Consider the following 226,531-nt stretch of genomic DNA (forward strand, 5'->3'; position numbering starts at 1 on the left):
CCAGAAACCCCCAGTCGAATATCGGCTGGGGGTTTTTGCTTTGCAGTCGCGGAAACGGAAAATACCGAGAAGCAGCTAGAGATTGTGCAAGCCTGTGCTGTTCATCTCGGCTGCGCCTACGGCTACTAGATCCAACAAAAGATCCTCGGCTAATTGATTCGGTTCGAGTGCGTTCTGAGTGGAAATAAAAAAGCCCGATGGAAACTCCATCGGGCTTTTACGTTGAAGCAGTCGGCTATCAGGCGGCCAGACGCTGCTCAATCGCAGCCTTCGTTTCCGGCAATTCCTTCGGCAGATGATGCTCGAGCTGCTTGAACAGCTCCGCGTGCAACTTCAATTCAGCCTCCCAGGCCGCCTTGTCGATACTGGTGACCGTCGCGAATTGCTCTGCGCTGAAGTTCAGGCCTTTCCAGTTCAGATCTTCATAGCGCGGGCTCACACCGGTGATGTGATCTACGCCTTCAGTCTTGTTGCCTTCGACGCGATCGATCATCCACTTCAGCACGCGCATGTTCTCGCCATAGCCAGGCCAGACGAACTTGCCGTCAGCACCTTTGCGGAACCAGTTGGTCGTGTAGATCTTCGGGAGCTTGGCGCCAGCGGCCTCCAGCTTCTTGCCCAAGTTGAGCCAGTGCTGGAAGTAGTCGCTCATGTTGTAGCCCATGAACGGCAGCATCGCGAACGGGTCACGCCGCACCACGCCTTGTTGGCCAGCCGCTGCCGCGGTGGTTTCCGAGCCCATGGTCGCGGCCATGTAGACGCCTTCGACCCAGTTACGAGCCTCGGTCACAAGCGGAACGGTGGTCGAACGGCGGCCGCCGAAGATGAATGCGTCGATGGCCACGCCCTTCGGATCGTCCCAGGCATCGTCGAGCGCCGGGTTGTTCGTCGCAGCCACGGTGAAGCGCGAGTTCGGGTGCGCGGCCTTGGCGCCGGTTTCCTTGGCGATCTGCGGCGTCCAGTCCTTGCCCTGCCAGTCGGTCAGGTGCTCGGGCAGCGTCTTGGTGTCCTGCTCCATGCCTTCCCACCAGACGTCGCCGTCATCGGTGAGCGCGACGTTCGTGAAGATCACGTCGTGGTGCAGGCTGTCCATGCAATTCGGGTTGGTCAGCATGTTGGTGCCGGGCGCCACGCCGAAGTAGCCCGCCTCGGGGTTGATGGCATACAGGCGGCCGTCCTTGCCCGGCTTGATCCAGGCGATGTCGTCGCCGATGGTCGTGACCTTCCAGCCTTCGAAACCTGCCGGCGGCACCAGCATCGAGAAGTTGGTCTTGCCGCAGGCGCTGGGGAAAGCGGCGGCCACGTGGTACTTCTTGCCCTCGGGGTTCGTCACGCCCAGGATCAGCATGTGCTCGGCCAGCCAGCCTTCGTCGCGGCCCATGTTGGAGGCGATGCGCAGCGCGAAGCACTTCTTGCCCAGCAGCGCGTTGCCGCCGTAGCCCGAGCCATAGCTCCAGATCTCGCGCGTCTCAGGGTAGTGGACAATGTACTTGGTCTTGTTGCACGGCCAGGCCACGTCCTTCTGACCGGCCTCGAGCGGCGCGCCCACGGTGTGCACGCAGGGCACGAACTCGCCGTCGGCGCCTAGCACCTCGTAAACAGCCTTGCCCATGCGGGTCATGATGCGCATGTTGACCGCCACGTAGGGCGAGTCGGAAAGCTCGATGCCGATGTGCGCGATCGGCGAGCCCAGCGGGCCCATGCTGAACGGCACGACGTACATCGTGCGGCCCTTCATGCAGCCATCGAACAGCGGCTGCAGCGTCGCGCGCATTTCGGCAGGGGCCATCCAGTTGTTGGTCGGGCCGGCGTTTTCCTTCTGCTCGGAGCAGATGTAAGTGCGATCTTCCACGCGCGCGACGTCGCTCGGGTCGGACACCGCGAGGAAGGAGTTGGGGCGCTTGGCCGGATTGAGCTTCCGGAAGGTGCCGGCGTCCACCAGTTGCTGGCAGAGGCGGTCGTACTCTTCCTTGCTCCCATCGCACCAGTGGATGGCTTCGGGTTTGCACAGCGCGGCCATGTCGGCCACCCAGGCAATCAGCTTTGCGTTCTTGACGTATGAGGGCGCCTGAATGGTGAGGCCCTTCATCGTGGGTGCGTTCATCGGAAAATCTCCTAAGTTGAAAAATCGTCTTTCCGAACGGGACGCCGCGCCAGCTCAGGCACGGAGGTCCGTTTGAGAAAACGTTTCGCTTCGGGAGATTGCGTCAGTGCGGGCCGCACCGCCCGCAGACAAAGGCGCTAACGCCTGTCAGCGTCAGGCCATGAAGACGGCGATGGATGCCAGCAGCAGCATCAGCACGCCGCCGGCCAGGGGAAGCACCAGCGGCATCAGGTGAACGACCGACTCTACGGCGTCGTGTTCGACGGCCGCGCCTTGACTCGGCTCGACGGGAGTGGGATTGGACATCGGGAAATTCCTCGAATACACAATTGACAAACTGCTGGCATTTTACCGGCGGGGCATCTCCAGCCGGTCTAGGGGGTTGCGAGCCCCCGAATGGGGCATTCGGGGGTTGATCTCGCCCCTCAATGCTGCTCTTCCGCCTCGAAGCCCGCGTCCTTAAGCGCGGCCAGCACGCCGGCCAGATGGGCCCGCCCGCGCGTCTGCAGCACCAACTCGACGTCGACGTTCTGCGCTGCCAGCATGGTGAAGGCGCGCTGATGGTGCACCTCATCGACGTTAGCGCCCGCTTCGGCCACGGTGGCCGTGATCCGGGCCAATGAGCCGGGCACGTCGCGCGCGCTGACACGCACCCGGGCCAGCCGCCCGGCCCGGACCATCCCGCGCTCGATGATCGCCGCGAGCAGCAGCGGATCGATATTGCCCCCGGACAGAACCAGCCCCACGCGCTTGCCCCTGAAGCGCTCCGGATGCCGGATCAGCGCCGCCAGCCCGGCCGCGCCGGCGCCTTCGACCAGAGTCTTCTCGATCTCGAGCAGCATCAGCACGCCCTGCTCGATGTCGCCTTCGTCCACCAGCAGCAGGTCGTCGACCTTGCTCGCGATGATCTGCTGCGTCAGCACGCCCGGCGTGCCGACCGCGATACCCTCGGCGATCGTGCTGTTGCCCTGCGCGTGGTGCGTGCCCTTCACCGCATTGACCATCGCCGGAAAGCGCGTCGTCTGCACGCCGACGATCTCGATGTCGGGCTTGCGTTCGCGCGCGGCCACCGCCATGCCGGCGATCAGCCCGCCGCCGCCCACCGATACCACCAGCGCGTCGAGATCGGGCACTGCGTCGAGCATCTCCAGCGCCACCGTGCCCTGGCCCGCGATGATCGCCTCGTCGTCGTAGGGATGCACGAAGGTCAGCCCCTCGTGCTGAGCAAGCTCGAAGGCATGGGTTCGCGCCGCCTCCAGCGTGTCGCCGTGCAGCACCACCTCGGCGCCGAAGCCGCGCGTGCGTTCGATCTTCACGCCGGGCGTGAAGCGCGGCATCACGATCAACGCCCGCAGTCCGAGCCGCTGCGCGTGATAGGCCACACCCTGCGCATGGTTGCCGGCAGACATGGCGATCACTCCGCGTGTACCGTTCTCGGAAAGATCCACCAGCTTGTTGCATGCGCCCCGTTCCTTGAACGAGGATGTGAACTGCAGGTTCTCGAATTTCAGGAACACCTGCGCGCCGACGATTTCCGACAGGGTGCGTGACTCCACGCACGGCGTGTTGAGCACCTGACCTTGCAGGCGCGCCGCGGCGCGCTCGATTTCCTGGATTCCGACCATGGCGCGCATTGTGGCTGGAATCGCACCCATCAGGGTTTTTACCCTTTCACGGTCTTCCCGAAGCCAAAAGTCTGCGTTATGGTCTGTCCGAAATTGTCCTCGTTGGAGGTTGCCTGATGGCCAAGCGTGCGGGTGTCGATGTCGTGGCTGCTGCGGTACGCGGGCAGGCATTGCCGTCGCCTGGACTCAAGGAGGCGCCGGTGCTCGAGCTCATGTGCTCGCACTTCGTGCTGACCCTGGCCGCCAAGCAGGGGCCGCGCTTCAACGTGCGGCGCGACATCAACGGCCTGCTTTCGCTTACGGGCCGTCACCTGGTGTGGCCCGCTGCCGTGCTGCAGCGGCTGCGCGAGTTTCTCGGCCGCCGCTGTGCTGGCAACGAAGCCTGGAAGGGCGTGGAAGACTTCGACGGCCGCACGCTGCTGGAGCGCCATGGCGTGTGGCGCGGACCGTACGAGGAAGGCACGCTCTTCTTCTATCTCGACGAATACGCGAAGGACCAGCCCAAGGACCTGCTATCTGTGCTCGCTGTCACGCGCGACTGGCTCACGCACGCGTTGCGCAAGCAGTCGACGCTCGTCGAGAAAAACATCGACGCCCTCGCGGGCCTGCTGCAGCTCAACAAGGCCGAGCGTGCGCTGCTGCTCTACGGCACGCTCGCGCGCTACCAGCGCGACCTGCGCTCGCTGCTGGTCGAGTTCAAGGTCAACAACGCACCTGAGGCCTACGCCGCCATCGCCGACATCGCCGGCGTGAACGCGAGCGACGTGGGCGAGGCGCTGCGCGCGGGCTCGCGGCTCGAGCGCATCGGGCTCGTCGAGAACCTCATCTCCGAGCACAACATCACCGACCTCGCCGACCTGATGAAGGTCAGCGAGAAGCTGCCGCCGGTGCTCATGCGCGAGTACCGCGATCACAACGAGCTGATGGCCGTGTTCACGCGCCCCTCGGCCAAGAGCGCGCTCACGCCGCATGACTTCTCCTTCGTGCAGGAAGACGCGCAGATGCTCGTCAGGCTGCTGCGCGCGGCGGTCGCGCGCAAGGAGCCGGGCGTCAACGTGCTGCTCTACGGCCCGCCCGGCACCGGCAAGACCGAGCTCGCCAAGGTGGTCGCGCAGGCCGCCGGGCTCGAGCTCTTCGAAGTCGAGTACGCCGACCGCGACGGCAATTCGCTGAGCGGCCGCGACCGCTACCGTTCGCTGCAGATCGCGCAGGTGTTCCTCAAGGGCAGCGCGCAGGCCGCGCTGCTGTTCGACGAGGTCGAGGACGTGTTCCCGCCCATCAGCACCGAGGCCGCGCAGTTCATGGCGCGCGCCGAGCAGATCCCGGCGCCCACCAGCGGCAGCGTCAGCGGAAAGGCCTGGGTCAACCAGATCCTGGAGGCCAATCCCGTGCCCACGCTGTGGGTCACCAACCGCATCGAGCAGATCGACCCGGCCTTCCGTCGCCGCTTCGCCTATCACCTGGAGCTCAAGTCGCCGCCGCCCGGCGCGCGCGAGCAGCTCGTGAAGAAGACGCTCGAAGGCGTGGTCGTGTCCGAGGCCTTCACCGCCAAGCTGGCCGGGCGCAAGGGCCTCACGCCCGCGCAGATCCGTACGGCGGTGCGCTTCGCCGGACTGGCCCGCACCGAGGACGACGCGTCGATGGAAACGCTCATCGAGCGCCAGCTGCGCAATGCCGACCTCGCCCTCGGCACCGCCGACGCCGCGCGCGGCGAGCGCCGCAGCGTCACCACCTACGACCTCGACATGCTCAACGTCGAGACCCGCTTCGAGATCCCGCGCATCGTCGAGGCGCTGAAGGCACGCGGCCACGGCACGCTGTGCTTCTACGGCGCCCCCGGCACCGGCAAGACCGCGCTGGCGGAGCACATCGCCAAGGCCGTGGGCCGTCCGCTGATCGTCAAGCAGGCCAGCGACCTCATGAGCAAGTACGTCGGCGAGACCGAGCAGAACATGGCCGCCATGTTCCGCGAGGCCGAGACCGAAAAGGCAGTGCTGCTGCTCGACGAGGCCGACAGCTTCCTGCAGGACCGCCGCGGCGCGCAGCGCACCTACGAGGTCACCGAGGTCAACGAGATGCTGCAGGGCATGGAGCGCTTCAACGGCGTCTTCGTCTGCACCACCAACCTGCTCGACCGGCTCGACCAGGCGGCGCTGCGGCGCTTCACCTTCAAGATCAAGTTCATGCCGCTCACCGCCGCGCAGCGCGAGCGCATGTTCATCACCGAGGCGCTCGCGGGCGACGCCGAACTCATGACCAATGCCATGCGTTCGCGGCTCGCGCAGCTTGCACAGCTGTGCCCGGGGGATTTCGCGGCAGTGAAACGGCAGACCGATATCCTCGCCGCGGAGTTCTCCGCGAGCGAGTTTCTCGACCAGCTCGAGGCCGAGCACCGCATCAAGCCCGAAGTGCGCGAGTCGCGCGGCATGGGCTTCGTGCAGTAGCACCGGCGGCGGCAGCAAGCCGAAGGCTCAGGGCGGCCGTCGCCGCGCAGAACGAAAACATCCGCCCGTCGATGCGGGCACGAGGAGGAGCGCATGGTGGGTTCTCGCAAGGTCGACGACGCGCGGCGGCTGCCGCGTCCTGGTGCATGGGCTGCCGCCGGCGCGGCGCTCGCTGCCGCTTTCCTTCTGGCGGGCTGCGGAGGCGGTGGAGGAGGGGGCGGCGGCGGTGGCCTGCCGATCGGCCTGATCCCGGGCACCACGACACCACCGACAAACACCCCGAGCGGCGGCGACGGCATCGTCGCCTCGGCCACCGTCGCGGGCCTGTGCGCATCGCCGCGCAGCGGCATCAACCCGGACACCAATGCGGCCTACCCCGACCGCAGCGGCACGATCGACAACGAGAAGAGCTGGGTGCGCGGCTGGATCGACGAAACCTACCTCTGGTACGGCGAGGTGCCCACCACCCTCAAGGCCGCCGACTACGCCACGCCCGTCACCTGGTTCAACGTCCTCAAGACGACGGCCACCACGGCGTCGGGCCGCGCGAAGGACCGCTTCCACTTCACCTACGACACCGAGGTCTACCGCCAGCTCACGCAGGGCGGCGTCTCGGCCGGCTACGGCATGGAGACGGCGTCGGTGCGCAGCTCGCCGCCGCGCGACATTCGCATCGCCTTCGTCGAGCCCGGCTCGCCCGCCACCAACGCGGGCCTGCAGCGCGGCGCGAAGATCCTCACGATCGACGGCATCAACGTCGTCAGCAGCACCGGCACTGCCAACGTCAATGCGATCAACGCCGCCCTGTCGCCCAAGGCCGTCGGCGAGTCGCACACCTTCACCTTCGAGGTGAACGGCGTGGCGCAGTCGCCGGTACAGCTGACGGCCGCGAAGATCACCAGCACGCCGGTGCAGAACGTGCAGGTCATCGACACCGGCAGCGGCCGCGTGGGCTATCTGCTGTTCAACGACCACATCACCACGTCGGAGTCGCTGCTCATCAATGCGGTGAACACCTTCAAGCAGGGTGCGGGCATCCAGGACCTCGTGCTCGACATGCGCTACAACGGCGGCGGCCAGCTGCTCATCGCGAGCCGGCTGGCCTACATGATCGCGTCGCCCTCGGCGACGACCGGCAAGACCTTCGAGCAGCTGGTCTTCAACGACAAGAACCCGTTCCACCTGACGGCCTCACAGACGCTCACGCCCTTCGTCTCCACCAGCCGCAGCGGCCAGGCACTGCCCACGCTCGGCCTTTCGCGCGTCACGGTGCTCACCGGCCCCGACACCTGCTCGGCGAGCGAATCGGTCATCAACAGCCTGCGCGGCGTGGGCGTCACCGTCAACCTGGTCGGCGGCACCACCTGCGGCAAGCCCTACGGCTTCTATCCGCAGGACAACTGCGGCACCACCTACTTCGCGATCCAGTTCAAGGGCGTGAACCAGCAGGGCTACGGCGACTACAGCGACGGCTTCACGCCCACCGCCGGCTGCACGGTGGCCGACGACTTCGGCCACCAGCTCGGCGACAAGGCCGAGGCGCGGCTCGCCGCGGCGCTCGCGCTGCGCAGCACGGGCTCCTGCCCCGTCTCGACCAAGACCGCCGTCGAGGGCCTGGAGAAGGCCGCCGGGCCCGAAGCGGAGCAGCCCTACCTGCCGGGCCGCTCGCCGCTGCGCGAGAACCGGCTGATCGGCCTGCCCGATCCGGCCTGAACTGCCCTGGGCTCCCCCGAGAGCTGACCCCGACTCTCCTCCGGGCTCGCGGAAAACCCCTAGCGCTGGCGCTTGCCACCCCTGTCGCTCGCGCCGTAGAGTGAGTTAAACGTTTGCGCAAAGGTTTGCGCAAACGTTTGTATCTCAGGCGGGCAGGACTTGCCCGGCCTGAGAACCAACTTCCTAGTACCAGGAGAGAGAAGATGCGCAAATGGATCGGGGCGATGTTCATCGCCGTCATCACGATGTTGGCGGGCTGCGGAGGCGGCGGCAGCGGGGGCGGAGGCATCGGTCTCGGCCCGGGCTGGGGCGGTGGTGGCGGCGGATCGGGCGGCGGTTCCGGCGCGCAGAAGATCATCATCGACAGCGACTACAACACCATGAGCGACGACGGCCAGCTCGGCGTGATGGCCGCCCAGCTGCAGGCCGACGGCAAGGTGCAGGTCATGGGCATCAGCGTGGTCTCGGGCAACCAGTGGCTGAAGCAGGGCGTGGCCGATGCATTGATGTCGGTGGAGCGCCTCGGCGTGGGTGACCGCATCGGCGTCTACTCGGGCGCGAACTACGCGCTCAACCACACCTATGCCGACGTCGAAGCCGAAATGGCCGCCGGTGCCGGCGGCGACGGCTACCTCGGCGCCTGGGGCGGTCCCGAGCCCAAGACCGACGCCGATCTCAAGCCCTCGCCCGACGGCTTCGCGAAACGCACGGTGGTGCAGCGCAAGACCGCGGTCGACTTCATCGTCGACACCGTGAAGGCCAACCCTGGCGAGATCACCATCCTGGCCATCGGCCCGCTCACCAACATCGCGCTCGCGGTGAAGCAGAACCCCGAGATAGTGCCGCTCATCAAGAAGATCATCTACATGGGCGGCGCCGTCGACGTGCCGGGCAACACCACCAAGGCCGCCGAGTTCAACTGGTGGTTCGACCCCGATGCCGCGCAGTTCGTGGTGCGCCTGCCCATTCCGCAGGTGGTGGTGCCGCTGGACGTGACCGACACCGTGTTCCTCACCAAGCCCATCTACGACCGCATCGCCCACCCGGCCAAGCCCACGGCCGTGACCGACGTGTTCCAGAAGCTCAACGGCTACGGCTTCGACGGTAAGAACGGCTTCGAGAACAACCCCAACTACACGCAGAACATCTGGGACACCCTCACGCTGGCCTACCTGATCGATCCGAGCTACGCCACGCAGACCGTCGAGCGCTACGTCGACGTGATCGCCAAGCCGGGCGCGGCCGACAATGGCCGTTCCATCGGCTACTCGTCGCAGCCAGCCGGCGCGACGCTGCAGAAGATGACGGTGGTGAAGAAGTTCGACAACGCGCGCTTCTTCGAGCTCTACGTAGACCTGCTCACGCGGCCGGTGCCCATCACGCTGCCCGCGACGACGAACTGAGCGTCGTCGTCATAAGCCGCGCTTATCCAAATACAACCGGGAGACCCGTTCCCGGCAGGCGCTGCCCTTCGGATACTCGCCCACGTCCGCATTCCCGCGGACGCACAACGAATCCGACAGAGACAACGCCGTGCCGTCCGCCGCCATTGCCGCCATCACCGCCGTCGACAGCCACGCCCACGTGTTCGTGCGTGGACTGCCCCTGGCGGCGGCCCGCCGGCATGCGCCCGACTACGACGCCACGCTGGCCGCGTACCTCGCGCTGCTCGACGCGCATGACGTCTCGCACGGCGTGCTGGTGCAGCCCAGCTTTCTCGGCACCGACAACAGCTTCCTGATCGATGCGCTGCGCGCCGCCCCGGGGCGCCTGCGCGGCGTCGCCGTGGTCGACCCGCAGGTGGACGACGCCACGTTGCGCGCCATGACCGAGGCCGGCATCGTCGGCATCCGCCTCAACATCGTGGGCATGCCGCTGCCCGACCTCTCGCGGCCCGACTGGCAGCGGCTCTTCGCCCGCGTGCGTGCGCTGGGCTGGCACGTGGAGCTGCATCGCGAATCGCGAGACCTCCCGCAGGCGGCGCGGCCCGTGCTCGACGCCGGATGCGCGCTGGTCGTCGACCACTTCGGCCGGCCCGCATCGGCGCCCGCCGACGATGAAGGCTTTGCCTGGCTGCTTGGCGCCGCGGCCAGTGGGCGCATCTGGGTCAAGCTCTCGGCCGCCTACCGCAACTGGCCCGCGGCCACCACCGATGCCCGCGCGCACGAAGCCGCGCAGGCGCTGCTGAAGGCCTTCGGCCCTGAACGCCTCGTGTGGGGCAGCGACTGGCCGCACACGCAGCACCGCGAAATCGCCGACTACACCGCCGCCCATGCGGCGCTGGCCGACTGGGTACCCGACGCCGCTGCGCGCCGCCGCATCCTGGTCGACACGCCGGCGCGGCTCTTCAAGTTCAAGACAGGAGACATCACCGATGACCAATGAAATCTCTCGCGCGCGACTGCTGCGCGCCGTTCCGCTCGCGCTCGCCGGCGCGGCCCTGCTGCTGGGCAGCCTGGGCGCGCATGCCCAGGCGTGGCCGTCCAAGCCGGTGAGGCTGGTCGTGAGCTACCCGCCCGGCGGCACGGTCGACGCGGTGGCGCGCATCGTGGCGCCCAAGCTCTCGGCGAAGCTGGGCCAGCCGGTGGTGATCGACAACCGGGGCGGCGCCGGCGGTGCCATCGGCGGCGACCTCGTCGCCAAGAGCGCGCCCGACGGCTACACCGTGCTGCTCGACGCTTCCAACCACGCGCAGAACCCGGCGCTGCGCAAGATGCCCTTCGACACGCTGCGCGAGCTTGCGCCGGTGTCGCTGCTGGTGAAGGTGCCCAACGTGCTGGTGGTGAACCCCTCGGCGCCGATGAAGAGCGTGGCCGACCTGATCGCACAGGCCAAGGCGAAGCCGGGCGGCATCAACTACGCCTCGTCGGGCAACGGCTCGGCGCAGCACCTCGCGGGCGAGCTGTTCACCTCGATGGCAGGTGTCCAGATGACGCACGTGGCCTACAAGGGCGGCGGCCCCGCGCTCACCGACGTGATGTCGGGGCATGTGCCGGTGTTCTTCGCCAGCATCGCCTCGAGCCTGCCTTTCATCCAGAGCGGCAAGCTGCGCCCGCTGGCCGTCACCGGCAAGACGCACTCGTCCGCCTTGCCCCAGCTGCCCACCGTGGCGGAGGCCGGCCTGCCCGGCTACGAGGTCTACGAATGGAATGCGGTGTTCGTGCCGGCCGGCACGCCCGCGCCGGTGGCCGAGCGGCTCTCGAAGGAACTCGCGGCCACGCTCAAGGACCCGGAAGTGCGCGGCCGGCTCGAAGCGTTGGGCGCCGAGGTGATCGGCTCAAGCCCCGCCGAGCTCGACAGCTTCCGCCGCGCCGAGATCGCCAAGTGGACCAAGGTCGCGAAGGACAACAGGATCCAGCTGGATTGAGGCTGCGTCAGCCGCGCAGCATGGCCGCGAAGGCGTCGGCGAAGGTCGGCCGCGAGCGCGCCAGCCACAGCGCCGAGAGCTCGAAGGCCGGCAACCCCGCGCCGTCGCGCACCTCGGCATAGCGCACGCCCTCGTGCTGCAGCGCGCGCACCGAGCGCGGCAGCAGCGACCAGCCCAGCCCCGCGGCCACGCAGGCCAGCACCGTCAGCGTGCGGTTGGCGTCCTGCACCACGCGCGTCTCGTGGCCGGCGCGGCGCAGCGCGCCCAGCAGCTGTGCGCGCAGGGCCGGGATCTGCTGTTCCGGGAACCACACCAGGCCGTGTTGTGCGACGTCGGCGAGCGACACGCAGCCGTCCTCATGAAGCGGCCATGCGGCGGGCAGCGCCGCGATCATCGGCTCCTCGCCCAGCCGCAGTTCGTGCACCCGGGCCGTGACCGACACCGGCGGGTGCAGCAGCGCGATGTCGATGCGCCCGCCTTCCAGCGCCGCGACCTGCTCGGCATTGCTCATCTCGCGCAGCACCACGTCGAGCTGCGGATGTTCGGCGCGCAGCCGGCGCAGCGCGTTCGGCAGCACCTCGTAGACCGCGTGCGTGACGAAACCGATCGTCAACCGGCCCGCGCGGCCGGCACCGATCGCGCGGGCACGCTCGGTGGCCGCGTCGCCGTATGCCAGGCTGGCGCGCAGGTCGTCGATGACGGCCAGCCCTGCGTCCGTGAGCGTGGCGCCGCGGCGCGAGCGCGTGAAGAGCCGCGTGCCGAGTTCGTGCTCGAGCCGGTTCAGCGTCTGCGTGAGCGCCGGCTGCGCCAGGCCCATCCGCTCGGCCGCCTTCGTGAGGCTGCCCGCCTCGGCGATCGCGATCACGCAGCGCATCTGGCGGGTGTCCACGGCCGCGCCTTTTTCCTACGGCCTCAGAACGCCTCGCAGACGCGCAGCACCTCGCTGCCGTAGGCCTCGAGCTTCTTGGTGCCGATGCCGCTGATGCCCTGCAGGTCCTCGAGCGTCGCGGGCGCGCGCTCGGCAATGGCCGCGAGCGTGGCGTCGTGGAAGATCACGTAGGCCGGCAGGTTGTGTTCCTTCGCGACCTCGGCGCGCCAGGCTTTCAGCGCGTCGAAGCGCTTCCTGCCCATGTCGTCGAGCTTGGCCGCGGCCGGCGGCGGCGCGCCCTTGGCGGTTTTCTCGCGCCGGGGCTTGCGCTCCGCCGGCGACGACACCGATTCGCGCAGCGTCACCTGCGTCTCGCCCCTGAGCACCGAGCGCGAGCCTTCGGTGAGCTTCAGCGTGTTGAAGGCCTCGGCGTCCACCGCCAGCGCGCCAGTGGCGATCAGCTGGCGCAGCACGCCGCGCAGCGCCACCTCGCTGAACTCGGCCCCGATGCCGAAGGTGCTGATGCGCTCGTGGCCGAACTGCTTGACCTTCTCGGTCGGCTTGCCGCGCAGGATGTCCATGATGTGCCCGGCGCCGAAGCTGATGCCGCTCAACTGCTGCACGCGGTAGATGGTGCTCAGCAGCTTGCGCGCGGCATCGGTGCCGTCCCACACCTGCGGCGGGTTCAGGCAGTTGTCGCAGTTGCCGCAGGGCGTGCTCTTCTCGCCGAAGTAACCCAGCAGGCGCACGCGCCGGCAGTCGCTGGCCTCGGCCAGCGAGAGCAGGGCGTCGAGCTTGCCGCGCATCACCTGCTTGAACTCTTCGCCGGCGGGGCTCTCGTCGATCATGCGGCGCTGGTTGACCACGTCCTGCAGGCCGTAGGCCATCCAGGCGTCGGCGGGTCCGCCGTCGCGGCCGGCGCGGCCTGTTTCCTGGTAGTAGCCCTCGATGTTCTTGGGCATGTCGAGGTGGCCGACGAAGCGCACGTCGGGCTTGTCGATGCCCATGCCGAAGGCGATGGTCGCGACCATCACGATGCCTTCCTCGCGCAGGAAGCGGTCCTGGTGCTGCTGGCGCACCGCGGCATCGAGGCCCGCGTGGTACGGCAGGGCGTTGATGCCCGCGTCGCGCAGCGACACCGCCACGTCTTCCACCCGCTTGCGCGACTGGCAATAGACCACGCCGGCGTCGCCCTCGTGCTCGCGCTCGATGAAGCGCAGCAGCTGCGTGGTGGCGTCCTTCTTCTCGACGATGGTGTAGCGGATGTTCGGCCGGTCGAAGCTGGAGACGAACTGGCGCGCGTCCTCCAGCTGCAGCCGCTCGACGATGTCGGCGCGCGTGAGCGCGTCGGCCGTGGCCGTGAGCGCGATGCGCGGCACGCCGGCGTAGCGCTCGTGCAGCACGGTGAGCGCGCGGTACTCGGGGCGGAAGTCGTGACCCCACTGGCTCACGCAATGCGCCTCGTCGATGGCGAAGAGCGAGAGCTTGCCGCGCTCCTTCAGCGAATCGAGCTGCGACAGGAAGCGCGGCGTGTTCACGCGCTCGGGCGCCGCGTACAGCAGCGTGATCTCGCCGCGCAGCATGCGACGCTCTACGTCCTGCGTCTCCTCCCAGTCGAGCGTGGAATTGAGGAAGGCCGCGCTCACGCCGGCCTCGTGCAGCGCTCCCACCTGGTCGTGCATCAGCGCGATGAGCGGCGACACCACGATCGCCACGCCGCGCCCTGCGCGCTGCCGGGCGATGGCCGGGATCTGGTAGCACAGCGACTTGCCGCCGCCCGTGGGCATCAGCACCAGCGCGTCGCCGCCGCCCACCACGTGATCGACGATGTCCTGCTGGGCCCCCCGGAACTGCGCATAGCCGAAGACCTCGTGGAGGATGTCGGAAGGGGCGCTGCTGCCGGAGATGTCGATGGGTTGGGGGGCGAGAGAGGACACAGGCAGCGGGCGGGGAGGTCGGAAAAGGAGGGGAAGGGGGAGAAAGAGGGCGGCCGTCGATTGTCCCCCAGCGCCGCAGATATGACTGTGGCACGAGGTTTGCAATGGTGGCCGCCGTCCTGTGTCCTTTCCTGTCTAGACAGCAAATGGGTGCATTTCCCAAGGAAGTGCACCAAAAATGACCTTTCGGGTTATCCTGTATATACAAGTTGGGGCGCCTGGCAACAATGCGAGGCGTGCGTCACCCGGCCATCGGGCCCGCCGCCGAGCTTTTTTCCCCTCAAGAACAGACCCAGGAGTACCCATGGTCAAGACGGTAGTTGTGAAAGTCGCTTCGCTGCTTGCAGCAGGTGCATGTGCAGCGGGCATGGCCGGAACGGCCGCCGCCCAGGATCTGACGAAGATCGCGCTCGGCATGTCCGGCTGGACCGGCTTCGCGCCGCTCTCGCTGGCCGACAAGGCCGGCATCTTCAAGAAGAACGGGCTCGACGTCGAACTCAAGATGATCCCGCAGAAGGACCGCCACCTGGCGCTGGCCTCCGGCGCCATCCAGTGCGCGGCCACCACCGTCGAGACGCACGTGGCCTGGAACGCCAACGGCGTGCCGATCGTGCAGATCTTCCAGATGGACAAGTCCTACGGCGCCGACGGCCTCGCGGTGCGCGGCGACGTCACCAAGTTCTCCGACCTCAAGGGCAAGACCATCGGCGTCGACGCACCCGGCACCGCGCCCTACTTCGGCCTGGCCTGGATGCTCAGCAAGAACGGCATGACGCTGAAGGACGTGAAGACCACCACGCTGTCGCCGCAGGCCTCGGCCCAGGCCTTCGTGGCCGGCCAGAACGACGCCGCCATGACCTACGAGCCGTACCTCTCCACCGTGCGCGCCAACCCCTCCGCCGGCAAGATCCTGGCCACCACGCTCGACTACCCGATGGTGATGGACACCGTCGGCTGCGCGCCCACCTGGCTCAAGGCCAACGCCAAGGCCGCCGCCGCGCTCACCAAGTCGTACTTCGACGCGCTCGACATGATCAAGGCCGAGCCCGAGAAGTCGAACGAGCTCATGGGTTCCGCCGTGAAGCAGAGCGGCGAGCAGTTCGCGAAGTCGTCGGCCTTCCTGCGCTGGCAGGACAAGGCGGCCAACCAGAAGTTCTTCGCGGGCGAGCTCACCAGCTTCATGAAGGAAGCCGCGCCCATCCTTCTGGAAGCCGGCGTGATCCGCAAGGCGCCCGAGGACCTCTCGGTCACCTTCGATGCAAGCTTCGTCAAGTAAGAACATGGCGCAGATGCCTTCCGCAGCAGCGGTCGCGGCGCCTGCACCGCAGCAGGCCGCCAGGGCCGCGGCGCCGGTCGTCGCGCCCGCCCGCCGCCGCGCGCTCGCGCCGCTCGAACCCATCGGCACGCGCGCCCGCGTGCTGCTGGGGCTCGCATTCTTCGTCGTCTTCGTGCTCGTGTGGGCCATCGCCACGCTCGGCGGCTTCGTGCCGCCGACCTTCCTTGCGAGCCCGCCGACCATGGTCAAGGAAGGCTGGCTGCTCTTCACCGAGTACGGCTTCATCGGCGACATCGGCATGACCGTGTGGCGCGTGTTCGGCGGCTTCCTGCTGGCGGCCGTGTTCGCGGTGCCGCTGGGTATCGCCATGGGCACCTGGAAGGCCGTGGAGGCCTTCTTCGAGCCCTTCGTCTCTTTCTGCCGCTACCTGCCGGCCTCGGCCTTCATTCCGCTGCTCATCCTGTGGGCGGGCCTGGGCGAGATGCAGAAGCTGCTGGTGATCTTCATCGGCTCCTTCTTCCAGATCGTGCTGATGGTGGCCGTCACCGTGGGCGGCGCGCGGCGCGACCTCGTGGAGGCCGCCTACACGCTGGGCGCCAACAGCCGCGGCATCGTGGCGCGCGTGCTCATTCCGGGCGCGGCACCGGGCATCGCCGAAACGCTGCGCCTCGTGCTCGGCTGGGCATGGACGTATGTGATCGTGGCGGAGCTGATCGGCTCCTCATCGGGCATCGGCCACATGATCACCGACAGCCAGGCGCTCTTGAACACCGGCCAGATCATCTTCGGGATCATCGTGATCGGCGTCATCGGCCTGCTTTCCGACTTCGCCTTCAAGGCAATCAACCGCCGCTTGTTCGCATGGGCCGCACTGTGATGTCGCAGAACCAACTTTCCATCCAGGGCGTCTCGCGCGTCTTCACCGGCACCAAGGGCCAGCGCACGCAGGCGCTGCAGCCCATCGACTTCGAGGTGAAGGAGAACGACTTCGTCACCATCCTCGGCCCCTCGGGCTGCGGCAAGTCGACGCTGCTGCGCATCGTGGCGGGGCTCGACTTCCCGACCACCGGGCAGGTGTTGCTCGACGGCGAGCGCATCGAGGGCCCGGGCGCCGACCGCGGCGTGGTGTTCCAGAGCTACACGCTCTTCCCGTGGCTCACGGTGGCGCAGAACATCCGCTTCGGCCTGCGCGAGCGCGGCATGAGCGAGGCCGACCAGAAGGAGCGCAGCGAGTTCTTCATCGCCAAGGTCGGCCTGCGCGGTTTCGAGAACCACTTTCCGAAGCAGCTCTCGGGCGGCATGCAGCAGCGCACGGCGATCGCGCGCGCTCTCGCCAACGACCCCAAGATGCTGCTGCTCGACGAGCCCTTCGGCGCGCTCGACAACCAGACCCGCGTGCTCATGCAGGAGCTGCTGCTGGGCATCTGGGAGTCGGCGCAGAAGACGGTGCTGTTCGTCACGCACGACATCGACGAGGCCATCTTCATGGCCAACCGCGTGGCGGTGTTCAGCGCGCGCCCCGGTCGCATCAAGACCGAGATCGCGGTCGACTTCCCGCACCCGCGCAGCTACACCATCAAGACCTCGCCGGAGTTCATGGAAATCAAGGCGCGCCTGACCGAAGAAATCCGCGCCGAATCGATGGCCGCGGCGGAGCATTGACGAAGACACGATGAAACGCGACCTGCCGACCCTCGCGCTCTATGCGCAAGTCATGGATCACATCTCCCGCAAGATCCAGGACGGGACGTGGCCGCCCGGCCACCGCCTGCCGTCGGAGCACGAGCTGGTCGCGCAGTTCGGCATGGCGCGCATGACGGTGAACCGCGCGCTGCGCGAGCTGGTGGAGCAGGGGCGCATCGTGCGCGTGGCGGGCGTCGGCAGCTTCGTGGCGGAGAACAAGCCGCAATCCACGCTGCTGCAGATCGCCAACATCGCCAGCGAGATCCGCCAGCGCGGGCACGACTACCGCTGCGAAATGATCGAGGTCGAACGCATCGCCGCCTCGCCCGACGTGGCCGCTTGGCTCGACAAGCAGGCCGGCGACTCGGTGTTCCACAGCGTGTGCCTGCACCTGGAGAACGGCACGCCGGTGCAGCTCGAAGAGCGCTTCGTCAATCCGCAGGTGGTGCCCGACTACCTCGAGCAGGACTTCGGCGCGACGCCGCCCAGCGAGTACCTGGTGCGCAACGTGCCCTTCGACCAGATCGAGCACGTGGTCGACGCCGTGCTGCCCAACGCCGAGCAGGCCGAGCGGCTCGCGATGACGCCCACCGACCCCTGCCTGCTGCTCACGCGCCGCACCTGGTCGCGCAACGTCCCCGTGACCTGGGTGCGCTGCCTGCATCCCGCTTCGAGATACAGCCTGGGAAGCCGCTTCAAGGCCGACGGCAACCCCAGCTTCGGCTGATTTTTTCGTCCTCAGAGACCTCCGATTTCACTCGCAACTACTTGTATAGACAGGTTCACATGCCAAGCAAACACACCGCCCATCCAGATGCCACTTTGACCCTCGTGCCCGGCAAGGTCGACCTCGCGACGCTGCGTCGCATCCAGGCCGGCGGCGTGCGGCTCGCGCTCGACGCGTCGGTGCGCGATGGCATGCTTCGTGCCGAAGCCGCCGTGCGCCACATCGTCGAGAACGACCAGGTCGTCTACGGCATCAACACCGGCTTCGGCAAGCTCGCCAGCACGCGCATCGGCAACGACCACCTCGCCGAGCTGCAGCGCAACCTGGTGCTCTCGCACAGCGTGGGCACGGGCGAGCCGCTGGCCGCGCCCGTCGTGCGCATGATCCTCGCGACCAAGGCGGTGAGCCTGGCGCGCGGGCACTCGGGCGTGCGGCCCGCGCTGGCCGACGCACTGCTGGCGCTGTTCAACGCAGGGGTCACGCCGAGCATCCCGTGCAAGGGCTCGGTCGGCGCTTCCGGCGACCTCGCGCCGCTCGCGCACCTGGCCTGCGTGCTGATCGGCGAGGGCCAGGCCACGCTGGCCGACGGCAGCGTGGTCAGCGGCGCCGAGGCGATGAAGCACATCGGCCTCCAGCCCTTCGTGCTCGGCCCCAAGGAAGGCCTGGCGTTGCTGAACGGCACTCAGGTGTCGACCGCGCTGGCGCTGGCGGGCCTCTTCGGTGCGGAAGACGTGTTCGCCTCGGCCCTGATGTCGGGCGCGCTCTCGCTCGAAGCCATCCAGGGCTCCATCAAGCCCTTCGACGCGCGCATCCACGCCGCGCGCGGCCAGCCCGGCCAGATCGCGGTGGCAGGCGCCGTGCGCACGCTGCTCGAAGGCAGCGAGATCGTTCCCTCGCACGCCGACTGCGGCCGCGTGCAGGACCCGTACTCGGTGCGCTGCATCCCGCAGGTGATGGGCGCCTGCCTCGACAACCTCGCGCACGCCGCGCGCGTGCTGGTCATCGAGGCCAATGCCGCATCGGACAACCCGCTGGTCTTCACGGACACCGGCGAGGTCATCTCGGGCGGCAACTTTCACGCCGAGCCCGTCGCCTTCGCGGCCGACATCGTGGCGCTGGCCGTGAGCGAAGTGGGTGCGATCTCCGAGCGCCGCCTCGCGCTGCTGCTCGACAGCGGCCTGTCGGGCCTGCCGCCCTTCCTCGTGCGCGACGGCGGCCTGAACTCCGGTTTCATGATCGCGCAGGTCACCGCCGCCGCGCTCGCCTCGGAGAACAAGTCGCTCGCGCACCCCGCCAGCGTCGACAGCCTGCCGACCTCGGCCAACCAGGAAGACCACGTGTCGATGGCCACCTTCGCGGGCCGCCGCCTGGCCGACATGGTCAACAACACGGCAGTGGTGGTCGGCATCGAAGCCATGGCTGCCGCGCAAGGCATCGAGCTCAAGAGAAAGCTCAAGAGCTCGCCGCTGGTGGAAGCCGAATTCGCCGCCATCCGCCAGAAGGTCGCCTTCCTCGAGACCGACCGCTACCTCGCCCCCGACATCGAAGCCATGCGCCTGTGGGCGCTGAAGGCCGAACTGCCGGCCGCGCTGCTCGACATCCTGCCCAGTCACTCGTAAAACACACCCCGATTAGGAGAACCACGCCATGAACGCTCCCGACAAGTTCGCCCTGAACACCGCCACCGACCCGCGCCACGACCCCACGCGCGTGATCCGCGCCCCGCGCGGCAGCGAGCTCAACTGCAAGAGCTGGCTCACCGAGGCCCCCTTCCGCATGCTGCAGAACAACCTCGACGCCGAGGTGGCCGAGCGCCCGCAGGACCTCGTGGTGTACGGCGGCATCGGCCGCGCCGCGCGCGACTGGGCCTGCTTCGACCAGATCCTCGCCTCGCTGAAGGAACTGAATGACGACGAGACGCTGCTGATTCAATCGGGCAAGCCCGTCGGCGTTTTCAAGACGCACGAGAACGCGCCGCGCGTGCTGCTGGCCAATTCGAACCTCGTGCCGAAGTGGGCCAACTGGGAGCATTTCAACGAGCTCGACCGCAAGGGCCTCTTCATGTACGGCCAAATGACGGCAGGAAGCTGGATCTACATCGGCAGCCAGGGCATCGTGCAGGGCACCTTCGAGACCTTCGTGGAAGCCGGCCGCCAGCACTACAGCAACAGCCTCGCGGGCAAGTGGATCCTCACGGCCGGCCTGGGCGGCATGGGCGGCGCGCAGCCGCTGGCCGCCACGCTGGCCGGCGCGGTGTCGCTGAACATCGAGTGCCAGCAGTCGAGCATCGACTTCCGCCTGCGCACGCGCTATGTCGACAAGCAGGCGCGCGACATCGACCACGCCTTCGAGCTCATCAAGCAGCACTGCGACGCGAAGGAAGCCGTGTCGATCGCGCTGCTGGGCAACGCGGCCGAGATCCTGCCGGAGCTGGTGAAGCGCGCGAAGGCCGGTGGCCTCAAGCCCGACCTCGTGACCGACCAGACCTCCGCGCACGACCTCATCAACGGCTACCTGCCCGCCGGCTGGAGCGTGCCGCAATGGCAGGCCGCCATGAAGGACGCCTCGCAGCACGACGCGCTGAAGAAGGCCGCCGCCAAGTCGTGCGCCGTGCACGTGCAGGCCATGCTCGACTTCCAGGCCATGGGCATTCCCACGGTCGACTACGGCAACAACATCCGCCAGGTGGCCTTCGACGAGGGCGTGAAGAACGCCTTCGACTTCCCGGGCTTCGTGCCTGCCTACATCCGCCCGCTGTTCTGCGAAGGCAAGGGCCCGTTCCGCTGGGTGGCGCTCTCGGGCGACCCGGAGGACATCTACAAGACCGACGCCAAGATCAAGGAGCTGTTCCCCGAGAACAAGCACACGCACCGCTGGCTTGACATGGCGCGCGAGCGCATCGCCTTCCAGGGCCTGCCCGCGCGCATCTGCTGGCTGGGCCTGGGCGAGCGCCACATCGCGGGCCTGGCCTTCAACGAGATGGTGAAGAACGGCGAGCTGAAGGCGCCGATCGTCATCGGTCGCGACCACCTCGACACCGGCTCGGTCGCCAGCCCCAACCGCGAGACCGAGGCGATGAAGGACGGCACCGATGCCGTGAGCGACTGGCCGCTGCTCAACGCGCTGCTCAACACGGCCGGCGGCGCCACCTGGGTCAGCCTGCACCACGGCGGCGGCGTGGGCATGGGCTACTCGCAGCATTCGGGCGTGGTGATCGTGTGCGACGGCACCGACGCGGCAGCCAAGCGCATCGAGCGCGTGCTCTTCAACGACCCGGCCACCGGCGTGATGCGCCATGCCGACGCGGGCTACGACATCGCCGTCGCCACCGCGAAGAAGCAGGGCCTGAAGCTGCCGATGGTGAAGTGATGGCGGGCGCAGCCTTGCCCGATTCCCTGGAATTGCAGCGCCGCGTGCGGGAGCGCGTGGACGACGAGCTCGTCGCGCAATTCCAGCGCGACGGCGCAGTCTGCATCCGCCAGCTGCTCACGCCCGACGAGCTCGCGCTGCTGCGCGACGGCATCGAGGCCAACCTCGCCGCGCCCAGCCCGCGCGCCAAGATCGCGAGCCGGCCCGACGATCCGGGCCGCTTTTTCGAGGACTTCTGCAACTGGCAGGAGATCGGCGAATTCCGTCGCTTCATCTTCGAGGCGCCGCTCGCGCAACTCGCGCAGCGGTTGATGGGCTCGAACACCGTGCGCCTGTACCACGACCACCTGCTCGTGAAGGAGCCCGGCACGAGGCAGCGCACGCCGTGGCACCAGGACCAGCCCTACTACAACATCGAGGGCGAACAGAACGTCAGCATGTGGATTCCGGTCGACCCGGTGTCGCGCGCCGCCACGCTCGAATTCGTGGCCGGCTCCCACAAGGGGCCGTGGCTGATGCCGCGCACCTTCATGGACAACCACGCCAAGTGGTTCCCCGAAGGCAGCCTGGAAGACCTGCCCGACATCGAGGGCGCGCGCGAGCGCTTTCCCATCGTGGGCTGGAATATCGAGCCCGGAGACTTCGTCTGCTTCCACATGCTCACGCTGCATGCGGCGGCCGGCGTGGAAGGGCCGAACCGGCGCCGCGTGTTCTCGGTGCGCTTCCTGGGCGACGACATCCGCCACGCGCCGCGCAGCTGGAAGACCTCGCCCGATTTCCCCGGGCTGGCCGACACACTGCCGGCGGGCGCGCCCATGGACGACGCGCGCTTCCCGCTGCTGGTGGGCTAGCTCCGCTTTAAGCCGAAGGTAGAAAGAAAAAGCAGGCCCATTCCCACTCGATGGGAATGAAGGCTTGGAAGTGGGAACGGCGGGCAAGATACTGCACGCCGGTTCCATTCATCCGATCGACCGCATGACGACCCCGCCCGACGCCCCCGCCAACGACCGCGCGCTCTTCGTGCTGTCGGTGCTGGCGCAGAGCAAGGCGGCGATGACCGCGGCCGAGCTGGTGCGGGCCACCGGCCTGTCGCAGAGCACGCTGTACCGGCAGATCGCCACGCTGCGCCGCTGGGGCTTCGTGATGGAGTCCGACGGCCGCTACTCGCCGGGCCCGGTCAGCGTGCAGCTGGCCACCGGCTTCGACGGCAACTCCGACCTCGTGATCGCCGCGCGCGCCGACATGCGCGCGCTGGCGCAGCAAAGCCACGAGAGCGTGGCGCTGGTCACGGCCGTGAACGATCGCGTCGTGTGCCTGGAGATGATCGACAGCGAGCAGTCGCTGCGCTGCTCCTTCGACCGCGGCCGCAGCGTGCCCGCGCGCGATGGCGCCAGCGCCAAGTGCCTGCTGGCCCACATGCCGCTCGACCAGCGCGACGCCCTGCTCGACGGGCTCGCCGAAAGCCCCGAGCGCCGCGCCGAGCGCGCCGCCGAACTCGACGCCATCCGCGAAGCCGGCCATGCCGTGACCCACGGCGAGGTCGATGCCGGCGTGTGGGGCGCGAGCGCGCCGGTGCTTTCCCCGGGCCGGCGCCTGCGCGGCGCGATCACGCTGATGGCGCCGCTCACGCGCGTCGAGGGCATGGAAGCTGCATTGCTCCACATGACCGTCGTCACGGCGGCCCGCATCTCGCGGGCGCTGCAGTAGCCGCTGCCGCTTCTTTTCTTCTTCCTCCCTCATTCACACCACGAAAGTCCCTGCCATGAACACCCGCCGCTCCATCGTCGCCGCCGCTCTTTCCGGCCTTGCCATCTTCGGTTTCGCGGGTGCCGCGCACGCGCAGGGCGAGCCGCTGCGCGTGGCCACCGACGCCACCTTCCCGCCGATGGAATTCGTGGAGAACGGCAAGCGCACCGGCTTCGACGTGGAGCTGGTCGAGGCCATCGGCAAGACGCTGGGCCGCAAGATCGAGTGGATCGACATCGACTTCAAGGGCCTGGTGCCGGGTCTCATTTCGAAGCGCTTCGACATGGCCGTCTCGGGCATCTACATCACCGACGAGCGCAAGAAGGTCGTCGACTTCACCGTGCCCTACTACGCGGGCGGCCTCGTGGTGATGGTGAAGGACGGCAACACGGCGATCAAGACCCCGGCCGACATCAACGGAAAGAAGGTCAGCGTGCAGGTGGGCACCAAGTCGGTGAGCTACACGAAGGAGAAATTCCCGCAGGTGCAGCTGATGGAGGTCGAGAAGAACCAGGAGATGTTCAACCTCGTCGACATCGGCCGCGCCGACGCCGCCGTGACCGGCAAGCCCGCCGCCTACCAGTACGTGCGTACGCGCGGTGGTCTGAAGGTGCTGCCCGAGCAGATCACCACCGAGGAATACGGCATGGCCATCCGCAAGGACACGCCCGAGCTGACCAAGGCGGTGAACGGCGCGATCGAGAAGCTGAAGGCCGACGGCACCTACGACCAGATCGTCAAGAAGTGGTTCAGCGCCAGCGCGAAGTAAGCCCGCCATGGATCTCGATTTCTCGCCGGTCTGGGAAGGCTGGCCCGACCTGCTGCGCGGCGCGCTTGTCACGGTGGAGATCACCGCCTGCGCGCTCGCACTGGGCTGCCTGCTGGGCCTGCTGGTCGGCATCGGCCGGCTGAACCCGAAGCGGCGCTGGCTCTATGGCGCATGCACCGCCTACGTGGCGGCCATCCGCGGCACGCCGCTGCTGGTGCAGCTGTTCATTCTGTTCTTCGGCCTGCCGCACTTCGGCATCCTGCTGCCGGCATTCGTGTGCGGCGTGCTGGGGCTCGGCGTGTATTCGGGCGCCTACGTGTCGGAGATCGTGCGCGGCGCGATCCAGTCGATCGACAAGGGGCAGACCATGGCGGCGCAGTCGCTGGGCATGACGCCCGGCCTCGCGATGCGCCACATCGTGCTGCCGCAGGCGGTGGTGCGCATGATCCCGCCGCTGGGCAACGAGTTCATCGCGCTGATCAAGAACTCGGCGCTGGTGTCGCTGCTGACGATTCACGACGTGATGCACGAGGGGCAGAAGATCATCAGCGTGTCGTACCGCTCGCTGGAGGTTTACCTGGCCATCGCGGTCGTGTACTTCGTGCTCACCGGCACGATGACGCTGGTGCTGCGGCACTTCGAACAGCGGCTGCGCCAGGGCGGAATGGTGCGATGAGCGGCGGCGTGCTTCGTCATTTCTCGCGCGCCTCGCTGCCCGTGACGCCATGGAAGAACGGCGGCGGCACCACGCAGGAAGTCGCCAGTTGGCCGCAGGGCGCGGGGCTCGACAGCTTCGGCTGGCGCGTGAGCATCGCCACCATCGCGGCGGCGGGGCCTTTCTCGGTGTTCGCGGGCGTGGACCGCAGCATCACGCTGCTCGAAGGCGACGGCGTGCGGCTCTTCGCGCACGACGGGCGCATCGACCACCGGCTCGACGTGTCGCACCGGCCCTTTGCCTTCAGCGGCGACGAGGCCATCGACTGCACGCTGCTCGGCGGCGCTTCCAACGACTTCAACGTGATGACGCGGCGCGGCCAGTGGCGCGCCGACGTGCGAGTGCTGGACGACGCCACGCCCATCGAGGCAGCGCCGCACGGCGTGCTGCTGGCGCTGCGCGGTGCGTGGCGCCTGAACGATGAAACCTGCCGCGAAGGCGAGGGCCTGCAGTGGGCCGATGCAACACAGGCTTGGCAGGCGATGCCCGGGGGCGCCGATGCACGGCTGCTCGCGGTGCGCATCCTGCCGGCGTAACCTGCAGACGCAACAACAGGAACGACGATGAAATCCGTCATCAACGAATTCCCCTCGGCCGACGGCCTCTGGACCGGCATCCGCCTCGCTACCGATGCGAACGTGGAAGGCGCCATCGTGGTGGAGCAGGGCGTGATCCGCTGGGTCGGCGCTCGCAGCGTGCTTCCCGCCGAATTCGCCGGACTCGAGAAGCACGACGGCGGCGGTGCGCTGGTCACGCCGGGGCTCGTCGACTGCCACACGCACCTCGTCTACGGCGGCCAACGCGCCAACGAATTCGCGATGCGACTCGCAGGCGCCACGTACGAAGAAGTGGCGAAGGCCGGCGGCGGCATCGTCTCGTCGGTGCGCGCCACGCGCGAGGCCGATGAAGACACGCTCTTCGCGCAAGCCGCGCCACGGCTCGAGCAACTGCTGGCCGACGGCGTGTGCGCCATCGAGATCAAGTCGGGCTACGGCCTTTCGCTGGAGCACGAACGCAAGCAGCTTCGCGTGGCGCGACGCCTCGGCGAAGCCTATGGCGTCACGGTGCGCACGACATTCCTCGGCGCGCACGCGCTGCCGCCCGAGTACGCAGGCCGCAGCGGCGACTACATCGACCTCGTCTGCAACGAGATGCTGCCCGCGCTCGCGGCCGAAGGGCTGGTCGACGCGGTGGATGTGTTCTGCGAACGCATCGCCTTCTCGCTCGCCGAGACCGAGCAGGTCTTCAAGGCCGCGAAGGCACTGGGCCTGCCGGTGAAGCTGCATGCGGAGCAGCTCTCGGACATGGGCGGTGCCGCGCTGGCCGCGCGCTACGGCGCGCTGTCGTGCGACCACATCGAGCACCTGTCGGCCGAAGGCATCGAGGCGATGCGCCGCTCCGGCACCGTGGCCGTGCTGCTGCCGGGCGCCTACTACACGCTGCGCGACACCCACCTGCCGCCCATCGCCGCGCTGCGGGCCGCGGGCGTGCCGATGGCGGTGTCCACCGACCACAACCCCGGCACCTCGCCCGCGCTGAGCCTGCTGCTGATGGTGAACATGGCCTGCACGCTGTTCCGCCTCACGGTGCCCGAGGCGCTGGACGGCGTCACCGTGCACGCGGCGCGCGCGCTGGGCCTGCAGGACACGCACGGCGCCATCGCGCCCGGGATGCCCGCCAACTTCGTGCTGTGGAACGTGCGCGAAGCGGCCGAGCTCGCCTACTGGTTCGGACAGCAGCCCGTGCGCGCGGTGGTGCGGCAGGGGCGCATCGCCATTGGAGCCAACGCATGACGACAAACACTCTTTTCGCGGCCGATGCGCTGCTGCCCGAGGGCTGGGCCAGGAACGTCCTGCTGGCCTGGGACGATGCGGGCCGGCTCACGCAGGTGCAGGCCAACGCGTCGCGGCCCGCCGACACGGAGGCCGCGCGCGGCCCCGTGATCCCCGGCACGCCCAACCTGCATTCGCACGCCTTCCAGCGCGCCTTCGCGGGCCTCACCGAGCATCGCGCCGAGCAGCACGACAGCTTCTGGAGCTGGCGCACGCTGATGTACCGCTTCGCCGCGCGGCTCGGCCCGCAGCACATGGAAGCCATCGCGACCTGGCTCTACACCGAGATGCTGGAAGCGGGCTACACCGGCGTGTGCGAGTTCCAGTACGTGCACCACGACGTGGACGGCCGCCCGTACGCCGACGACGCCACGCTGAGCCTCGCACTGCTGAGCGCCGCGAAGAAGACCGGCATCGGCTTCACGCTGCTGCCGGTGCTCTACCAGACCGGCGGCTTCGGCGAGCAGCCGCCCACGGAGGGGCAGCGGCGCTTCGTCCGCTCCACCGAATCGATGCTGCGCCTGCTCGAAGCGCTCAAGCCCCAGTGCGACGCGCAGGGCGCACGCCTGGGCCTCGCGCCGCATTCGCTTCGCGCCGTGCCGCCCGAAGGCTTGCGCGATGCGATCGCGGGGCTCGAAGCCATCGACCGCACAGCGCCCATCCACATCCACATCGCCGAGCAGACGAAGGAAGTGGACGACTGCGTGGCCTGGAGCGGCCTGCGCCCGGTGGAGTGGCTGCTCGACCACGCGCCGGTCGACGAGCGCTGGTGCCTCGTGCACGCCACCCACATGAACGACGCCGAGTACGAATACGCGGCCCGCAGCGGCGCGGTGGCGGGCCTGTGCCCGACCACCGAGGCGAACCTCGGCGACGGCATCTTCGACTTCGCCAAGTGGCGCAGCCATGGCGGCGCCTGGGGCGTGGGCTCGGACAGCCACGCCAGCGTGAACGCGGCCGAGGAACTGCTGATGCTCGAATACAGCCAGCGCCTGGCCCGGCGCCAGCGCAACGTCGGCGCCAGCACGGCGCAGCCGCATGTCGCCACCGCGCTGACGCTGGAGGCGGTGCAGGGCGGGGCGCGAGCCTCGGGCCGTGCCGTGGCCGGTCTCGCGGCGGGGCAGCAGGCCGACTTCGCGGTGCTCGATGCCTCGCACGTCGCGCTGCAGGGCTTGTCGGCGCCCGATATGCTTTCGGCCCACGTCTTCGCGAGCCACCGCACCTCGGCCATCGACAGCGTCCGGGTGGCGGGCCGCACGCGCGTCTCGGCCGGCCGCCACGCGCTGCACGACGAAGCCGCCGCTGCCTTCGTGGCCGCGCGCACCCAATTGCTACAGGATTGATCCCCACCATGGCCTTCACCTCCAACGAGCCGCCGTTCCGCTTCCGCCAGGGCACGCGCCCGCTGCTGATCTCGATGCCGCACGTCGGCACCCATGTGCCGCCCGCGCTGGCCGCCCGGCTCACCGAAGAGGCGCGCCACGTGCCCGACACCGACTGGCACCTCGAGCGGCTCTACGACTTCGCCGACGAACTGGGCGCATCGGTGCTCGTCGCCACGCATTCGCGCTACGTGATCGACCTGAACCGTCCGCCGGACGGCGCGAGCCTGTACCCGGGCCAGAGCGTCACCGGCCTTTGCCCGCTCGACACCTTCGACGACACGCCGCTGTACGCCAACGCCGCCGACGTGCCGGGCGAGGCCGAGGTCGCCGAGCGTCGCGACGCCATCTGGCAGCCCTACCACGCCAAGCTGGCCGAAGAACTCGCCCGCATCCGCGCGCAGCACGGCGTGGCCGCGCTGTGGGACGCGCACTCCATCCGCTCGGTGCTGCCGCGCTTCTTCGAAGGCAAGCTGCCCGACCTGAACCTGGGCACCGGCAAGGGCATCAGCTGCGACCCGGCGCTGGCGCAGACGCTGCTGGGCATCGCCGAGAGCGCCACCGGCTACACGGGCGTGCTCAACGGCCGCTTCACCGGCGGCTACATCACGCGCAACTACGGCAACCCCGCGCAGAACGTGCACGCGGTGCAGCTGGAGATGACGCAGTCGAGCTACATGCAGGAAAAGCTGCCCTTCGACTACCTGCCCGAGGTGGCGGCGGGCGTGCAGCCGCATGTGCGGCGCATGATCGAGGCGGTGCTGGCCTTCGTCGAAGGCCGCGCAAAGAACTGACGGCGGGCAGGGACAGGGCCTCTTCCTACAATCGGGGCCTATGAAGCCCCTCGTCTACACCCGCGGCCAGGCACTGCCCGGCATCCTCGCCAAGCGCATCGCCATCCTCGATGGCGCCATGGGCACGATGATCCAGCGCTTCAAGCTCACCGAGGAGCAGTACCGCGGCGAGCGCTTCAAGGATTTCGATCGCGACATCAAGGGCAACAACGAGCTGCTGTCGCTCACGCGGCCCGACGTGATCCGCGACATCCACGAGGGCTACCTCGCGGCCGGCGCCGACCTGATCGAGACCAACACCTTCGGCGCGACCACCATCGCGCAGGAGGACTACAAGATGGCGCACCTTGCGCGCGAGATGAACCTCGAATCCGCGAAGCTCGCGCGCGCTGCCTGCGACAAGTTCAGTACGCCCGACAAGCCGCGCTTCGTGGCCGGCGCCCTGGGCCCGACGCCCAAGACGGCGAGCATCAGCCCCGACGTGAACGACCCGGGCGCGCGCAACGTCAACTTCGAGGAGCTGCGCGCGGCCTACTACGAGCAGACCGAGGCGCTGGTCGAGGGCGGCGCCGACGTGATCCTGGTCGAGACCATCTTCGACACGCTCAACGCCAAGGCCGCGCTGTTCGCGGTCGACGAGTACTTCCACAACAGCGGGCAGCGCCTGCCGCTCATCATCAGCGGCACGGTGACCGACGCCTCGGGCCGCATCCTCAGCGGCCAGACCGTCACCGCCTTCTGGCACAGCGTGCGCCACGCGCAGCCGCTGGCCATCGGCCTGAACTGCGCGCTGGGCGCGGCGCTGATGCGCCCGTACATCCAGGAGCTGGCGCGCGTGGCCGGCGACACCTTCATCAGCTGCTATCCGAACGCGGGCCTGCCCAACCCGATGAGCGACACCGGCTTCGACGAGACGCCGGATGTCACCTCGCGGCTGCTGCACGAGTTCGCGGCCGAAGGGCTGGTGAACATCGTGGGCGGCTGCTGCGGCACGACGCCGGATCACATCGCGGCGATCGGCAAGGCAGTGGCGCCTGTTGCGGGCCGTGCCCTCGGCAGCAGTAACGCCGCCGGCTTCTACAAAGAGGCTGCGTAGCTGGCTCTCCCCCAGGCTTCGCGCACTTCGCGTCGCTGCGCCAACCCCCTCCGGGGGCAACACCTGCGGCCCGGCGAAGCCGGTTCCGCGGTGTTCCTGGAATCAGGCCTGCGCTGATTGACGGGCTGGGGCCCCCGGCCTAGGCTGGGCGCAAGGAGCCTTGCCATGAACTCACTCGCACAACGCTGGGCCGCCATCGGCGCGCTTGCCCTGGCGCTTCCGCTCGCGGCGCAGGCACAGCAGGCCTTCACGCGCGGCGCGGTCAACCTGCGCGCCGGGCCTTCGGGCGACTATCCGCTGGTGGCGCGGCTCGGACCGGGCCAGCCGCTCGAGGTGGTCGGCTGCACCAGCGGCTATGGCTGGTGCGACGTGGTGCTGCCCGACGGCGGGCGCGGCTGGATCTGGGCGCGCAACCTCGACTACGCCTACCAGGAGCAGCGCGTGCCGCTGGTCACCTACGGCGCGCTGATCGGCGTGCCGATCATCGGCTTCGCGATCGGCAGCTACTGGGCCGACTACTACCGCGACCGGCCTTGGTACGGCGACCGGCGCTGGTGGGGCAGCAGGCCGCCTCCGCCGCCCGTGGCGGGCTGGCGTCCGCCGCCGCCGGTGCGGCCGGGGTGGCAGCCTCATCCGTGGCAGCCGGGGCCTGGTTTCCGTCCACCCGGTCCAGGGTTCCGCCCGCCGCCTGGGCCGGGCTTCCGGCCACCGCATCCGCCCGGCGTTCGTCCGCCGGTCGATCCGGGCGTCAGGCCGCCACGGCCGCAGCCGGGATTCCGTCCGGGGCCGCCGCCGGGCATGCCGCACCCGCATCCGGGTGGGGGCGGGCATCGCGGGGGCGGTCATGGCGATGGCCGCGGTGACGGTCGTGGTGAGGGGCGCGGCGGCGGCCACGGAGGCGGGCACCGGAACTGAGTGCCGCCACCGTCCTCAATCTCCGGCGACGTGCACCACGCGCTTGCCGAAATTGCGTCCCTGAAGCAGGCCGATGAATGCGGCCGGCGCGTTCTCCAGTCCGTCGACGCGGTCCTCGCGCAGCGTGATGCGGCCGGCGGCGACCCATTCGTCCATCTCGCGGCGGAAGGCGTCGAAGCGCTCGCCGTAGTGGTCGAGGATGACGAAGCCCTGCATGCGGATGCGCTTCTGCAGCAACGCCGCCATCAGCAGCGGCAGCCGGTTCGGGCCAGAGGGCAGTTCCTCGCTGTTGTAGTCGGCGATGTGCCCGCACACCGGCACGCGCGCGCCGACGTTGAGCAGCGGCAGCACCGCGTCGAACACCGCGCCGCCGACGTTCTCGAAATAGACGTCGATGCCTTCGGAGCAGGCGGCGGTGAGGCGTGCGGCGAACTCCGGGTCGTGGCGGTCGAGGCAGGCGTCGAAGCCCAGCGTCTCGACCGCGTACCGGCACTTGTCCGCCCCGCCCGCGATGCCGACCACGCGCGCGCCCTTGAGCCTTGCGATCTGCCCGACCACCGAGCCGACCGCGCCGGTCGCCGCGGCCACCACCACGGTCTCTCCGGGCTTCGGCTGGCCGATGTCGAGCAGGCCCACATGCGCGGTGAACGCCGGCATGCCCAGCCCGCCCAGTGCCAGCGAGGGCCGCGCCATGTCGCCGAGCGGCATCAGGTCCTGGCCGTCGGACAGCGCGTAGTCCTGCCAGCCGGCGTTGCCGAGCACGAGATCACCGGGCCGGAACTGCGGATTCCTTGAAGCGACGACGCGGTTGACCGTGCCGCCCGGCATCGGCTCGCCCACCTGCACCGAGGCGGGCGCGTAGAGCGGCGGGATCTCGTCCATCAGCTGGCGCATGTACGGATCGAGCGACAGGTGCAGCGTGCGCAGCAGCACCTGGCCGTCGCCGGGCGTGGGAACGGGGCTTTCCTCGAGGCGGAAGTTCTCCGGCATGGGAAGGCCGCGCGGCCGGGCGGCGAGGACGATGCGGCGGTTGACGTTGCTCTGGGACATGGGTCGTGGCTCCTTGGTGAATAGACCAGTCGTCTAGTGGATGGGCGAAAAAAAGCGGGAGCGCGCTCGCCTCCCGCTTCGGGGGTTTCAGTGGTCCGAAGACAGGCCCAGCTGCTGCCGGGTGTCGCGCATGGCTGCGTCCAGCGACGAGCGGTCGCGCGTGATCTTGGCCAGCAGGCTGGCGCCGAGCCAGCGCTGGTAGAGCGCGATGGCGACGCCCTGGGCGTCCTGCCCCTGCGGCATCGACCCGATCGAGCCATCGGCCCGCCCGGCCTCGATGCAGCCTGCAAGCCGGTCGGTGATGCCGCGCGTTCCGCGCGCGAGCGCCGAGCGCATGCTCTCGGACAGGTCGCAGACCTCCGCGCCGAGCTTGACGACGAGGCAGCGGCTTTGCGCCTCGTCGCCGGTCTGCGAGTCGAGCCAGTCGTCGAAATAGGCGATCAGCCGCTGGGCGGCGGTGCCGGGCCCGTCGGTCAGGAGGGTGTCGGTGCGCCCCAGGTACTCGGTGAAATAGGCTTCCAGCACCGCCTCGCCGAAGACTTCCTTGGAGCCGAAGTAGTGATAGAACGAGCCCTTCGGCACCTTCGCCGCCGCCAGTACTTCGGCCAGCCCGACGCCGGTGAAGCCCTTTCGCAGCAGCAGCGGGTGGGCCACGTCGAGGATGTGCTGGCGGACGTCGGTGATGGGGGCGATCGCGGTCATGGGCCGCACTCTAGCGGCAATTAGACCAGTCGTCTAGTCGCTCAGATTTCGCCTGTCTTGGGGCTGCATTCACCGGCCGGTGCCCGGCCCTTGGCGATCAGATTCACGAAATGCTGGGCTCCCAGGCCGAGTGGGCGCTCACGTGACCACACCACGTCCACCCACAGGTCCAGCCCGTTGCTGAGGTTCTCGAACGGGATCTCGACCAGCGCACCCGCCGCCACGTGCGGCCCGGCGAAGTTGCGCGCCAGCCAGCCCCAGCCCAGTCCGGCGGTGATCAGGCTCAGCGCGGCCAGCGCGTTGTCGGTGCGCCAGACGTGGCGCGCGAACACGAAGCGCGGGTCGCTGGTGGCGAGGTCGCGGCCGGCCACGACGATCTGGCGAGTGTTGGTCAGGTGGTCCTCGCGCAGCCGGCCGCCGTTGGCCGTGAGCACGGGGTGGTCGGGCGCCATCACCGCCACCATGAGCTCGCTGCCCACTTCCTGGAAGCCTTCGCGCCCGTCGAGGCTGGGGCGCTCGAACACCAGCGCCAGTTGAGCTCGCCCGCTGTGCAGCAGCGCCAGCGCGTCGGCCTGCGGGGCCGCCAGCACCTCGACCTGCAGCAGCGGATGCTCCCGCGCCAGCTCGGCCAGCGGGCCGCTCCAGGGCGCGGCCAGCAGCTCGGGCGCGATGGCCAGCGTGAGCCGGTCTTCCAGCCCCTGCGTGAGCGCCAGCGCCTGCACCTGCAGCTGCTTGAGCTGGGCCGCCAGCAGCCGCGCCTGAGGCTCCAGCGAACGCGCGGCGGGGGTGGGCTGGGGCTCGCGGCCGCTGCGGTCGAACAGCTGCAGGTCGAGTTCGGCCTCGAGGTTGGCGATGGCCATGCTCACGGCCGACGGCACCCTGCCCAGCGCCCGTGCGGCGGCCGAGAAAGAGCCGTGGTCGATCACGGCCAGGAAGACTTCGACGTTGTCGCTGGAAAAAGCCATGGCATCTGACCTATCAATAAAACTGAAATAAGTTAACTTTTTATATCAGCAAACAACAAATAAAGTCCAGTCATCGCATCAACGAACACAGAGAGAAAGCCATGCAAGGGATTCAGCGTCGCATCGTCTACATCAGCCTCTACGAAGGCATCGCCATCGTGGCCGCCAGCGCCGGACTGGCCCTGATGACGGACGCCGGCCTGGGCCATTCGGGCGTGATGGCGGTGGCCGCATCGGTCATCGCGGTGATCTGGAACCTGATCTTCAACTCGCTCTTCGAGCGCTGGGAGTCGCGCCAGGTCGTGCGGGGACGCAGCCTGCGCCGCCGCATCGCGCACGCCATCGGCTTCGAGGGCGGCCTGATCGCCTTCCTGGTGCCGATGTTCGCCTGGGGCCTGGGCGTCACGCTCTGGCAGGCGCTGGTGATGGACCTGGGGCTGGTGGTGTTCTTCCTGGTCTACACCTTCGTCTTCAACTGGGGCTTCGACCGCGTGTTCGGCCTGCCGGCCTCGGCCGCCGCCAAGGTGCCGGTCACGGCCTGAGGCCGGGCCGGACCTCCCCCGCCTTCTCTGTCGCCCTCCCTGCCGGTCATGGCGGGGAGGGCGTTTTTCTTTTCTCGCCGGCCGCCCACATTTCGAGCGCGGCCTGAAGGCGCAACGCCTCCTGCGGCGTGAAGAGCTCGGCCTGCAGCTGCGTCCGCGTGGCTTCGTCGGCGGCGGCGTAGCGCGAGAGGCGGCTCTGCCAGTCCTGCTCCTGCTGGTCGAGTGCGGCGAGCCGTTGCGCCGCCTCGTGGCCGTATTGCTGGGAGCGCTCCGCGAAGCGTTCCTGCGGGCTCGCGCCGCGCGCCTCCAGCGCGGCGGTCTGCTCGCCCACGGCCAGTTGCGCGGTGCTGGCCACGCGGTCGGCCCGCTGCTCGGGCGTGAGCCAGGTCTCCTCGGTCTTCGCGAGGGCCTCGCGCTTCTGCTCGGGCGTGAGGCTCCTGTTGCGCTCGATCTCCAGCTTCTCGACGCTGAATCGGTCGAATTTCTCCTCGGCGCCGAACAGGCCCTCGACCTCTTCGGGAGCGAAGTAGCGCGCCCTGATGCCTGCGCGCGCATCGAGGATCCTGCGCAGCCCCGCCGGATCGCCGATGTCGGCCGCCGGCAGCGCCTCCAGCGCGTTGCGATAGTCGATGTACCGCTCCAGCAGGCCCAGCGCGCGCACTCGCCACTCGGGCGGCAGGTATTTGTCGATCTTCGCGCGCATCTCGGCCATCAGGCCTTCCTTGTCGCGGGCCTGGCTGTCGTTGAGCATCTGCTCGAAGGTGCGCAGCAGGCCGGGCGTCAGCAGCGGATCGGGAGCGTGGACGCTTGTGCCGGATGCGGCGGTGGAGACGGCCGGCAGCGCGGACGAGGCGGCCGGCCGGGCCGCCGAAGCGACCGCGGGAGCCGGCGCTTCCTCGCCGCCGGCCAGCCACCACGCCGCGCCCGCTGCCAGCGCCACCGCGGCCGCCGCGAGCGGCCGCAGGAGCTTGCAGGGCATCGTTTCCTCAGAGGCCGAGCTGCTTCAGCTTCGCCGCCTGGTTCACGTAGAGCGTCACCGGGCTCACCGAGAACAGGTCGCGCAGCCCGAGCATCTGGTTGACCTCGTCCAGGTGGTTCTGCCGGTAGCTGCCGAGGTAGGTGCCCAGGCGCGCGCTGCAGGTCGACACCAGGCCGTCGTTGGCTTCGCCGTGCACCACGCCCGCCAGCGACAGCGGGTAGTCGGACGCGTCGAACACGTTGGTCAGCGGCTGGTTGCCCGACCAGGAGAAGTAGCGCACGCCGTTGACCAGCTCGGAGCCGTTGCCGCAGGCCGTGGTGGGCACGCCGTCGGGGAACTTGGCGTTGAACTTCGCCGAGCCGGCGGTGTTGAGCGAGTTCAGCGCGCCCAGCCCGTTCTGCGGCGTGTTGTTGCCCGAGAGGATGCCGATGAGGCTGGAAAACGCGTTGACCACGCTCACCACCACGGCCCGGCTGATGCTGCCGTCCGGCAGCGTGTCGCCGAGCACGTCGGCCACCTTGCTGCCCTTGTGCGGGCTGCCCACCGTGGTGACCGAGGCCACCAGCTGCGGCGCCACGCCCGAGACGTAGCGCGCGGTCGGGCCGCCGTGCGAATGACCGATCAGGTTGACCTTGCTCGCGCCGGTCAGCGCCAGCACGTCCTTGACCTGCTTGAGCAGCTGCTCGCCGCGCACCTCGCTGCTGTTGGTGGCCGCCACCTCGGCGACGAAGACCTTGGCGCCCTGGGCGCGCAGCTCGCCGGGGATGCCGTACCAGTAGTCGATGCCCGCGACGGTGTCGAAGCCCAGCATGCCGTGCACCAGCACGATCGGATAGGTCGTCTGCGCGCTGGTGTTGGCCGCCTGCGCCGTCTGCGTCATGGGCGCGAGCGCCAGCATGCCGCACACCAGCAGCGCGCCGGCCGTCCGCCGTGCCGCGCCGTTCTTCCTGCCCGTCGTCTTTGTCCTCGAAGCCGCAATCCTCTTCAGTCGAATCATCGGAACTCCCTTTGTGGGTTGATCGGTTGGGGGGCACGCAAAAAAGAACGAGCGTGCACTTTTCATTCTGCGAAACAGACGGGGGTGGGAGCGATCCGGACTTTCCCTTTCATGATTCGGACTTACTCCTGCAGTAACTGCAGCGCATGCGAGGGCGATAGACTCCCCCAACCCGCGCACGAATAACCGCTTTTGCCCCCGAGTCCAACCATGTCTTCCCCAATGCCGCCTCCCATGAAGCTCTCAGGCCTGGAGCCGGTCTCCATCGGCGAAGGCACGCTGTTCGTCAACATCGGCGAGCGCACCAACGTCACGGGCTCCAAGGCCTTCGCGCGCATGATCCTCAACGGCCAGTTCGAAGAAGCGCTGGCCGTGGCGCGCCAGCAGGTCGAGAACGGCGCGCAGGTGATCGACGTGAACATGGACGAGGCCATGCTCGACAGCAAGGCCGCGATGGTCCGCTTCCTCAACCTCATCGCCAGCGAGCCCGACATCGCGCGCGTGCCGGTGATGGTCGACAGCTCGAAGTGGGAGGTCATCGAGGCGGGCCTGCGCTGCATCCAGGGCAAGGGCATCGTCAACTCCATCTCCATGAAGGAGGGCGTCGACAAGTTCAAGCACGAGGCCATGCTGGTGAAGCGCTACGGCGCCGCCGCCGTGGTGATGGCCTTCGACGAGAAGGGCCAGGCCGACACCTACGCGCGCAAGATCGAGATCTGCGAGCGCGCCTACCGCATCCTGGTGGACGAGGTGGGCTTCCCGCCCGAGGACATCATCTTCGACCCGAACATCTTCGCCATTGCCACCGGCATCGAGGAGCACGACAACTACGCGGTCGACTTCATCGAGGCCGTGCGCTGGATCAAGCAGAACCTGCCGGGTGCGAAGGTGTCGGGCGGCGTGTCGAACGTGAGCTTCAGCTTCCGCGGCAACGACCCGGTGCGCGAGGCCATCCACACCGTGTTCCTGTACCACGCGATCAAGGCGGGCATGGACATGGGCATCGTCAACGCAGGCATGGTGGGCGTGTACGACGACCTCGAGCCCGGCCTGCGCGAGCGCGTCGAAGACGTGGTGCTCAACCGCCGCCCCGATGCCGGCGAACGCCTCGTCGAAGTGGCCGAGACCGCCAAGAGCGGCGCCAAGGACGACAGCAAGAAGCTCGAATGGCGCGGCACGCCGGAGAACCCGGTGCCGGTCAACCAGCGCCTGTCGCACGCGATGGTGCACGGCATCACCGACTTCATCGTCGAAGACACGGAAGAGGCCTACCGCGCGATCCTCGCCACCGGCGGCCGTCCGCTGCACGTGATCGAAGGCCCGCTGATGGACGGCATGAACATCGTGGGCGACCTGTTCGGTCAGGGCAAGATGTTCCTGCCGCAGGTGGTGAAGTCGGCGCGCGTGATGAAGTCGGCCGTGGCCCACCTCATTCCCTACATCGAGGAAGAAAAGCGCCAGGACGAGGCCGCGGGCCGCGACGTGCGCACCAAGGGCAAGATCATCATCGCCACCGTGAAGGGCGACGTGCACGACATCGGCAAGAACATCGTCACCGTCGTGCTCCAGTGCAACAACTTCGAAGTGGTGAACATGGGCGTGATGGTCCCGTGCCACGAAATCCTGGCCAAGGCGAAGGTCGAGGGCGCGGACATCGTGGGCCTGTCGGGCCTCATCACGCCGAGCCTGGAAGAAATGCAGTACGTGGCCGGCGAGATGCAGAAGGACGACCACTTCCGCATCAAGAAGATTCCGCTGCTGATCGGCGGCGCCACCACCAGCCGCGTGCACACGGCCGTGAAGATCGCGCCGCACTACGAGGGCCCCGTGGTCTACGTGCCCGACGCCTCGCGCAGCGTGAGCGTGGCGCAGAGCCTGCTGAGCGACCAGGCCACGGCGTACATCGACGAGATCAACGCCGACTACCACAAGGTGCGCGAGCAGCACGCCAACAAGAAGCAGGTGCCGCTGTGGCCGCTCGCGAAGGCGCGCGCCAACAAGACGCCCGTCGACTTCGCGAACTACCTGCCGCCGGTGCCCAAGTTCATCGGACGGCGCGTGTTCAGGAACTTCGACCTGACCGAGCTCGCGAAGTACATCGACTGGGGCCCGTTCTTCCAGACCTGGGATCTGGCGGGCCCGTTCCCGGCCATCCTGAAGGACGAGGTCGTCGGCACCGAGGCCGTGCGCGTGTACGGCGACGGCCAGCGCATGCTCAAGCGCCTCATCGAGGGCCGCTGGCTCAGCGCGAGCGGCGTGGTCGGCTTCTGGCCCGCCAATACGGTGAACGACGACGACATCGAGCTGTACACCGACGAGTCGCGCAGCGAAGTGGCGCTCACCTGGTACGGCATGCGCCAGCAGACCGAGAAGCACGAGATCGACGGCGTGATGCGCCCGAGCCGCTGCCTGGCCGACTTCGTGGCGCCGAAGGGCAGCGGCGTGAAGGACTACGTGGGCATGTTCGCCGTCACGGCCGGCCTGGGCGTGGAGAAGAAGGAAAAGTACTTCGTCGACGACCTCGACGACTATTCGGCCATCATGCTCAAGGCCCTGGCCGACCGGCTGGCCGAGGCCTTCGCCGAGGCGCTGCACCACCGCGTGCGCACCGACCTCTGGGGCTACGCGAGCGACGAGAGCCTGAGCAACGACGACATGATCGCGGAGAAGTACCGCGGCATCCGCCCCGCGCCCGGCTACCCGGCATGCCCCGACCACAGCGTGAAGAAGCCCATGTTCGACCTTCTGAACTGCGCGGACATTGGCATGAGCCTGACGGAAAGCCTCGCTATGATGCCCGCCGCCAGCGTGAGCGGGTTCTACCTGAGCCACCCCGATTCGACGTACTTCAACGTCGGCAAGATCGGGCACGACCAGTTGCAGGACCAGGCCGCGCGGCGCAAGGAAAGCGAAGCCGACCTCGAGCGCCTGCTCGCGCCCAATCTTTGAACCTGCCGGCCGGTGCGGCCGCCCGGCGCGGGGAGTTGTTATTCAGAAGCTGATGTTTGCAGCCGCGCAGTACGCGGCACTGGCGGTCTTCGTGGTGGGCTGCTGGGGCTATGGACGCGCGCTGCTGGGCCGCCTGGCGCCGCCGCCGCGCCGCGATGCGGGGCTCGAGGCCGCCATGGCCGTGGCGCTTGGCGTGGGCCTGTTCATCTGCGCGTTCCAGGCGCTGGCCATCTTCGGAGCCTTCAAGGTCGGCGCGACCGTGGCCCTCGTCGCGGTGGGCGTGCTGGCCGCGGCGGTGCAGCTGCCGGCGTGGCTGCGAGAGCGGCGCGCGCTGCTCGCCAACGTGCAGGCCGTGCCCTGGAGCTATCCGGAACGCGTCGCGGCGATCGCATTGGCCCTGGTCGTGCTACCGGCGCTGGTGGCGCCGCTCGCGCCGCCCATCGCCTTCGACGAGCTGATGTACCACCTGCCCTACGCGCGCCAGGTGGCGCAGCAGGGCTCGCTGGGCATCCACGACTGGCTGCGCTACCCCTGGTTCCCGTACAACTACAACCTGCTGTACGCCGCCGCGCTGCAGCTGGGCGACGACGTGCTGCCGCACTTCCTGAACGCCCTGGCCGGCGCGCTGTCGGTCGTGATGATCTATCGCCTCGGCATGCTGCACGCCAACCGGCTCACCGCATGCATCGGCGCGGCCATCTGGCTGGGGCTCGGCGACTATTCCAACGCGCTGATCGACATGGGCGTGGCGCTGTTCGTGCTGTCGGCCTGCGTGGCGCTGTGGTGGTGGCGCGAATCGGAGCCCGGCAAGCCCACGCACGGCGGCGTCCGCTGGCTCGGCCTGGCGGCGTTCTGCCTCGGCGTGGCCGCGGGCTCGAAGTACCAGGCGCTGGTCTTCCTGCCGCTGGTGGCGCCGTTCGTCTTCCGCCACGAGCGCAGCCCCAAGGCCTGGGCTCTGGTGTTCGTCTGCTTCCTGATTCCCTGCGTGTACTGGTATGCGCGCAACGCCATCATGACGGGCGACCCCTTCAACCCCATCGGCGCGCGGGTGTTCGGCTTCACCGAATGGACGCCGGCCGACTACGTGCAGCAGGTGGCCGACGTGCGCGTGCATGCCGAGCTGCCCAACGCGCTGATCTGGTCCGTGTTCTTCGCGCCGTTCAGCGTGCTCTGGAAGCGCTCCGCGGCCGTGCGTGCCGCCGGCTGGTTCTGCCTGTACTCGCTGGTGGTGTGGGTCGCGACCTCGCGCTACCCGCGCTACCTGACGGCTTCGTTCCCGCTGCTGGCGGCCATCGCGGCCATCGGCTGGCAGGTGCTCTTCGGCTGGGCGGTATCGGGCGTGAAGCGGCTGTTCGGTGCGAAGGCGCCGCAGCCGCAGGATGCCGGTGCCACCGTGGCGCGCTCCGGCGCCCGCGTGGGCGACTGGGTGCTCGTGCTGCTGCTGGCCGCGATGGCCGCCGTCTCCGTGCGCCAGACCGCGGTCAAGGTCTCGATGGTCGCGGTCACGCCCGAGGCCCGCGAGGCCGTGCTGCGCAAGCATGTGCCGGGCTATGCCGTCATGGACTACCTGCGCCGGACCGCCAAGGGCCGCGTCTACCAGGTCGCGTTGAACGAGGCGATCTACTACGGCCCCAACCCGATCTGGGGCGACACCCTCGGGCCCTGGCGCTACACAGACTTCGGGCGCCTGTCGGGCGGCGACCTCGCACGAAAGCTCTCGGGCATGGGCTTCGTCGCGGTCGTGCTGCCCGACTCGGTGGCGCCGGTGTTCAGCGCGCGCATCGACTTCGACAAGTACTTCGCCGTGGAATACGAGAAGGACGGCAGCCGCGTCTACCGTATCCTTCCCGTCGCACCATGACCGACGACGCAGACTTCTCCAGCAGCCCGATCCGCAGCAGCGGCGGCCTGCGCATCGCCGTGGTCATCCCCTGCTACAACGAGGCGCTGGCCATCGCGCAGGTGGTGCAGGGTTTTCGCGCCGCGCTGCCCGGGGCCGAGATCCACGTCTTCGACAACAACTCCAGCGATGACACGGCCGCCGTGGCGCGCGCGGCCGGCGCCACGGTCACGCACGTGGCGCTGCGCGGCAAGGGCAACGTGGTGCGGCGCATGTTCGCCGACGTCGATGCCGACGTGTACGTGATGACCGACGGCGACGCCACCTACGACGCCGGCGCCGCGCCGCGCCTCGTCGAACGACTGGTGCACGACAACCTCGACATGGTGGTCGGCAGCCGCGTGGACGACGGCCAGGACGCGCATACCTACCGCGCAGGCCATCGCTTCGGCAACCGCATGCTCACGGGCGCGGTGGCGCAGCTCTTCGGCGGCGGCCTCACCGACATGCTCTCGGGCTACCGCGTGTTCTCGCGGCGCTATGCCAAGTCGTTCCCGGCGCTGTCGCGGGGCTTCGAGACGGAGACCGAGCTCACCGTGCACGCGCTCGAGCTGCGCATGCCCTATGCCGAGGAAGCCACCACCTACAGCACGCGGCCCGAAGGCTCGGTCAGCAAGCTCTCGACCTATCGCGACGGCTGGCGCATCCTCAAGACCATCTGCAAGCTGTTCGTGAGCGAGCGGCCGCTGCAGTTCTTCTCGATCATCGGCGGGCTGCTGGTGCTGATGTCGGTGGCACTGGTCGTGCCGCTCTTCATGACCTACATGCAGACCGGCCTGGTGCCCCGGCTCCCCACAGCGGTGCTGGCCACCGGCGCGATGCTGGCGGCCATGCTGTCCTTCGTGTGCGGCGTCATCATGCAGGCCATCACCCTGGGGCGGCGGGAGGCCAAGCGGCTGAGCTATCTCGCGATTCCCAGCGTGCGCGAGCAGGCCTCGCGATGAAGATCGGCCGCGAGTTCCTCGCGTTCGCCGCCGTCGGCGTGATCGGGCTCGTGGTCGACGTGGTGGTGCTGTACCTGCTGGCGCCGCTGCTGGGCTGGTATGCCGCGCGCGTGGTGTCGTTCCTCGCGGCGGCCACCACCACCTGGGCCTTCAACCGCCGCTACACCTTCGCGGCGAGCGCGGCCGCCAGCCGTTCGATCTGGCGCGAGTACCTGGGCTACCTGGCGACCATGGCGGCCGGCGCGGTGCTCAACTACGGCGCCTATGTGCTGACGCTGCACTGGGTCGAAGGCCGCTGGGCCGCGGCACTGGGCGTGGCGCTCGGCAGCCTCGCGGGCATGAGCGCCAATTTCCTGTCGGCGCGCTACCTGGTCTTCCGCTCGCACCGCAACGGCTGAGGCCGGCGGCGCGGCGTGCCGGTCAGTGCGTGCCCGAGACGACGACCGGGATATCGGTCGCCGGCGGCGTGTTGCGGCTGCGGCCGCAGCGCACGATGCCGTCGATCATCACCATGCCCACGCCCGGGATGTCGCCGAGCTGCACGCTCTCGAGCAGCCCCGGCGCGGGCGAGTGCTGGGCGCGGTCCATGAACACGAAGTCGGCGGCGCGGCCCACCTCGACCAGGCCGCAGTTGAGCTTGCGGATCTTCGCGGTGTTGCCCGTCGCGAAGCAGAACACCAGCTCGGCAGGGATGTTCGCGATGGACGACAGCATCGCCACCATGCGCAGGATGCCCAGCGGCTGCACGCCCGAACCGGCAGGGCCGTCGGTGCCGAGGATCACGCGGTGCGGGCACTTGAGCTCCAGCGCCGCCTTCGCCGCCGCGATGGCGACCTTCTCGTTGCCGTTGTGCACGATCTCGATGGCGCGCGAGCTCTTCTCGCACAGCTCGCACACGTGCGCCTCGGGCAGCGAGGTGTGGCCGCCGTTGATGTGGCCGATGACGTCGGCATCGGCCTCGAGCACCACGTCCTTGTCGATCAGGCCCGAGCCAGGGATCGACGGGCCGCCCGTATGAATCGTGCTCTGGATGCCGTACTTGCGCGCCCAGGCCACCATCTCCTTGGCCTCGTAGCCGGCCTTCACCGAACCCAGGCCCACTTCGCCCAGCAGGCCCACGCCGGCCTCGGCCAGTTCCTTGAAGTCGCTCTCGACCATGCCCTTCTCGATGACGGGCGCGCCCGCCAGCACCTTCACGCCACCGGGGCGGAAGTTGTCGAAGGCGCGCTGCGCGGTGATGGCCAGGGCCTTCAGGCCCACGATGTCCTTGGGGCGGCCGGGCAGGTGCACTTCGCCGGCGGAAATCATCGTCGTCACGCCGCCGTGCATGGTGGAGTCGATCCAGCCGAGCTGGCCCTGGCGCGGGGTCCAGTCGCCGAACACCGGGTGCACGTGGCTGTCGATCAGGCCGGGCGCCACGCAGGTCTTCTTCGCGTCGATGACGGTGACCGCACCTTCGAGGTCGCAGTCCTTTTCCTTGCCGACCGCGACGATCAGGCCGTCGTTCACGACGATGGTGTCGGCATCGAGGATGGGCTTGTCGATGTCGCCCGAGAGCAGCAGCCCGATGTTCCTTATGACGACCTTGCCCGACTTGCCGCCGGCTGCGATTTCTGCCATTTCGATGTGTCCTCGTGGGATGTGGTGGAGTTGTTCTCGTCGTCCTGCGGCTCGTCGGCGTCCGCGCGCACCGTGCGCAGCAGCGTCTCGATCACGAAGTCTTCCCAGTGCGCGATGGCCTCGGGCGACTCCAGCGGCTCACCGAGGAAGGCGGTGAGCGTGTGCCGGTTGGATGTGTAGAAGTAGCCCGTGGACGCGATCAGCAGGTAGATGTCGCGTGCCACCAGATCCTTGCGGAACAGGCCCTGCGACGCGCCGCTCGCCAGGATCTCCGCAATGATCGCCACCGCGCGCGACGAATACTCGCGGGCGCGCAGCGACTTCGAAATGTGCCGGCCCTTGTGCAGGTTCTCGGTGTTCAGCAGCGTGACGAACTCGGGGTTCTTGCGGTAGTAGCCCAGCACGAAGCGGATGACTTCGGTGAGCGCGTCCACCGGCCGCGAGGCGTCGAGCGCGATGGCCGCTTCGGCGTCGTCCATGCGCTGGTAGATGCCTTCGAGCACTGCAATGAAGAGGCCTTCCTTGCTGCCGAAGTAGTAGTAGATCATCCGGTCGTACGACTTCGCGGCCTTGGAGATCTTCTCCACGCTGCCGCCGTCGTAGCCGTACTTGGCGAAGACCTTGGTCGCCGCCTTCAGGATGCTGTCGCGCGTGGCCTGGGCAGCCGCCTCGCGCACGCCCGTGCGGCGCTGCGGCTTGGTGACTACCTTGCGTTCCATCGGAGGGCGGGATGAAGAGGGAGGCGGTCGCCGCCGGGCCGCCCCAAGGCGGACCGCGCCTCCCCCATGGGGGGTGGAGTTACACGAGCACAGCGAGTGAAAAGCCGGGGGGCCTTCATTACTTCTCTGCGAAGGCGCGCTCGACGACGAAGTCGCCCGGCGTGCTGGTGTTGCCTTCCTTGAAGCCGCGCTTCTCGAGGATGTGCTTCAGGTCGACCAGCAGGCCGGGGCTGCCGCACAGCATGACGCGGTCTTCCTCGACGTTCAACGGCGGCAGGCCGAGGTCGTCGGTGAGCTTGTTGCTCTCGATCAGGTCGGTGATGCGGCCCTGGTTGCGGAACTCCTCGCGCGTGACCGTCGGGTAGTACAGCAGCTGCTTGGCGATCATCTCGCCCAGGAACTCGTGCTTGGGCAGGTGGTCGGTCACGAGGTCGTGATAGGCCAGCTCGTCGACCTGGCGCACGCCGTGCACCAGGATGACCTGCTCGAACTTCTCGTAGGTGTCCGGGTCGCGGATGATGCTCATGAACGGTGCGAGGCCGGTGCCGGTGCCGAACAGGTACAGGCGCTTGGCCGGCAGCGTGTAGTCGATCAGCAGCGTGCCGGTGGGCTTGCGGCCCACGATGATGGTGTCGCCCACCTGGATGTGCTGCAGCTTCGAGGTCAGCGGGCCTTCTTCCACCTTGATGCTCAGGAACTCGAGATGCTCCTCGTAGTTCGGGCTCACGATGCTGTAGGCGCGCAGCAGGGGCTTGTTGTTGACCTTCAGACCGATCATCGTGAAATGACCGTTCGAGAAGCGCAGCGCCGGGTCGCGCGTGGTGGTGAAGGTGAACAGGCGGTCGGTCCAGTGGTGGACGCTCAGGACGCGTTCTTCGCTGAATGCACTCATACGGAACTCAAGAGTTGGTTGGTAACTAGGGAGGTTGGCTTAGCCTGCGTGCACGCCTTTGGGGCGAAAGCCGCCGGCCGGCTCCGAACCCTCCATTGTCGTTGGTCGGAGAAACCCCGATGAACACCGCGAGAAAACACCATTGCAAGCATCGGGCCCGTTTGCTACATTGACCTTTGATGTAGTGAATGCAACATGAAAGTGTAGGGAATGCTACACAAACGGAAGTCGATGCACAAGCGGGCGTACGGCACGTTTGTTGCAAACCCCGGCAGCCTGAAATTGCACCTTCGCACACGACCGAACGCCAAGAGATCGCCCCGATGACAGAACACACCAAGACAGACGGCCTCCCGGGCATGGACATGCCCGTGGTGGCCGAAGCCGGCAGCAGCGCCTTCGGCAAGGCACCGCTGCGCAACGAGCGCATGAGCTCCGCCAAGGTCGAGTGCAACGCCTGCCCGGTGCTGTGCCAGATCTCCGACGGCCGCACCGGCGCCTGCGACCGCTATGCCAATAAAGAGGGCGTGCTGGTGCGCGTCGATCCCGTGGTGCTGCTGCGTCGCACGATCGAGAGCGAAGCGCCCGTGCTGGTGCCCTTCGACCGCCCCGGCGCCGAAGCTGCCGAGTCGGCCGATGCCGCCCCCGACTGGAACGGCGACCTGCTGCACTCCGACGAAGTCTTCGTCACCGGCGTGGGCTCCTCCACCACCTACCCAGACTACAAGCCCGCCCCCTTCATCGTGGCCTCCAAGGCCCAGGGCGTGGACATGGTCACCGTCGTCACCGAAGGCATCTTCAGCTACTGCAGCTTCAAGGTGAAGATCGACACCGACCGCTTCCTGGGCCCCGAGCAGGCCAACGTGCGCTACCGCGGCGAGGTCGTGGGCCACGTGACCACGGCCGAATACGGCTCGCAGATGCTCTCGCTCGGCGGCGTTCACCACCTCACCGGCGGCAGCAAGAAGGAAGGCCGCATGACGGCCGAGCTGATGCAGCTGCTGGGCAACAAGAAGGCGGTGGAGTGCACCATCGACGGCGGCTCCACCCTCGTCGTCCAGGCGGGCAAGGCGCCCATCGTCAACGGCGTGGAAGAGCAGCGCATGCGCGTGGGCTGCGGCTCGGCGGCGGTCGGCATCTTCGCGCGCCAGTTCGCCGGCGTGGCCGACGAGGTGGTGGTGGTCGACGACCACATCACCGGCGTGCTCACCGAACACCAGGCCGGCCGCTGCCTCGACATGGCGCCCTCGGGCATCCAGATGCTGGGGCGCAAGTCCACGCCGGGGCGCTACTTCCAGGTGGCGAACCCGGGCAACGGCTGGGGCGGCACCGACATCGCCGATCCGCTCGCGATCATCGAAGGCTGGGAAGAGGGCGTCGCGCGCCCCGGCCTGCGCCTGCTCATGACCTCGACCACCGGCGAGCATGCGCAGTGGTACGTGCTCGACGACGCGCTCAAGCCCGTCGAGCAGCCCATGCCGCCCGAGGTGAAGCGCATCGTCGATCGCATCGGCGAGAACTGCGAACCCTCGCTGTGCACCGTGCTGTTCCTCGGCGGTGCCGGCGGCAGCCTGCGCGCGGGCGTCACCGAGAACCCGGTGCTGCTCACGCGCGCCATCAAGCGCGCGCTGGTCAACGTCACTTGCGGCGGTGCGCCGGCCTACGTGTGGCCGGGCGGCGGCATCACGGTGATGGCCGACGTCATGCGCATGCCCGACAACAGCTTCGGCACCGTGCCCACTCCGGCCATCGTCGCGCCCATCGAGTTCAGCATGCGTCGCGACGACTACGAGGCGCTCGGCGGCCACGTCGAACACATCTTCCCGCTCGAACAGGCGCTCGCGCGTGGTGCATGGCAGGAAGACGGCGCACCGCTTGCGCGCCAATGGCTCGCGGTGGACGACGCCAACCCGTGGCCGCTCGGCCACGCCCCGATGCTGGGCTGATCATGTCCGCCCAACGCAGTGCGCTCGACAAGAGCCGCTGGCACTTCAACCACGGCCCGATCGACATCGTGGCCGAGGCGTACGGCGACCCGTACGCCGTGGCCGCTGCGCACGACGCTGCCTGGGCGCGCTTCGTTCACGTGCTCGACGAACTGGTGCGCGAACTGCCGCTGCTGCGTCTGCCCGTCACCGAGAAGATGCGTCCGCGCAACGTGGTGGCCCGTCGCATGTGGGATGCCTGCGCCGCGTTCTCTCCGATGTTCATCACGCCGATGGCGGCGGTGGCCGGTTCGGTGGCGCAGGAGCTCATCGCCTTCTACGAGCGTCCCGGCATCGAGCGCGCGTGGATCAACAACGGCGGCGACATCGCGCTGCACCTCGCGCCCGGGCAGTCCGCGCGCGTGGGCGTGTTCGCCGACATCGCGCGCTTCGACTGGCGCGACAGCAGCGGCATCCTCACGACGGACGGCCAGTTCGAGCTGCGCGCCGACCAGCCCGTGCGCGGCGTCGCCACCAGCGGCTGGCGCGGGCGCAGTTTCTCGCTGGGCATCGCCGACAGCGTGACGGTGCTGGCCGCCACGGCAGCGCAGGCCGATGCCGCCGCGACAGTGATCGCCAACGCCGTCGACGTGGACGACGAAGCCATCGCGCGCCGCCCCGCGAACGAGTGCAAGGACGACAGCGATCTCGGCGACACGCTCGTCACCGTCGACGTGCCGACGCTGGCCCCCGCGCAGGTGCGCAGCGCACTCGATACGGGCGTGGTGTGCGCCAAGGTCCTGCAAAAAGGAGGGCTCGTCTGGGCCGCTCTACTCGTTTGTCAGGGGCAGTGGAGACTTGTCGAGCCCTTATGCTCGAAGGCACTCGACACAGAGCTGCCGAAATCCGTTGGTTCAGTATTTGCTTAACGAAAAGCAAGGTTCTTTTTCATGATCGAAATCCGCCGCGTCTTCACCCATGTCGAGCACATCCACCACGAGTTCGGACCGCGTGCCGACACCCCGCTGGTGCGCGGTGCCATCGGCGCGGTGCTGACCAATCCGTTCGCGGGCCGCTACGAACCCGACATCCTGCCGATGATGGCGCTGCTCGACCCCGTGGGCGTAGACATGGCGCACAAGCTGCACGCCGCGATGGATGTGCCGCTGGAGCAGATCGCCACCTACGGCAAGGGCGCCATCGTCGGCGCTGACGGCGAGCTGGAGCATGGAGCGCTCTGGCACGTGCCCGGCGGCTACGCCATGCGCGAACTGCTCGGCTGGAAGGGCAGCCGCGCCGCCTACACCGCGGGCAAGGCCGAGGAGAAGACAGGCCAGCCCGGCAACGCGCTGTCGATCGTGCCTTCGACCAAGAAGGTCGGCCCGCCCGGCGCCGCGCTCGACGTGCCGCTCACCAACATCAACGCCAGCTACGTGCGCGGCCAGTTCGACGCCATCGAAGTACGCGTGCCCGGCGCGCCGGCGGCCGACGAGATCGTCTTCATCCTCGCGATGAGCACGGGCTACCGCGTGCATGCCCGCGTGGGCGGGCTGCTCGCGAAGGACATCAGCAAGTGGGACGGCCTGCGCTGAGCAGCAGCACCCGACGCAACCGCACAGAGACAAGACAAGGAACACACAGAACATGACCGCCAACATCCGCAAGCTCGTCATCCAGGTCGACGAAACCCGCAAGGAAATGGGCAAGGACATCACGCCGCCCACGCGCCGCGCCGTCGCCATCGCCGTCATCGAGAACCCGTACGCGGGCCGCTACAGCGAGAACCTCGACGAACTCATCGCCATCGGCGAGGAGCTCGGCGCGCTGCTGGGCCAGAAGGCCGTGAAGGCGTTGGGCATCGAGCCCGGCCAGGCACAGAGCTACGGCAAGGCTGCCATCGTCGGCGAGCGAGGTGAACTCGAGCATGCCGCCGCCATCCTGCATCCCAAGCTCGGCGCGCCGCTGCGCGTGGCAGTGGAGAAGGGCGCGGCGCTCGTGCCCTCGGCCAAGAAGCAGGGCACGCTGGGCACCGCCATCGACGTGCCGCTGGGCCATAAAGATGCCGCCTTCGTGCGCAGCCATTTCGACGCGGTGGAAGCCCGCGTGAGCGACGCGCCGCGTGCCAACGAGATCGTGGTGGCTGTGGCCGTCACCGACAGCGGCCGCCCGCTGCCACGCATCGGCGGCCTGCAGGTCTCCGAGATCAAGGGCGAAGACGGCCTGCGCTGAGACGCGCCGCATCGTCCATCCAGAGTCCCGTGCCCCAACAACTCGAATTCTTTCTGCCTTAACCCCTAGGAGCTTCTCGATGAATCCATTGCGCCATGTTTTCTGCGCCGCGTCCGTCGTCACGCTGGCCACGGCCCTCGTTCCCGCGCACGCGCAGGGCGTGATCAAGATCGGTGAAATCAACAGCTACAAGGCGCAACCCGCCTTCCTCGAGCCCTACAAGAAGGGCATGGAACTCGCGGTCGACGAGATCAACGCCAAGGGCGGCATCAACGGAAAGAAGATCGAGCTCATCAGCCGCGACGACAACGCCAACCCCGGCGACGCCGTGCGCGTGGCCGAAGAGCTCATCTCGCGTGAGAAGATCGACGTGCTGGCTGGCGCCTTCCTGTCGAACACCGGCCTGGCGCTGACCGACTTCGCCAAGCAGAAGAAGTTCTTCTATCTCGCGGCCGAGCCGCTCACCGACAAGATCGTCTGGAGCAACGGCAACAAGTACACCTACCGCCTGCGTCCCTCGACCTACATGCAGGTCGCGATGCTGGTGCCCGAGGCCGCCAAGCTCAAGAAGAAGCGCTGGGCGCTCGTGTACCCCAACTACGAATACGGCCAGTCGTCGGTCGCCACCTTCAAGACGCTGCTGAAGGCCGCGCAGCCCGACGTCGAGTTCGTCGCCGAGCAGGCACCGCCGCTGGGCAAGGTCGATTCGGGCAGCGTGGTGCAGGCCCTGGCCGATGCCAAGCCCGATGCCATCTTCAACGTGCTGTTCGGCGCCGACCTTTCCAAGTTCGTGCGCGAGGGCAACACGCGCGGCCTGTTCAAGGACCGCGAGGTGGTGAGCGTGCTGACCGGCGAGCCCGAGTACCTCGACCCGCTGAAAGATGAAGCGCCCAACGGCTGGATCGTCACCGGCTATCCCTGGAACGGCGTGAAGACGCCCGAGCACAAGGCCTTCCTCGACGCCTACCAGGCCAAGTTCAAGGACTACCCGCGCCTGGGCTCGGTGGTCGGCTACAGCGCCATCCACTCGATCGCGGCCGGCATCAAGAAGGCCGGCGGCACTGACACTGAAAAACTCGTGGCCGCCTTCAAGGGCCTGCAGGTCGACACGCCCTTCGGCAAGATCAGCTACCGCGCGCAGGACAACCAGTCCACCATGGGCGCCTACGTCGGCAAGACCAAGAACGACGGTGGCAAGGGCGTGATGGTCGACTACGTCTACCTCGACGGCGCGAAGTTCCAGCCGTCGGACGACGAAGTGAAGAAGATGCGCCCCGCCGACTGATCGCGCGGCTCCTGCACTGCATCCGCAGCCCTTGCACCAAGGCGCGGATGCGGATGTCTCCAGTTTCCTCAGGGTCCTTATGAGTTTCTCAGGCTTCGTTGTTCAGTTGCTCAACGGGTTGGCCGGCGCGTCCTCGCTCTTCTTCGTGGCGGCCGGTCTCTCGTTGATCTTCGGCGTGACGCGCATCGTCAATTTCGCCCATGGATCGTTCTTCATGGTGGGCATCTACCTCGCGTACACGCTCGTCGACAAGCTGGGTTCGAGCCTGGGCTTCTGGCCCGCGCTGCTGATCGCGGCGCTGGCGGTCGGCGTGCTCGGCGCGCTGATCGAGGTGCTGCTGCTGCGCCGCATCTACAAGGCGCCGGAACTGTTCCAGCTGCTCGCCACCTTCGCGCTGGTGCTCGTCATCAAGGACGCGGTGCTGTGGCTGTGGGGGCCCGACGAACTGCTCGGCCCGCGCGCGCCCGGCCTCAAGGGCTCGGTCGAGATCCTCGGGCGGCAGTTTCCTTCCTATGACCTGTTCCTGATCGTGATCGGCCCGGTGGTGCTCGGCCTCGTGTGGCTGCTGCTCACCCGCACGCGCTTCGGCACGCTGGTGCGCGCCGCCACGCAAGACCGCGAGATGGTCAGCGCGCTGGGCGTCAACCAGGCCTGGCTCTTCACGGCGGTGTTCGCGCTCGGCGCGCTGCTCGCCGGCCTCGGCGGCGCTCTGCAGTTGCCACGTGAGCCCGCCACGCTCGAGATGGACCTGAACACCATCGGCGCCGCGTTCGTGGTCGTGGTGGTGGGCGGCATGGGCTCGCTGCCTGGCGCCTACATGGCCGCGCTGCTCATCGCCGAGATCAAGGCGGTGTGCATCTGGCTCGGCGTGGTGCAGATCTTCGGCATCGACGTGTCGTTTTCCAAGCTCACGCTGATGGTCGACTTCCTGGTGATGGCCATCGTGCTGGTGTGGCGCCCCTGGGGCCTGTTCGGCCGCCCGCAGGCGCCGAGCCGCTACGTCGGCATGCAGGAGGAACCGCTGCGCCGCCCGAGCAACGCCTACATGGTGGCCGCAGCCGTGCTCGCGCTGCTGCTGGCCGTGGTGCCGTTCCTGACGGTGAACTCGCCCTACACCACGGTGCTGATGATCGACCTGATGATCGCGGCCCTCTTCGCCACCAGCCTGCACTTCATCATGGGCCCGGCCGGCATGCATTCCTTCGGCCATGCCGCGTACTTCGGCCTCGGCGCGTACGGCGCGGCGCTGCTGGTGCGCGCGCTGCACCTGCCGATGGAGCTCGCGCTGGTTGTCGCGCCGCTGATCGCCGCGCTCGGCGCCTTCGTCTACGGCTGGTTCGCGGTGCGGCTGTCGGGCGTGTACCTCGCGATGCTCACGCTGGCCTTCGCGCAGATCACCTGGGCCGTCACCTACCAGTGGGACAGCTTCACCGGCGGCAGCAACGGCCTGACCGGTGTGTGGCCCTCCGAGTGGCTTTCCGACAAGCGGGCCTACTACTGGCTCACGCTGGTGCTCGTGGGCGCGGGCGTGTGGTGGCTGCGGCGCGTGCTGTTCTCGCCCTTCGGCTATGCGCTGCGCGCGGGCCGCGACTCGGTGCTTCGCGCCGACGCCATCGGCATCGACGTCAAGCGCATGCAGTGGGCTGCCTTCGTCATCGCCGGCACCGTGGCCGGCCTGGCGGGTGCGCTCTTCGCCTTCTCCAAGGGCAGCATCTCGCCCGAGACGCTGTCGGTCGGCAGGTCGGTCGACGGCCTCGTGATGGTGCTGCTCGGCGGCATCCAGACGCTCGCGGGCCCGGTGGTCGGCGCCGTCACCTTCACCTGGCTGCACGACACGGTGGCGCGCAACACCGACTACTGGCGCGCGATGCTCGGCGCCATCATCCTCATATTGGTGCTGCTGTTCCCGCAGGGCATCGCGGGCTCCATCAAGCAGCTGGCCGACCGGTGGCGCGCGCCGAAGGAAGACGAAGTTGCAAAGACCGAAGCCAAGGCCAAGCTCGAGGAGGTGAAGGCATGACCGGAACGCTCCTCAAGGTCGAGAACCTCGGCAAGTCCTTCGGCGGCGTGAAGGCCGTGGACGGCATCAGCTTCGAGCTGCCGCCCGGCGAGCTGCTCGCGCTCATCGGGCCGAACGGCGCCGGCAAGTCCACCACCTTCAACATGGTCAACGGCCAGCTCAAGGCCGACCAGGGCTCCATCACGCTCGACGGCCAGGAACTCGTGGGCCGCAAGCCGCGCGAGATCTGGCGCATGGGCGTGGGCCGCACCTTCCAGATCGCCGAGACCTTCGCTTCGCTCACCGTGGTCGAGAACGTGCAGATGGCGCTGCTCTCGCACGACCGCAAGCTGTTTTCCACATGGCGCCGCGCCGCCGACCACAAGCGCGACGAGGCGCTGGCCCTGCTCGACCAGGTCGGCATGAAGTCGCAGGCCGACCGGCCCTGCAGCGTGCTGGCCTACGGCGACGTGAAGCGCGTCGAGCTCGCCATCGCGATGGCCAACTCGCCCAAGCTGCTGCTGATGGACGAGCCCACCGCCGGCATGGCGCCCAAGGAGCGCAACTCGCTCATGGCACTGACCAAGGAACTCGTCATCCAGCGCGGCATGGCCGTGCTCTTCACCGAGCACAGCATGGACGTGGTGTTCGCGTACGCCGACCGCATGATCGTGCTGGCGCGTGGGCGCCTCATCGCGCAGGGCAAGCCGCTGGAGATCCGCGACCATCCGAAGGTGCAGGAGGTGTACTTCGGCACGGGCAAGACATTCGAGAAGAAGGCCGCAGCCGTAGGAGAAGCCGCATGAGCACGCATGAACCCCTGCTTCAGGCCAAGGCCCTGTGCGCCTGGTACGGCGCCGCGCAGATCCTTTACGACGTGGACCTCGAAGTGCGTCGCGGCGAAGTGGTCGCGCTCATGGGCCGCAACGGCGCGGGCAAGTCGACCACGCTGAAGGCGCTGATCGGCATGCTGGCCAAGCGCCGCGGCGCGGTGCGCTTCCTGGGCCACGACATCTCGAAGAGCGAGCCGCACCATGCGGCGCGCCTGGGCCTGGGCTTCGTGCCCGAAGACCGCCGCGTGTTCACCGACCTCACGGTGATGGAGAACCTCGAGGTCGGCAAGCAGGCCGCGCGCCGCTGGGCCGACGGCAGCGACGCGCCGCTGTGGACGCCCGAACGCCTGTTCAAGCTCTTCCCCAACCTCGGCGAGATGCCGAACCGTCCCGGCGGGCGCATGAGCGGCGGCGAGCAGCAGATGCTCACGGTGGCGCGCACGCTCATGGGCAATCCGTACCTCGTGCTGCTCGACGAGCCTTCCGAAGGCGTGGCGCCGGTGATCGTCGAGCAGATGGCCAACATGATCCTGGAGCTCAAGGCGCAGGGCGTGAGCATCCTGCTGTCGGAGCAGAACATGCACTTCGCCGAGCTGGTGTCCGACCGCGCCTATGTGCTCGAGAAGGGGCAGATCCGCTATCACGCCACGATGGCCGAGCTCGCGGCCAACGACGAAGTCCGCCGCGCCTATCTGAGCGTCTGAGTTTTTCTTCAACCCCGGAGTCCACGCCATGCATCGCAGAACCCTCGTGAAATCCGCCGCCGCCCTCGGGCTGGCCGGTGGCCTCGGCAGTGTCGCTTTCAACGCCTTCGCGGCCGGCAAGATCAAGCCCGGCGCCAAGGCGGCGCTGATCGTGGTCGACGTGCAGAACTGTTTTCTCGACGGCGGCACGCTCGCGGTGAAGGGCGGCAACGAAGTCATCCCGGTGATCAACGCGCTGGCTCCAGCGTTCGAGAACATCGTCGTCACGCAGGACTGGCACACGGCGGGCCATGCGTCTTTCGCCAGCACCTACAGCGGCAAGAAGCCCTTCGAGACCACCAAGCTCAGCTACGGCACGCAGGTGCTGTGGCCAGACCACTGCGTGCAGGGCACCGACGACGCCGCGCTCGGCAAGGACCTGAAGGTGCCTACCGCGCAGCTCATCATCCGCAAGGGCTTCCACAAGGAGATGGACAGCTACTCGGCCTTCGAGGAAGCCGACCACAAGACGGCCACGGGCCTGGCCGGCTACCTCAAGGCGCGCGGCATCAAGACCGTGTTCGTCACAGGCCTTGCCACCGACTTCTGCGTGGCCTGGACCGCGATGGACGCGCGCAAGGCCGGCTTCGAGGCCTACGTGATCGAGGACGCCACGCGCGGCATCGACCTCAACGGTTCGCTGGCCGCCGCGTGGAAGCAGATGACGGCCAAGGGTGTCAAGCGCATCCAGTCGGCCGACATCCAGACCGCCTGAGCGCATTGCCGCAAGAGTCGGAAAGAGCAACAAGAACACGAGACCCACGACGCATGAAGCCCTCGATCTCTAGGCGTGCCATGGTGGCGGGCGGTGCCGCCCTGGCCCTCGGCCCCGGCCTGCTGCGGTCGGCACGCGCGGACAACGGCACGAACGGTGTGAGCGACACCACCATCCGCATCGGTCAGTCGGCCGTGTTCAGCGGGCCGGCGAAAGACTTCGGCATCGACTACCGCGCTGGCATCAAGCTCTACTTCGACCGCGTCAACAAGTCGGGCGGCGTGAACGGCCGCAAGATCGAGCTGGTCACTTACGACGACGCCTACGACCCCGCGAAGACGGCCGTCAACACCGCGAAGCTGATCGACGAGGACAAGGTCTTCGCGCTCACCGGCTACGTGGCCACCGGCAATCTCGCGGCCGCGATGCCGCTCGCCGAGAAGGCCGGCGTGCCGATGTTCGCGCCGCTGGTGGGCACCACCTCGTTCCGCACAAAGGTCAACCGCTACCTGTTCCACGTGCGCGCGGGCTACGACCTGGAACTACGCAAGATCATCAGCCACCTCTCGACCATCGGCATCCAGTCGATCGCGGTGGTCTACCAGGACAGCGCCTTCGGCAAGTCGAACCTCGCCACCTGCGAGGAGCTCGCGGCTGACTACAAGGTGAAGGTGCTCAAGACCTTCCCGCTGGCCATCGCGGCCGAGGACGCCAAGCAGGTCGTCTCCGGCCTCGCGGAGGCCAAGCCGGGCGCGGTCGTGATGATCATGGCCGGGCGCATGGTGGAAGTGTTCATGCGCGACTACCGCGCCAGCGCCGTGGGCTCGCCGCTGTACACGCTGTCGGTCGGCATCACCGATGCCGCGGGCTCGGCCAAGCGGCTCGACGGCAAGCTCGCGGGGCTGGTCACGGCCAGCATCGTGCCGCCGCCGCAGGCGCAGCGCGTGCCCATCGTGGCCGACTACCAGCGCGACCGCGCCGAGTTCGGCGAGAAGATCGACAGCTACACCGCGCTCGAAGGCTACATCGTCGCGCGCGTGATGGTGGAAGGCCTGCGCCGGGCGGGCAAGACACTCACGCGCGACAGCTTCATCGCGGGGCTCGAGAGCATCGGCAGCACGCGCTTCGGCGACTTCCCCATCGAGTACAGCGCGAAGAACCACAACGGCTCGAACTTCGTCGACCTGGAGATGTACACCCGTGACGGCCAGTTGCGGCGCTGAGCCGCTGCACCTGCTGGTCAACGGCCAGGCGAAGTCGATCGAGGGCGTGCCGCGCGAGGCGACGCTGCTGCACCTGCTGCGCAACGACCTCGGGCTGAATGGCCCCAAGTACGGCTGCGGGCTGGGCCAGTGCGGCGCCTGCACCGTGCATGTCGACGGCGTGGCCGCGCGTTCGTGCGTGATTCCCGCGCGCGGCGTGGCGGGGCGGGCCATCACCACGCTCGAAGGGCTGGGCTCGCGCGGGGAGTGGCACCCGGTGCAGGCCGCCTTCGAGGAAGCACAGGCCGCGCAGTGCGGCTATTGCCTCAACGGCATGGTGATGCAGGCGGCGGCCCTGCTCGCGCGCGACCCGCTGGCGAGCGAGGCGCGCATCCGTAGCGAGCTCTCGGGCAACCTGTGCCGCTGCGGCACGCACATCGAGATCCTGGACGCGGTGCAGCGCGCGGCGGTGCGCATGCGCGCGCATCAGGCCGCATGACGCGCCGCGCCGATCTTCCCCGCACGCGCGCCGAGTTCCTGTCGGCCGAGGGCGTGCTGCTGGTGGTGCGCGAGACGCCGCCGGCCCCGGCGCCCGCCAAGGGCCAGCCCGCGTTCGTGGCCGGCAACCCGGTCGAGGGCGACGAAGTCCTGCTCGCCGTTTGGGACGACGGCAGCGCCTCGGCGCTCAACGGCCACGTCGACCTCGGCACCGGCATACAGACCGCGCTGGGGCAGATCGTGGCCGAGGAGCTCGACCTCGGCATGCCCTGCGTGCGCGTGATGCTCGGCGACACGGCGCGCGCGCCCAACCAGGGCGCGACCATCGCCAGCGCGTCGATCCAGATCCATTCGCAGCCGTTGCGGCTTGCGGCGGCGCAAGCGCGTGCCTGGCTGTTGGCGCGCGCGGCCGAACGGCTCGGCGTGGCCGCGGATGCGCTGCAGATGCGCAACGGCGTGGTGCGCGTCGCCGAGGCGCCGGACCGCCACATCGCATATGCCGAGCTGGTCGCCGGGCAGCGCACCGTGCTGCGCCTCGACCCGCAGGCCAAGCCCAAGGACCCGGCCGACTATCGCGTGGTCGGCACGCGGCAGGCGCGCGTCGACATCCCGGCCAAGCTGGCGGGCGAACTCGTGTTCGTGCACGACATGCGCGTGCCCGGCATGCTGCACGGCCGCGTGGTGCGTCCGCCGTATGCGGGCGCGGACCATGGCGATTTCATCGGCAACACGCTGGAGTCGGTCGACGAGTCGTCGATCTCGCACATCCCCGGCATTCGCGCCGTGGTGGTCATCCGCGACTTCGTCGGCATCGTGGCCGAGCGCGAGGAGCACGCCGAGCAGGCCCTGCGCGAGCTGCGCGTGAAGTGGAAGCCGTGGCCCGGCATGCCCGACCTGGGCGACCTCGCCCAGGCCCTGCGCGACAACCCCTCGACGCAGCGACTGCTGGTCGACGAAGGCGATGTCGACGGAGCCATCGCATCGGCTGCGCAGCCCATGCACCGCACCTACGTGTGGCCGTACCAGATGCATGCGTCCATCGGGCCCTCGTGCGCGCTGGCCGAATGGCAGCCGGTGGACGGCAGCGGCATGCAGCTGCGCTGCTGGGCCGGCTCGCAGAACCCGCACGTGCTGCGCGCCGACCTCGCGAAGCTCATGGGCGTGGAGGACGTGCAGGTCGATGTGGTCCGCATGGAGGCCGCGGGCTGTTACGGCCGCAACGGGGCCGACGACGTGGCCGCCGATGCGGCGCTGCTTGCGCGCGCGGTGGGTGCGCCGGTGCGCGTGCAGCTCACGCGTGAGCAGGAACACGCGTGGGAGCCCAAGGGCGCCGCGCAGCTCATGGAGATCGACGGCGGCCTCATGGCCGACGGCAGCGTCGCCGCTTACGACTTCGAGACCTCGTACCCGTCGAATGGCGCGCCCACGCTCGCGCTGCTGCTCACGCGCACCATCGAGCCGGTGGCGCAGGCCTTCGAGATGGGCGACCGCACCGCGCGTCCGCCCTACAGCTACGACAACCTGCGCGTGAAGGTCAACGACATGGCGCCGATCGTGCGCGCCTCGTGGCTGCGCGGCGTGTCGGCGCTGCCGAGCTCGTTCGCGCACGAGTCGTACATCGACGAGCTGGCCACGGCCGCGGGCGTCGATCCGGTGCAGTTCAGGCTGCGGCACCTGCAGGACCCGCGTGCCGTCGAACTCGTGCAGGCCACCGCGCAGAAGGCCGGCTGGCGCATGCGCACGGGGCCGCAGGAGAACGCCGACGGCGGGCTCGGCGAAGGCGGCGACATCCTCTTCGGCCAGGGCTTCGCCTACGCGCGCTACATCCACAGCAAGTGGCCGGGCTTCGGCGCGGCATGGGCCGCGTGGGTGGCCGACGTGGAGGTCAATCGCAAGACCGGCGAGGTGCACGTGCGCCGCGTGGTGGTGGGGCATGACGCGGGCCTGATGATCAACCCGGCGGGCGTCGAGCATCAGGTGCACGGCAATGTGATCCAGACCACGAGCCGGGCGCTGAAGGAGCGGGTGCAGTTCGCGCCTCGACAACAGCAGCAGCAACAGGAAGGCACGGCGACCGGCGCTCGGCTCCCGGGCGTGCTGCCTTCCGGCGTGGTCGCGAGCCGCGAGTGGGGCAGCTACCCGATCATCAACTTCCGCGAAGTGCCGGTGATCGAGGTGATGCACATGCCGCGCCCCGGCGAGCCTTCGCTGGGCGCGGGCGAGTCGTCGTCGGTGCCGGGCACGGCGGCGATCGCGAATGCGATCTTCGATGCGACCGGCGTGCGGTTCCGCTCGCCGCCTTTCACGCCGGAAACGGTGCTGGCGGAGCTGAACCGCGGATCGCTTCCTCCGCCCCCGGGCGAGGGCGCGAGGCACGCGAACGGTGATGCAGCAGCGCCCCAGCCTCAGGCTCCTCGTGCGGCTGAAGGCGTCGATGCCGTGTGGCCGCGCCGAAAGGGCCTCTGGGCTACCGGCGCAGCGCTGGTCGTCGGAGGCATCGGCGTCATCGCAGGCCTGCTCGGCTGGCGTTCCGCCATCGCGCCCGTGTCGCTCACCGCGCCGGTCTACAGCCAGGCCACCATCGAGCGCGGCCGGGTGCTCGCCGCGGTCGGCGACTGCGCCGTGTGCCATACGGCCGCCGGCGGTACGGCCAATGCGGGAGGCCGTGCGATGGACACGCCCTTCGGCACGCTCTACACCACCAATCTCACGCCCGACCCGGAGACGGGCCTCGGCCGCTGGTCCTTCAGCGCCTTCCAGCGCGCGATGCGCGAGGGCATCTCGCGCGATGGCCACTACCTGTATCCCGCATTCCCCTACACCGCCTTCGCGAAGACCAGCGACGACGACCTGCAGGCGCTGTACGCGTACTTCATGTCGCTGCCTGCCGTGCGCGCGGAGACGCCGAAGTCCGAACTCAAGTTCCCGTTCAGCATCCGGCCGCTGATGGCCGGATGGAATGCGCTCTTCCATGATCCGGCGCCGATGCAGCCCGTGGCCACGCAGAGCGCGGAGTGGAATCGCGGCGCGTACCTCGTCAACGGACTGGGCCACTGCGGTGCCTGCCACACGCCGCGCAACGCGCTGGGTGCGGAGCAGGGCGGCAGTGCCTTCCTCTCGGGCGCGATGGTCGACGGCTGGGAAGCTCCGGCGCTCACGCAGCTGTCGTCGAAGTCGGCGGTGCCATGGGACGCCGACGAGCTCTACCGCTATCTGCGCAACGGCCACACGCAACGCCACGGCATCGCCGGAGGGCCGATGGCCGAGGTGGTGCGCGAACTCGCGCAGGTGCCCGATGAAGACATCCGCGCGATGGCCACTTATCTCGGCTCGTTCAATCCCGCACCTGCCGCGCAGCCAGCAGTCGTTGCGCAGCAGGTGGTCGACAACGCCGCGCGCACGCAGGGGCAGTTGCTCGGCCCCGCACAGCGCATGTTCGACAGCGCATGCGCTTCGTGCCATCACGACGGCAACGGCCCCACGCTGCTCGGCGTGAACACGCCGCTCGCGCTCAACAGCAATCTCACCAGCGCGCGGCCCGACAACCTGCTGCGCACCATCCTCGACGGCGTGCGCGAACCCGCGAGCCGCGACATCGGCTTCATGCCCGGCTTCCGCGAGGTGCTCGACGACAGGCAGATCGCCGAACTCGCCGGCTACATGCGCGCGCGCTTCGCGCCGCAGGAGCCGGCGTGGACCAACCTGCCCGCCGAGGTGGCGCGCGTGCGCGCAACGCCGGGGCACTGAACCCGGAAGGAAAAGAGCAGGCCGCGCCGTCTCCCGTGTGCGCCGCTACGATGCGACGTAGCGCACACCCATCCACGGAGACACCACGCCATGCCGCTCGATCTTTCCATCTCTTCCAGCCTGCCCCGCGACGCAGAACGCGCCACCCTTGTCGGACGCCTCTGGCAGCCCGGTGTCGGCCCCGTGCTGGTGGCCGTTCACGAAGGTGGCCTGCACGATCTGTCGAGGCTCGCACCGACCATGAGCGATCTGCTCGAAGGCAAGGAAGCGCCTGCACAGGCCGTTCGCCGCGCGTTGCAGGGTGCACCGCGCATCGCGGCGCTCGATGAAGTCCTTGCCAACAGCGACGAGACCGCGCGCGACACCGGCAAGCCCTGGCTGCTCGCTCCATGCGACCTGCAGGCCGTCAAGGCCAGCGGGGTCACATTTGTTGCGAGCCTGCTCGAACGCGTGATCGAGGAACAGGCGCGCGGCGATGCGTCGAAGGCGGAAGCCACGCGCGCGGCCATCGGCAGCGTGCTCGGCGACAACCTCGCGGACATCGTGCCTGGATCGCCCGAGGCAATGAAGGTCAAGGAAGTGTTGATTGCGCAGGGCGCCTGGTCGCAATACCTCGAAGTCGGCATCGGCCCCGATGCCGAGATCTTCACCAAGGCACCGGTGCTCTCCGCCGTGGGCACGGGCGCGGACGTGGGCATCCATTCGGGCTCCGTGTGGAACAACCCCGAACCCGAGGTCGTGCTCGCCGTGAACAGCCGCGGCGAAACCCTCGGCGCCGCGCTGGGCAACGACGTCAACCTGCGCGACTTCGAAGGCCGCAGCGCGCTGCTGCTGGGCAAGGCGAAGGACAACAACGCCTCCTGCGCGATCGGCCCTTTCATACGCTTGTTCGATGAGCACTTCGGCATCGCGGACGTGCGCCGCATCACCGTTGCGCTGGAAGTGACGGGGCCGGAAGGCTTCGTGCTTGAGGGATCGAGCTCGCTATCGAAGATCAGCCGCGATCCGCTCGATCTGGTTTCGCAAACCATAGGAATAAATCACGCTTATCCCGATGGCTTCATGTTGTTTCTGGGAACGATGTTCGCTCCGACACAAGACCGTCACGGGCCTGGGCAAGGATTCACCCACGTCGTGGGTGACCGAGTGCGCATTGCCGCACCGGAACTCGGCGCACTGGTCAATCGCGTGGTGTACGCGGACAAGGCGCCGATGTGGACTTTTGGTATCAGTGCGTTGATGCGCAATTTGGCTGCGCGCGGATTGCTGTGATCAGCATGTAGTCGTTCCGTTTGAGTTTCAAAAGGAGCTGTACTCCTTAGTGATTCATTCGCGTTCCGTAGCAATTTGTTGCTGTTGACCGCGCCACTTGTTCCCCTCAAGATTAGTGCTATCAAGTAACGGTTGAACGAGGGAGCAGAGGTTGGCGCAAAGCGAGATCGATCTATTGCAGGTGCCTGTAGAGGGCCCGCTGCCTTGCGGTGAAGACCTGGAATACGACCCCGATTTCATGGCGTTGCATCAGGCTACGGCGGGCAAGCGCGAGCAGCAATTCGGCTCGACGATCATTCCCGCCGAGCCGCCCGATTGGGCTCGCGTCGAGCGCATCGCGAAGCAGTTGTGCATGCGCACGCGCGACCTGCGAGTGCTGGTGCCGCTCACGCTGGCATGGACCGAGAACCGTGGCTTGCCAGGCTATGTCGAAGGACTGCAACTCGTCGACGTGGTGCTGCAGAAATTCTGGAACGACGTGCATCCGCGCGTCGTCGATGGCGACTTCGAAGACCCGCTGCCGCGCATGAATGCGCTCGCAGCGCTGGCCGAAGCCGAGGGACTCGGACGCAGCGTGCGCGATGCACGGCTGGTCGACGACGGCGGCGCATCGATGAGCCTGCGACAGGTCGAGGCCTTGCTCGATTCGAGCAAGACCGACCATCAGATCGATTACCCGGGCGGCATCGGCCGGCTGAAGGACACGGTGCGGCGCGCACAGGAAAAGGCGGCGCCTCCAGTAGTGGCGTTGCGCGCGGCACTCGACTTGCTGCAGCGCATCCGCGAGACCTGCGAACGCGCGCTCGGCCAGAGCTGGGCGCCCGACTTCTCGCGGCTCGAGCGCTCGCTGCGAACCGTGGCCCAGCTGCTGCCGGAGCAGGTACAGGCGGAAGAGGCAGTACCCGGTGAGGCCCACCCGGGAGACGGCGCGCAAGGGATCGACGTCGCCGCAGCGGTTGCGAACGGTGCGGCTTCGGGGGCAGCAAGGGCCGCAAATGGCGGTGCGGGCCTACGTCCGGTGCTCATTAAGGATATTGAAATATCGAGCCGTGAAGATGTGCAGGTGTTGCTCGAAAAGGCTTGCCAGTTCATGGAACGAACGGAGCCCAGCCATCCGGCACCCATGCTCATCCGCAGGGCGCAGCGGCTGCTGGACCTGAACTTCTTCCAGATCATCGAAGAACTCGTGCCCGAGGGTTTGCAGAAGATAGAAAGTCTTGCAGGACGGCCGTTGAACGGCGGAAGCCAGGCCGAATAACACGAACGACAACGCGCACGCAGGCTGACGGGTTCGCACCCGCACGCATTACAGATTCAAGAGGAAGCTTATGGCAGACAACCGTGTCAGAAACAGTGGTCAGAAGTTCATTGCGCGCAACCGCGCGCCGCGCGTGCAGATCGAGTACGACGTGGAGATCTACGGCAGCGAGCGCAAGATCCAGCTGCCCTTCGTGATGGGCGTCATCGCCGATCTCGCGGGCAAGCAGGTTGATCCGATGCCCGACATCGCCGAGCGCGAGTTCATGGCGGTGGACATCGACAACTTCGACGACCGCATGAAGTCCATCAAGCCGCGCGTCGCCTTCCAGGTGCCCAACACGCTCACCGGCGAAGGCCAGATGAACGTCGACATCACCTTCGACAGCATGGACGACTTCTCGCCCGCACGCATCGCCCGCCAGGTCGGCGCGCTGCAGCAGCTGCTCGAGGCGCGCACCGAGCTGGCGAACCTGCTTTCGTACATGGACGGCAAGAACGGCGCGGAACAGCTGATCGCCCAGGCCCTGCAGAACCCCGGGCTCCTGAAGTCGCTGGCATCGGCGCCCAACCCGGCCGTTGCCAAGGCGGTGGAAGCCGCGAACGAAAAGGCCGGCAATCCCGGCACCTCTTCCGAGTAAGCGCGAGCAGCAGCAAGGACCGCCACCATCATGAGCACCGCCCCCAAACAGACCACCGCGCGCGCGCCGGCTTCCGTCGAGACGCTGGAGCCGAACGAGTTCTCGAACCTGCTGCAGCGCGAGTTCAAGCCCAAGACCGACCAGGCCCGCGAGGCGGTGGAGAACGCCGTCAAGACGCTGGCCGTGCAGGCGCTTGAAAGCACCGTCACAGTCTCCAACGACGCCTACCGCACGGTGCAGGCCATCATCACCGAGATCGACCGCAAGCTCTCCGAGCAGATCAACCAGATCCTGCACCACGAGGACTTCCAGCAGCTCGAAGGCGCATGGCGCGGCCTGCACTATCTCGTGAACAACACCGAGACCGACGAGCAGCTCAAGATCCGCGTGATGTGCGCATCGAAGCGCGAGATCGCGCGCTCGCTCAAGCGCCACAAGGGCATCGGCTGGGACCAGAGCCCGCTGTTCAAGAAGATCTACGAAGCCGAGTACGGCCAGTTCGGCGGCGAGCCCTTCGGCGCGCTGATCGGCGACTTCCACTTCGACCACAGCCCGCCCGACGTCGAGATGCTCGGCGAGATGGCCAAGATCGCCGCGGCCGCGCACTGTCCCTTCATTGCGGGCGCGTCGCCCACGGTGATGCAGATGGACTCGTGGCAGGAGCTCTCCAACCCGCGCGACCTGACCAAGATCTTCCAGAACACCGAGCACACCGCATGGCGCTCGCTGCGCGACTCGGAAGACGCGCGCTACATCGGCCTGGCCATGCCGCGCTTCCTGGCGCGCCTGCCCTACGGCGCCCGCACCAACCCGGTCGACGAATTCGAGTTCGAGGAAGAAACCGACTCGGCGGCGCACAACCGCTACACCTGGGCCAACTCGGCCTATGCGATGGGCGTGAACATCAACCGCTCGTTCAAGCAGTACGGCTGGTGCACCTCCATCCGCGGCGTCGAATCGGGTGGCGCGGTCGAGAACCTGCCCACGCACACCTTCCCGACCGACGACGGCGGCGTCGACATGAAGTGCCCGACCGAGATCGCCATCAGCGACCGTCGCGAGGCCGAGCTCGCCAAGAACGGCTTCATGCCGCTGGTGCACCGCAAGAACTCCGACTTCGCGGCCTTCATCGGTGCGCAGTCGCTGCAGCTGCCGGCCGAGTACTACGATGCCGACGCCACGGCCAACGCGAACCTCGCGGCGCGCCTGCCGTATCTCTTCGCCTGCTGCCGCTTCGCGCACTACCTGAAGTGCATCGTGCGGGACAAGATCGGTTCGTTCCGCGAGCGCGAGGACATGGAGCGCTGGCTCAACGACTGGATCATGAACTACGTCGACGGCAGCCCCGGCACCTCGTCGCAGGACACGAAGGCAATGAAGCCGCTGGCGGCGGCGGAAGTCCAGGTGGAAGCCATCGAGGACAACCCCGGCTACTACGCCGCCAAGTTTTTTCTCCGGCCGCACTATCAGCTCGAAGGGCTGACGGTGTCGTTGCGGCTGGTTTCGAAGCTGCCATCCAACAAGAAGGACAGCAGCTAATCCAACGGCGTCCCGGAATCGGGCGCAAATAACTCTGGGGGTTTCAATCATGGCAGTAGACATGTTCATGCGCGTTGAAGGCGCGAACGGCGAATCGAAGGACTCGAACCACAAGGAGTGGACGGACATCAAGTCGTTTGCGTGGGGAGCAACGCAGCCTGGAAACATGGTCAGCGGCGGTGGCGGTGGCGTTGGCAAGGCCAGCTTCAACGACCTGCAGGTGCTCGCGCGCATCGACAAGGCGGCACCGTCGGTGCTGAAGAACTGCGCAAGCGGCAAGCACCTGAGCAAGGTGGAAGTGTCGGTGTGCAAGGCCGGTGGCTCGCAGATCGAATACACCCGCGTCACGCTCGAAGAAGTGCTGGTGACCTCGGTGCAGTACACGGCCGAGCAGGGCTCGGATGCGGTGTTCGTTCAGTACGCATTCCAGGCCGCGAAGGTGAAGCAGCAGTACTGGGAGCAGACCGACAAGGGCGGCAAGGGCGCCGAGACGGTTCTGGCCTGGAACATCAAGGAAAACAAGGAAGCCTGATCCTTTTTCCCGATGCGCGGCCGGCCCACGGGCCGGCCGTGATTTTTTTCCCGACGGCCTCCACGGCCGTCCTTCGCACACAGGCCTTCGCGCCGTGTGCCAGCCAGTCAGCGAGGAAGCTTCATGGGCGATGGGTTTGCAGTACTGGGCGAGCGCTCGGTGGCGGAGCACACCGAATGGGTACAGCGGCAGATTCGCGCCAATCCCCAGAATGCCAGCCTGCGTCTTGCGCTGTGCCATTTCTTTGCACTGCGCGGCGATTGGCAGCGGGCCGAGGACCAGCTCAAGCTGGCCACCAAGCTCGATCCCACTTTCACGCCTGCCAGCGTCACCTGTTCGATGGCGCTCGCGGGCGAGCGTCATCGCAGCGACTTCTGGTCGGGCGGGCGCGCACCGGCCATCGTCGGCGGCAACGCTGAATGGGTCGAACAGCTGATCGCCGCGGCGGCCCTGCCGGCCGACCGTGCCGATGAAGCCGCCGCCCTGCGCGAGACCGCGCGGCAGACCGCACCCGCATTGCACGGCGCCATCACCAGCGTCGACCGCTCCGACTCGCGCGCTGCGCAGGCGCTCGACGGCGAGCCGGTGGAGCGCAGCAGCTTCGAATGGCTGTGCGACGGCGACGTGCGCATCGGCGCGGTCTTCGAGCTGCTCACGCCCTCGGGCTATGCATGGCTGCCCCTGCCCGAGGTGCGCCGCATCAAGTTCTCGCGTCCGCAGCACCTGGTCGACCTGCTGTGGGCGCCCACCGAGTTCGAGCTGCACGACGGCCGCGCACTCAACGGCCTGGTGCCCGTGCGCTACCCCGGCCAGCTCGAAGGTCTCGACGACGAAACCACGCTGGGCCGCCGCACCGACTGGCTGCCGCTGTCCGGCGAAGACCAGTACGCGGGCCTGGGCCAGCGCACGCTGATCAGCGAGGCCGGCGACCATTCGCTGCTCGACCTGCGGCTCATCGAGTTCTCGCGCGAGGGCGCAGCTGGATGAGCGCCGTGCAGGCCCTTTCCAGACAAGCTCGTACCGCAGCGCGAAGCGCGGAGATTTCCGAATGAGCAGCATGATGGACACCGACGGCGACCAGCAGGAAAGCGTCGCGCGCGACCGCCTGCAGCCGGTGCTGCTCGACCGCCTCACCGACAAGGCGCCGCAGACCCGGCAGGAGCGCGCGGGCGCCTTCCTCATGAGCGGCAGGCTGCTGCGCGACTCGGTGCTGCGTGACCTGCAATGGCTGCTCAACACCACCAACTTCGGTACCGAGCACGACATCAACACCATGCCGCGCGCGCGCCGCTCGGTGCTGAACTTCGGCGTGCGCGGCTGGGCCGGCGGGCGCATGTCGGAGGTCGACTTCGCTGACGTCGAGGCGGCCATCCGCGCGGCCATCATCGACTTCGAGCCGCGCATCATGAAGGACAGCATCGACGTGCGCTGCGTGACCGACGCCACCGACCTCGAACACCACAACCTGCTCGCGCTGGAGATCCGCGGCACGCTGTGGTCGGTGCCGTACCCCATCGAGTTCATCCTGCGCTCCGAGCTCGACCTCGAGAGCGGCCACATGGTCCTTCGGCCCACCGGAGGCCTCTGATGGACGCACGGCTGCTTGACTATTACAACCGCGAGCTCACGTACATGCACGAGCTCGGGGCCGAGTTCGCGCAGCGCTACCCGAAGATCGCGGGCCGCCTCGGCATGCGCGGCATCGAGGTCAGCGATCCGTACGTGGAGCGCCTGCTCGAAGGCTTCAGCTTCCTCACCGCGCGCATCCAGCTCAAGATGGATGCCGAGTTCCCGCGCTTCTCGCAGCGGCTGCTCGAGGTGGTGTACCCCAACTTCCTCGCTCCGCTGCCCGCCATGGCCGTGGTGCAGATCGACGGCAACCTCAACGAAGGCTCGCTGAAGGCCGGCTACGAACTGCCGCGCCACACCATCCTGCGCGGCCGCATGATCAAGGGCGAGCAGACGGCCTGCGAGTTCCGCACGGGCCATGCCGTCACGCTGTGGCCCATCCGCATCGCCGAGGCCGGCATCGGCCCGGTGCCGGCCGAGATCGCGCATGCGATGCCCATGGTCGCGCGGCAGGCAAAAAGCGCCATCACCATCAAGCTGGAGGCGGTTGGCGGTGCGCGCTTTGCCGACATGCCGCTCGACCGGCTCGAATTCTTCCTCTCGGGAGCCGAGCTGCACGCGCTGCGCGTGCTCGAGCTCGCCACGCACCACAGCATCGGCGTCGTGTGCCGCAGCGGGCCGGGAACCACGGCGCGCATCGTGCCGCTGGGCGACGAGGCCATCAGGCACGAAGGCTTCGAGCCCGACCAGGCGCTGCTGCCCTACGACGCACGCTCGTTCCAGGGCTACCGCCTGCTGCACGAGTACTTCGCGTTCCCCGACCGCTACCTGTTCTTCAGCGTGAACAAGCTGCGTGCGGCGGCTGCGGCCATGGGCGGCACCACGATGGAGATCGTGATCCTGCTCGACCGTGCCGACGCCGACCTCGAGCGGCTGGTCGACGCCAAGCATTTCTCGCTGTTCTGCACGCCAATCATCAACCTCGTGCCGCGCCGCAGCGACCGCATTCCGGTCGGACCGGGCCAGCACGAGCACCACGCGGTGATCGACCGCACGCGGCCGCGCGACTTCGAGATCTTCACCGTCGAGCGCGTCACGGGCCATATGGCCAACGGCTCGGAGGAGCGCGAGTTCCGACCCTTCCTCGGCTCCTTCGCGGCCGACGACGGCGACTTCGGCGCGTATTTCTCGCTGCGTCGCGAGCCGCGCCTGGTGTCGGACCGCGCGCGCGCCCAGGGCACGCGCACCAGCTACACCGGCAGCGAGGTCTACGTGTCGCTGGTCGACCAGCACGACGCGCCGTTCCCGCACACCCTGCGGCACATCACGCTCGATGCGCTGTGCACCAACCGCGACCTGCCGCTGCTGCTGCCGACCGGGCTCGAATCGGACTTCACGCTGCGGGTGTCCGCGCCCGTTCGCTCCATCCGCATCCTGCGCGGACCCTCGCGGCCTTATCCGGCTCTGGCCGAAGGCGCGCTCACGTGGCGCCTCATCAGCCATCTCGGACTCAACTACCTGAGCCTCACCGACGTCGACCCGACGCAGGGCGCCGCCGCTTTGCGCGAAATGCTTGACCTTTACGGCAATCTCGCCGATCCGTCGGTGCGCCGCCAGATTCAGGGCGTGCGCTCGATGGCGCTGGCGCCGGTGTTCCGCCGCCTGCCAGAGCCCGGCCCGATCGTGTTCGGCCGCGGCGTGGAGATCGCGCTGAAGATCGACGAGGTCGCGTTCTCGGGCGCGAGCCCGTATCTCTTCGGCGCGGTGCTGGAGCAGTTCTTCAGCCGGCACGTGTCGCTCAATGCCTTCACCGAGTTCGCGCTGTCCAGCCTTCAGCGCGGCGAGATCGCGCGGTGGACGCCGCGCGTGGGACGCCGCCCCGCCGTATGAGCGAAACCGGCTTCACCGACGCAGTGCAGCGCCAGCAGCAGGCCGATGCCGCTGAAGGCGCAGTGCTGGACGCGGCCGAGGCGCTCGTTCACGAAACCGCGCTGCCGGCGGAACCAGTCGCGCAGGCGCCCGCGCGCGGCATCCCGCAGGCCGACCCCGTGCTCTGGGCCAAACTCGTCGAGCAGCCCTTCGAGCACGACCTGTTCATGCTGCTGCGCCGGCTCGACGCGCAGGCCAACCATCCGCTGCTGGGTCGCGCGCCGCGCCCGCTCGACGAGCCGCTGCGGCTGGGGCAGGAGCCCTCGATGGCCTTCGCGCCATCGAACGTGTCGGGCGTCGATGTGGACAGCGACGGCCCGCCGCGCATCTCGATCTACGGCTTCGGCCTGTTCGGCCCCAACGGCCCGCTGCCGCTGCACCTGACGGAGTACGCGCGCGAACGCAAGCGGCATCACGCCGACAACACCATCAGCGCGTTCGCCGACCTGTTCCATCACCGGCTGATCCTGCTGTTCTACCGGGCCTGGGCCGATGCGCAGTCGGTCAACAGCCTGGACCGCACCGACGGCCACCGCTTCGTCGACTACGTCGCCAGCCTCATGAACATGGGGCAGCCCGGCCTCAAGGAGCGCGACCGCATCGCCGACCATGCGCGCACCTTCATGGCGGGCCATCTCGTGCGCCAGACGCGCAACCCCGAGGGCCTGATCCAGATCCTCAGGCTCTACTTCGACGTGCCGGTGCACGTCGAGGAGTTCGTGAGCGACTGGGTGATGATCGACGAGCGCCAGGTCAGTCGCATCGGCCTGCTGGGGCGCAACCACCGGCTCGGCGGCGGCGCCACCATCGGCCTGGCCGTGCGCGACGCGCAGAGCAAGTTCCGCCTGGAACTCGGTCCGCTCTCGCAGGAGGAATACCGCGAGTTCCTGCCCGGCAGCAAGCGGCTGCAACAGGTGGTCGACTGGGTGCGCCAGTACGTCGGCATCGAGTTCGCGTGGGAGCTGCGGCTCGTGCTCAAGAAAGAGGACGCGCACGGCATGCGGCTCAACAGCAACCAGCGACTCGGCTGGGGCAGTTGGCTGGGCACGCGCATGTCCGACACCGACGCCGGCGACATGCTGTTCCAGCCCGAAGCATTGTTTTCCCGTTCCGCATCGGCGGCTCCTACCGATGCATCCCTTACCCGATCTTCCGCGAAATCGCGCGAGATGCCCACGATATGACTGCATCACGGTCTTTTCGGGAGACACCGTGGAACCGGCTTTGCCGGGCCACCGGTGTTGCCCCCTGCAAGGGGGTTGGCGTAGCGACACGAAGTGCGCGAAGACTGGGGGTTAGCTCCAACTTATGACCGACATTCGCCGCGTCTCTCTGTTCTCCAAGCTCAATCCGATGCTCTACAAGGCATTGGAGACCGCCACCGCCTTCGCCAAGCTGCGCGGCAATGCCTACGTCGAGCTGGTGCACTGGCTGCACCAGATCCTGCAGCTGCAGGACAGCGACATGCTGCGCATCATCAAGCGCGCGGGGCTCAACCTCGATGCCGTCGAGCAGGACCTGGTGCGCGCGCTCGACCGCCTGCCGCACGGCGCCACTTCGATCAGCGACATCTCCGAGCACGTCGACAACGCCGTCGAACGCGCGTGGGTCTATGCGAGCCTGCGCTTCGAGGCCACCTCGATCCGCGGCGCCTACCTGCTCGCGGGCATCATCAAGACGCCGGGGCTGCGGCAGGTGCTCTCGGGCATCTCGCGCGAGTTCGACAAGATCGTGCCCGACGTGCTGGTGGCGCAGCTGGCCTCGTGGACCGAAGGCTCGCCCGAAGACGACTTCGATGCCGCTGCGTCCGGCCCGGCCGGCGGCGCGCCCGCCGCGGTGCACCACCAGGGCGACGGCCCCGCTGCCGGCGGCTCCGCACTGGCCAAGTACGCGAGCGACCTCACCGCCAAGGCGCGCGCGGGCGAACTCGACCCGGTCTACGGCCGCGACGACGAGATCCGCCAGATCATCGACATCCTCATGCGCCGGCGCCAGAACAATCCGCTGCTGACCGGCGAGGCCGGCGTTGGCAAGACGGCGGTGGTCGAAGGCCTGGCGTCGCGCCTTGCGTCAGGCGAGGTGCCGCCTTCGCTGAAGGACGTGTCGCTGTGGGTGCTCGACCCGACGCTGCTGCAGGCCGGTGCGGGCGTGAAGGGCGAGTTCGAACAGCGGCTGCGCCAGGTGATCGACGAAGTCGAGAAGAGCCCCAAGCCCATCGTGCTTTTCGTCGACGAAGTGCATACGCTGGTGGGCGCGGGCGGCCAGGCCGGTACCGGCGACGCGGCCAACCTGCTCAAGCCTGCGCTCGCGCGCGGGCGGCTGCGCACCATCGGCGCGACCACCTGGTCGGAGTACAAGAAGTACATCGAGAAAGATCCGGCCCTCACGCGGCGCTTCCAGACCATCCAGGTGCACGAGCCCACCGAGCCCAAGGCGGTGCTGATGCTGCGCGGCATCTCGGCCGAACTGGAGAAGCACCACGGCGTGCTCATCCTCGACGCCGCGCTCGAAGCGGCCGTGAGCCTGTCGCACCGCTACATTCCCGCGCGCCAGTTGCCCGACAAGGCAGTGAGCCTGCTCGACACGGCGTGCGCGCGCGTCGCGCTGAGCCAGCATGCGCTGCCAGCCGCCATCGAGGACCTGCAGCGCCGCATCGAGGTGCTCGGCATCGAGTCGGGCATCGCGGGGCGCGAGGCCGCCATCGGCGTGGGCGAGCACCAGCGCGTGGAAGACATCGCGGCCCAGGTCGCGCAGGCGAAGGCCGAACTCGAAGTGTTGGAGAAGCGGCGCGTGGAAGAAAGCACGCTGGTCGAGCGCATCGTCGCGCTGCGCAAGCAGCTCTCGCCGGCGGCCGTACCGCAGACGCAGGCCGAGGCATCGGATACCGACGATGTCGAAGCAGCGAACGTCGACGTGGACCCCGACACGCCACCCGCCGAACCTCAGCGCACGCCCGACGAGATCCGAGCCGAGCTCAACGAGGCGCAGGACAAGCTCTCGCAGCTGCAAGGCGAATCGCCGCTCATCCTCGCTGCCGTCGACGCGCAGGCCGTTGCCACCGTGGTGGCCGACTGGACCGGCATCCCCATCGGCCGCATGGTGCGCGACGACGCGCAGTCGGTACTCAAGCTCGGCGAGATCCTTTCGGCCCGCGTGGTCGCGCAGCCCGATGCGCTGGAGACCATCTCGCGCCGCATCCGCACCGCGCGTGCACGGCTGGACAACCCCAACAAGCCCGTCGGCGTGTTCCTGCTGTGCGGCCCCTCGGGCGTGGGCAAGACCGAGACGGCGCTGGCGCTTTCCGAGGCGTTGTACGGCGGCGAGCAGAACCTCGTCACCATCAACATGAGCGAGTTCCAGGAGTCGCACACCGTCTCCACGCTGAAGGGCGCGCCGCCCGGCTACGTGGGCTATGGCGAAGGCGGCGTGCTCACCGAGGCCGTGCGCCGCAGGCCGTACAGCGTGGTGCTGCTCGACGAGATCGAGAAGGCGCACACCGACGTGCACGAGATCTTCTTCCAGGTCTTCGACAAGGGCTGGATGGAAGACGGCGAAGGCCGACACATCGACTTCCGCAACACAGTGATCATCATGACCTCCAACGTCGGCACCGACCTGGTCATGCAGCTGTGCGAAGACCCGACCCTGCGCCCCGACCCCGAGCCGCTGGCGGCCGCGCTGCGCGAGCCGCTGCTCAAGGTGTTCGCGCCCGCGCTGCTCGGCCGCCTCGTTGTAGTGCCTTATTACCCGTTGCACGCCGAGGCATTGCACCGCATCATCCGCCTCCAGCTCGATCGCATCGCGACGCGCCTGCAGGCGAACCACGGCATCGCACTGGCCTACGACGACAGCGCCGTCGAACTCGTCGCACGCCGCTGCACCGCCATCGAATCGGGCGGCCGGATGATCGACGCGATCCTCACGCACACGATCCTTCCGCGACTGAGCGAGGAAGTCATCGGCGCCACCGTCAGTGCGCGCAAGCTGAGCGGCGTGCAGCTGAGCGCTGCGGGAGACGACTTCCGCTACGAGTTTTCCGAAGCCTAAGAAGTACAAGGAGACAACCCCATGGCCAGAGTCGTACGAGCCCACACACCGCTGGATGAAAGCCAGCTGCTGTTTCGCTCGATGCGCGGGACGGAGGGGTTGTCGCAGCTGTTCGAGTTTGAAGTCGACCTGCTGAGTCCCGATGCCGGCATCGACCTCAAGTCGATGCTCGGCAAGCCGCTGGTGCTCGAGATCCAGACGGCCGTGGCCGGTTCACCGCGCTTTCTCAATGGCCAGATAGTGCGTTTTGCGGCGGCAGGACGTGAGGGCGGCACCTCGCGCCACACGGTCTACCGCGCCACTGTGCGCCCGTGGCTCTGGTACCTGACGCGTTCGAGCGACAACAAGATCTTCCAGGACAAGTCGGTGGTCGAAGTCATCGAGGAGGTGTTCTCCGACTACGGCTTCGCCTATGAGAACAAGCTCTGCGAGAACTACCGGCAGTGGGAGTACTGCGTGCAGTACAACGAGAGCGACTTCGCCTTCGTGAGCCGTCTCATGGAACTCGAAGGCATCTACTACTACTTCAAGCACGACAGGAATCAGCACACGCTGGTGCTGGCCGACGACCTCAGTGCGCACGAGCCGACGCCGGGGTACGAGACCGTCGACTACTTCGCGGCAGACCGAGACATCAGCGAGGATCTGGAGGTCATCCGCGAATGGCAGCCCAGCGAAGAGATCCGCTCGGGCAGCTACACCGTCAACGACTTCAACTTCACCACGCCGAAGGGCGACCTTTCGAACGTGCGCGCCCAGCCGAGGCAGCACGACCACGCCGACCACGAGATATACGAATGGCTCGGCGACTATCCGTCGCCGGGCGACGGTGAGCACTACGCGCGCGTGCGGCTGGAAGAAGTACAGGCCCTCGCGCAGCGCAGTGCGGGCCATGCCACCGTACGCGGCATGGCGCCAGGCTACAGGTTCAATATGCGCAATTCGCCGCGCGGAGAGGACAACCAGGAACACTTGGTCGTTGCCGTTTCGTACGGCTTGCGCGAAGGCGGCTATGCGAGCGGTGCTGAGCCGGGTGAATACGATTTCAACTTCGTGGTGCAACCTACAGCGCTGCCGTTCAGGGCACCGCGCCAGACACCGCTGCCGCGCACGGGCGGACCGCAGACGGCGACGGTGGTAGGGCCCGAAGGCGAGGAGATCTGGACGGATGAATACGGTCGGGTGAAGGTGCAGTTTCACTGGGACCGGTATGGCCAGAGCAACGAGAACAGCTCGCGCTTCGTTCGGGTGTCGCACATCTGGGCGGGGGAGAGGTTCGGGGGAGTGTTCACGCCGCGCATCGGGCAGGAGGTGGTGGTGGACTTCATCGGCGGTCGGGTGGACCGACCGGTGATCGTGGGGCGCGTGTACAACGCCGACCAGATGCCGCCGTTCGCGCTGCCGGGCGAGGCGACGAAGAGCGGGGTGGTGACGCGCTCGAGCAAGGGCGGTTCGCCGGCGAACGCGAATGCGCTGGTGTTCGAGGATGCGATGGGTGCGGAGCAGATCCTGCTGCATGCGGAGCGCAACCTGGACACGGAAGTAGAGGCGGACGAGACGCACACGACGGGAGCGACGCGCACGACGCTGATCAAGGGGCACGAGTCGGCGACCTACGAGTCGGGCGAGGAGCGGCATATCACGGCGGGGGCAGTGGAGACCATTGACGGTGGCGAGGAGCGCACGGTGACTGGGGGCGCGACGGAGACGGTGACGGACGGCGAGAAGCGCACGATCACGGGCGGCGCGACCGAGACGATCACGGGGGGGGAGACCCGCACGGTGAACGGCGGCATCGTCGAGACCGTCAACGGCAGCGTGCAGCTGACGGTGAACGGCAGCACGATCCGGCTCGTGAGCGGCTCGGATATCCGCATCGTGGGCGGAGGGCGCATCGAGATCGTCAATGCCGTCGACACGAAGATCGTCCTCGGCCCCGACACGACCGTCGTCACTGGTCCCAAGATCGTGGACGCGCCCACGATCGTGCACAACGCCACCAACTACACGCTCAACACGAGCAACTACACGTTGAATGCCGATGTGATCGTCTACAACGTGCCGGACCACACGGTGAATACGGACAACCATTTCCACTGGCGCGAGAAAAACTATCACGCGTCATGGGTGAAGAAGTCCCAATTCACGGCGCAGGCCTACGACATCTACGCAATCAAGGTAATGCTGTCAGTGACGACCTTCACTTCGCTCAACGGGATCTTCGTCAACATGGCGGTGGTCAACTCCAACGAGAACATCTGGCAGAAGAAGATCGCGTTCGCCGATCTGAAGATCGTGGGCAAGCATCTGTCGAAAGGCGCTCTGCGCTTGGCCTACGGGGCGTTCTGGGTCCGCGGTAACTGAAGCGTTGGACGCGACGAAGAAGAACTCTTCGTCGGCTTCCGGGAAAAGGGCAGGAGAAGGAAAAGAGCACAAGGAGACACATTCATGGCCAGAGTCGTACGCGCACACACTCCTCTCGGGGACGACCAGTTGCTGTTCCGCTCGATGCGCGGAACGGAGGGCCTGTCGCAGCTGTACGAGTTCGAGGTGGATCTCCTGAGCCGGAATCCGACGGTCGATCTCAGGTCGATGCTGGGCAAGCCGTTGACGCTGGAGATCCTCACCGCCGGCCAGAAGCCGCGATTCCTGGATGGCCATGTGGTGCAGTTCTCCGCCGTCGGCCGCGAAGGCGGTACCGAGCGCCATACCGTCTACCGGGCCTCGGTGCGGCCGTGGTTGTGGTACCTCACGCGTTCGAGCGACTGCAAGATCTTCCAGAACAGGACAGTGGTGGAGATCCTCGAGGAAGTGCTCGGCGGCTACGGCTTTCCGTTGGAGAACAGGCTCTGCGGCAGTTACCGCCAGTGGGAGTATTGCGCACAGTACAACGAGAGCGACTTCGCCTTCGTGAGCCGACTCATGGAGCTCGAGGGCATCTACTACTACTTCAAGCATGAGAACGGCCGGCATACGTTGGTGCTCGCCGATGACGAGAGCGCGCACGAGCCGCTGCCCGACTACGACTGCATCGACCATTTCGCCATCGACCGTGACATCACCGAAGACATGGAAGTGATCCGCGAATGGCAGCCGGCCGAGGACTTGCGAAGCGGGCGCTACGTGGTGGACGACTACAACTTCACCACGCCCAAGGGCGATCTGATCACCGTGCGCAGCCAGCCTGGCGGCTACGACAACGCCGACCACGAGATGTACGAATGGCTCGGCGACTACCCTTCCGCGGGCGACGGCGAGCACTATGCACGCATGCGCCTGGAAGAGGCGCAATCGCTGGCGGTGCGCGGTGCGGGGCGCTCCACGGTGCGCGGCATGGCGCCAGGCGGCACGTTTGCCCTGCGCAACGCACCCCGTGGCGACGACAACCGGGATTACCTCGTGATCGCCGTGTCGTACGTGCTGCGCGAAGGCGGCTATGCGACCGGTGCGCAGCAAGGCAACTACGACTTCGACTTTGTCGTGCAGCCGGTGGACAAGCCGTTTCGCGCACCGCGCCAGACACCGCTGCCGCGCACGGGCGGACCGCAGACGGCGACGGTGGTAGGGCCCGAAGGCGAGGAGATCTGGACGGATGAATACGGTCGGGTGAAGGTGCAGTTTCACTGGGACCGGTATGGCCAGAGCAACGAGAACAGCTCGCGCTTCGTTCGGGTGTCGCACATCTGGGCGGGGGAGAGGTTCGGGGGAGTGTTCACGCCGCGCATCGGGCAGGAGGTGGTGGTGGACTTCATCGGCGGTCGGGTGGACCGACCGGTGATCGTGGGGCGCGTGTACAACGCCGACCAGATGCCGCCGTTCGCGCTGCCGGGCGAGGCGACGAAGAGCGGGGTGGTGACGCGCTCGAGCAAGGGCGGTTCGCCGGCGAACGCGAATGCGCTGGTGTTCGAGGATGCGATGGGTGCGGAGCAGATCCTGCTGCATGCGGAGCGCAACCTGGACACGGAAGTAGAGGCGGACGAGACGCACACGACGGGAGCGACGCGCACGACGCTGATCAAGGGGCACGAGTCGGCGACCTACGAGTCGGGCGAGGAGCGGCATATCACGGCGGGGGCAGTGGAGACCATTGACGGTGGCGAGGAGCGCACGGTGACTGGGGGCGCGACGGAGACGGTGACGGACGGCGAGAAGCGCACGATCACGGGCGGCGCGACCGAGACGATCACGGGGGGGGAGACCCGCACGGTGAACGGCGGCATCGTCGAGACCGTCAACGGCGACGTCCTGCTGATGGTCAACGGTACGGTTGTACGGCTGGTAACGGGTGCCGACATCCGCATCACGGGGAGCGGGCGGCTGGAGATCATCAATGCTCTCGACGGCAAGCTAGTGATCGGGCCGCATCTGACAACGGTGACCGGCACCAAGACCGTGTCCGCGCCGACGATGACCTACAACGCCACCAACTACATCATCAACACCACCAACTACACGCTGAACGCGAACGTATCGGTGTTTAATACGCCGAGCCAGACCAGCAATGCCGCGGACCAGTCCTGGCTCTACAAGCTGTGGAACGGCATCACCTACAAGCGATTCCGGATCTTCCTCCGGGCGACCGACGTCTACGGCGCCAAGGTTCAGCTCTCGGTGGCCAACACCATGCTCAACGTCGTCTTCGCGAACTGGTCGCTCCAGTTCATCATCGACGCGCCCATCGCGATGAAGACCCTCACGAAGGAACGTCATATCTTCGGATTGAAGATCGCGCAGCCGAGGGGAATCAAGTTCACCCTCAACAAGGCCACGAACCGGAAGTGAAGAGCCGACCCGCCGAAGCCGCAGGAAAGGAAAGCCGCCATGGACAGAATCGTCCGCGCCCATACCCCGCTGGGTGACGACCAGCTGCTGTTCCGCTCGATGCGCGGCAGCGAGGGGCTGTCGCAGCTCTTCGAGTTCGATGTCGAACTGCTGAGCACCGATGCCTCGATCGGTGCGAAGTCCCTGTTAGGCAAGCCGCTCGCACTCGAGATACGGACCGCGGGCGCACCGCGCTTCCTGCACGGGCATGTCGCGCGCTTCACCGTCGCCGGCCGCGAGGGCGGCAGGACACGCCACACGGTCTACCGCGCGGTGGTGCGCCCATGGCTGTGGTACCTCACCCGCACCAGCAACAGCCGCGTCTTCCAAGGCAAGAGCGCGGTACAGATCATTGCCGAGGTGCTGGATGCCTACGGCTTCGTGTTCGAGAACCGGCTCTGCGCGGACTACCGTGCCTGGGACTACTGTGCCCAGTTCAACGAGACAGACTTCGCCTTCGTCAGCAGGTTGATGGAGCTTGAAGGCATCTACTACTACTTCAAGCACGAGAAGAACCAGCATACGCTGGTGCTTGCCGACGACATCTCCGGCCACGACGAACTGCCCGACTACGCTTGCATCGACTGTTTTGCGGCCGACCGCCCCTTGGAGGACGATCTGGAGGTCATCGACGCCTGGCAGGCCAGCGCCGAGCTGCGCACCGGCAGCTACGCCGTGGGCGACTTCAACTTCACCATGCCCAAGGCCGACATGTTCAGCGCGCGGCAACTGCCGATCGGTGCGAGCCAGGATGGCCACGACATGTACGAGTGGATGGGCGATTACGCAGCGCCCGGCCAAGGCGAGCACTACGCACGCGTGCGCCTCGAGGAGGTTCAGGCCCTGTCGGAGCGAAGCGATGGCCATGCCACCGTGCGCGGCATGGCGCCCGGCTGGCGATTCACCATGCGGGGCGCGCCGCGCGATGCCGACAACCGCGAATACCTGCTGGTCTCGGTTTCGTACGACCTCCGCGAGGCCGGCTATGCGAGCGCCGAGGGCCGGGGCCGCTACAGTTTCGGTTTCGTGGCACAGCCCGCGGCCTTGCCCTTCCGTGCGCCGCGCGGCACACCCATGCCGCGAGCCACCGGCCCCCAGACCGCTACCGTGGTCGGCCCCGACGGACAGGAAATCTGGACCGACGAGTATGGTCGCGTGAAGCTGCAGTTCCGGTGGGACCGGCAGGGCCAGTCCAACCAGGACAGCTCGGCCTGGGTGCGTGTATCGCAAGCCTGGGCCGGGGACGGCTTCGGCACGGTGCACGTGCCGCGCGTGGGTCAGGAAGTGATGGTCGACTTCATCGGCGGACGCGTGGACCGGCCCATTGTGATCGGGCGCCTCTACAACACCGACCGCATGCCGCCCTTCGACCTGCCGGCGGAAGCGACGAAGAGCGGCATCGTGTCGCGTTCGACCCCCGGCGGTTCGCCCGCGGATGCCAACGCCATCGTGTTCGATGACATGATGGGGGCCGAGCAGGTGCTGCTGCATGCGCAGCGCAACCTCGACACCGAGGTCGAGGCCGACGAGATCCACACCACCGGCGGCACTCGCACCACGTTGATCAAGGGCCATGAGTCTTCCACCTTCGAGTCCGGCGAAGAGCGCCATATCACTGAGGGTGCCCTGGAGACCATCGACGGCGGCGAGACGCGCACCGTGACGGGAGGTGCGATCGAGCGCGTGTCTGATGGCGAGACGCGCACTATCACCGGCGGCGCCATCGAGACCATCAGCGGCGGCGAGCGGCGAACCGTCACGGGTGGCATCGACGAGACCGTCAACGGCGACGTGATCGTGACCGTCAACGGCGCGGTGCTGCGCCTCGTGACCGGCGCCGACATCCGAATCACGTGCGCGGGGCGAGTGGAAATCGTCAATGCCATCGACGGCAAGCTCGTGCTGGGCCCCGACAACACTGTGGTCACGGGGCCCAAGACGGTTACCGCGCCGGACATCACCTACAACAGCACCACGTCCGAGATCAACGTGACGAACTTCAAGCTCAACGCAACCGTGAGCGCCTACAACACCCCGACCCAGGTCATGAAGGGAGACACCGACAACTGGTGGCAGAGAATGATGATGGAGGGCACCAAGCGACAGGCGCTCGCGTATGCCTGGAGTTTCGACCGGTACGGCAACAAGATGCAGTTCTCTGGCGTGAACTGGCTGATCCAGAGCCTGTTCTTGAACATCTCCGGCGTCAACTGGCTGGAGGCCAAGTACAGGCCCAAGCTGAAAGCGCTGAAGAGGAAGAAGAGCGTCGTCACAGCCAACGCGGGCGGAACCGAGTCGACCAGCACCGGGCTGGAGAACAACACATGAGACGCGCGCGATCCGGCCCCGGAAAGCGGCAGACCGAAGGAGTTCTCACGTGCAGTGGGCCGACGTTCTCGGCATGAGCGTCGGCGACCTCGTGGCGCTGGCCGCCGTCGTGCTGGCCGCCGTCCTCATCGTCGGCAGCGTGATCACCAATTCGCGCTTCCGCGGCGAAGAGAAATTGTGGGAGCAGCTGCGTGCTCATGGGCGACGCACGGAGGCCGAGATCGTCGGAATCGCGCGCCCGCCCGACCGCCTCATCAAGCGTGGACGCCATGCGGCGGACATGGCTGCCGCGGAGCTTCGGCTGACATTCAGCGACGCCGCCGGCCAGCGCCACGACGCCAACGTGCGCACCTTCATCGACACCGAGCTGATCGCCAACTTCACCGCGGGCCGCAAGGTCCATGTAGTCCACTCGAATGACAAGCCGCCCCAGGTGGCGATCGACCGCGACCGCACGCAACTCGAGATACCCAGTACCGACTGATGAAGATCATCAAGCCGCTGCGCGTCAGCATGCTCACCCGCCCCTTTCCGAAGGACCAGCGCCACTGGCTCTCGATGACGGCCATCGCCATGACCGACAGCCTTGCCGCCGACGCGCGCCTGGTGCCGGAGCCCGAGGTGTGGAAGACCCTCGCCGCCGAACTGGGCAGTGATTTTGCGTTCGACGCGGGCATGCCCAAGGCCGGACCCGAATTCCTCGTTACCGGCAATGCCTATACGCACCACCAGCAGGACAAGACCCAGTGTGCTGTGTCGGTGCAGGTGCAGGGCCGGCGCAAGACGCTGCACGTATCCGGCGATCGGTTCTGGCTCGACGGACGGGCCACCGCGCCGCAGCCCTTCGATGCGATGCCCATCGATTGGGGCCATGCCTTCGGTGGACCGGGCCATGCGGAAAACCCTTTCGGCATCGGCACGAGCGACGAGGTCGTCAACGGACTGCGTACGCGACGCCTTCCCAACATCGAACTGCCGACGCAGCGCCTGAACCGGCCGGACGACGTCCGCGCCCCTGCGGGTTTCGGTGCCATGGACGAAACCCGTCCTTCGAGGGCCGCGCGCCTCGGGCGCAATTACGACGAGCATTGGAAGCAGCACCTGTTTCCGGGCTATGCCTCCGACATGGACTGGCGCTACTTCAATATCGCACCCGAAGACCAGTGGCTCACGCCGGCGGACGGCGGCCTGTCCGGTGCGGCCTTCGAAGTCGTCAACATGCACCCCACGCATCCTGTGCTGTCGGGGCGGTTGCCCGACTGGCGCGTGCGTGGCTTCGTGGTCCGCGGCGCGCATCATCCGCGCCCGCTGGACGGCGCGGTGCTGGAGGACTTTCCACTCACCGCGACGACAGCATGGTTCTTTCCGCACCTCGAGCGCGTGGCCCTGATCTTCCATGGCGTGACGCCGATCGCCGAGGACGACGCGGCAGACATCAGCCATGCGATGGTCGCGCTGGAGGAAGGCGCCGGGGCGCCACTTCCGCTCGAAGGTTATCGCGAGACGCTGGTCACGCGCTGCGAATCCGAAGACCGCGCGCTCTACTTCATGCGCGACGAGCAGCTGATACCGGAGCGCATCATCGGCCCTTGGCCGGATCTCGACGCGGCGATACCGCCACCGAGCCCGCTCAAGCGCAACATGCAGGCACGCGCGCAGCAGCTGAGCGCCGAACTGGACGCGAAGGCCCGCGCAGCCGGCGTGGACACTTCCGAGTACGAGCGGGCCGTGCCCGCGGATCCGGCCTTGCCCACGCTGCGAGAGCTGCCCGCCTTCATTGCGAAGATGCGCCAGTCGATCGCCGATCAACGCCGCAAGCTCGACGAGGCCCGCGAGGAAATCGACCGCGCGGCGAAGGCCAACGCGGTCGAGTCGCGAAAGGCCGGCTTCGACACCTCCACCTTCGTTGCCGAGGCGGCCTCTATGAAGCCCAAGGGCCCGCCGCGTTTCGACATGTGGCCGCGCGTCGAGCGGATGGCAGGCGACAACCATGCGGGCGGTGCGACCCCAATGACTGCCGAAGCCAGGGCGCAGATGAAGCGCATGATCGAAGGGGCGGACGAGAAGCTGCTCGCGAACTACCGGCGAACGGCCCAATACCAGGATGCCGCCGATCCCATGGCCTCGGAGGCGGCACAGCGCGTCCGCGAGCAGGTCGCGTCCATCCTGGCGGGCTCCCGCGATTTTTCCGGCATGGACCTGACAGGAGCCGATCTCTCCGGAATGGACCTTCGCGGCACGCGCTGGCACGAGACGCTGCTCGAAAGCGCGGACTTCACCGACAGCTGCCTCGACGAGGCCGACATGTCGCAGGCGCTGCTTGTGCGCGCCAGGTTCATGCGGACTTCGCTTCAGGGGGCGAACTTCGCCAAGGCCAACATGGCGCTGGTGCAGGCCGAATCGGCCGACTTCAGCCGGTCCCGCTTCGACGGGACCACGCTCGACCAGGTCCGCGCGAGCGGCTGCGATTTCGCCGAAGCGGCCATGGACAACCTGGTGCTGAGCCAGGCGCGTCTGGAAGGCTGCAGCTTCGAGGACGCCAGGCTCTCGTCCGTGGATTTCGACGATGGCACCGAATTGAGGGTGGTGCGCTTTGACCGCGCGCGCCTGCAAAAGGCATCGTGGATCGAATGCGCCGTGCAGGACCTGAGCTTCGCCGGCGCCCGGCTTGAAACCTGCGACTGGACGGACACCCGCTGCGACGGCGGCATCGATTTCTCGGCCGCACGGATCGACAGCACCTGCTTCGTGGGCGACGCGGTGCTGCGGCATGCCTGCTTCCGCAATGCCGCGCTGGTCGACTGCAGCCTGCGTGACGCGCGGCTCGACGAAGCCGACTTCACGCAGGCGAAGCTGGACAACAGCGACTTCTCGAATGCGTCGATGCGCGGTGCCGTACTGCACCGTGCTGACGCCGTGAACTGCATGTTCGTGCGCACCGATCTCACTGCGGCTTCGCTGGTCGACATCAACCTCATTGCTGCGAACCTCGACAAGGCCGTGCTGGTATCGGCCGACTTCCTGCGCGCCAACCTATTCCAGGCCGACCTCGGGCAGTGCTTGATCGACGACACGACCCGCTTCGACGAGGCCTACACCGAGCAGGTCAAGACGGTGCCACGGCGCAAGCCCGAAGAGAAGACCGCATGACACCCACGCGATTGCAGGCCATGGTCAAGGGCGGACAGGAAATCAGGGAGCGGTCATTGCGTGGTCTGGACCTGCGCGGGCTCGACCTCTCCGGTGGATTGTTCGCGCACAGCGATTTCACTGGCGTCGACTTGGAGGGCGCGAACCTGGAGGGGAGCGTGTTCGACGAATGCAGGTTGGAGGGCGCAGCCCTGAGGTCCGCCCACCTAGCCGACTGTGTCTTCAATGCCTGCGAGGCTCCTGGTGCTCTTCTGGACGATGCCGTGCTCCGGGACGTGACGTTCCATCGCTCGGACCTGTCGGGTGCGAGCATGCAGCGCGTGGATGCCGGCGTCGCCAGCTTCGATCACTGCACGCTCGACGGCGCATCCTTCCGCGGTGCGGTGTCGGAATCGTTGATCTTCTACGGTTGCACGCTCGATCGCACCGATTTCACGGGCACCTCGCTACCGAAGGCGACCTTCTACCAAGCCGACCTGCGCACCGCGATGTTCGCCGGATGTGACTTCGACAAGGCGATCTTCACCGAGTGCGACTTGTCGGGGCAGGTGATGAGCGGACTGCGCTTCGAGTCATGCCAGTTCACCGATGCCGATCTTCGTCACTGCGATTTCGAAGGTGCATCGCTTGCGCGCTGCAACTTCAAGGGCGCGCAGATGGAGGGGGTCAGCCTTCGGCGCGTCCAGGCGCCGCAATGCCTGTTCCCGTTCGTGCAGTTCGCGGACGGAGCGTGCGTAGCCGGCGTTTTCACGCAGAGCATCTGGATCGATGCGCAGCTTGAGAGGGCCGACTTCTCTTCGGCCGACCTGGAGCAATGCATCTTTCATCGCGCGCGTTGCGGCGAGGCCCGCTTCACGGAGGCCCGGCTCACATATGCGGATTTCTCCTACGCCGACCTGCACGATGCCGACTTCCGTGGTGCTACGCTGATGCGAACCAAGGTGCACCGCGCGTTGCTCGAGGGCACGCGCATTCCCGATCGGGGCGGCCTGCTGGCGAACGAGCCCGAGCTCTTCGCCGCCGAGGAGTTCTCCGCGCGCCGCCGCTTCGACCCATTGACGACGAATCGAGGTTCCTCATGACAGTCGCTTCGCTGAGAACAACACAAAGGCCTGCCGCGGCGGCCGTCGAGGGCGCGCAGCCGGCGGCTGCGCCGGGCGGAGTGGTCAACGCGCTGGGCGTGGTCGCCTCGGTGCTGCCGGGCGGCATCTACAGCGTCGAGAGCGATGGCCGTGTGCTGCGCTGCCTGCGCGCCGCCAGCTGCCTGCTGCGTCCGGAAATCGGCGACACGGTGCTGGTCAACGGTCCCGACGAACGCCGCCTCTATCTCACGGCGGTGGCCGAGCAGGCCCAGCCCGGCGTGGCGCGCGTCGAAGTCGAGGGCGACCTGATGCTCGCCTCGGTCCGCGGAGCGGTCAGCATGGAAAGCGCCACGCAGCTGAACTTGCGGGCGCGCCAGGGAACCACGCTGAGGGGGCCGCAGCTCGAGATCGACGCGGACGAGGCCCGCTGCCGCATCGGGCGGCTGGACTACAGCGGCGAGGAAGCCCGGGCGACAGTGTTCAGCATGCGGGTGATCGGGCGGGTCTACGAGGTCGTGGTGGACCGCCTGGTGCAGCTGAGCAAAAGCGCCTTCCGCATGACCGAAGGCATCGACCAGGTGCAGGCTGGACAGATCGACTACCGCGCGAGCGAGATGACACGGCTGCACGGCAAGAACACCGTGATCACAGCGCGAGACCTCGTCAAGGCCGACGCCAAGCAGATCCACATGGGCTGACCGCATTCCGGAAAGCCGCAAGAAACCCGCAAAGGAGAATCCGCATGTTTGCCAATTGCCAGCTCATGGGCGTCGACATTGCCTTTCCCGATGTCTGCAAATCGCCAATTGTTCCGATCCCGTGGCCGAACTTTGCGCTGGGATGCACCGCTATCCCGAAGGCCTGGAACATCCTCTACCTGTGCACGCCTGCGCACAACCTCGCGACCACCACGCCGCTGACCAACGGCGACAACGCCGGCGTGGGCCTGGGCGTCGTGATGCCGCGCGTGATGTCGGAGTCGCGACACACCATCGGAGCCTTCACGCTGCGCATCAAGGGTTCGCCGCAGACACGCGTGACCAGCCTCACGCGCCAGAACGGCGGCAACGCCTTCGGCATGCGCATCGTGCCTAGCCAACCCAAGATCCTCGTGCTGGCGGCTTGAGGCGCGGGTATCAGCCGTTGCGCGGTGACGCCGCCCCCGCCAGCGTCACCTGCTGCGGAAACCCCACCCACACCGCCAGCGCCGAGTAGTTGTCCTGCGAGTCATCGGCCTTGGCTTCAGCCGCGCGACGGATCAGCGCCAACCATTCCTCGGCGCTGTCGGCCAACTGCAGTGACCGCTCCATCACCTGCTGCGAGATCAGCTGCCAGAGCCCATCGGTGCACAGCAAGAATGCATCGCCATCGGCCAGCCGCTGCGGCGCGGTGATGGTCGCCTCGGCCGTCGCACGCGCACCTAGTGCGCGATACAGCAGATTGGTCTTCACCAGACGCTCGCCGCCGTTCTGGTGGCTCGCTGCAGCATCGCCAGAGCGCTCCGAAAGACTGTGATCCTCCGTGCGCTGCATCAGCGCACCGCGGCGGAACCAGTAGAGGCGGCTGTCGCCCACGTGCGCCCAGCAGGCCTGGTTCGTGATGCGGTCGACGAACAGCGACACGAAGGTCGCGCTCATGCGGCTCTGTTCGGTCAGCTCGCGCTGCTTCGCGAGGATGGCGTCGTTCGCGGCCTTCACGCAGCGCTGGATGTTCCCGGCGTCCAGCGAAGGCGCGATGACGAAGGTATCGAGCGCGGTGTCGACCGCGATGCGCGAGGCCAGCTCGCCGCCCGCGTTGCCGCCCACGCCGTCGCTCACCACGAAGCAGCCGTTGCGCTCGTCGAGGTGGTAGCCGATGGCGTCCTGGTTGCCGCTGCGCTCGCCGACGCAGGAGAACTGCGAGGTCGAGATCGGCACGGTGAATGAGGACGAAGAGCGTGTGGCTTCAAGCACGGCGCGCCTCCTTCAGCCGTTCCATTTCCTTGTCGTAGGCCTGCTGGAAGGCGCGGCCGAAGACGGCCTGGAAGTCGTCCTCGACGGCCGCGGTGGTCTCGGTGTGCAGCTGCTGCAGCTGGCGCCACAGGCGCGCTTCGCGGCCGCCGGGCAACAGCTTCTCGCCCAGGCTGCCATCGTGCGGAGTCTCGCGGCTGAGTGCTGCGGGGTCGAAGCGCTTGAGCAGCGTGAGCAGCGCCGCGCGCATGCCGGCGACCATGCCGAGCTGGTGCGACTGCAGGTCGCCGAGCGCGTCGTGCACGGCGGCCTCGGGCGGCAGAAAGCCGGGCATGCGTGCGCCGAACATCTGCATCAAGACGGCGCGACCGTTGGGCAGGATCTTGAACGGGTTGTTCTCCTCGTCCACGATCATCGTGATCTCTGCGCGCACCTCGCGCTTGAGCATGGCGCGCGAGGACAGCAGCTCGATCGTGCCGTCGGTGAAGGCGCGCATGATGCGGCCGAGTCGTTGCATGGCCTCGATGTCCAGCGGCTGCTGGCCGGCGACCTCGGGTACGCCGGCGCCTTCGAGGAAGGCCCTGAAAAGGGCTTCCGACGACGATGGCGGTGCGATTGCCGCTGTTTCAGGCTGCGGTGCTGCCGTCGCCGTTGTCGTCGACGCAACCGCCGTTGCGACGGGCGCTGCCACCGGGGCAGGCGCTGCTGCTACGACGGGCGGCGGCTCGGGCGTGATCTCCTGCACAACGGGGGCTGGCGCTGGCGCTGGCGGTGGCGGTGGTGCGGGAGGAGGGGGCGGCGGGGGAGGTGGTGGAACCGGTGCGGGCGGAGGCGGTGCCTCTGCTCTCGGCGGCTCGACGACAGGCATGGGTGCCGGTGCGGGCGTCGGCGCAGGCGCCGGCATCGCCACCGGATTCGGCGGACGGAACTGCGCCGCCACTTCGCGCGCATGGTTCGAGTGGCTGTAGCCCTGCACGGCCGGCCTGTTGTTCTGCAGCAGGTCGACCGCCGGATGCGTGTCGCCAGGCAGCAGCGGATCGGTGTGGGTCAGCGCCGTGGGGCGTGGATCGGAAAGAGGCGAATGCGCGCTCTCGTCGGATGCGAAGAAGGACAGCGGATCGACGCCGCGCTTCAGCGCCATGTCCGACATGTCGTTGGCGGCGCCGGGGTTCAGCTCGGCGAGCGGGTCGACCGGATTGCGGCGTGCCTGCGAGGGCAGCTCGAAGGGCTCGTGCGCCATCGGGTCGGGCATCGGCTCGGGCGTGCTGTCGATGCGGCGCGGCGCGTTGGCGAGGATGGCGTCCCAGTCCGCGGCCGAAGGCATCTGCGACGAGGCCGTGTTCGGGCTCGGCCTCTGCGGCTGCAGCGGAGGAGGTGCTGGCGGCTGCTGGTACTGCTGCTGAACGGGAAAGGGCGAAGCGAAAGCCTCGCTCGGTGCCGGTGTCGATGCCGGCGATGGCGCCGGCACGAATGCCGTCGGTGGCGGCACCGGCGGCGTTGCCTGTCGCGGCGATGGCATCGCCACCGTGGGCTGCGTGTCGCCGATGGGCAGCGCGCCCTCGCCGAACAGGTCGGAAAACACGTCGGACGAGCCGGAGGAAGGCAGCAGCGCATCGATGGGGCCGGCAGACATCGGCGCGGCCATCGGCGGCGGCGCGAACTGCGCGGGCACCGGCGAAGGCGCGAAGGCAGGAGGAGGCACGGGCGCAGGTGGAGGAGGTGGCATCGCAGCCATCGCCGGTGCGGCAACCGGCGCGGCGCGCAGCGCGCTCGAGGCCTCCAGCACATAGCTGCCGATCGCAACGCGGTCGCCGTCGCCCACGCGCGCTTCCTGCTCGTGCACGAGCGGTTTTCCGTTCACGCTGATGGGCAGCACCGCGCTCATGTTGCGCAGTACCGCCACGCCGTCGTCGTCGTAGCGCACGGTGGCCTGCAGGCGCGAGATCTGCCGCTGCTCGTCGGGCAGCACGAGGTTGTTGTCGGGGCTGCGTCCGATCGTTCCTCCGGGTGCGGCAAGCAATGCCGAAGGGCCCGTGGCCACCGGCCTGCCCGCGTGTTCGATCACTGTCCAACGCATGGCTTCTCCGTGTTGGTCTTCTCGCGACGCGGCGCCCGTGCGGCCGCGATGCTCTTCATCAGCGCTTCATTCGCTTGGCGGCCTCGAACGCGGGGCCCCATACCGGGTGCTTGCGCTCCGCCACGTTGAGTTCGAAGGTCGGGAACGCATCGAGGATCTTGCGGAACTGCAGGCGGCACTCGGCGATCTGGTTGGCCACGCAGTAGCTGAAGGCCTCGAGCTTCATCGCGTCGAGGCGCGTGGAAGGCTCCGCGGCTTCGAACACCGAGACGCCGCCGCTCTTGAGCGTGCTGAGGGCCTTGGCATAGTCGCCTTCGTCATAAGCTTGCTGCGCCTTCTCGAGCGTGGTGCGCGCCACTTGCTGGCTCAGTCGTTCGGGTTGCGGCGCGGGCTCCGGCGGCGGAGTGGTCGTGCAACCCGAGACCACGATAAGAGCGAACGCCAGAGCAGGCAGACATGACTTCAATCTTCTCTCCTACCTTGCAAAAGGCAATGCTTGAGATAGTGTGCCGCTGTGTTGCGACATGCACGCGATGCGCCATCGTAAGGGCGCATGACTTCGATAATATAAGCCGCGAACCCTCGGGAGATTTCAATGCATCGACGAAGCTTGCTACAAGGCGCACTTGCAACCACACCGTTGTTTGCGGGCCTCATCAGTGGATGCGCATCGACGGCCAAGTCCATGCCCACTCCCTATGCCGTCACCATCAGGATCGACGACGGCGTCAATCCCGACGGACGAGGACAGGCCGCGCCCATCCTCGTGAAGGTCTTCGAATTGAAATCTTCCGGTAACTTCGAGACGGCAGACTACTTTGCACTACAAGACCGTGACCGTGAAACGCTGAGCACCGAACTGGTCAATGCCGACCAGGCCATCATGCGCAGCGGAGAAGAGCGCGTGTTCAAGCGCGAGGCCGGTCTCGATTCGCGCGCCATCGGCATCATCGCCGGCTATCGCAAGCTGGAAGCCGCTCGCTGGCGCATCGTGCTGCCGCTGAAGGAGCCCAAGCAAACCAACCTATACAAGGTGTGGCAGTTCTCGCCGAGCGAGCAGGCCGTGCATGTCGCTGTGCGCAAGACTGGCATAGAGCTGCTACCAAGTCGTTAACTTTGGACCGAAGGTACTGATTCGCTAGTACCAAAGTGCGAGAAATTCATAAGCGAAATGCGGTGCAAAACGTAAGACGCGACGTGTAGCATCGAGAACAAAACAAGTGGACCGGGAGGCCGCACATAAGCGCATCTCCCGCTCCGGCGTGAGCACTCCCCAGGAGGTCTTTTTGGTGACAGTTCGCAATCCGGGCGCCGCAAAGAACGGCGCCCATCCGCAGGCATTGGCGAATCGCGTTGTGTGGTCCGAGGGCATGTACCTGCGACCGCAGCACTTCCAGCAAATGGAACGCTATGTCGAGCAGTACGTGACCCGGCGCACCGCAGGCCTGCAAGGCGCCTACTGGGGCTGGCTGCACCTGGACATCGACCGCGATGCCTACGCGCTGGGTCGCGTGTCGCTGCTCGGCGGCGCGGGCGTGATGCCCGACGGCACGCCCTTCTCGTTCGGCGCGGAAGACGCGCCGCTTCCTTATGAAGTACCGAACGATCTCACCGACGAACTCATAGTTCTGGCGCTGCCGTTACGCAGGCCCGGCAGCGAGGAAGTCATCTTCTCCGAAGACGAAGGCTCCGCCGCGCGCTTCGGCGTGATCGAGCGCGAAGTGAACGACGGCAACGCCGTCGCGCTCGGCCCCGCCGTGCTGCAGCTTGCCGCGCCTCGCCTGCGGCTTGCGCGCGCTTCTTCGCTCACTGCCGAATGGCAGGCCATCGGCGCGGTGCGCGTGATCGAGCGGCGCACCGATCACAAGCTGGTGGTCGACGCCAACTACATCCCGCCCGTGCTCGACGCCTCCGCGCACGCCATGCTGCGCAGCATGATCGCGGAGCTGCACGGCCTGCTCACGCAGCGCTCCGAGGCATTGGCCTCGCGGCTGTCGCAACCGGGCCGCGGCGGCGTGAGCGAAGTCTCCGACTTCCTTCTGCTCGAACTGGTCAACCGTTATCTCGCGCTCACGTGGCATGCGCAGCAGGCGGTGCAGGTGCACCCCGAGGAACTCTTCGTCGACTGGCTCAAGCTGGCCTGCCACCTGGCCACGCACACATCGCCCACGCGCCGTCCGGTGCTGTGGCCGGTGTACGACCACGACAACCTCAACGAATGCATCCGTCCGCTGCTCGAAGAGTTGCGGCGCTCGCTGTCGGCGGTGCTCGAGCAGAGCGCGATCGCCATCGAGCTGGAAGAGCGCAGCCACGGCGTGCGCGTGGGCCGCATGCCCGACCCGGTGCTGGTGCGCAACGCGGGCTTCGTGCTCGCGGTGCATGCCGACCTGCCGGCCGACGCGATCCAGCAGCGCTTCCCCACGCAGGTGAAGATCGGCTCGGTCGAGCGCATCCGCGACCTCGTGCAGCTGCAACTGCCGGGCGTGGTGGTGCGTCCGCTGCCGGTCGCGCCGCGGCAGATTCCGTACAACGCGGGCTATCACTACTTCGAACTGGACAAGAGCGGCGACATGTGGCGCCAGCTCGAAAAATCGGGCGGCGTGGCAATGCACCTGGCCGGTGACTTTCCCGGTCTGGCCATGGAGTTCTGGGCCATCCGTCCGTGAGGGACTCTATGAACGGTGTCAACGACATGGCCGTCGGCCCGGGAGGCTTCGTGCCTCCGAACCCGGGCGGCGGCAACGCCAGCGGCGACGCGGGCGGCATGCAGCATGCGTCGCGCGGCGGGGCGATGGGCGGCGGCCTGGGTGCGCAGCCCGAGTCCTTCACTGCGTGGCATGACGCGCGGCGCCCGCACGCGGGCGACTCGGCGCTCGCGGGCAACAACCCGCTGGTGGCGGCGGCCAACCCGCTGCTCGACCTGATCCCGCAGATCCGCGCCACCGGCCACCATCCCGCGCCGTCGCAGCTGCGCGAGCACCTCGTCGACGAGGTGCGCCGCTTCGAGACGCGCGCGCAGCAGGCGGGCATCTCGCCCGAAGTCATCATCGGCGCGCGCTACTGCCTGTGCACCGCGGTCGACGAGGCCGCGGCGCTCACGCCGTGGGGCGGCAGCATCTGGTCGTCGCAGAGCCTGCTGGTGATGTTCCACAACGAGACATGGGGCGGGGAGAAGTTCTTCCAGCTCCTGTCGCGCCTGGTGCAGAACCCGCAGCAGCACCTGCACCTGATCGAGCTCATCTACTTCTGCCTGGCGATGGGCTTCGAAGGGCGCTTCCGCGTCATCGACAACGGCCGCACGCAGCTCGAGACGCTCAAGCAGCGGCTGCTGCAGATCATCCGGCAGGCGCGCGGCGAGATCCCCGTGCCGCTCTCGCCGCATTGGCAGGACGGCAGCGCGCCGGTGCGCCGCGCGCGCAACTGGCTGCCCGTGTGGGCGGTGGGCGCGGTGGCGGCGGTGCTGCTGGTGGCCGTGTTCGCGTTCCTCACCTTCAATCTCGCGGGCCACTCCGACGGAGCCTTCGCGGCCGTCAACGCGGTGCGCCTGCCGCAGGCGGAGCGTGCCGTCGTCATGCCCGCGCCTGTGCCGCGGCTTCAGCGCTTCCTCGAACCCGAGATCCGCGAAGGCCTGCTGACCGTGCGCGACGAGGCAGACCGCAGTGTCGTGGTGCTGCGCGGCGACGGCCTGTTCGCCTCGGGCTCCGACCGCGTGCTCGACCGTTATGCACCGGTGCTGGTGCGCGTGGCCGATGCGCTCAACTCAGTCGAAGGCAACGTGCTGGTCAGCGGCTTCAGCGACGACCAACCCATCCGCAGCGTGCGCTTTCCCTCCAACTGGCAACTCTCGCAGGCCCGCGCCGACGCGGTGAAGAAGATGATCGCCACGCGCATTGCGCGACCCGAACGCCTGCGCGCCGAAGGCCGCGGCGATGCCGACCCGCTCGTGCCCAACGATTCCGCCGCCAACCGCGCGCGCAACCGCCGCGTCGAGGTGACGCTGCTGGTGGCGCCGGGAGCCGGCGCGCCCGTGGCTCCCGCTCCGCTCGTCGCTCCTGCTCCCGCACGGCAGCCCGGAGGCAACCGCTGATGCTGCGCGCCATCTTCCGTTTTCTCATCAGCCGCGACCTCTGGGTCTTCCTCGGCCTCGTCGCGCTCGCCTTCCTGATCTGGGTCATCGGCCCGGCCATCGCGGTGGGCCGCTATCGCCCGCTCGAGGACGAGATCGTTCGCATCGTGGTCATCGTGCTGATGTTCACGATCTGGATCGTGCGCGTCATCTACCGCAAGTGGCGCGAACGCCGGCTCAACGCGCAGCTGCTCAACCAGCTGCGCACGCCCTCCAAGCAGGAAAAGGAGGCACGGCCCGAGGACGCACCTGAAATCAAGGAGCTGCAGAGCGGCTTCGCCGACGCCACCAACATCCTGAAGAACATGCGCTTCGGCGCGGATGCCGACGGCAAGCCCGCGAGCCGTTTCTCGCTGTTCGACCGGCAGTACCTGTACCAGCTGCCCTGGTACATCTTCATCGGCGCGCCGGGCTCGGGCAAGACCACTGCGCTGGTCAACTCCGACCTCGACTTCCCGCTGGCCGACCAGCTCGGCAAGGCAGCGGTGCGCGGCATCGGCGGCACGCGCAACTGCGACTGGTGGTTCACCAACGAGGCGGTGCTGATCGACACGGCCGGCCGCTACACCACGCACGAGAGCAACCGCGAGACCGACGAGGGCGAGTGGAAGGGCTTCATCGATCTGCTGAAGAAGTTCCGCCCGCGCCAGCCGATCAACGGCGCGATCCTCACCATCAGCATCGCAGACCTGCCGCTGGCCGACGACGCCCAGCGCGCGCGCCACGCGATGGCGCTGCGCAAGCGGCTGCTGGAGTTGCGCAACGACCTGGGCATCGACTTCCCGGTGTACGTGCTGGTCACCAAGACCGACCTGCTGGCCGGCTTCAACGAATACTTCGGCTCGCTGGGCCGCACGGAGCGGCAGCAGGTGTGGGGCTTCACCTTCCCGATCCAGGGCAACCCGGCGAACAAGAAGGCCGGCAAGGGTGCGGCTGCACCCGTGGGCGGCGACCTGCGCGAGCGCTTCCACCAGGAATACAAGCTGCTGCACCAGCGCCTGGACGAACGCCTGCCCGAGCTGCTGGCGGCCGAGTCCGATCCGATGCGCCGCGCGCAGGCCTACCTGCTGCCGCAGCAGTTCGCGAGCTTCGAGGACATCCTCGGCACCTTCCTGGCCGACGTTTTCAATCCCTCGAAGTTCGAGGCCGCCTCGATGCTGCGCGGCGTGTACTTCACCAGCGGCACGCAGGAGGGCACGGCCTTCGACCGCGTGATGGGCGCCATCAAGCGCTACCTTCAGGTCAATGCGCCGCCGGCGCCGCCGCCGGGCCCGGGCAAGAGCTACTTCCTGAAGGAGCTGCTGCAGCAGGTGATCTTCCGCGACGCGGGCGTGGCCGGCACCAACCTGCGCTGGTACCGCCGCAAGCGGGCCATCGACATCGCGGGCTACAGCGTGATCGGCGTTCTGCTCGTGCTGTTCCTCGGCGCCTGCGTGAACAGCTGGCGCAACAACAAGGACTACGTGGCCGAGGTCGACACCAACGCCAAGGCCTTCAACAAGGCCGCCGCGCGCGGCGAGCTGCCCACGGTGGTCGACACCAGCGGCGACATCGCCAGTTCGCTGCTCGTTCTCGACAAGCTGCGCGACCTGCCGAAGTCCAGCCATTTCGACATCGGCGATCCGCCCACCTCCTACCGCTTCGGCCTCTACCAGGGCGAGAAGCTGCAGGCGGCGACCGACGGCGTGTACCAGCGCGCGCTCGAGACGGTGCTGCTGCCGCAGGCCGCGCAGCGCGTGGAGCAGTCGCTGCGCGAGGCCGCGAAGAACGACGCCGAATACAGCTACGAGGCGCTCAAGGCCTACCTCATGCTGTACGACGCCGAGCGCTACGACGCCGACTTCCTGCAGGCCTGGCTGCTCACCGACGTCGATCGCAAGATCGGCGCCTCGCTCACGCGCGAGCAGCGCGCCAACCTCGAGTCGCACCTGAAGGCGCTGTTCGCCGGCCGCGTGGTGGCCTCGCCCTTCGCCAAGGACGACAGGCTCATCACGCAGACGCGCGAGCGCCTGGCCGGCGTGCCGCTGGCGCAGCGCTCCTACGCGCGGCTGCGCCGCATCCTGCTGCAGACCAGCCAGCCCAATGCCTTCACCATCGCCGAGGCGGGTGGCGCCGAGTCGGCGCTGGTCATCCGCCGCGCGAGCGGCAAGCCGCTGACCGACGGCATTCCCACGCTCTTCACCTACCGCGGCTACTGGGACATCTTCGACAAGCGCATGGCCGAGACCGCGCTGTCGCTCGAGCAGGAGGACCGCTGGGTGCTGCAGATCCGCGCGCCCGGCATCGCCGACATCACCTCGCGCGAGCTGCTGCTGCGCGAGGTGCGCAGGCTCTACCTCACCGACTACATCAAGGTGTGGGACGACTACCTCGTCGACATCCGCCTGGCCGACAGCCGCTCGCTGCTGCAGAGCATCCAGATGACGCGCGTGCTCTCCACCGCCGAGTCTCCGATGTCGCGCATCATCCGCGGCGCCGCGCGCGAGACCGACCTGCTGCGCAACCACGACGAGGCCGCGCGCAGCCTGCTCGACCAGGCGCAGAACCGCGTGCAGAGCACGCGCGAGCGCATCGAGCAGCTCATCGGCCAGCCCGACGGCAGCCAGCGCCGCAATACGCGGGTCGACCGCCCCGAGTCGCTGGTGGACAACCACTTCGAGCCGCTGCGCCGCATGGTCACCGCGCCCAAGCAGGGCGGCCAGGCGCCCATCGACGCGACGGCCGCGCTCATCAACGAGCTCTACAACTTCCTCACCGCCACCGACACCGCGCTGCGCAGCGGCAACATCCCGCCGACCAGCGACGCCGTCACCAAGGTGCAGGCCGAGGCGGGGCGCCTGCCGGTGCCGTTCCAGGGCATGCTGAACGACCTGTCGACCACCGCCTCGTCGAAGGCGGCGGCGGTGACGCGGCAGAACATCGGGCAGAGCGCGGCGGCGAGCATCGGCTCGTTCTGCAACCAGGCGATCTCCGGGCGCTATCCGTTCACGCGCGGATCGAACCGCGACGTGGCCTCGGGCGACTTCGCGCAGCTGTTCGCGCCGGGCGGGATGATGGACGACTTCTTCCAGAAGAACCTCGTCACGCAGGTCGACACCTCGGTCAATCCGTGGACCTTCAAGCGCGGCGTGGACGGCAGCGCCACCGGCCGTTCGGCCTACCTCGATTCGTTCCAGAAGGCGCAGGCCATCCGCGACGTGTTCTTCTCGGGCATGGCGGGCGGACGCACGCCCTCGTTCACCATCGACATCCGCCCCGAGGACATGGACGCGGCCCTCACGCAGTTCACGCTCGACGTCGACGGCCAGACGGTGCGCTACGCGCACGGCCCGCAGGCGCCCAGCACCATCAAGTGGCCGGGTCCGCGCAACAGCAACCAGGTGCGCCTGCAGGTGACCACCGCCAACGGCACGCCGGCCGGCGGCATCGTGACCGAAGGCCCGTGGGCGCTGCACCGGCTGTTCGACAAGGCCTCCATCTCCGCGGGCAGCTCGCCCGAATCGTTCAACGCCAGCTTCGACCTGCAGGGCAAGAAGGTGGTGCTCGCGGTCACGGCCAACAGCGTCTACAACCCGCTGCGCCTGTCGCAGATGAACAGCTTCTCGTGCCCCGGGAAATCCTGAAATGAACAGCAGCATTCCCCCGCAGGCCTGGGTGCCCGTCGACGAGCAGATCGGCTGGTACGGCAAGCTGCCGGCTGCCGGCGACTTCCTCTACCGCCGCATGCCGCGCGAGCTGCAGGCCTGGTGGGACCGCTGGATGCAGAACGGCCTGGGCAGCTTCAAGCGCTGGCCCGACGCGATGACGCGGCACTACGCGGTGGCGCCCGTGTGGAACTTCGCGATTCCCGCCACGCAGGGCGTCGATGCCGTGCAGTTCGGATGCATCGCGCCCAGCTGCGACCGCGTGGGCCGCTACTACCCCGTGTGTATCACGCTGCAGGTGGCCGCGCGCAACTATCGCCCCTCGGTGCTCGAGGGCTCGGCCGCGTGGTACTGGCAGTGCGGCACCGCGATGCTGCAGGCCATCCGCCACGGCGTGGCGCCCGACCAGTTCGACAGCCAGGTGCTGGCCGCGGGCCGTGCCGGCTTCCAGACCGCCAGCGGCGGCTCGGACGACATCCTTTCGATCCTCGGGCCTACGGCCGGAGGCGCCAGCGCCAAGCAGCAACTGGGCTGGCCGGAGCTTCCACTGTGCTTCGACCCCTTCGGCAGCACCAGCTACTGGTGGACCAACCAGGCCGACGGATCGCCGTTGCGCACCGCCGCCCATGGCGGCGGGCTCAACACACCGCTGTTTTCCAAGTTGTTTTCGCAAGGGCATGTGCCATGGGCATGAACAAGAAGAGCCAGGTCGGCCACAGGGTCCGGGGGGGCCGTGTGGGTCATGGAGGCGACCGTCCCGCAGGAGGAAAAGAAGCATGACGACGCAAGGCATCGGAAGCCCGCCGGCAGACACGCAGGAGGAGCGCCCGCATCCGCTGGGCGTGAACCACAGGCTCGACGAGTTCGAGCTGCTCGAGGTGATCGGCGAGGGCGGCTTCGGCATCGTCTACCGCGCCTACGACCACTCGCTGCAGCGCGAGGTGGCGATCAAGGAATACATGCCCTCGATGCTCGCGCGCCGCGTGGGCGACAACAGCGTGCACGTGCGTTCCGAGCGGCTCACGGCCACCTTCCAGGCGGGCCTGCGCAGCTTCATCAACGAGGCGCGCACGCTCGCGCAGTTCAGCCACCCGGCACTGGTGCGGGTGCATCGCTTCTGGGAGGCGAACTCCACCGCCTACATGGCGATCCAGCTCTACAAGGGCCGCACGCTGCGCCGCCTGGCGGAAGACGAGCCCGGCAGGATCACCGAGCAATGGCTGCTGGGCATGCTCGGGCCGCTGCTCGGCGCGCTCGAGACGCTGCACCGCAGCCAGTGCTTCCACCGCGACATCGCGCCCGACAACATCTTCATCCAGCAGGACGACCTGCCGGTGCTGCTCGACTTCGGCGCGGCGCGCAAGTCGATCGCCGACCTCGTCGACGAGGTGGCGGTGATGGTGAAGTCGGGCTATTCGCCCATCGAACAGTACGCCGACGACAACACGCTGCTGCAGGGCGCATGGACCGACCTGTACGCGCTGGGCGCGGTGCTGTACCGCGCGGTCACCGGCCATCCGCCGCCCTCGGCCGTGGTGCGCAGCGTGCAGGACGCGTACGTGCCGCTGTCGTCCATGGGCCGCGACGACCTGAGCCCGGCCTTCTGCGCCGCCATCGACCACACGCTGGCCGTGCACAGCAAGGACCGCACGCAGACCGTGGCCGCCTTCGCCGCCGAACTGGGGCTGGTGAAGCTGGGCGACATCTACGTGAGCGGCATGGGCGTGCCGACGGTGATCATTCCCACCGCGCCCGTGTCGGCCACGCCGCCGCCTCCGCAGCTGACGCCGCAGCAGTTTTCGCCGGTGTCCGCGCCGGCACCGCTGGAGCCGGTGCCTGTGGCCATGCCCGAACCCGTGCGCGCGCCGACGCCCGCACCCTCGCCGCGTGCCGCGCAGGAAGAGCAAGCGCAAGGCAGTCGCGCCAAGCCCCAGGCACAGCCGCAGTCCCACAAGGCCGCGCCCGCGCAGAAGACCAAGCTCAAGCGCCCGCCATGGGGCATGGTGGGCGTGCTGTTGATCGCGCTGGTCGCGGTCGGGGCCTGGATCGGCCTGCGCCTGACATCGGGCATGCAGCCGCAGGAGCCTTCCAAGACCGCGATGGTGCCGGTGCCGCCCCCGGCCGAGCCGATGTCGACCAACACCGCGCCGCCGGCGGCGATGCCCCCGACGCCTCCCGCCACCGACGGCGTGCCGCCCGCCGTGGCGGGCGGTGCCGCACAGCCGCCTGCCGCGGCTGCCAGCGCGCCCGCCACCGCCACAGGGCCGCTGGCGCCGCTGGAGGCCGTTCCGGTGAATCCGCCGGCCACGCCCGCGACGCCGGCCACTCCTGCCACGCCGCCCGAGTCTGCCCTTGCCACCGCCGAGGCGGAAGACTGGAACCTCGCGCAAAGCGAGAACACGCGCGAAGGCTACGAGGCCTACCTGCGCCGCTATCGTCGCGGGCTGCATGCGCGCGAGGCGCGGGCCGCCATCGCGGAGATCAACCGGGTCTCGCCGCCCTCGGTGCCCGTCGCGCCCGGAACGCAGCCGCCCGGCACCACGACCGTGGCGGGCGCGACGCCGGGCACTCCCGGCGCCACGACGCCTCCTGCCACGCCCACGGCGTCGCCCGGCATGGGCCGCATCATGTTCAACGTCCGGCCCTGGGGCCAGGTGTTCGTCGACGGTGCCGATCGCGGCGTGAGCCCGCCGCTGAAGTCGCTGTCGCTGCGCCCCGGCATCTACAACATCGAGGTGCGCAACGGCGACCTCGAGGTGTACCGGCAGCGCGTGACGGTGCAGGACAGCAAGTCGGCGCCCGTGGTCAGCCACGAGTTCAAGTAAGCCTCGTAGGCCTTCGGCCGTAGTTCGCCTCCTGCTTTTGCGGGATGGCGCAATGCCATGCAGTGCCCGAAGAATGAGCCTCCCGTTCGCGTGAGGCTCTTCTGCATGTCTCCCGCGGATGTCCGCCACCACTGCCGCCAGCCGGCAACCGGTACGCAGGAGCCGCAGCATGAGCGAAACCACATCCGAACCGCAGCCTGACGCGCAGCGCCAGCGCCCTCCCGAGCGCGTGGCGGTGATCGCCATCCACGGCGTCGCGGACCAGAAGTCCGGCGACACCGCGCGCGCCATCGCCTCGCTGATGGTCAATGCAGGCAGCGCGCAGGTGCGCTACAGCCAGGGCGATTGCGACAGCTTCATCATGGCCGTGCCGCCGCTGAAGGCGATGGCGGGCAACCGTTCGGCGAAGCCGCTGCCCCGGGGTTCGGTCCGGAAGGTGCAGCCGTCCAGCCAGGCGCCTGACTCGCTGGGCAAGGCCTTCGAGCAGTCGACCCGGTCGGATTTCCAGCGCGAGGAATGGGTCGTCGGGAGCAGCGCGCCGTCGGCGCCCGTGGTCGTGCCCGGCGGCGGCGCACCCGCGCCGGCGGGAACCCGGGCGCCCACGCCGAGGAACATGATCGAGGCCGATGCGGGCATCGCCTTCAGCGACTACCTGCTCTCGAAGTGGAAGGGCGCGGACAACGACACCTACGAGGCCACCCGCATCCGGATGACCCGCACCGCATCCGGCGCGGGCACGGCGCCGCAGCAGCACCGGCAACAGCAGGTGGACGTGCACGAGATGTACTGGGCCGACCTGTCGCGCCTGTCCGGTGCGCTGCCGCGCATCGTCACCGAGCTCTTCACGGTGGTTTTCCGCCTGTCGCTGCTGGGGCGCGACGCGGTGGATCGCGCCAGCGCCGACGCCGGCCGGCGGCAGCCCGACAGGCAGCCGCCCCGGCGCTGGCACTGGCTGACCAACCTGCAGAGAGGCCTGGACTGGGCCTTCTCGAACCTGCTGGCCAACCTGTTCTCGCAACTGCTGCTGATCGGGCTGCTGGTCGTCGCGTGGGGCGTGGCCGAGCCGCACACGGCCGTGCTGCGCACCGTGCTGGCCGTGGCGGTGCCGACGCTCGCGGCCTGGTGGTACTGCTACCGCCATGCCGCGCGGCCCTCCAGCCGGCTCGCGGCCGCCGTCTTCGCGGCCCTTGCGGCCGTGCTGCTGCACGCCGTGCCGGCGCATTGGGTGGTGGGCCTGGGCTGCCTGGCGTTGCTCGCGCTGCTGTTCGACTACGTGCTGCGCGTGGCGGCCGCCCGCTTTCCAGCGATGCGCGCGGTGGGGCTCGTCTTCCTGGCGGTCACGGCGCTGGCGCTGCTGGGCCACGTGGTCGCGGAAGTGCTCGCCTCCGGCGGGCGGGCCGACCTGCACAGCTGGGTGCGCGGCGGGCTGCGCGCATTCGAGTACATGCTGTTCGGCATCGTGGTCTGGTGGGCCGCCGCTGTGGTCCCGTTCCTGCTCTGGTTCGTCTTCGGGCAGATGGCGGCGCGCGACGGCGCCGCCGCGCACGGCAGCGTGGCGACCGGGCGGCTCGGGCTGATGGTGTCGATGGCTTCGTTCGTGGCGCTGTCGATGGCCATCTGGGCCCTGCTCACCACGCTGGTGGAGTTCGGCGCCGCGGACACCTCCTACTGCCCGCTCATCTTCGACGTCGGCACGGGCTGCTTCCCCAAGGGCTCGACATTCCTGCACCTGCGCTACCTCCGCAGCACGGAGACCTTCGTGCTCGCCGCCGGTCTGACGCTGGCGCTGCTGCTGTACATGATCGTGGTGCTGGTGCCCAGCGTGCTCGCGGAAATCAGGAACGGGCTGGGAACGGCGCAGAACCTCGGTCGCTGGCTCAGCGGCGGCTATCGGCGCCTGGAAGCCGTCGTCACCGGGCTGGCGGCGATGAGCGTGATCGTCGCCGCCGTCGTCGGCGTGATCCTGCTGCTGGCGCGCTGCGGCATCCTGCCGAAGGACCTGGTCGGCGGAGAGATCTTCGAATGGTTCGGGCCGGTGTCGGAGCTCGTGCTCAAGCCGCTGGTGCTCAGCGCGGCCACCGCGGCGGCCGCGCTCTCTGCCTTCGGCGGCGTGCTCTCGCGCTACGTGCCGTGGCTGCGGCTGCCGCTCGACGTGGTGCTCGACGTCGACAACCATTTCCGCGAGTTCCCGCGCCACGCCATTCCGCGAGCGCGCATCTTCTCGCGCTACGTGGCGCTGCTCGAGCACATCGCGGCGCAGAAGTACGACCGCATCGTGATCGTGGCCCACAGCCAGGGTACGGTGATCTCCGCGGAACTGCTGCGCTACCTGCAGCACCGCGCCCAATGGCAGGCCGACGCGGGCATCGACGACCGCGTCACGCGGCTGTGGCCGCAGCTGCAGGGAAGGATCCATCTGCTGACGGCGGGCTGCCCGCTGCGCCAGCTGTACGCCCAGCGCTTCCCGCTTCTCTATGCGTGGGTGGGCAGGACCACGGCGCCGGGCAGCAGCGGCCCGCTGGCCTCCGATGTCGGCGTGAACCGCTGGGTCAACCTGTACACCACCGGCGACTACGTGGGGCGCTGGCTGTGGTGCGATCCGCCGCCGGCGATCGACACCGTGGGTGGCCACGCGACGCTGTGGAATCCGGCGCCGGCCTTCGCGCCGATGACCGGGCCCGAGCGCGACGTGTGCGTGGGCATCGGCGCGCACACGCACTACTTCGAGCAGGGCGGGACCTATGCGGCGCGCTGGATAGATGCTCTCGTGAACTGATGACGACAGCAGCACGAGCCGCGGCTTTCCTCGCGCCTTGCGCGCCTCCTGCGCAGGCGACAACGGTCGTCCCGGCGCCCCGTCGCTCAGGCCGCGCCGCGCAACGCCCTGCGGTACTGCACCGCCTCCGCCAGATGCCCGACCTGTACCGCCTCAGATGCATCCAGGTCGGCGATGGTGCGAGCCACCTTCAGCGCCCGGTGCGTGCTGCGCGCGGACCAGCCGAGCTTGGCCGCCGCGTTGAACATGAACCCGCGAGCCGCGTCGTCCAGCGTCGCGTGACGATCGATGGCCGCGCCGTGCAGCGACTGGTTGGCATGGCCCTGGCGCCGCATCGCTCGTTCGCGCGCGGCGACGACGCGCTCGCGGATGCTGTCGGTCGACTCGCCCGCAGGTGAGTCGAGCAGCAACTGGGCCGACACCGGGGGCACTTCGATGTGCAGGTCGATGCGGTCCAGCAGCGGGCCGCTGAGCTTGCCCTGGTAGCGCGAGACTTGCTCCGGCGTGCAGCGGCAGGGCCTCGATGACGAGCCCAGGTAGCCGCAGGGGCAGGGGTTCATGGCTGCGACGAGCTGGAAGCGCGCCGGGAACTCTGCGCGCCGCGCGGCGCGGGCGATGGTGATCGTGCCCGTCTCCAGCGGCTCGCGCAGTGCTTCCAGCGCGGAGCGGGCGAACTCGGGGAATTCGTCGAGGAAGAGCACGCCGTGGTGCGCGCGCGAGATTTCCCCGGGGCGGGGCGGGGAGCCCCCGCCGACCAGCGCCACGGCGCTCGCCGTGTGGTGCGGAGAGCAGGTCGGCCTGCTCATCCACCTTTCCGTCGCGAAGCGCCCGCCGAGGCTGGCAACCGCGGCGCTTTCCAGTGCTTCGTCGATGTGCATCGCGGGCAGCAGCCCCGCGAAGCGCTGGGCGAGCATCGACTTGCCCGAGCCGGGTTCGCCCACCATCAGCAGGCTGTGGCCGCCCGCCGCCGCGATCTCGAGCACGCGCTTGACGCCCGTGTGCCCTTTCACTTCGGACAGGTCGGCGTATCGGGGCACGGCCGTGTCGGGCTCGGCCTGGATGCGCGCCCAGCCGTCGTCCGGGCCGTCGGGCAGCTGGGAAGCGGCATCGTCGCCCGCCACGAACTGGCGGACCACGTCCAGCAGGTGCCTGGCCCCATACACCTCGCCGCCCGGTACCAGCGCGGCCTCCTGTGCACTTTCAAGCGGCAGCACCAGCCGCGTCGCGACGCCGCGCGTGTGCAGCGCCAGCGCCATGGCCAGGGCACCGCGAACGGGCCTGAGCTCGCCGGATAGAGACAGCTCCCCGGCGAACTCGTGGCCGGCGAGCCGGGCGTTGTCTATCTGTCCGCTGGCCGCGAGGATGCCCAGCGCGATGGGCAGGTCGAAGCGCCCGGAGTCCTTGGGCAGGTCGGCCGGCGCCAGGTTCACTGTGATGCGCTTGTTGTTGGGGAACTCCAGCCCCGCGTTCTGCAGCGCCGAGCGGACCCGCTCGCGCGCCTCCTTGACCTCGGTTTCGACCAGCCCGACCAGCGTGAAGCTGGGCAAACCGTTCGCAAGATGCACCTCTACCGTGACACTGGCCGCTTCAAGACCCAGCAAGGCGCGGCTCTGCACCAAAGACAGTCCCATTTCTCTCCCTCTCCCCAAGATGGTGCACCCGTTGTGGGCATTCCCGCGGTGGTGCGGCGCACCGTCCATCTGCAACCACTCGCAACAGGGGTTGTAACGATTTGGCGCTCACCCGCAGCGTGGACGCGGTCGCAAGGGCAGGGATTCGTGCACTTTGGCACGCTCCCTGCTTTGAGCCCTCCGGTCCAACAACACACTTGCGAGGAGTTCCCTGATGACGCACCGTACCGCCGCCCAGGCGCTGATCGTTCTGGCCACCGCATTGACCGCGTCCGGCGCGGCCCTGGCGCAGACTGCAACGACCGACGCCGCAGCAGCGCCTGCGGCAGCTCCCGCCCCGAACCTGACCGGCAATGTGTCGATCACCACGAACTACAAGTTCCGTGGCCAGGACCAGGACATGATCGGCAAGAACGACTACGCCAAGACCAAGGGCTTCAAGCCCGCCATCCAGGGCGGACTGGACTACGCCTTCGGCGACAGCGGCTTCTACGTGGGCAACTGGAACTCCAGCGTCAACTGGCTCAAGGGCAACAGCATCGAGATGGACGTGTACGGCGGCTACAAGTTCAAGGCCGGCCCGCTGGACATGGACGTCGGTGCGCTCACCTACATCTACCCGGGCAACTCCGCCGGCAACACCACCGAGCTGTACGTCGCGGGCACCTACGCCAACGAGACCTTCGGCTCGTTCACCGCCAAGTACTCGCACACGGTGTCGAAGGACTACTTCGGCTACGCCGGCAACAAGGCCGGCTCGGGCCTGAAGGGCACCAACACCGGCTACCTGAACCTGTCGTACAGCAAGGAGATCGTGCCCAAGGTCACGCTGAAGGCGGCCGTCGGCTACACGAACATGTCCAGCGACATCCGCAGCCTGGGCTACAAGAGCTACGTCGACTACAACATCGGCGCGAGCTACGACTTCGGCAACGGCCTGTCGCTGACCGGCTCGATCCAGGGCGCCAACAAGAAGAACTCGTACCTCGCGGTGAGCAACCCGGGCGTCGACTACGGCTTCGGCACCTTCGGCACGACCTACTACTCGCCGAACAAGGCACGCTTCATCGTCACGCTGACGAAGACTCTGTAATCCGCACTACAACGAGGCGCGGCCCAAGCTGCCGCGCCACTTCATTTCCATCCGAAGGAGAAAACTCATGAAGCTGGTCACAGCCATCATCAAACCGTTCAAGCTCGACGAGGTGCGCGAAGCACTGTCGGCCATCGGCGTGCAGGGGATCACCGTCACCGAGGTGAAGGGCTTCGGCCGCCAGAAGGGCCACACCGAGCTCTACCGCGGCGCGGAGTACGTGGTCGACTTCCTGCCCAAGGTCAAGATCGAGGCGGCCGTCTCCGACGACCTCGTCGATCGCGTGATCGAAGCGGTCGAGAGCGCCGCACGCACCGGCAAGATCGGCGACGGCAAGATCTTCGTCTACAACCTCGAACAGGTCGTTCGCATCCGCACCGGCGAAACGGGCCGCGAAGCCCTCTGATCGAGTCCTGGCCCGAAAGAACAACGACTATGAAAAAACTGCTTGTCTCTCTTGCGCTCGGCTTGAGCGTGCTGGCCGCCGGTACCACCGGCTTCGCGCAAACCCCCGCCGCGGCAACGCCCGAGGCTCCGGCCGCGTCGGCACCGGCTGCCGCCGCGCCCGCTCCGGCAGCGGCCCCTGCGGCAGCGGCTCCGGCCGCCGCCGAGGCTGCTCCCGCCGCCGCACCCGCGGCCCCCGCTCCGAAGATCGATTCCGGCGACACCGCCTGGATGCTGACTTCGACCCTTCTCGTGATCCTGATGACCATCCCCGGCCTCGCGCTGTTCTATGGCGGCCTGGGCCGCTCGAAGAACATGCTGTCGGTGCTGATGCAGGTCTTCGTGATCTTCTCGCTGATCAGCATCCTGTGGGCCGTCTACGGCTACAGCCTGGCCTTCTCGGGTGACGGCAACTTCTTCGGAGGATTCGACAAGATCTTCATGAAGGGCATCACGCAGGAGACCTTCGGCGCGCTGACCACGATTCCCGAATACGTGTTCGTCGCCTTCCAGGGCACCTTCGCGGCCATCACCGTGGCGCTGATCGTCGGCGCCTTCGCGGAACGCGCCAAGTTCTCGGCCGTGCTGCTGTTCTCGGTGCTGTGGTTCACGTTCAGCTACGTGCCGATCGCCCACATCGTTTGGGGCGGCGGCCTGCTGGGCAAGGACGGCGCGCTGGACTTCGCCGGCGGCACCGTGGTGCACATCAACGCCGGTGTGGCCGGCCTGGTCGGCGCCTACATGGTCGGCAAGCGCGTCGGCTACGGCAAGGAAGCCTTCACGCCTCACTCGCTCACGCTCACCATGGTCGGCGCATCGCTGCTGTGGGTCGGCTGGTTCGGCTTCAACGCCGGCTCCGCTGGTGCAGCCAACGCCGTCGCCGGCCTGGCCTTCGTGAACACGGTGCTCGCCACCGCCGCCGCGGCCCTGTCGTGGATCCTGGGCGAGAGCCTGCACAAGGGCAAGGCCTCGATGCTGGGTGCCGCATCCGGTGCAGTCGCCGGCCTGGTGGCCGTCACGCCCGCAGCCGGCTTCGTCGGCCCGATGGGTTCGATCGTGCTGGGCCTGCTGGCCGGCCTGGTCTGCCTGTGGGGCGTGGGTGGCCTCAAGCGCATGCTCGGCGCCGACGACGCGTTCGACGTGTTCGGCGTGCATGGGGTGGGCGGCATCCTGGGTGCCATCCTGACCGGCGTGTTCGCTGCCAAGGGCCTGGGCGGCACCGGCGGCGCGACCCCCGACACCTTCGCGATGGGCGCACAGGTCTGGATCCAGATCAAGAGCGTGCTGCTCACGATCGTGTGGTCCGGCGTGGTTGCCTTCATCGCCTACAAGATCGCCGACCTGACCCTCGGCCTGCGTGTGTCGGAAGAAGAAGAGCGCGAAGGCCTCGACATCTCCTCCCACGGCGAAACGGCTTACAACCGCTGATCTGCCTTGGCGGGCCTGCCTTCGGGCAGCCCGCCATCGAATGAATGACCACCACCACTTACAAGAAGAATTCTCCGTAACGAGTTTTTCAAGCGAGGTCTCCTTTGGATGTTCAGCCCGCGAGCGCTCCGGCGCCAGCGGGCTTTTTTTTGCCCATCGCCGCGATGGCCGGGAGCACAATCGCGACACCATGTGGACCTCCATCGAAGACAGCCTCTGCGAGCTCGGCGAATCGCCGTTCTGGCATCCCGAAGAGCGATCGCTCTACTGGCTCGACATTCCAGGCCGTGCCGTGCTGCGCACACGCGGCGAGATCGGATCGCCGGGAGCGAAGGTCGAGCGCTGGCCCCTGCCCACCGAACCCGGCTGCATGGCGCCCGCGCGCAGCGGCGGCCTCGTGATCGCGCTGCGCGACGGCATCTACCGCGCGCGCGAATGGGGCGGCGAGCTGGTCGCCATGGCGCGCGTGGAGCACGACGTGCGCACCATGCGCTTCAACGACGGCAAGTGCGACCCGCTGGGCCGCTTCTGGGGCGGCTCGCTCAACGAGGCGAAAGACCGCGCCAATGCCGCGCTCTACTGCTTCGACGCGCGCCCCGACACCGATGTCTCGCCCACGCTCTCGCAGATGGCCAACGAGTCCACCACGGCCAACGGCCTCGCCTTCTCGCCCGACGCCCGCACCCTCTACTGGGCCGATACCGCGGCGCACGTGGTGTGCGCGTGGGACTGGGACGCCGAGGCCAACTCGCTCTCGCACGCCCGCGTGTTCCACCAGTTCGAGGCCAAGCCCGAAGGCTGGAGCGTCGACGCGCCGCTGGGCTACCAGGGCCGCCCCGACGGCGCCACCGTCGATGCGCAGGGCCACTACTGGGTTGCCATGTTCGAGGGCGCGCAGCTGCTGCGCTTCGCACCCTCGGGCGAGATCGTGGCCTCGGTCCCCGTGCCCGTGCAGTGCCCGACCATGCCCTGCTTCGGCGGCGACGACCTGAAGACGCTGTTCGTCACCAGCGGCCGCAAGGGCAGGCCCGCCGCCGAGATCGCGCAGCGGCCCGCCTCGGGCACGGTGATCTCGATGCGGGTCGATACGCCCGGCCTGCCCGTCAACTTCTTCGCGGACTGAGATCGGACCTTCGGGCGCGCATGGCCCTGCAGCACATTCCGCCGATCCAGTGCCTGCTGACCTTCGAGGCAGTGGCGCGTCTGCGCCACGCGGGCCGCGCGGCCGACGAGCTGTGCGTCACGCCCAGCGCCGTGAGCCACCGCATCCGGCAACTCGAATCGCACGTCGGCTTCAAGCTCTTCGGCCGCGGCGACTTCAGCCTCACGGCCGATGGCGCGGCCTATCTCGCGAACGTGCGCACGGGGCTCGCCGCGCTGCAGGCGACACCGCTCGGCGGCAGCGCCGCGCAGCGCGCCACGCGCCTGCGTGTCGCGGTCACGCCCACCTTCAGCCGGCAGTTCCTCATGCCGAGGCTGGAGCTGTTCCGCAACATCTACCCCGACATCGAGTTCGTGCTGCAGGTGTCGATCCCGCTGCTCGACGTGACGGCCGAGCAGGCCGACCTGGAGGTGCGCTACGGCCCCGGCGGCTATGCCGACTGCGAGCACCGGCTGCTGATCGAGGAACAGGTGGTGCCCGCCTGCAGCCCGAGCTACCTCAACGAGTTCGGCCCCTTCACCGGTTTCCGAAGCGCGGCCGAGATCGCCGCCGCGCGGCTGATCCGCAGCCCGCTCGAGCCCTGGGGCACCTGGTTCGCGAGCTGCGGCATCGATCAGCCCGAGCCCGCCATCGGCTCGCAGTTCAACGACCTGGGGCTCATGTACGACGCTGCCGCCAGCGGCTTCGGCGTGGCGCTGGTGCGGCAGAAGCTGGGCGCGGAGTGGTTCGAATCGGGGCGGCTGGTGGCGCTGTCCGACCAGGCCGTGCCTTCGCCGCACCGGCACTACATCTGCTGGCAGCCCGGCACGCTGGAGCGCTGGGAGTGCGCGGCCTTCGCCGACTGGCTGGGGCAGAGCCTGCGCTGAGCCGGGCTCGCGAAGTTCTTTCAAGCACCCGGCAAAAATCCATCAACCCGGGGCGGGCGGAATGTCCGTAGAGTGCGGTAAACACGAGACATCCCGCGAGCAAGAAAGAAAAGAGGCCGCCGCATGAACGCGCCGCTGACTCCCACGCAACACGATTCGCTACAGAAAACGGAGCGCCAGTCGCAGATAGTGCGCGCGCTGCAGGCGCACCTGCCGGCCCACGCGCTGATCTGGCACGACGAGGACACCACCCCCTACGAGTGCGACGGCCTCACCGCCTACCGCGCCCGCCCGCTGGTGGTGGCCCTGCCCGAGACCGAGGCGCAGGTGGCCGCCGTGCTCAAGACCTGCCACCAGCTCGGCGTGCCCGTGGTGGCGCGCGGCGCGGGCACCGGGCTCTCGGGCGGCGCCATGCCGCACACCATGGGCGTGACGATGTCGCTCGCCAAGTTCAACCGCATCCTGAAGATCGATCCGGTGAGCCGCACGGCCGTGGTGCAGTGCGGCGTGCGCAACCTCGCCATCAGCGAGGCTGCGGCGCCCTTCAACCTCTACTACGCGCCAGATCCGTCGAGCCAGATCGCCTGCACCATCGGCGGCAACGTGGCCGAGAACTCGGGCGGCGTGCACTGCCTGAAGTACGGCCTCACGCTGCACAACGTGATGCGCGTGCGCGGCTTCACGGCCGAGGGCGAGCCCATCGAGTTCGGCGGCGAGGCGCTCGACGCGCCGGGGCTCGACCTGCTCGCGCTGGTCATCGGCAGCGAGGGCATGCTGGCTGTGACCACCGAGGTCACCGTCAAGCTGGTGCCCAAGCCGCAGCTCGCGCGCTGCATCATGGCCAGCTTCGACGACGTGCGGAAGGCCGGCGACGCGGTGGCCGCGGTGATCGCGGCCGGCATCATCCCGGCGGGGCTGGAGATGATGGACAAGCCCATGACCGCCGCGGTCGAAGACTTCGTGCGCGCGGGCTACGACCTCGACGCCGCCGCCATCCTGCTGTGCGAATCCGACGGCACGCCCGAGGAGGTGGAAGAGGAGATCGGCCGCATGACCGACGTGCTGCGCTCCTCCGGCGCCACCGCCATCGCGGTGAGCAGCAGCGAAGAGGAGCGCATGAAGTTCTGGAGCGGGCGCAAGAACGCCTTTCCCGCCTCGGGCCGCATCAGCCCCGACTACATGTGCCTCGACTCCACCATCCCGCGCAAGCGGCTGGCCGACATCCTGCTGGCCATCCAGGAGATGGAGAAGAAGTACGACCTGCGCTGCTGCAACGTGTTCCACGCGGGCGACGGCAACCTGCACCCGCTGGTGCTGTTCGACGCCAACGACCCCGACGAGCTGCACCGCTGCGAACTCTTCGGCGCCGACATCCTCGAGACCAGCGTCGCGATGGGCGGCACCGTCTCGGGCGAGCACGGCGTGGGCGTGGAGAAGCTCAACAGCATGTGCGTGCAGTTCACCGCCGCCGAGAACGAGCAGATGTTCGGCGTGAAGCGCGCCTTCGACCCCGAGGGCATGCTCAACCCCGGCAAGGTGATTCCCACGCTTCAGCGCTGCGCCGAGTACGGCAAGCAGGTGGTGCGCGGCGGCAGGCTGCCGCATCCGGATCTGCCGAGGTTCTGATGGCAATGGAAAACAACAACGACAACGCACTTCACCAGGTCGTCGAGCGCATCCGCGCGGCAGCCGCGGACGCCACGCCGCTGTGCATCCGCGGCGGCGGCACCAAGGGTTTCTATGGCGAGCTGCCGCAGGGCGAACTGCTCGACATGCGGCCGCTCGCCGGCATCACGAGCTACGAGCCGAGCGAGCTGGTCGTCACCGTGCGCGCGGGCACGCCGCTGGCCGAACTCGAAGCGGCGCTCGCCGAGAAGGGCCAATGCCTGCCCTTCGAGCCGCCGTGCTTCGGCAGCGGTGGCACGGTGGGCGGCATGGTCGCCGCCGGGCTGAGCGGCCCGGCGCGCGCCAGCGTCGGCTCGGTGCGCGACTACATGCTCGGCGCCACACTGGTCAACGGTCGTGGCGAGGTGCTGAGTTTCGGCGGGCAGGTGATGAAGAACGTCGCGGGCTACGACGTCTCGCGCGTGCTTGCCGGTTCGCTCGGCACGCTGGGCGTGATCGCCGAAGTCAGTCTCAAGGTGCTGCCCGTGCCGCCCGCCGAGGCGACGCTCGAGTTCGCGTGCGGCCAGGCCGACGCGCTGCGGCTGCTCAACGAATGGGGCGGAAGGCCGTTGCCGCTGAACGCGAGCTGCTGGTTCGAATACGCCGGCGCGGGCGCGCTCTACCTGCGGCTGCGCGGTGCCGTGGCGGCAGTGGAAGCCGCATGCGAGCACCTGGGCGGCGAGCGCAAGGACAACGCGCGCGCCGCTGCCGACTGGCAATCGCTGCGAGACCAGCAGCTGCCGTGGTTCGCCACCGGCAATGGGCCCGACGCGCTCTGGCGCGTGTCGGTGCCGCAGACCGCGCCCGTGCTTTCCATCGATGGCTCCGCGCCGCTGATCGAATGGCACGGCGGCCAGCGCTGGTACAAGGCGCCTCCCTCGGAGGCCGCGCGCATCCGCGAGATCGCACGCGCGGCGGGTGGCCACGCCACGCTGTTCCGTCTGCCGGACTCGGCCCCGCAGGCCGGAGTGCCGCGCTTCGATGCGCTGAGCGCGCCCGTCGAACGCATCCAGCGCGCGCTGATGCGCGAGTTCGATCCGCACGGCCTTTTCAATCGCGGCCGCCTGCTGCCCGCCAACTGAGAACAAGAACAGAGACATGCAAACCGAGCTCGCCCCCGAATTCAAAGGCACCGACGAAGGCCGAGAGGCCGAAGCCATCCTGCGCAAGTGCGTGCACTGCGGCTTCTGCACCGCCACCTGCCCGACCTACCAGCTGCTCGGCGACGAGCTCGACGGCCCGCGCGGGCGCATCTACCTCATCAAGCAGGTGCTCGAGGGCAAGGCGCCGACGCGCAGCACGCAGCTGCACCTCGACCGCTGCCTCACCTGCCGCAACTGCGAGAGCACCTGCCCGAGCGGCGTGCAGTACGGCAACCTGGTCGACATCGGTCGCAGGATCGTCGACGAGAAGGTGCCGCGTCCCGCGATGGAATCGGCGCAGCGCTGGGTGCTGAAGGAAGGCCTGCCGTCGCCGCTCTTCGGCCCCGCGATGAAGCTCGGCCAGTCGGTGCGCGGCTTGCTGCCCGAGGCGCTGAAGGCCAAGGTGCCCGCGAAGCAGGAGGCCGGCGCATGGCCCGCGGCCACGCATGCGCGCAAGGTGCTGATGCTCGCGGGCTGCGTGCAGCCGTCGATGATGCCCAACATCAACAGCGCCACCGCGCGCGTGCTCGATGCGGCTGGCATCCAGGCGGTGATCGCGCCCGAGGCCGGCTGCTGCGGCGCGGTGAAGTTCCACCTGAACGACCAGGACGGCGGCAAGGCGCAGATGCGCGCCAACATCGACGCGTGGTGGCCGTACGTGGAGCGCAACGAGGTCGAGGCCATCGTCATGAATGCATCGGGCTGCGGCGTCACCGTGCGCGAGTACGGCCACATCCTGCAGCACGACGCGGCCTACGCGCTGAAGGCCGCGCGCATCAGCGAACTCACGCGCGACCTGAGCGAGCTGCTGCCCGATCTGGTGCCTGCGCTGAAGGCCCGCGTGAAGGCGCCCGACGGCGTGGTGGCCTACCACCCGCCGTGCACGCTGCAGCACGGCCAGAAGCTGCGCGGCGGCGTCGAGACGCACCTGCGCGCGCTGGGATTCGACATGCGCGTGGCGATGAACGAATCGCACCTGTGCTGCGGCTCGGCCGGTACCTACTCGGTGCTGCAGCCCGAGCTGGCCTATCCGCTGCGCGACCGCAAGCTGGGGCACCTGAAGCAGCTGCAGCCCACCACCATCGCCTCGGCCAACATCGGCTGCATCACGCACCTGCAAAGCGGCAGCGGCGACACGCCGGTGCGGCACTGGGTCGAGCTGCTGGACGCGGCGCTGCTGCCGAATCCCAAGGCCTGATCGCAGGCATCGTCGGACAAGGGGGAGGGGGTTGGTCCGACTCGCCCGGCGCCGGTTCGCGGCGCATCATGGCCGCACCGAATCTGCAAGGAGAAAGCGCCATGTCTCATCTTCTGCCTGCATCCTTCACCTCCGCCACGCTGCGCCGCGTGCTGCTGGCCTGCGTCTGCGCGGGCGGTGCGATGGCCGCGCAGGCCCAGGGCGCCATGCCGCCGTGGCAGGGCGCCGGCTCGGCGCGCTACGTGTGCGGCGGCATCGGCTCCGACGAATCGACGGCGATGCGCGCGGCCATGAAGGAACATCCGCTCGCGCTGCTGTTCGCGCGCGCCGACGGCGCCTACATGGCGAACGTCGACGTGACCATCAAGGGCGGCGATGCCAACAACGCCGCGGCCCTGGCGTTCCGCGCCAGCGGCCCGGTCTGCCTGGTCGACGTGCCGAACGGGCGCTACGTGATCGACGTCGCGGCGCCCGGCGGCGCGGTGAAGAGCCAGACCGTGACGGTGGGCGGCGGGCCGAAGACGGCCGACTTCAGGTTCTGACGAGGCGGCCGCAGGCCGTTCAGGCCGCGGCCAGCGCGGCTTCGACGTCGCGCTCGAGCGAGGCCGGCGTGTCCAGCGGCGCGTAGCGCTTGAGCACCGTGCCGTCGCGCCCGACCAGGAACTTCGTGAAGTTCCACTTGATGGCCGTGCTGCCGAGCAGGCCGGGCTTTTCCTTCGTGAGCCACTGGTAGAGCGGCGCGGCGTTGCTGCCGTTCACGTCGATCTTCTCCATCATCGGAAAGCTCACGCCGTAGTTCTTCGTGCAGAAGGCGCCGATCTCCTCGTTGGTGCCCGGGTCCTGCCCGCCGAACTGGTTCGAGGGAAAGCCCAGCACCGCGAGCCCCTTGTCCGCGTACTTCTCGTGCAGCGCCTCCAGCCCCGCGAACTGCGGCGTGAAGCCGCAGTTGCTGGCGGTGTTGACGATCAGCAGCACCTTGCCCTTGAAGGTGGAGAGCTTCACCGGCTTGCCGTCGATCAGGTTCGCTTCGAAGTCGTAGACGCTGGCCATGCTGTTTTTCCTCAGGAGGGAGAAGAAGAGGCGCGATCATCGCGCCGCGCGGGCGTTCGCGCAAACGCCGCCCAGACGGCGCCGAGCACGATCAGCGCGCCGCCCATGAGGATGCGCGGGTCCATCTCGGCCGCGCCCAGCGCCACCGACGACACGCTCGCGAACAGCACCTCCGACAGCATGATCACCGAGGTCGCGGAAGCCGTGAGCCGCGCCGCGCCGTACTGCAGGCACACGTTGGCGAAGACGAAGGCCGTGCCCAGCAGCGCGGCCCAGCCCAGCCAGCCCGGCGAGGCGCGCAGCGGCGAATCGAACGCGCCCAGCGCGGTGCCGCCGAGCGCCGCGACGCCGGCCACGAAGGCGCAGCCGCAGAACATCGCCAGCGCGCGCGATTCGCCCGGCGCCTGCCGCAGGTGGCGCAGCGCGATGTTGGTGACGGCGAAGCCGAAGCCCGCGGCCATGCCCAGCCAGTCGGGCAGGCTCGAGGGCACCGGCCAGTCGGTGCCGGGCGCCTTCAGCACCACCGCCACGCCGGTCAGCGCGAGCGCCACGCGCGCCAGCGCGCCGCCGGTGGGCCGCTCGCCGAGCAGCAGCCAGGCCAGCAGCACGCTCCACAGGGGCATCAGGTAGAACAGCAGCACCACGCGCACCACGTCGCCCTGCGTCACGGCCCAGTTGAAGCCCACGTTGGTGAAGCCGGCCGCCAGGCCCAGCACCACCAGCATCGGGAAGGCCGCGAAGCCTTTCCACGCATGCCGGCGCAGCACGCCCATCGGGACGGCGATGGCCAGGTAGATCAGGCAGGTGGTCCACAGCGGATGCAGCCCGTGGCCCGCGATCTGGCGGAAGGGAAACCAGGACACGCCCCAGACGAAGGCGTTCAGTAGCAGGGCGAGTGCTGGCATGGTGGTGGAATTTTCGTGGGGCACCGAGGAACCGGCTTTGCCGGGCCTCCGGTGCCGCCCCCGGCGAGGGGGTTGGCGCAGCGACACGAAGTGCGCGCAGCCTGGGGGAGGTCAATGATGTTTATCGCTGCGGGCGATGGCCAGCAGGTGCTCGACTTCCTCGGGATACTTCTTGAGGTTGTTCTCGTGCCAGCGCTTGATGATCCACATGCAGCCGGCCACCACGAGGCCGAAGGCGGTGATCGCGCCGTAGGCCGAGAGGCCCAGGCCGGTGCACACGCTGTAGAAGCCGCCGAGCAGGAGGATGCAGGCCTGCTCGTTGAAGTTCTGCACCGCGATGGAACGGCCCGCGCCCATCAGGTTGTGGCCGCGGTGCTGCAGCAGCGCGTTCATCGGCACCACCAGGAAGCCGCCCAGGCCGCCCAGCAGGATCAGGAACGGAACCGCCAGCCACACGTTGCCGATGAGGTTCATGCAGATCACCATCAGGCCCATCGCGATGCCCATGGGGATCACGCGCGTGGCCATGTCCAGCCGCATGCGCATCGAGGCGACGATGGCGCCCACGGCGGTGCCGATGGTCACCACGCCCGTCAGCGCCGAGGCCTGCGTGGTGTTGTAGCCCAGCGCCAGCGAGGCCCAGGCCAGCACGATGTACTTGAGGTTGCCGCCCGCGCCCCAGAAGAGGGTGGTCGTGGCCAGCGAGATCTGGCCGAGGCGGTCGCGCCACAGGCGGGCGTTGCAGTGCCAGAAGTCGGGCAGCAGCGCGGCGATGTTGCGCGCCAGGCCCTGCTCGGGGTTGGAGCGCAGCGGACGCATCTCGACGCCGGTGTGCGGGATGCGCGTGTTGAACCAGGCCGCCAGCATGTAGACGAAGATCAGCACCGCGAGCGCGGCATCGGCAGGGGTGTCGATGCCGGTGTCGATGAGCGGGAGGTCGAAGGCCAGCAGCTTGCTGGAGACGGCATGCCCCACCAGCGTGCCGCCGAGCACGATGCCCAGCAGGATCGAAGCGATGGTCAGGCCCTCGATCCAGCCGTTGGCCTTGACCAGCTGCGACGCCGGCAGCAGCTCGGTCAGGATGCCGTACTTGGCCGGCGAGTAGGCCGCCGCGCCCAGCCCCACGATCGAATAGGACAGCAGCGGGTGCGAGCCGAACAGCATCATCACGCAGCCCACTATCTTGATGGCATTGCTGATGAACATCACCTTGCCCTTGGGCAGGGCGTCGGCGAAGGCGCCCACCAGCGGGGCGAGCACCACGTAGAAGACCGCGAAGATGGGCACCAGAGCCGCGCGCTGCCACTCGGGCGCGCCGGAACTTCGCATCAGGTCGACCGCAACAACGAAAAGCGCTTGGTCGGCCAGTGACGAAAAGAACTGGGCCGACATGATCGTGTAGAAACCGCGCTTCATCGATGGGCTGGCTGGCCAGAGGGTCTGCTGGCGGTAGTGAAAAAGTGTCGCCGCAAGGGCGAATGGGCGGTTATAGCACGGGGGTGCGACATCGAATCCTGCATCCCCACCGTGTTCGACCCCATTCCCGAAGATGCTAAAACGTGGTCTGCATTCTCCCCGAGCCCTTCCCGAAGACCCCCATGCCGCGCCCCATCCTCGCCACCGTCCACACCGAAGCCCTGCGCCACAACCTGGAGCGGGCGCGCCGTTCGGCCCTCGAAGCCCGCGTCTGGGCCGTCGTCAAGGCCAATGCCTACGGTCATGGAATAGAGCGGGTCTATGAGGGTTTGCGCGGTGCCGACGGCTTCGCGCTGCTCGACCTGGCCGAGGCCGAACGCGTGCGCGCCCTCGGCTGGCGCGGCCCGGTGCTGCTGCTGGAAGGCGTTTTCGAGGCACGCGACCTGGAGCTGTGCTCGCGCCTCGACCTCTGGCACACCGTGCACTGCGACGAGCAGATCGACATGCTCGCCGCCCACAAGACCCTGAAGCCGCAGCGCGTGTTCCTCAAGATGAACTCCGGCATGAACCGCCTGGGCTTCACGCCCGAGCGCTTCGGCTCCGCCTGGACCCGCCTCAACGCGCTCACGCAGGTCGACGAGATCTCCCTCATGACCCACTTCAGCGACGCCGACGGTGACCGCGGCATCGCCCACCAGCTCGAGGCCTTCGAGCGCGCCACCCGCGACCTGCCGGGCGAGCGCTCCATCGCCAACAGCGCCGCCACGCTGCGCCACCCCGACCGCACGCGCGGCGACTGGGTGCGCCCCGGCGTCATGCTGTACGGCGTCGCGCCCGACTTTCCCGAGCACGATTCGGCGCACTGGCAGCTGCAGCCCACCATGACGCTGTCGACGAAGCTGCTCTCGGTGCAGACGCTGGCCGCCGGCGACACCGTCGGCTACGGCTCCAACTTCACGGCCGAGGGCCCGCTCACCATCGGCGTGGCGGCGGTCGGCTATGCCGACGGCTATCCGCGCCACTGCGGCACCGGCACGCCGGTGCTGGTGAACGGCGTGCGCACCCGCATGGTCGGGCGCGTGAGCATGGACATGATCACCGTCGACCTCACCGGCGTGCCCGACGCAAAGTTCGGCAGCGAGGTCACGCTGTGGGGCAAATCGGAGAAGACCGGTGCCGTGCTGCCCATCGACGAGGTCGCGCGGGCAGGGGGCACCATCGGCTACGAACTCATGTGCGCGGTGGCCCCGCGCGTGCCCTTCGCCGAGCCGGAACCCGCCTGAAGCCGTGAAGGTCCTTTCCAACTGGCGCTCCGTGCGCCTGTGGGAAACACAGGTGGAGCGCGAGCTCCACCGCAAGTACAGGCTGCGCACGCACGGCATCCTGATCGGCAGCTTCACGCTGCTGCTGATGTGGGGCGTCTCCGCGCTGCAGATGCACCTGCTGCACGTGGATTCACTGGCGGTGCGCTACTTCCTCACGCTGGGCGCGGGCTACCTCGGCTACCTGCTGGTGCTGCGCTGGTGGGCGAAGCGGCTGGTCGAGGAGCGCGGGTTCGACCTGAACGTCGACGCGCCCGACTTCGAGTTCGGCGGCGGACGCGGCGGCAGCAGCGGCGGCTCGCACGGCCACACGAGCATCGGCGAGGCCTCGGGCGATGGTGGCGGCAGCGGCCTCTCGGATATCGCCAGCGGCGCGCTCGACGTGGCCGGCGGCGCGGACGAGGGCGCGGTCGTCGTCGTTCCGGTGATCGCCATCTTCCTCATCTGCGCGGCCGTCCTGTTCGGCGCGGGCTCGCTCGTGCTGCTGTACTTCAGCTGGGACGCGCTGCTGGCCGTGGCCATCGAGATCGCGTTCTCCTACGTGTCGGCGCGCGCGGCGGTGCGCGTTGCGCGCGAGGGCTGGCTCATGGCCGCGGTGCGGCTCACCTGGAAGCCGCTGCTGGGCGCGGTGATCTGCGCGGTGGCGCTGGGCGCGCTGCTCGACCACTTCATGCCGCAGGTCAATTCCCTGCCCGAGGCCGTGCGCGTCCTGATGAAGAAGCACTGACGCCGAGCGCGCCGAGCAGGTGATCGACCAGCGCCCTGCACTTGGGCGCCATGAAGCGGTTGGGCGGGTACAGGATGTACGCGTGCCCCTGGTAGTTGCCGCGGTACTCCCAGCCGGGCAGCACGCGCACGAGGCTTCCCGCGTCCAGCGCCTCCTGCGCGACGAAGGCCGGCACCACGGCCACGCCCAGGTCGGCGAGCGCGCCTTCGAGCCGCACCTCGCTGTGGTTCGAGACGTAGCGGCCGCGCACGATGACTTCCGTCTCCTCTTTTTCTCCCTCTTCCTTCTTCCTGAACCGCCAATGGTTGTCGCGCTCGTGCTCGCCCAGTGAAAGGCAGCTGTGCGCCGCGAGGTCGCCCGGGTGCGCGATGGCGGCGTGCTGCTCCAGGTAGCGCGGCGACGCGCAGAGGATGTGCTCCACCGGCATCAGCTGCCGCGCCACCAGCCCCTCGGGTGGCTTCGTCGTCAGCCGCACCACCAGGTCGACGCCTTCGCGGATCGGATCGACGTCGCGGTCGGCCACGATCAGCTGCACATCCACTTCGGGATAGCGCCGCAGGAACTCGAGGACGTGCGCATGCAGTACGCGCCGCGCAAAGGCCTTGGGCGCGCTGATGCGCACCAGCCCGCTGGGCCCGGCCGCGAACTGCTCGCCGATCTCCATCGCGCCCTGCGCCGCCAGCACCAGCTCGCGGCAGCGCGCGAAGGCCTCGGCGCCGGGCTCGGTCAGCCGCAGCTGGCGCGTGGTGCGCTGCAGCAGCTGCACGCCGATCTCCTTTTCGAGTCGCTTCACCTGCCGGCTCGCCGCCGACGGCGTCATGCCCAGCAGGTCGGCCGCGGCCGAGAAGCTGCCCAGCTCGGCGACCCGCACGAAGGTCACCATCTCCGGCAGCACCTTGAGAAATGAATTCGTTCCCACGACGCAATAGTCCTGTTCCGGCCGACGGCTGTGCGGCCCGGGTGATGCCCGGAACAATTTCCTGCCCGATGGATGCGTCGGGTTTTCGGAAATGTTCACGGACGGCGGAAGCGGAGTATGGATTCAAAGACGAAGAAGCCGGCGGGCGTCGGCCTTGCCGAAGTGATGCTGCTGCTGGTGGCGGCGGTGTGGGGCGGCAGCTACGCGGTGGCCAAGCAGGCGACGCAGCAGCTGCCCGTGCTGGAGTTCATCGCTCTGCGCTTCGGCCTCACCTTCGTCGTGCTGCTGCCCGCGCTGAAGCCGCTGTTCGGCGCGGGGTGGCGCCAGGGCCTCGCGGTCGGCGGCCTGCTCGGAGCGAACCTGCTGGCGATCTTCGTCTGCGAGACCTTCGGCGTATCGCTCACCACGGCCAGCAACGCCGCCTTCCTCATCAGCCTGTGCGTCGCTCTCACGCCCTTCGTCGAATGGTGGCTGCTGGGCCAGCGGCCGGCGCGGCGCATGTTCTGGGCGGCCGGCCTGTCGGCGCTGGGCGCGGCCATGCTCTCGGCCACATCGCCCGCCGAGCTTTCGGTGGGCTGGGGCGACGGCCTGATGGTGATCGCGGCCTTCCTGCGCGCAGTGATGGTCTGCATGACGCGGCGCCTCGCCGGGCATCACGCGATGCCGGCGCTGACGCTCACGGCCGTGCAGTCGGGCGTGATGGCGCTCGGCGCGGCGGTGCTCTCGCTCATCGCCTCGCCGGCCGGCGGTGCCTGGCACATGCCGCCCGCCACGGCCTCTTTCTGGTGGGGCATGGCGTACCTCGTGCTGCTGTGCACCGTCTTCGCTTTCTTCGCGCAGAACCATGCGGCCTCGCGTTCGAGCCCGAGCCGCGTGTCGCTGCTGATGGGCAGCGAGCCGGTGTTCGGCGCGCTGATCGCGGCGTACGGCTTCGGCGAGCGCATCGGGCCGTGGGGCTGGGCAGGGGGCTTGCTGATCGTGGGCGCGGCGTGGTGGGTGACGATGCCGGCGAGGGAGGGCTCGGGCCGCGCTGTTGCGGGCGACACAGCCTGAGAGGAGCGCGTCCGCCGTGTCATGCTCGTGCGATGAACGACGACTTTTCCGTTTCCGCGGGTGCCCAAGCGCTGCGCGGCACGATCACGGGCAACCCGGCGGGCGATGCGCCTCGCGTGCTGGCGCTGCACGGCGGCGGCCAGTCCTCGCGGCGCGGCATCCAGTAACTTCTTGCGGGGCTCGCGCATAGCGGCGTGGCCAGCGCGTCCTTCGACTTCTCCGGCCATGGAGAAAGCACCGGGCAGGTCGAGGGTTCCCGCCTGAGTGAGCGAGTGGCGCAGGCGCTGGCCGTGGCCGGCCATGTGGCGCCGGGGCGTGCGCTGTCGCTGATAGGTACGAGCATGGGCGGCCACATCGCGTGCTCCCTGATCGAACGGCTGCAGCCGCCCGCGCTGGTGCTCTTCTGCCCGGCCGCCTACGTGGCCCAGGCGCAGGACGCGCCCTTCGGCCCGAGCTTCCAGGCCATCCTGCGCTCGACCGCCGACTATGCGAGCTCACCGGCCTTCACGGCGCTCGAAGGCTTCGAAGGCCGGCTGCTGCTGGTGTACGGAACGGCGGACGCAGTGATTCCCACGCAGGTCCTCGACCAGTACGAAAACCGGGCCTGCAGGGCGAAGTCGGTCGAGGTCGTGCGGCTCGAGGGAGCGGGGCACAAGCTGCACGACTGGCTCCAGTCCCATCCGCGGGACCATGAGCGGGTGCTCGACGCGGTGCTGGGAACGTTGGCCTCTTAGCCGGAGAGAATCCGCGCCGGGAGGAATTACGTTCACATGATCTCGAACAAGCAAGGAAGGCGCGCCGCCTGGCGCGCATGTGGCATTGCGCTGGCTGTCGCCGGCTTCGCGGCGCACGCCGAGCCCGATGCGCCGGCACCGGCGGTGCAACAACAATCCGCGGAAGCCGCCGCCGATGCGCCCGCCGCACCTGTCGCGGTGGTCGAGCCGGTGACGCCGCAGACCCGCGTGCGCTTCAGCCGGGGCATGTACAAGCCCGGCATCGAACAGCTTCGCGTGGTCCGCCGCGAAAACACGATGAACAACATCGCGGGGCAGGTCGCCCTGAACATCGCGCTGACGGCGATCGCGGGCCGCGTGAGCGTCGGCGCGCAGGGGTTCTCGAAGGACGATCTCGGCGGCACCACGCTCGAGGCGCTCAAGGACGATCCGGCGGGCGCCAACCCCGCCATGAGCGAGTTGGTCGACGCGCTCAGCAAGGTCGCCACCGGCATCTACCGCAAGCGCGCCGAGGCCGCGTACGCGACGGCCCTGACGGACGGCTCCACGCCCGAGGAGATCGAGGAAGCGCGCAAGGTACAGGCGGTGGCCGACACGCCGCTGCTTCCGGGGTCCTGGCATCTGGTCTACGAGAACCTCACGGGCTCTGACGAGCTGTTCCGCCTGAAGTTCGGCGCCGAGCTTGGCCGCGCGGGCTTCATGCGTCCGCCTGCCACATGCTTTTATCAGTCGGAGCCGGTCGCCTGGAACGAATGGCAGGCCGACAACTGGCAGCGGCTGCGCGAGGAGCGCGCCAAGGCTGTCGCGCGCTGCACGGAGACGCTCGCGGCCACGCCCGAAAAGTTCTGGTAGGCCAGTCCCCGGCTACGCCGCGCGAAACGCCTCGGCAGCCGGCTGGCGGCTCGGCTGCCTCATCGCCAGCAGCTCGTCGTCGGCGCACAGGATTGCGAAGGCCCGATGCTTCTCGCCGAAGCTCATGACGGGGCCGGCGTGGTGCAGCGAGCGGTGGTTGAAGGCCACGACGTCGCCCGGGTCCACCTCGTAGCCCACGATGTCGAAGGCGCCTCGGTTGGCCTCGATGTCGGGCAGCTCGGGGGCCTGCGCCTCGTCGTCCGCCGGACCGATCCAGCCGGCTCGCCGGTAGCCCGTCTTCCAGAGGTGGGAGCCGCGCACCACTTCCGGCGCGGTCTCGCGCGGCATGTGGTCCACGGGCATCCACAGGTGGACGATGCGGTGGCTGTCCGCCAGGCCGTAGGACATGTCCTGGTGCCAGGGCGTCGTGGTCGCGGCGCTCACGTCCTTGTCGAAGAGCAGTTGGTCGCAGATCCAGCGCAGCCGCCGCGTCACGGTGAGCTGCCCGGCGATCTCGCTGGCGCCCGATTCGGACACCACGCGCTGCAGCACGCCGTCGTGCCGCTGCTCGATGCCGTCGCGCGCCAGCTCTATCCACCCGGGCGAGACGATCCCGCGCAGGCACACGACGCCATCCCGCAGGAACCGGAGGCGCTCGTCGAAGCTCACGCCGCGAAGCAGTGGGTTGCTCATAAGGATCTCCTCCAGCGCCGGTCCCTACCGGGTTCAGGCGCGTTGCTCCCCGTTCGCCCGCATCAGGAAGAACAGCCAGGCGATCATCAGTGCGGCCATGCAGGCAAAGCCCCACGTCATGGCGTGGACGGTCTGGATGTAGGAGACGGGCGTGCCCGCCGCGAGCATCGCGACGGCGAACACCACCGCGCCGATCACCGAGCACAGCAGCAGGGCGCCGGGCCGCGAGGCCGCCCTGAAGCCGGTGCGCAGGCACATCGTCAGGCCGAAGATCGCGGGCGCGTAGAAGAAGGGCGAGAAATCCATTCCCCTGTAGTTCGCGCCGAAGGCCAGCACGACGAGGCGAGGGCCCAGCAGGCCCAGCACCACGCCCACGGCCTCGGCGACCACGAAGCCCAGCAGCACGAAGCCGGCGAAGTCGCGGAAGGACTTCTTCCTTTGCGCCTCCTGTGCCGACTTCCAGTTGGCCGCCAGCTGCGGCAGCAGGTAGTAGCCCAGCGCCGACAGCACGTACTGCATGGGCAGCAGGAAGGTGATGTAGATCTTGAGCAGGCCGCCCTGCTCGGCATCGGCCGAGGAGCCCAGCAGCAGGATGGCGCCGCCCGTCATGATCCAGCTCATGAACTGCGAGAGGCTGGCCTTCCAGCCGTAGGCCATCGATTCGCCGACCGTCAGGCCCTGCGCGTCCCTGGCTGCCGGCAGCGGTTGAACCGTGTTCCTCACGTTGCGCAGCACGAGGAAGAGAAACGGGATCTGGAGAACGGAAACCAGCAGCAGGGCTTCCTTCCAGCTCGCCGGCCTCTCGGCGTTCAGCACGACGACATAGCCCGCCGCGATGAGCGCGCCTGATACGCACAGCACGCCGTAGCGCCGCCCCGCGAGCAGCAGGCTGCGCGAGATCCAGAAGATCTCGTAGCCCACGATGAGGGCCGCGCCCACCCATTGCAGCTGCCCCGGAAAGGCCGCTATCTGCCAGGCCAGGTAGCCGAGCAGGGAGAACAGGACCACCAGCGCCCACGCCAGCCACGCGGTGGACCGGTCGACGTAGTAGCGCCTGATGAGCAGGGGCTCGTGCACCATCGCCATGTGCAGGATGTACTGGAAGCTGACCACCGCCAGGAAGGCGGAGGCCACGCCGAAATCGGAGGGAGAGAGCACGCGCGCGAGGGCGAAGCTCAGCAGCAGCTGGCTCGCGCTGTAGATGCACTGGTCGGCAACGGCGAAGACCGGACCACCGAGGCGCCTTGCCAGACCGGACAGACGTTTCATTCCACCTAGTCCGATATCGAAAGCAATACGGGACTTGACGTCGCCTTGACGGTGAACCCCTCGCCCGAGCGGCTGCCGCAGCTGCCTTCGCGCATCTGGGGAAAGAAGTCGACGCGCGTGCACTTGCTGCCGTTCGCGCCGGCGGGGACCGACACGGTCTTCTCGCCGCCCTGCGTCCACACCACGTTCAGCAGGGACTGGCCGCGGCGCAGCACCAGCCGGCTCGTGCCGCCGGCATCCTGGTACGACACCTTCTGCGAGTGCCGGACGATCTTGAGGAATTCGGTGAGCGCCGAGTAGGCCTCCTTCTTCTCGCCGCCCTTCGACTTGAGGCCGAAGTTGTCTTCCTTCGAGAAGTAGGAGTCGCCGCGGTCGCGCCACGAATAGAGGTTCAGCAGCTTGATGCCCGCGGCTACGTTGATGAGGTATTCCCGGAAGACCAGCGCGGCCTGCGCGCCCTGGTTGCGCACCGGCATGTACGAGGCATAGCCCCATTCAGAGGCGACGATGCCGGTCTTGTTCAGCTGGCGGCGGTCGAGCTGCACGCGCAGCTTCTCGTAGTCGGCCAGCGCCGTCTCGGGCACCGAGCGGTAGGGATGGATCGAGATGTCCGTCAGGCAGTCGCTCTTGGCGGCCGAGACGAAGGCGTCTTCCAGCTCGGGAGGCACCTTGCCGTTGCTGCCGCCGACGAAGGGCAGCTTCGCGAAGCCGAATCCGATGATGATGTTCGGCCGGATCTGCTGCTGCTCCAGCTTGCTGCAAAGCGCCGACGAGGCCGCGCCGAACTCCGGGACCAGTTCGGGCCGCAGGAAGGTCTTGAGGTCCGGCTCGTTCCAGACTTCCCAGACGGCGACGTCGGCCGAATGCGCCTTGATGAAGTCGCCCGCGAAGTCGGCGAACAGGCTTTCCTTGCTGGCATTGCCGGGGCCGCGGCGCAGGTCGCCGGGCTCGTGGCCCCAGATCTCCTTGCCGCCGAACAGCGTCACGATGGCGTCGAGCCTGGCCTTGCGCACGCGCTGGATGAGCTTCGGGTAGTCGATCAGCGTGGGGTTGACGCTCTTCAGCGGAGGCCGCACGCCGAAGCGCACGAACTCGAAACCGGACGCGCGGATCTCGCGCAGGTCGTCGTCGGTGATGGTCGCCGGGTCGATCTGCACGCTCAGCGCGACCGGGTACTCCGAGCTCAGCGTGCCGATGCCCCGTGCGGCGGCCGGCCCGGTCGCGGTGACCGCCGTGGCAGCGACGAGCAGGGCGCCGAGCCATCCGGCGAGCCTGCGGGAAAGAGGGCCGGAAGTCCTGGAGGTCATGGCGGTCTTCATGGCAGCACCGATTCCTTGTACAGGTCGACGATGGCGGTGTTCATGCGCTGAGAGGTGAACTTCTCCTCGAAGATCCTTCGCCCCGTCTGCCCCATCTGCCGCAGGGCCAGTTCGGGCATGCGGTCGATCTCGCGCAGCATCTGGTCGATGTGGTCCAGCTCGAAGAGCCGGCCGCTGCGGTCGTTCTCGACGATGTCGACTAGGCCGCCCACGGCGGATGCGAACACGGGCTTGCTCCTGGCCATCGCCTCGACGGCGACGAGGCCGAAGCCTTCCCAGCGCGACGGAACGATGATGGCGTCGCAGGACTGGTAGACCGCGTCGAGCGCGTCCTTCTCGAGCCAGCCCTTGAACTCCACCCGCGCGGGCTGCGCGAGCTGGAGGTCCTTGCGCACCGAGTCGCCGACCACGATCAGCCTGAAGTCGGGCCTGACCCTGGCGTAGGCATCGAGCAGGAGGTCGATGCCCTTCTGCCGGTCGAGCCGGCCGACGAAGAGGATCGTGCGCGGCCCGGCTTCGCCGTCGCGAAGCGGCAGGCGCGCCGGCGCGGGGCTCACGGAGTCGATCCCGTTGGGAATGCAGGTGCACCGCCGGATGCCCGACTTCGACGCGATCCGCACCTCGTGGCGGCTGATGCAGATGATGGCGTCGCTGCGCGAGGACAGCAGCCGCTCGATCCAGCGGTAGGCCGACTTCTTGTAGCGCGACGCCGCCTGGTCGAAGGCCCAGCCGTGGGAGCAGTAGACGATCTTCACCTCGCTGGGTATCTGGCCGAGCAGCGCCATCGAGCGCACGATGCCGCCCGCGATCGAGCTGTGCAGGTGCAGCACCGAGGGGCGCTCCGTCTCGATGATCTTCTTCACGCGCGCGGCGTAGCCCACCAGCGACAGCGGGCTGCGCGCGGTGGGCACCACGTGGGCGCTTTCGGGGTTCAGCCAGTCGACGTTGCCGGGCAGGATGAACTTCACCTGGCTGATTTCCGGCGAGTTCCGCTGGAAGTTCGAGACGATCCGGAGATAGGTCTCCAGTCCGCCCTTGAGCGTTTCCGCGACGTGCAGGACTTTCATGGAATTCACTCCTCGGCTCAGATCAATGCGTGGGTTCCGGCGATGACGGCGGACTGCAGCTCGTGCAGCCGCTCACGGTCGTTTCGTGCCTGGAGCAGTGCCAGCACGGAGGCCTTCAGCTCGTCGTGCCGGGGCGAGAGGCCGAACAGGTGCTGGGTGCGGTTCGTGAGCTGGAAGAAGGACTCGACCTTCTTGTCCCAATTCATGCCCAGGGAGGGAATGCCCAGGCTGTAGGCGACGATGTTCGCGTGCAGCCTGTGGGCGGCGATGCAGGAGCAGGCGCTGATCAGCGTGACGAGGTCGTCGGGGCGCTTCGGAACGGCGAACGAGAAGTTCGCCGCCGTGGCGCGGGAGGAAATCTCGGCCAGGACCTTGTTGTCCTCCGCCGCGCCGTTCGTGAAGTACAGCACCCGGGCGCCTTCGGCCTGCAGCGCTTCGGCCAGGCCCGAGAAGAACTCCGCCGAGCCGACGGTGCGCGTGCTTCCGTACTCGGAATTCATCACCAGGGCATCGAGGCTGCTGACGCAGATGCCCACGTCCCACTTCTTCTCGGGCGAGAGTTCTTCCGAGAAGGCGCTCGCGCAGACCAGCGCCGGGTCGGGAACCACGCTGATCCGGCTGCGCGGAATGCGGAAGAAGGCGTGCAGGTTGTTCGCCGAATCCACGTCGCGCGTGGCGTAGAAGACCGGCGCGGCGTTCTGGAGGAACTTGCCCACGAGCAGCTTTCCCCAGAAGGACCATCTGGCCGTGACCCCGACCGACACCACGGCTACCTTCTTCCCGCGCAGCAGCCTGCCCAGGAAGAAGAGCTTCGACGGAAAGTTCAGCGCCACGTCGCAGAAGAGCTGGCCGCCGCCGACGATGACCAGGTCGGCATCGGCCACCGCTGCCTGCCATTGCCTGCGCCAGTTCAGCAGGTAGTTCTTCAGGCAGTACGCGAAAACGATTGCGGAGCGCAGCACCGAAGGCAGCTTCTGGAAGACGCCGAACGCGCCGCCGCCGCGCAGGTTGGATTCGTCGAACGCGACGCGCCCGGCGATGTCGAGGAACTCGACCTTCACGCCCGGGTACTTCATGTCCGCGATGTGGGCCAGCGAGGCCGCGATGACGCCGTCGCCCAGGTTGTCGCTGAACGGCACCGCGCAAATCAGGATTTTTTTCATCTTTGAATTGGCTTGTTTCCGGAAACCTTGATGGCGATCAGATAAAGCATCACGGAAGTCAGATGCCTGGTGAAACTGCCGAGGTCCGGTTCGAATATCAATTGAACGAGGATGTGCGCGACGAAAAGACTGCCGAAGAAACGGGGCTCGAATTGCTCCGGCTGCCGCCTGGACCTTCGCCGCGCCTTGTAGAGGATCAGCAGCATGGCGAAGATCATCAATTGCATGAACGCGTCGCTCGGCGTCTGGAAATAGATGACGGGCGTGATCAGCACCGTTGCCGCATAGACGTAATTCACCAGGAACCCGGGGCCGGTGGCGGGCGACGCGATATTGGTGAATGCCGTGCGGTTGTCGCTGCCGATCTGTTCCGCATAGGCATTGGAGGTGTCGCGCGGCGATTGCAGCGTCTGCAAAAGACTGGAGGGCGCGGCCAGAACCGCGCCGGCGATCACGATGGCGGCCAGCACGTGGTATTTGAGCGGGCGCCGCCAGAGGTAATGGACGATGAAGAATACGCCGACGATCAGCAAATAGTAATTGCGGACGAAAACGCCATAAATCGCATAAAGGCCGAGAAAGGCCCCGATGGTGAAAAATCTGGAAGTCCGGAAATAGATCGTCGTCACGGTGATGCACATGGTCATGAGCAGCACCACCGTCTCTTTTGACGGGGCGAACATGTTCAGCATGATGCAGGGCGCAATCAGCAGCAGCCGCGAAAAGAAATCGCCGGCCCTGCGGATCTTGTGCGTCGCGAAAAAAAGAAATATCGCGCTGCTGATGCAGGTGAAGACGTCGAGGTTGTCCGATCCGATGATGCTGAACAGCGCGGCCGTGACGGCGAACGAATTGTCCATTTCGTCCGTTCCGCCGTAATTCAGGATCTCGAGGATCTTTGCCGAATCGACGCTCCATTTCTCGGGAAGCATTTCCCGGAAATACGCATAGATGATCACGTACACGAACACGATCAGCACTCCGGCAATCGAGTACTGGTTGAAGCGGCGCGTGCCTCTTCTTGTTGTTGTTCGTGGTGTCGCGGCCGGACCTGGAATGGCGTGGCTCATCCGCATGTGGATTCCAATCCGATCATTTGCAAAGCGAAAGAAGGTCTGTCCGGCCTTGCGGCGCGGACTCCGTGGAAGACGTACTCCGACCGATCCGGCCGGAGCCGATCACCCGGGACCGACGAGATTCATCGCGACCCGTGACCGGCAGCAACCACCCAGATGGTCCTGAAGAAGATGTCGACGTCCTTCCCGACGGAAAGGGTCTCGACATATCTCACGTCGAGCGCGACGCGAGCGTTGTAGGTCAGCTGGTTGCGCCCGCTGACCTGCCAGAGGCCGGTAATTCCGGGCCGCACGGCGCAGTAATGCGACCAGTTGTGGCCATAGAGCTCCTTCTGCTCGAGCATGCAGGGGCGGGGGCCGATCAGGCTCATGTCGCCCATCAGCACGTTCCAGAATTGCGGCAATTCGTCGAGGCTGGTCTTGCGGATGAATTTGCCGAACCGGGTGATGCGCGGGTCGTCGTCCAGCTTCTGGTATTCGTCCCATTGGCGGCGCGCCTCGGGATTGTTCTTCAGGTGCTCTTCCAGCACCTGGGCCGAATTGGCGATCATCGAGCGGAATTTGTAGAAGCGGAATACCCGCCCGTTCTTTCCGTATCGCGGCTGGTAATAGAGCACCGGCGCGCCGGAACTGGCGAAAACGCACAGGCCGAGCAGCACGAAAAGCCAGCCGAAGGCGGCAAAGAAGAAAAGAGCGGCGCCGATATCCACCGATCTTTTCGCGACCTTCAGCAATGGCGAATGGCTGATTCCGGATTGCGAGCCGCCGCGGGCCATTTCACCGCTGGCCTCGGAGATATCCCAGCCTTGCGGTACGAGCGATTCCTCGGGACGGAGATTGCCCATGGGGTTTTTCCATCCGGATTTGAAGCGCGACAAGATTTCCCGTCGAAATGCTTTCATTTTTGACGCACCTTTCCTCATGCGGGCAAATGCCCGCAGATCCTCGGTTATGGCCCTGTATTTTTGGCCGACACTACCCGCACAAATGCCTCTTAGTGTCTGCAGTGCAGAAACTATTGCGCGGCCAAATGACTCGATGAAGGCAATACGAATGAACTAACAGCCATTTGTAGTGCCTTTTTATTCCGAATACTATTTGAGTATTTAATCGATGCGCCAGGCTGAAACCCGTCGCATGATTTTGAATTTAACTCCAATTCAGTCGGTCTAAGTGGAATCCCTGTTGGTATTGTATGTGTATTGCAACTGTTTGTAAGCGCCGTATTTGTAACCCCCGCTTCCAGCGTGGCGGCGGCTTAAATCAATAGCATTCAGAATTACGCCATTTACAGTTCTGCCAGCATGGGCGAGCCTTCTGACGGTTTCGTTCAATTCGCCCAGCTGGGTCTTTTCGGCTCGTGCCACGAGCAGCAGGGTGCTGGCGAGCGGTGCCACCGAGGCGGTGTCGGCGGCCACCAGGACCGGGGCGGTGTCGATGACCACGAGGTCGTACTGCGGCGACAGCTTTTCCAGCACGTGCACGAAGGACTCGCTGGTCAGCAACTCCGCAGGGTTCGGCGGCAGCACCCCCGTGGTCATGATGTCCAGGTTGGGCAGCACGGCAGGGCGGATGGCCTGCTTGAAGTCCAGCGTCCCGGCGATCAGTTCCGACAGGCCGGAGGAGCGCGGGATCGAGAAGAACTGGCTGACCCGGCCCTTGCGCAGGTCGGCATCTATCAGCAGCACGCGCTTTCCGGTGGCCGCGGTGATCGCCGCGAAGTTGACCGAGATGAAGGTCTTGCCAACGCCGGGCGTCGCGCCCGAGATGAGCAGGCGGTTGTTGGTCGCCTCCAGCATCGCGAACTGCAGCGCCGTGCGCAGGCTGCGCAGGCTTTCCACCGCCGGGTCCTCCGGCTGCAGGTGCGCCAGCACGTGCTTGCCGGCAAGCTTGTTCTCGATGTTCCTGTCGATGGTGCGCTGCGCGGCGCTGAGCGGAACGCTGCTGTAGACGTTGAGGCCGGTGTGGTTCTCGATCTCGGCCGGATTGCGGATGCCGCCGAAGAAGGAGCTGCGCGCGATCGCGGCGCCGAAGCCGGCGGCCAGCCCGAGGATCGCCGCCAGCGCGATGACCAGCGGCCGCTTGGGCCACACCGGTTCTTCCGGAACGATGGCCTCGTCGAGCAGGCGAACGTTGCCCACCTTGCCCTCCTTGGCCAGCCGCATCTGCAGCGAGCTGTTGAGCAGCGACACGTACAGGTCGGTGTTCACCTTGATGTCGCGCTGCATGCGCACCGTGTTCTGCTGCAGCTCGGGCATCTTGCGGATGCGCGCGTCGACGGTGGCCAGCGCGCTCTTCCAGGCGGCGACCTGCGCGTCCAGCGTCTGCACGTTGGGATGCTCGCTGGTGAAGCGCGAGGTGAGCTCGCGCCGCTTCTGCTCCGCCTCGAGCAGCTTGGACTGCAGGTCGACCGTCTGGGTCAGCGCGTTCTTCGCCTCGTCGTCGAGGCTGACGGTGCCGTTCTGGTTGCGGTAGCGGTTGTAGATGTCTTCCGACTGCTCGAGCTGCTTCTTGAACTGCGGCAGCGCGCCGTCGAGGAAGCCCAGCGTCTTCTCCGCCTCGGCCGCCTTGCGCTCCATGTTCTGGCGCACGTAGAGCCGGCCGATCTCGTTGAGCAGCTGCGTGAGCTTCTCGGCGTCGGGGTTCTTCCAGCTCACGTCGAGCACGCCCGACTGCTTGCCCTTCTCGACCACCTTGAGCGCGTCCTGCAGCGCCAGCAGCGTGAGCTGCGTCGAAGACCGCACGAGCACGAACTGCGCGCCGGGCTTGGCCTCGACGCTCGTGACCATCAGGCTCAGGTTGCCGTTGGGAACGCCCGGCACCTTCGCTTCCATCAGGGTGCCGATGCGGCCCTTCATCGGCGTGTCGATGTCCGGGTTGCTCAGCTCGTACTGGCCGTCGGTGCCGAGGGTCAGCGTGAACTTCTTGTCCTCGAAGTCGACGGGCACGTCGAACTTCGGCACGAGGATCTTCTCGGTGCCCGTCACGTAGCCCGAGAGCCCCATGAAGCCGGGGTCCGAAAGCTCGGTGGCGCGGCGCGCGAGCCAGCTGCCCACGAAGGGCGCGTAGCGCGGCCGGGCGCTGATGTAGAGCTTGGTGTTCTCCACCGCCTTGCCGAGGATGGCGCGCGAGCGAAGTATTTCGATCTCGCCCGCGGCCGGCGTCTTCACGCTCAACAGCGAAGAGGCCGCATCGCCCAGGAAGCTCCCGGCCGAGTTGCCGGAGTCTTCGACCTGCACCGCGACGTTGCCTTCGTAGACCGGCTTGCCGAGAAAGGCGTACGCCGTGCCCAGCAGCACGGCCACGACGGCGATGGCCGCGACGAGCCAGCGGTTGTCGATCAGGATGTCCAGGTACTCGGCCAGGTTGATGCCATCACCATCCTCTTCCATGGCTTGCAGCGGCAGCGCGGCTTGCTGGGTTGCGTTCATGTCGTTTGCTGCTCGGGTTTTGTGATTTTCAGAATGCGGTCGATCCATGCGCGGGTGCCGGCATCGATCAGCGCCAGGGCGTGCTCGAACGCGGCTTCGTCTTTTCCATAGGGATCGGGCACGTCGTGCCCGTCGAATTCGGCGATGCGGAACACCTTGCCGCGCACGAAGGGGTAGGTCGACTCGAGGTGGCGGCGCTGATCGCGGTCCATCACCAGGATCAGGTCGGCCTGCCGGCACAGAAGCTGGCTCACCTGCTGCGCGACGTGGCCCGAGATGTCGAGGCCGCGCTTCTTCATGAGCGCCTGGGCCTTGGCGTCGGCGGGCTTGCCGATGAGCGCACCGGTGCCCGCGGAGAACACGCGCAGCCCCGGCAGTCCCGCTGCGAGCAGGCCCTCGGCCATGGGGCTTCGGCAGATGTTGCCGATGCAGACGGTCAGCACGGCTCTCATCGGTGGTTCATGTAGACCTGGTCGCTGTTGTAGAGCGCCTGGGTCGCCGGCAGGATCAGGCTGGCCACCCGGTACCAGGTGACCAGCGGCACGGAGTCGATGTAGACCACGTCGCGCGGCTGCAGCGGAAAGCGGTCGGCCAGCGCGAGCGCGGCGGGGTTCTTCGCGTTGAGATGGAAGACGGCCGGCGTGCTCCTGGCGCCGCCGGCGTCGTTGCTGCCGCCGCCGTTGCGCACGACGTAGATCTGCCCCGTGTTCGCGGTGCCCAGGTTCGCACTGCCGGCCTCGCCCAGCGCCTCGTTGAGGCTGAGCTTGCCGTTGTGCATGGTCAGCGCGGAAGGCTTGAGCACTTCGCCCATCACGAACACCTTGCTCTCGTCGCGGTTGCGCACCTGCACCACGTCGCCGCTCTGAAGCGGGATGCGGCTGGCGCCGACGCCGATGTCCTGCAGCTTCGGCAGGTCGATGAGCGTGGTCCTGTCGCCGCGCGTGAGCGTGATGAACGAGCGGTCGCCCGCGGCCGTGATGCCGCCGGCGCGGTTGAGCGCCTCGGCCAGCGTCATCGGTACGTCGGTGAAGATCTGCAGCCCCGGCGAGTTCACCTCGCCTTCCACGAAGGCGCGGCGGCTTCTGAAGGACTGGATGCGCACCGTCACCTGCGGGTCCTTGATGTACCTGGCGATCTGCTTGGCGATCAGGTCGGAGGCCTCGATCTCGGTCAGGCCCTGCATCTTCACGCGCCCGATGTACGGAAAGCTGATCTGCCCCGAGGCGTCGACGATGAAGCCGGGCGCCACGCTGATGCCGGTGGGGTCCACCTGCTGGGAGATCACCGCGCCGGCGTGCGGCAGCAACTCGGGGTGGTCGTAGACGACCACGCCCACCACGTCGCCCGGCCCGATGGTGTAGACCGGCGCTTCGCCGAACAGCGCCTTCACGTCCGGCGGAACGGCAGTGGGCCGTGCGTCGGCCATGGCCCGGATGAGGCTCGGCGAGATCGGCACCAGCCCGCCTTCGGCCGGCATGCCGTCGGCCGCGAGGGCCGGCGCGGGACTCTGGTCGGGCTCGTAGGCCACCACCGAGCCGAAGCCCGGCGCGCAGCCCTGAAGCGCCAGCGCACCGGCCAGGGCGGCGATCCACCCCGTCAGGTACAGGTAGCGGGTCAAATGGAACTCCATTGCGAACTTGGTTATTTCAAAAACTGCGATTGCACATGCAAAGCCCGAGCCTGATTTGGCATCGATTGCGCCGGTTAATTCTTTTTATTGAGGGAGGTTTATTCCGGGCAGTCGACGATTTATCGGCAGGTCGGCGAGAGCGCGAATTGTCGCTGCCTTCGCAAGGCAACTTTTTGGTGGAGTAGACGCAAGTGACGTGTCTATTCGTGCGTCGACCACGCCAGCCACAGGGTCATGTTCCGGCAGGCCTGCCGCCTGCCTGTTTTCACTGGGGAAATGAGGCGAGGAATGCCCGTTTTGCAGGCTGTTCCGAAGGCCGGAAATTGCGACCTATTTATTACCCCGCACAGCCGGGAGATTGTGGTTTTCGATCCACAAAGTCAGGTTGTATAGGGTTTTTGATATTGCGTTCGAATTTGTAAAGAAATGTGTCTCGGTAGGAGGCGGCTGACAAGCCGTGGGCCGGGAACATCAAAGTGCCTGCCGGAGGCAACAAATGGCTTCGGCGAGGCAATGATCGACTGGAATGCTGCGGAATCCGGCAGACAGTACGTTTTTCTAATTAATCCGGAAATTGAGCGCCCCTCGACGGGGCTGAAAGCACCAACTGCGTGCAATGGCGTTCCATGAAGCCGAAGAATGATTTCAGGCTAATCTGGAGCGTATTCCGTACGGGTTCTGATTTGCTCGGAGCCGGGCAAGACTTTTGTATTGCCTGTTGATGCCCGCAATTCCTGGAGCCGGAATATGTTTCATATTACCGATCATTGAAACCGGGGCCAACCGGTGCAAAGGACCGGATAAATCAGAAAAAAGGGTTCATGAGCGGCTGCCACTGCCGCTCGAGGCGCCAAATACAGGAGAAATATTGTGCCGAACCCTGGCGAATTGAATGCGAATGTTTCTGTGCCGGGGTACGAAATGGGGCCCGTTGCAGGCCCCGCGGCTCATTGCTCGCGGTCGTCGCCGGGGTGGCCGAGCTGGTTCTTGGCCGAGCGCACGCCCCGCACGACAAGGTAGAGCGCGCCGCCGGCAACCACCACGAAGCCGGCCACGGCGAGGCCGCCCATGCCGAAGGCCCACCACCAGAACAGGCCGCTGATGGGCAGCAACACCAGCGCCACCAGCAGCTCGATGAAGATCAAACGCATCCGTCTCCCCTTGTTCTCAGACATGCAGGCAGCCTTGGTGGTGTGTAATAAATCGCTACGTGCATTTTGAGTGGCGAGAGGATAGCCCAAGAAGAAACGCGGGTGTACAGGGTTTGCGGCCCCCCGCAACCCCCAACCCGTCGTTCTTCAGTCTGCGAGCCGAACCTGTGCGCGGCCTGACTGGCGCCGGCCGGCCCCGATCGGCGATCCCGCCCCGGGGATCAGTACAGCCCGAGCTGCCGCGTGCGCAGCCGCGCCAGGCCGAGCAGCGCGTCGGTGAACGGCGTGGCCACCGCCGTCAGCTCGCCCAGTTCGCGCACCACCGTCACCAGCGCGTCCAGTTCCACCGAGCGCCCGGCCTCCACGTCCTGCAGCATGGAAGTCTTGAACGCGCCCAGCTTCTTGGTGATCTCGTGCCGGTCTTCCGGACTCTGGGTGATCTCGATGCCGATGCGCCGGCCGATCTCCTTGGCCTCCAGCATCACCGCCGAGATGAAGCCGCGCACGTAGTCGTCGCCCATGATCAGGTCGGTGGTGCAGCCGGTGAGGGCGCTGATCGGGTTCACCGTCATGTTGCCCCACAGCTTGAACCACACGTCCTTCTGGATCTGCGGCGACAGCGTGGTGTCGATGCCGGTGCTCTTCAGCAGCGCCAGCAGCTTCTGCACGCGCGGCGTGGCCTCGCCCGAGGGCTCGCCGATGATCAGCCCGTTGCCGAAGTGATGCCGGACCACGCCCGGCGCGTCGAGCGAGCAGCTCGCATGCACCACGCAGCCGACCACGTTGCGCGACGGAATGGCGCGCGCGATGGCGCCGTCGGGGTCCACGGCCGCGAGGCGATGGCCGGTGATCGGGCCGCCGAAGCCGCCTTCCAGGAACCACCACGGCACGCCGTTCATCGCCACCAGCACGATGGTGTCGGCGCCGATCAGCGGCCCGATGCGCTCGGCCACGCCGGCCAGCGCGGGCGCCTTCACCGCGATGACCACCAGGTCCTGCACGCCCAGGGCCTCGGGGTCAGCCACCGCGTTGACGGGCACGCGCGTGCGCACGTCGCCGCGCATCAGCGACAGGCCGTCGCGCTGCAATGCTTCGAGCGTGGCGCCTCGCGCCACCACGTTGAGGCGCTCCCCCGCCTGGGCGAGGCCGACGCCGATCCATCCGCCGATCGCGCCGGCGCCGTAAATGCAGATCTTCATGAGCTTGGGTCGTTCCGGTTCAGTTGCGGTAGGAAGGATCGATGCGGTCCACCTGCCGCACCAGCGCATTGAACACGTCCTGGCCCGCGCCGTGCTCGGGGCTGAACTGCAGTGCGTCGCGCGTGCAGCGCCGCGCGATCTCCTCGCTCACCGGAATCGCCTGGCCCATCGAGAAGGTCGCCATCTGGATCTCGCAGGCGCGCTGCAGCGTCCAAAGAATGGCGAAGGTCTGCGGCAGCGTCTGCCCCCAGGCCAGCAGGCCGTGGTTGCGCAGGATCACCGCGTTGCGGTCGCCGATGCTCTTCAGCAGGCGCGGACCTTCGTCGGCATGAATGGTGATGCCCTCGAAGTCGTGGTACGCCACCATGCCGTGCAGCTGCGCCGTATAGAAATTGGTCTGCTGCAGGCCTCCCTGCAGGCAGGCCACGGCCACGCCGGCCGTGGTGTGCGTGTGCATCACGCAGTGGGCGCCTTCCAGGCCGTCGTGAATGGCCGCATGCACAGTGAAGCCGGCCGGGTTCACCGGGTACGACGAACCGTCGAGCACCTTGCCCTGCAGGTCGATCTTCACCAGGTTGCTGGCCGTGACCTCGCTGTAGTGCAGGCCGAAGGGATTGATGAGGAACTGCTTCTCGCCACCCGTCACGCTGTCGGGCAGGCGCACGGTGATGTGGTTGTAGATCATCTCCGTCCAGCCCAGCATCGCGAACACGCGATAGCAGGCCGCGAGCTCTTCGCGCGCGGCGCGCTCGTCCGGGTGGATCGAGGGATGGACCAGCGCCGAGGTCGACGATGGCACGGGATTGGCGAGTGTGTTCATGGCAGTTCCTTCATGTGTTTCAACCCTCCGCGGTGAAGCCGACCTCTTTCACGATCGGCGCCCACTTGGCGGTGTCTTTCTTCAGCAGCTCCGTCAGCTCGGCCGGCGTGGAAGACATCGCTTCCAGGCCGAAGGTGCCGAGGCCGTCGATCACGTCCTTCTGCGCGAGCGCGCTCTTCATTGCGGCGTTCAGCTTCGCCACCAGTTCGGGCGAGGCCTTGGCCGGCAGGAAGAAGGCGAACCACTCGCTGTGCGCCATGTCCTTCAGGCCCTGTTCGCCGAAGGTGGGCACTTCGGGCGCGAAGCGGCTGCGCTTGGCGCCCGACACGCCCAGGATGCGCACCTTGCCGGTGGGCAGGTGCTGCGTGATGTCGCCGATGGGGCCCGATACCGCCGAGATGTTGCCGCCCAGCAGGTCGAGCATGGCCGGCTGCGTGCCGCGGTAGGCCGCGTGCTTGAGCTCGACCTCGCCCTTCTTGCCCAGCAGAGCGCCGATGAAGTGCGGCGTGGAGCCGGCGGCCGGCGAGCCGTAGTTGGCGCCCGCCGGGTTCGCCTTGGCCCAGGCCAGGAACTCGGGCACGGTCTTCACGCTGGCGGGCACGGCCGGGCCCACGGCGAAGCCGAAGTCGAAGATGCAGGCCAGGCTGACCGGCGTGATGTCGACCATCGGGTCGTACGGCAGTTTCTTGTAGATGTGCGGGTAGATCGTGAGGATCGAGGTCGGCGTCTGCAGGATGGTGCTGCCGTCGGCCGGCTTGCCCTTCACGTAGCCCACGGCGATCTGGCCGCCCGCGCCGGTGCGGTTCTCCACCACCACGGTCTTCGCGTAGTCCCCGCCGAGCTTCGTCGCCAGGCGGCGGCAGGTGGTGTCGGACGTGCCGCCGGCCGCGAAGCCGGTGACGATGGTCGCGGTCTCGAGGTTCGTCGTCGCCTGCGCGAAGACGTTCTGGCCAAGGCTGGCCATCAAGGCGGATGCACTGGTGGTCTGCAGGATCTGGCGGCGCGTGAAGCTCATGGTGTCTCTCTCCGGACGGTGGTTATGGAGGGTCGATCAGGACTCGTCGCGCAGCCAGGTGACCGCGCCCGAGTGGGTCACGGCGCCCTGGTGGGCAGGGCGCACGGTGAGCGCGTATTTTTCCAGCAGGCCGCCGCGCGCGACCCCCGCGTTTACCTCACGTCCGGCGAGCCGCGCAGCGATTTCTTCGGCTGTGAGATCGACCGTGATCGAGCGCGCCTCCGCCCGCGCGTCGATCGACACCATGTCGCCGTCGCGCAGCGCGGCGATCGGGCCGCCATCCGCCGCCTCGGGCCCCGCGTAGCCGATGCACAGACCGCGCGTCGCGCCCGAGAAGCGCCCGTCGGTCAGCAGCGCCACCTTGTCGCCCATGCCCTGGCCGTAGAGCAGGGCGGTGATGCCCAGCATCTCGCGCATGCCGGGGCTGCCCCTGGGCCCTTCGTTGCGGATCACGATCACGTCGCCCGCCTCGTAGCTGCGGTTCTGCACGGCCGTCTGCGCCTCTTCCTCCGAATTGAAGACGCGTGCCGGGCCGCGGAACACGAGGCCTTTGAGCCCGGCCGTCTTGAGCAGCGCGCCGTCGGGGCACAGATTGCCCTTGAGCACCGCCAGCCCGCCGTCGCGCGTGATCGGGTTGCCGGCCTCGCGCACCACGCGGCCGTCGGGCGCGAGGGCGCCGGCCAGTTCCTCGGCCATCGTGCGGCCGGTGAAGGTGAGCGCGTCGCCGTGCAGGAAGCCCTGCTCCAGCAGCGTGCGCAGGATGACGCCCGCCCCGCCGATGTAGAACACGTCGCGCGCCAGGTACTTGCCGCCCGGGCGCAGGTCGGCAATGAGCGGCGTGCGCGCGAAGATCTCGGCCACGTCGTCGAGGTGGAACTTGATGCCCGCCTCGTGCGCGATGGCCGGCAGGTGCAGCGCCGCGTTGGTCGAGCCGCCGGTGGCCGAGACGACGGCGCAGGCGTTCTCCAGCGCCTTGCGCGTGACGATGTCGCGCGGAAGCGGACCATCGCCCAACACCGCCTTCATCAGCTGCTTCGCCGCGCGGCGCATCAGCGGCGCGCGTTCGCTGAACACGGCCGGCACCATGCTGGAGCCGATGGGCGCGAGGCCCAGCGCCTCCGACACCATGCCCATGGTGTTGGCCGTGAACTGCCCCGCGCAGGCGCCGGCGGTGGGCAGGCAGGCGCGGCTCATGGCGTCGAGCTCGTCGTGCGTGGCGGTGCCGGCCAGCACCTTGCCGATGGTCTCGTAGGTGTCGACCACGTTGAGGTCCTGCCCGTCGGGGCCCGGCATCTGGCCCGGCAGCGCCGAGCCGCCGTGCACGAACACGCTGGGCACGTTGCAGCGGACCATGCCCATCATCAGCCCCGGCAGGTTCTTGTCGCAGGCGCCGATGGCGAAGATGCCGTCCCACTGGTGGCCGCGCGTGGAGGCCTCCACGCTGTCGGCGATGAGCTCGCGCGAGATCAGCGAGAAGCGCATGCCCGAATGCGCCATCGTCAGCCCGTCGCTGATCGACACCACCGGGCATTCGTGCGGCGTGCCGCCGCCCGCGTAGATGCCGGTCTTGGCGTGCTGCGCCTGGTCGCGCAGGTTGAGGTTGCACGGGCTCATCTCGCCGCCCGTGTGGAACACGCCGACGTGCGGGCGCGCGATGTCCTCGTCGTCCTGGCCCAGCGCGTGCAGGAAGCTGCGCGTGGTCGCGCGGATCGTGCCCTCGCGGATGGTGGCGGAGCGGAAGCGCTTGGGTGTCGGATCGGTTGGCGTGGTCATCGGACTGGCTGGCGTCGGCTGGCTTGATTGCGGGAGGAAGTCAGAACATGCCGTTCTTGTTCGCGGCTGTCTCGGGCACAGGCTGCACCACGTCCCAGTGCTCGACGATCTTCCCGTTCTCCAGCTTGAAGATGTCGACGATGGCGCTGCCGCGCGTGCCCGGCTCGCGGATCGCGTTGACGTGCAGGATCACGTAGTCGCCGTCGACGAAGCTGCGCTTGATCTCGCTCCTGGAGTTCGGAAACTTCTCGCGCAGGAAGGCGATGAACTTGCGGAAGCCCTCGGGCCCGTCGGCCGCCGTGGGGTTGTGCTGCACGTAGCGGTTGCCCACGTACTGCAGGGCCGCGTCGGCGTCCTTCTGGTTCAGGCCCTTCTCGTAGAAGGCGAGCACGGCCTGGCGGTTGGCTTCCTGCTGGGCGGTCGTTCCGGGCTTGCCGCCGCCCATGGGCGCGCAAGCGGCGAGGAAAAGAGTGGCGGACGCGGCCATGGCGGCCCAGGTCATGCGATGCATCGTCAAAACTCCCTGGTTGAAGAAGAAAAGGAAATCAGTAGCCGTTGGGCGTCTGCGCGCCCTGGGCGTTCTTGAACTTGGCCGCCAGCTGCTTCGCCGCTGCCGTCAGCACGATGGTGTCCACGCCCACAGCCACGAACAGCGCGCCGGCCGCGAGCCACTTGCGCGCCTGCTCCTCGGTGGTCGACAGGATGCCCGGCGCCTTGCCGGCCTTGAGGATGCGCGCGATGGCGTCGGCGATCACCGCCTGCACCTCGGGATGGTTGGGCTGGCCCACGAAGCCCATCGAGGCCGACAGATCGGCCGGGCCGATGAACACGCCGTCCACGCCCGGCGTGGCTGCGATGGCATCGAGGTTCTTCATCGCCTCCACCGTCTCGGCCTGCACCAGCAGGCAGGTCTGGGCGTTGGCCTCGTGCAGGTAGTTGGGGTAGGCCTGCCAGCGCGAGGCGCGCGCCAGCGCGCTGCCCATGCCGCGGATGCCCTCGGGCGGGTAGCGCATGCCTTGCACGAGCCGCGCGGCCTGCTCGGCCGTGTCGACCATCGGCACGAGCAGCGTCTGCGCGCCGATGTCGAGGTACTGCTTGATGAGCGTGGTGTCGCCCACCGGGATGCGCACGACGGGGTGCGAGCGCTCCGATTCAGGCTGAGCCGACCATGCGCTCGAAATGCCCTGCAGTTGCGCGAGCACAGAGCGCACGTCGTTGGGCGCGTGCTCGCCGTCGACCAGCAGCCAGTCGTAGCCGGTGCCGGCCAGGATCTCGGCCACGTAGCCGTCGGCCAGCCCGACCCAAAGGCCGATCTGGGGCTTGCCGGCCGCGAGGGCCTGCTTGAAGGTGTTGATGGGGGTGTGCATGGTTTTCTCTTCAGGCGAAGCGGAACGAGATGGAGCCCAGCGGGCCGTAGTCGGCATGGAAGGTGTCGCCCGGCACGGCGGTGGTCGGCCGCGTGAACGAGCCGCCCAGCACCACTTCGCCGGCTTCCAGGCACTCGTCCCAGGGCGCGAGCTTGTTCGCGAGCCAGGCCACGCCGGTGGCCGGGTGGTTGAGCACGGCCGCGGCCACGCCCGATTCCTCGATCACGCCGTTCTTGAAGAGCAGCGCGCTCACCCAGCGCAGGTCCACCGCGTCGGGCTTCACCGGACGGCCGCCCATCACGATGCCCGCGTTGGCGGCGTTGTCGGAGATGGTGTCGAACACCTTGCGCGGGGCCTTGGTGTGGCGGTCGAACTGTTCGATGCGCGCGTCGATGATCTCGATGGCGGGTACGACGTAGTCGGTAGCGGCCAGCACGTCGAAGATGGTCACGTTCGGGCCCTGCAGCTTCTTGCCGAGGATGAAGGCCAGCTCGACCTCGATGCGCGGCGCGATGAAGCGCTTGAACGGGATGTCGCCGCCCTGCTCGAAGAACATGTCGTCCAGCAGCGTGCCGTAGTCGGGCTCGTCGATCTGGCTGGACTGCTGCATGGCGCGCGAGGTCAGGCCGATCTTGTGGCCCTTGACGGTGCGGCCCTCGGCGATCTTGGTCTTCACCCATTCGCGAGAGATGGCGTAGCCGTCCTCGACGGTCATCTCGGGAAAGCGCTTGGAGAAGTGCTCGACCTGCACGCGCGACTTCTCGCTTTCGTGCAGCTCGGCGGCCAGTTGGGCGATGGTGGCTTTGGAGAGCATGTGGGTCCGTTCTTCTCTTGTTGTCGTTCAGCTCTTGTTGAACAGCGGATGCAGGTTGCTGTGCTTGCCGTCGTACACCTGCCCCGGGCTCTCGTCGATCTGCAGCGTGATGCCGATGTGGCGCCTGTCGAAGATCGGCGCGAAATGCGCGCGCACGTCGGCCAGCAGCTCGTCGCCGGCCTTCTTCTTCACCGCCTCGGAGCGCCCGGTGGCCATGCGGATGTTGAGGTACACGAAGGCGTAGTCGGCCTTGCCGTCGGCCACCGCGTAGTGCGCGGCGGGGTAGGCCAGCACGCGCGTGCCGCCGATGGGGAACACCGGCTTGTCGGCCTCGTCGCGCTGCTTCAGCATGGTGTCGGCCAGCGTGCGGCACAGGGCCGACATGTCGGTCTCGGCCTCGATGTTCGGCGTGTAGAGGATCACGAGATGGGGCATGAGTGCTGCTCTCCGCTTATTCCACCGACATCGTCGCGGCCGTGCAGGTCACCGCGAAGATCGGGATCGCCTTCATGTGGAAGATCTCGCCCTTGCCGCGCGCGGCCGCCGCCACGCTGATGAAGGTGCGGATCTCGAAGCCGCCCTGGCCCGCTTCGCGGTAGGTGACCTCGTCGCCGTAGTCGCCCTGCGAGAGCAGTGCTTCGCGGTCGTTGGCGCACCAGCGGCGCATGAACTCGGCGTCCCATTCGGCGTTGACTTTGCCCGAATCGGGGGTGGCTGGCCAATGCGAGATGCCGCCCGTGCCCACCAGCGCGATGCGCTCGGGAACCTTGTCGCAGGCGCGGCGCAGTGCTTCGCCGAAGGCCCACGCGCGGTGCAGCGGCGTGAGCGGCGGGCCCTGGCAGTTGATGTTCACGGGGATGACCTTGGTGTCGAACTTCGGCGTGAGGAAGTTCAGCGGCACCATGATGCCGTGGTCGAACTTCCATTCCTCCGCATAGGCCACGTCCACCGTCTGCATCACTTCGCGGATCAGCCGCTGCGACAGCGCGGCGTCGCCGGGGATGCGGTGCTTCTCGATGCCCAGCCACTTCGGGTCTTCGATGGGGCCCTCGTAGCTGTCGGCCATGCCGATCGCGTAGGCCGGCATGTTGTTCATGAAGAAGTTCGCGAAGTGCTCGGCTGCGATCACGATCACCGCGTCGGGCTTCGTCGCGCGCATCGCTTCGCCGAAGCGATGGAACTGCGCGTGGAACTCGTCCTTCACGGCCGGGTCGGCAAGATGCGCGCGGCCGGTGATGCCGGGGGCGTGGCTGCACACGCCTGCGAATACGAGACTCATACGCCCGCCACTTTCTCGTCGGTTCCGGTTGTCATTGCGTAGATGCCCGCGCGCACCGGGCCGTACTTGCGCACGCCTTCGCGCATGGCTTCGAGGTAGTCGGCCCATGGAATGCCCAGCAGCGGCGCGAAGTGCATCAGCAGCTGGCCGTTGCAGCCGAGCACGTAGAGCTTGCCGATGTCGCCGGTGTCGATGGCCTCGCGTTCCTCGTCCGTGAAGTCGTAGGCGCCCAGCAGCGCCGCGCGCGTTGCGCCGCCTTCGGCATAGCGCCGCTGCACCTCCTGCTCGCGATTGAGCGCGAACAAGAATTTCTGCATCGCATAGAGGCTCATCGTTCAGCCCTCGATCTGGATGTTGGCCTTGCGGATCACGTCGCCGTACTTCGCGATCTCGCTCTGGATGAAGGCCGCGAAGCGCTCCGGCGTGCCCGACAGCGAGGCGATGCCGCCCTTCTGGAAGGCATCGGTCACGGCGGAGCTCGCGAGCGCGCGGTTCACCTCTGCGTTCATGCGCTGCACGACAGCGTCGGGCGTGCCGGCCGGGGCCAGCAGGCCGTTCCACGAATTGGACTCGATGGGCACGCCCTGTTCGGCCAGTGTGGGTATGGCGGGTGCGTACTGCGAGCGCTGCGCGGTCGCCATGCCCTGCGCCACCAGCTTGCCGCTCTGGATGTGGCCGCGGAACTCGGGCCAGTTGCCGAACATCATCGTCACCTGCCCGCCGAGCAGGTCGGTGAGCGCGGGGCCCTGGCCCTTGTAGGGCACATGCACGATGTCCAGGCCCATCTGCAGCTTGAGCATCTCGCCCGAGAGGTGGGCCGAGGTGCCGTTGCCGAAGGAGGCGAAGCTCAGCGTGCCCGGCTTCGCCTTGGCGGCGTTGCGCAGGTCGGCCAGCGTCTTCAGGCCGCTGTTGGGATGCGTGGCGAGAACGTGCTCCGACATGCCCATGAGCGCCACGGGGCGCAGGTCTTTCTGCGTGTCGTAGGGCAGCTTGCGGATCAGCGTCTGGTTGGCCGTGAAGCTGTTGGCCACGCAGACGAAGGTGTAGCCGTCGGGCGCGGCCTTGGCGGCGGCGTCCACGCCGATCACCGTGCCCGCGCCGGGCTTGTTGTCGACGATCACCGGCTGGCCCAGCGTCTTCGACAGCTCGGTGCCGATGAGGCGCGCGACGAAGTCGGTGGTGCCGCCGGGCGTGAAGGGCACGATCACGCGGACCGGCTTGTTGGGCCACGTACCCTGTGCGCGCGCCAGCGAGGGCAGGGCTGCGAATGCAGCCGCGCCTTGCAGCAGCGTGCGGCGTTGCATGCTCACGCCACGCCCCAGTGCGGAATGTGGTGCGAGCCCAGCGACACCGCCACGTTCTTCGGCTCGCAGAACACTTCGTAGCTCCAGGTGCCGCCTTCGCGGCCCGTGCCCGATGCCTTGGTGCCGCCGAAGGGCTGGCGCAGGTCACGCACGTTCTGGCTGTTGACGAAGCACATGCCGGCCTCCACGGCTGCGGCCACGCGGTGGGCCTTGCCGATGTTCTCGGTCCACACGTAGCTGGAGAGACCGTACTGGATGTCGTTGGCGAGCTCGATGGCGTGCGCCTCGTCCCTGAACGGAATCAGGCAGGCCACTGGACCGAAGATCTCGTCCTGCGCGATCTTCATGCGGTTGTCCACGTCGGCGAACACGGTGGGCGCCACGTAGTTGCCGCGCTGAACGCGGTCGGGCAGGTTCGACGGCGCTTCCAGCCCGCCGCACAGCAGCGTCGCGCCTTCCTTCGGGCCCAGCTCGATGTAGCTGCGCACCTTGGCCAGGTGGGCCTGCGAGATCATCGGGCCGACGATGGTCTTCTCGTCCAGCGGGTCGCCTACCGTGATGCGCTTCGCGCGGTCGGCGAACTTCGCGGCGAAGTCGGCGTAGATCGACTGCTGCACCAGGATGCGCGAGCCGGCCGTGCAGCGCTCGCCGTTGTTGCTGAAGATCATGAACACGGCCGCGTCGAGCGCGCGGTCGAGCTCGGCGTCGTCGAAGATCACGAAGGGGCTCTTGCCGCCCAGTTCCATGCTGAACTTCTTCAGGCCCGCGCTCTTCACGATGCGGTTGCCGGTGGCGGTGGAGCCGGTGAAGGAGATGGCGCGCACGTCGGGGTGCGCCACCAGCGGCTCGCCGGCTTCCTTGCCGTAGCCGTGCACCAGGTTCAGCACGCCGGGCGGAATGCCGGCTTCCAGCGCCAGCTCACCGAGGCGTGCGGCCGTCAGCGGCGAGAGCTCGCTCATCTTCAGCACGGCGGTGTTGCCGAAGGCCAGGCAGGGCGCGACCTTCCAGGTGGCCGTCATGAAGGGCACGTTCCACGGGCTGATGAGCGCACATACGCCCACCGGATGGAACAGCGTGTAGTTCAGGTGCGTGGGCGTGGGATAAGTGTGGCCGTCCACCCGCGTGCACATCTCGGCGAAGTAGTAGAAGTTGTCGGCCGCGCGCGGCACCAGCTGCTTGCCCGTTTGCGCGATGACCTGGCCGCAGTCGTTGGTCTCGGTCTGCGCGATCTCGGGCACGTTCTTCGCAATCAGGTCGCCGAGCTTGCGGATGAGCTTCGCGCGCTCGGGCGCGGGCATGCCGGCCCATTTCGGGAAGGCTTCCTTGGCGGCGGCTACGGCCGCGTTCACCTCGGCCTCGCCGCCGGAAGCGACTTCGGCCAGCACTTCCTGCGTGGCGGGGTTGACGGTCTCGAAGTAGTCCGTGCCCTTGACGGACTTGCCGCCGATGAGATGGTCGATCTGTTGCATGAAGAGAGTCCGGTTCAATCAATCCAGTTTGATGTCGCGCGCCTTGATCAAGGCGTGCCATTTCTTGCGCTCCGAATCGGTGTAGCGCGTCATTTCGGTGGCGTCGGCGGGGCGTGCCTCCCAGCCGGCGTCGTAGAGCTTCTGCTTCACTCCGGCATCGGCCATGGCCTTCTGCAGTTCGCTGCCCAGCTTCGCCTGCACTTCCTTCGGCGTGGCCGCGGGTGTCACGAGGCCCTGCCATGTGTAGGCCTCGACGTTGGCGAAGCCGAGTTCCTTGGCGGTGGGAACGTTGGGCAGCTGCGGCACGCGCTCGCCCGACATGGCCAAGAGCGGGATCACCTTGCCAGCCTTGACGGCGCTCACGCCGCTGGGCAGGTCGAGCATCATCAGCGCGACCTGTCCGCCCATCAGGTCCTGCAGGGCCGGGGCGCCGCCCTTGTAGGGCACGTGCAGCATCGATACGCCGGCCTCGCGCTGGAACAGTTCGTAGGCGAGGTGATGCGGGCTGCCGGTGCCCGGCGTCGCGATGCTGTACTTGCCGGGCGAGGCCTTGAGCGCGGCCAGCAGCGCCTTCGCATCGGCGATGCCGGCATTGGGCGCGGCCGTGATGATCAGCGGCGAGCGGCCCATCATGCCGACGAGCGCGAAGTCTTTCTCGGCGTCGTAGGGCAGCTTCTTGTAGAGCGCGGGGTTGTAGACCAGCACGCCGTTGTCGGCCGAGAACACGGTGTAGCCGTCGCCCGGCGAGCGAGCGACGTTCTCCGACGCGATGATCGCGCCCGCTCCGGGGCGGTTGTCCACCAGCACCGGCTGGCCCATCTGCTGCGAGACCTGCGCGCCCACGGTGCGCGCGAGGAAGTCGGTGCCGCCGCCCGCCGGGTAGCCGACCACCCAGCGCACGGGCTTGGCGGGGTAGGCGGTCTGCGCGACGGCGGCGGCCGAGATGGCCAGCGCGAATGCGGCTGCGGTGAACTTGAGGAGCTTTCTGCCGGTGATCATGTCGTGTTGTCTCCGCTGATCTGGTTATGGATATGGCAAGGAAAAAGCGCGCCGTGACAGCGCGCCGGCTCAGGCGGCCGCGATGGTGTTGACCAGCGCGCCGACGCCTTCGATCTCGGTGACGACCACGTCGCCCGGCTTGCAGTCGACAACCCCGTCGGGCGTGCCCGTGAGGATCAGGTCGCCCGGCGAGAGCGTCATGAAGCGGCTGAAGTACTCGATGAGGAAGGGTGCGTCGAAGATCATGTCGCGCGTGTTGCCTTGCTGCGTGACCGTGCCGTTGACGGTGGTGCGCAGCGCGAGCGCCATCGGGTCGGCGATGTCGGCCGCGTCCACGAACCACGGGCCCAGCGGCGTGCAGGTGTCGCGGTTCTTCACGCGCAGGTTGGGGCGGTACCAGTTCTCGAGGTAGTCGCGGATGGCGTAATCGTTGGCCACCGTGTAGCCGCCGATGAAGTCGTAGGCGTCGTCGCGCTTCACGTTCCTCGCGGTCTTGCCGACCACGATGGCGAGCTCGCATTCATAGTGCATGAACTGCACGCCGGCGGGGCGGTGCGTTTGCTGGCGGTGGCCGATGAGCGTGCTCTGTCCCTTGACGAACACCAGCGGCTCCTCGGGCGCCTTGAACTCGAGTTCCTTGGCGTGGTCGGCGTAGTTCAGGCCCAGCGCGAGGATGGTGCGCGGGCGCGCGGTAGGCGCGAGCGGCGGCAGCCACACGAGCTGCTCCTGCGGCACGACGCGGCCGTCTTCCAGCCGCACGGCGGCGTCGGGCTGGCCGTTGAATTCGTGGCTGGTGCCGGTGTGTTCGCGGCCCTCGAAGATGACGCGTGCGTGCTTCATGCGGCTTCCTTCGCCAGCGTGTTGCTCAGGGCTTCGAAGCCCGGTGCGGAGATGTCGATGCGGTCCCCCGCGCGTGCCAGCGGGCGGCCGGGGCCGCAGCCGAGCATCAGCACGTCGCCGTGCGCGAGCGTCATGAATTCGCCGACGTCGGCAAGCAGCTGCCGTGCGGGGCGCACGAGCTGCGAGAAGTCGAGCGACTGCCTGAGTTCGCCGTTGATGCGCACCTCGACGCGGAAGCTCGCGGGGTCGGCGACCTCCTGCGCGTCGCGCAGCACGGGGCCGATGCCGAGGAAGCCGTCGACGCACTTGAACTTGACCGGCGGGCGGAAGAAGCTCGCGTGCGGGATCGACAGGTCGTTCATCAGCACGAAGCCTTCCACGTCGCCCTCGGCGCCGATCACCATGCCGATGCTCGCGCCGACTTCCACTTCGGGCACCGCGGCGGGCACGATGATGGCGCTGCCGTGCGGGCTCCAGGTGTTGGCCGTCTTCACATAGAGAACGGGCGCCTTCGGCGGTGCCTTGTACGGCGGCTGCGTCATCTGCGGCGCGAGGGCTTCTGCCTCGGCGCGGAAGTTGAGCAGGGTGCCGTACACCGTGCCCGTTGGCAGGAAATGGGGAGTGATGCTGCTCATGGCGAGGGTTGCTCCAGTGCGATCAGTTCGTCGAGCAGCCCGTAGAGCTGCGCGAGCTTGGCCTTGCCGAGGGACTTTTCCATCCAGTCGTAGTGCGCCTCGATGCTGCTTCCCAGGCGCTTCACCAGCTTCATGCCGTGCGGCGTGGCCTCGACCACGGTGCGGCGCTGGTCGGCCGGATCGCGCGCGCGGGTGATGAGGTTGTCGCGCTCCATGCGCGCGAGCACGCCGGTAAGGCTGGGCCCGAGGATGAAGGCCTCGCGCGCCACGCGGCCGGTGTCGACCGCGCCGTGCTCGCCCAGCACGCGCAGCACGCGCCACTGCTGGTCTGACAGCGCGTGCTCGCGCAGGCTGGGCCGCGTGTGGGCCATCACGGCTTCGCGCGCCTGCAGCAGCAGGCGAGGCAGGTTGCGATGAGTGAATGTCGTGCTCAAGGCTTGTCTCTTCCGAAATTACTTAACATGTTAAATGAATCGTCGAAGCTTTCCTAGTGGGCTGTTTCGATCGATTTCAAAACCTAGGGTATGCACGGATGAGCCGTGCGGCTTGCTTCAGCGCGCGGCGGGTGGTTCGCGGCGGCGCCGGTCGGCCTTGGGCAGGTCGGCCGACGCGACCATCGCCTCGCCGCGCGCATGCAGGCGCTGCAGCATGTCGTCGAGCAGCGCGACCTCGGCGGTGTCCAGCGCGCCCAGCAGTTCGGTGTTGATCGCGCAGACCAGCGGATAGAGCTCCGCATGGAGCTTCGTGCCCGCCGAGGTCAGGCGCAGGCGCACATGGCGCCGGTCGCCGGCGGGCTGCTCGCGCGAGACCAGGCCCTTGTCGACCAGCGAGCTCACCGCGCGCGAGGTGCGCGCGCGGTCGAGTTGCGCGTGCTCGGCCAGTTGCGACGAACCCAGCGCGCCATGGCCCGCGAGCGTGGCGATGAGCCGCCATTCGCGTCGCGTGATGCCGAAGCGCCCCTCGCACAGCCGGATCACCATGCTGCCCGCCACCGACAGCAGCCGGCTGGTGCGGTAGAGCAGCAGGTCGTCGAGCGTGCGCGGCTGTGCGTGCATCGGCATAGGGTTTGCCCGGGCAATGATTGATTAGATGAACCAATTGTCGGCGCTCTACATTGGCCGCGATCCACCGCGCCCCACCGGCGGAAGAGAACGGAGACGAGACAGATGACGACAGACCCGCAGTTCCCGCACCAGCCAGGTCGCCGCCGTGCGCTGGCCGTGCTCGGCGGCATGGCCCTCGCGCCGCTGGCTGCAACCGTGCAGGCGCAGCCGGCCATCGCGCCGGGAACCCCCATCCGCGTGCTGATCGGCGTGCCCGCCGGCGGCACGCAGGACGTGCTCACGCGCGCCATCGCACAGGAAGTGCGCGAATCGCTCGGCCCGCTCATCGTGGACAACCGCTCCGGTGCCGCCGGGCGCATCGCGGTCGAGGCGGTGAAGACCGCCGCGCCCGACGGCCGCACGCTGCTGCTGGGCACGGCCAGCATGATGACCATGTTCCCGAGCGCCTACAGGAACCTGTCGTACGACCCGATCAAGGATTTCCAGCCCATCATCAACGCGGCGCGCTTCGAGCTCGCGCTGGTGGTGCACAAGGACGTGCCGGCCAACACGCTACCCGAGTTCATCGCATGGGCGAAAAAGCAGCCGGGCGGCGCGAGCTTCGCGTCGTACGGCGCGGGCACGCCTTCGCACTTCCTCGGCGAGATGCTCAACCGCGCGGCGGGGCTTTCGATGGTGCACGTGCCCTATCGCGGCTCCACGCCGGCGCGCCAGGACGTGATGGGCGGCACCGTGCCGGTCTACTTCGACACCGTCGGCGGCGCGCTGCAGATGGTGCCGGGTGGCCGCGTCAAGGTGATCGCCACCAGCGGCGAGAAGCGCTCGCCGCTGATGCCCAGCGTGCCCACCTTCGTCGAGGGCGGCCTGAAGGACGTGGTGGCGACCGCATGGTTCGCGTACTACGCGCCGCTGAAGACGCCGAAGCCCGTGGTCGACCAGCTGCGCGCCGAGTTCATGCGCGCCGTGAACTCACGCGAGGTGCGCCAGCAACTGCTGCAGAACGGCATGTACCCGGTGGGCGACGGCCCCGAGGCGCTGCTGAAGACGATGCGCGAGGACATCGCGCGCTGGGCGGCGATCATGAAGGCGGTGAACTTCCAGGCGAACGACTGAGGGGCCTCGCCCGTCCGGCCACCTAAACTCGAAGGATGGCCAAGGACAAAACACTTTTCGTCTGCAGCGAATGCGGCGGCACCAGCCCGAAGTGGCTCGGCAAATGCCCCAGCTGCGGCGCATGGAACACGCTCATCGAGCAGGTGGCGGGCGCGGGCAGCGGACCCGCCAACAACCGCTTCGGCACCCAGTTCGCATCGCTCGCGGGCGCATCGGAGCTCGCGACGCTTTCTGAAATCGAGGCGACCGACGTCGCGCGCACGCCCACCGGCATCGACGAGCTCGACCGCGTGCTGGGCGGTGGCATCGTCTCGGGCGGCGTCACGCTAATCGGCGGCGACCCGGGCATCGGCAAGTCGACGCTGCTGCTGCAGGCGGTCGATGCGCTGCAGCACGCCGGGCAGAACGCGCTCTACGTCACCGGCGAGGAAAGCGGCTCGCAGGTGGCGCTGCGCTCCAGGCGGCTGGGCCTCGACCATTCGCAGGTGCAGGTGCTGGCCGAGATCCAGCTCGAGAAGATCATCGCCACGCTCGACGCCACGCGCCCGGCCATCGCGGTGATCGACTCGATCCAGACCGTCTACTCCGACCAGCTCACTTCGGCCCCGGGCTCGGTGGCGCAGGTGCGCGAATGCGCCGCGCATCTCACGCGCTTCGCCAAGACCAGCGGTACGGCCGTGGTGCTGGTGGGGCATGTGACGAAGGAGGGCGCGCTCGCCGGTCCGCGCGTGCTCGAGCACATGGTCGACACGGTGCTGTACTTCGAGGGCGACACGCATTCGAGCTTCCGCCTCGTGCGTGCCATCAAGAACCGCTTCGGCGCGGTCAACGAGATCGGCGTGTTCGCGATGACCGAGCGCGGCCTGAAGGGCGTGACCAACCCGAGCGCGATCTTCCTGAGCCAGCATGCCGAGCCGGTGCCGGGCAGCGTGGTGCTGGTCACGCTCGAAGGCACGCGGCCGATGCTGGTGGAAATCCAGGCGCTGGTCGACAACGGCGGGCCCAGCCCGCGCCGTCTCTCGGTGGGCCTGGACCGCGACCGCCTCGCGATGCTGCTGGCGGTGCTGCATCGCCATGCGGGCGTGGCCTGCATGGACCAGGACGTGTTCGTGAACGCGGTGGGCGGCGTGCGCATCAGCGAGCCCGCGGCCGACCTGGCCGTGATGCTGGCCATCACCTCCAGCCTGCGCGGCAAGCCGATGCCCAAGGGCTTCATCGCATTCGGCGAAGTGGGCCTGGCCGGCGAGGTGCGCCCCGCGCCGCGCGGGCAGGAGCGCCTGCGCGAGGCCGCCAAGCTGGGCTTCAGCGTCGCGGTGGTGCCGAAGGCGAACGCGCCCCGAAAGGGCGCGAAGGAAATCGAGGGGCTGACGATCCACGCGGTGGATCGCATCGAGGAGGCGATGGAGGTGGTCCGCCGCCTCGACTGACCCGGTCTTTCACCGGAGCGGGATGCCGGGAGAAAAAATGACCCGGCGCGCGCGGTGGCGCGCCGGGCCTACCCTCCCTATCCCCCTATGTGCATCGTGAATGCCGGTCCGCTGTTGAGCACGCATTGGCCGCTGCCCAACGTGGCCGAGTTCATCGAATACTGGCAACTCAGGTTGCCGCCGCGGCTGCCGGTGGCGTTCGCCACGCCGGCGGTCCGCGAGCCGGCGACCCGGGTTGCCTCTCCCTGGAACTGCTCACCGCCGATCTGCGCGTTGAAGTGGCCGCGGCCGTTCATGTCGTTGGTCACCGTGCCTGCGACGACGCCGTAGCGCGAGGCTTCGGCGTTCGACGGATACAGCCGCGCGGCGAAGGTCTGTGCGACCGGGCCCGGTGCGACGGCGTAGGCCTGCGAAGGCGGCGCCGAGGGAGCGGGTTGTCCGAGCGGCACGACGTAGCAGCCGCTGAGCGCGGCGGCCGTGAGCGTGGCGGCGAGGGTGAGACGAACGAATGTGACGGAGCGCGGAATGGTCATACGCTTTTCGGTGGCCCGGGCAGATGCCCGTGCGGCGAAATGTGCCAGCCGATGCGCCCACGCAAAGTGCTTTTGAGGCCGAGTACCGTTTTTCGCCCCTTGCGGTAGTCGGGGTGGCTACTTCGAAGGGCACTCGAGGGGCGGCGACAATGCGCGCCATGAATTTCAAGAACTTTCTATTGCCTCTGGGCGCCATCGTCGTCATGGCGCTGGCCTGGCGCGCGGCCGGATGGGGCGGTGTCGCCCTGGCCGGCGGCGCGATCGTGATGTTCCTGCTGCTGCACTTCAACCGCGCCATGCAGGTGCTCAAGCGCGCAGCCGAACGGCCCGTGGGCTACGTGGCCAGCGCGGTGATGCTCAACGCCAAGCTCAAGCCGGGCGTGACGCTCATGCACGTGATCGCGATGACGCGCGCCCTCGGCGAACTGCGCTCGCCCAAGGACGAGCAGCCCGAGCACTACCGCTGGACCGACGGCGGCGGCTCGTACGTCGATGCGATCTTCAACGGCGGCAAGCTGCAGAGCTGGACGATGACGCGCCCGGAGGCACCGGCTGACGACGAGGGCAGCAACAGCCCCGCAGCCTAGGCCGCGTTCCCCTTGCGCCGGGGCTGCCGCCAGGGCGGATTCGCCTTCGCATGGTGGCGCGCCTCCTTCGCGAATTCGGCGCACACGTGCGTCATGAGGTCTGCCGAGCGGTAGACCAGGAACACGTCGAAGTCCGGCAGCTCGTCGGCAATCGGCAGCTTCTCGAGCAGGTGGGGCTGCAGCCGCAGCGGCCCGGCTCCATGGAACACGAAATCCGACCACATGCTGATCAGGTCGGTCTGCGTGGCCAGCTGCAGGCCCAGCAGGTTCGACGCGCTCTGCACCATGCGCTTCGGCATCTCAAGCCCGTGCATGTTCATCGTGCTCACCAGCGGGCTGCCCGCGTCGTCGATGGGGTCGAGTACCAGCCAGTCGGCGTCCAGCAGCGGCTGCAGCCTGCGCACGCGCCGCAGCGGATGACCGGTGCGCACCGACAGGTGCATGGCCACCGAGAACAGCGGCTCCCATTGAAAGGCGTTGGTGCCCGGCCCGTTGCAGGTGGAGACCAGCCCCAGGTCGAGCCGGCCTTCGCGCAGGCCTTCGAAGATCTGCTGCGGCCGCAGTTCGAAGCCGCGCAGCGCCACGTTGGGAAAGCGCTTGCGGAACGAGGCCATCGCATCGGGCAGCGGCCCGCTCGACGCCACGGCGGTGAAGCCGATGTTGAGCTGCGCCTCGTCGTGCCCGCGGATCGCCTCGATGTCTTCCAGCGCGTGCCGCAGCTCCTGCTCGACCACGCTCGCGCGCTTGACCAGCGCCGTGCCGTAGGCCGTGAGGCTCACGCCGCGGGTGGAGCGCGACATCAGCGTCACGCCGAGTTCGCGCTCCAGCTCCGAGATGGTCTTCGACAGCGCAGGCTGCGTGGTGTGCAGGCTGCGCGAGGCCTCGTGGATGCTGCCGTGCTGCGCCACCGCCAGCAGGACGCGCAACTGTTGCAGCTTCATCGTGGTGCCGATCTGCCGGAAAGATGCGCCTTGGGGCTTGTCCCGATGGCTTCCGGTGCCTGTTTATGACGGGGATGCCGTTTGGTTATCAGCATGAAAATTTGTGATTCTTCGCCGCAGCGCTTTGCCTGAATACTCCGCCGCGAACGGGCCCCAGGGTTATGCAGAGGCCCCCCGCAACCTGTACGTGGAGTGACATTAGATGAGCGAAGCCGCATTGCCCGCAAGCCCGATCGGGGGCTCTTCACCAGCCGCCGCTCATGCGCCCCATGCCGCGCAGGGCAAGGGAAAGCAGAGCCAGTTCCGCCTGATCGCCGCCTGCTCGCTGGGCAATGCGCTGGAGATGTACGACTTCACCGTCTACAGCTTCTTCTCGCTGCTGATCGGCAAGCTGTTCTTCCCTTCCGACAGCCCCTACGGCTCGCTGCTGCTCGCGGTGGCGACCTTCGGCATCGGCTTCGTGATGCGGCCGCTGGGCGGCGTGATCATCGGCAACTACGCCGACCGCAAGGGCCGCAAGGCCGCGATGACGCTGACCATCGGCCTCATGGTGCTCGGCACGCTGTGCATCGCGTTCGCGCCGCCGTACGCGTCGGCCGGCGTGTTCGGCTCGCTGATGATCCTCGCGGGCCGCCTGCTGCAGGGCTTCTCGCTCGGCGGCGAAGTGGGCGCTGCCACGTCGATGCTGATGGAGGCGGGCGGCGTCAAGGGCCGGGGCTTTCGCGTGAGCTGGCAGCTCGCGAGCCAGGGCGTGTCGGCGCTGCTGGGCGCGCTCACCGGCGCAGCGCTGTATGCCGCGCTGCCGCAGGCCTCGCTGGAGAGCTGGGGCTGGCGGCTGCCGTTCCTGCTCGGGCTGCTGATCGCGCCGGTGGGCCTCTACATCCGCGCGCACCTCGAGGAAACGCACGTTGCCGAGAGCCACGAGTCCAGCCCCATCGGCCGGCTGCTGCGCAACCATGGCGGCCTGGTGCTCAAGGGCATTCTCGCCACCACCGCCGGCACGGCGACGATGTACCTCGTGGTGTTCTTCATGCCCACGTACATGATCCGCGTGCTGCACATGCCGCCTTCGCTCTCGCTGCTGTCGGGCTGCGTCACGGGCATCACGCTGTTCGCGGTGTCGCTGGTGGCGGGGCGGCTGGCCGACCGGCTGCCGAACCGCAAGCCACTGGTGATCGGCTCGCTGCTCTTCAGCGTCGTCGCCGTGGGCCCGGTGTTCTGGCTCATCAGCCACTACCCGAGCGTGCCGCTGGTGCTGGCGCTGTCGGCGCTGCTCACCGCGAGCGTGAACATCGGCACCACGCCGATGTTCCTGATGCTGCTCGAAATGCTGCCGGCCGGCGTGCGCGCCAGCGGCATCTCGGTGATCTACAGCGTGGGCGTGACCATCTTCGGCGGCTCCTCGCAGTTCATCGTCACCTGGCTGCTCGCGAAGACCGACAACCCGCTCTCGCCGGCCTTCTACATGATGGCCTGCGGGCTGCTGAGCCTCGGCGCGCTGCTGAGCCTGCGCGAGCGCAAGGCCGGCTGACCATCGAATCCCCATCCGACGACCTCCTTCACATGACCCGCGAACTCAGCCCCCAGACCACCAAGCTTCTTTCTCGCCTGCTGCCGCAGGCCGACGTCGACACGCAGGCCTTCGTCGACATCCGCAGGCAGATCCACGCCAACCCCGAACTCGGCTTCGAGGTGAGTGCCACCAGCGAGCTGGTCGCCAACCTGCTGCGCAGCTGGGGCTACGAGGTGCACACCGGCATCGGCCGCACCGGCATCGTGGCGCAGCTCAAGCTCGGCAGCGGCACGCGCCGCCTGGGCATCCGCGCCGACATGGACGCGCTGCCCATAGTCGAGGCCACCGGCCTGCCGTACGCGAGCCGCAACCAAGGCCGCATGCATGCCTGCGGGCACGACGGCCACACGGCCATCCTGCTGGCGGCGGCCAAGGCGCTGGCGACGGCGCGTGACTTCGACGGCACGCTGAACCTGATCTTCCAGCCCGACGAAGAGAACCTCTGCGGCGCGCGCGCGATGATCGAGGACGGCCTGTTCGAACGCTTCCCCTGCGATGCGGTGTACGCGCTGCACAACGCGCCGGGCGTGCCGGTGGGCACGATGATGGCGATCGAAGGCCCGGTCACGCTGTCGTCCGACGTGGCCGACGTCACCATCAAGGGCGTGGGCGGGCACGGCGCCATGCCGCACCGCGCGCGCGATCCGGTCGCGGCCGCCGCGGCGGTGGTGACGGCCCTGCAGACGGTGGTGGCGCGCAACGTGGCGCCCGACGACACGGCGGTGGTGTCGGTCGGCTTCATCCGCGGCGGCGCCACGCACAACGTGATTCCGCAGTCGGTGTCGCTGGGGCTGAACGTGCGCGCGGCCCGGCCCGAGACGCGCGCGCTGGTCGAGCAGCGCATCCGCGAGATCGTGAGCCTCACCGCGCAGGCGCACGGCGTGGAAGCCGAGATCGACTACCGCCAGCTCGTGCCGCCGGTGGTCAACACCGCGGCCGAGACCGAGCTGGCCGCGCAGGTATGCGCCGAGCTGGTGGGCGAGGAGAACGTCGTCAGGCAGGCGCCCAAGGGCTTCTCGGGCAGCGAGGACTTCGCCTGGATGCTCTCCGAGCTGCCGGGCTGCTATCTGCTGCTCGGCAACGGGGAGGGCGAGTTCGGCGGCTGCATGGTGCACAACCCCGGCTACGACTTCAACGACCAGGTGCTGCCGCTGGGTGCCGCCTGCTGGGTTCGCCTGGCGCAGACCTACCTGGCGAAGACGTGAACAAACCTGCTGCGCAACCCGATCTTGCACCTGCGGTCCTCACCGTACGCGAGTACGGTTCCGGTCCTCGATGCGAGCTCGGGCTGCTCGCGACGGTTTCTTCACGTCTTCGGCGCGCCCTGACCTGAGGCCTAGAACGGCGCGTCTTCTTCCTCGGGCGCATCGGCCGGCACGGTCGTCGTGGGCGCGGCTGCAGCAGGCTTCGGCGCTTCGTCAGGCGCCGCCGCCGAGAAGGCCGCCTCGCCGCCCAGCGCGTCGAGCAGCGCGGGCACCAGCTGGCCCAGCTCGCCCGTGGCGATGGCCACGTCGGCGTCGAAGTTGTCTTCCTTCTTGCCGCCGGCCGCGCCGTCGCCCGTGCCTTCGAGGAAGGCGATCTTGCGGATCAGCAGGCCGTGCGTGAGCTCGAAGGACACGCGGTCGTCCCAGGTCAGCGCGAGGCGGGTGGGGCGCTTGCCGTCGGTGATGTGCTGCTTCACCTCGTCGATGTCCAGCGGGTGCTTGGCGTAGCGCACCACGGCCTTGGAGTCGTCGCCCGCCTTGAGCTCGCACTCGCGGTCGATGGTGAAGCCGGCCGGCGGCTCCTGCGTAAGCAGCCAGTTGGCCATGGCCGCGGCGGGCTCGATCTGGGTGTTGATGAGGGCCACGGCGAAGCCGTCGAGCGACTTCACGAGGCTGGTGACCACTTCGTCGGCGCGCGAGGCGTTGCCGGTGTTGATCACCAGGCGGTTCTCGGCCTTGTCGATCCACACCGCGACGCGGGCGCTGCGCGTGAAGGCCATGGGCAGCAGTTCGAGCGTGATGTCTTCCTTGAGCTCCTTCTTTTCCTTCTTGCCGGGCTTGCGGCCGGTGGTGGCCTCGATCTGGGCGCAGCGCTCGTCGACCTTGCGGCGCACCACCGAGCCGGGGACCTGCTTGCTCTCGATCATGTATTCGACCAGCCACTGGCCGTCGATGGACTCCACCAGCGGGCCGTTGGCCTCGCCGCGCGGCTCGATCCAGCCGGCGGACTTTTCCTGCGAGGGGCCGCAGGGCTCGAAGCGCTGCTTGCCGAGCCCTTCCTCCGCCTCGGCCAGTGTCTGGGACCAGGCGGGTTCGATGCGATAGACGATGACGTTCTTGAATACGGACACGGAAACCCTTTTTCCAACGGTTTGGACAGCCGGCCATTGTCGGGCACCCCGGAAACTCCGCCGCCGTAAAATCGCAAGCTTTTGCGACTTCCCTCCTTCGTCGCACTACCCCCACACCGCTTCCCAAACAAAGGAATCAGGAAATGAGCTCGATCCCCCCCTCGCTGGACGACCGTGACGGCAAGATCTGGATGGACGGCGAACTCGTGGACTGGCGCGACGCCAAGATCCACGTGCTGAGCCACACGCTGCACTACGGCTGCGGCGCCTTCGAGGGCGTGCGCGCCTACAAGACGGCCGACGGCAGCACTGCGATCTTCCGCCTGGCGGAGCACACCGAGCGCCTGTTCAACAGCGCCAAGATCCTGCGCATGAAGATCCCCTTCACGCAGGAACAGCTCAACGAGGCCCAGAAGCAGGTGGTGCGCGAGAACAAGCTCGAGAGCTGCTACCTGCGCCCGCTGATCTGGATCGGCTCCGAGAAGCTGGGCGTGAGCCCCAAGGGCAACAAGGTGCACGCCATGGTCGCGGCCTGGTCCTGGGGCGCCTACCTGGGTGAAGAGGGCATGAAGCGCGGCATCCGCGTGAAGACCTCCAGCTACACCCGCCACCACGTCAACATCACGATGACGCAGGCCAAGACGGTGAGCAACTACACCAACTCGATCCTGGCCAACATGGAAGCGCTGGACGACGGCTACGACGAGGCGCTGCTGCTCGACGCGAGCGGTTTCGTGTCGGAAGGCGCGGGCGAGAACATCTTCGTGGTCAAGGGCGGCGTGGTCTACACGCCCGACCTGTCGGCCGGCGCGCTCAACGGCATCACCCGCAACACCATCCTGCACGTGTGCAAGGACCTGGGCCTCGAACTGGTGCAGAAGCGCATCACGCGCGACGAGGTCTACGTCGCCGACGAAGCCTTCTTCACCGGCACCGCAGCGGAAGTCACGCCCATCCGCGAACTCGACCGCGTCGAGATCGGCAACCGCGGCGACGGCGGGGCGCGCGGCCCGATCACCGAGAAGATCCAGGCTGCCTTCTTCGACATCGTGAACGGCAAGAATCCCAAGTACGCACACTGGCTCACGAAAGTCTGAGAAGAAGAGAACCCATGTCCACCAATGCAGTAGTCGAACTCCTGGCCAAGGAGCTCAATCATCAGGGCGGCGTGTTCTGCCCCAGTCCCAAGGCCGACATGAAGCTCTGGAACAGCCACCCGAAGGTCTACCTCGACGTGGCGCGCACCGGCGAGGCCAAGTGCCCGTATTGCGGCACGGTGTACCGGCTGAAGGCCGGCGAAGTGGTGTCGTCGCGGCACTGATAAGCCGCTGAACCGACCGGCCCCGGTCGTCCGATGCCTCTTCAGGCAGCCGGGCGGGCGGGGTCTTTTTCCAGGCTCTCCAGGCTCTTCAAGCGCGAGGGCAGCAGGCCGCGCCACGGAGCCGGGTCATTCTTCTCCTGCGCGAGCCGCAGGTAGACCATCGAGATGAAGAGCAGCGCCAGGCCGATCTGCGCATCGCGCATGGCCGAGTTCACGCTCGAGGCGATCAGCGCGATCAGCGTCGCCGCCAGCGCATAGCGGCCGGCGATGTCGGGCCGCTTCCATGCCTGCCAGACGGCGGCGACCATGATGAGGAGCAGGCTCAGCAGGGCGGGAAGGCCGCCCTGCGCGCCGACCCACAGGAAGTCGTTGTGCGGCATGTTCGAGTCGGCGAGCAGGGCCGGGCCGCGCTTGTGCCACTGGTCGGTCCAGCCGCCGATGCCCCAGCCGGTGAACGGGCGGTCGGCAATCATGAGGCCGGTGTCGCGGTACATGTAGTAGCGGATGGCCCAGCTGCCCTTGAAGACCGCGCCGGCCTGCGCCTCCTCGATTTCCTGCACGCCTACTTCGACCTTGTGCTGCAGCTGCGGCAGCTGGTAGAGCCCGGCGCCCATCACCACGGCACCCAGCACCAGCGCGCCCACCAGCATCTTCAGGTGGCTGCGCCACTGGTGGATGCACACCACCGGAATCACCAGCAGCAGCGCGAGCACCGAGGTGCGCGAGGTCAGCGGCAGCGCCACCACCAGGCCCAGGCCGAGCAGCAGCACGAAGGCCGGAATGGCGCGCAGCGGCCTGTGTGCGGCGATCTGCGCGATGCCCCACACCGCGGCGGTGGAAGCCACCACGCTGAACAGCAGCGCGTTGCTGATCGATTTGTTGCCCACCTCCATCACCACCGCGCGCAACGGCGACCAGATGTTGAAGCCGCCGACCGCGTAGAAGACGACGACCAGCACGATGTTCAGCACCGCCACCAGCAGGAAGCCGCGCAGCGCCCAGATCGCTTCCTCGCGCGTGAGCGCCATCGCCATCAGCATCGTGAGGCCGATGCGGATGCCGTGGAACAGATTGGAGCCGGTCTCGGGGTAGTGCGGCCCGATGGCCAGCACGATGAGGGTCCAGGCGAAGTAGGCCATCGCCGGCCACCACAGCGGGTTGGCGCGCAGCCGCGCATAGCGCTCGCCCAGGCCGCCGGCCACCAGCATGGTGAGCAGCAGCAGGATGGCCGAAAGATAGGTGACGCCGACCGGCATGAACACCACCAGCCCCCAGAACATGGCCGCGGGCCGAACGATGTGCGATCTCTGCATAGGGGCGGGATTTTAGGTGGCCATCTTGGAGCTGACCTGACTTCTCCCCAGGCTTCGCGCACTTCGTGTCGCTTCGCCAACCCCCTCGCCGGGGGCGATGCCTCCGGCCCGGCAAAGCCGGTTCCGCGGCATCCCCGCGAACTGCCGGGACGGGGGCAGTGTCAGTGGCTGCGCGCGGCCGCTGGCAGGCGGATCACGAAGCTGGCACCGCCACCGGGGCGGTCTTCGCAGCGCACGCTGCCGCCGTGCCGCTCGGCGATCGACTTCACCAGCGCCAGTCCCAGGCCCACGCCGCCGTTGCGCTCGCTGGCGCCGGGCAGGCGGTAGAAGGGCTCGAAGATGCGTTCGCGCAGGGCGGGCGGCACGCCCGGGCCCCGGTCGTTCACGCGCACGGTGGCATAGCCGTTGGCGCTGCCCAGTTCCACCGCGATCTCGCCGGCGCCGTAGCGGCGCGCGTTCTCCAGCAGGTTTCGGATCGCCCGGCGCAGCAGGCGCGACACGCCCGGCACGGTGAGCGTTGTGTTGTCGGTGCCGTCGGCAAGGTCGAGCTCGGCGTTGACCTGCGAGCATTCCTCGGCCGCCAGGCCGGTCAGGTCGACCGGCTCGATGGTGCCCATGTCGGCCTCGCTGGCGTCGAGACGGCTGGCCAGCAGGATCTCGTCGATGAGCTGGTCGAGCTCGCCGATGTTGCGCGAGATCTCCTCGCGCGCCGACTGGCTCGGGTGCTCGCCCATCAGCTCCAGGCCCATGCGGATGCGGGTGAGCGGCGAGCGCAGCTCGTGCGAGGCGTTGGCCAGCAGCGACTTGTGCGAACGCACCAGCTGCTCGATGCGTTCGGCCGACGCGTTGAATCGTTTGGATAGATCAGCCACTTCGTCCTGCCCTTCTTCTGTCACGCGCACCGAGAGATCGCCTTCGCCCCAGCGCTGCACGCCGCGCTGCAGCGATTCCAGCCGCTGCGTGATGCGCCGCACGATCGGGTACACCCCCAGCGCCACCGCCACGCCCACCAGCGCGATCATCCAGCCCAGGCCGAAGGGCGTGCGCCACGGCGCGAAGCCGCCGGTGCCGGTGGGCCGCTCGCGCGGCGCCACGCGCAGCGTGATGGCCTTGCCGTCGCTGAGCGTCACGTCGAACTCCAGGCCCTGGCCCGGCACGCGCAGGGCGGTGCCCGCGCCGATCGGCTTGTCCTGCGCGTCCAGCACCACCACGTTGCGCGGCACCGGCGCCAGCCGCTCGCGCTCGGCCTCGGCGGCCTCGCGCACGATCCAGTTGGCCATCAGCGTGAGGATCACGACGCCGCCCACCACCGCGAGCCAGATGCGGACGTAGAGATGGCGCGAATAGAGATTCAGCATGTTGTTGCGATGCGGCCGCCGCCGGGCCGCCCCAAGGCGAGCCGCGCCTCCCCCTCGGGGGAGGGCGCATTACACGGAGCGAAGCGAGTGAAAAGCCGGGGGGCAGACATTTCTAGTCTTGCTGCTTGGCGAAGACGTAGCCCACGCCGCGCACGGTAAGGATGCGCTTGGGGTTCTTCGCGTCGACTTCGATGGCGGCGCGGATGCGGCCCATGTGCACGTCGATGGAGCGGTCGAAGGCTTCCAGCTCGCGGCCGCGCACGGCTTCCATGATCTGGTCGCGCGTGAGCACGCGGCCCGCGCGCTCGGCCATCGCCGTCAGCAGGTCGAACTGGTAGGAGGTGAGGTCTGCGATCGCGCCGCCCACGGACACGGTGCGCGCGTTGCGGTCGATCTCCAGCGTGCCGAAGCGCATCACCGACGAAGCCTCGGTCTCGGTGGCGCTCTCGGAGCGGCGGCGCAGCACGGCGCGGATGCGCGCCAGCAGCTCGCGCGGCTCGAAGGGCTTGGGCAGGTAGTCGTCGGCGCCGATCTCCAGGCCGATGATGCGGTCCATGGGGTCGCCCTTGGCGGTGAGCATCAGCACCGACACCTTCGACAGCGGGCCGGGCAGCGCGCGGATGCGGCGGCAGATCTCGAGGCCGTCGGTGTCGGGCAGCATCAGGTCGAGGATCACCAGGTCGGGCGCGTGCTGCTGCAGCTGCTCGAGCCCGGCGGCGCCGTCGCCGGCATGATTGAACGCGAAGCCCGACTGCGTCAGGTATTCGCCCACCATCTGCGCCAGGCGGGCGTCGTCTTCGATCATCAGGAGTTGGGGGGTGCTCATGCGCTTCATGGTCGTCCACCGGGAGCAAGAGGGCTTGAACGCTCCGTAAAGTTGGGTAAACCTCGGCAACCCCTGTCAACCGGCGATGCTGCGAAAAGCATAGCGCCGGCCGCAGTGGCCGTGGGCTCAGTCCCGCGCGAGCGGCCGCAACTGCAGCCGCAGCGACAGGGACGCGGAAAGCGGCAGGTCGACCGGCGAGCCCGCGCCGCCGACATTGCCGTCATCGAGATGTGCCAGCGATTCGAAAAGCCCCAGCGACGCGGCCATGGGGTTGATCTCGGCCAGCGACTTCGCGGCTTCGGAGCGCGGCGGCGTGGCTGCAGCAGCCGTGCCGTCTTCGCTGACCAGCGACCAGTCGAGCGCCGCGACGGTGCGCTCGCTCGGCTCGCTCGCGATCACCAGCGCCACCGCGAGCAGGCCGCGGCTGTCGGTGACGGACGTCAGCGCGCCTACCGTGGGGGCGTCGTAGCCCACCAGCAGCACCGGTTCCTGGTCGCAGGCGGATTGCACCGCGGCCTCCAGCAGGCCCGACGCGAAGCTGTGCTCGTAGGCGGAGACCGCGTTGCTGGCCGCCATGCAGCCGGTGCCGATGGTCCAGTAGCCCACGGCCGCGTTGTGCACCGAGTTGTGGAACTTGGTGGGCGACAGGCCCTTCGGATCGCTCGCGAGCGTGCTGCACATGTAGTCGTTGATCGACAGGTCGCCGTGCGCCGACGTGAACACGCAGGGCACATCGGCCGCGTTGCGGCCCGAGCCGGCGAGGGCGGCCGCGGCCACCTCGAGCGCCAGCGCCACGGTGTCGGGCGCGCGGCGGCGCTCGGCCGGGGCCAGCACCTGCGGCGACGGGCGTTTCGCGGGCGGATCGGCCAGCGCGCCTTCGCCGCGGAAGGCGGCGCGCGCGGCGTCCCAGCCGGGCAGAGTGGGAGTCCAGAAGGCCGGGCCTTCGATGTAGAGGGTGGGGGGCTTGGGGGCGGCCTGGTTCATGTCGTTCATGCCGCCTTGCCGAAGACCAGCGAGCAGTTGTTGCCGCCGAAGCCGAAGGAGTTGCTCAGCGCGTAGCGCACCTCGCCGCGCGCGGGCTCGAGCCGGATCTGCGGGCCGAAGCCTTCGTCCAGCGTGTGGGTGTTGACGGTGCCCGGCATCAGGCCGCGCTCGATGGCCAGCAGGCTGATGACGGCCTCGACGATGCCCGCCGCGCCCAGCGTGTGGCCCATGAAGCCCTTGGTCGAGCTGGCGTGCGTGCGTGCCGGGAAGCGGCGCGCCACCAGCGCGCCTTCGACCTCGTCGTTCTTCTGGCTCGCGGTGCCGTGCATGTTGATGTAGTCGATGGCCTCGGGGGCGAGGCCCGCGCGCGCCAGTGCCTCGTCGAGCGCGCGCTCGGCGCCCAGGCCCTCGGGGTGCGGCGTCGACATGTGGTGCGCGTCGCTGGCTTCGCCGTAGCCCAGCAGGTGCAGCGGCGCGGCATCGGTGCCCGTCTGCACGCGCTCGACCAGCGCGAAGCCCGCTGCCTCGCCCAGGCTGATGCCCTTGCGTGCGGCGTCGAAGGGCCGGCACGGCTCGCTCGACACCAGTTCGAGCGAGTTGAAGCCGAACAGCACACTGCCGCACAGCGTGTCGGCCCCGCCGACCACGGCCGCGTCGGCCAGGCCCAGGCGAATGAGCCGCTCCGCCGAGGCGAACACCTTGGCGCTCGACGAGCAGGCGGTGGAGATGGTCTCGCTCGGGCCGCTGATGCCCAGCAGCTGCTGCGCGAACATGGCCAGCGAATGCGGCGTGTGCACCGCGGCGCGGCGCTGCTCGGGCGGGAACATGCCCTGCGCATCGAGCCGGGTGTAGGCCAGCTCGGTCTCGCCGATGCTGGCGGTGGAGGTGCCCAGCACCAGCGCGATGCGCGATGCGCCGTACTTCTCGCGCGCCGCGGCCACCGCCTCGACGAAGCCGTCGGCCTGCAGGCCCATCCAGGCGAGCCGGTTGTTGCGGCAGTCCCATTGCGCGAGCGGCTCGGGCAGCCGGACGTCCTCGACCCCTTCGACACGGCCGATCCAGGTGGGCAGCGGCGCGTCGCCGAAGTCGTTGGCGCGCAGCCCGCTGCGCGACTGCGCCAGAGCGTCGGCCAGCGCTTCCTTGCCGACACCGACGGCGCAGGTGGCCGTGTAGGCACTTATTTGAAGAGGAGAAATTCGGGACGGCACGATCTTGGAGGTGTTGGGCTGTCGGTCAGGCAGACGATGGGCGCGCGGAAAGGAAAACCTGAAAGGGCGCGGCGGAGAAAGGATATTGAAAGAAACGAATGTATACCGGTACAGCCTACCAGTTGCGCGGCCCGTGCAGCGTCGGCCGTTTCCTATAAGGCGCAGGCCCTGTAGACCCCTATTGACGGCCCTGGGGGCTTGTGGTCGTCAGCCGCGAGGCCAGCGCCACCAGCACCAGCACCGGCGCGCCCAGCAGCGCGGTGCCGACGAAGAAGCTGCTGTAGCCGTAGGCGTCGACGAAGGCGCCCGAATAGCCGGCCAGGAACTTCGGCAGCAGCAGCATCAGCGAGCTGAACAGGGCGTATTGCGTGGCCGAGTAGCTGATGTTCGTGAGGCTCGACAGGTAGGCGATGAAGGCCGCCGAGGCGATGCCGCCGGCCAGGTTGTCGGCCGACACCACCGCGATCAGCGCCGTCAGGTCGTGCCCGCGGGTGGCCAGCCAGGCGAAGAGCAGGTTGCTGGCGGCGCTGAGCACCGCGCCCAGCATCAGCACGCGCATCACGCCCAGGCGCATCGACAGCACGCCGCCGACGAAGGCGCCCACCAGCGTCATGATCACGCCGTAGATCTTGCTGACCGAGGCCACCTGGTCCTTGGTGAAGCCCATGTCCACGTAGAAGGGGTTGGCCATGATGCCCATCACCACGTCGCTGATGCGGTAGATGGCGATCAGCGAAAGGATCAGCACCGCCTGCCACTTGTAGCGGCGGATGAAGTCGGCGAAGGGCTCGACCAGCACGTTGCGCAGCCATTCGGCGGCGCTGCGGGCCTTGGGCAGGGCTCCCGGCACCGGCTCGGGCGAGAGCAGCACCGTGACCACGCCGACGGCCATCGAGGCCGCCATGACCAGGTAGGCCGTCTTCCAGGCGCCGTTCTGGTAGGCGGCGGCGCCCGTGGCCGCCACGGCGGGCGCCACCTCGGCCCAAGCCGCGACCCACAGCACGCCGGCACCGGCCCAGATCATCGCGAGCCGGTAGCCTGTCTGGTAGGCGGCGGCCAGCGCGGCCTGCTTGCGCGCCTCGGCCGATTCGATGCGGAAGGCGTCCAGCGCGATGTCCTGCGTGGCCGAGCCGAAGGCCACCAGCAGCGCACACCAGACCAGCGGCGTGAGCCCGTGGCGCGGATCGTTGACCGCCATGCCCGCCAGCCCGGCGATGACCATGCATTGCGCCAGCAGCAGCCAGCCGCGCCGGCGGCCCAGCAAGGTGGTGAGCGGCGGCAGCGGCAGCCGGTCGACCAGCGGCGCCCAGACCCACTTGAAGCCGTAGGCCAGCCCGACCCAGCTCAGGTAGCCGATGGTGGTGCGGTCGATGCCCGCCTCGCGCAGCCGGAAGCTCAGCGTGCCCAGCACCAGCAGCAGCGGCAGCCCCGCCGAGAAGCCCAGCGCCAGCATGCGCAGGGTGGCGGGTTCCAGGTAGACCTTCAGCGCGTCGCGCCAGGGCGGTGAGGGGGGCGTGGGGGTTTCTGCGGGCGAGGCGGACATGTGCCCCGGATTGTCCATGAGCAAGGCCCCGGGCTTCCCGCCTTCTTGTCTTCATTTGTTCCTATCATCCCGCTCCTATGTGCACACGATGCGATCGCCCCGTTTCCGCCCTTGCGGCTCCTTCCGCAGCTTCCGCCTGGAATCCCCGGCGGGCCTTCCTGCTGGCCGCCGCCGGTGCGGTCCTCGCGAAGCCGGCCCTGGCGCAGGTCGAGGTGGGCAAGCCTTCGGTGGCGCGCAACATCGTGCCGGTCGAGCAGATCGAGGCGGCCGGCGTGCAGCAGTACGGCCAGCTGCTCGAGCAGGCGCGCGCCAAGGGGGCGCTGGCGGGCGAGAGCAATCCGCAGCTGCAGCGCCTGCGCACCATCGCCAGGCGCCTCGTTCCTTTCGCCACGCCGTGGAATTCGCGCGCCCGCGACTGGAAGTGGGAGGTCAACCTCATCGGCAGCAAGCAGATCAATGCCTTCTGCATGCCCGGCGGCAAGATCGCCTTCTTCACCGGCATCCTCGACCAGCTCAAGCTCACCGACGACGAGGTCGCGATGGTGATGGGCCACGAGATGGCCCACGCGCTGCGCGAACACGCACGCGCCCGCATGGCCAAGAGCGCGGGCACCGGCGCGGCGCTCTCCATCGGCGCGCAACTGCTCGGATGGGGGCAGGTGGGCGACCTGGCCGCGCGTGCCGGCACGCAGCTCATCACGCTCAAGTTCAGTCGCAGCGACGAGTCCGAGGCCGACCTCGTGGGGCTCGAACTGGCGGCGCGCGCGGGCTACGACCCGCAGGCGTCGGTGTCGCTGTGGAAGAAGATGGCCACGGCTTCGAAGAACCAGGGCGGCCTGAGCTTCCTCTCGACGCACCCCAGCGGACCTGACCGCATCGCGAAGCTCGAGTCGAACCTGCCGAAGGTCGAGAAGCTGTACCGCGAAGCAAAGAAATAGCTCGCCCCCAGGCTGCGCGCACTTCGTGTCGCGCACGCCTTCCCCCTGCCGGGGGCAACACCTGCGGCCCGGCAAAGCCGGTTCCGCGGTGTTTCGCGAAAACTCCACTCCCCATTCTGTTTTTCTGACTGACGCGCGCCGCGCGTGAGTCGCATCGCATCGCGTCGCGCCGGCGGTCACTGGCACGCCGCTTGCATCACAACATGTGTACATGTTTGGATGCCTGAAGATGGTGCATGAAGAAAACCCGAAGAGCGGATCGTCCGAAGCGGCCTGGATTGCCAGGTTCGCCTCGCCCGTGGCGCACGCGCAGGCCGCGGGGGCGCTGGATTTCGCCCTGCCGCTCGCCGGGCTGCGCTTCGCGGTCAAGGACAACATCGACGTGGCCGGCGTGCCCACCACGGCCGCCTGTCCGGCCTTCGAGCGCCTGCCCGCGGCGCATGCGGCCGTGGTGCAGCGCCTGCTCGAAGCCGGTGCATTGCTGGCCGGCAAGACCAACCTCGACCAGTTCGCCTGCGGCCTGAACGGCACCCGCTCTCCTTATGGCGAGGTGCCCAACGCCTTCGACGCGCGCTACGTGTCGGGCGGCTCCAGTTCGGGCTCGGCCTACGTGGTGGCGAGCGGCGAGGTCGACTTCGCGTTCGGCACCGACACCGCCGGCTCGGGCCGCGTGCCGGCCGGGCTCAACAACATCGTCGGTCTCAAGCCTTCGCGCGGCCTGCTGAGCGCCTTCGGCGTGGTGCCCGCGGCGCAGAGCGCCGACTGCGTCTCCATCTTCGCGCGCACCGTCGCCACGGCGGTCGACGTGCTGCTCGCCGCCGCGGGCCACGACGCGCGCGACCCGTACTCGCGCGACATCGACCTGCGCCGCGAACCGCTGCCAGCGCGCTTCCGCTTCGGCGTGCCCGACAGGCTGAGCTTCTTCGGCGACGCCGCCGCCGAACAGGCATTCGGCGAAGCGGTCGCGCGGCTGCTCGCCATGGGCGGCACGCCCGTCACCATCGCCTACGCGCCGCTCGCCGAAGCCGCCGGGATGCTCTACGAAAGCGCGCTGGTCGCCGAGCGCTACGCCGCGGTGCGCGAATTCTTCGACGCGCACGCCGACGACGTGATCGAGCCCGTGCGCGGCATCCTCGAGAGCGGGCGCCAATACGACGCCGCCGACGTGTTCGAGGCCCAGGCACGGCTGCGCGCCATCGCGCAGAAGGTCGAGCCGATTTGGCGCGACATCGACGTGCTGCTCGTGCCCACCGCGCCCACGCATTACACCCGCGAGCAGATGCGTGCCGACCCGGTCGTGCTCAACCGCAACCTCGGCGCGTACACCAACTTCGTCAACCTGCTCGACTACGCCGCGCTCTCTGTGCCCAGCAGCCTGCGCGCGGACGGCCTGCCTTTCGGCATCACGCTGATCGGCCCCTGCGGCAGCGATCTCGCACTGGCCGAACTGGGCCAGCGCTATCACCACGCGACCGGCCTCGCGCAGGGCGCGACCGGCGAGCCGCTGCCCGCACCGCGCGCCATTCCGGGGCTCGCCGCGCCGGGCGCCGGCCTGCTGCCCATCGCGGTGGTCGGCGCGCATCTGTCGGGCATGCCGCTCAACGGCCAGCTCACCGAGCGCGGCGCGACGCTGCTGCGCGCCACAACGACTTCGCCCTTCTACCGGCTGCATGCATTGCCGGGCACGGTGCCCCCCAAGCCCGGGCTGCGGCGCGTGGCCGCCGGGGCAGACGAAGGCGGTGCCGCCATCGCGCTCGAGGTGTGGGCCGTGCCGCTCGCCCAGGTCGGCAGCTTTCTCGCGCTCATCCCGTCGCCGCTGGGGCTGGGCAGCGTCGAGCTGGCCGACGGCAGCTGGGTGAAGGGCTTCATCTGCGAAGGCCATGCGCTGGCCGGCGCGCAGGACGTGACCCATCACGGCGGCTGGCGCGCCTACGTCGCGAGCCTGGCCACCCCGAGTTCCAACTGATCAGGAGTTCCGATGAGCATTCAAGAAAACTCTCCCGCCGCTCGCCAACGACGCCAACTGCTGCAGGCCGGCGCCGCTGGCCTGGCCGTGCTGGCCGCGCCCGCCATCGTGCGCGCGCAGGGCGCGGCGACGAAGCTGCGCATCGGCTTCTGGCCGGTGGCCGCGGGCCTGCCGTTCTTCGCGGCGGTCGACAAGGGCTACTTCAAGGAGGCCGGCCTCGACGTGGAGCCGCTGAAGTTCGCCGGCGCGCAGCAGGTGATGGAAGGCATGCTCGCCGGCCGCTGCGACGGCAGCGCCAACGGCACCGGCTCGGCCAACCTCGCCATCGGCGAGATCGCGCAGCCCGGCCTGTTCAAGATCTTCTGCACCAACCCGAGCAACGCGAAGTACGTGCTCGACGAATTCATCGTCGCCAAGGACAGCCCCGTGAAGAGCGTGGCCGAGCTGGCCGGCAAGAAGGTGGCCTCGGGCCCCGGCATCCAGAACGTCACGCTGTGCAAGACCATGCTCGAGCGCGCGGGCGCCAAGGGCGCGACCGTGAGCGAGCTGCCCATCGGCCAGCACGTGGCCGCGCTGGTCGCGGGCCAGGTCGACGCCTGCTACACGCTGGAGCCCACCGGCACGGTGGGCCGCATGAACGGCACCACGCGCGTCGTCGAGGCCGGCGTGGTCGCCAAATACATCCTCGGCGACCCGATGGCGCCCTGGCACGGCGGCGCGGCCAGCCTCACCAGCGAGTTCATCAAGAAGAACCCCGAGATCGCGAAGAAGTACATCGCCGCCTACGCACGCGGCGTGGAACTGGTGCGCACCAAGCCCGACGAGGCACGGCAGTTCATGAAGGGCTACACCGCCATCGAAGGCAAGCTCACGGCCGAGGTGCCGCTCGCGTCGTACATGCTCTACAACGAGTTCAAGCCCAGCGACGTCGCGTACTTCCAGAAGTTCTACGACCTGTTCACCGAGAAAGGCATCTTCGAGAAGAAGGTCGCGGTGGATACCCTGCTCTACAAGGCCTGACGACCATGGCCGAAGCAAGCACGACCACGGCCGCGCCGTGGACCCCGCCGGCAAGTGCGGCCACCGCGGCACCGAAGCCGCCGTTGCGCGACCGCATGCTGCCCTTCATCGGCCCGGTGGCGCTGTTCATCGTGTGGGACCTGGTGGTGCGGCTCGGCTTCATCAAGCCGATCCTGCTGCCTACGCCCGCCGACACCATCGCAGCGCTCATCACCGGCCTGGCTGGCGGCCCGCTGCTCACCGACTTCGCCATGACCGTGTGGCGCACCGTGCAGGCCTTCGTCATCGCGGCGTTCGTCGGCGTGCCGCTGGGAGTGCTGCTCGGCAGCAACGAGAAGGCGTACCGCAGCGTGGAGTTCCTGATCGACTTCTTCCGCTCCACGCCGTCGTCGGCGCTCATTCCGCTGTTCCTGCTGATCTTCGGCGTGAGCGACGTCAACAAGGTCGCCATCGCGGCCTTCGGCGCGCTGCTCATCGTGGTGTTCAACAGCGCCTACGGCGTCATCAACGCCCGCAAGCAGCGCGTGATGGCGGCACGCGTCATGGGCGCCTCGCGCTGGCAGATCTTCAAGGACGTGCTCGTGTGGGAAAGCCTGCAGCCCAGCTTCGTGGGCCTGCGCTCGGCGGTGTCGATGGCGCTGGTGATCGTCATCGTGGCCGAGATGTTCATCGGCTCCGACACGGGGCTGGGCCACCGGATCATCGATGCGCAGCAGGTGCTCAACGTGAAGAGCATGTACGCGGCGATTCTTGCGGCGGGTGCATTGGGCTACGCGCTCAACATCCTCTTCCTTATTGCAGAACGCCGCATCGTGCACTGGAGCGGAAGATGAAAGTCACGCAGGACATCGTCATCAACGGCCCGGTGTACGCCGACGTTCCGAAGCCCGCCTTCAGGCCCGGCCCGGCAGGCACGCACATCACGATCCGTGGGCTCACCAAGTACTTCGCGGGCTGGCCGCTGTACGAGAACTTCGATCTCGACATCCCGAAGCACGCGATCGTCTCGGTGTTCGGTCCCAACGGCTGCGGCAAGTCCACGCTCATCAACATGATCGCGGGGCTCATTCCCATCGATTCGGGCGAGATCCTGTTCGACGGCAAGCAGCGCAAGGACACCAAGATCGGCTACGTGTTCCAGAACTACCGCGAGGCGATGTTCCCGTGGATGCGCACCATCGACAACATCGCCTATCCGCTGAAGCTCGAAGGGCGCAGCAAGGCCGAGGTCGACCGGCGCATGGAAGAGCTGGTGGCGTCCTTCGACGTGAAGTTCGACCTGAAGCGCTTTCCGTACGAGCTCTCGGGCGGCCAGCAGCAGACCGCGTCGATCATGCGCGCGCTTGCGCCCAACCCTGAGGTGCTGTTTCTCGACGAGCCCTTCTCGGCGCTCGACTTCGAGATGACGCTCTTCATCCGCGAGAAGCTGCAGGAGGTGTTCATGCAGACCGGCACCACCATGCTGCTGGTGTCGCACGACCTCGAGGAGGCCGTGTACCTCGCCGACGAGGTGCTTCTGCTCACCAAGCGGCCCACCAGGGTGGCCGAGATCCTGCGCTACGGCGACGCGCGCCCGCGCACCGTCGAGACGCTGAGCACCGAGAGCTTCGTCGCGACCAAGAAGCTCAGCCTCGACATCTTCCAGCGCGAGGTCCGCCGGTGACGCCCGAGATCAACATTCCCGAGGTGCTGGCCGAAGTGCAGGCCGTGTTCGCACGCTACGAGGCCGCGCTGGTCGGCAACGACCGCGCGACGCTCGACGAGCTCTTCTGGAACAGCCCGCACACGCTGCGCTACGGCTTCTCGGAGAACCACTACGGCCATGCCGACATCAGTGCATTCCGCGCCTCGCTGCCCCTGCAGAGCCCGCCGCGCGAGCTGCTGCGTACCGTCATCACCACCTACGGCCGCGACTTCGCGACCGCCAACGTCGAGTTCCGCCGCGAGGGCAGCAGCCATATCGGCCGCCAGAGCCAGACCTGGATGCGCACAGCCGAAGGCTGGCGCGTCGTTGCCGCCCACGTGAGCCTGCTCGGCTGAGCCCCGGCAAGGGCACGTTTTTTGCACCTCAACCTGTAACGGAGAAGAAAGCCATGACCAGCCAATTCAACCGCCGCGATTCGCTCAAGACCCTTGCCGCGCTGGGCGCGGTCGGCAGCCTGGGGAGCTGGAGCGCACTCGCGAGCGCGCAAGCCAAGCCCAAGCCGCTCACGGTCGGCGTGATCTACGTCGGCGCGCGCGACGACTACGGCTACAACCAGGCGCACGCCATGGCCGCGGCCGAGATCAAGAAGCTGCCCGGCGTGAAGGTGGTGGAGGAAGAGAACGTGCCCGAGACCGCCGCGGTGCAGAAGACCATGACCGGCATGATCTCGCAGGACGGCGCGGGCCTGCTCTTTCCCACCTCGTTCGGCTACTTCGACCCGCACATCCTCGCGGTGGCGCCCAAGAACCCCGACGTGCGCTTCTCGCACTGCGGTGGGCTCTGGACCGAAGGCAAGCACCCGAAGAACGTCGGCAGCTTCTTCGGCTACATCGACGAGTGTCAGTATCTCAACGGCGTGATCGCCGCGCACATGACGAAGAGCAACAAGATCGCCTTCGTCGCCGCCAAGCCCATTCCGCAGGTGCTGCGCAACATCAACGCATTCACGCTCGGCGCGCGCTCGGTCAAGCCGAACATCACCTGCAGCGTGATCTTCACGGGCGACTGGTCGATGGCGGTGAAGGAAGCCGAGGCCACCAACAGCCTGGCCGACCAGGGCTGCGACGTGTTCACCATGCACGTGGACGGCCCCAAGGTGGTTGTCGAGACGGCGGCCAAGCGCGGCAAGATGGTCTGCGGCTACCACGCGAGCCAGGCCAAGCTGGCGCCCAATGCCTACCTCACCGGCGCCGAGTGGAACTGGCTCACCGCCTACAAGACCGCCATCGAGGCCGCGCAGAGCGGCAAGCCGCACCCCAACTTCCTGCGCGGCGGCCTGAAGGAAGGCTACGTGAAGATGTCGGCCTACGGCCCCATGGTGCCCGACGCCGCGAAGAAGCATGCCGACGAGATCAAGGCGAAGATGATCGCGGGCAGCTTCGACATCTTCAAGGACGGCATCAAGGACAACAAGGGCGCGGTCGTGGTGCCGGCGGGCAAGGTCCTGAAGCAGACCGACCTCGAACTCGAGAAGATGAACTACCTCGTCGAAGGCGTCGTGGGCAGCGTCTGACCTTCACTCCGTCGACGACATGCTGCGCCCCGCGCTCTTCAAGGAACTGGCCCTGCCGGTGTTCGCCATCGCGGCGGCGCTGCTGCTGTTCGGGCTGGTGGTGGCCTTCGCCGGCATCGACGCGGTGGAGGTGTGGGCCACGCTGTTCAAGGGCGCGTTCGGCGATTGGTTCTCCTGGCAGAACACGTTGCAGCGCGCCGCGCCGCTGATGCTCACCGCGCTGTGCGTTGCGCTGCCCGCGCGCGCAGGGCTCATCGTCATCGGCGGCGAGGGTGCGCTGGTTCTGGGCGGGCTGGCCTGCGCGGCGCTGGCGCACGCGGTGCCGCTGCCCGGCAATGCCATCGGCACGGCGGTCGTGTGCATCGCGGGTGCCGTCGCCGGTGCGCTGTGGATCGTGCTCGCGGGCTGGCTGCGCCAGTACCGCGGCATCAACGAGACCATCAGCAGCCTGCTGCTGGCCTACATCGCCATCGGCATCTTCAAGCATCTGGTCGAAGGGCCGCTGCGCGACCCGGCCAGCCTCAACAAGCCCTCGACGCATGCGCTCGCCGACGGGCTGCTGATCGGCGGCATCGGCGGCTCCGACGTGCACTGGGGCCTTGTGATCGGCGTGGTGGCCTGCCTGGGGCTCGGCTGGTGGCTGCGCGCCACGGCCTCGGGCTTCTCGGTGCGGGTGGTGGGCGGCAATCCGCGTACCGCGCAGCTCGTGGGGCTGCCGGCGACGCGGCTCATTCTTTCGGCTTGCGGGCTCGGCGGCGCATGCGCCGGGCTGGCTGGCGCCATCGAGGTGGCGGCGGTGCACACCAACGCCAATGCCTCGCTGATCGCTGGTTACGGCTACGCGGGCATCCTGGTGTCGTTCATCGCGCGGCACAACCCTGTGGCCATCGTGCCGGTGGCCATTCTGTTCGGCGGCTTCGGTGCGGCGGGTAGCCTGCTGCAGCGGCGCGTCGGATTGCCCGATGCATCGGTGCTGGTGCTGCAGGGCATCGCCTTCGTGCTGATCCTCGCGAGCGAAGGCCTGCGCACCGTCGACTGGAAGAAGTTCGGCGACCGCATGCTGCCCGAAGCCAGGAGCTACACATGACGGCCGATCAGTGGATCGCGCTGCTCGCCGGCGTCGTCGGCGGTGCGCTGCGCGTGGGCGCACCGTTCCTCTTCGTGAGCCTGGGTGAGTGCCTCACCGAGAAATCGGGCCGCATCAACCTGGGGCTCGAAGGCGTGCTGGTGCTGTCGGCCATGGCGGCCTTCGGTGGTGCCTACCTCACCGACTCCGCGTGGCTCGGCGTGCTGATCGGCGCGCTGGCCGGTGCCGCGCTCGCACTGCTGCACGGGCTGCTGTGCTCGCTCGACCGCGTGAACGACGTGGCGACCGGCATCGCGCTGATGCTGCTCGGCACCGGGCTGGCCTTCTACCTCGGCAAGCCGCTGATCCAGCCGCAGGCGCCGCAGATTCCCGCGATTCCTCTGGGCTTCTGGAGCGACAACCCGGTGGTGCGCTCCGCCCTGCAGCTCAACGCGCTGGTGCCCGTGGGCGTGGCGCTCGCGGTGCTGCTGTGGTGGGGTTTCGCGCGCACGCGCGCCGGGCTGCTGGTGCGCATGGCGGGCGATTCGGCGCAGGCGACGCGCGCGCTCGGCTACTCGGTCTCGGGCCTGCGCATCGCGGCCACCACCGCCGGCGGCTTCATCGCGGGGCTGGGCGGTGCATCGCTCACGCTGTTCTATCCGGGCAGCTGGAACGAAGGCATCTCCAGCGGCCAGGGGCTGATCGCGGTGGCGCTGGTGATCTTCGCGCGCTGGAGTCCGCTGCGTTGCGTGGGCGCCGCGCTGCTCTTCGGTGGCGCGGGCGCCATCGGGCCGGCGCTGCAGTCCATCGGCATCGGCTGGGGCTATCACCTCTTCAACACCGTGCCCTACGTGCTCACGCTGGTGATCCTCGTGCTCACCTGCAGGCCGGGCAGCGCCGCCGCCGGCAGCCCCGGCGAACTCTCATCGACAAGGAGCTGAAAGCCATGACGACAAAGACCGTCGCCGCCGAGCCTTATGCCTGGCCCTACAACGCCAACATGCGCCCCGAGAACACGGCGCTGATCGTCATCGACATGCAGACCGATTTCTGCGGCAAGGGCGGGTATGTCGACGTGATGGGCTACGACCTGTCGCTGGTGCAGGCACCCATCCAGCCGATCGCGCGCACGCTGGCGGCGCTGCGGCCGCTGGGCTATCACGTCATCCACACGCGCGAAGGCCACCGGCCCGACCTCGCCGACCTGCCGGCCAACAAGCGCTGGCGCTCGCGGCAGATCGGCGCCAACGGCGTGGGCATCGGCGACGACGGGCCGTGCGGGCGCATCCTGGTGCGCGGCGAGCCGGGCTGGGAAATCATTCCCGAGCTGGCGCCGCTGCCGGGCGAGGTGGTGATCGACAAGCCCGGCAAGGGCTCGTTCTATGCGACCGACCTCGAGCTGATCCTGCGCACGCGCGGCGTCGAGAACATCATCCTCGCGGGCATCACGACGGACGTGTGCGTGCACACCACGATGCGCGATGCCAACGACCGGGGCTTCGAGTGCCTGCTGCTGTCCGACTGCACGGCCGCCACCGACCATGGCAATCACCTCGCCGCGCTGAAGATGATCACCATGCAGGGCGGCGTGTTCGGCGCGCATGCCACCTCGCAGGCGCTGCTGGCCGCGCTCGGCTGACCGCGATGGGCGCCGCGCCTTCTTCTCACGCCATCGGCGGCCTGCCCGCGGGCAGCGGCGCGCTCGCGCTCGACACCTACGAGCTCACCAAGCGCTTCGGCGACTTCACGGCGATGGATCGCGTGACGATGCGCGTGGAGCCCGGCACGGTGCACGCGCTGCTCGGCGAGAACGGCGCAGGCAAGAGCACGCTGGTGAAGTGCGTGGCCGGCTTCCAGCGCGCGGAGGAGGGCAGCATCCTGATCGACGGGCGCGAGCAGGACATTGCCAACCCGATCGTGGCGCGCGCATTGGGCATCGGCATGGTCTACCAGCACTTCACGCTGGCGCCGGGCATGACGGTGGCCGAGAACCTGCTGCTCGCCGGCGGCAAGACGCCGGCGCTGATCGACTGGAAGCGCAAGCGCGCGGAGCTGGAAGCCTTTCTGGCGACCACGCCGTTCAGCCTCGATCTCGACGTGCGGCCTTCGGAGCTCGCTGCGGGCGAGAAGCAGAAGCTCGAACTGCTCAAGCAGCTGTACCTGAAGCCGCGCTTGCTGATCCTCGACGAACCGACCTCGGTGCTCACGCCGCAGGAGGCCGACGAGGTGCTGGGCCATGTGCGCGAGTTCGCGCGCAGCGGGCTGTGCACGGTGCTCATCATCACGCACAAGTTCCGCGAGGTGATGGCGTATGCCGACAGCGTGACGGTGCTCAGGCGGGGCAAGGCGGTGCATCACTGCCGGGTGGCCGACACCAGCCCGGCGCAACTGGCCCAAGCCATGATGGGGGGCGAGCAGGTTGCGTCGTCGCCGGCGCAGGGGCCGGTCGACAGGAAGCCGGTGGCTGCCAGCGCGCCGGTTGCGCTGAAGGTCGAGGGCCTGAAGGCGCAGGGCGATCGCGGCACGCTGGCGCTGCACGAGCTGAGCCTTTCGGTTCGCGCCGGAGAGATCCTCGGCGTGGCCGGCGTTTCCGGCAACGGGCAGCGAGAGCTGGTGGAGGCTCTCGTCGGGCAACGTCCGCGCCTGGCGGGCAAGGTCAGCGTGATGGGGCGGCCCTACGCCGCGCATCGCGCCGAGAACCGCGAGCTCAAGGTCCGCAGCCTGCCGGAGGAGCCGCTGCGCAATGCATGCGTCGGCGATCTCAGCGTCGCGGAGAACATGGCGCTGCGCGACTTCGACCAGCCGCCCCTGTCGCGCGGCGGCGTGCTGAGCTTTCCGTACTGGCGCAGCCGCGCGCGCGAGTGGATCGCCGAATACGGCGTGAAGACGCGGGGCGAGGGGGCGCCTATCCGCAGCCTCTCGGGCGGCAACGTGCAGCGCGCGGTGCTGGCGCGCGAGCTGGCGGGCGACATCAACGTGCTAATCGCGGCGAACCCGGTGTTCGGGCTGGACTTCGCGGCCGTCGCGGAGATCCATTCGCGCATCGTGCAGGTGCGGGAGAAGGGCGGGGCCGTTCTGCTCATCAGCGAGGACCTCGACGAGCTGCTCGAGCTGGCGGATCGCATCGTGGTGATGAGCGAAGGGCGGATCGTGTTCGAGACTTCGGCTTCTGGAGCCGAGCGGCATGTGATCGGGGCGCATATGGGTGGCGGGCATCACGAGGTGGTCGCATGAGTGCTCCGTACATCGTCGGGGCTCCGCCCGGCGGGTGGCACGGCGCGGCCGCCCCCACTATGCCGGCCGCTTCGCGGCTTCCCTGCGGTGCTCGCGTTTCGCGGGGTCTCGCAGAACTCGCTTCGCTCAGACAGCTGCGAGCCCTTGTCCGCGAAACGCTGCGCTCCTCGGCGGCACAGAGGGGGCGACCGCGCCGTGCCACCCGCCGGGCTCGGTCGTGGAGTGATTGCCGCAGCCTTGGAAACACACTAGGACGAGCATGCGCATAGAACTGGCCAATCCGTTTCCCTACGAGTTCGACATTGATCGGACCGCGCTCGTGCTGATCGACATGCAGCGCGACTTCATCGAGCCTGGCGGCTTCGGCGAGACGCTGGGCAATGACGTTTCGCTGTTGGAGGCCATCGTCCCTGCGACGAAAGCCGTGCTGGAAGCATGGCGGGAGGCGGGTGGCCTCGTCGTGCACACGCGGGAGGCGCACAAGGCCGATCTTTCGGACTGCCCGCCGGCCAAGCGCAATCGCGGCAACCCCACGCTGCGCATCGGCGACGAAGGGCCCATGGGGCGCATCCTCGTCGCGGGCGAGCCGGGCAACCAGATCATCGAGGCGCTCGCGCCCGTCGAGGGGGAGATCGTGATCGACAAGCCGGGCAAGGGCGCGTTCTACGCCACCGGCCTGCACGAGCTTCTTCAGGCGCGCGGCATCACCCATCTGCTTTTCGGCGGCGTCACGACCGAGGTCTGCGTGCAGACCAGCATGCGGGAGGCCAACGACCGCGGCTACGACAGCCTGCTGCTCGAGGACTGCACCGAGAGCTACTTTCCGGCGTTCAAGGCGGCGACGCTCGACATGGTGCGCGCGCAGGGCGCCATCGTCGGCTGGACGGCGCCGGGCACCGCGCTCGTCGCGGCGCTGGAGAAGCCGCAATGACGACCATGGCCCACCGCGCCAGCGACTAACATCCCATCCGTGTCTACCGTTCGCCCCCGCCCAGAAGCTTCCGCTCCAGCCGCCGCCGACGCGTCCGCCTTCCGCACGCGTGCCGACGAGGTCTACGCGCAGCTCAAGCGCGACGTGGCCGACTTCATCCTCGTGCCCGGCGACCGCTTCACCGAAGGCGAGATCAGCGACCGGCTCGGCGTGTCGCGCACGCCGGTGCGGCAGGCGCTCTTCAGGCTGCAGCAGGAGGGCTTTGTCGAGGTGCTGTTCCGCAGCGGCTGGCGCGTGCTGCCCTTCGACTTCGACCAGTTCGAGCAGCTCTACGACCTGCGCATGGTGCTGGAGACCACCGCCGTGCACCGGCTGTGCGAGACCGACCGCCACATCGACCGCGGCCTGCTCGATACGCTGGCCGACATCTGGCTCGTGCCCGCGGCGCAGCGCAGCACCGACATGGCACAGGTGGCGCAGTGGGACGAGGCCTTCCATTGCTCGCTGGTGGCCGCCGCAGGCAATGCCGAGATGGCCCGCGTGCACGGCGACGTGACCGACCGCATCCGCATCATCCGCCGGCTCGACTTCACCAAGCAGCCGCGCATCGACGCCACCTACGACGAGCACGCCAAGATCCTGAAGGCCGTGCGCGCCAACCGCGGCGACCAGGCCGCGATGCTGCTGCGCGCGCACATCGAGACCAGCCAGGCCGAGGTGCGCAAGATCACGCTGCACCAGGTGCATCTGGCGCGGCATGCGGGGAAGGCCTCGACCACGCGCTGACCGGAAGGTCCCCCGAGTCCGGGAACACCGGGGAGGGCCGATCAGTCAGCGGTGATGTTGCCGCGCTTCACCACACCCGCCCAGCGGTCGGCATCCTTCTTCAGCAGCGTGCCGAACTCCGCCGGCGTCGAGCTCGCCGGCACCATGCCCTGCGACTCGAAGGACTTCGCCACCTCGGGCTGCTTCAGCACCGCCGCGATCTCCTTGTTGAGCCGTGCCACCACGTCCGGCGGCGTGCCCTTGGGCGCGAGCACGCCGTACCACATGTCGACGTTGTCGGCGGTCACGCCGGCTTCGGCGAGCGTGGGCACATCGGGTAATTGGGGCAGGCGCTTGCCGCTGCCGGTCGCGATGGCCTTGAGCTTGCCGACCTGGATGTGCTGCAGCGCCACGTGCACCGGCAGGAACATGTAGTCGATGCGCCCACCGAGCAGGTCGGTCACCGCGCCGGCCGTGCCCTTGTAGGGCACGTGCAGCAGCTCGGTGCCCGTGCCCTGCATGAGCAGCGCCATCGAGAGGTGGTGCGGCGTGCCCACGCCCGGCGTGGCGTAGGTCAGCTTGCCGGGCTCCGCCTTGGCTGCGCTCACCATCTGCTGCACCGACGAGGCCTTCTGCACGTTCGGGTTGGTCACCAGCAGCAGCGTGCCCCACGAGGTGAGCGACACCGGGGCGAAGTCGGCCACCGGGTCGTAGCTGAGCGAGCGGTAGAGGCTGCGGTTCATCACCAGCGTGTTGACCTGCACCAGCAGCGTGTAGCCGTCGGGCTTGGCGCGCGCCACGCGCTCGCTGCCGATGTTGCCGCTGGCGCCGGCGACGTTCTCCACGATCACCGACTGGCCCAGCCTGGCGGGCAGGCGGGCCGAGAGCTGGCGGGCGACCAGGTCGATGCCGGTGCCGGGGGTGTAGGGCACCACCAGCGTGATGGGCTGGTCGGGCCAGGCGAATGCGCTGGTGGCGACAGTCGCGGTACTGGCAGCGACGAGCAGGGTGGCGAGGGTTTTCTTGATCAGCGAGCGCATGGTCTGTCTGTCTCCGTGTTCTTCTGTGGGTTGCCTGTTCAGGTTCAAAGGTAGGAAGCGCGGGCCTTCAGGGCCGCAGGGTCGTAGCCGGCCACGCGCTTGTAGTTGTCCGAGATGGCCTGCAGCTCGGCGACGGGCACGACCTCGTCGATGTTGTCGAAGCGCTTGCCGCCCGAGCGCTCGAACACTTCGCGCAGGATGGCGTCGGGCGGGTTGCTGCGGTTGGTCAGCACCACCTCGGTGGTGGCCTTGACGCGCACGCGGTCGTAATCTTCGAGCGCAGCGGTGCCGACGCCCGTCTTCTTCAGCGCGCCCGCGAGGTAGCGCGCGTCGATGATCGCCTGCCCCGCGCCGTTGGAGCCGCGCGGCACCATCGGGTGCGCGGCGTCGCCCAGCAGCGTGAGGCGGCCATGGGTCCAGCGCGGCAGCGGGTCCTGGTCGACCATCGGGTACTCGAGGATGGTGTCGGAGGCGAGGATCAGCGCGGGCACGTCGAGCCAGTCGAAATGCCAGTCGGCGAAGGCGGGCAGGAAGTCTTCGAGGCGGCCCGCGCGGCTCCAGTCGCGCATGGCGGGCTGCGGTGCGTGGATCTCGGCGACCCAGTTCACGAGCTGGTTGCCCTCGGCGTCGATGTCATTGCGTATCGGGTAAATCACCATCTTGCCGACCGAGAGCCAGCCCGCGCGCACCATGCTGCCGCCCGAGAGAAAAGGCTTCCAGCGCGCGGTGCCGCGCCACATGTTCACGCCCGAGTAGCGCGGTGGCCCCTCGTTCGGATAGAGCTGCTTGCGCAGTGCCGAATGGATGCCGTCGCAGCCCACGGCAACGGCGCCGCGCACCGGTGGCGCGTCGGCGAAATGCACCGTGACGCCGTCTTCGTCCTGCTCCACGTGCGTGCAGCGACGGCCGCACACCACGCTGTCGGGGCCGAGGCGTTTCAGCGTCTCTTCGTACAGCACCGTCTGCAGGTCGCCGCGGTGGATGGAGAACTGCGGCCAGTCGTAGCCCGCGTGCTGCCCCGCGGCTTCACGGAAGACCAGCTGGCCGTGCTCGGAGAAGAAGACCGCTTCCTGCGTGCGCACGCCCACCTTGTCGAGGGCCTCCAGCAGCCCGAGTTCGGTGAGTTCACGCACCGCGTGCGGCAGCAGGTTGATGCCCACGCCCAGCGGCTTCAGCTCGGGCACGGCTTCGTACACGCGGCAGGGAATGCCGGCCTGGTGCAGGCTCAGCGCGAGGGTCAGGCCGCCGATGCCGGCGCCCAGGATGATGACTTCGTTGCTCATGATGATCGGTCGTTGCGGTGCGTTCCTGTCTCGGCCCGCATTAGGAACTTTGATCGATCATTTGGGAAATTTAGATGTGATATGGATTTATCATGAATTCATATGAATCTATCGACCCGACAGCTGCGCGCCTTCCTGCAGGTGGCGCGCGTGGGCAACTTCACGCGAGCCGCCGAGCAGGCACACATCACGCAGGCGGGGCTCAGCATCCTGATCCGCGAGATGGAAAAGCAGCTGGGCTGCCGCCTCTTCGACCGCACCACGCGCGTGGTGAGCCTCACGCCCGCGGGCCGGCGCCTGCTGCCGGTGGTGGAGCGCATGGTGACCGACCTCGACGACGTGGCTGCCGAGCTGGGCGCCGAGGGCGACGCCGCACGCCAGACGCTGCGCATCGCGGCCACGCCGCTCGTGTCGTCGAATCTTCTGCCGCAGGTGTTCGCCAGCTTCCGCGAGGCGCATCCGCAGGTGAGCCTGCGCCTGTTCGACGCCGACCTGCGCGACGTGGAGGCGATGGTGACGGCCGGCGAGGCCGACGTGGGGCTGGGCTTCTTCTTCAAGGCCGCGCCGGGGCTGGCGCGCGAGCCGGTGGGGCGGTTTCACCTGATGCGCGTCGCGCCGATGGATGAGGCCGGGGAACCGGGGGCTGTCGGCTCCGCACCCTGGTCGGCATTGCGCGGTGCCGAGCTCGTAGGCTTGCCGCCCGGCAACCCGATCCAGAAGGTGATCGACCAGCATCTCGCCGCTATCGGCCGCGCCGACGCGCAACGGACCTCCTTCAACTTCTTCGGCACGCTGATCTCGATGGTGGAAGCCGGCTTCGGCACCGCCGTGATGCCGACCTTCGCGCTCGCCGCCTGCCGCCGCCACCGCGTGCGCACCGACGTGCTGACCAAGCCGAAGGTGGGGCTCGACTTCTATCGGATCACCAAGCGAGGGGCGTACGAGACGGAGGCCATGCAGGCCTTCGTCGCCACGCTGGAGAAGGCGCTGCCCGAGCTGTCGCGATGATCGGGCGGGCGCCTGGGCGGCCTACAGCTTGAAGTCGTAATCCACCGTGATCGGCGCGTGGTCGCTGAATTTCACGGTCTTGTAGATCTGCTCGGTGCGCGCCAGCGCCGCGGTCTTCGGCGTGGCGAGGTGGTAGTCCAGCCGCCACCCCACGTTGTTCGCGTAGGCCTGGCCGCGGTTGCTCCACCAGGTGTAGGCCTCGCCGGTGGTGTCGGGCTTGAGCATGCGATACACGTCAACAAGGCCCGCGCCTTCGGCGCCGGCGTCGAGCAGCTTCGTCATCCAGGCGCGCTCCTCGGGCAGGAAGCCGCTGTTCTTCTGGTTGCCGCGCCAGTTCTTCAGGTCGATCTCTTTATGGGCGATGTTGATGTCGCCGCACAGCACGAACTCGCGCTCCTTCTTGAGTGCCACGAGGTGGGGGAAGAAGCCCTTGAGGAAGCGGAACTTGGCCTCCTGGCGTTCCTCGCCCGAGCTGCCGCTCGGGAAGTAGCAGCTGATGACGGAGAACTTGCGCTTGGGCGTGTCGAAGCGCAGTTCGAGGTACCGGCCCTCGGCGTCGAACTCGGGGTCGCCCCAGCCCACCACGACCTGGCTCGGAGCGTGCTTGGTGTAGACGGCGGTGCCGGCGTAGCCCTTTTTCTCGGCGAAGTGGAAATGGCCCTTGAGGCCGGCCATTTCCTCGAACCGGCCCTCGATGTCGCTGGCTTGGACGCGGATCTCCTGCATGCAAATACAATCCGGCGCAAGTTCGGCCACCCAGTCGGCCACGCCTTTGGTTGCGGCCGAACGCAGGCCATTGAGATTGAGACTGGTCAGTTTGAACACAAGGAATTTCCGATGGCTGTAGATGGTGAGAAGAAAAGCAGCGCGATCGCACAGGATTTCGTCCAGTTCGCACTGGATGCCGGCGTACTGCGCTTTGGGGAGTTCAAGACCAAGGCCGGTCGGATGAGCCCCTATTTCTTCAATTCGGGGCTCTTCGACGACGGCGGCAAGATTGCCCGGCTCGCCGGATTCTATGCAGACCGCCTGATCGAGAGCGGCCTCGAGTTCGACATGATCTTCGGCCCCGCCTACAAGGGCATTCCGCTGGGCGCCACGGTGGCGGCCGAGCTGGCCCGCCGGGGCCGCAACTATCCCTTTGCCTACAACCGCAAGGAAGCCAAGGCGCACGGCGAAGGCGGCAACCTGGTCGGCGCGCCGCTCAAGGGGCGCGTGCTGATCGTCGACGACGTGATGTCCGCCGGCACCGCGGTGCGCGAGTCGATCGCCGCCATCGAGGCCGCGGGCGCCACGCCGCATGCCGTGGCCATCGCGCTCGACCGGCAGGAAAAGGCCACCGAGAACGGCGTCGACGTGGACCATAGCGCGGTGCAGTACGTGCGCAACCAGCTGGGCCTGTCGGTGATCGCCATCGCCACGCTGGACGACCTGCTGAGCTACCTCTCCGGCGATGCCGCGGCCGACCTGGGCGCTCACCGCGAGCGCGTGCTGGCCTACCGCGCGCGCTACGGCGCCAGCTGAAGAGGCAGGGCCGCCGAACATGCACCATCCCGCACGCGACGATCACGGTACACCGGCCCGCCTGCTGGCGGCGGCATCATTTCTTCTCATTGCCTCCTCGTTCTGCGGCGCGTTGCAGGCGCAACCGCAGAAAGTGGAAGGCGCCTCCGCCGGCATCTACACCTGCACCGACGCCCGCGGCCGCACCCTGACGGCCGACCGGCCCATCGCGGAGTGCAGCGACCGCGAGCAGCGCGAGCTCAACCCGAGCGGCTCCGTGCGCCGCAAGGTCGAGCCGACCTACACCGCGCGCGAGCTGCAGGAGCGCGAGGACCGCGCCCGCGAAGCCGCCATCCAGGCCGCGCGCCTGACCGACGAGCGGCGCCGCGAACGCGCACTGCTGGTGCGCTACCCGAACCTCGCCACGCACGACCGCGAGCGCAGCGAAGCGCTGGCGCAGATCGATGCGGTGACCCAGGCCGCGAAGAAGCGCATTGCCGAGCTGGGCGAGGACCGCAAGAAGATCGACGAGGAGCTGGAGTTCTACAAGCAGGACGTCAGCAAGGCGCCGGGGGCGGTGCGTCGCAAGCTCGACGACAACACGCAGAGCGTGGCGGTGCAGAACCGCTTCATCGCGGAGCAGGAAGAAGAGAAGAAGCGGGTGAATGCGCGCTTCGACGAGGAGCGCACGCGCCTGAAGACGCTCTGGACGCCGCAGAACGGCGGAAATCCCAGGTAACCCCCCAGGCTGCGCGGCACTGCGTGCCGCTTCGCCAACCCCCCTGCCGGGGGCAACACCTGCGGCCCGGCGGAGCCGGTTCCGCGGTGTTTCCCGAAGGGGACGAATTGATCAGGCCAGCTTGGCCTTGAGCAGTTCGGTCACTTGCGCCGGATTGGCCTTGCCGCCGCTGGCCTTCATGACCTGGCCCACGAGGGCGTTGAGCGCCTTCTCCTTGCCGCCGCGGTATTCCTCGACGTTCTTGGCGTTCTTCGCGATCACCTCGTCGAGGATCTTGTCGAGCGCGCCGGCGTCGTTCATCGGCTTCAGGTCCTTGGCCTCGATGATCGCGTCGACGTCGCTGCCTTCGCCGGTCCACAGGGCTTCGAACACCTGGCGCGCGGCGTTGTTGGGCAGGGTGCCGTCGGCGATGCGCTTGACCAGCTGGGCCAGCTGCTGCGCCTTCACGGGAGCGGCCTCGATGCCGATCTCGGCGGCGTTCAGGCGGCGCGCCATTTCGCCGGTGATCCAGTTGCTCGTGAGCTTGGGCGTGGCGCCCGCGTTCACGGCTTCGTCGAAGTAGCCGGCGAGCGCCGCGCTCTGCGTGAGCTGCGCCGCGTCGTATTCCGACAGGCCGTGGTCGCGCACATAGCGCTCGGCCATGGCGCGCGGCAGCTCGGGCATGGCGGCCTTCACGCGCTCGATCCAGTCGGCGGCGATCACCAGCGGCGGCAGGTCGGGGTCGGGGAAGTAGCGGTAGTCGGCCGAGTCTTCCTTGGCGCGCATCGCGCGCGTCTCGCCGGTGTCGGGGTCGAACAGCACGGTGGCCTGCTCGATCTCGCGACCGTCCTCGATCTCGTCGATCTGCCAGCGGATCTCGTAGTCGATCGCCTGCTGCATGAACTTGAAGCTGTTCAGGTTCTTGATCTCGCGGCGCGTGCCGAGCTTCTCGCCGGGCTTGCGCACCGACACGTTGGCATCGCAGCGGAAGCTGCCTTCCTGCATGTTGCCGTCGCAGATGCCGATCCAGGTGACGATCTTGTGCAGCTCCTTCGCGTAGGCCACGGCCTCGGCGGTGGAGCGCATGTCGGGCTCGGTCACGATCTCCAGCAGCGGCGTGCCTGCGCGGTTCAGGTCGATGCCGCTCTGGCCGATGAAGTCTTCGTGCAGCGACTTGCCGGCGTCTTCCTCGAGGTGGGCGCGCACCAGACGCACCGTCTTCTGCTCTTCGCCCACGAAGAACGACACCGCGCCGCCCTGCACCACGGGGATCTCGAACTGGCTGATCTGGTAGCCCTTGGGCAGGTCGGGATAGAAGTAGTTCTTGCGCGCGAACACGCTGCGCGGCGCGATGTGCGAGCCCAGCGCCAGGCCGAGCTTGATGGCGCGTTCGACGGCACCCTTGTTCATCACGGGCAGCGTGCCGGGCAGCGCCAGGTCGACCGCGCAGGCCTGCGTGTTGGGCTCGGCGCCGAAGGCGGTGGAGGCGCGGCTGAAGATCTTGCTCGCGGTGGAGAGCTGCGCGTGCGTCTCGAAGCCGATGATGACTTCATAGCCGCGCACCAGCGGGCCGGTCGGGCGGCCCTGTTGTTGTGCTTCGAAGGTGTTCACTGTCTCGCTCATTTCAGGAGCCCTCCGGCGTGCGCGGGCGCAGGTCGACGCGCTCCTGCTGGAAGCGATGCGCGATATTCAACAGCTTGGCTTCACTGAAGTAGTCGCCAATTAGCTGCAGGCCCACGGGCATGTTGTTGGAGTCCATGCCGATCGGAATGCTCATGGCCGGTAGGCCTGCCAGCGACGCAGGCAGCGTATAGATGTCCGCGAGATAGTCGGCTAGCGGATCGTCACCGTGTTCACCCAGCTTCCAAGCGACTGTCGGAGCGACAGGGCCAGCGATCACATCGCATTTTTCGTTCTTGAATACTTGCTGGAAGTCGTCCGCGATCATCCGGCGGATCTTCTGCGCCTGCAGATAGTAGGCATCGTAGTAGCCATGGCTGAGCACATAGGTGCCGATCATGATCCGCCGCTTGACTTCGTCGCCGAAGCCTTCCGCCCGGGTCTTCTTGTACATGTCGACGAGATCGACGTACTTGTCTGCGCGATGTCCAAACTTGACGCCGTCGAAACGGCTCAGGTTCGAACTCGCCTCGGCCGCGGCAATGATGTAGTAGACGGGCACGACCAGTTCGGTGCGAGGCAGATCCACACGAACCAGCGTCGCACCGAGCTTTCGGTACGTCTGAAGCGCGTCGGTGATTCGAAGCGTAATGTCGCCCGAAACGCGTTCCTTGCGCACCTCCGTGCCGTCGGCCCAATGGTCGTCGGTCCAATCCAGCCACTCCCTGGGTACACCGATGCGCAGGCCTGCGAGCGAATCGTTGAGCAAGCGGCTGAAGTTCTCGGCAGGCCTGTCGATCGAGGTCGAATCACGGTCGATGTCAGGGCCGCACATCGCCGACAGCAGCAGCGCGCAGTCTTCGGCCGAGCGGGCCATCGGGCCGGCCTGGTCGAGGCTCGACGCGAAGGCCACCATGCCGTAGCGCGAGGCGCGGCCGTAGGTGGGCTTGATGCCCGTCACGCCGCAGAACGACGCGGGCTGGCGGATCGAGCCGCCGGTGTCGGTGCCGGTAGCTGCGGGCGCGAGGCGTGCCGCCACGGCTGCCGCGCTGGCGCCGGACGAGCCGCCCGGAATGCGCTCGCGGTTCCACGGATTCTGCACCGGCACGACCTTGTCGTGGCCCACGGCGGGCACGGCGACGTTCTCGTTGGCCGAGCCCATGGCGAACTCGTCGCAGCTCAGCTTGCCGAGCGTGACGGCGCCGGCTTCGGCCAGGCGGCGCACCACGGTGGCGTCGAAGGGCGAGCGGTAGCCCGCGAGCATCTTCGAGCCGGCGGTGGTGGCGAAGTCGGTGGTGACGAAGATGTCCTTGTGCGCGATGGGCACGCCGGCCAGCGCGGGGGCGTCGCCCCTGGCGATCAGCGCGTCGGCCGCGCGGGCCTGCGCCAGCGTGGCTTCCTCGTTCACGTCGACGAAGGTGCCCAGCGACTCGTGGGCCTTCATGCGGCCCAGGAAGGCCTGCGAGGCCTCGACGGCCGAAACCTTGCGCTCGGCCAGCGCCTTCGCCAGCTCGACGACGCTCAATTGATGCAATTCACCGCTGCTGCTCATCATTCGATCACCTTGGGCACGAGGAACAGGCCGGCTTCGACGGCCGGGGCGCTCTTCTGGTTGGCTTCGCGGTTGTCGGGCTCGCTCACCACGTCGTCGCGCAGACGCAGCGTGATGTCCTCGATGGCGGCGACCGGATGGGCCAGCGGTTCGACGCCGGCGGTGTCCACGGAACGCATACGTTCGACTAAGTCGAAAAAGCCATTGATCTGGCTGAGCATGCGCTCGCTTTCGTCGGGAGCCAGCTGCAGCCTCGCCAGCGAGGCGATGCGCGCAATATCGGAAGCGGAAAGTGACATAGGTCGGAACGGCCCAAAAAAGCGGGGGTAATCGCACGCCGGAACGGGTGCTAATACGGGAATCAGAGGGGATTCGGGTATTATCCCGCCTTTGCCGCAACCCCCGCGAACGCGCCGGCTTTTGCGCCAAAAACGATCAATTCACCCCGTCAAACGACCCAAAAAATAGAGCGACGACCTGCCGATGCGCAGGCCGTGCTCAGAGGATTCCGCACATGTTTGGAGCTTTCCGTCGGTACTTTTCCACCGACCTTGCGATCGACCTCGGCACCGCCAACACCCTGATATTCGCCCGCAACAAGGGCATCGTCCTCGACGAACCCTCGGTCGTCGCCATCCGCCACGAAGGCGGCCCCCATGGCAAGAAGGTGATCCAGGCCGTCGGCCGCGAAGCCAAGGCCATGCTGGGCAAGGTGCCCGGCAACATCGAGGCGATCCGCCCGATGAAGGACGGCGTGATCGCCGACTTCGTGATCACCGAGCAGATGATCAAGCAGTTCATCAAGATGGTGCACCCGCGCACGCTGCTCACGCCGAGCCCGCGCATCATCATCTGCGTGCCCTGCGGCTCCACCCAGGTCGAGCGCCGCGCCATCAAGGACGCGGCCGAGGCGGCGGGCGCCACCTCCGTCTACCTGATCGAAGAACCCATGGCCGCGGCCATCGGTGCCGGCCTTCCCGTCAGCGAAGCCTCGGGCTCGATGGTGGTGGACATCGGCGGCGGCACCACCGAGGTGGGCGTCATCTCGCTGGGCGGCATGGTCTACAAGGGCTCGGTCCGCGTGGGCGGCGACCGCTTCGACGAAGCCATCATCAACTACATCCGCCGCAACTACGGCATGCTGATCGGCGAGCCGACGGCCGAAGTCATCAAGAAGAACATCGGCTCGGCCTTCCCGGGCTCCGAAGTCAAGGAAATGGAAGTCAAGGGCCGCAACCTTTCCGAAGGCGTGCCGCGCAGCTTCACCATCAGCAGCAACGAAGTGCTGGAAGCCCTGACCGATCCGCTCAACAACATCGTCTCGGCCGTGAAGAACGCGCTGGAGCAGACGCCGCCCGAGCTGGGCGCCGACATCGCCGAGCGAGGCATGATGCTGACCGGCGGCGGCGCGCTGCTGCGCGACCTCGACCGCCTGCTGGCCGAGGAAACCGGCCTGCCGGTGCTGGTGGCCGAAGATCCGCTGACCTGCGTGGTGCGAGGCTGCGGCATCGCACTCGAGCGCATGGACCGCCTGGGCAGCATCTTCACGAGCGAGTAAAAGGCGAAAGCCATCATCGGCCGGCCTCTGCTTGCGCAGGCCGGCTTTTTGTTATTTGATTCCGCACCACCGTCGGGTCTGAATTCATGCCTCTGGGCACGCTCGATCGCACAGCGCCACCCCTGTTCAACCAGGGGCAGTCGGCACTCAGCAAGCTGATCTTCTTCGGCGCGCTTTCGCTGTTCCTCATGGTGGCCGATGCGCGCTTCCATATCGTGCAACCGGTGCGCTCGGCCATCGGCGCGGTGCTGTACCCGGTGCAATGGGTGGCGCTGAAGCCGGTGCAGGCCGTGCTCGGCGGCGGACGCTACCTCGAAGACCTGCAGACCGCCCAGCGCAACGAGGAAGACGCGCGCAAGGCGCTGATGATGCAGGCCGAGCGCGCCGCGCAGGCCGACACGCTGGCCCAGGACAACGCCCGCCTTCGCGAGCTGCTCGAGCTGCGCCAGACCACCACCACGCCGGGCCGCGCCGCCGAGGTGCTCTACGACGCGGCCGACCCCTATACCCGCAAGATCGTCATCGACCAGGGGCTGGCCCAGGGCGTTCAGCCCGGTTCGCCGGTGATCGACGCACGCGGCGTGCTCGGGCAGGTCACGCAGGTGCTGCCCTTCACGAGCGAGGTCACGCTGGTGATCGACCGCGACCTTTCCATTCCCGTGCAGAACACCCGCACCGGCGTGCGCAGCGTGGCCTTCGGCGACGCCTCGGCCCATGGCGGCGGACTGGAGCTGCGCTTCATGGCCGCCAATGCCGACCTGCAGGAGGGCGACCTGCTCTCCACCAGCGGCGTCGACGGCATCTACCCCGCGGGCCTGCCGGTGGCGAAGATCGAGCGCATCGAGCGCCGCGCCGACTCGGCCTTCGCCCGCATCTACTGCGTGCCGCTGGCGCACGTGACGGCCGCGCGCTACGTGCTCGTGCTCGAGCCCACGGGCACGCCGGCCGCGCCGCCGCCCGCGGCGCCAGCCGTCACCCAGCGCAAGCGCCCCGAGGGCAAGCCCGGTGCCGGCAAGAACGAGAAGAAACCGGGAGTGCGCCCATGATCAAGCGTCCAGGCCAGCAGCAGCTGTTGCTGCCCGTCAGCCCGGTCTTCATGTGGAGCAGCCTCGTGGTCGCGCTGCTCGTCAACATGATCCCCATCGGCCGCGCCGTCTGGATGCCCGACCTGCTGGCGCTCGTCATCGTGTTCTGGGGCGTACACCAGCCTGCGCGCGTGGGCATCGGCGCGGCCTTCGTGTTCGGCCTGTGCATGGACGTGCACCAGTCGTCGCTGCTGGGCCAGCATGCGCTGTCCTACACCACGCTGGGCTTCTTCGCGATCACCATCCACCGGCGGCTGCTGTGGTATCCGGTGGCCTCGCAGGCGCTGCAGGTGCTGCCGCTCTTCGCGCTGTCGCAGCTGATCGAGGTGCTCACGCGGATGATCGGCGGCGGCGTGTTCCCGGGCTGGACGGTGCTGGCCTCGCCGGCCATCGAGGCCGCGCTCTGGCCGCTGGCCACCGCGCTGCTGCTGGCCCCCCAGCGAAGAACGCCGGAACCGGACGAGAACCGGCCCCTCTAAGCCCAGCCTCCCCGCATTTGCCTTCGCACCTGCGCGCGCCTAAGCTCCCATCGCCATGACCGAAATCCGCAACGTCGCCGCCGATCTCGCGCGTTTCAAGCGCCGCGTGATCGTCATCGGACTGGCGGTGCTCTTCGCGTTCGGGCTGCTGGGCGCACGGCTGTTCTACCTGCAGGTCACGCGCCACGAGGACCTGGCCGAGCAGGCCGAGAGCAACCGCACGGCGGTGGTGCCGGTGGTGCCCAACCGGGGGCTCATCCTCGATCGCAACGGCATCGTGCTGGCTTCCAACTACTCGGCCTACACGCTGGAGATCACGCCCTCGAAGGTGGGCGACGTCGAGGAGACCATCGACAGCCTCACGCAGGTGCTCGAAGTCTCGCCGCGCGACCGCCGCCGCTTCAAGCGCCTGCGCGAGGACTCGCGCAGCTTCGACTCCATTCCGATCCGCACCCGCCTGAGCGACGAGGAAGTCGCCCGCTTCGCCGCCCAGCGCTACCGCTTCCCGGGCGTGGAGATCAAGGCGCGCCTGTTCCGCAATTACCCGCAGGGCGAGCTGGCCTCGCACGTGCTCGGCTACATCGGCCGCATCAACCAGCGCGAGAAGACCGCGATGGAGGACTGGGACGAGGAGGACCAGGCCAACTACAAGGGCACCGACTACATCGGCAAGCTGGGCGTCGAACAGAGCTACGAGAAGACGCTGCACGGCCAGACCGGCGTCGAGCAGATGGAAACCTCCGCAGGCGGCCGCGCCGTGCGCCGCCTCGCCAGCCATCCCGCCACGCCGGGCAACACGGTCATGCTGTCGCTCGACATCAAGCTGCAGAAGCTGGTGGAGGACATGTACGGCGACCGCCGCGGCGCGCTGGTGGCCATCGATCCCAAGACCGGCGAGGTGCTGGCCTTCGTGAGCAAGCCCACCTTCGACCCGAACCTCTTCGTCGAAGGCATCGACAACGAAAGCTGGGCGGCGCTCACCGAATCCATCGACAAGCCGCTGCTGAACCGAGCCCTGCGCGGCACCTACCCGCCGGGCTCCACCTACAAGCCCTTCATGGCGCTGGCGGCGCTGCAGACCGGCAAGCGCGGCCCCAGCGTGGTGGTGAACGACCCCGGCTACTTCAACTTCGGCGGCCACCGCTTCGGCAGCCCCGAGGGCAACCTGGGTGGTGTCGACATGCGCCGCTCGATCCAGCTGTCGAGCAACATCTACTACTACTCGCTGGCCAACGAGATGGGCGTGGACTTGATCCACGACTTCATGAAGCCGCTGGGCTTCGGCCAGATCACCGGCATCGACCTCGGCGGCGAGGTGCGAGGCGTGCTGCCCAGCACCGAGTGGAAGCGCAACACCTACAAGCGGCCCGAGCAGAAGAAGTGGTACGCGGGCGAGACCATCTCGCTGGGCATCGGCCAGGGCTACAACAACTTCACCATGCTGCAGCTGGCGCAGGCCACCGCCGTCATCGCCAATGGGGGCCTCAAGCACAAGCCGCACCTCGCGCTGGCCACGCGCGACACCGTGAGCGGCAACGTGGTGCCCCTGCCGCAGCCCGCGGCGGAGAACCTGGGCTTCACGGCCGCCAACATCGCGGTGATCCGCGAGGGCCTGACCAGCGTGGTCACCAGCGGCACCGCGCGCGGCGTGTTCGCCGGCGCCAGCTACCAGGCGGCCGGCAAGACCGGTACCGCGCAGGCGGTGTCGATGGGCCAGAACACCAAGTACAACGCGCGCGCTCTCGAGGAGCACCAGCGCGACCACGCACTCTTCATGGCCTACGCGCCGGTGAACGACCCGAAGATCGCCCTGGCGGTGATCGTGGAAAACGCCGGCTGGGGCGCCGGCGCGGCGGCCCCCATTGCGCGCCGCGTGTTCGACTACTGGCTCGCCGACCAGTACCCGAGCGAGGCCGACATGGCCGCCATCAAGATCGGCAAGGCGACCGCACCGATCGGCAAGCCGCGCGTGGCGAGCGAAGTGGCCTGGCCCGCAGCCTCGGCAACGCCAGCCGCGGCGCCCTGATCCCTGTATTTCTCCCTCTCCCTCTGGGAGAGGGTTGGGGTGAGGGCATCGGCATCGACTTCGAAGCCGTGCTTCATCGGGGGCACGGGGCCCTCACCCTGGCCCTCTCCCAGAGGGAGAGGGGAAAACACACTCAGACCACCGTTCCGCTGACTTCGCCCAGGCCGATGCGCACCGCGCCTGCGCGTTCGCAATAACCGCGGATCACCAGCGTGTCGCCGTCTTCCAGGAAGGTGCGCTTCTCCCCGTTCGGCAGCGTGATCGGCTGCTTGCCGCCCAGCGTCAGCTCGATCAGCGAACCGGCCTCGTCGGGCTTGGGGCCCGACAGCGTGCCCGAGCCCAGCAGGTCGCCCGGCTGCAGGTTGCAGCCGTTCACCGTGTGGTGCGCGACGAGCTGCGCGGCCGTCCAGTAGGCAGCCTCGGTGGTGTTGCCGCGCGTCAGGCGCACGGGCTCCACGCCCTCGGCGCGCATCTTCGCGGTCTGCAGCAGCACTTCGAGCGTGATGTCGAGCGCGCCGCTCTCGCGGTTCGAGGCCGAGTCGAGGTAGGGCAGCGGCTGCGGGTCTCCGGCGGGCCGCTCGAACTTCGCGCGGAAGGGCGCCAGCGCTTCCATCGTCACGATCCACGGCGACAGCGTGCTTGCGAAGTTCTTCGAGAGGAAGGGGCCGAGCGGCTGGTATTCCCAGGCCTGCAGGTCGCGCGCCGACCAGTCGTTGAGCAGCGTCACGCCGAACAGGTGCTCCTCGGCATCGGCGATGGCGATGGGCGCGCCCTGCGCATTGCCGCGGCCCACCAGGAAGCCCAGCTCCAGTTCGTAGTCCAGCCGCTTCGAGGGGCCGAAGCTCGGCTCGGCCGCGTCGGGCGCCTTGGTCTGGCCCTGCGGGCGCTTGAAGACCTGGCCGCTCACGCCGATGGACGATGCGCGGCCGTGGTAGCCGATCGGCACCCACTTGTAGTTGGGCATCAGCGGCTGGTCGGGGCGGAACAGCTTGCCGATGGTGGTCGCGTGGTGGATGCCCGTGTAGAAGTCGGTGTAGTCGCCGATGCGGCAGGGCACCGTCATCTCGGCCTTTGCCTGCGGCAGCAGGGCCTTCGACCATGCGGCCTGCTTGTCGCTGCCTTCGGCGAGGCCGGCGGAGATGGCGGCGCGCAGCGCCTGGCGCTCCTTCGTGCCGGCGTCCATCAGCGCGTTCATGTCGTCGGTGTCGACGAGGCCCGCGGCGCGCAGGTCCAGCACCTGGTCGCCGATGGCGACGCCGATGCGGAAGGCCTCGCTGCTGCCGGCCGTGCGAAAGCGTCCGAAGGGCAGGTTCTGGATCGGGAAGTCGGTGCCGGCCTCGTTGGCCGATGCGACCCAGCTGCGCAGCTTCGGGTCATGGGTGGCGTTCAGTGCGGTCATGGAGGATGTGTCTTTCAGGCAAATGTTCTAAAGGGTCCGGACTCTTTCGGGGAACACCGCGGAACCGGCTTTGCCGGGCCGCAGGTGTTGCCCCCGGAAGGGGGTTGGCGGTCACACGAAGTGGGCAAGCCTGGGGGTGAGCTTTACTCTGCGGTCATGCCGGCCTTCTTGGCCACGTCGCCCAGGCGCTTGTATTCGGTCTCGGTCAGCGTCGTCAGCTCCTGCGCGGTCGAGCCGCGCGGCGAGAAGCCGGCCTGCGCCAGCTTGGCCTTCACGTCGGGCATCGCGAGCGCCTCGACGAAGGCTTCGTTCAGCGCCTTCACGACCGGCGCCGGCAGCTTCGCCGGCCCGTACACGCCGAACCACGGCTCCAGCGCATAGCCCTTCAGGCCCGCCTCGGCCATCGTCGGCACGTCGGGCAGCGAGGGCGAGCGCGTGGGGCCCGCCACCGCCAGCGCGCGCAGCTTGCCGGCCTGGATGTGCGGCAGCGATGCCGGCAGGTTGTCGAACATCACGCCGATGTTGTTGCCCAGCATGTCGGTGATGGCCGGGCCGCTGCCCTTGTAGGCGACGTGCACGAGATCCGTGCCGGTCATCTGCGCGAACATCACGCCGGCCAGGTTCATCGAGGTGCCGGCGCCCGCGGTGGCATAGGGCATGCCCGGGTTCTTCTTCGCGGCGGCGATCAGGTCGGGCACCGACTTCACGGCCGAGGCCGCCGGCACTTCGAGCACGATGGTCGAGGTGCCCAGCAGGCTGATGGCGGTGAAATCCTTGCGCGGATCGAAGGCCATCGACTTGTAGATGTGCGGGTTCAGCGCATTGGTCGAGATCGCGCCGAAGCCGATCGTGTAGCCGTCGGGCGCGGCCTTGGCCACTGCGTCCATGCCGATGTTGCCGCCCGCGCCGCCGCGGTTGTCGATCAGCACTGGCTGGCCCAGCTTCTCCGACACCTTCTGACCCACGGTGCGCGCCACCAGGTCGGTGGTGCCGCCGGGGGTGTAGGGCACGATGAAGCGGATGGGCTTGGACGGATAGTCGGCCGCATGCGTGAGGAAGGGCGCGGCGAGCAGGGCCACGGCCGCTGCGCGACGCGTGAGGGTGAACACGGTCTTCATGCCTTGAATTGATCCTTGAGGCCGGCCCAGCAGTCGGCGTAGTCGGTGTCCAGTGCCGGGCTCTTCAGCGCGAAGTTCGTCGGAATGAACCGGTAGCGGCTCTCGAACATGAAGGCCAGCGTGTTGTCCAGCTTGTGCGGCTTCAGGTCGGCGTGGGTGGCCTTGTCGAAGGCTTCCTCGTCGGGGCCGTGCGGCACCATGCAGTTGTGCAGGCTCGCGCCGCCGGGCTTGAAGCCGCCCGGCTTGGCGTCGTACTCGCCCAGCACCAGGCCCATGAACTCGCTCATCAGGTTGCGGTGGAACCACGGCGGGCGGAAGGTGTTCTCCATCACCATCCAGCGCGGCGGGAAGATCACGAAGTCGCAGTTGGCCGTGCCGGGCGTGTCGCTGGGCGAGGTCAGCACGGTGAAGATCGACGGATCGGGATGGTCGAAGCTGATCGAGCCGATCACCATGAAGTGCGCCGTGTCGTACTTCACCGGCGAGAGGTTGCCGTGCCATGCGACCACGTTGAAGGGCGACTGCTTCATCGGCGCCTGCCAGAAGCGGCCGCCGAACTTCTTGACGATCTCGTAGCCGCCTTCTTCCGTTTCGAAGGCCGCCACCGGCGCCTGGAAGTCGCGCGCATTGGCCAGGCCGTTCGAGCCGATCGGGCCGAGCTCGGGCAGGCGGAAGTGCGCGCCGTAGTTCTCGCAGACGTAGCCGCGCGAGAGACCGTCGGGCAGCGCCACCTTGAAGGCCATGCCGCGCGGCAGCACCGCGATTTCGCCGGGCTTCACGTCGAGCACGCCGAGTTCGGTGGTGATGACGAGGCGGCCCTGCTGCGGCACCACCAGCATCTCGCCGTCGGCGTTCACGAAGGCGCGGCGCTCCATCGAGCGGCCCGCGAGGTACATCAGCGAGCCGATGCCGACCTGCGACTCGGCATCGCCGTTGGCCGCGATGGTGCGCATGCCGTCGATGAAGTCGGCCTTCGCCGCCGACTCGTCCAGCGGCTGGGGATGCCAGCGCAGCGGCTCCGGCGGCAGCGCGACTTCGCGGTCGGCGCCGGTGGTCCACAGCGGCTGCGCATATGGCTGGTAGCGGCCCGACACCACCGAGGGCTGGCGGCGATACAGCCAGGTGCGGCGGTTCTCGTGGCGCGGCGCGGTGAAGGCGGTGCCGGAGATCAGCTCGGTGTACAGGTCGAAGGGGCCGCGCTGCGGGTTGTTGCGGCCCTGCGGCAGTGCGCCGGGCACGGCCTCGGAGGCGTATTCGTTGCCGAAGCCGCTCTGGTAGCGCCGTTCGGAGGACGGGGTTGCTTGGGTCATGTGCTTGCTCTTTCGGGAGTCGCGATGAGGTTGGAATGTGTTCCGGGCCGGGCAGGGGCGGCGCTCAGCCGGCGCGCGCCGCGTCGAAGGCCTCGCGCAGCACGGCCAGCGAGCCGATGTGGTTGGCCAGCACGAGCACGAGGCGCGCGTTGAAGGCGTGGCTCTCCTCGGTGGAAAGCCCCTGGTGCGCCTCGATGAGCGCTTCGTAGAAGTCGTCGGGCGCCTCGAGGTTCGGCGCGGTGATGAGGTGTTGCTGTTGTTGATGCTGCTGCATGGTGTTCACGCCTTTGCCAGTGCGCGGTCGACGGCCGTGCGGATGTCCGCTGCCGAAGGCTGCCGCCAGCGTGCGCACACATGCTGGTCGGGCCGCAGCAGATATACGGTGCCGGGCCGCGCGTCGTAGCGCTGCGTTGCCAGCTCGCTGCCCTTGGCGCCGTCCTCGACGCGCACCACGTGCAACGGCAGGTCGCTGGCTTTCAGCTCGCCGAGGCTGCGCTCGGCCGCCTCGCCCTGGCCGAACACCAGCGCGGTGAACTGCGAGACATGGCATTCGCGCAGCAGCCAGCCGGTGCTGCCGTCCGCGTGTGCCACGGGCGCGTCGGCGGCGGCGGCGCCAGGCACCATCGCGCCCGAGAAGGCGTCGGCGTCCGGCGTGTTCAGCGGCGAATCGCGCAGCACCGAAGGCACGGACAGCCGCCCGCTGTTGACCAGCGTGCGCGCGAAGGCGTGGCGCTTCGTCAGCTCCAACACCGCGTCGCGGAAGAGCCGGCTCACCTCGCTCTTGGGCGTGATGAAGTCGGTCGCGCGCGTGGAGTTGCGGATGTTCTCGTCGGCGGCGTACTCGCGCTCGCTGGCGTAGCTGTCGAGCAGCGCCTCGGGCGCCTGGCCCTGCACCACGGCGGCGAGCTTCCAGGCGAGGTTGTCGGCGTCCTGCACGCCCGAGTTGGCGCCGCGCGCGCCGAAGGGCGACACGCCGTGCGCCGAGTCGCCCGCGAACAGCACGCGGCCGTGGCGGAAGCGCTCCATGCGCTGGCAGGCGAAGGTGTAGACGCTGGCCCAGCCGATCTGGAACTGCACGCCCTCGAAGCCGATGCTGTCGAGCAGGGCGCGCACGCGCGGCGTGATGTTCTCGGGCTTGCGTTCTTCCACCGGGTCGGCGTCCCAGCCGAGCTGGAAGTCCACGCGCCACATGCCGTCGGCCTGCTTGTGCAGCAGCACGCTCTGGCCGGGGTGGAACGACGGGTCGAACCAGAAGCGCCGTTCGGTGGGCAGGTGCGCGTCCATCGTGATGTCTGCGATCAGGAAGCGGTCGCGGAACACGCGGCCCTTGGCTTCCAGGCCCAGCATCTGGCGCAGGTTGGAGCGCGAGCCGTCGCAGGCGGCGACGTAGTCCGCCTGGAGCCGGTAGCTGCCTTCGGGCGTTTCCACCGTCAGCACCGCGCCGTCCTCGCGCTGCTCGATGCCCGTGACCTTGTTGTTCCAGCGCAGGTCGACCAGCGGCAGCTCGGCCGCGCGCTCGACGAGGTAGCCCTCGACGTAGTACTGCTGCAGGTTGATGAAGGCCGGGCGCTCGTGGCCGGGCTCGGGAAGCAGGTCGAAGCGGTAGACCTGCTCGTCGTGGAAGAACACCTTGCCCACGTTCCACGACACGCCCTTGTCGACCATGCGGTCGCCGCAGCCCAGGCGGTCGAACACTTCGAGCGTGCGCTTGGCGAAGCAGATCGCGCGCGAGCCGCTCGAAAGGGTGTTGTCGTTGTCCAGCAGCACCACGGGCACCTGCCGCAGCGCGAGGTCGATGGCCAGCGTCAGCCCGACCGGGCCGGCGCCGACCACCACCACCGGGTGGCGCGCAGGCGTGGCCGCGTCCTGGTCTACGTGGCGGCGGTAGTCGAAGCGCAGGCTCTGATAGTCGATCACGTACTTGTCTCCGTGTCTTTGGTCTTCGCTCCTTCCCCCGCTGGGGGAAGGCCGGGATGGGGGGCAAGCTGCCGTCACTTCGGGCGCTCTGCCTGCCCCCACCCCAACCCTCCCCCAGAGGGGGAGGGAGCAGTTCGATCAGCCTTCCAGCGCCTTCCACATCTCGACGTCGCGCTCGGCCGTCCAGATGCGCGGATCGGCATGGCCCGAGGCCTCGTCGTAGGCGCGGCTCACGTCGAAGGGCATGCAGTGGTCGAAGATCACCCACTGGCTGTACTTGGGCTTGAGCTTCTCGTAGGTTTCCTTGTAGACCGCGTTCAGGTCGCGCCCGGCCTTCACGCCTGCCTGCACGCTGGCGTAGACGTCGGAGATGAAGTCGCGCGTGCCCGTCAGGCCTTCGGACACGGCCTCGGGCGTGGTCAGCGCCGCGCCGCGGCCCGGCACCAGTGCCACGGGCTTCAGCGCGGCGATGTTGTCCAGCGTCTGCGGCCAGTCCTTGAAGTAGGCGTCGCCGGCGTACGGCGTGGCGCCGAACTCGACCAGGTCGCCCGACAGCAGCGTGCGCTCCTGCGGCAGCCAGACGACGGTGTCGCCCTTGGTGTGGCCGCGGCCGAGCTGGATCAGCTGCACTTCGAGCTTGCCCAGCCACAGCGTCATCTTGCCGGTGAAGGTCATGGTGGGCCAGGTCAGGCCTGGCGGCACGGTCTCGACGTTCTGGAACAGGCGCGGGAAGCGGCCGATCTCGCTGGCCTTGTCCTGCTCGCCGCGCTCGACGATCAGGTCGCGCGTGTCCTGGCTGGCCAGGATGTGCTCGGCACCGTAGCCCGCCGCGCCCAGCACGCGCACCGCGTGGTAGTGGGTGAGCACCACGTACTTGATGGGCTTGTCGGTCACTTCGCGGATGCGGCGCACCACGTCGGCCGCCATGGCGGGGGTGGCCTGGGTGTCGGCCACCAGCACGCAGTCGTCGCCGATCACGATGCCGGTGTTGGGGTCGCCCTCGGCGGTGTAGGCCCAGGCATGTTCGGAGATCTGGCTGAAGGTGACCTTCTTCTCTTCCATGTCGGCCTGGCTGGCGAATTTCTTGGCTTGGCTCATCGGGTGTCTCCGTCGGTGGGGGTTGAATCTTGAAATTCGTTTAAGTCGAACGAATTTGCAGTTAACGAATTGCCGCAGTGTAAGCCGCAGATCAGTTAATGTCTAATCCCTTCTTCATGAACGAACGACCAGAAGGCGAGGCAGGCCATGGCAGCCAGTGACAACGACCGCGCCCAGCGCGGCATCCAGAGCATCGAAGTCGGCGGCCAGCTGCTGCGCGCGCTGGTGCATCACGGCCGGCCCATGGCGCTGAAGGACCTGGCGCGCGAAGCCGACATGACGGCCGCCAAGGCGCATCCGTACATGGTCAGCTTCGGGCGGCTGGGCCTCATCGAGCAGGACCGCGCCAGCGGCCACTATCTGCTCGGCCCGCTCGCCTTGCAACTGGGCCTCATCAGCCTGCAGCAGGCCGACCCGGTGCACATCGCCACCCCGCTGATCGGCCAGCTCGCGCAGCAGATCGGCCACACCGTGGCGCTGGCCGTGTGGGGAGCGCGCGGCGCGACCATCGTGCGCACGGCCGAGTCGCCCTCGCCGGTGCACGTGAACATGCGGCACGGCACGGTGTTCTCGCTGACCAACACCGCCTCGGGCCGGGTGTTCGCCGCTTACCTCGACGCCGGCGTGGTGCGCCAGCTGCTCGAGGAGGAGCGCCAGCGCCAGAAGCAGCGCAAGGGCGCGGAGCCCGCTCCCGCAGCCGGCATGCCGCCGGTGCAGCCGCTGCCTTCGTGGAGCGACTTCGAGCGCCAGCTGCAGGAAGTGCGCGCGCACGGCATCAGCCGTTCCGACGGCGAGGTCATCGAGGGCGTGAGCGCCATGGCCGCGCCGGTCTTCGACCACACTGGCGCCATCGTGCTGGCCGTTACCGCCATCGGCCCGGCCGGCATCTTCGACACCGCGTGGGACGGCGAGATCTCCCGCGCGCTCAAGGCATGCGCCGACACCGTGTCGCAACGCCTCGGCGCCTCGCCGGCGCAGGCGGCGGCAGCAGCAGCCAATTCCCCCAGACCAGAGCGATGACGCCAGTCACAACAGACATCTCTTCTCCCTCTTCCCCCGCTTCTGCCATCCAGGCGGCCACCGAGCTGCTTCGCAATGCCCGGCGCATCGTCGTGTTCTCGGGCGCAGGCCTGTCGCGCGCCTCGGGCATTCCGACCTACCGCGACGCCGACGGCCTGTGGAAGAGCCAGAACGCGCTGCAGTTCTCCCACGCCGAGGACCTGCAGCGCGACCCGGCCGGCTTCACGAAGTTCTGGGCGCAGCGCCTGTCGATGATCGAATCGGCGCAGCCCAATCCGGGCCACACCGCGCTCGCGCTGCTGCAGCGGCTGCGCCCGGCCACCCGGCTGGTCACGCAGAACGTCGACGGGCTGCTCACGCTGGCCGGCGGCCAGGACGTGCTCGAGCTGCACGGCTCGCTGCGCCGCTGGCGCTGCGATCGTTGCGGCAACCGCAGCGGCCCCTGGCCCTTCCACCGCTGCCTGCGCTGCGGCTCGCACGCGCGGCCCGACGTGGTGATGTTCGGCGAGATGCTGAACGAAGGCGTGTTGCTCGACGCGCAGGTGTCGGCGCAGGAGTGCGATCTGTTCATGGTGGTGGGCAGCACCACCATCGTCTATCCGGCGGCCGAGCTGCCGCAGACCGCGCTGTCGCACGGCGCGCGGCTCATCACGCTGAACCTGGAGCCGCTGCCGCACCTGGACGACGCGGCGGCCGTGGTGCTGCGCGGTACTTCCGAAGAGCTGCTGCCGCAGCTGCTGGCGGGCGTGCCGGGCTCGAGAGGCTGAGGGGGCTCAGCCCTTCCTGCCCCCGAGCAGCACCAGCGCCCCGCCCACCACGATCACGGCCACGCCGGCCCACACCGGCAGGTTGACCGTTTCCTTCTCCTTCACCGAGAACTCCAGCGGCCCGAGCTTGGCCTGGTGGGTTTCCTTGGTGAAGCTGAAACTGCCCATGGCCAGGGCGACGATGCCGGCCACGATCAGCAGGATGCCGACGATGCGAGTTGCGTTCATGGGTCGATGATCCTTCCTTCCGTGTCCTTGCCGGAGATTACTGCCGTGGCTGTTGCTGCTGCAACTGGTCCACCCACTGCACCACCTCGGCCACGGCGGCATCGCTGGCCGCGACCAGCGCCTTCACCCCGCCGGGCGCGTCGGCGCTGGGCGCCGGGCGGCGCACGGTGAACAGGCGCTGGCCCAGCACGCGGTCGCCGCCGCTCGTGGTGCGGACCAGCGTGGCGCGCAGGCGCACCAGGCCCGTGCTGGCACTCGCCGAATCGAAGTAGTGGCTGAACTCGTCGAGCGAGATGCGCAGCGTGTCGGGCGCCTCGCCCCGGCCGCGCGAGATGGTTGCGGCCTCTTCGGGGCCGAGCACCATGCGGCGCTCCGACAGCGTGTCGCGCAGCCTCTGGCGCAGCAGCTGCGAGGGCGGCAGGCTCCAGCGCGACTGGCCGTAGGGACGCAGCTCGTTGACGTCGGCATATCCCAGCCGGTAGAGGATCTGCGTGCCTTCCAGGCGCGAGTTGCTTTCGAACTCCGCCAGCGAAAGCGTGGGCAGCGTGGCCGGCGCGGGCGCCGAGGCGGATGCCGCCGGGCCGGGGCCGAAGTCGTAGAGCGTGGCGCGCGCGGGCTTGTCGGGCAGCGCGCCGCAGCCGGCCGCCAGCAGCATCGCGCAGCCGAGCGCGATGGCGGCAGGGGTCTTCGTCGTCAAGGAGCGAATGGCGTTCATGGTCGGTGATCCTCCCCGGGGCTGGTTCAAGGCCGCGTCGCGGCCGGCGCTTGGAAGCCCGGCTCGCCCGGGCCCGCGGCCGCGCCGCCGTTGCCGAACAGCAGCGATTGCGGGTTGTCGTTGATGCTGTCCGCCGCGCGGCCCAGCCGGCGCACGGCGTGCGAGGTGTCGTCGGCCACGCGGTTCACGCGCGGCAGCGTGGCGGCGTTGAACGAATCGACCGCCTGCGCCAGCGCCTTGGTGCCGTCGCTCAGCCGCTCGACCGGGCCGTCGGGCGCGTTCAGCCTGCCCACGGTGGTGTTGAAGTTGTTGGCCACGCGCGAGACGTCGCCCGCCGCCTTCTTCACCGAGGCCATGGTGTCGGGCAGCTTCGTCAGCGCCGGGTTCAGGCCGGTCTTCACCGTGTTGTCGAGCGTCTTGAGCAGTGTGTTGGCGCTGGCCGAGGCGGCCGCGATGTTCTCCAGCGCATCGGCCGCGCGCTTCTGGTTGGGGTCGCTCAGCAGCTGGTTGGCGCGCTTCGTCACTTCCTCGACCTGGTTGATGATGGCCTCGCCGCGGTCCTGCAGCTGCGCCAGCATCGAGGGTTTGAGCGGGATGCGCGGCGGGTCGTCGTTGTTCGGCTTGAGCGAGACGGTCGATTCGCCCTTGTCGTCCAGCGCGATGAAGGCCAGGCCGGTCACGCCCTGGTAGCTCAGCGTGGCGAAGCTGGAGGTGGTGAGCGGCACGCGCTCGTCGACCGTGATGCGCACCCGCACGTTGCCCTTGACCTTCGGGTCGAAGTCGATCGACGCCACCTTGCCCACCGCGATGCCGCGGTAGCGCACCATGGCCTGCGGCTGCAGGCCGCTGACCGCGTCGCGCGTGGAGAGTTCGTAGATGTTGCGCACGGTGCTGTCGCGCGTGAACCAGACCACCAGCGCGACGAGCGCGGCGATCAGTCCGAGCACGAAGGCGCCGGCGGCGATGGCGTGGGCCTTGTTTTCCATGGTGGCTACCTACCTTTCAGCGCCCGGCCGCGGGGGCCTGTTGCGCGGGGGATTGTCCGGCTGGCTTGTCATGCAGCGCTTCGAGGGCGCGCTGGCCGCGCCCGCCGAGAAAGTATTCGTGGATGAAGGGATGCGGGTACGCGATGACCTCGCGCGCCGCGCCGGTGACGATCACCTTCTGGTCGGCCAGCACCGCGATGCGGGTGCTCAGGTCGAACAGCGTGTCCAGGTCGTGCGTGACCATCACCACCGTGAGGCCCAGCTCGCGGTGCAGGCCGCGCAGCAGGTCGCAGAAGCTGTCGGAGGCCTCGGGGTCGAGGCCGGCCGTGGGCTCGTCGAGCAGCAGCAGCGGCGGATCCATGATGAGCGCGCGCGCCAGCGCCACGCGCTTGATCATGCCGCCCGAAAGATCGGCCGGGCTCTTGTTGGCATGCTGCGGGCCCAGGCCCACCATCTGCAGCTTCACCAGCGCCGCGTGGCGGATGAGCTCGTCGGGAAGCAGCTTCAGCTCGCGCAGCGGAAAGGCGATGTTCTCCAGCACGCTGAAGGCAGAGAACAGCGCGCCGTGCTGGAACAGCATGCCCACGTTGGCCGCGCCCGAGGCGCTGAGCTCGCCGGGCTCCTGGCCCAGCACCTCGACATGTCCGCGCGTGGGTTTCTCGAGGCCGAGGATCTGCCGCAGCAGCACCGTCTTGCCCGTGCCCGAGCCGCCCACCAGCGAGAGCACCTCGCCGCGGTCGATGTGCAGCTGCAGGTCGCGATGCACCACCTGCTCGCCGTCGGCGCTCTGGAACACGGTCCACAGGCCGCGGATGTCCACCACGGTGGCGTCGGTGTCGGGGCGCACGGGCATGCTCATGGTTTCACGCCCTCATGCCCGGAAGCCGATGCCCTTGAAGAGCACGGCGAACAAGGCATCGACCAGGATCACGGCGGTGATCGAGGTGACGACCGACGAGGTGGTGCCGCGCCCGAGGCTCTCGGTGTTCGGCTTCACCTTCATGCCGAAATAGCAGCCGATCAGCGCGATCAGGATGCCGAACACCGCCGACTTGGCCATGGCCAGCCACAGGTTCGAGATCGGCACCGCACGCGGCAGGGCCGAGAGGAAATAGGCCGGCGAGATGTCGAGCGCCGCGTCGGCCGCCAGCATGCCGCCCGCGAGCGCGGCCATCGAGGTCCACAGGCTGATCAGCGGCATCGCGATGGCCAGCGCCAGCACGCGCGGCATCACGAGGCGAAAGCCGTGCGGGATGCCCATCACGCGCATCGCGTCGAGCTCCTCGGTCACGCGCATCACGCCGATCTGCGCCGTGATGGCCGAGCCCGAGCGCCCGGCGATCAGCACTGCGGCCAGCACCGGCCCCAGTTCGCGGATCAGCGAGAGGCCGAGGATGTTCACCACGAAGGTCTCGGCGCCGTACTGGCGCAGCTGCTGCGAGATCAGGTAGGCCAGCACCACGCCGATCAGCAGGCCGACCAGCGCCGTGATGTGCAGCGCCGTCGCGCCGAACTGGTAGAGGTGCCCGGAGAAATCGCGCCACGGCCCGCGGTGCGGCGCGCGCGCCAGCCGGCACAGGTCGAGCGCGAGCTGGCCGACCAGCGCGGTGAAGTCGCGCATCACGTACATGGCGCGCGGCCCGTTGTGCGAGAACTCGCGGATGCGGTCGTTCAGCGAGGGCGAGGGCTCGTCCGGCGTGGCGACGGTGTACTGAGCCACCTGGTCGAGCACGGCCTTGTGCTGCGGCGACAGCTCGATGGTGGCGGGCCACTCGTGGCGCCAGTGTTCCCACAGGAGCTGCGCGCCGATGTGGTCGAGCTGCTCGATGGGGCGCAGGTCCCAGGCGCGGTTGGCGGCGGGCGGGGCTGCCTTCAGGCTCTCGTCCAGCGCCTGCCAGGCCGGCTTGGACGACATCGCCAGCGTGGTCCAGCGGCCGCTGGCCACCGTCCATTGGCGGCCTTCCTGCTCCCGCTGGCCGACGCGAGGCCACCCGCTGTCGGCGGCGGAAGCCTCGGCAGGCGATGTGGCGGGAGGCATAGACAAGGCGGGTGAGCGGGAAAGTTAACAAAAACGGGGTTGGAAGCGCGCATCGTAACCGCGTGCATCCGAAGAGAAGGTGTTCCAGACCCTTCGTTCGCGTAGGGCACGACGCCGTTTCTTCATGATTTCTTCAGGGTGCGAAACCTTCGGACAGCGCCTCGCGCAGCCAGCCCACGAATGCGGTCACCGCCTGCGGCACGTGCGTGGCATAGGGCCGTATTGCATACAGCCGCTCGCCGAACGCGCCCACCGAGCGCCACTGCGGCAGCACCTGCTGCAGCTTTCCCGACTGCAGCGCCGCCTGCGCGCTGAAGTCGGGCACCAGCGCGATGCCCAGCCCGCTGAGCGCCGCGTCGCGCAGCGCCTCGCTGTTGTTGGCGACCAGCGGGCCCGACACCGGCACCGTGATGCGCGGCGCAGACGGCTTCGCCTCGAAATGCCAGGTCGGTGTTTCCTGCGCGCGGGGGTAGTGCAGGCAGTCGTGGCCGGCCAGCGCCTGCGGTTCGCGCGGCGTGCCCCGGCGGCGCAGGTAGGCGCGGCTGGCCACCAGCACCGAGCGGGTTTCGCACAGCGTCCATGCCACGTGCGTGTCGGGCGGCGCGGCCGTGTGGCGGATGGCGAGGTCGAAGCCTTCCATCGCGAGCGAGCTGAGCCGGTCGGACAGGTCGAGCTCGATGCGCACCTCGGGCTGCGCGCGCAGGAAGTCCGCCAGCCTCGGCACCAGCTGCTGGCGCGCGAAGGCCACCGGCGCCGTCACCCGCACCAGCCCGCGCGGCACGCCCGCGAGGTCGCGCACGCCGGCGAAGCTGTGGGCGATCTGCTCGAAGGGTTCGCGCATGTCTTCCACCAGCCGCTGGCCGGCTTCGGTGAGCCGCACGCTGCGCGTTGTGCGCTGCACCAATGGCGCACCGGCCGCGCGTTCGAGCTCGGCGATGCGCTGGCTCATGGCTGCCTTGCTCACGCCCAGGCGCAGCGCGGCGGCCGTGAAGCTGCCCTGTTGCGCGAGCACCGTGAGCCAGTGCAGGTGCGTCCAGAGCGACTCGATATTTTGGGGTTTCATGGTTCGATTGTTCGCTATTCTGAACAATAAGTTCAGTCTTCGTGACTAGGCGAGGAACAACACGCTGCCTAAACTGGCCGCACTCTTCCTTCGGACACAGCCTCTTTCAGGGTTCTCCCCATGCCTACTTCCATCGATCACTTCATCGCCGGCAAGCTCGCCGCCAACACCTCCGGCCGCACGCAGGACGTGACCAACCCCGCCACCGGCGTCGTCACCGGCAAGGCCGGCCTGGCGAATGCCGACCAGGTCGGCGCCGCCGTCGCTGCCGCGCAGGCCGCGTTCCCGGCCTGGGCCGACACGCCGCCGATCCGCCGCGCGCGCGTGATGTTCAAGTTCCTGCAGCTACTCAACGAGCACAAGGACGAGCTGGCCCACATGATCACCGCCGAGCACGGCAAGGTCTTCACCGACGCGCAGGGCGAAGTCAGCCGCGGCATCGACATCGTCGAGTTCGCATGCGGCATTCCGCAGCTGCTCAAGGGCGACTTCACCGACCAGGTGAGCACCGGCATCGACAACTGGACGCTGCGCCAGCCCCTGGGCGTGGTCGCCGGCATCACGCCCTTCAACTTCCCGGTGATGGTGCCGATGTGGATGTTCCCGGTGGCCATCGCCGCAGGCAACACCTTCGTGCTCAAACCCAGCCCGACCGACCCGACGCCTTCGCTGCGCATCGCCGAGCTGCTGACGGAAGCCGGCCTGCCCGACGGCGTGTTCAACGTGGTGCAGGGCGACAAGGTCGCGGTCGACGCGCTGCTGGAGCACCCCGACGTCAAGGCCATCAGCTTCGTCGGCTCCACGCCCATCGCCAACTACATCTACGAGACCGGCGCCCGCCACGGCAAGCGCGTGCAGGCCCTGGGCGGCGCGAAGAACCACATGGTGGTGCTGCCCGACGCCGACATCGACCAGACCGTCGACGCGCTGATCGGCGCCGGCTACGGCTCGGCCGGCGAGCGCTGCATGGCCATCAGCGTGGCGGTGCTGGTGGGCGACGTGGCCGACAAGATCATTCCGAAGCTCATCGAGCGCACGAAGACGCTGAAGGTGCTCAACGGCGAGAACCTCGCGGCCGAGATGGGCCCGATCGTCACCCGCGCCGCGCACGAGCGCATCACCGGCTACATCGACCTGGGCGAGAAGGAAGGCGCGAAGCTGCTGGTCGACGGCCGCAAGTTCGACGGCAGCACCGCGGGCGAAGGTTGCGGCGACGGCTTCTGGATGGGCGGCACGCTGTTCGACCACGTCACGCCCGAGATGCGCATCTACAAGGAAGAGATCTTCGGCCCGGTGCTCAGCTGCGTGCGCGTGGCCAACTTCAAGGACGCGATCGACCTCGTCAACGCGCACGAGTTCGGCAACGGCGTGAGCTGCTTCACCCGCGACGGCAACGTGGCGCGCGAATTCAGCCGCCGCATCCAGGTGGGCATGGTCGGCATCAACGTGCCGATCCCGGTGCCCATGGCCTGGCACGGCTTCGGCGGCTGGAAGCGTTCGCTGTTCGGCGACATGCACGCTTACGGCGAGGAGGGCGTGCGCTTCTATACCAAGCAGAAGTCGGTCATGCAGCGCTGGCCCGAGAGCATCGGCAAGGGCGCCGAGTTCGTCATGCCGACAGCCAAGTAGCATCGGGCGCGGCGCGAGGGGCGCCGCGATTCCGCCCGGGAATTCCGTCGAACAAAAAAGAGAGACAAGGCAAGACGCCATGAGCGACACCCAATTCGACTACATCATCATCGGCGCCGGCACCGCCGGCTCGCTCATGGCGAACCGGCTCAGCGCCGACAAGAGCAAGCGCGTGCTGCTCATCGAGGCGGGCCGCAAGGACGACTACCACTGGATCCACATTCCCGTCGGCTACCTGTACTGCATCGGCAATCCGCGTACCGACTGGCTCTACAGCACCGAGCCCGACGCCGGCCTCAACGGCCGCGTGCTGCGCTATCCGCGCGGCAAGACGCTGGGCGGCTGCTCCAGCATCAACGGCATGATCTACATGCGCGGCCAGTCGCGCGACTACGAGCACTGGGCCGACCTCACGGGCGACGACGACTGGCGCTGGCAGAGCGTGCTGCCGGCCTTCAAGAAGCACGAGGACTTCTACCTCGGCGCCGACGAGATGCACGGCGCGGGCGGCGAGTGGCGCATCGAGAAGCAGCGCCTGCGCTGGGACATCCTCGACGCGTTCGCCGAAGCCGCTTCGCAGGCCGGCGTGCCGCACACGGCCGATTTCAATCGTGGCAACAACGAGGGCGTGGGCTACTTCCAGGTCAACCAGAAGAACGGCTGGCGCTGGAACACCGCCAAGGCCTTCCTGCGTCCGACCTGCTACGGCAGGCCCAACTTCGAGCTCTGGACCGGCGCGCAGGTCTCGCGCCTGCTGTTCGAGACGCTGCCCGACGGCACGCGCCGCTGCACCGGCGCGGAGGTATGGAACGGCAGCGAGATGGTCACCGCGCAGGCCACGCGCGAGGTGGTGCTGAGCGCGGGCGCCATCGGCTCGCCGCAGATCCTGCAGCTCTCGGGCATCGGCCCGGCTGAACTGCTGCGCCAGCACGGCATCGACGTGGTGCTCGACGCGCCCGGCGTCGGCGCGAACCTGCAGGACCACCTGCAGATCCGCGCTGTCTACAAGATCGAGGGCGCGCCCACGCTCAACGTGATGGCTTCCTCGATGGTCGGCAAGGCGAAGATCGGCCTCGAATACCTGCTCAAGCGCAGCGGCCCGATGAGCATGGCGCCCTCGCAGCTCGGTGCCTTCACGCGCAGTTCGCCAGATCGCGAATGGCCCAACCTGCAGTACCACGTGCAGCCGCTGTCGCTCGATGCCTTCGGCGATCCGCTGCACAGCTTTCCGGCCTTCACCGCGAGCGTGTGCAACCTCAACCCGACGAGCCGGGGCTCGGTGCGTATCAAGAGCAAGCGCTTCGAGGACGCGCCGGCCATCGCGCCCAACTACCTGAGCACCGACGAGGACCGCAAGGTGGCGGCGGATTCGCTGCGCGTCACGCGCAACATCGCCGCGCAGCCCGCGCTCGCCAAGTTCAAGCCGCAGGAATGGAAGCCCGGCGTGCAGTACCAGACCGACGAGGAACTGGCGCGCCTGGCCGGCGACATCGCCACCACCATCTTCCACCCGGTGGGCACCACGAAGATGGGCGCCGACAACGACCCGGGCGCCGTGCTCGATTCGCGGCTGCGCGTGCGCGGCATTCAGGGCCTGCGCGTGGTGGATGCGGGCGCGATGCCCACCATCACCAGCGGCAACACCAACAGCCCTACGTTGATGATGGCGGAGAAGGCGGCCGGCTGGATCCGCGGCGCGGCCTAGCCTTGGCGCTCTTGGCGTCCTCGGCCTGGCTTTCGAGGCGCGCCTTCGCGCCCTCGATCATCAGGTCGACGCCGATCTCGAACATCGCATCCGGGCCGGCCTCGCGGTAGCGTGCGAAGGCCTCGGCCAGAAGAGGGCGCGAAGCGGCCGAGGCATCGAGCGCCTGCTGCCGCGCCTCGGCGTCGGGCGGCGCCGCCTGTTCCTCGAGCACGCAGCCCACGGTGTAGCGGCCCAGCGCGATCAAAAGCGTCATCGCCTGCGGCGCCGGCACGCCGCGGCTGACCACCGCCGCCAGTTGCGCCTCCACCATCTCCAGGTCGCCCGGATCGGGCTCGGTGCCCGCGTGCAGCCGCGCGCCGTCGCGCCGCGCCAGCAGGGCGCGCCGGAAGCTGCGCGCGTTCTCGCGCAGGAAGGTCTCCCATGACTCGTCGGGCAGCGGCAGCTTGCGCTCGTGGGTGCGGCGCAGGATCTCGCTGTTCATCGCGTCGAGCAGCGCCCGCTTGTTCCTGAAATGCCAGTACAGCGCCGGCTGCTGCACGCCGAGCCGTTCGGCCAGCAGCCGGGTGCTGAGCTTGTCCATGCCGACCTCGTCGAGCAGCGTGAGGGCTGTCTCGAGGATCACTTCGCGGTCCAGTTTCATTCGGGTGTGCTTGCCGGTATCGAGCCGGGAGGGTACTTCACGGCCTGGAATTTATCGCTGATAATTCCTTATCAACGATAAATTCCAACATGTCTTCCACATCCACCCCATTCGCCGGAGGCCGCCACGCGCATGCCGTGATCCTGGCGATCGTCACGCTCGACGCCGTCGGCATCAGCCTGGTCATGCCCATCGTGCCGAGCCTGCTGCGCGAGGTCGGCCACACCGGCGACCTCGGCTGGCGCTTCGGCGCCTTTCTCTCGCTCTATGCGCTGATGCAGTTCCTCTGCGCGCCCGTGCTCGGCGCGCTCAGCGACCGCTTCGGCCGGCGCCCGGTGCTGCTGGTGTCGGTGGCGGGCGCTGCCGTCGACGCGCTCTTCATGGCCTTCGCGCCGTCGCTGTGGCTGCTGTTCGTGGGCCGCGCGATCGCCGGCATGACGGGCGCGAACATGGCGGTGGCCTCGGCCGCCATCGCCGACCTCACGCCCGAGAGCCAGCGCGCGCGCTGGTTCGGCCGTATGGGCGCCTGCTTCGGCATCGGCTTCATCGCGGGGCCGGCGCTCGGCGGCGTGCTCGGCGACCACGGCGTGCGGCTGCCCTTCATCGCCGCCGCCGTGCTCAACGGACTGACCTTCCTCGCGGCCTTGCTGCTGCTGCGCGAGTCGCGTCCCGCGAAGCTCGCTTCGCAGCCCTTCGATCGCGGCGTGCTGCATCCGCTCGCGCCGCTGCGCTGGGCGAAAAGCTTCCCCGCGCTGCTGCCCATCCTCGGCGTGTTCACGGTGCTGATGCTGGTGGGCGAGGTCGCCGGCACGACCTGGGTGCTCTACGGCGAGGACAAGTTCGCCTGGAACGGCACCATGGTCGGCGTCTCGCTCGCGGTCTTCGGCCTGATCCAGGCGCTGATGCAGGGCTTCGTGGCGGGCCCGCTGGTCGAGCGATGGGGCGAGCGCGCCGCCCTCGCCATCGGCACCGCGGCCGACTGCACCGCCTACGCGCTGCTTGCCTTCGCCACGCGGGGCTGGATGGCGCTCGCGCTGCTGCCGCTCCTGTGCACGGGCGGCATCGGCGCGCCCGCGCTGCAGTCGATGCTCTCGGCCCGCGTGGGCGAAGCCGAGCAGGGGCGGCTGCAGGGCGTGCTCGCGAGCCTGTCCAGCCTGGCCTCGGTGTTCGGGCCGTTGCTCATCAGCCAGCTCTACTTCGCGTTCCGCGTGCGCTTCCCCGGCATCGTGTGGCTGGTGGGTGCGGTGGTCTACCTGCTGTGCATGCCGGTGCTGCTGCGCAGGCGCGAAGCGCGCGGCTGAAGAAGCATCACTTCTCTATCGTCTTGTTCCAGCGCGCGTTCCAAGCCGGGCGGTTCGCGTTGATGCTTTCCCAGTCGATGGTCACGGCGGTCTTCATCCACTTGTTGATGTCCGCCACCTGCGCCACGCCGTCGCCCACCACCGGCGCCTTCGGGTTGGTCGGGATCTGGGCGCCGTACTGCAGCACGTTGGCCTGCGCCAGCGGGCTCAGCAAAAACTCGGCGAGCTTCTGCGACAGCTCGGGCTCGGTGTTGTTGGCGATCACGCACTGGCCGACCATGAGCACCACCGCGCCTTCCTTGGGCGGCGCGTATTCCACCGGGATGCCCTTGCTCTTCATCGCCGCCACGGCCGTGGGCGTGAGCGGGAAGATCGCCGCCTCGCCGGTCTGAACCATCTCGGAGAGCTTGGCCGAGCTCGGGATGTACTCCAGCACGTTCGGCCCGATGGAGGTGGGCCAGGCCTTGAAGCCGGGCTCCACGTTCTTGTCGTTGCCGCCCTGGATGCGATTGAACATCAGGAAGCCGTGCAGCCCGAAGGAAGACGACGACATCGACTGGAACACCACCTTGCCCTTGTACTTCGGGTCGGCCAGGTCCATCCACGAGGTGGGCGCGGCCCAGCCCTTCTCCTTGAACATCTTCGCGTTGTAGGCCAGGCCCGTCATGCCCAGGCTCACGCCGCTGGCCATGTCGTCCTTGAAGCGCGCGGCCGGGTAGATCTCGGAGAGCGACTGGCTAGGCTTCTGCTTCTGGCACAGGCCCATGCCGATGGCGCGAACCATCACGCCGTCGTCGAGGAACATCACGTGCATCTGCGGCCTGTCCTTGTTGGCCTGGGCCTTCGCGAGGATGTCGGACGAGGTGCCGGGCACCACCACCACCTTCGCGCCGTAGGCCTTCTCGAAGGCGGGGAAGACGTACTGCGTGTATGCCTTCTCCATCGTGCCGCCGTTCATGCCGATGTAGAGGGTCTTGGTCTGCGCACCGGCGATGCCGGCGGCCGCGAGCAGCGCGGCAAGGAGCGGGAGGGTTCTGATCGAGGACTTCGGGGACATGGCGATGCTCTCCATTCAAGTTCAGGTGGGGGATGCGGGAGTGAGGGTGAGGGGCTTTTGGGCCTGCGCTTTCGCTTTCGCCTGCTCGTCGTCGAAGCGCTCGATGGCGAAGGCGTCGATGGGCGTGTCGCTGCGGCCGTCGCGCGCGAGCTCGGCAAGCACCTCGCCGGCGGCAGGGCCGATCTGGAAGCCCGCGCCCGCGAAGCCGAAGCCGTGGAACAGGCCGGGCGTGGTGCGGCTAGGGCCCAGCACCGGTTCGCGGTCGGGCAGGTAGCCCTCGGTGCCGCCCCAGGTGCGGATGATGTGGGCGTGGCGCAGCGCGGGCAGCAACTCGATGGCCTGCACCGCCAGCGCGGCGATGCCCTCGCGCTCGGCGCGCGAGCGTTCGGCGTCGAGCGTGATGCCCGTTCCGCCTCCCAGCACCACGTTGCCGCGCTCGACCTGCCGGCAGTAGATGCCGCCGCCTTCGACGCCGAGGCTCCATTTCATGAAATGCGGCACCGGCTCGGTCACTGCCATCAGCGGGCTGCGCGCAAACATCGGCGGCGTCTCGCCGAACTGGCTGGCGATGGCGCCGGCCCAGGCGCCCGCGCAGTTGAGCAGCACCGGCGCCTGCACTTCGAGTGCATTGCCGCTGCGCACCATGAACATGGCACCGTCGTGCGCCACCTCGTCGACCTTGTGGCGCTCGAAGACCTGCGCGCCGGCACGCTGCGCCGCGAGTGCGAAGGCCGGCGACACCAGGCGCGGATTGGCCTGCCCGTCTTCCGCGCACAGCGAGCCGCCCACCGCGCGCGTGCCTAGCCACGGGCATTGCTCGCGAAGCCGTGCGCCGGAGATCAGCTCCAGGCCCAGGTCGAAGTCGCTGCTCAGCGCGCGGTAGCGTTCGAGCGAGGCCATGTCCGATTCGCTGCGCGCGATCTTGAAATGGCCCGAACGGATGTATTCGCCGTCGGTGCCCAGCAGCGCGGCCAGCTCGCCCCAGATGCGGTGTGCGCGCTGCGCCAGCGGCAGCTGGCTCACCGGCCGGCCCTGGCGGCGCACGCCGCCGTAGTTCACGCCGCTGGAACGCGAGCCGCAGAGGTCGCGCTCCAGCAGCACCACGCCGAGGCCCATGCGGCGCAGGGCCAGCGCGGCGGAGGAACCGACGATGCCGCCGCCGACGATGGCGACATCGGTTCGCAGCTTTTTGATCGAACTCATGCGCCGCTCCCTTCGACCGGCACGAGCCTGATCGGAATCGGCTTGATCGGCGCCTGCCCGCGCAGCCGGCCCACCTGTTGCAGCGGCTGCCGCGTCGCATGCGCGAGGATCTCGGCAGCGGCCGCGCCGCACATGCGGCCCTGGCAGCGGCCCATGCCGACGCGCGACAAGGCCTTGAGGCGGTTCATCTCGTCGGCGCCGGTGCTGGCGATGGTCTGGCGCAGCGTGCCGGCGGTGACGTTCTCGCAGCGGCAGATGACGAGGTCGTCGCTTGCGTTCTCCGCCCAGTCCTGAGGCACGGGGAAGGCGCGCTCGAGGCCCTGGCGGAAGCCGGCGAGCTTGTCGAGCTTGCGTTCGAGCACGGATGCGCGCGCCGTGTCGATGGCGATGCCCGCGTCCTGCAGCAGTGCCAGCGCCGCGCGCTCGCCCGCCCATTCGGCCGCGTCCGCGCCCATGATGCCGGCGCCGTCCCCTGCGAGGTACACGCCATCGACGCTGGAGCGCCCCGCTGCGTCGCGCACCGGCAGGTGCGCACGGTGAAGCGGCGCGTAGTCGAAGCGGCAGCCGAGCAGGTCGGCCAGTTGCGTCTCGGAGCGCAGCGCGTAGCCGAAGCCCACCGCATCGCAATCGATCGTGCGCTCCGTCTCTCCGTCGAGCCACGCCACGCCGGTGACGCGGCCCTGCTGCTCGTCGCCGAGCACCCGCAGCGGACGCACGCCGCCGTGCAGCGCGATGCCGTGCGCGCGCAGCCAGCCCACGTAGTACATGCCCTTGGCGAGCACGGCGGGCTGCGCCAGCATGGCGGGCGCGGCGGCGATCTGGTCGGCGAGGCGCGCGGTGTCGAGCACCGCGGCCAGGTCCACGCCGGCCTTCGCATATTGATAGGCCACCAGGTACAGCAGCGGCCCCGTGCCCATGAACACCACGCGACGTCCGATGGCGCAGCCCTGGAACTTGAGCGCGACCTGCGCGCCGCCCAGCGTGTAGACGCCCGGCAGCGTCCAGCCCGGAACGGGCAGCACGCGATCGGTGGCGCCCGTTGCCACGATGAGATGGCTGTAGGGCACGCGGCGGTTGCCGAGCGTGGGGTTGTGCATCACGTCGAGCACCTTGTCCTGTGCGTTCCACGCGAGGCTGTCGGGGTGGTGCTCGATGCTGCCCCGCAGCGCGTCGAAGGCCGCGTGCACCGCGTCGGCGCGCTTCGATTCGAAGCCGTAGAGCGTTCGCGCGGTCCGCTGCGCAAGGCGCGCGGGCGGGCGGCGGTAGATCTGGCCGCCGGCGCGCGGTGCCTCGTCGATCACCACGGGCCGCAGGCCATGCGCCACCAGCGCCTGCGCCGCGCGCACGCCGGCCGGACCGGCACCGACGATCACGGGGCGGACTTCATTCGGCGCCGTCATGCGTCGTTCCTTCCCGTGAGCAGTTCCATGCCCGGTGCGATGAAGGTCGAGCAGGCGCGAAAGCGCTCGCCCTCGCTGGTGGAGATCCAGCAGTCCTGGCAGGCGCCCATCATGCAGAAGCCCGCGCGCGGCAGGCCGCTGAACTCGTTGCGGCGCAGCTGGCCGCACTGCGTGAGCACGGCGGTCAGCACGGTGTCGCCGGCCAGCGCGTTCGCGGGCACGCCGTCGAGCGTGAAGGGCACGGCCTCGCGGCCGGTCTTCTCGGCCACGCGGTGAAGCAATGCGTGTGCGGTCATGGTCGTCTTCATCTATCTGCGCCCCACCAGGACGCGGTCGAGCCCGTACACGCGGTCGAGCAGCACCATCGCGAAGGCCGTCACCGCCACCATCAGCGCCGACACGGCGGCCATCAGCGGGTCGATGGACTCCGTCGCATACATGTACATGCGCACCGGCAGCGTGACCGTGCTCGGCGAGGTGACGAAGATCGACATCGTCACTTCGTCGAAGCTGTTGATGAAGGACAGCATCCAGCCGCCAGTCACGCCCGGCAGGATCATCGGCAGCGTGATGCGGCGGAACACCGTGGCCTGGCTCGCGCCCAGCGAGAGCGCGGCCTGCTCGGCGCTGCGGTCGAAGCCCACCAGCGCCGCCACCACCAGCCGCAGCGTGTAGGGCGTGACGATGAGCGCGTGCGCCAGCACCAGCCAGCCGAAGCTGCCCGTGCCGCCCACCAGCGAGAACAGGCGCAGCAGCGCCACGCCCAGCACCAGGTGCGGCACGATCAGCGGCGAGAGGAACAGGCCATTGAGGAAATTGCGCCCCGGGAACTCGTAGCGCGTGATCGCCATGCCGGCCGGCACCGCGAGCAGCGTCGCGATGGTGGCCGAGCTCAGCGCGAGCCACAGGCTGTTCCAGAACGACTGCATGAAGTCGGGGTGCGCGAACACCGCTTCGAACCAGCGCAGCGAGAAGTGCGTGGTCGGAATGGTCAGCGTGTTCTCGGGCGTGAACGCCACCACGCACACCACCACCAGCGGTGCCAGCATGAAGACGATGACGAGCGCGTTGAACGCAAGGGCGATGGGGCCGTTCTTGTTCATCGGTTCACCCCAGTGCCTTCTTGTAGCGGCCTTCGACAAGGCGGTTGTAGCTGAGCATCACGGCGAGGTTGGCCACCAGCAGCACCAGCGCCACGGCAGCGCCCAGCGGCCAGTTGAGCTCGCTCAGGTATTCGTCGTAGACGATGGTCGCGACCATCTTCAGCCGCCGTCCGCCCAGCAGGCCCGGAATGGCGAACGAACTCGCGGCCAGGCCGAACACGATCAGGCTGCCCGAGAGAATGCCCGGCATCACCTGCGGCAGCACGATGCGCCGCAGCGTGGTGAAGGGCGTGGCATTGAGCGAGAGGGCCGCGTTCTCCACGCCGGGGTCGAGCTTTTGCAGCGAGGTCCACACCGGGATCACCATGAAGGGCAGCATCACGTGCACCAGCGCGATGACCACTGCCGCGTTGGTGTAGAGGATCTTCACCGGGCCGATGCCCAGCAGCTGCAGCAGCCCGTTCACCGCGCCCTCGGGGCCCAGCAGCATGCTCCAGCCGAAGGCCCGCACCACCACCGACACCAGCAGCGGCGCCAGCACCACCAGCAGCAGCGCCGAGCGCCACGGGTTGCGCATGCGGCTGAGCACATAGGCCTCGGGTGCGCCGATGAGCACGCAGATCAGCGTGACCAGTGCCGAGACCCAGAAGGTGCGCCAGAAGATGCCGAGGTAATACGAGTCGGAGAACACCAGCGCGTAATGCGCGAGCGTGAACTCGCCCGCCTTCGGTCCGGTGGCCGGGTCGTAGGCGTTGAACGACAGCACGGCGGTGAGACCGAGCGGCACCACGAGCAGCACCGTGAACAGCAGCAGCGCGGGGCCGGAGAGCCACCATGGGGTGGCCTTGCTCTTCGATGCGCTCATGCTGCAACGGCCTTTTCTTCCGCCGGCAGCAGCCGCATGCAGTGCGCGGGCCAGTCGATGCCGGTGCGGCTGCCTTCCGCGAGGGCCTCGCGCCCGTCGTTGGGGCTCAGCACCGTGAGCTCGCCCACCGAAGTCGCCACGCGGTAGAGCCACTGGCTGCCGAGGAAGAAGCGCTCCAGCACCTCGCCGTCGATGCGGCCCTGGCCCGGCGCCACCAGCTGCAGCTTCTCGGGCCGCACGCTCAGCAGCGCGGCGGCGTCGACGCTGAAGCCCGTGTCGTCCACGTCGAGCGAGAGCGTGCCGACCTCCACGCAGGTGCGTTCCGCGCCGCTGCCGGACACGCGGCAGTCCAGCAGGTTGGCCTTGCCCACGAAGGTGGAGATGAAGCGCGTGCTCGGATGCTCGTACACGCGCTGCGGGTGGTCGATCTGCGTGGCGCAGCCGCCTTCCATCACCACCACGCGGTCGCTGATCGACATGGCTTCGCTCTGGTCGTGCGTGACCATCACCGTGGTGGTGCCGACCTTGCGCTGGATCTGGCGCAGCTCGAACTGCATCTCCTCGCGCAGCTTGGCGTCGAGGTTGGACAGCGGCTCGTCCAGCAGCAGCACCGGCGGCTCGATCACCAGAGCGCGCGCCAGCGCCACGCGCTGCCGCTGGCCGCCGGAGAGCTCGCGCGGGTAGCGCCCGGCGTGCCGGTCGAGGTGCACCAGCGCAAGCGCCTGCTTCACGCGCTCGGTGCGCTCGGCCTTGGGCATCTTGCGCATCTCGAGGCCGAAGCTCACGTTGTCGGCCACCGTCATGTGCGGGAAGAGGGCGTAGGTCTGGAACACGATGCCCAGCCCGCGCGTGTTGGCCTTGGCGTGCGTGATGTCCTTGCCCGCGAGCTCGATGCGGCCGCTGCTCACGGCCTCGAAGCCCGCGATCATCTGCAGCGTGGTCGTCTTGCCGCAGCCCGAGGGGCCGAGCAGCGAGACGAACTCGCCCTTTTCCACCGAGAGATTCATGGCCGACACCGCGCGGGTGGCGCCATAGAACTTGGTCACGTCGGTGAGCCGTAGGAATGACATGGAACGGGCCTTTCTTCGGGGGCGAAAAAGATGGCTTCGGGCACCTTGCCTCGGCTTGGTGCAGGCCATGGACAGCTTGCTGTTCTTGATTCACTCTATTGCAACGATTGCGCCAGATCGCCTCGGGTATTCCACTAATCAGAATATTTCTTTAAATTATTCCGTTTAACGGAATATGATGGCCGCATCAGCCAAATCGAATTCCGCAGGAGGAAGGTATGGAGAGCACTTCGGCGGCACCCGCCGTCAGCAGCAGCGGCGTGCCGCGCGTCTTTTCGGTGATCCGCGCGCTCGGCGCGGTGCAGGCCGAGGGCGGCCGCGTGACCCAGATCGCACGTTCGGTGGGCCTAACGCAGGCCACCACGCACCGTTTGCTGCAGTCGCTCATGGCCGAGGGCATGGTCGAACAGGACGAGCGCAGCAAGCTTTATCGCCTGAGCATCGATTTCTTCGCGCTGGCCGCGAGCGCGGGCAACCCGGGCGACCTGCGCTCCATCTGCCGGCCCGTGCTGCTGCGCCTGTGCGCCAGCCTGGGCGACAGCATCTTCCTGCTCGCGCGCAGCGGCTTCGACGCCGTGTGCCTCGACCGGAGCGAGGGGCCGTTCCCCATCCGCTCATTCACCGGCGACATCGGCGGGCGCATCGCGCTGGGCGTGGGGCAGGGCGCGCTCGCGATCCTCGCCTTCCTGCCCGAGGCCGAGCGCGAGGAGGTGATCCGCTTCAACCTGCCGCGCGTGCGCGAGTACGGCGTGTACGACGAGGTCTACCTGCGCACCGAGATCGAGCGCGTGCGCCAGGCCGGCTTCGCGGGGCGCAACACCGGCCTGCTCGAAGGCATGGCCGGCGTGGCCGTGCCGATCCTCGACCGCGAAGGCCGCGCGGTGGCCGCGCTGAGCGTGGGCACCATCGCCGACCGGCTGAACGCGGACCGCATGCCGACGGTGGTCGAACTGCTGAAACGGGAGGCCGCGACCATCGGGCCGAAGATCAATCCCTTCGATGCGACGCTGAGGCGGCCCGCGCAGAGCCTGGCGGGGTCGCCGGCGGGGCAGAAGATTCCGTTGCCCGAGGCGCCGGGGCCGGGCTGAACAAGGAGCCGACCATGAACAACCCCTCGATCCTCTACCCCGTCTTCGCCCTCGCGGCCCTCACCGGCATGGTGCTGCTGCTCATTCCCTTCACGCGCGTTCGCGCCGTGCTGCGCCGCGAAATCCGGGCGGCCGATTTCAGGCTGGGCGAATCGGACGCGGTGCCGGACGCGGTGCGTCTGCCCAACCGCAACTACATGAACCTGCTGGAGCTGCCTGTGCTGTTCTACGTGGTGTGCCTGCTCTTCTACGTGGCGGCGCAGGCGACGCCCGTGGCGGTCTGGCTGGCCTGGGCCTACGTCGGGCTGCGGGCGCTGCACAGCGCGGTGCACCTGACCTACAACCACGTACTGCACCGGCTGGGCCTGTTCGCGGCGAGCAACGTGGTGCTGGTGATGCTGTGGATCCTGGCGGCGACCCGGTTGGTGCGCTAGGCGCACGTCAACAGCCCGAGATCCTTCCTGAAACGCATCAGGTCCTTCCATATTTTCATTAGGCAATCGGGCGGGATTCGCTGATATTGGCCGGATTACGCCCCTCGGCCCTCGTTGCCTTCCCGTTCCCTTTCTCTTTCACCTGCCTCCCGGAGCGCGTCCATGTCCGAATCCCAAGCCCCCGTTTCCGTCGCCACCGAAATCGAACAGTTGCTGCAGCGTCTCGGCGTGCCCCGCAGCGCCCACACCGGCGGCGAGCTGACGGTGCGTTCGCCGGTCAGCGGCGAGGTGGTGGCGCAGGTGCCGCAGACCTCGCCGGCCGAGGCGACGGCGGTGATCGGCCGCGCGCACGAGGCCTTCAAGGCCTGGCGCAACGTGCCGGCTCCGCGTCGCGGCGAGCTGGTGCGCCTGCTGGGCGAGGAGCTGCGCGCCGCCAAGGGCGACCTGGGCCGCCTCGTCACGCTGGAGGCCGGCAAGATCCCGTCCGAAGGCGCGGGCGAGGTGCAGGAAATGATCGACATCTGCGACTTCGCGGTCGGTCTCTCGCGCCAGATCTACGGCCTCACGCTGGCCACCGAGCGCGCCGAGCACCGCATGATGGAAACCTGGCATCCGCTGGGCGTGTGCGGCGTGATCTCTGCCTTCAACTTCCCGGTGGCCGTGTGGTCGTGGAACGCGGCGCTGGCGCTGGTGTGCGGCGACCCGGTGGTGTGGAAGCCCTCCGAGAAGACGCCGCTGACCGCGCTGGCCGTGCACGCCATCGCGCAGCGCGCCATCGAGCGTTTCGGCGACGCGCCCGCAGGCCTGCTGGGCCTGCTGCTGGGCCAGCGCGACATCGGCGAGCTGCTGGTGGACGACCACCGCGTGCCGGTTCTCTCGGCCACCGGCTCGACCGCCATGGGCCGCCAGGTGGGGCCGAAGCTGGCCGCGCGCTTTGCCCGCGCGATTCTGGAGCTCGGCGGCAACAACGCCGCCATCGTCACGCCCTCGGCCGACCTCGACCTCGCGCTGCGCGGCATCGCCTTCGCAGCCATGGGCACGGCCGGCCAGCGCTGCACCACGCTGCGCCGCCTGTTCGTGCATGAAGGCGTGTACGACCAGCTGGTGCCCAAGCTCGCCAAGGTCTACGGCAACGTGCAGGTGGGCGATCCGCGCGAGGCCGGCACGCTGGTCGGCCCGCTGATCGACCGCGCCGCCTTCGACGGCATGCAGAAGGCGCTCGGCGAAAGCCGCGAGGCCGGCGCCAAGGTGCACGGCGGCCAGCGCGTGGAAGGCATCGGCACGAAGGACGCCTACTACGTGCGCCCCGCGCTGGTGGAGTTGAAGTCGCATGAAGGCCCGGTGCTGCGCGAGACCTTCGCGCCCATCCTGTACGTGGTGCGCTACAGCTCGCTCGACGAGGCCATCGAACAGCACAACGCGGTGGGCGCGGGCCTGTCGTCGTCGATCTTCACGCTGAACATGCGCGAGGCCGAGCGCTTCATGTCGAGCTCGGGTTCGGACTGCGGCATCGCCAACGTCAACATCGGCCCGAGCGGTGCCGAGATCGGCGGCGCGTTCGGTGGCGAGAAGGAAACCGGCGGCGGGCGCGAAGCCGGCTCCGACAGCTGGAAGGCGTACATGCGCCGCGCCACCAACACCATCAACTACTCGACCGCCTTGCCACTGGCGCAGGGCGTGACCTTCGACATCGGCGACTGACCGATCGCTTTGCGGACTGTCCAGGCCTGCCGCTTCGCGCGCCAGGCGGGCAGCCGCATGCATTCATCGCAACCAGAACCACAACCAGGAGACAGAAAAAATGAGGATTTCCTTCAAGGCCATCGCTGCCGCAGCCGCGCTGCTGGCACTTTCGCTCGCCGCCACGGCCCAGACCGCCGCCGGCGGCACGCTCGACAAGATCAAGTCCAGCGGCAAGGTGGTGCTCGGCGTGCGCGAAGCCTCGCCGCCGATGGCCTACATGCTGGGCGCCGGAGAGAAGTACGTGGGCTACCACGTCGAGCTGTGCGAGCGCGTGCTGAAGGACATCGCTCCGCAGGCGAAGCTCGAGTACATGGCCGTGACCGCGCAGAACACCATTCCGCTGGTGCAGAACGGCACGCTCGACATCGGCTGCGGCCCCACCACCAACAACACGGCGCGCCAGCAGCAGGTGGCCTTTGCGCTCACCACCTACGTGAGCGAGGTGCGCATGGCGACCAAGGTCGACTCGGGCATCACCAACCTCGACCAGCTCGCGGGCCGCAACGTGTCGGCCTCCACCGGCACCACGGCGGTGCAGCTGCTGCGCAAGCGCGAGCGCGCGCAGAACGTCTCGTACAACACCATGCTCGGCAAGGACCACCTGGAAAGCTTCCTGCTGATGGAGTCGGGCCGCGCCGATGCCTTCGTGCTCGACGACAACCTGCTGGCCGGGATCATCGCGAACTCGAAGAACCCGTCGGCCTATCGCATCGTGGGCGAGCCGCTGGGCTCGGAGCCGATCGCGCTGCTGTTCCGCAAGGACGACCCGGCCTTCAAGGCCGCGGTGGACGACTCGCTGCGCCGCATGATGAAGAGCGGCGAGCTCGAGAAGATCTACGGCAAGTGGTTCGTGGCGGCCATTCCGCCGAAGAACACCAGCCTGAACCTGCCGATGAGCACCACGCTCAAGCAACTCATCGCTGAACCCAACGACAAGCCGCTGGAGGCCTACGCCAAGTGATTGCCGATACCGTTGCCCCTGTCGCATTTTCTCCCGCGCAGCGCGTGCGCGCCATCGGCGTCTCGGAGATCCTGCGCATCACCGACCATGCCAACGCGCTGAAGCGCGCGGGCCGACCGGTGATCGTGCTGGGCGCGGGCGAGCCCGATTTCGACACGCCGCAGAACGTGCGCGAGGCCGCGGTGCGTGCCATCGGGCGCGGCGACACGCGTTACACCGTGCTCGACGGCAGCCCGGCGATGAAGGCGGCGGTGCAACTCAAGTTCAGGCGCGACAACGCGCTCGACTTCGCGCTCGACGAGATCAGCGTGAGCGCGGGCGCCAAGCAGGTGATCTTCAACGCGCTGATGGCCAGCCTGAACCCCGGCGACGAAGTCATCCTGCCTGCGCCGTACTGGACCTCGTACGCCGACATCGTGCAGATCTGCGGCGGCGTGCCGGTGCCCGTGGCCGGCACCGAGGCCAACGGCTTCCGGCTCGATGCCGCGCAGCTCGAGGCGGCCATCACGCCGCGCACGCGCTGGCTGTTCCTGAACTCGCCCTCGAACCCGAGCGGCGCGGCCTACAGCGCCGACCAGCTGAAGCCGCTGTGCGAGGTGCTGCTGCGCCATCCGCAGGTGTGGGTGCTGGCGGACGACATCTACGAACACATCCTCTACGACGGGCTGGCCTTCGCGACGCCCGTGGCGGTGGAGCCGCGGCTGCGCGAGCGCACGCTGACGGTGAACGGCGTGTCCAAGGCCTATGCGATGACCGGCTGGCGCGTGGGCTACGGCGCCGGTCCGCGCGCGCTGATCGCGGCCATGGCCGTGGTGCAGAGCCAGACCACTTCGTGTCCTTCGTCGGTCAGCCAGGCCGCGGCCATCGAGGCGTTGACCGGACCGCAGGACATCGTGGCCGAGCGCTGCGCCGACTTCCAGGCGCGGCGCGACTTCGTGGTCGCCGCGCTGAACCGCGCGCAGGGCCTGCACTGCCGCGTGCCCGAAGGCGCGTTCTACACATTCGCGAGCTGCGCCGGCGTGCTCGGCAGGCGTACCCGCGGCGGCGCGCTGCTGCAGACCGACAGCGACTTCTGCCGCTACCTGCTGCAGGACTTCGAGGTGGCGGTGGTGCCGGGCAGTGTGTTCGGGCTGGCGCCGTACTTCCGGATTTCGTATGCGACGTCGATGGCGCAACTGGAAGAGGCGTGCGCGCGCATCATCGCTGCCTGCGCCGCCCTCGAATGAACCCGCATTTCTCCCTCCCCCGCTGGGGGAGGGCAGGGGTGGGGGCGGGCGGCCTGGCAATTGCTGTCGGCTTGTCCATCGCCGCTTGCCCCCATCCCAACCTTCCCCCAGAGGGGGAAGGAGCAATACCCGACACCTTCAGCCCATTGGATACAGCATGACTTCCTCCTCCCGCACCGGCGGCCAGATCCTGGTCGACCAGCTCATCACCCACGGCGTCGAGCAGCTCTTCTGCGTGCCCGGCGAGAGCTTTCTCGCGGTGCTCGACGCGCTGCACGACGCCTCCATCGAAGTGACCGTGTGCCGCCAGGAAGGCGGCGCGACGATGATGGCCGAGGCGCAGGGCAAGCTCACCGGCAAGCCGGGCGTGTGCTTCGTCACGCGCGGGCCGGGCGCCACCAATGCGTCGGCCGGCGTGCACATCGCGCACCAGGACTCGACGCCGCTGCTGCTGTTCGTCGGCCAGGTCGCGCGCGACGCGCTGGGCCGCGAGGCCTTCCAGGAGCTGGACTACGGCGCGGTGTTCGGCACCATGGCCAAGTGGGTGGTGCAGATCGACGACCCGGCGCGCGTGCCCGAGCTGGTGTCGCGCGCCTTCCACGTCGCGACCTCGGGCCGCCCCGGCCCGGTGGTGATCGCGCTGCCGGAAGACATGCTGACCGAGGCCGCGACGGTGGCCGACGCGCAGCCTTACGCCGTCACCGAAACCCATCCCGGCGCGGCGCAGATCGCGGAGCTGCAGCAGCGGCTGTCGCAGGCGCAGCGGCCGGTGGTCATCCTGGGCGGCAGCCGCTGGTCGGAGAAGGCATCGCGGCAGTTCGCGGACTTCGCGGCGGCGTTCTCGCTGCCCGTGTACTGCTCGTTCCGCCGCCAGATGCTGCTGTCGGCCGATCACCCGAGCTATGCGGGCGACCTGGGGCTCGGCGCCAATCCGCGCATGCTGGAGCGCATCCGCAATGCCGACCTGGTGCTGCTGGTGGGCGGGCGCCTGTCGGAAGTGCCTTCGCAGGGCTACGAGCTGCTGTCCATTCCGCAGCCGAAGCAGGCGCTGGTGCACGTGCATGCCGACGCCGACGAGCTCGGCAGGCTGTATCGCCCGGCGCTGGGCATCCACGCCACGCCGCAGGCTTTCGCCGAGGCCGTTGCCACGCTGCGGCCCGCGCAGGTGGCTGCATGGCAGGCGGAAACGAAGACTGCGCGCGAAGACTTCCTGCGCTGGAGCGACCCGTCGCCCATCCGCATTCCGGGCCCGCTGCAGATGGGCGAGGTCATGAAGCACCTGCGCGAGGTGCTGCCGGCCGACACCATCTTCTGCAACGGCGCGGGCAACTTCGCCACCTGGGTGCACCGCTTCTGGCCGTTTCGTTCGTATGCCAGCCAGCTCGCGCCCACCAGCGGCTCGATGGGCTACGGCCTGCCGGCCGGCGTCGGCGCCAAGCGCCTCTGGCCGCAGCGCGAGGTGGTGGTGTTCGCGGGCGACGGCGACTTCATGATGCACGGCCAGGAGTTCGCGACCGCCGTGCAGTACGGCCTGCCGATCATCGTGGTGCTGCTGGACAACGCCATGTACGGCACGATCCGCATGCACCAGGAACGGCACTACCCGGGCCGCATCAGTGCCACGCAACTGAAGAACCCCGACTTCAGGGGCTACGCCGAGGTGTTCGGCGGCCACGGCGAGCGAGTGACGAGCACTGAGGAATTCGGCCCCGCGCTGGCCCGCGCGCGAGCGAGCGGCAAGCCGGCGATCCTGCATTGCCTGCTGGACCCGGAGGCCATCACGCCGGCCAGCACGCTGCAGTCGATCCGCAAGGCGGCGCTCGCCGCCGGCTGAGCCGGCCCGCTTCAGCGCAGCCCGCCGACGTAGCGCGGCGGGGGCGTGGGCGGCTGGCCGTCGGGCTGCCGCGCCGCCAGCCGGGCGGCGCGCGCCAGCGGCTCCATCGCCTGCTCCAACCGCGTTGCGAGCAGGTAGAGCTCCTCGTCCTTGGTGTCGGCCGCGTGCGCGCGGGTCATGCGCACGATCTCGGCGGCGTACTCGGCGTTGGTCGCCATCCATTCGGTGTCGGTCACGCGGCCGTGCTTTCGCCGCAGCGCCACGTGAAGGCGGGCGGCGAGGGCGATGCGTTCGCTTTCGGACATGGATGGCATGGTTCCTCCGTCGGTGGGTCAACTGCTCCCGAGATGTTCCCTGTGCTGTGCAAGATCGAGGCCCAGCACCTCGCTGTCGGCATCGACGCGCAATCCGACGATGACGTGCACCAGGAACAGCACCACCGCCGTTCCCGCGGCGCTGAAGATGGCCACGCTGCCGACCGCGATCGCCTGCGTCAGCACGTCGCCGGTGGCGCCCGAGACGCGCGGGTCGGCGAACACGCCCGTCAGCAGCGCGCCCACGATGCCGCCGATGCCGTGCACGCCGAACACGTCGAGCGAGTCGTCCGCGCCCAGCAGGTGCTTCAGGCCGGTGGCGCCCCAGTAGCAGGCCAGCCCGGCGATGGTGCCGATGGCCAGCGCGGCCGGCGGCGTGACGAAGCCGGCGGCCGGCGTGATGGCCACCAGCCCCGCGACCAGCCCCGAGCACAGGCCCAGCAGCGAAGGGCTGCGCCGCACGATCCATTCGCCGAGCATCCAGCTCAGGGCGCCGGCGGCGGCTGCGATGTGCGTGACCAGCATCGCCAGCCCCGCGCGGCCGTCGGCCGCCACCGCCGAGCCGGCATTGAAGCCGAACCAGCCCACCCACAGCAGGCCCGCGCCGGTCATGGTGAATGCCAGGTTGTAGGGCTCGAAGGCCTCGCGGCCGTAGCCCTTGCGCGAGCCGAGCGCGTAGGCGCACACCAGCCCCGCGATGCCCGCGTTGACGTGCACCACCGAGCCGCCTGCGAAGTCGAGAGCGCCCATCTGCGCGAGCCAGCCGCCCGGCTCCCACACCCAATGGGCGATGGGCGCGTACACCAGCACGCTCCACAGCAGCGCGAACCACAGGATCGCCGAGAAGCGCATGCGCTCGACGAAGGCGCCGAGAACGAGTGC

The 226,531-nt window shown here is 68.2% G+C and carries 202 protein-coding genes (1 of these 202 cut by a window edge); 116 read left to right on the top strand and 86 right to left on the bottom strand.

What is annotated here, in order from left to right:
• Positions 1-238: 238 nt before the first annotated feature.
• The 3 genes from BMY35_RS30345 to BMY35_RS30350 form a co-directional block, all read right to left on the bottom strand.
• On the bottom strand, positions 239-2,104 hold the full coding sequence (locus BMY35_RS30345; RefSeq protein WP_093206723.1) for a phosphoenolpyruvate carboxykinase (GTP): 1,866 nt from the start codon (positions 2,102-2,104) through the stop codon (positions 239-241).
• A 153-nt stretch (positions 2,105-2,257) separates the two neighbouring features.
• Positions 2,258-2,410 (bottom strand): hypothetical protein, encoded by a 153-nt coding sequence (locus tag BMY35_RS38415; protein ID WP_170217208.1) that lies wholly within the window; start codon positions 2,408-2,410, stop codon positions 2,258-2,260.
• A gap of 119 nt (positions 2,411-2,529) precedes the next feature.
• Positions 2,530-3,729 carry a threonine ammonia-lyase gene (locus BMY35_RS30350; protein ID WP_177213747.1) on the bottom strand — a complete coding sequence of 400 codons (1,200 nt, stop codon included), beginning with the start codon at positions 3,727-3,729 and terminating at the stop codon, positions 2,530-2,532.
• A 116-nt stretch (positions 3,730-3,845) separates the two neighbouring features.
• On the opposite strand from BMY35_RS30350, the gene BMY35_RS30355 reads away from it, so the two are divergent.
• The 5 genes from BMY35_RS30355 (at position 3,846) to BMY35_RS30375 (ending at position 11,253) form a co-directional block, all read left to right on the top strand.
• Positions 3,846-6,173: an ATP-binding protein gene (locus BMY35_RS30355; RefSeq protein ID WP_093206725.1), complete on the top strand. Its 2,328-nt coding sequence runs from the start codon at positions 3,846-3,848 to the stop codon at positions 6,171-6,173.
• 93 nt (positions 6,174-6,266) lie between these two features.
• Complete coding sequence (locus BMY35_RS30360; protein ID WP_093206726.1) at positions 6,267-7,886, top strand: S41 family peptidase; 1,620 nt, start codon at positions 6,267-6,269, stop codon at positions 7,884-7,886.
• A gap of 203 nt (positions 7,887-8,089) precedes the next feature.
• Positions 8,090-9,289, top strand: coding sequence for a nucleoside hydrolase (locus BMY35_RS30365; protein ID WP_093206727.1), 1,200 nt, complete (start codon positions 8,090-8,092; stop codon positions 9,287-9,289).
• A 130-nt stretch (positions 9,290-9,419) separates the two neighbouring features.
• On the top strand, positions 9,420-10,271 hold the full coding sequence (locus tag BMY35_RS30370) for an amidohydrolase family protein (RefSeq protein WP_177213748.1): 852 nt from the start codon (positions 9,420-9,422) through the stop codon (positions 10,269-10,271).
• Positions 10,261-11,253 (top strand): tripartite tricarboxylate transporter substrate binding protein, encoded by a 993-nt coding sequence (locus tag BMY35_RS30375; protein WP_093206729.1) that lies wholly within the window; start codon positions 10,261-10,263, stop codon positions 11,251-11,253. The genes BMY35_RS30370 and BMY35_RS30375 overlap by 11 nt, the downstream gene beginning before the upstream one ends.
• Before the next feature lie 7 nt (positions 11,254-11,260).
• On the opposite strand, the gene BMY35_RS30380 is transcribed toward BMY35_RS30375, so the two are convergent.
• Both BMY35_RS30380 and recQ read right to left on the bottom strand, forming a co-directional pair.
• Positions 11,261-12,142, bottom strand: coding sequence for a LysR family transcriptional regulator (locus tag BMY35_RS30380; RefSeq protein WP_093206730.1), 882 nt, complete (start codon positions 12,140-12,142; stop codon positions 11,261-11,263).
• Between the two features lie 23 nt (positions 12,143-12,165).
• Positions 12,166-14,058 (bottom strand): DNA helicase RecQ, encoded by a 1,893-nt coding sequence (recQ, locus tag BMY35_RS30385; protein ID WP_093206731.1) that lies wholly within the window; start codon positions 14,056-14,058, stop codon positions 12,166-12,168.
• A 304-nt stretch (positions 14,059-14,362) separates the two neighbouring features.
• On the opposite strand from recQ, the gene BMY35_RS30390 reads away from it, so the two are divergent.
• The 16 genes from BMY35_RS30390 (at position 14,363) to BMY35_RS30465 (ending at position 30,362) form a co-directional block, all read left to right on the top strand.
• Positions 14,363-15,334, top strand: a complete 972-nt coding sequence (locus tag BMY35_RS30390) for an ABC transporter substrate-binding protein (protein ID WP_093206732.1) — start codon at positions 14,363-14,365, stop codon at positions 15,332-15,334.
• Positions 15,315-16,211, top strand: a complete 897-nt coding sequence (locus BMY35_RS30395; protein WP_093206733.1) for an ABC transporter permease — start codon at positions 15,315-15,317, stop codon at positions 16,209-16,211. Before BMY35_RS30390 ends, BMY35_RS30395 begins: the two co-directional genes overlap by 20 nt.
• Positions 16,196-16,996 carry an ABC transporter ATP-binding protein gene (locus BMY35_RS30400; RefSeq protein ID WP_093206734.1) on the top strand — a complete coding sequence of 267 codons (801 nt, stop codon included), beginning with the start codon at positions 16,196-16,198 and terminating at the stop codon, positions 16,994-16,996. The genes BMY35_RS30395 and BMY35_RS30400 overlap by 16 nt, the downstream gene beginning before the upstream one ends.
• Before the next feature lie 10 nt (positions 16,997-17,006).
• On the top strand, positions 17,007-17,744 hold the full coding sequence (hutC, locus tag BMY35_RS30405) for a histidine utilization repressor (RefSeq protein ID WP_093206735.1): 738 nt from the start codon (positions 17,007-17,009) through the stop codon (positions 17,742-17,744).
• Positions 17,745-17,803: 59 nt separating this feature from the next.
• Entirely contained in the window at positions 17,804-19,363 is a 1,560-nt protein-coding gene (gene hutH, locus BMY35_RS30410) for a histidine ammonia-lyase (protein ID WP_093206736.1), read from the top strand.
• Positions 19,364-19,391: 28 nt separating this feature from the next.
• Entirely contained in the window at positions 19,392-21,113 is a 1,722-nt protein-coding gene (hutU, locus tag BMY35_RS30415) for a urocanate hydratase (RefSeq protein ID WP_093206737.1), read from the top strand.
• Complete coding sequence (locus tag BMY35_RS30420; RefSeq protein WP_093206738.1) at positions 21,113-21,964, top strand: phytanoyl-CoA dioxygenase family protein; 852 nt, start codon at positions 21,113-21,115, stop codon at positions 21,962-21,964. The genes hutU and BMY35_RS30420 overlap by 1 nt, the downstream gene beginning before the upstream one ends.
• Before the next feature lie 124 nt (positions 21,965-22,088).
• Entirely contained in the window at positions 22,089-22,820 is a 732-nt protein-coding gene (locus tag BMY35_RS30425; protein ID WP_093206958.1) for an IclR family transcriptional regulator, read from the top strand.
• Between the two features lie 55 nt (positions 22,821-22,875).
• Complete coding sequence (locus BMY35_RS30430; RefSeq protein ID WP_093206739.1) at positions 22,876-23,628, top strand: transporter substrate-binding domain-containing protein; 753 nt, start codon at positions 22,876-22,878, stop codon at positions 23,626-23,628.
• Between the two features lie 7 nt (positions 23,629-23,635).
• Positions 23,636-24,304 (top strand): amino acid ABC transporter permease, encoded by a 669-nt coding sequence (locus BMY35_RS30435; RefSeq protein WP_093206740.1) that lies wholly within the window; start codon positions 23,636-23,638, stop codon positions 24,302-24,304.
• On the top strand, positions 24,301-24,879 hold the full coding sequence (locus tag BMY35_RS30440) for a HutD/Ves family protein (RefSeq protein WP_093206741.1): 579 nt from the start codon (positions 24,301-24,303) through the stop codon (positions 24,877-24,879). The genes BMY35_RS30435 and BMY35_RS30440 overlap by 4 nt, the downstream gene beginning before the upstream one ends.
• A 27-nt stretch (positions 24,880-24,906) precedes the next feature.
• Positions 24,907-26,136: an imidazolonepropionase gene (hutI, locus tag BMY35_RS30445; RefSeq protein ID WP_093206742.1), complete on the top strand. Its 1,230-nt coding sequence runs from the start codon at positions 24,907-24,909 to the stop codon at positions 26,134-26,136.
• Positions 26,133-27,518 carry a formimidoylglutamate deiminase gene (locus tag BMY35_RS30450; protein ID WP_093206743.1) on the top strand — a complete coding sequence of 462 codons (1,386 nt, stop codon included), beginning with the start codon at positions 26,133-26,135 and terminating at the stop codon, positions 27,516-27,518. Before hutI ends, BMY35_RS30450 begins: the two co-directional genes overlap by 4 nt.
• Before the next feature lie 8 nt (positions 27,519-27,526).
• Positions 27,527-28,351 (top strand): N-formylglutamate deformylase, encoded by an 825-nt coding sequence (hutG, locus tag BMY35_RS30455; RefSeq protein WP_093206744.1) that lies wholly within the window; start codon positions 27,527-27,529, stop codon positions 28,349-28,351.
• A gap of 40 nt (positions 28,352-28,391) precedes the next feature.
• Positions 28,392-29,447 carry a homocysteine S-methyltransferase family protein gene (locus BMY35_RS30460; protein ID WP_093206745.1) on the top strand — a complete coding sequence of 352 codons (1,056 nt, stop codon included), beginning with the start codon at positions 28,392-28,394 and terminating at the stop codon, positions 29,445-29,447.
• A gap of 165 nt (positions 29,448-29,612) precedes the next feature.
• On the top strand, positions 29,613-30,362 hold the full coding sequence (locus tag BMY35_RS30465; RefSeq protein ID WP_093206746.1) for an SH3 domain-containing protein: 750 nt from the start codon (positions 29,613-29,615) through the stop codon (positions 30,360-30,362).
• Positions 30,363-30,377: 15 nt separating this feature from the next.
• On the opposite strand, the gene BMY35_RS30470 is transcribed toward BMY35_RS30465, so the two are convergent.
• From BMY35_RS30470 to BMY35_RS30480, 3 genes are all read right to left on the bottom strand, one after another.
• Positions 30,378-31,412 (bottom strand): NADP-dependent oxidoreductase, encoded by a 1,035-nt coding sequence (locus tag BMY35_RS30470; RefSeq protein WP_093206747.1) that lies wholly within the window; start codon positions 31,410-31,412, stop codon positions 30,378-30,380.
• A gap of 87 nt (positions 31,413-31,499) precedes the next feature.
• Entirely contained in the window at positions 31,500-32,114 is a 615-nt protein-coding gene (locus tag BMY35_RS30475) for a TetR/AcrR family transcriptional regulator (RefSeq protein WP_093206748.1), read from the bottom strand.
• A gap of 41 nt (positions 32,115-32,155) precedes the next feature.
• Positions 32,156-33,079, bottom strand: coding sequence for a LysR family transcriptional regulator (locus BMY35_RS30480; RefSeq protein WP_093206749.1), 924 nt, complete (start codon positions 33,077-33,079; stop codon positions 32,156-32,158).
• 101 nt (positions 33,080-33,180) lie between these two features.
• Between BMY35_RS30480 and BMY35_RS30485 the strand changes: the two genes are divergently transcribed.
• Complete coding sequence (locus BMY35_RS30485; protein WP_093206750.1) at positions 33,181-33,621, top strand: PACE efflux transporter; 441 nt, start codon at positions 33,181-33,183, stop codon at positions 33,619-33,621.
• A 46-nt stretch (positions 33,622-33,667) separates the two neighbouring features.
• Here BMY35_RS30485 and BMY35_RS30490 read toward each other — a convergent pair whose 3' ends face one another.
• Together BMY35_RS30490 and BMY35_RS30495 are read right to left on the bottom strand one after the other, a co-directional pair.
• Positions 33,668-34,600, bottom strand: a complete 933-nt coding sequence (locus BMY35_RS30490) for a lipase secretion chaperone (protein ID WP_093206751.1) — start codon at positions 34,598-34,600, stop codon at positions 33,668-33,670.
• Between the two features lie 7 nt (positions 34,601-34,607).
• A complete protein-coding gene (locus tag BMY35_RS30495; protein ID WP_093206961.1) occupies positions 34,608-35,498 on the bottom strand; it encodes an esterase/lipase family protein in 891 nt (296 codons plus the stop codon).
• 309 nt (positions 35,499-35,807) lie between these two features.
• On the opposite strand from BMY35_RS30495, the gene metH reads away from it, so the two are divergent.
• The 4 genes from metH to BMY35_RS30515 are packed head-to-tail and all read left to right on the top strand — an operon-like array spanning position 35,808 to position 41,788.
• Positions 35,808-38,546 carry a methionine synthase gene (gene metH / locus BMY35_RS30500; RefSeq protein ID WP_093206752.1) on the top strand — a complete coding sequence of 913 codons (2,739 nt, stop codon included), beginning with the start codon at positions 35,808-35,810 and terminating at the stop codon, positions 38,544-38,546.
• A gap of 52 nt (positions 38,547-38,598) precedes the next feature.
• Positions 38,599-40,407 (top strand): ArnT family glycosyltransferase, encoded by a 1,809-nt coding sequence (locus BMY35_RS30505; RefSeq protein WP_093206753.1) that lies wholly within the window; start codon positions 38,599-38,601, stop codon positions 40,405-40,407.
• The gene (locus BMY35_RS30510; protein ID WP_093206754.1) at positions 40,404-41,390 is read left to right on the top strand and encodes a glycosyltransferase family 2 protein; all 987 of its coding nucleotides are present in this window, start codon (positions 40,404-40,406) and stop codon (positions 41,388-41,390) included. Before BMY35_RS30505 ends, BMY35_RS30510 begins: the two co-directional genes overlap by 4 nt.
• The gene (locus tag BMY35_RS30515) at positions 41,387-41,788 is read left to right on the top strand and encodes a GtrA family protein (protein WP_093206755.1); all 402 of its coding nucleotides are present in this window, start codon (positions 41,387-41,389) and stop codon (positions 41,786-41,788) included. The genes BMY35_RS30510 and BMY35_RS30515 overlap by 4 nt, the downstream gene beginning before the upstream one ends.
• A 22-nt stretch (positions 41,789-41,810) precedes the next feature.
• Here BMY35_RS30515 and BMY35_RS30520 read toward each other — a convergent pair whose 3' ends face one another.
• The 3 genes from BMY35_RS30520 to BMY35_RS30530 form a co-directional block, all read right to left on the bottom strand.
• Positions 41,811-43,010: an amidohydrolase family protein gene (locus tag BMY35_RS30520; RefSeq protein WP_093206756.1), complete on the bottom strand. Its 1,200-nt coding sequence runs from the start codon at positions 43,008-43,010 to the stop codon at positions 41,811-41,813.
• Positions 42,965-43,729 (bottom strand): TetR/AcrR family transcriptional regulator, encoded by a 765-nt coding sequence (locus tag BMY35_RS30525; RefSeq protein ID WP_093206757.1) that lies wholly within the window; start codon positions 43,727-43,729, stop codon positions 42,965-42,967. Before BMY35_RS30525 ends, BMY35_RS30520 begins: the two co-directional genes overlap by 46 nt.
• Before the next feature lie 118 nt (positions 43,730-43,847).
• Positions 43,848-44,621 carry a ferredoxin--NADP reductase gene (locus tag BMY35_RS30530; RefSeq protein ID WP_093206758.1) on the bottom strand — a complete coding sequence of 258 codons (774 nt, stop codon included), beginning with the start codon at positions 44,619-44,621 and terminating at the stop codon, positions 43,848-43,850.
• A 323-nt stretch (positions 44,622-44,944) separates the two neighbouring features.
• Between BMY35_RS30530 and BMY35_RS30535 the strand changes: the two genes are divergently transcribed.
• The 30 genes from BMY35_RS30535 to BMY35_RS30680 all read left to right on the top strand — a co-directional run bounded on the left by BMY35_RS30535 (position 44,945) and on the right by BMY35_RS30680 (position 85,090).
• Complete coding sequence (locus BMY35_RS30535; RefSeq protein WP_093206759.1) at positions 44,945-46,567, top strand: 6-hydroxynicotinate reductase; 1,623 nt, start codon at positions 44,945-44,947, stop codon at positions 46,565-46,567.
• Positions 46,568-46,569: 2 nt separating this feature from the next.
• Positions 46,570-47,475, top strand: a complete 906-nt coding sequence (locus BMY35_RS30540; protein WP_093206760.1) for a UPF0280 family protein — start codon at positions 46,570-46,572, stop codon at positions 47,473-47,475.
• Between the two features lie 21 nt (positions 47,476-47,496).
• Positions 47,497-48,138: an amino acid synthesis family protein gene (locus BMY35_RS30545; RefSeq protein WP_093206761.1), complete on the top strand. Its 642-nt coding sequence runs from the start codon at positions 47,497-47,499 to the stop codon at positions 48,136-48,138.
• A 52-nt stretch (positions 48,139-48,190) separates the two neighbouring features.
• Positions 48,191-48,775, top strand: coding sequence for an amino acid synthesis family protein (locus tag BMY35_RS30550; protein WP_093206762.1), 585 nt, complete (start codon positions 48,191-48,193; stop codon positions 48,773-48,775).
• A 79-nt stretch (positions 48,776-48,854) separates the two neighbouring features.
• Positions 48,855-50,060: an ABC transporter substrate-binding protein gene (locus tag BMY35_RS30555; RefSeq protein WP_019658426.1), complete on the top strand. Its 1,206-nt coding sequence runs from the start codon at positions 48,855-48,857 to the stop codon at positions 50,058-50,060.
• Between the two features lie 79 nt (positions 50,061-50,139).
• Positions 50,140-52,080, top strand: coding sequence for an ABC transporter permease (locus tag BMY35_RS30560; protein ID WP_093206763.1), 1,941 nt, complete (start codon positions 50,140-50,142; stop codon positions 52,078-52,080).
• Positions 52,077-52,865, top strand: coding sequence for an ABC transporter ATP-binding protein (locus BMY35_RS30565; RefSeq protein ID WP_093206764.1), 789 nt, complete (start codon positions 52,077-52,079; stop codon positions 52,863-52,865). Before BMY35_RS30560 ends, BMY35_RS30565 begins: the two co-directional genes overlap by 4 nt.
• The gene (locus BMY35_RS30570; protein ID WP_019658423.1) at positions 52,862-53,596 is read left to right on the top strand and encodes an ABC transporter ATP-binding protein; all 735 of its coding nucleotides are present in this window, start codon (positions 52,862-52,864) and stop codon (positions 53,594-53,596) included. Before BMY35_RS30565 ends, BMY35_RS30570 begins: the two co-directional genes overlap by 4 nt.
• Positions 53,597-53,624: 28 nt before the next feature.
• Positions 53,625-54,350, top strand: coding sequence for a bifunctional nicotinamidase/pyrazinamidase (pncA, locus tag BMY35_RS30575; RefSeq protein ID WP_093206765.1), 726 nt, complete (start codon positions 53,625-53,627; stop codon positions 54,348-54,350).
• A gap of 53 nt (positions 54,351-54,403) precedes the next feature.
• Complete coding sequence (locus BMY35_RS30580) at positions 54,404-55,573, top strand: ABC transporter substrate-binding protein (RefSeq protein ID WP_256230053.1); 1,170 nt, start codon at positions 54,404-54,406, stop codon at positions 55,571-55,573.
• The gene (locus BMY35_RS30585; RefSeq protein ID WP_093206767.1) at positions 55,551-56,051 is read left to right on the top strand and encodes a (2Fe-2S)-binding protein; all 501 of its coding nucleotides are present in this window, start codon (positions 55,551-55,553) and stop codon (positions 56,049-56,051) included. Before BMY35_RS30580 ends, BMY35_RS30585 begins: the two co-directional genes overlap by 23 nt.
• Positions 56,048-59,797 (top strand): molybdopterin cofactor-binding domain-containing protein, encoded by a 3,750-nt coding sequence (locus BMY35_RS30590; protein WP_093206768.1) that lies wholly within the window; start codon positions 56,048-56,050, stop codon positions 59,795-59,797. The genes BMY35_RS30585 and BMY35_RS30590 overlap by 4 nt, the downstream gene beginning before the upstream one ends.
• A 90-nt stretch (positions 59,798-59,887) precedes the next feature.
• Positions 59,888-61,069 carry a fumarylacetoacetate hydrolase family protein gene (locus tag BMY35_RS30595; protein WP_093206769.1) on the top strand — a complete coding sequence of 394 codons (1,182 nt, stop codon included), beginning with the start codon at positions 59,888-59,890 and terminating at the stop codon, positions 61,067-61,069.
• A 151-nt stretch (positions 61,070-61,220) separates the two neighbouring features.
• Complete coding sequence (tssA, locus tag BMY35_RS30600; RefSeq protein WP_093206770.1) at positions 61,221-62,327, top strand: type VI secretion system protein TssA; 1,107 nt, start codon at positions 61,221-61,223, stop codon at positions 62,325-62,327.
• A gap of 70 nt (positions 62,328-62,397) precedes the next feature.
• Positions 62,398-62,967 (top strand): type VI secretion system contractile sheath small subunit, encoded by a 570-nt coding sequence (gene tssB, locus BMY35_RS30605; protein WP_093206771.1) that lies wholly within the window; start codon positions 62,398-62,400, stop codon positions 62,965-62,967.
• A gap of 30 nt (positions 62,968-62,997) precedes the next feature.
• Complete coding sequence (gene tssC / locus BMY35_RS30610; protein ID WP_093206772.1) at positions 62,998-64,506, top strand: type VI secretion system contractile sheath large subunit; 1,509 nt, start codon at positions 62,998-63,000, stop codon at positions 64,504-64,506.
• Between the two features lie 49 nt (positions 64,507-64,555).
• Positions 64,556-65,038 carry an Hcp family type VI secretion system effector gene (locus BMY35_RS30615; protein WP_019658414.1) on the top strand — a complete coding sequence of 161 codons (483 nt, stop codon included), beginning with the start codon at positions 64,556-64,558 and terminating at the stop codon, positions 65,036-65,038.
• Positions 65,039-65,161: 123 nt separating this feature from the next.
• Positions 65,162-66,025, top strand: a complete 864-nt coding sequence (locus BMY35_RS30620; RefSeq protein WP_093206773.1) for a type VI secretion system accessory protein TagJ — start codon at positions 65,162-65,164, stop codon at positions 66,023-66,025.
• 73 nt (positions 66,026-66,098) lie between these two features.
• Positions 66,099-66,626, top strand: coding sequence for a type VI secretion system baseplate subunit TssE (gene tssE, locus BMY35_RS30625; protein WP_093206963.1), 528 nt, complete (start codon positions 66,099-66,101; stop codon positions 66,624-66,626).
• The gene (tssF, locus tag BMY35_RS30630) at positions 66,626-68,497 is read left to right on the top strand and encodes a type VI secretion system baseplate subunit TssF (protein ID WP_093206774.1); all 1,872 of its coding nucleotides are present in this window, start codon (positions 66,626-66,628) and stop codon (positions 68,495-68,497) included. Before tssE ends, tssF begins: the two co-directional genes overlap by 1 nt.
• Entirely contained in the window at positions 68,494-69,720 is a 1,227-nt protein-coding gene (gene tssG / locus BMY35_RS30635; RefSeq protein WP_093206775.1) for a type VI secretion system baseplate subunit TssG, read from the top strand. Before tssF ends, tssG begins: the two co-directional genes overlap by 4 nt.
• A 124-nt stretch (positions 69,721-69,844) precedes the next feature.
• Entirely contained in the window at positions 69,845-72,583 is a 2,739-nt protein-coding gene (gene tssH, locus BMY35_RS30640) for a type VI secretion system ATPase TssH (protein ID WP_093206776.1), read from the top strand.
• A gap of 21 nt (positions 72,584-72,604) precedes the next feature.
• Positions 72,605-74,947, top strand: a complete 2,343-nt coding sequence (locus tag BMY35_RS30645) for a type VI secretion system Vgr family protein (protein WP_093206777.1) — start codon at positions 72,605-72,607, stop codon at positions 74,945-74,947.
• 84 nt (positions 74,948-75,031) lie between these two features.
• Positions 75,032-77,365 carry a type VI secretion system Vgr family protein gene (locus BMY35_RS30650; protein ID WP_093206778.1) on the top strand — a complete coding sequence of 778 codons (2,334 nt, stop codon included), beginning with the start codon at positions 75,032-75,034 and terminating at the stop codon, positions 77,363-77,365.
• A 39-nt stretch (positions 77,366-77,404) separates the two neighbouring features.
• On the top strand, positions 77,405-79,732 hold the full coding sequence (locus tag BMY35_RS30655; RefSeq protein ID WP_093206779.1) for a type VI secretion system Vgr family protein: 2,328 nt from the start codon (positions 77,405-77,407) through the stop codon (positions 79,730-79,732).
• Between the two features lie 49 nt (positions 79,733-79,781).
• Positions 79,782-80,216, top strand: coding sequence for a hypothetical protein (locus BMY35_RS30660; protein ID WP_093206780.1), 435 nt, complete (start codon positions 79,782-79,784; stop codon positions 80,214-80,216).
• The gene (locus BMY35_RS30665; RefSeq protein WP_093206781.1) at positions 80,216-82,882 is read left to right on the top strand and encodes a DUF2169 family type VI secretion system accessory protein; all 2,667 of its coding nucleotides are present in this window, start codon (positions 80,216-80,218) and stop codon (positions 82,880-82,882) included. The genes BMY35_RS30660 and BMY35_RS30665 overlap by 1 nt, the downstream gene beginning before the upstream one ends.
• On the top strand, positions 82,879-83,964 hold the full coding sequence (locus tag BMY35_RS30670; RefSeq protein WP_256230063.1) for a pentapeptide repeat-containing protein: 1,086 nt from the start codon (positions 82,879-82,881) through the stop codon (positions 83,962-83,964). Before BMY35_RS30665 ends, BMY35_RS30670 begins: the two co-directional genes overlap by 4 nt.
• On the top strand, positions 83,961-84,662 hold the full coding sequence (locus BMY35_RS30675) for a DUF3540 domain-containing protein (RefSeq protein ID WP_177213749.1): 702 nt from the start codon (positions 83,961-83,963) through the stop codon (positions 84,660-84,662). Before BMY35_RS30670 ends, BMY35_RS30675 begins: the two co-directional genes overlap by 4 nt.
• 44 nt (positions 84,663-84,706) lie before the next feature.
• Complete coding sequence (locus tag BMY35_RS30680; RefSeq protein WP_093206783.1) at positions 84,707-85,090, top strand: DUF4150 domain-containing protein; 384 nt, start codon at positions 84,707-84,709, stop codon at positions 85,088-85,090.
• A 10-nt stretch (positions 85,091-85,100) separates the two neighbouring features.
• Here the strand turns inward: BMY35_RS30680 and BMY35_RS30685 are convergent, their stop codons facing one another.
• The 3 genes from BMY35_RS30685 to BMY35_RS30695 are packed head-to-tail and all read right to left on the bottom strand — an operon-like array spanning position 85,101 to position 88,348.
• Positions 85,101-85,916: a PP2C family protein-serine/threonine phosphatase gene (locus BMY35_RS30685; protein WP_093206784.1), complete on the bottom strand. Its 816-nt coding sequence runs from the start codon at positions 85,914-85,916 to the stop codon at positions 85,101-85,103.
• Complete coding sequence (tagH, locus tag BMY35_RS30690) at positions 85,909-87,990, bottom strand: type VI secretion system-associated FHA domain protein TagH (RefSeq protein WP_093206785.1); 2,082 nt, start codon at positions 87,988-87,990, stop codon at positions 85,909-85,911. The genes BMY35_RS30685 and tagH overlap by 8 nt, the downstream gene beginning before the upstream one ends.
• 58 nt (positions 87,991-88,048) lie before the next feature.
• Positions 88,049-88,348: a TssQ family T6SS-associated lipoprotein gene (locus tag BMY35_RS30695; RefSeq protein ID WP_240651356.1), complete on the bottom strand. Its 300-nt coding sequence runs from the start codon at positions 88,346-88,348 to the stop codon at positions 88,049-88,051.
• Between the two features lie 237 nt (positions 88,349-88,585).
• Between BMY35_RS30695 and tssJ the strand changes: the two genes are divergently transcribed.
• From tssJ to BMY35_RS30730, 7 genes are all read left to right on the top strand, one after another.
• Positions 88,586-89,104, top strand: coding sequence for a type VI secretion system lipoprotein TssJ (tssJ, locus tag BMY35_RS30700; protein WP_093206787.1), 519 nt, complete (start codon positions 88,586-88,588; stop codon positions 89,102-89,104).
• A gap of 256 nt (positions 89,105-89,360) precedes the next feature.
• Positions 89,361-90,656 (top strand): type VI secretion system baseplate subunit TssK, encoded by a 1,296-nt coding sequence (gene tssK / locus BMY35_RS30705; protein ID WP_240652263.1) that lies wholly within the window; start codon positions 89,361-89,363, stop codon positions 90,654-90,656.
• An 8-nt stretch (positions 90,657-90,664) separates the two neighbouring features.
• Entirely contained in the window at positions 90,665-92,077 is a 1,413-nt protein-coding gene (locus tag BMY35_RS30710; RefSeq protein ID WP_093206789.1) for a DotU family type VI secretion system protein, read from the top strand.
• On the top strand, positions 92,077-95,739 hold the full coding sequence (tssM, locus tag BMY35_RS30715; RefSeq protein ID WP_093206790.1) for a type VI secretion system membrane subunit TssM: 3,663 nt from the start codon (positions 92,077-92,079) through the stop codon (positions 95,737-95,739). The genes BMY35_RS30710 and tssM overlap by 1 nt, the downstream gene beginning before the upstream one ends.
• Before the next feature lies 1 nt (position 95,740).
• Positions 95,741-96,454 carry a type VI secretion system-associated protein TagF gene (gene tagF, locus BMY35_RS30720; RefSeq protein ID WP_093206791.1) on the top strand — a complete coding sequence of 238 codons (714 nt, stop codon included), beginning with the start codon at positions 95,741-95,743 and terminating at the stop codon, positions 96,452-96,454.
• 82 nt (positions 96,455-96,536) lie between these two features.
• The gene (locus BMY35_RS30725) at positions 96,537-98,585 is read left to right on the top strand and encodes a serine/threonine protein kinase (RefSeq protein ID WP_093206792.1); all 2,049 of its coding nucleotides are present in this window, start codon (positions 96,537-96,539) and stop codon (positions 98,583-98,585) included.
• 169 nt (positions 98,586-98,754) lie between these two features.
• Positions 98,755-101,361, top strand: coding sequence for a hypothetical protein (locus BMY35_RS30730; protein ID WP_093206793.1), 2,607 nt, complete (start codon positions 98,755-98,757; stop codon positions 101,359-101,361).
• 86 nt (positions 101,362-101,447) lie between these two features.
• On the opposite strand, the gene BMY35_RS30735 is transcribed toward BMY35_RS30730, so the two are convergent.
• Positions 101,448-102,992, bottom strand: coding sequence for a YifB family Mg chelatase-like AAA ATPase (locus BMY35_RS30735; RefSeq protein ID WP_093206794.1), 1,545 nt, complete (start codon positions 102,990-102,992; stop codon positions 101,448-101,450).
• A 214-nt stretch (positions 102,993-103,206) separates the two neighbouring features.
• Between BMY35_RS30735 and BMY35_RS30740 the strand changes: the two genes are divergently transcribed.
• The 9 genes from BMY35_RS30740 to BMY35_RS30780 all read left to right on the top strand — a co-directional run bounded on the left by BMY35_RS30740 (position 103,207) and on the right by BMY35_RS30780 (position 112,532).
• Positions 103,207-104,085 (top strand): TorF family putative porin, encoded by an 879-nt coding sequence (locus tag BMY35_RS30740; protein ID WP_093206795.1) that lies wholly within the window; start codon positions 103,207-103,209, stop codon positions 104,083-104,085.
• A 67-nt stretch (positions 104,086-104,152) separates the two neighbouring features.
• Complete coding sequence (gene glnK / locus BMY35_RS30745; protein WP_093206796.1) at positions 104,153-104,491, top strand: P-II family nitrogen regulator; 339 nt, start codon at positions 104,153-104,155, stop codon at positions 104,489-104,491.
• 29 nt (positions 104,492-104,520) lie between these two features.
• A complete protein-coding gene (locus tag BMY35_RS30750; RefSeq protein ID WP_093206797.1) occupies positions 104,521-105,957 on the top strand; it encodes an ammonium transporter in 1,437 nt (478 codons plus the stop codon).
• Positions 105,958-106,147: 190 nt separating this feature from the next.
• Positions 106,148-107,080: an SMP-30/gluconolactonase/LRE family protein gene (locus BMY35_RS30755; protein WP_093206798.1), complete on the top strand. Its 933-nt coding sequence runs from the start codon at positions 106,148-106,150 to the stop codon at positions 107,078-107,080.
• A 20-nt stretch (positions 107,081-107,100) separates the two neighbouring features.
• Positions 107,101-107,985, top strand: a complete 885-nt coding sequence (locus tag BMY35_RS30760) for a LysR substrate-binding domain-containing protein (RefSeq protein WP_093206799.1) — start codon at positions 107,101-107,103, stop codon at positions 107,983-107,985.
• Between the two features lie 123 nt (positions 107,986-108,108).
• Complete coding sequence (locus tag BMY35_RS30765; RefSeq protein WP_093206800.1) at positions 108,109-109,611, top strand: FAD-linked oxidase C-terminal domain-containing protein; 1,503 nt, start codon at positions 108,109-108,111, stop codon at positions 109,609-109,611.
• A 5-nt stretch (positions 109,612-109,616) separates the two neighbouring features.
• Positions 109,617-110,732, top strand: coding sequence for a glycolate oxidase subunit GlcE (glcE, locus tag BMY35_RS30770; RefSeq protein ID WP_093206801.1), 1,116 nt, complete (start codon positions 109,617-109,619; stop codon positions 110,730-110,732).
• Positions 110,733-110,748: 16 nt separating this feature from the next.
• Entirely contained in the window at positions 110,749-111,990 is a 1,242-nt protein-coding gene (gene glcF, locus BMY35_RS30775; RefSeq protein WP_093206802.1) for a glycolate oxidase subunit GlcF, read from the top strand.
• A 101-nt stretch (positions 111,991-112,091) separates the two neighbouring features.
• A complete protein-coding gene (locus tag BMY35_RS30780) occupies positions 112,092-112,532 on the top strand; it encodes a hypothetical protein (protein WP_093206803.1) in 441 nt (146 codons plus the stop codon).
• 19 nt (positions 112,533-112,551) lie between these two features.
• Here the strand turns inward: BMY35_RS30780 and BMY35_RS30785 are convergent, their stop codons facing one another.
• The 3 genes from BMY35_RS30785 to lplT form a co-directional block, all read right to left on the bottom strand.
• A complete protein-coding gene (locus BMY35_RS30785) occupies positions 112,552-113,040 on the bottom strand; it encodes a glutathione peroxidase (RefSeq protein WP_093206804.1) in 489 nt (162 codons plus the stop codon).
• Positions 113,041-113,051: 11 nt separating this feature from the next.
• Positions 113,052-113,945 (bottom strand): DMT family transporter, encoded by an 894-nt coding sequence (locus BMY35_RS30790; protein ID WP_093206805.1) that lies wholly within the window; start codon positions 113,943-113,945, stop codon positions 113,052-113,054.
• Positions 113,946-114,056: 111 nt separating this feature from the next.
• On the bottom strand, positions 114,057-115,361 hold the full coding sequence (gene lplT / locus BMY35_RS30795; RefSeq protein WP_093206806.1) for a lysophospholipid transporter LplT: 1,305 nt from the start codon (positions 115,359-115,361) through the stop codon (positions 114,057-114,059).
• A gap of 182 nt (positions 115,362-115,543) precedes the next feature.
• On the opposite strand from lplT, the gene alr reads away from it, so the two are divergent.
• Positions 115,544-116,644, top strand: coding sequence for an alanine racemase (alr, locus tag BMY35_RS30800; protein ID WP_093206807.1), 1,101 nt, complete (start codon positions 115,544-115,546; stop codon positions 116,642-116,644).
• Positions 116,645-116,648: 4 nt separating this feature from the next.
• Positions 116,649-117,410: a hypothetical protein gene (locus BMY35_RS30805; protein WP_093206808.1), complete on the top strand. Its 762-nt coding sequence runs from the start codon at positions 116,649-116,651 to the stop codon at positions 117,408-117,410.
• Here the strand turns inward: BMY35_RS30805 and BMY35_RS30810 are convergent.
• Complete coding sequence (locus BMY35_RS30810; RefSeq protein ID WP_093206809.1) at positions 117,364-118,329, bottom strand: LysR family transcriptional regulator; 966 nt, start codon at positions 118,327-118,329, stop codon at positions 117,364-117,366. The genes BMY35_RS30805 and BMY35_RS30810 overlap by 47 nt on opposite strands.
• A gap of 117 nt (positions 118,330-118,446) precedes the next feature.
• Here BMY35_RS30810 and BMY35_RS30815 point away from each other — a divergent pair, with 117 nt between their 5' ends.
• From BMY35_RS30815 to BMY35_RS30825, 4 genes are read left to right on the top strand one after another with little or no spacing between them, the layout of a single operon-like run.
• Entirely contained in the window at positions 118,447-119,382 is a 936-nt protein-coding gene (locus tag BMY35_RS30815; RefSeq protein ID WP_093206810.1) for a DMT family transporter, read from the top strand.
• 32 nt (positions 119,383-119,414) lie between these two features.
• Complete coding sequence (locus BMY35_RS38925; RefSeq protein ID WP_256230093.1) at positions 119,415-119,549, top strand: hypothetical protein; 135 nt, start codon at positions 119,415-119,417, stop codon at positions 119,547-119,549.
• A gap of 27 nt (positions 119,550-119,576) precedes the next feature.
• A complete protein-coding gene (locus BMY35_RS30820) occupies positions 119,577-120,116 on the top strand; it encodes an alpha/beta hydrolase (RefSeq protein ID WP_256230095.1) in 540 nt (179 codons plus the stop codon).
• Between the two features lie 36 nt (positions 120,117-120,152).
• Positions 120,153-120,968 (top strand): hypothetical protein, encoded by an 816-nt coding sequence (locus BMY35_RS30825; RefSeq protein WP_093206811.1) that lies wholly within the window; start codon positions 120,153-120,155, stop codon positions 120,966-120,968.
• 12 nt (positions 120,969-120,980) lie between these two features.
• Here the strand turns inward: BMY35_RS30825 and BMY35_RS30830 are convergent, their stop codons facing one another.
• The 28 genes from BMY35_RS30830 to BMY35_RS30965 all read right to left on the bottom strand — a co-directional run bounded on the left by BMY35_RS30830 (position 120,981) and on the right by BMY35_RS30965 (position 148,342).
• Positions 120,981-121,661 (bottom strand): phytanoyl-CoA dioxygenase family protein, encoded by a 681-nt coding sequence (locus BMY35_RS30830; RefSeq protein ID WP_093206812.1) that lies wholly within the window; start codon positions 121,659-121,661, stop codon positions 120,981-120,983.
• Between the two features lie 33 nt (positions 121,662-121,694).
• Positions 121,695-122,930, bottom strand: coding sequence for a lipopolysaccharide biosynthesis protein (locus BMY35_RS30835; protein ID WP_093206813.1), 1,236 nt, complete (start codon positions 122,928-122,930; stop codon positions 121,695-121,697).
• A gap of 5 nt (positions 122,931-122,935) precedes the next feature.
• Positions 122,936-124,249, bottom strand: a complete 1,314-nt coding sequence (locus BMY35_RS30840; RefSeq protein WP_256230098.1) for a glycoside hydrolase 5 family protein — start codon at positions 124,247-124,249, stop codon at positions 122,936-122,938.
• Positions 124,246-125,316 (bottom strand): glycosyltransferase, encoded by a 1,071-nt coding sequence (locus BMY35_RS30845; protein WP_093206814.1) that lies wholly within the window; start codon positions 125,314-125,316, stop codon positions 124,246-124,248. Before BMY35_RS30845 ends, BMY35_RS30840 begins: the two co-directional genes overlap by 4 nt.
• 17 nt (positions 125,317-125,333) lie before the next feature.
• Entirely contained in the window at positions 125,334-126,479 is a 1,146-nt protein-coding gene (locus tag BMY35_RS30850; RefSeq protein WP_093206815.1) for a polysaccharide pyruvyl transferase family protein, read from the bottom strand.
• Positions 126,476-127,549, bottom strand: coding sequence for a hypothetical protein (locus tag BMY35_RS30855; protein WP_256230101.1), 1,074 nt, complete (start codon positions 127,547-127,549; stop codon positions 126,476-126,478). Before BMY35_RS30855 ends, BMY35_RS30850 begins: the two co-directional genes overlap by 4 nt.
• A 128-nt stretch (positions 127,550-127,677) precedes the next feature.
• Positions 127,678-128,457 (bottom strand): sugar transferase, encoded by a 780-nt coding sequence (locus BMY35_RS30860; protein WP_240652256.1) that lies wholly within the window; start codon positions 128,455-128,457, stop codon positions 127,678-127,680.
• Between the two features lie 267 nt (positions 128,458-128,724).
• Positions 128,725-130,986 carry a polysaccharide biosynthesis tyrosine autokinase gene (locus BMY35_RS30865; RefSeq protein ID WP_093206817.1) on the bottom strand — a complete coding sequence of 754 codons (2,262 nt, stop codon included), beginning with the start codon at positions 130,984-130,986 and terminating at the stop codon, positions 128,725-128,727.
• Positions 130,983-131,438, bottom strand: a complete 456-nt coding sequence (locus tag BMY35_RS30870) for a low molecular weight protein-tyrosine-phosphatase (protein WP_093206818.1) — start codon at positions 131,436-131,438, stop codon at positions 130,983-130,985. Before BMY35_RS30870 ends, BMY35_RS30865 begins: the two co-directional genes overlap by 4 nt.
• Positions 131,435-132,616, bottom strand: a complete 1,182-nt coding sequence (locus BMY35_RS30875) for a polysaccharide biosynthesis/export family protein (protein ID WP_093206820.1) — start codon at positions 132,614-132,616, stop codon at positions 131,435-131,437. The genes BMY35_RS30870 and BMY35_RS30875 overlap by 4 nt, the downstream gene beginning before the upstream one ends.
• Before the next feature lie 947 nt (positions 132,617-133,563).
• Positions 133,564-133,767, bottom strand: coding sequence for a hypothetical protein (locus BMY35_RS30880; protein WP_170217205.1), 204 nt, complete (start codon positions 133,765-133,767; stop codon positions 133,564-133,566).
• 221 nt (positions 133,768-133,988) lie between these two features.
• Positions 133,989-134,966 carry a 2-dehydropantoate 2-reductase gene (locus BMY35_RS30885; RefSeq protein ID WP_093206821.1) on the bottom strand — a complete coding sequence of 326 codons (978 nt, stop codon included), beginning with the start codon at positions 134,964-134,966 and terminating at the stop codon, positions 133,989-133,991.
• A 19-nt stretch (positions 134,967-134,985) separates the two neighbouring features.
• A complete protein-coding gene (locus BMY35_RS30890; protein ID WP_093206823.1) occupies positions 134,986-135,786 on the bottom strand; it encodes a class II aldolase/adducin family protein in 801 nt (266 codons plus the stop codon).
• A gap of 19 nt (positions 135,787-135,805) precedes the next feature.
• A complete protein-coding gene (locus BMY35_RS30895; RefSeq protein WP_093206824.1) occupies positions 135,806-136,801 on the bottom strand; it encodes a Bug family tripartite tricarboxylate transporter substrate binding protein in 996 nt (331 codons plus the stop codon).
• 36 nt (positions 136,802-136,837) lie between these two features.
• A complete protein-coding gene (ilvD, locus tag BMY35_RS30900; RefSeq protein ID WP_093206826.1) occupies positions 136,838-138,574 on the bottom strand; it encodes a dihydroxy-acid dehydratase in 1,737 nt (578 codons plus the stop codon).
• Positions 138,575-138,614: 40 nt separating this feature from the next.
• Positions 138,615-139,085 carry a nuclear transport factor 2 family protein gene (locus tag BMY35_RS30905; RefSeq protein WP_093206827.1) on the bottom strand — a complete coding sequence of 157 codons (471 nt, stop codon included), beginning with the start codon at positions 139,083-139,085 and terminating at the stop codon, positions 138,615-138,617.
• 34 nt (positions 139,086-139,119) lie between these two features.
• Positions 139,120-139,941, bottom strand: a complete 822-nt coding sequence (gene hpaI, locus BMY35_RS30910) for a 4-hydroxy-2-oxoheptanedioate aldolase (protein WP_093206829.1) — start codon at positions 139,939-139,941, stop codon at positions 139,120-139,122.
• A gap of 10 nt (positions 139,942-139,951) precedes the next feature.
• Positions 139,952-140,755 (bottom strand): 2-oxo-hept-4-ene-1,7-dioate hydratase, encoded by an 804-nt coding sequence (gene hpaH / locus BMY35_RS30915; RefSeq protein ID WP_093206830.1) that lies wholly within the window; start codon positions 140,753-140,755, stop codon positions 139,952-139,954.
• Between the two features lie 27 nt (positions 140,756-140,782).
• Positions 140,783-141,190 (bottom strand): 5-carboxymethyl-2-hydroxymuconate Delta-isomerase, encoded by a 408-nt coding sequence (locus BMY35_RS30920; protein WP_093206832.1) that lies wholly within the window; start codon positions 141,188-141,190, stop codon positions 140,783-140,785.
• A gap of 16 nt (positions 141,191-141,206) precedes the next feature.
• Positions 141,207-142,034 (bottom strand): DODA-type extradiol aromatic ring-opening family dioxygenase, encoded by an 828-nt coding sequence (locus BMY35_RS30925; protein WP_093206833.1) that lies wholly within the window; start codon positions 142,032-142,034, stop codon positions 141,207-141,209.
• Positions 142,031-142,366, bottom strand: coding sequence for an aromatic ring-opening dioxygenase LigA (locus tag BMY35_RS30930; protein WP_056588131.1), 336 nt, complete (start codon positions 142,364-142,366; stop codon positions 142,031-142,033). Before BMY35_RS30930 ends, BMY35_RS30925 begins: the two co-directional genes overlap by 4 nt.
• A gap of 3 nt (positions 142,367-142,369) precedes the next feature.
• A complete protein-coding gene (locus BMY35_RS30935; RefSeq protein WP_093206835.1) occupies positions 142,370-143,338 on the bottom strand; it encodes a tripartite tricarboxylate transporter substrate binding protein in 969 nt (322 codons plus the stop codon).
• A gap of 2 nt (positions 143,339-143,340) precedes the next feature.
• Positions 143,341-144,807 carry a 5-carboxymethyl-2-hydroxymuconate semialdehyde dehydrogenase gene (gene hpaE / locus BMY35_RS30940; RefSeq protein WP_093206836.1) on the bottom strand — a complete coding sequence of 489 codons (1,467 nt, stop codon included), beginning with the start codon at positions 144,805-144,807 and terminating at the stop codon, positions 143,341-143,343.
• Between the two features lie 18 nt (positions 144,808-144,825).
• Positions 144,826-145,806, bottom strand: a complete 981-nt coding sequence (locus tag BMY35_RS30945; protein WP_093206838.1) for a Bug family tripartite tricarboxylate transporter substrate binding protein — start codon at positions 145,804-145,806, stop codon at positions 144,826-144,828.
• A gap of 69 nt (positions 145,807-145,875) precedes the next feature.
• Entirely contained in the window at positions 145,876-146,646 is a 771-nt protein-coding gene (locus BMY35_RS30950) for a fumarylacetoacetate hydrolase family protein (protein ID WP_093206839.1), read from the bottom strand.
• Positions 146,643-147,281, bottom strand: a complete 639-nt coding sequence (locus BMY35_RS30955; RefSeq protein WP_093206841.1) for a fumarylacetoacetate hydrolase family protein — start codon at positions 147,279-147,281, stop codon at positions 146,643-146,645. The genes BMY35_RS30950 and BMY35_RS30955 overlap by 4 nt, the downstream gene beginning before the upstream one ends.
• Positions 147,278-147,715, bottom strand: coding sequence for a homoprotocatechuate degradation operon regulator HpaR (hpaR, locus tag BMY35_RS30960; protein ID WP_093206842.1), 438 nt, complete (start codon positions 147,713-147,715; stop codon positions 147,278-147,280). Before hpaR ends, BMY35_RS30955 begins: the two co-directional genes overlap by 4 nt.
• A 117-nt stretch (positions 147,716-147,832) precedes the next feature.
• Entirely contained in the window at positions 147,833-148,342 is a 510-nt protein-coding gene (locus tag BMY35_RS30965; protein WP_093206843.1) for a MarR family winged helix-turn-helix transcriptional regulator, read from the bottom strand.
• A gap of 105 nt (positions 148,343-148,447) precedes the next feature.
• Here BMY35_RS30965 and BMY35_RS30970 point away from each other — a divergent pair, with 105 nt between their 5' ends.
• On the top strand, positions 148,448-149,458 hold the full coding sequence (locus BMY35_RS30970; RefSeq protein ID WP_093206845.1) for a Bug family tripartite tricarboxylate transporter substrate binding protein: 1,011 nt from the start codon (positions 148,448-148,450) through the stop codon (positions 149,456-149,458).
• Positions 149,459-149,493: 35 nt separating this feature from the next.
• On the top strand, positions 149,494-150,885 hold the full coding sequence (gene radA / locus BMY35_RS30975; RefSeq protein ID WP_093206846.1) for a DNA repair protein RadA: 1,392 nt from the start codon (positions 149,494-149,496) through the stop codon (positions 150,883-150,885).
• 77 nt (positions 150,886-150,962) lie between these two features.
• Here the strand turns inward: radA and BMY35_RS30980 are convergent, their stop codons facing one another.
• Complete coding sequence (locus tag BMY35_RS30980) at positions 150,963-151,418, bottom strand: hypothetical protein (protein WP_093206848.1); 456 nt, start codon at positions 151,416-151,418, stop codon at positions 150,963-150,965.
• A gap of 149 nt (positions 151,419-151,567) precedes the next feature.
• On the opposite strand from BMY35_RS30980, the gene BMY35_RS30985 reads away from it, so the two are divergent.
• Positions 151,568-152,005, top strand: coding sequence for a glycerate kinase (locus BMY35_RS30985; protein WP_093206849.1), 438 nt, complete (start codon positions 151,568-151,570; stop codon positions 152,003-152,005).
• Here the strand turns inward: BMY35_RS30985 and BMY35_RS30990 are convergent.
• Positions 152,002-152,946, bottom strand: a complete 945-nt coding sequence (locus BMY35_RS30990) for a LysR family transcriptional regulator (RefSeq protein ID WP_093206851.1) — start codon at positions 152,944-152,946, stop codon at positions 152,002-152,004. The genes BMY35_RS30985 and BMY35_RS30990 overlap by 4 nt on opposite strands.
• A 202-nt stretch (positions 152,947-153,148) precedes the next feature.
• Here BMY35_RS30990 and BMY35_RS30995 point away from each other — a divergent pair, with 202 nt between their 5' ends.
• Both BMY35_RS30995 and BMY35_RS31000 read left to right on the top strand, forming a co-directional pair.
• Positions 153,149-154,477, top strand: a complete 1,329-nt coding sequence (locus BMY35_RS30995; RefSeq protein ID WP_093206852.1) for an MFS transporter — start codon at positions 153,149-153,151, stop codon at positions 154,475-154,477.
• A gap of 32 nt (positions 154,478-154,509) precedes the next feature.
• Entirely contained in the window at positions 154,510-155,724 is a 1,215-nt protein-coding gene (locus BMY35_RS31000) for a M20 aminoacylase family protein (RefSeq protein WP_093206853.1), read from the top strand.
• A gap of 131 nt (positions 155,725-155,855) precedes the next feature.
• On the opposite strand, the gene BMY35_RS31005 is transcribed toward BMY35_RS31000, so the two are convergent.
• Complete coding sequence (locus BMY35_RS31005) at positions 155,856-156,854, bottom strand: recombination-associated protein RdgC (protein WP_093206855.1); 999 nt, start codon at positions 156,852-156,854, stop codon at positions 155,856-155,858.
• A 143-nt stretch (positions 156,855-156,997) separates the two neighbouring features.
• On the opposite strand from BMY35_RS31005, the gene BMY35_RS31010 reads away from it, so the two are divergent.
• On the top strand, positions 156,998-157,951 hold the full coding sequence (locus tag BMY35_RS31010) for a branched-chain amino acid transaminase (RefSeq protein ID WP_093206856.1): 954 nt from the start codon (positions 156,998-157,000) through the stop codon (positions 157,949-157,951).
• A 14-nt stretch (positions 157,952-157,965) separates the two neighbouring features.
• Positions 157,966-158,175: a zinc-finger domain-containing protein gene (locus tag BMY35_RS31015; RefSeq protein ID WP_093206858.1), complete on the top strand. Its 210-nt coding sequence runs from the start codon at positions 157,966-157,968 to the stop codon at positions 158,173-158,175.
• Between the two features lie 41 nt (positions 158,176-158,216).
• Here BMY35_RS31015 and BMY35_RS31020 read toward each other — a convergent pair whose 3' ends face one another.
• The 6 genes from BMY35_RS31020 to BMY35_RS31050 all read right to left on the bottom strand — a co-directional run bounded on the left by BMY35_RS31020 (position 158,217) and on the right by BMY35_RS31050 (position 165,425).
• The gene (locus tag BMY35_RS31020; protein WP_093206859.1) at positions 158,217-159,488 is read right to left on the bottom strand and encodes an O-antigen ligase family protein; all 1,272 of its coding nucleotides are present in this window, start codon (positions 159,486-159,488) and stop codon (positions 158,217-158,219) included.
• A 161-nt stretch (positions 159,489-159,649) separates the two neighbouring features.
• A complete protein-coding gene (locus tag BMY35_RS31025; protein ID WP_093206861.1) occupies positions 159,650-160,846 on the bottom strand; it encodes an ATP-binding protein in 1,197 nt (398 codons plus the stop codon).
• Positions 160,847-160,958: 112 nt separating this feature from the next.
• Entirely contained in the window at positions 160,959-161,681 is a 723-nt protein-coding gene (locus tag BMY35_RS31030; RefSeq protein ID WP_093206862.1) for a response regulator, read from the bottom strand.
• A gap of 117 nt (positions 161,682-161,798) precedes the next feature.
• A complete protein-coding gene (locus BMY35_RS31040; protein WP_256230120.1) occupies positions 161,799-162,665 on the bottom strand; it encodes a beta-ketoacyl synthase chain length factor in 867 nt (288 codons plus the stop codon).
• Positions 162,662-163,864 carry a beta-ketoacyl-[acyl-carrier-protein] synthase family protein gene (locus tag BMY35_RS31045; protein WP_176947454.1) on the bottom strand — a complete coding sequence of 401 codons (1,203 nt, stop codon included), beginning with the start codon at positions 163,862-163,864 and terminating at the stop codon, positions 162,662-162,664. The genes BMY35_RS31040 and BMY35_RS31045 overlap by 4 nt, the downstream gene beginning before the upstream one ends.
• Positions 163,865-164,042: 178 nt before the next feature.
• Complete coding sequence (locus tag BMY35_RS31050) at positions 164,043-165,425, bottom strand: AmpG family muropeptide MFS transporter (RefSeq protein ID WP_093206865.1); 1,383 nt, start codon at positions 165,423-165,425, stop codon at positions 164,043-164,045.
• A gap of 59 nt (positions 165,426-165,484) precedes the next feature.
• Here BMY35_RS31050 and BMY35_RS31055 point away from each other — a divergent pair, with 59 nt between their 5' ends.
• The 13 genes from BMY35_RS31055 (at position 165,485) to BMY35_RS31120 (ending at position 178,566) form a co-directional block, all read left to right on the top strand.
• Positions 165,485-166,345, top strand: a complete 861-nt coding sequence (locus BMY35_RS31055) for a M48 family metallopeptidase (protein WP_093206867.1) — start codon at positions 165,485-165,487, stop codon at positions 166,343-166,345.
• A 229-nt stretch (positions 166,346-166,574) separates the two neighbouring features.
• Positions 166,575-168,311 (top strand): allophanate hydrolase, encoded by a 1,737-nt coding sequence (atzF, locus tag BMY35_RS31060; RefSeq protein ID WP_093206981.1) that lies wholly within the window; start codon positions 166,575-166,577, stop codon positions 168,309-168,311.
• A gap of 12 nt (positions 168,312-168,323) precedes the next feature.
• Positions 168,324-169,331 carry an ABC transporter substrate-binding protein gene (locus tag BMY35_RS31065; protein WP_093206868.1) on the top strand — a complete coding sequence of 336 codons (1,008 nt, stop codon included), beginning with the start codon at positions 168,324-168,326 and terminating at the stop codon, positions 169,329-169,331.
• Positions 169,332-169,336: 5 nt separating this feature from the next.
• Entirely contained in the window at positions 169,337-170,164 is an 828-nt protein-coding gene (locus tag BMY35_RS31070) for an ABC transporter permease (RefSeq protein ID WP_093206870.1), read from the top strand.
• Complete coding sequence (locus BMY35_RS31075; RefSeq protein ID WP_093206872.1) at positions 170,161-170,994, top strand: ABC transporter ATP-binding protein; 834 nt, start codon at positions 170,161-170,163, stop codon at positions 170,992-170,994. Before BMY35_RS31070 ends, BMY35_RS31075 begins: the two co-directional genes overlap by 4 nt.
• Positions 170,991-171,371 carry an oxalurate catabolism protein HpxZ gene (gene hpxZ / locus BMY35_RS31080; protein WP_093206873.1) on the top strand — a complete coding sequence of 127 codons (381 nt, stop codon included), beginning with the start codon at positions 170,991-170,993 and terminating at the stop codon, positions 171,369-171,371. The genes BMY35_RS31075 and hpxZ overlap by 4 nt, the downstream gene beginning before the upstream one ends.
• A 53-nt stretch (positions 171,372-171,424) precedes the next feature.
• On the top strand, positions 171,425-172,549 hold the full coding sequence (locus tag BMY35_RS31085) for a BMP family ABC transporter substrate-binding protein (RefSeq protein ID WP_093206875.1): 1,125 nt from the start codon (positions 171,425-171,427) through the stop codon (positions 172,547-172,549).
• Between the two features lie 19 nt (positions 172,550-172,568).
• On the top strand, positions 172,569-173,636 hold the full coding sequence (locus BMY35_RS31090) for an ABC transporter permease (protein WP_371287216.1): 1,068 nt from the start codon (positions 172,569-172,571) through the stop codon (positions 173,634-173,636).
• Positions 173,633-174,556 carry an ABC transporter permease gene (locus BMY35_RS31095; protein ID WP_093206876.1) on the top strand — a complete coding sequence of 308 codons (924 nt, stop codon included), beginning with the start codon at positions 173,633-173,635 and terminating at the stop codon, positions 174,554-174,556. The genes BMY35_RS31090 and BMY35_RS31095 overlap by 4 nt, the downstream gene beginning before the upstream one ends.
• Before the next feature lie 5 nt (positions 174,557-174,561).
• Positions 174,562-175,254 (top strand): biuret amidohydrolase, encoded by a 693-nt coding sequence (locus tag BMY35_RS31100; protein ID WP_093206877.1) that lies wholly within the window; start codon positions 174,562-174,564, stop codon positions 175,252-175,254.
• 5 nt (positions 175,255-175,259) lie between these two features.
• On the top strand, positions 175,260-176,849 hold the full coding sequence (locus BMY35_RS31105) for an ABC transporter ATP-binding protein (RefSeq protein ID WP_093206878.1): 1,590 nt from the start codon (positions 175,260-175,262) through the stop codon (positions 176,847-176,849).
• Positions 176,850-177,108: 259 nt separating this feature from the next.
• Complete coding sequence (locus BMY35_RS31115) at positions 177,109-177,780, top strand: cysteine hydrolase family protein (protein WP_093206880.1); 672 nt, start codon at positions 177,109-177,111, stop codon at positions 177,778-177,780.
• 39 nt (positions 177,781-177,819) lie between these two features.
• Positions 177,820-178,566, top strand: a complete 747-nt coding sequence (locus BMY35_RS31120) for a GntR family transcriptional regulator (protein ID WP_093206882.1) — start codon at positions 177,820-177,822, stop codon at positions 178,564-178,566.
• A 41-nt stretch (positions 178,567-178,607) separates the two neighbouring features.
• On the opposite strand, the gene BMY35_RS31125 is transcribed toward BMY35_RS31120, so the two are convergent.
• Positions 178,608-179,585: a Bug family tripartite tricarboxylate transporter substrate binding protein gene (locus tag BMY35_RS31125; RefSeq protein ID WP_093206883.1), complete on the bottom strand. Its 978-nt coding sequence runs from the start codon at positions 179,583-179,585 to the stop codon at positions 178,608-178,610.
• Between the two features lie 44 nt (positions 179,586-179,629).
• Positions 179,630-180,868: a flavin-dependent oxidoreductase gene (locus BMY35_RS31130; RefSeq protein ID WP_093206885.1), complete on the bottom strand. Its 1,239-nt coding sequence runs from the start codon at positions 180,866-180,868 to the stop codon at positions 179,630-179,632.
• Positions 180,869-180,970: 102 nt separating this feature from the next.
• On the opposite strand from BMY35_RS31130, the gene BMY35_RS31135 reads away from it, so the two are divergent.
• Complete coding sequence (locus tag BMY35_RS31135; RefSeq protein ID WP_093206886.1) at positions 180,971-181,876, top strand: LysR family transcriptional regulator; 906 nt, start codon at positions 180,971-180,973, stop codon at positions 181,874-181,876.
• A 21-nt stretch (positions 181,877-181,897) separates the two neighbouring features.
• Here BMY35_RS31135 and BMY35_RS31140 read toward each other — a convergent pair whose 3' ends face one another.
• Positions 181,898-182,701, bottom strand: coding sequence for an exodeoxyribonuclease III (locus tag BMY35_RS31140; protein ID WP_093206888.1), 804 nt, complete (start codon positions 182,699-182,701; stop codon positions 181,898-181,900).
• 12 nt (positions 182,702-182,713) lie between these two features.
• Here BMY35_RS31140 and pyrE point away from each other — a divergent pair, with 12 nt between their 5' ends.
• Positions 182,714-183,400 (top strand): orotate phosphoribosyltransferase, encoded by a 687-nt coding sequence (pyrE, locus tag BMY35_RS31145; RefSeq protein ID WP_093206889.1) that lies wholly within the window; start codon positions 182,714-182,716, stop codon positions 183,398-183,400.
• Between the two features lie 19 nt (positions 183,401-183,419).
• The gene (locus BMY35_RS31150) at positions 183,420-184,118 is read left to right on the top strand and encodes a DUF4124 domain-containing protein (RefSeq protein WP_176947455.1); all 699 of its coding nucleotides are present in this window, start codon (positions 183,420-183,422) and stop codon (positions 184,116-184,118) included.
• A 111-nt stretch (positions 184,119-184,229) separates the two neighbouring features.
• Here BMY35_RS31150 and gatB read toward each other — a convergent pair whose 3' ends face one another.
• The 3 genes from gatB to gatC are packed head-to-tail and all read right to left on the bottom strand — an operon-like array spanning position 184,230 to position 187,568.
• A complete protein-coding gene (gene gatB, locus BMY35_RS31155; RefSeq protein ID WP_093206891.1) occupies positions 184,230-185,720 on the bottom strand; it encodes an Asp-tRNA(Asn)/Glu-tRNA(Gln) amidotransferase subunit GatB in 1,491 nt (496 codons plus the stop codon).
• A 1-nt stretch (position 185,721) separates the two neighbouring features.
• On the bottom strand, positions 185,722-187,269 hold the full coding sequence (gene gatA, locus BMY35_RS31160; protein WP_093206892.1) for an Asp-tRNA(Asn)/Glu-tRNA(Gln) amidotransferase subunit GatA: 1,548 nt from the start codon (positions 187,267-187,269) through the stop codon (positions 185,722-185,724).
• Positions 187,269-187,568: an Asp-tRNA(Asn)/Glu-tRNA(Gln) amidotransferase subunit GatC gene (gene gatC / locus BMY35_RS31165; protein WP_093206894.1), complete on the bottom strand. Its 300-nt coding sequence runs from the start codon at positions 187,566-187,568 to the stop codon at positions 187,269-187,271. Before gatC ends, gatA begins: the two co-directional genes overlap by 1 nt.
• Before the next feature lie 215 nt (positions 187,569-187,783).
• On the opposite strand from gatC, the gene BMY35_RS31170 reads away from it, so the two are divergent.
• The 4 genes from BMY35_RS31170 to mrdA all read left to right on the top strand — a co-directional run bounded on the left by BMY35_RS31170 (position 187,784) and on the right by mrdA (position 192,417).
• Entirely contained in the window at positions 187,784-188,827 is a 1,044-nt protein-coding gene (locus tag BMY35_RS31170; protein ID WP_007833435.1) for a rod shape-determining protein, read from the top strand.
• An 86-nt stretch (positions 188,828-188,913) separates the two neighbouring features.
• Positions 188,914-189,873: a rod shape-determining protein MreC gene (gene mreC / locus BMY35_RS31175; protein ID WP_093206895.1), complete on the top strand. Its 960-nt coding sequence runs from the start codon at positions 188,914-188,916 to the stop codon at positions 189,871-189,873.
• A complete protein-coding gene (mreD, locus tag BMY35_RS31180; RefSeq protein WP_093206897.1) occupies positions 189,870-190,391 on the top strand; it encodes a rod shape-determining protein MreD in 522 nt (173 codons plus the stop codon). Before mreC ends, mreD begins: the two co-directional genes overlap by 4 nt.
• A gap of 55 nt (positions 190,392-190,446) precedes the next feature.
• Positions 190,447-192,417, top strand: coding sequence for a penicillin-binding protein 2 (mrdA, locus tag BMY35_RS31185; protein WP_093206898.1), 1,971 nt, complete (start codon positions 190,447-190,449; stop codon positions 192,415-192,417).
• A gap of 133 nt (positions 192,418-192,550) precedes the next feature.
• On the opposite strand, the gene fahA is transcribed toward mrdA, so the two are convergent.
• The 6 genes from fahA to BMY35_RS31215 all read right to left on the bottom strand — a co-directional run bounded on the left by fahA (position 192,551) and on the right by BMY35_RS31215 (position 199,259).
• A complete protein-coding gene (fahA, locus tag BMY35_RS31190; protein ID WP_093206900.1) occupies positions 192,551-193,816 on the bottom strand; it encodes a fumarylacetoacetase in 1,266 nt (421 codons plus the stop codon).
• 143 nt (positions 193,817-193,959) lie between these two features.
• Positions 193,960-194,934, bottom strand: coding sequence for a Bug family tripartite tricarboxylate transporter substrate binding protein (locus BMY35_RS31195; RefSeq protein WP_093206901.1), 975 nt, complete (start codon positions 194,932-194,934; stop codon positions 193,960-193,962).
• Positions 194,931-196,244 (bottom strand): homogentisate 1,2-dioxygenase, encoded by a 1,314-nt coding sequence (hmgA, locus tag BMY35_RS31200; protein WP_093206903.1) that lies wholly within the window; start codon positions 196,242-196,244, stop codon positions 194,931-194,933. The genes BMY35_RS31195 and hmgA overlap by 4 nt, the downstream gene beginning before the upstream one ends.
• Positions 196,245-196,308: 64 nt before the next feature.
• On the bottom strand, positions 196,309-196,518 hold the full coding sequence (locus BMY35_RS31205) for a DUF2783 domain-containing protein (protein WP_093206988.1): 210 nt from the start codon (positions 196,516-196,518) through the stop codon (positions 196,309-196,311).
• A 5-nt stretch (positions 196,519-196,523) separates the two neighbouring features.
• Positions 196,524-198,161, bottom strand: coding sequence for an FAD-dependent oxidoreductase (locus tag BMY35_RS31210; protein WP_093206904.1), 1,638 nt, complete (start codon positions 198,159-198,161; stop codon positions 196,524-196,526).
• Positions 198,162-198,299: 138 nt separating this feature from the next.
• Entirely contained in the window at positions 198,300-199,259 is a 960-nt protein-coding gene (locus BMY35_RS31215; RefSeq protein WP_093206905.1) for an MBL fold metallo-hydrolase, read from the bottom strand.
• Between the two features lie 147 nt (positions 199,260-199,406).
• Between BMY35_RS31215 and BMY35_RS31220 the strand changes: the two genes are divergently transcribed.
• Both BMY35_RS31220 and BMY35_RS31225 read left to right on the top strand, forming a co-directional pair.
• Positions 199,407-200,279: an IclR family transcriptional regulator gene (locus tag BMY35_RS31220; RefSeq protein ID WP_093206907.1), complete on the top strand. Its 873-nt coding sequence runs from the start codon at positions 199,407-199,409 to the stop codon at positions 200,277-200,279.
• Positions 200,276-201,046, top strand: a complete 771-nt coding sequence (locus tag BMY35_RS31225; protein WP_093206908.1) for an SIR2 family NAD-dependent protein deacylase — start codon at positions 200,276-200,278, stop codon at positions 201,044-201,046. Before BMY35_RS31220 ends, BMY35_RS31225 begins: the two co-directional genes overlap by 4 nt.
• A gap of 6 nt (positions 201,047-201,052) precedes the next feature.
• On the opposite strand, the gene BMY35_RS31230 is transcribed toward BMY35_RS31225, so the two are convergent.
• From BMY35_RS31230 to BMY35_RS31255, 6 genes are all read right to left on the bottom strand, one after another.
• The gene (locus BMY35_RS31230) at positions 201,053-201,274 is read right to left on the bottom strand and encodes a hypothetical protein (protein ID WP_093206910.1); all 222 of its coding nucleotides are present in this window, start codon (positions 201,272-201,274) and stop codon (positions 201,053-201,055) included.
• 37 nt (positions 201,275-201,311) lie between these two features.
• Positions 201,312-201,989 carry an ABC-type transport auxiliary lipoprotein family protein gene (locus BMY35_RS31235; RefSeq protein ID WP_093206911.1) on the bottom strand — a complete coding sequence of 226 codons (678 nt, stop codon included), beginning with the start codon at positions 201,987-201,989 and terminating at the stop codon, positions 201,312-201,314.
• A 26-nt stretch (positions 201,990-202,015) separates the two neighbouring features.
• Positions 202,016-202,975, bottom strand: a complete 960-nt coding sequence (locus BMY35_RS31240; RefSeq protein WP_093206913.1) for an MlaD family protein — start codon at positions 202,973-202,975, stop codon at positions 202,016-202,018.
• A gap of 16 nt (positions 202,976-202,991) precedes the next feature.
• Positions 202,992-203,834 (bottom strand): ABC transporter ATP-binding protein, encoded by an 843-nt coding sequence (locus tag BMY35_RS31245; RefSeq protein ID WP_093206914.1) that lies wholly within the window; start codon positions 203,832-203,834, stop codon positions 202,992-202,994.
• Between the two features lie 12 nt (positions 203,835-203,846).
• Positions 203,847-205,013: an MlaE family ABC transporter permease gene (locus BMY35_RS31250; protein ID WP_093206916.1), complete on the bottom strand. Its 1,167-nt coding sequence runs from the start codon at positions 205,011-205,013 to the stop codon at positions 203,847-203,849.
• Between the two features lie 133 nt (positions 205,014-205,146).
• Positions 205,147-206,076, bottom strand: coding sequence for a LysR family transcriptional regulator (locus tag BMY35_RS31255; RefSeq protein ID WP_093206917.1), 930 nt, complete (start codon positions 206,074-206,076; stop codon positions 205,147-205,149).
• A gap of 120 nt (positions 206,077-206,196) precedes the next feature.
• Between BMY35_RS31255 and BMY35_RS31260 the strand changes: the two genes are divergently transcribed.
• Together BMY35_RS31260 and BMY35_RS31265 are read left to right on the top strand one after the other, a co-directional pair.
• On the top strand, positions 206,197-207,705 hold the full coding sequence (locus BMY35_RS31260) for a CoA-acylating methylmalonate-semialdehyde dehydrogenase (protein WP_093206919.1): 1,509 nt from the start codon (positions 206,197-206,199) through the stop codon (positions 207,703-207,705).
• A gap of 79 nt (positions 207,706-207,784) precedes the next feature.
• A complete protein-coding gene (locus tag BMY35_RS31265) occupies positions 207,785-209,410 on the top strand; it encodes a GMC family oxidoreductase (protein ID WP_093206921.1) in 1,626 nt (541 codons plus the stop codon).
• Here the strand turns inward: BMY35_RS31265 and tetR are convergent.
• Complete coding sequence (tetR, locus tag BMY35_RS31270; protein ID WP_093206922.1) at positions 209,358-210,050, bottom strand: tetracycline resistance transcriptional repressor TetR; 693 nt, start codon at positions 210,048-210,050, stop codon at positions 209,358-209,360. The two genes, BMY35_RS31265 and tetR, sit on opposite strands and share 53 nt — an antisense overlap.
• 89 nt (positions 210,051-210,139) lie before the next feature.
• Between tetR and tet the strand changes: the two genes are divergently transcribed.
• The gene (tet, locus tag BMY35_RS31275; protein ID WP_093206924.1) at positions 210,140-211,351 is read left to right on the top strand and encodes a Tet(A)/Tet(B)/Tet(C) family tetracycline efflux MFS transporter; all 1,212 of its coding nucleotides are present in this window, start codon (positions 210,140-210,142) and stop codon (positions 211,349-211,351) included.
• Positions 211,352-211,358: 7 nt separating this feature from the next.
• Here the strand turns inward: tet and BMY35_RS31280 are convergent, their stop codons facing one another.
• The 7 genes from BMY35_RS31280 to BMY35_RS31310 are packed head-to-tail and all read right to left on the bottom strand — an operon-like array spanning position 211,359 to position 218,049.
• Positions 211,359-212,408, bottom strand: a complete 1,050-nt coding sequence (locus BMY35_RS31280; protein ID WP_240652253.1) for an ABC transporter substrate-binding protein — start codon at positions 212,406-212,408, stop codon at positions 211,359-211,361.
• A 21-nt stretch (positions 212,409-212,429) separates the two neighbouring features.
• On the bottom strand, positions 212,430-213,611 hold the full coding sequence (locus BMY35_RS31285; protein WP_093206927.1) for an NAD(P)/FAD-dependent oxidoreductase: 1,182 nt from the start codon (positions 213,609-213,611) through the stop codon (positions 212,430-212,432).
• Positions 213,608-215,011, bottom strand: a complete 1,404-nt coding sequence (locus BMY35_RS31290) for an FAD/NAD(P)-dependent oxidoreductase (RefSeq protein ID WP_093206929.1) — start codon at positions 215,009-215,011, stop codon at positions 213,608-213,610. Before BMY35_RS31290 ends, BMY35_RS31285 begins: the two co-directional genes overlap by 4 nt.
• On the bottom strand, positions 215,008-215,307 hold the full coding sequence (locus BMY35_RS31295; protein WP_093206931.1) for a (2Fe-2S)-binding protein: 300 nt from the start codon (positions 215,305-215,307) through the stop codon (positions 215,008-215,010). Before BMY35_RS31295 ends, BMY35_RS31290 begins: the two co-directional genes overlap by 4 nt.
• Before the next feature lie 12 nt (positions 215,308-215,319).
• A complete protein-coding gene (locus BMY35_RS31300) occupies positions 215,320-216,114 on the bottom strand; it encodes an ABC transporter permease (protein WP_093206933.1) in 795 nt (264 codons plus the stop codon).
• Between the two features lie 4 nt (positions 216,115-216,118).
• A complete protein-coding gene (locus BMY35_RS31305) occupies positions 216,119-216,979 on the bottom strand; it encodes an ABC transporter permease (RefSeq protein ID WP_093206934.1) in 861 nt (286 codons plus the stop codon).
• A complete protein-coding gene (locus BMY35_RS31310) occupies positions 216,976-218,049 on the bottom strand; it encodes an ABC transporter ATP-binding protein (protein WP_093206936.1) in 1,074 nt (357 codons plus the stop codon). The genes BMY35_RS31305 and BMY35_RS31310 overlap by 4 nt, the downstream gene beginning before the upstream one ends.
• A gap of 218 nt (positions 218,050-218,267) precedes the next feature.
• Here BMY35_RS31310 and BMY35_RS31315 point away from each other — a divergent pair, with 218 nt between their 5' ends.
• The 6 genes from BMY35_RS31315 to BMY35_RS31340 all read left to right on the top strand — a co-directional run bounded on the left by BMY35_RS31315 (position 218,268) and on the right by BMY35_RS31340 (position 225,335).
• Positions 218,268-219,137, top strand: a complete 870-nt coding sequence (locus tag BMY35_RS31315; RefSeq protein ID WP_093206938.1) for an IclR family transcriptional regulator — start codon at positions 218,268-218,270, stop codon at positions 219,135-219,137.
• A 14-nt stretch (positions 219,138-219,151) separates the two neighbouring features.
• Positions 219,152-219,571: an MAPEG family protein gene (locus tag BMY35_RS31320; RefSeq protein WP_093206939.1), complete on the top strand. Its 420-nt coding sequence runs from the start codon at positions 219,152-219,154 to the stop codon at positions 219,569-219,571.
• Between the two features lie 162 nt (positions 219,572-219,733).
• Positions 219,734-221,272: an L-piperidine-6-carboxylate dehydrogenase gene (locus tag BMY35_RS31325; RefSeq protein WP_093206941.1), complete on the top strand. Its 1,539-nt coding sequence runs from the start codon at positions 219,734-219,736 to the stop codon at positions 221,270-221,272.
• A 100-nt stretch (positions 221,273-221,372) separates the two neighbouring features.
• Positions 221,373-222,275: an amino acid ABC transporter substrate-binding protein gene (locus BMY35_RS31330; RefSeq protein ID WP_093206942.1), complete on the top strand. Its 903-nt coding sequence runs from the start codon at positions 221,373-221,375 to the stop codon at positions 222,273-222,275.
• Positions 222,272-223,501, top strand: a complete 1,230-nt coding sequence (locus BMY35_RS31335; RefSeq protein ID WP_093206944.1) for a pyridoxal phosphate-dependent aminotransferase — start codon at positions 222,272-222,274, stop codon at positions 223,499-223,501. The genes BMY35_RS31330 and BMY35_RS31335 overlap by 4 nt, the downstream gene beginning before the upstream one ends.
• Positions 223,502-223,658: 157 nt before the next feature.
• Positions 223,659-225,335 (top strand): thiamine pyrophosphate-binding protein, encoded by a 1,677-nt coding sequence (locus tag BMY35_RS31340; protein WP_093206945.1) that lies wholly within the window; start codon positions 223,659-223,661, stop codon positions 225,333-225,335.
• Positions 225,336-225,346: 11 nt separating this feature from the next.
• Here BMY35_RS31340 and BMY35_RS31345 read toward each other — a convergent pair whose 3' ends face one another.
• Together BMY35_RS31345 and BMY35_RS31350 are read right to left on the bottom strand one after the other, a co-directional pair.
• Positions 225,347-225,649 carry a hypothetical protein gene (locus BMY35_RS31345; RefSeq protein ID WP_093206947.1) on the bottom strand — a complete coding sequence of 101 codons (303 nt, stop codon included), beginning with the start codon at positions 225,647-225,649 and terminating at the stop codon, positions 225,347-225,349.
• A gap of 18 nt (positions 225,650-225,667) precedes the next feature.
• Positions 225,668-226,531, bottom strand: partial view of an ammonium transporter gene (locus BMY35_RS31350; RefSeq protein ID WP_093206948.1) — the 3' portion only. The gene runs 375 nt beyond the window's last position; only the last 864 of its 1,239 coding nucleotides appear in the window; its start codon lies beyond the right edge, outside the window — the gene reads right to left on this strand; its stop codon occupies positions 225,668-225,670.

The organism is Variovorax sp. YR750, from assembly GCF_900109805.1.
Lineage (GTDB): Bacteria > Pseudomonadota > Gammaproteobacteria > Burkholderiales > Burkholderiaceae_C > Variovorax > Variovorax gossypii.

Bases quoted from the DNA above. Each gene is read 5' to 3' on its own strand.
- BMY35_RS30345 (WP_093206723.1), bottom strand. From the start codon at position 2,104: ATGAACGCACCCACGATGAAGGGCCTCACCATTCAGGCGCCCTCATAC.
- BMY35_RS38415 (WP_170217208.1), bottom strand. From the start codon at position 2,410: ATGTCCAATCCCACTCCCGTCGAGCCGAGTCAAGGCGCGGCCGTCGAA.
- BMY35_RS30350 (WP_177213747.1), bottom strand. From the start codon at position 3,729: ATGGTCGGAATCCAGGAAATCGAGCGCGCCGCGGCGCGCCTGCAAGGT.
- BMY35_RS30355 (WP_093206725.1), top strand. From the start codon at position 3,846: ATGGCCAAGCGTGCGGGTGTCGATGTCGTGGCTGCTGCGGTACGCGGG.
- BMY35_RS30360 (WP_093206726.1), top strand. From the start codon at position 6,267: ATGGTGGGTTCTCGCAAGGTCGACGACGCGCGGCGGCTGCCGCGTCCT.
- BMY35_RS30365 (WP_093206727.1), top strand. From the start codon at position 8,090: ATGCGCAAATGGATCGGGGCGATGTTCATCGCCGTCATCACGATGTTG.
- BMY35_RS30375 (WP_093206729.1), top strand. From the start codon at position 10,261: ATGACCAATGAAATCTCTCGCGCGCGACTGCTGCGCGCCGTTCCGCTC.
- BMY35_RS30390 (WP_093206732.1), top strand. From the start codon at position 14,363: ATGGTCAAGACGGTAGTTGTGAAAGTCGCTTCGCTGCTTGCAGCAGGT.
- BMY35_RS30395 (WP_093206733.1), top strand. From the start codon at position 15,315: ATGCAAGCTTCGTCAAGTAAGAACATGGCGCAGATGCCTTCCGCAGCA.
- BMY35_RS30400 (WP_093206734.1), top strand. From the start codon at position 16,196: ATGGGCCGCACTGTGATGTCGCAGAACCAACTTTCCATCCAGGGCGTC.
- hutC (WP_093206735.1), top strand. From the start codon at position 17,007: ATGAAACGCGACCTGCCGACCCTCGCGCTCTATGCGCAAGTCATGGAT.
- hutH (WP_093206736.1), top strand. From the start codon at position 17,804: ATGCCAAGCAAACACACCGCCCATCCAGATGCCACTTTGACCCTCGTG.
- hutU (WP_093206737.1), top strand. From the start codon at position 19,392: ATGAACGCTCCCGACAAGTTCGCCCTGAACACCGCCACCGACCCGCGC.
- BMY35_RS30420 (WP_093206738.1), top strand. From the start codon at position 21,113: ATGGCGGGCGCAGCCTTGCCCGATTCCCTGGAATTGCAGCGCCGCGTG.
- BMY35_RS30425 (WP_093206958.1), top strand. From the start codon at position 22,089: ATGACGACCCCGCCCGACGCCCCCGCCAACGACCGCGCGCTCTTCGTG.
- BMY35_RS30430 (WP_093206739.1), top strand. From the start codon at position 22,876: ATGAACACCCGCCGCTCCATCGTCGCCGCCGCTCTTTCCGGCCTTGCC.
- BMY35_RS30435 (WP_093206740.1), top strand. From the start codon at position 23,636: ATGGATCTCGATTTCTCGCCGGTCTGGGAAGGCTGGCCCGACCTGCTG.
- BMY35_RS30440 (WP_093206741.1), top strand. From the start codon at position 24,301: ATGAGCGGCGGCGTGCTTCGTCATTTCTCGCGCGCCTCGCTGCCCGTG.
- hutI (WP_093206742.1), top strand. From the start codon at position 24,907: ATGAAATCCGTCATCAACGAATTCCCCTCGGCCGACGGCCTCTGGACC.
- BMY35_RS30450 (WP_093206743.1), top strand. From the start codon at position 26,133: ATGACGACAAACACTCTTTTCGCGGCCGATGCGCTGCTGCCCGAGGGC.
- hutG (WP_093206744.1), top strand. From the start codon at position 27,527: ATGGCCTTCACCTCCAACGAGCCGCCGTTCCGCTTCCGCCAGGGCACG.
- BMY35_RS30460 (WP_093206745.1), top strand. From the start codon at position 28,392: ATGAAGCCCCTCGTCTACACCCGCGGCCAGGCACTGCCCGGCATCCTC.
- BMY35_RS30465 (WP_093206746.1), top strand. From the start codon at position 29,613: ATGAACTCACTCGCACAACGCTGGGCCGCCATCGGCGCGCTTGCCCTG.
- BMY35_RS30470 (WP_093206747.1), bottom strand. From the start codon at position 31,412: ATGTCCCAGAGCAACGTCAACCGCCGCATCGTCCTCGCCGCCCGGCCG.
- BMY35_RS30475 (WP_093206748.1), bottom strand. From the start codon at position 32,114: ATGACCGCGATCGCCCCCATCACCGACGTCCGCCAGCACATCCTCGAC.
- BMY35_RS30480 (WP_093206749.1), bottom strand. From the start codon at position 33,079: ATGGCTTTTTCCAGCGACAACGTCGAAGTCTTCCTGGCCGTGATCGAC.
- BMY35_RS30485 (WP_093206750.1), top strand. From the start codon at position 33,181: ATGCAAGGGATTCAGCGTCGCATCGTCTACATCAGCCTCTACGAAGGC.
- BMY35_RS30490 (WP_093206751.1), bottom strand. From the start codon at position 34,600: ATGCCCTGCAAGCTCCTGCGGCCGCTCGCGGCGGCCGCGGTGGCGCTG.
- BMY35_RS30495 (WP_093206961.1), bottom strand. From the start codon at position 35,498: ATGCTGGCGCTCGCGCCCATGACGCAGACGGCGCAGGCGGCCAACACC.
- metH (WP_093206752.1), top strand. From the start codon at position 35,808: ATGTCTTCCCCAATGCCGCCTCCCATGAAGCTCTCAGGCCTGGAGCCG.
- BMY35_RS30505 (WP_093206753.1), top strand. From the start codon at position 38,599: ATGTTTGCAGCCGCGCAGTACGCGGCACTGGCGGTCTTCGTGGTGGGC.
- BMY35_RS30510 (WP_093206754.1), top strand. From the start codon at position 40,404: ATGACCGACGACGCAGACTTCTCCAGCAGCCCGATCCGCAGCAGCGGC.
- BMY35_RS30515 (WP_093206755.1), top strand. From the start codon at position 41,387: ATGAAGATCGGCCGCGAGTTCCTCGCGTTCGCCGCCGTCGGCGTGATC.
- BMY35_RS30520 (WP_093206756.1), bottom strand. From the start codon at position 43,010: ATGGCAGAAATCGCAGCCGGCGGCAAGTCGGGCAAGGTCGTCATAAGG.
- BMY35_RS30525 (WP_093206757.1), bottom strand. From the start codon at position 43,729: ATGGAACGCAAGGTAGTCACCAAGCCGCAGCGCCGCACGGGCGTGCGC.
- BMY35_RS30530 (WP_093206758.1), bottom strand. From the start codon at position 44,621: ATGAGTGCATTCAGCGAAGAACGCGTCCTGAGCGTCCACCACTGGACC.
- BMY35_RS30535 (WP_093206759.1), top strand. From the start codon at position 44,945: ATGACAGAACACACCAAGACAGACGGCCTCCCGGGCATGGACATGCCC.
- BMY35_RS30540 (WP_093206760.1), top strand. From the start codon at position 46,570: ATGTCCGCCCAACGCAGTGCGCTCGACAAGAGCCGCTGGCACTTCAAC.
- BMY35_RS30545 (WP_093206761.1), top strand. From the start codon at position 47,497: ATGATCGAAATCCGCCGCGTCTTCACCCATGTCGAGCACATCCACCAC.
- BMY35_RS30550 (WP_093206762.1), top strand. From the start codon at position 48,191: ATGACCGCCAACATCCGCAAGCTCGTCATCCAGGTCGACGAAACCCGC.
- BMY35_RS30555 (WP_019658426.1), top strand. From the start codon at position 48,855: ATGAATCCATTGCGCCATGTTTTCTGCGCCGCGTCCGTCGTCACGCTG.
- BMY35_RS30560 (WP_093206763.1), top strand. From the start codon at position 50,140: ATGAGTTTCTCAGGCTTCGTTGTTCAGTTGCTCAACGGGTTGGCCGGC.
- BMY35_RS30565 (WP_093206764.1), top strand. From the start codon at position 52,077: ATGACCGGAACGCTCCTCAAGGTCGAGAACCTCGGCAAGTCCTTCGGC.
- BMY35_RS30570 (WP_019658423.1), top strand. From the start codon at position 52,862: ATGAGCACGCATGAACCCCTGCTTCAGGCCAAGGCCCTGTGCGCCTGG.
- pncA (WP_093206765.1), top strand. From the start codon at position 53,625: ATGCATCGCAGAACCCTCGTGAAATCCGCCGCCGCCCTCGGGCTGGCC.
- BMY35_RS30580 (WP_256230053.1), top strand. From the start codon at position 54,404: ATGAAGCCCTCGATCTCTAGGCGTGCCATGGTGGCGGGCGGTGCCGCC.
- BMY35_RS30590 (WP_093206768.1), top strand. From the start codon at position 56,048: ATGACGCGCCGCGCCGATCTTCCCCGCACGCGCGCCGAGTTCCTGTCG.
- BMY35_RS30595 (WP_093206769.1), top strand. From the start codon at position 59,888: ATGCCGCTCGATCTTTCCATCTCTTCCAGCCTGCCCCGCGACGCAGAA.
- tssB (WP_093206771.1), top strand. From the start codon at position 62,398: ATGGCAGACAACCGTGTCAGAAACAGTGGTCAGAAGTTCATTGCGCGC.
- tssC (WP_093206772.1), top strand. From the start codon at position 62,998: ATGAGCACCGCCCCCAAACAGACCACCGCGCGCGCGCCGGCTTCCGTC.
- BMY35_RS30615 (WP_019658414.1), top strand. From the start codon at position 64,556: ATGGCAGTAGACATGTTCATGCGCGTTGAAGGCGCGAACGGCGAATCG.
- BMY35_RS30620 (WP_093206773.1), top strand. From the start codon at position 65,162: ATGGGCGATGGGTTTGCAGTACTGGGCGAGCGCTCGGTGGCGGAGCAC.
- tssE (WP_093206963.1), top strand. From the start codon at position 66,099: ATGGACACCGACGGCGACCAGCAGGAAAGCGTCGCGCGCGACCGCCTG.
- tssF (WP_093206774.1), top strand. From the start codon at position 66,626: ATGGACGCACGGCTGCTTGACTATTACAACCGCGAGCTCACGTACATG.
- tssG (WP_093206775.1), top strand. From the start codon at position 68,494: ATGAGCGAAACCGGCTTCACCGACGCAGTGCAGCGCCAGCAGCAGGCC.
- tssH (WP_093206776.1), top strand. From the start codon at position 69,845: ATGACCGACATTCGCCGCGTCTCTCTGTTCTCCAAGCTCAATCCGATG.
- BMY35_RS30645 (WP_093206777.1), top strand. From the start codon at position 72,605: ATGGCCAGAGTCGTACGAGCCCACACACCGCTGGATGAAAGCCAGCTG.
- BMY35_RS30650 (WP_093206778.1), top strand. From the start codon at position 75,032: ATGGCCAGAGTCGTACGCGCACACACTCCTCTCGGGGACGACCAGTTG.
- BMY35_RS30655 (WP_093206779.1), top strand. From the start codon at position 77,405: ATGGACAGAATCGTCCGCGCCCATACCCCGCTGGGTGACGACCAGCTG.
- BMY35_RS30665 (WP_093206781.1), top strand. From the start codon at position 80,216: ATGAAGATCATCAAGCCGCTGCGCGTCAGCATGCTCACCCGCCCCTTT.
- BMY35_RS30670 (WP_256230063.1), top strand. From the start codon at position 82,879: ATGACACCCACGCGATTGCAGGCCATGGTCAAGGGCGGACAGGAAATC.
- BMY35_RS30675 (WP_177213749.1), top strand. From the start codon at position 83,961: ATGACAGTCGCTTCGCTGAGAACAACACAAAGGCCTGCCGCGGCGGCC.
- BMY35_RS30680 (WP_093206783.1), top strand. From the start codon at position 84,707: ATGTTTGCCAATTGCCAGCTCATGGGCGTCGACATTGCCTTTCCCGAT.
- tagH (WP_093206785.1), bottom strand. From the start codon at position 87,990: ATGCGTTGGACAGTGATCGAACACGCGGGCAGGCCGGTGGCCACGGGC.
- tssJ (WP_093206787.1), top strand. From the start codon at position 88,586: ATGCATCGACGAAGCTTGCTACAAGGCGCACTTGCAACCACACCGTTG.
- tssK (WP_240652263.1), top strand. From the start codon at position 89,361: ATGTACCTGCGACCGCAGCACTTCCAGCAAATGGAACGCTATGTCGAG.
- BMY35_RS30710 (WP_093206789.1), top strand. From the start codon at position 90,665: ATGAACGGTGTCAACGACATGGCCGTCGGCCCGGGAGGCTTCGTGCCT.
- tssM (WP_093206790.1), top strand. From the start codon at position 92,077: ATGCTGCGCGCCATCTTCCGTTTTCTCATCAGCCGCGACCTCTGGGTC.
- tagF (WP_093206791.1), top strand. From the start codon at position 95,741: ATGAACAGCAGCATTCCCCCGCAGGCCTGGGTGCCCGTCGACGAGCAG.
- BMY35_RS30725 (WP_093206792.1), top strand. From the start codon at position 96,537: ATGACGACGCAAGGCATCGGAAGCCCGCCGGCAGACACGCAGGAGGAG.
- BMY35_RS30730 (WP_093206793.1), top strand. From the start codon at position 98,755: ATGAGCGAAACCACATCCGAACCGCAGCCTGACGCGCAGCGCCAGCGC.
- BMY35_RS30735 (WP_093206794.1), bottom strand. From the start codon at position 102,992: ATGGGACTGTCTTTGGTGCAGAGCCGCGCCTTGCTGGGTCTTGAAGCG.
- BMY35_RS30740 (WP_093206795.1), top strand. From the start codon at position 103,207: ATGACGCACCGTACCGCCGCCCAGGCGCTGATCGTTCTGGCCACCGCA.
- glnK (WP_093206796.1), top strand. From the start codon at position 104,153: ATGAAGCTGGTCACAGCCATCATCAAACCGTTCAAGCTCGACGAGGTG.
- BMY35_RS30750 (WP_093206797.1), top strand. From the start codon at position 104,521: ATGAAAAAACTGCTTGTCTCTCTTGCGCTCGGCTTGAGCGTGCTGGCC.
- BMY35_RS30755 (WP_093206798.1), top strand. From the start codon at position 106,148: ATGTGGACCTCCATCGAAGACAGCCTCTGCGAGCTCGGCGAATCGCCG.
- BMY35_RS30760 (WP_093206799.1), top strand. From the start codon at position 107,101: ATGGCCCTGCAGCACATTCCGCCGATCCAGTGCCTGCTGACCTTCGAG.
- BMY35_RS30765 (WP_093206800.1), top strand. From the start codon at position 108,109: ATGAACGCGCCGCTGACTCCCACGCAACACGATTCGCTACAGAAAACG.
- glcE (WP_093206801.1), top strand. From the start codon at position 109,617: ATGGAAAACAACAACGACAACGCACTTCACCAGGTCGTCGAGCGCATC.
- glcF (WP_093206802.1), top strand. From the start codon at position 110,749: ATGCAAACCGAGCTCGCCCCCGAATTCAAAGGCACCGACGAAGGCCGA.
- BMY35_RS30780 (WP_093206803.1), top strand. From the start codon at position 112,092: ATGTCTCATCTTCTGCCTGCATCCTTCACCTCCGCCACGCTGCGCCGC.
- BMY35_RS30785 (WP_093206804.1), bottom strand. From the start codon at position 113,040: ATGGCCAGCGTCTACGACTTCGAAGCGAACCTGATCGACGGCAAGCCG.
- BMY35_RS30790 (WP_093206805.1), bottom strand. From the start codon at position 113,945: ATGCCAGCACTCGCCCTGCTACTGAACGCCTTCGTCTGGGGCGTGTCC.
- lplT (WP_093206806.1), bottom strand. From the start codon at position 115,361: ATGAAGCGCGGTTTCTACACGATCATGTCGGCCCAGTTCTTTTCGTCA.
- alr (WP_093206807.1), top strand. From the start codon at position 115,544: ATGCCGCGCCCCATCCTCGCCACCGTCCACACCGAAGCCCTGCGCCAC.
- BMY35_RS30815 (WP_093206810.1), top strand. From the start codon at position 118,447: ATGGATTCAAAGACGAAGAAGCCGGCGGGCGTCGGCCTTGCCGAAGTG.
- BMY35_RS38925 (WP_256230093.1), top strand. From the start codon at position 119,415: ATGAACGACGACTTTTCCGTTTCCGCGGGTGCCCAAGCGCTGCGCGGC.
- BMY35_RS30825 (WP_093206811.1), top strand. From the start codon at position 120,153: ATGATCTCGAACAAGCAAGGAAGGCGCGCCGCCTGGCGCGCATGTGGC.
- BMY35_RS30830 (WP_093206812.1), bottom strand. From the start codon at position 121,661: ATGAGCAACCCACTGCTTCGCGGCGTGAGCTTCGACGAGCGCCTCCGG.
- BMY35_RS30835 (WP_093206813.1), bottom strand. From the start codon at position 122,930: ATGAAACGTCTGTCCGGTCTGGCAAGGCGCCTCGGTGGTCCGGTCTTC.
- BMY35_RS30840 (WP_256230098.1), bottom strand. From the start codon at position 124,249: ATGAAGACCGCCATGACCTCCAGGACTTCCGGCCCTCTTTCCCGCAGG.
- BMY35_RS30845 (WP_093206814.1), bottom strand. From the start codon at position 125,316: ATGAAAGTCCTGCACGTCGCGGAAACGCTCAAGGGCGGACTGGAGACC.
- BMY35_RS30850 (WP_093206815.1), bottom strand. From the start codon at position 126,479: ATGAAAAAAATCCTGATTTGCGCGGTGCCGTTCAGCGACAACCTGGGC.
- BMY35_RS30855 (WP_256230101.1), bottom strand. From the start codon at position 127,549: ATGAGCCACGCCATTCCAGGTCCGGCCGCGACACCACGAACAACAACA.
- BMY35_RS30860 (WP_240652256.1), bottom strand. From the start codon at position 128,457: ATGAAAGCATTTCGACGGGAAATCTTGTCGCGCTTCAAATCCGGATGG.
- BMY35_RS30865 (WP_093206817.1), bottom strand. From the start codon at position 130,986: ATGAACGCAACCCAGCAAGCCGCGCTGCCGCTGCAAGCCATGGAAGAG.
- BMY35_RS30870 (WP_093206818.1), bottom strand. From the start codon at position 131,438: ATGAGAGCCGTGCTGACCGTCTGCATCGGCAACATCTGCCGAAGCCCC.
- BMY35_RS30875 (WP_093206820.1), bottom strand. From the start codon at position 132,616: ATGGAGTTCCATTTGACCCGCTACCTGTACCTGACGGGGTGGATCGCC.
- BMY35_RS30880 (WP_170217205.1), bottom strand. From the start codon at position 133,767: ATGCGTTTGATCTTCATCGAGCTGCTGGTGGCGCTGGTGTTGCTGCCC.
- BMY35_RS30885 (WP_093206821.1), bottom strand. From the start codon at position 134,966: ATGAAGATCTGCATTTACGGCGCCGGCGCGATCGGCGGATGGATCGGC.
- BMY35_RS30890 (WP_093206823.1), bottom strand. From the start codon at position 135,786: ATGAACACACTCGCCAATCCCGTGCCATCGTCGACCTCGGCGCTGGTC.
- BMY35_RS30895 (WP_093206824.1), bottom strand. From the start codon at position 136,801: ATGAGCTTCACGCGCCGCCAGATCCTGCAGACCACCAGTGCATCCGCC.
- ilvD (WP_093206826.1), bottom strand. From the start codon at position 138,574: ATGACCACGCCAACCGATCCGACACCCAAGCGCTTCCGCTCCGCCACC.
- BMY35_RS30905 (WP_093206827.1), bottom strand. From the start codon at position 139,085: ATGCATCGCATGACCTGGGCCGCCATGGCCGCGTCCGCCACTCTTTTC.
- hpaI (WP_093206829.1), bottom strand. From the start codon at position 139,941: ATGCACACCCCCATCAACACCTTCAAGCAGGCCCTCGCGGCCGGCAAG.
- hpaH (WP_093206830.1), bottom strand. From the start codon at position 140,755: ATGCTCTCCAAAGCCACCATCGCCCAACTGGCCGCCGAGCTGCACGAA.
- BMY35_RS30920 (WP_093206832.1), bottom strand. From the start codon at position 141,190: ATGCCCCATCTCGTGATCCTCTACACGCCGAACATCGAGGCCGAGACC.
- BMY35_RS30925 (WP_093206833.1), bottom strand. From the start codon at position 142,034: ATGAGTCTCGTATTCGCAGGCGTGTGCAGCCACGCCCCCGGCATCACC.
- BMY35_RS30930 (WP_056588131.1), bottom strand. From the start codon at position 142,366: ATGAGCCTCTATGCGATGCAGAAATTCTTGTTCGCGCTCAATCGCGAG.
- BMY35_RS30935 (WP_093206835.1), bottom strand. From the start codon at position 143,338: ATGCAACGCCGCACGCTGCTGCAAGGCGCGGCTGCATTCGCAGCCCTG.
- hpaE (WP_093206836.1), bottom strand. From the start codon at position 144,807: ATGCAACAGATCGACCATCTCATCGGCGGCAAGTCCGTCAAGGGCACG.
- BMY35_RS30945 (WP_093206838.1), bottom strand. From the start codon at position 145,806: ATGATCACCGGCAGAAAGCTCCTCAAGTTCACCGCAGCCGCATTCGCG.
- BMY35_RS30950 (WP_093206839.1), bottom strand. From the start codon at position 146,646: ATGAAGCACGCACGCGTCATCTTCGAGGGCCGCGAACACACCGGCACC.
- BMY35_RS30955 (WP_093206841.1), bottom strand. From the start codon at position 147,281: ATGAGCAGCATCACTCCCCATTTCCTGCCAACGGGCACGGTGTACGGC.
- BMY35_RS30965 (WP_093206843.1), bottom strand. From the start codon at position 148,342: ATGCCGATGCACGCACAGCCGCGCACGCTCGACGACCTGCTGCTCTAC.
- BMY35_RS30970 (WP_093206845.1), top strand. From the start codon at position 148,448: ATGACGACAGACCCGCAGTTCCCGCACCAGCCAGGTCGCCGCCGTGCG.
- radA (WP_093206846.1), top strand. From the start codon at position 149,494: ATGGCCAAGGACAAAACACTTTTCGTCTGCAGCGAATGCGGCGGCACC.
- BMY35_RS30980 (WP_093206848.1), bottom strand. From the start codon at position 151,418: ATGACCATTCCGCGCTCCGTCACATTCGTTCGTCTCACCCTCGCCGCC.
- BMY35_RS30985 (WP_093206849.1), top strand. From the start codon at position 151,568: ATGCGCGCCATGAATTTCAAGAACTTTCTATTGCCTCTGGGCGCCATC.
- BMY35_RS30990 (WP_093206851.1), bottom strand. From the start codon at position 152,946: ATGAAGCTGCAACAGTTGCGCGTCCTGCTGGCGGTGGCGCAGCACGGC.
- BMY35_RS30995 (WP_093206852.1), top strand. From the start codon at position 153,149: ATGAGCGAAGCCGCATTGCCCGCAAGCCCGATCGGGGGCTCTTCACCA.
- BMY35_RS31000 (WP_093206853.1), top strand. From the start codon at position 154,510: ATGACCCGCGAACTCAGCCCCCAGACCACCAAGCTTCTTTCTCGCCTG.
- BMY35_RS31010 (WP_093206856.1), top strand. From the start codon at position 156,998: ATGAGCTCGATCCCCCCCTCGCTGGACGACCGTGACGGCAAGATCTGG.
- BMY35_RS31015 (WP_093206858.1), top strand. From the start codon at position 157,966: ATGTCCACCAATGCAGTAGTCGAACTCCTGGCCAAGGAGCTCAATCAT.
- BMY35_RS31020 (WP_093206859.1), bottom strand. From the start codon at position 159,488: ATGCAGAGATCGCACATCGTTCGGCCCGCGGCCATGTTCTGGGGGCTG.
- BMY35_RS31025 (WP_093206861.1), bottom strand. From the start codon at position 160,846: ATGCTGAATCTCTATTCGCGCCATCTCTACGTCCGCATCTGGCTCGCG.
- BMY35_RS31030 (WP_093206862.1), bottom strand. From the start codon at position 161,681: ATGAAGCGCATGAGCACCCCCCAACTCCTGATGATCGAAGACGACGCC.
- BMY35_RS31040 (WP_256230120.1), bottom strand. From the start codon at position 162,665: ATGAACGACATGAACCAGGCCGCCCCCAAGCCCCCCACCCTCTACATC.
- BMY35_RS31050 (WP_093206865.1), bottom strand. From the start codon at position 165,425: ATGGACAATCCGGGGCACATGTCCGCCTCGCCCGCAGAAACCCCCACG.
- BMY35_RS31055 (WP_093206867.1), top strand. From the start codon at position 165,485: ATGTGCACACGATGCGATCGCCCCGTTTCCGCCCTTGCGGCTCCTTCC.
- atzF (WP_093206981.1), top strand. From the start codon at position 166,575: ATGGTGCATGAAGAAAACCCGAAGAGCGGATCGTCCGAAGCGGCCTGG.
- BMY35_RS31065 (WP_093206868.1), top strand. From the start codon at position 168,324: ATGAGCATTCAAGAAAACTCTCCCGCCGCTCGCCAACGACGCCAACTG.
- BMY35_RS31070 (WP_093206870.1), top strand. From the start codon at position 169,337: ATGGCCGAAGCAAGCACGACCACGGCCGCGCCGTGGACCCCGCCGGCA.
- BMY35_RS31075 (WP_093206872.1), top strand. From the start codon at position 170,161: ATGAAAGTCACGCAGGACATCGTCATCAACGGCCCGGTGTACGCCGAC.
- BMY35_RS31085 (WP_093206875.1), top strand. From the start codon at position 171,425: ATGACCAGCCAATTCAACCGCCGCGATTCGCTCAAGACCCTTGCCGCG.
- BMY35_RS31090 (WP_371287216.1), top strand. From the start codon at position 172,569: ATGCTGCGCCCCGCGCTCTTCAAGGAACTGGCCCTGCCGGTGTTCGCC.
- BMY35_RS31095 (WP_093206876.1), top strand. From the start codon at position 173,633: ATGACGGCCGATCAGTGGATCGCGCTGCTCGCCGGCGTCGTCGGCGGT.
- BMY35_RS31100 (WP_093206877.1), top strand. From the start codon at position 174,562: ATGACGACAAAGACCGTCGCCGCCGAGCCTTATGCCTGGCCCTACAAC.
- BMY35_RS31105 (WP_093206878.1), top strand. From the start codon at position 175,260: ATGGGCGCCGCGCCTTCTTCTCACGCCATCGGCGGCCTGCCCGCGGGC.
- BMY35_RS31115 (WP_093206880.1), top strand. From the start codon at position 177,109: ATGCGCATAGAACTGGCCAATCCGTTTCCCTACGAGTTCGACATTGAT.
- BMY35_RS31125 (WP_093206883.1), bottom strand. From the start codon at position 179,585: ATGCGCTCGCTGATCAAGAAAACCCTCGCCACCCTGCTCGTCGCTGCC.
- BMY35_RS31130 (WP_093206885.1), bottom strand. From the start codon at position 180,868: ATGAGCAACGAAGTCATCATCCTGGGCGCCGGCATCGGCGGCCTGACC.
- BMY35_RS31135 (WP_093206886.1), top strand. From the start codon at position 180,971: ATGAATCTATCGACCCGACAGCTGCGCGCCTTCCTGCAGGTGGCGCGC.
- pyrE (WP_093206889.1), top strand. From the start codon at position 182,714: ATGGCTGTAGATGGTGAGAAGAAAAGCAGCGCGATCGCACAGGATTTC.
- BMY35_RS31150 (WP_176947455.1), top strand. From the start codon at position 183,420: ATGCACCATCCCGCACGCGACGATCACGGTACACCGGCCCGCCTGCTG.
- gatB (WP_093206891.1), bottom strand. From the start codon at position 185,720: ATGAGCGAGACAGTGAACACCTTCGAAGCACAACAACAGGGCCGCCCG.
- gatA (WP_093206892.1), bottom strand. From the start codon at position 187,269: ATGAGCAGCAGCGGTGAATTGCATCAATTGAGCGTCGTCGAGCTGGCG.
- gatC (WP_093206894.1), bottom strand. From the start codon at position 187,568: ATGTCACTTTCCGCTTCCGATATTGCGCGCATCGCCTCGCTGGCGAGG.
- BMY35_RS31170 (WP_007833435.1), top strand. From the start codon at position 187,784: ATGTTTGGAGCTTTCCGTCGGTACTTTTCCACCGACCTTGCGATCGAC.
- mreC (WP_093206895.1), top strand. From the start codon at position 188,914: ATGCCTCTGGGCACGCTCGATCGCACAGCGCCACCCCTGTTCAACCAG.
- mreD (WP_093206897.1), top strand. From the start codon at position 189,870: ATGATCAAGCGTCCAGGCCAGCAGCAGCTGTTGCTGCCCGTCAGCCCG.
- mrdA (WP_093206898.1), top strand. From the start codon at position 190,447: ATGACCGAAATCCGCAACGTCGCCGCCGATCTCGCGCGTTTCAAGCGC.
- fahA (WP_093206900.1), bottom strand. From the start codon at position 193,816: ATGACCGCACTGAACGCCACCCATGACCCGAAGCTGCGCAGCTGGGTC.
- BMY35_RS31195 (WP_093206901.1), bottom strand. From the start codon at position 194,934: ATGAAGACCGTGTTCACCCTCACGCGTCGCGCAGCGGCCGTGGCCCTG.
- hmgA (WP_093206903.1), bottom strand. From the start codon at position 196,244: ATGACCCAAGCAACCCCGTCCTCCGAACGGCGCTACCAGAGCGGCTTC.
- BMY35_RS31205 (WP_093206988.1), bottom strand. From the start codon at position 196,518: ATGCAGCAGCATCAACAACAGCAACACCTCATCACCGCGCCGAACCTC.
- BMY35_RS31215 (WP_093206905.1), bottom strand. From the start codon at position 199,259: ATGAGCCAAGCCAAGAAATTCGCCAGCCAGGCCGACATGGAAGAGAAG.
- BMY35_RS31220 (WP_093206907.1), top strand. From the start codon at position 199,407: ATGGCAGCCAGTGACAACGACCGCGCCCAGCGCGGCATCCAGAGCATC.
- BMY35_RS31225 (WP_093206908.1), top strand. From the start codon at position 200,276: ATGACGCCAGTCACAACAGACATCTCTTCTCCCTCTTCCCCCGCTTCT.
- BMY35_RS31230 (WP_093206910.1), bottom strand. From the start codon at position 201,274: ATGAACGCAACTCGCATCGTCGGCATCCTGCTGATCGTGGCCGGCATC.
- BMY35_RS31235 (WP_093206911.1), bottom strand. From the start codon at position 201,989: ATGAACGCCATTCGCTCCTTGACGACGAAGACCCCTGCCGCCATCGCG.
- BMY35_RS31240 (WP_093206913.1), bottom strand. From the start codon at position 202,975: ATGGAAAACAAGGCCCACGCCATCGCCGCCGGCGCCTTCGTGCTCGGA.
- BMY35_RS31245 (WP_093206914.1), bottom strand. From the start codon at position 203,834: ATGAGCATGCCCGTGCGCCCCGACACCGACGCCACCGTGGTGGACATC.
- BMY35_RS31250 (WP_093206916.1), bottom strand. From the start codon at position 205,013: ATGCCTCCCGCCACATCGCCTGCCGAGGCTTCCGCCGCCGACAGCGGG.
- BMY35_RS31255 (WP_093206917.1), bottom strand. From the start codon at position 206,076: ATGAAACCCCAAAATATCGAGTCGCTCTGGACGCACCTGCACTGGCTC.
- BMY35_RS31260 (WP_093206919.1), top strand. From the start codon at position 206,197: ATGCCTACTTCCATCGATCACTTCATCGCCGGCAAGCTCGCCGCCAAC.
- BMY35_RS31265 (WP_093206921.1), top strand. From the start codon at position 207,785: ATGAGCGACACCCAATTCGACTACATCATCATCGGCGCCGGCACCGCC.
- tetR (WP_093206922.1), bottom strand. From the start codon at position 210,050: ATGAAACTGGACCGCGAAGTGATCCTCGAGACAGCCCTCACGCTGCTC.
- tet (WP_093206924.1), top strand. From the start codon at position 210,140: ATGTCTTCCACATCCACCCCATTCGCCGGAGGCCGCCACGCGCATGCC.
- BMY35_RS31280 (WP_240652253.1), bottom strand. From the start codon at position 212,408: ATGTCCCCGAAGTCCTCGATCAGAACCCTCCCGCTCCTTGCCGCGCTG.
- BMY35_RS31285 (WP_093206927.1), bottom strand. From the start codon at position 213,611: ATGAGTTCGATCAAAAAGCTGCGAACCGATGTCGCCATCGTCGGCGGC.
- BMY35_RS31290 (WP_093206929.1), bottom strand. From the start codon at position 215,011: ATGACGGCGCCGAATGAAGTCCGCCCCGTGATCGTCGGTGCCGGTCCG.
- BMY35_RS31295 (WP_093206931.1), bottom strand. From the start codon at position 215,307: ATGACCGCACACGCATTGCTTCACCGCGTGGCCGAGAAGACCGGCCGC.
- BMY35_RS31300 (WP_093206933.1), bottom strand. From the start codon at position 216,114: ATGAACAAGAACGGCCCCATCGCCCTTGCGTTCAACGCGCTCGTCATC.
- BMY35_RS31305 (WP_093206934.1), bottom strand. From the start codon at position 216,979: ATGAGCGCATCGAAGAGCAAGGCCACCCCATGGTGGCTCTCCGGCCCC.
- BMY35_RS31310 (WP_093206936.1), bottom strand. From the start codon at position 218,049: ATGTCATTCCTACGGCTCACCGACGTGACCAAGTTCTATGGCGCCACC.
- BMY35_RS31315 (WP_093206938.1), top strand. From the start codon at position 218,268: ATGGAGAGCACTTCGGCGGCACCCGCCGTCAGCAGCAGCGGCGTGCCG.
- BMY35_RS31320 (WP_093206939.1), top strand. From the start codon at position 219,152: ATGAACAACCCCTCGATCCTCTACCCCGTCTTCGCCCTCGCGGCCCTC.
- BMY35_RS31325 (WP_093206941.1), top strand. From the start codon at position 219,734: ATGTCCGAATCCCAAGCCCCCGTTTCCGTCGCCACCGAAATCGAACAG.
- BMY35_RS31330 (WP_093206942.1), top strand. From the start codon at position 221,373: ATGAGGATTTCCTTCAAGGCCATCGCTGCCGCAGCCGCGCTGCTGGCA.
- BMY35_RS31340 (WP_093206945.1), top strand. From the start codon at position 223,659: ATGACTTCCTCCTCCCGCACCGGCGGCCAGATCCTGGTCGACCAGCTC.
- BMY35_RS31345 (WP_093206947.1), bottom strand. From the start codon at position 225,649: ATGCCATCCATGTCCGAAAGCGAACGCATCGCCCTCGCCGCCCGCCTT.